The sequence below is a fragment of the Pseudomonas arvensis genome (assembly GCF_056688935.1).
Window position 1 is genome coordinate 2052150 of the sequence record NZ_CP162038.1, and the last position, 228555, is coordinate 2280704.

205 protein-coding genes, 1 tRNA gene and 5 pseudogenes (1 of these 211 cut by a window edge) are annotated in these 228555 nt (G+C 61.1%); 111 read left to right on the forward strand and 100 right to left on the reverse strand.

Annotated features, from left to right (window positions below; translation table 11 throughout):
• Positions 1 to 1260: the 3' portion of a lipase family protein gene (locus AB3G88_RS09505; protein WP_480453791.1), read on the forward strand. 891 nt of this gene lie to the left of the window's left edge; the window shows 1260 of its 2151 coding nt (coding positions 892–2151); the start codon falls outside the window, past its left edge; the stop codon is at positions 1258 to 1260.
• 9 nt (positions 1261 to 1269) lie between these two features.
• On the opposite strand, the gene codA is transcribed toward AB3G88_RS09505, so the two are convergent.
• The 4 genes from codA to AB3G88_RS09525 form a co-directional block, all read right to left on the reverse strand.
• Positions 1270 to 2505: a cytosine deaminase gene (codA, locus tag AB3G88_RS09510; RefSeq protein WP_112194465.1), complete on the reverse strand. Its 1236-nt coding sequence runs from the start codon at positions 2503 to 2505 to the stop codon at positions 1270 to 1272.
• Between the two features lie 84 nt (positions 2506 to 2589).
• Positions 2590 to 3882: a cytosine permease gene (gene codB, locus AB3G88_RS09515; protein ID WP_158878871.1), complete on the reverse strand. Its 1293-nt coding sequence runs from the start codon at positions 3880 to 3882 to the stop codon at positions 2590 to 2592.
• 256 nt (positions 3883 to 4138) lie between these two features.
• The gene (queD, locus tag AB3G88_RS09520) at positions 4139 to 4495 is read right to left on the reverse strand and encodes a 6-carboxytetrahydropterin synthase QueD (RefSeq protein WP_017736453.1); all 357 of its coding nucleotides are present in this window, start codon (positions 4493 to 4495) and stop codon (positions 4139 to 4141) included.
• Positions 4496 to 4571: 76 nt separating this feature from the next.
• Positions 4572 to 5651 carry a patatin-like phospholipase domain-containing protein gene (locus AB3G88_RS09525; RefSeq protein ID WP_480453793.1) on the reverse strand — a complete coding sequence of 360 codons (1080 nt, stop codon included), beginning with the start codon at positions 5649 to 5651 and terminating at the stop codon, positions 4572 to 4574.
• Positions 5652 to 5809: 158 nt separating this feature from the next.
• Between AB3G88_RS09525 and AB3G88_RS09530 the strand changes: the two genes are divergently transcribed.
• Genes AB3G88_RS09530 through AB3G88_RS09545 form a run of 4 tightly spaced genes read left to right on the forward strand, consistent with a single transcriptional unit; the run spans position 5810 to position 8407 of the window.
• Complete coding sequence (locus AB3G88_RS09530; protein ID WP_480453794.1) at positions 5810 to 6112, forward strand: PepSY domain-containing protein; 303 nt, start codon at positions 5810 to 5812, stop codon at positions 6110 to 6112.
• Positions 6112 to 6423, forward strand: a complete 312-nt coding sequence (locus AB3G88_RS09535) for a PepSY domain-containing protein (RefSeq protein WP_099584871.1) — start codon at positions 6112 to 6114, stop codon at positions 6421 to 6423. The genes AB3G88_RS09530 and AB3G88_RS09535 overlap by 1 nt, the downstream gene beginning before the upstream one ends.
• Positions 6423 to 7091 carry a response regulator transcription factor gene (locus AB3G88_RS09540; RefSeq protein WP_099584872.1) on the forward strand — a complete coding sequence of 223 codons (669 nt, stop codon included), beginning with the start codon at positions 6423 to 6425 and terminating at the stop codon, positions 7089 to 7091. Before AB3G88_RS09535 ends, AB3G88_RS09540 begins: the two co-directional genes overlap by 1 nt.
• A complete protein-coding gene (locus tag AB3G88_RS09545; RefSeq protein ID WP_480453796.1) occupies positions 7088 to 8407 on the forward strand; it encodes a sensor histidine kinase in 1320 nt (439 codons plus the stop codon). Before AB3G88_RS09540 ends, AB3G88_RS09545 begins: the two co-directional genes overlap by 4 nt.
• Positions 8408 to 8571: 164 nt before the next feature.
• Here the strand turns inward: AB3G88_RS09545 and AB3G88_RS09550 are convergent, their stop codons facing one another.
• Positions 8572 to 9327: a methyl-accepting chemotaxis protein gene (locus tag AB3G88_RS09550; protein WP_371926575.1), complete on the reverse strand. Its 756-nt coding sequence runs from the start codon at positions 9325 to 9327 to the stop codon at positions 8572 to 8574.
• A 102-nt stretch (positions 9328 to 9429) separates the two neighbouring features.
• Positions 9430 to 10746, reverse strand: a pseudogene (locus AB3G88_RS09555) (methyl-accepting chemotaxis protein); the annotation flags it as partial.
• 300 nt (positions 10747 to 11046) lie between these two features.
• On the opposite strand from AB3G88_RS09555, the gene AB3G88_RS09560 reads away from it, so the two are divergent.
• The 3 genes and pseudogenes from AB3G88_RS09560 to AB3G88_RS09570 all read left to right on the forward strand — a co-directional run bounded on the left by AB3G88_RS09560 (position 11047) and on the right by AB3G88_RS09570 (position 14107).
• On the forward strand, positions 11047 to 12366 hold the full coding sequence (locus tag AB3G88_RS09560; RefSeq protein WP_191948416.1) for a Na+/H+ antiporter NhaC family protein: 1320 nt from the start codon (positions 11047 to 11049) through the stop codon (positions 12364 to 12366).
• A 61-nt stretch (positions 12367 to 12427) separates the two neighbouring features.
• Positions 12428 to 13249 (forward strand): annotated as a pseudogene (locus tag AB3G88_RS09565) (cache domain-containing protein); the annotation flags it as partial.
• 102 nt (positions 13250 to 13351) lie between these two features.
• On the forward strand, positions 13352 to 14107 hold the full coding sequence (locus AB3G88_RS09570) for a methyl-accepting chemotaxis protein (RefSeq protein ID WP_371926576.1): 756 nt from the start codon (positions 13352 to 13354) through the stop codon (positions 14105 to 14107).
• Here the strand turns inward: AB3G88_RS09570 and trhP are convergent.
• Positions 14104 to 15417: a prephenate-dependent tRNA uridine(34) hydroxylase TrhP gene (gene trhP / locus AB3G88_RS09575; RefSeq protein ID WP_480453799.1), complete on the reverse strand. Its 1314-nt coding sequence runs from the start codon at positions 15415 to 15417 to the stop codon at positions 14104 to 14106. The two genes, AB3G88_RS09570 and trhP, sit on opposite strands and share 4 nt — an antisense overlap.
• A 160-nt stretch (positions 15418 to 15577) precedes the next feature.
• On the opposite strand from trhP, the gene AB3G88_RS09580 reads away from it, so the two are divergent.
• Positions 15578 to 16645: an AI-2E family transporter gene (locus AB3G88_RS09580; protein WP_480453801.1), complete on the forward strand. Its 1068-nt coding sequence runs from the start codon at positions 15578 to 15580 to the stop codon at positions 16643 to 16645.
• 3 nt (positions 16646 to 16648) lie between these two features.
• Here the strand turns inward: AB3G88_RS09580 and AB3G88_RS09585 are convergent, their stop codons facing one another.
• From AB3G88_RS09585 to AB3G88_RS09595, 3 genes are all read right to left on the reverse strand, one after another.
• Complete coding sequence (locus AB3G88_RS09585) at positions 16649 to 16831, reverse strand: hypothetical protein (RefSeq protein ID WP_099584879.1); 183 nt, start codon at positions 16829 to 16831, stop codon at positions 16649 to 16651.
• A 91-nt stretch (positions 16832 to 16922) separates the two neighbouring features.
• Positions 16923 to 17117 carry a hypothetical protein gene (locus tag AB3G88_RS09590; protein ID WP_032886687.1) on the reverse strand — a complete coding sequence of 65 codons (195 nt, stop codon included), beginning with the start codon at positions 17115 to 17117 and terminating at the stop codon, positions 16923 to 16925.
• 244 nt (positions 17118 to 17361) lie between these two features.
• Positions 17362 to 17715 (reverse strand): hypothetical protein, encoded by a 354-nt coding sequence (locus AB3G88_RS09595; RefSeq protein WP_099584880.1) that lies wholly within the window; start codon positions 17713 to 17715, stop codon positions 17362 to 17364.
• A 156-nt stretch (positions 17716 to 17871) separates the two neighbouring features.
• Here AB3G88_RS09595 and AB3G88_RS09600 point away from each other — a divergent pair, with 156 nt between their 5' ends.
• Positions 17872 to 18690, forward strand: coding sequence for a shikimate 5-dehydrogenase (locus AB3G88_RS09600; protein ID WP_480453804.1), 819 nt, complete (start codon positions 17872 to 17874; stop codon positions 18688 to 18690).
• 119 nt (positions 18691 to 18809) lie between these two features.
• On the opposite strand, the gene AB3G88_RS09605 is transcribed toward AB3G88_RS09600, so the two are convergent.
• Positions 18810 to 19457: a YceH family protein gene (locus AB3G88_RS09605; protein ID WP_099584882.1), complete on the reverse strand. Its 648-nt coding sequence runs from the start codon at positions 19455 to 19457 to the stop codon at positions 18810 to 18812.
• A 117-nt stretch (positions 19458 to 19574) separates the two neighbouring features.
• On the opposite strand from AB3G88_RS09605, the gene AB3G88_RS09610 reads away from it, so the two are divergent.
• Positions 19575 to 20084 carry a DUF1993 domain-containing protein gene (locus tag AB3G88_RS09610; RefSeq protein WP_032886679.1) on the forward strand — a complete coding sequence of 170 codons (510 nt, stop codon included), beginning with the start codon at positions 19575 to 19577 and terminating at the stop codon, positions 20082 to 20084.
• Positions 20085 to 20153: 69 nt separating this feature from the next.
• Here the strand turns inward: AB3G88_RS09610 and sstT are convergent, their stop codons facing one another.
• Positions 20154 to 21374 carry a serine/threonine transporter SstT gene (gene sstT, locus AB3G88_RS09615; RefSeq protein WP_480453806.1) on the reverse strand — a complete coding sequence of 407 codons (1221 nt, stop codon included), beginning with the start codon at positions 21372 to 21374 and terminating at the stop codon, positions 20154 to 20156.
• A 240-nt stretch (positions 21375 to 21614) separates the two neighbouring features.
• On the opposite strand from sstT, the gene AB3G88_RS09620 reads away from it, so the two are divergent.
• Positions 21615 to 22772, forward strand: coding sequence for an MFS transporter (locus AB3G88_RS09620; protein WP_099584884.1), 1158 nt, complete (start codon positions 21615 to 21617; stop codon positions 22770 to 22772).
• 4 nt (positions 22773 to 22776) lie between these two features.
• Here the strand turns inward: AB3G88_RS09620 and nhaR are convergent, their stop codons facing one another.
• Complete coding sequence (nhaR, locus tag AB3G88_RS09625) at positions 22777 to 23679, reverse strand: transcriptional activator NhaR (RefSeq protein WP_112194477.1); 903 nt, start codon at positions 23677 to 23679, stop codon at positions 22777 to 22779.
• A gap of 134 nt (positions 23680 to 23813) precedes the next feature.
• Here nhaR and AB3G88_RS09630 point away from each other — a divergent pair, with 134 nt between their 5' ends.
• The 4 genes from AB3G88_RS09630 (at position 23814) to mnmH (ending at position 27072) form a co-directional block, all read left to right on the forward strand.
• Positions 23814 to 24065 carry a hypothetical protein gene (locus AB3G88_RS09630; protein WP_112194479.1) on the forward strand — a complete coding sequence of 84 codons (252 nt, stop codon included), beginning with the start codon at positions 23814 to 23816 and terminating at the stop codon, positions 24063 to 24065.
• Between the two features lie 28 nt (positions 24066 to 24093).
• Positions 24094 to 24843, forward strand: coding sequence for a TerC family protein (locus AB3G88_RS09635; protein WP_032886672.1), 750 nt, complete (start codon positions 24094 to 24096; stop codon positions 24841 to 24843).
• A gap of 94 nt (positions 24844 to 24937) precedes the next feature.
• Complete coding sequence (gene selD, locus AB3G88_RS09640; protein ID WP_122305336.1) at positions 24938 to 25972, forward strand: selenide, water dikinase SelD; 1035 nt, start codon at positions 24938 to 24940, stop codon at positions 25970 to 25972.
• On the forward strand, positions 25972 to 27072 hold the full coding sequence (gene mnmH, locus AB3G88_RS09645) for a tRNA 2-selenouridine(34) synthase MnmH (RefSeq protein ID WP_480453809.1): 1101 nt from the start codon (positions 25972 to 25974) through the stop codon (positions 27070 to 27072). The genes selD and mnmH overlap by 1 nt, the downstream gene beginning before the upstream one ends.
• On the opposite strand, the gene AB3G88_RS09650 is transcribed toward mnmH, so the two are convergent.
• Positions 27062 to 28117 (reverse strand): permease, encoded by a 1056-nt coding sequence (locus AB3G88_RS09650; RefSeq protein WP_099584889.1) that lies wholly within the window; start codon positions 28115 to 28117, stop codon positions 27062 to 27064. The two genes, mnmH and AB3G88_RS09650, sit on opposite strands and share 11 nt — an antisense overlap.
• 44 nt (positions 28118 to 28161) lie before the next feature.
• Complete coding sequence (locus AB3G88_RS09655; protein ID WP_099584890.1) at positions 28162 to 28863, reverse strand: histidine phosphatase family protein; 702 nt, start codon at positions 28861 to 28863, stop codon at positions 28162 to 28164.
• 255 nt (positions 28864 to 29118) lie between these two features.
• Here AB3G88_RS09655 and AB3G88_RS09660 point away from each other — a divergent pair, with 255 nt between their 5' ends.
• The 3 genes from AB3G88_RS09660 to hemB all read left to right on the forward strand — a co-directional run bounded on the left by AB3G88_RS09660 (position 29119) and on the right by hemB (position 31754).
• Positions 29119 to 29817, forward strand: coding sequence for a glutathione S-transferase N-terminal domain-containing protein (locus AB3G88_RS09660; RefSeq protein ID WP_099584891.1), 699 nt, complete (start codon positions 29119 to 29121; stop codon positions 29815 to 29817).
• A 3-nt stretch (positions 29818 to 29820) separates the two neighbouring features.
• A complete protein-coding gene (locus AB3G88_RS09665) occupies positions 29821 to 30663 on the forward strand; it encodes a PhzF family phenazine biosynthesis protein (RefSeq protein WP_480453811.1) in 843 nt (280 codons plus the stop codon).
• Between the two features lie 116 nt (positions 30664 to 30779).
• The gene (gene hemB / locus AB3G88_RS09670; RefSeq protein WP_112194491.1) at positions 30780 to 31754 is read left to right on the forward strand and encodes a porphobilinogen synthase; all 975 of its coding nucleotides are present in this window, start codon (positions 30780 to 30782) and stop codon (positions 31752 to 31754) included.
• A 58-nt stretch (positions 31755 to 31812) separates the two neighbouring features.
• Here hemB and AB3G88_RS09675 read toward each other — a convergent pair whose 3' ends face one another.
• The 5 genes from AB3G88_RS09675 to AB3G88_RS09695 form a co-directional block, all read right to left on the reverse strand.
• Complete coding sequence (locus AB3G88_RS09675; RefSeq protein WP_480453812.1) at positions 31813 to 32226, reverse strand: hypothetical protein; 414 nt, start codon at positions 32224 to 32226, stop codon at positions 31813 to 31815.
• A 149-nt stretch (positions 32227 to 32375) separates the two neighbouring features.
• Positions 32376 to 32738, reverse strand: coding sequence for a hypothetical protein (locus AB3G88_RS09680; protein ID WP_480453814.1), 363 nt, complete (start codon positions 32736 to 32738; stop codon positions 32376 to 32378).
• 341 nt (positions 32739 to 33079) lie between these two features.
• Entirely contained in the window at positions 33080 to 33478 is a 399-nt protein-coding gene (locus tag AB3G88_RS09685; RefSeq protein ID WP_400528072.1) for a hypothetical protein, read from the reverse strand.
• Between the two features lie 134 nt (positions 33479 to 33612).
• Positions 33613 to 33999: a hypothetical protein gene (locus AB3G88_RS09690; protein WP_400528071.1), complete on the reverse strand. Its 387-nt coding sequence runs from the start codon at positions 33997 to 33999 to the stop codon at positions 33613 to 33615.
• On the reverse strand, positions 33996 to 38795 hold the full coding sequence (locus tag AB3G88_RS09695) for an RHS repeat-associated core domain-containing protein (RefSeq protein ID WP_480453818.1): 4800 nt from the start codon (positions 38793 to 38795) through the stop codon (positions 33996 to 33998). The genes AB3G88_RS09690 and AB3G88_RS09695 overlap by 4 nt, the downstream gene beginning before the upstream one ends.
• A 428-nt stretch (positions 38796 to 39223) precedes the next feature.
• Here AB3G88_RS09695 and AB3G88_RS09700 point away from each other — a divergent pair, with 428 nt between their 5' ends.
• Positions 39224 to 40309: a DUF1615 domain-containing protein gene (locus AB3G88_RS09700; RefSeq protein WP_112194501.1), complete on the forward strand. Its 1086-nt coding sequence runs from the start codon at positions 39224 to 39226 to the stop codon at positions 40307 to 40309.
• Here AB3G88_RS09700 and AB3G88_RS09705 read toward each other — a convergent pair whose 3' ends face one another.
• On the reverse strand, positions 40310 to 41104 hold the full coding sequence (locus AB3G88_RS09705; protein WP_158876505.1) for a DUF4349 domain-containing protein: 795 nt from the start codon (positions 41102 to 41104) through the stop codon (positions 40310 to 40312). It lies immediately after the preceding gene.
• 155 nt (positions 41105 to 41259) lie between these two features.
• Between AB3G88_RS09705 and AB3G88_RS09710 the strand changes: the two genes are divergently transcribed.
• Positions 41260 to 41676, forward strand: a complete 417-nt coding sequence (locus AB3G88_RS09710; protein WP_480453820.1) for a PaaI family thioesterase — start codon at positions 41260 to 41262, stop codon at positions 41674 to 41676.
• 104 nt (positions 41677 to 41780) lie between these two features.
• Here the strand turns inward: AB3G88_RS09710 and AB3G88_RS09715 are convergent, their stop codons facing one another.
• From AB3G88_RS09715 to AB3G88_RS09725, 3 genes are read right to left on the reverse strand one after another with little or no spacing between them, the layout of a single operon-like run.
• Complete coding sequence (locus tag AB3G88_RS09715; RefSeq protein WP_480453822.1) at positions 41781 to 42962, reverse strand: acetyl-CoA C-acetyltransferase; 1182 nt, start codon at positions 42960 to 42962, stop codon at positions 41781 to 41783.
• Between the two features lie 11 nt (positions 42963 to 42973).
• Positions 42974 to 43633, reverse strand: coding sequence for a CoA transferase subunit B (locus AB3G88_RS09720; protein ID WP_099585096.1), 660 nt, complete (start codon positions 43631 to 43633; stop codon positions 42974 to 42976).
• Between the two features lie 36 nt (positions 43634 to 43669).
• Positions 43670 to 44368, reverse strand: coding sequence for a CoA transferase subunit A (locus tag AB3G88_RS09725; protein ID WP_017530493.1), 699 nt, complete (start codon positions 44366 to 44368; stop codon positions 43670 to 43672).
• Positions 44369 to 44501: 133 nt separating this feature from the next.
• Here AB3G88_RS09725 and AB3G88_RS09730 point away from each other — a divergent pair, with 133 nt between their 5' ends.
• Complete coding sequence (locus tag AB3G88_RS09730; protein WP_099585094.1) at positions 44502 to 45407, forward strand: LysR family transcriptional regulator; 906 nt, start codon at positions 44502 to 44504, stop codon at positions 45405 to 45407.
• A gap of 61 nt (positions 45408 to 45468) precedes the next feature.
• On the opposite strand, the gene AB3G88_RS09735 is transcribed toward AB3G88_RS09730, so the two are convergent.
• The 6 genes from AB3G88_RS09735 to AB3G88_RS09760 all read right to left on the reverse strand — a co-directional run bounded on the left by AB3G88_RS09735 (position 45469) and on the right by AB3G88_RS09760 (position 53236).
• Positions 45469 to 45798: a hypothetical protein gene (locus AB3G88_RS09735; RefSeq protein ID WP_032886651.1), complete on the reverse strand. Its 330-nt coding sequence runs from the start codon at positions 45796 to 45798 to the stop codon at positions 45469 to 45471.
• Positions 45799 to 46304: 506 nt separating this feature from the next.
• Positions 46305 to 47150, reverse strand: coding sequence for an NAD-dependent protein deacetylase (locus AB3G88_RS09740; protein ID WP_480453824.1), 846 nt, complete (start codon positions 47148 to 47150; stop codon positions 46305 to 46307).
• Between the two features lie 9 nt (positions 47151 to 47159).
• Complete coding sequence (locus tag AB3G88_RS09745) at positions 47160 to 47600, reverse strand: CBS domain-containing protein (protein WP_191960519.1); 441 nt, start codon at positions 47598 to 47600, stop codon at positions 47160 to 47162.
• Positions 47601 to 47731: 131 nt separating this feature from the next.
• On the reverse strand, positions 47732 to 49681 hold the full coding sequence (locus AB3G88_RS09750; RefSeq protein WP_191948482.1) for a DNA topoisomerase III: 1950 nt from the start codon (positions 49679 to 49681) through the stop codon (positions 47732 to 47734).
• Between the two features lie 217 nt (positions 49682 to 49898).
• Positions 49899 to 51524 (reverse strand): MFS transporter, encoded by a 1626-nt coding sequence (locus tag AB3G88_RS09755; protein WP_099585090.1) that lies wholly within the window; start codon positions 51522 to 51524, stop codon positions 49899 to 49901.
• 65 nt (positions 51525 to 51589) lie between these two features.
• Positions 51590 to 53236, reverse strand: coding sequence for a GMC family oxidoreductase (locus AB3G88_RS09760; RefSeq protein ID WP_158876485.1), 1647 nt, complete (start codon positions 53234 to 53236; stop codon positions 51590 to 51592).
• 129 nt (positions 53237 to 53365) lie between these two features.
• Between AB3G88_RS09760 and AB3G88_RS09765 the strand changes: the two genes are divergently transcribed.
• On the forward strand, positions 53366 to 54256 hold the full coding sequence (locus AB3G88_RS09765; RefSeq protein ID WP_099585088.1) for a LysR family transcriptional regulator: 891 nt from the start codon (positions 53366 to 53368) through the stop codon (positions 54254 to 54256).
• 42 nt (positions 54257 to 54298) lie between these two features.
• On the opposite strand, the gene AB3G88_RS09770 is transcribed toward AB3G88_RS09765, so the two are convergent.
• The 3 genes from AB3G88_RS09770 to AB3G88_RS09780 are packed head-to-tail and all read right to left on the reverse strand — an operon-like array spanning position 54299 to position 57334.
• The gene (locus AB3G88_RS09770; RefSeq protein WP_480453827.1) at positions 54299 to 55396 is read right to left on the reverse strand and encodes a DNA alkylation repair protein; all 1098 of its coding nucleotides are present in this window, start codon (positions 55394 to 55396) and stop codon (positions 54299 to 54301) included.
• Positions 55397 to 55418: 22 nt separating this feature from the next.
• Complete coding sequence (locus AB3G88_RS09775; RefSeq protein ID WP_480453830.1) at positions 55419 to 56765, reverse strand: glutamine synthetase family protein; 1347 nt, start codon at positions 56763 to 56765, stop codon at positions 55419 to 55421.
• 11 nt (positions 56766 to 56776) lie between these two features.
• Positions 56777 to 57334 (reverse strand): helix-turn-helix domain-containing protein, encoded by a 558-nt coding sequence (locus tag AB3G88_RS09780; RefSeq protein WP_099585085.1) that lies wholly within the window; start codon positions 57332 to 57334, stop codon positions 56777 to 56779.
• 266 nt (positions 57335 to 57600) lie between these two features.
• Here AB3G88_RS09780 and AB3G88_RS09785 point away from each other — a divergent pair, with 266 nt between their 5' ends.
• Complete coding sequence (locus tag AB3G88_RS09785) at positions 57601 to 58059, forward strand: REP-associated tyrosine transposase (protein WP_112194516.1); 459 nt, start codon at positions 57601 to 57603, stop codon at positions 58057 to 58059.
• 149 nt (positions 58060 to 58208) lie between these two features.
• Here the strand turns inward: AB3G88_RS09785 and AB3G88_RS09790 are convergent, their stop codons facing one another.
• Positions 58209 to 60365 carry a WG repeat-containing protein gene (locus AB3G88_RS09790; RefSeq protein ID WP_480453833.1) on the reverse strand — a complete coding sequence of 719 codons (2157 nt, stop codon included), beginning with the start codon at positions 60363 to 60365 and terminating at the stop codon, positions 58209 to 58211.
• Positions 60366 to 60532: 167 nt separating this feature from the next.
• Here AB3G88_RS09790 and AB3G88_RS09795 point away from each other — a divergent pair, with 167 nt between their 5' ends.
• Both AB3G88_RS09795 and AB3G88_RS09800 read left to right on the forward strand, forming a co-directional pair.
• Positions 60533 to 60841, forward strand: a complete 309-nt coding sequence (locus AB3G88_RS09795) for an RcnB family protein (protein WP_099585083.1) — start codon at positions 60533 to 60535, stop codon at positions 60839 to 60841.
• 76 nt (positions 60842 to 60917) lie between these two features.
• Positions 60918 to 62111, forward strand: coding sequence for an MFS transporter (locus AB3G88_RS09800; protein WP_099585082.1), 1194 nt, complete (start codon positions 60918 to 60920; stop codon positions 62109 to 62111).
• Here the strand turns inward: AB3G88_RS09800 and AB3G88_RS09805 are convergent.
• From AB3G88_RS09805 to AB3G88_RS09820, 4 genes are all read right to left on the reverse strand, one after another.
• Positions 62074 to 62346: a DUF1652 domain-containing protein gene (locus AB3G88_RS09805; protein ID WP_099585081.1), complete on the reverse strand. Its 273-nt coding sequence runs from the start codon at positions 62344 to 62346 to the stop codon at positions 62074 to 62076. The genes AB3G88_RS09800 and AB3G88_RS09805 overlap by 38 nt on opposite strands.
• A 103-nt stretch (positions 62347 to 62449) precedes the next feature.
• Positions 62450 to 63946, reverse strand: coding sequence for a PAS domain S-box protein (locus AB3G88_RS09810; RefSeq protein WP_112194520.1), 1497 nt, complete (start codon positions 63944 to 63946; stop codon positions 62450 to 62452).
• A 184-nt stretch (positions 63947 to 64130) separates the two neighbouring features.
• Positions 64131 to 65018 (reverse strand): nitrilase family protein, encoded by an 888-nt coding sequence (locus AB3G88_RS09815; protein WP_112194523.1) that lies wholly within the window; start codon positions 65016 to 65018, stop codon positions 64131 to 64133.
• A 233-nt stretch (positions 65019 to 65251) separates the two neighbouring features.
• Entirely contained in the window at positions 65252 to 65497 is a 246-nt protein-coding gene (locus AB3G88_RS09820; RefSeq protein WP_099585078.1) for a DUF6124 family protein, read from the reverse strand.
• A gap of 396 nt (positions 65498 to 65893) precedes the next feature.
• Here AB3G88_RS09820 and AB3G88_RS09825 point away from each other — a divergent pair, with 396 nt between their 5' ends.
• From AB3G88_RS09825 to AB3G88_RS09860, 8 genes are all read left to right on the forward strand, one after another.
• Positions 65894 to 66238 (forward strand): FKBP-type peptidyl-prolyl cis-trans isomerase, encoded by a 345-nt coding sequence (locus tag AB3G88_RS09825; RefSeq protein WP_099585077.1) that lies wholly within the window; start codon positions 65894 to 65896, stop codon positions 66236 to 66238.
• A gap of 24 nt (positions 66239 to 66262) precedes the next feature.
• The gene (locus tag AB3G88_RS09830) at positions 66263 to 66700 is read left to right on the forward strand and encodes a T6SS immunity protein Tdi1 domain-containing protein (RefSeq protein ID WP_480453836.1); all 438 of its coding nucleotides are present in this window, start codon (positions 66263 to 66265) and stop codon (positions 66698 to 66700) included.
• A gap of 22 nt (positions 66701 to 66722) precedes the next feature.
• Entirely contained in the window at positions 66723 to 67319 is a 597-nt protein-coding gene (locus AB3G88_RS09835; RefSeq protein WP_191960475.1) for a GNAT family N-acetyltransferase, read from the forward strand.
• Between the two features lie 534 nt (positions 67320 to 67853).
• Positions 67854 to 70559, forward strand: a complete 2706-nt coding sequence (gene mgtA, locus AB3G88_RS09840; protein WP_480453838.1) for a magnesium-translocating P-type ATPase — start codon at positions 67854 to 67856, stop codon at positions 70557 to 70559.
• A gap of 16 nt (positions 70560 to 70575) precedes the next feature.
• Positions 70576 to 71292 (forward strand): MgtC/SapB family protein, encoded by a 717-nt coding sequence (locus AB3G88_RS09845; protein WP_099585075.1) that lies wholly within the window; start codon positions 70576 to 70578, stop codon positions 71290 to 71292.
• A gap of 281 nt (positions 71293 to 71573) precedes the next feature.
• On the forward strand, positions 71574 to 72203 hold the full coding sequence (locus AB3G88_RS09850; RefSeq protein ID WP_400528041.1) for a response regulator: 630 nt from the start codon (positions 71574 to 71576) through the stop codon (positions 72201 to 72203).
• 1 nt (position 72204) lies between these two features.
• Positions 72205 to 75822 carry a transporter substrate-binding domain-containing protein gene (locus tag AB3G88_RS09855; RefSeq protein WP_480453840.1) on the forward strand — a complete coding sequence of 1206 codons (3618 nt, stop codon included), beginning with the start codon at positions 72205 to 72207 and terminating at the stop codon, positions 75820 to 75822.
• A 134-nt stretch (positions 75823 to 75956) separates the two neighbouring features.
• Positions 75957 to 76379: an ANTAR domain-containing protein gene (locus tag AB3G88_RS09860; RefSeq protein ID WP_099585072.1), complete on the forward strand. Its 423-nt coding sequence runs from the start codon at positions 75957 to 75959 to the stop codon at positions 76377 to 76379.
• Here AB3G88_RS09860 and AB3G88_RS09865 read toward each other — a convergent pair.
• Positions 76376 to 76585: pseudogene (locus AB3G88_RS09865) on the reverse strand (aldo/keto reductase); the annotation flags it as partial. The gene AB3G88_RS09860 and the pseudogene AB3G88_RS09865 sit on opposite strands and share 4 nt — an antisense overlap.
• 142 nt (positions 76586 to 76727) lie before the next feature.
• Entirely contained in the window at positions 76728 to 77798 is a 1071-nt protein-coding gene (locus AB3G88_RS09870) for a 3-deoxy-7-phosphoheptulonate synthase (RefSeq protein WP_099585071.1), read from the reverse strand.
• A gap of 622 nt (positions 77799 to 78420) precedes the next feature.
• Between AB3G88_RS09870 and AB3G88_RS09875 the strand changes: the two genes are divergently transcribed.
• Both AB3G88_RS09875 and AB3G88_RS09880 read left to right on the forward strand, forming a co-directional pair.
• Complete coding sequence (locus AB3G88_RS09875) at positions 78421 to 79170, forward strand: carbon-nitrogen hydrolase family protein (RefSeq protein WP_480453843.1); 750 nt, start codon at positions 78421 to 78423, stop codon at positions 79168 to 79170.
• Entirely contained in the window at positions 79171 to 79596 is a 426-nt protein-coding gene (locus AB3G88_RS09880) for a GNAT family N-acetyltransferase (RefSeq protein WP_480453844.1), read from the forward strand. It begins immediately after the preceding gene.
• Between the two features lie 35 nt (positions 79597 to 79631).
• On the opposite strand, the gene AB3G88_RS09885 is transcribed toward AB3G88_RS09880, so the two are convergent.
• Positions 79632 to 79871: a DNA-binding protein gene (locus AB3G88_RS09885; RefSeq protein WP_034097254.1), complete on the reverse strand. Its 240-nt coding sequence runs from the start codon at positions 79869 to 79871 to the stop codon at positions 79632 to 79634.
• A gap of 82 nt (positions 79872 to 79953) precedes the next feature.
• Here AB3G88_RS09885 and AB3G88_RS09890 point away from each other — a divergent pair, with 82 nt between their 5' ends.
• The 11 genes from AB3G88_RS09890 (at position 79954) to AB3G88_RS09940 (ending at position 93195) form a co-directional block, all read left to right on the forward strand.
• The gene (locus tag AB3G88_RS09890; protein ID WP_099585068.1) at positions 79954 to 80319 is read left to right on the forward strand and encodes a helix-turn-helix domain-containing protein; all 366 of its coding nucleotides are present in this window, start codon (positions 79954 to 79956) and stop codon (positions 80317 to 80319) included.
• Positions 80320 to 80470: 151 nt separating this feature from the next.
• Positions 80471 to 81112, forward strand: coding sequence for a response regulator transcription factor GacA (gene gacA / locus AB3G88_RS09895; protein WP_099585067.1), 642 nt, complete (start codon positions 80471 to 80473; stop codon positions 81110 to 81112).
• A 1-nt stretch (position 81113) separates the two neighbouring features.
• Positions 81114 to 82937: an excinuclease ABC subunit UvrC gene (gene uvrC, locus AB3G88_RS09900; RefSeq protein ID WP_191948472.1), complete on the forward strand. Its 1824-nt coding sequence runs from the start codon at positions 81114 to 81116 to the stop codon at positions 82935 to 82937.
• A gap of 32 nt (positions 82938 to 82969) precedes the next feature.
• A complete protein-coding gene (gene pgsA / locus AB3G88_RS09905) occupies positions 82970 to 83530 on the forward strand; it encodes a CDP-diacylglycerol--glycerol-3-phosphate 3-phosphatidyltransferase (protein WP_099585065.1) in 561 nt (186 codons plus the stop codon).
• 60 nt (positions 83531 to 83590) lie between these two features.
• A tRNA-Gly gene (locus AB3G88_RS09910) sits at positions 83591 to 83666 on the forward strand.
• A 399-nt stretch (positions 83667 to 84065) separates the two neighbouring features.
• Positions 84066 to 84632 (forward strand): YuaE family lipoprotein, encoded by a 567-nt coding sequence (locus AB3G88_RS09915; protein ID WP_244643838.1) that lies wholly within the window; start codon positions 84066 to 84068, stop codon positions 84630 to 84632.
• 316 nt (positions 84633 to 84948) lie between these two features.
• Entirely contained in the window at positions 84949 to 86211 is a 1263-nt protein-coding gene (locus AB3G88_RS09920; protein WP_158876452.1) for a serine hydrolase domain-containing protein, read from the forward strand.
• Between the two features lie 116 nt (positions 86212 to 86327).
• Positions 86328 to 87665 (forward strand): alginate export family protein, encoded by a 1338-nt coding sequence (locus AB3G88_RS09925; protein WP_480453847.1) that lies wholly within the window; start codon positions 86328 to 86330, stop codon positions 87663 to 87665.
• A 39-nt stretch (positions 87666 to 87704) separates the two neighbouring features.
• Positions 87705 to 88808 (forward strand): polyamine ABC transporter substrate-binding protein, encoded by a 1104-nt coding sequence (locus AB3G88_RS09930; RefSeq protein ID WP_480453848.1) that lies wholly within the window; start codon positions 87705 to 87707, stop codon positions 88806 to 88808.
• A gap of 42 nt (positions 88809 to 88850) precedes the next feature.
• Entirely contained in the window at positions 88851 to 89339 is a 489-nt protein-coding gene (locus AB3G88_RS09935; RefSeq protein ID WP_099585061.1) for a DUF3237 domain-containing protein, read from the forward strand.
• A 355-nt stretch (positions 89340 to 89694) separates the two neighbouring features.
• Positions 89695 to 93195 (forward strand): YncE family protein, encoded by a 3501-nt coding sequence (locus AB3G88_RS09940; RefSeq protein ID WP_480453849.1) that lies wholly within the window; start codon positions 89695 to 89697, stop codon positions 93193 to 93195.
• Positions 93196 to 93496: 301 nt separating this feature from the next.
• Here the strand turns inward: AB3G88_RS09940 and AB3G88_RS09945 are convergent, their stop codons facing one another.
• Together AB3G88_RS09945 and AB3G88_RS09950 are read right to left on the reverse strand one after the other, a co-directional pair.
• A complete protein-coding gene (locus tag AB3G88_RS09945; protein WP_099585060.1) occupies positions 93497 to 94108 on the reverse strand; it encodes a TetR/AcrR family transcriptional regulator in 612 nt (203 codons plus the stop codon).
• A gap of 75 nt (positions 94109 to 94183) precedes the next feature.
• Positions 94184 to 95932: a sigma 54-interacting transcriptional regulator gene (locus AB3G88_RS09950; protein ID WP_480453851.1), complete on the reverse strand. Its 1749-nt coding sequence runs from the start codon at positions 95930 to 95932 to the stop codon at positions 94184 to 94186.
• A 269-nt stretch (positions 95933 to 96201) separates the two neighbouring features.
• Between AB3G88_RS09950 and AB3G88_RS09955 the strand changes: the two genes are divergently transcribed.
• The 3 genes from AB3G88_RS09955 (at position 96202) to AB3G88_RS09965 (ending at position 99523) form a co-directional block, all read left to right on the forward strand.
• Positions 96202 to 97677, forward strand: a complete 1476-nt coding sequence (locus AB3G88_RS09955; protein WP_480453854.1) for a benzaldehyde dehydrogenase — start codon at positions 96202 to 96204, stop codon at positions 97675 to 97677.
• Positions 97678 to 97726: 49 nt separating this feature from the next.
• Positions 97727 to 98494, forward strand: a complete 768-nt coding sequence (locus AB3G88_RS09960; protein WP_480453855.1) for a coniferyl-alcohol dehydrogenase — start codon at positions 97727 to 97729, stop codon at positions 98492 to 98494.
• Positions 98495 to 98575: 81 nt separating this feature from the next.
• Positions 98576 to 99523, forward strand: coding sequence for a SphA family protein (locus AB3G88_RS09965; RefSeq protein WP_480453856.1), 948 nt, complete (start codon positions 98576 to 98578; stop codon positions 99521 to 99523).
• Here AB3G88_RS09965 and mhpT read toward each other — a convergent pair.
• On the reverse strand, positions 99501 to 100718 hold the full coding sequence (gene mhpT, locus AB3G88_RS09970) for a 3-(3-hydroxy-phenyl)propionate transporter MhpT (RefSeq protein ID WP_480453857.1): 1218 nt from the start codon (positions 100716 to 100718) through the stop codon (positions 99501 to 99503). The two genes, AB3G88_RS09965 and mhpT, sit on opposite strands and share 23 nt — an antisense overlap.
• Positions 100719 to 101026: 308 nt before the next feature.
• Here mhpT and AB3G88_RS09975 point away from each other — a divergent pair, with 308 nt between their 5' ends.
• Positions 101027 to 102343, forward strand: a complete 1317-nt coding sequence (locus tag AB3G88_RS09975) for an OprD family porin (RefSeq protein ID WP_158878141.1) — start codon at positions 101027 to 101029, stop codon at positions 102341 to 102343.
• A gap of 9 nt (positions 102344 to 102352) precedes the next feature.
• Here the strand turns inward: AB3G88_RS09975 and AB3G88_RS09980 are convergent, their stop codons facing one another.
• The gene (locus AB3G88_RS09980) at positions 102353 to 102841 is read right to left on the reverse strand and encodes a MarR family winged helix-turn-helix transcriptional regulator (protein WP_099585053.1); all 489 of its coding nucleotides are present in this window, start codon (positions 102839 to 102841) and stop codon (positions 102353 to 102355) included.
• A gap of 189 nt (positions 102842 to 103030) precedes the next feature.
• Between AB3G88_RS09980 and AB3G88_RS09985 the strand changes: the two genes are divergently transcribed.
• The 6 genes from AB3G88_RS09985 to AB3G88_RS10010 all read left to right on the forward strand — a co-directional run bounded on the left by AB3G88_RS09985 (position 103031) and on the right by AB3G88_RS10010 (position 111064).
• Positions 103031 to 103861: a p-hydroxycinnamoyl CoA hydratase/lyase gene (locus tag AB3G88_RS09985; protein ID WP_010567568.1), complete on the forward strand. Its 831-nt coding sequence runs from the start codon at positions 103031 to 103033 to the stop codon at positions 103859 to 103861.
• A 76-nt stretch (positions 103862 to 103937) separates the two neighbouring features.
• Positions 103938 to 105386 carry an aldehyde dehydrogenase gene (locus AB3G88_RS09990; protein WP_480453860.1) on the forward strand — a complete coding sequence of 483 codons (1449 nt, stop codon included), beginning with the start codon at positions 103938 to 103940 and terminating at the stop codon, positions 105384 to 105386.
• A 64-nt stretch (positions 105387 to 105450) separates the two neighbouring features.
• Positions 105451 to 107325, forward strand: coding sequence for a feruloyl-CoA synthase (locus tag AB3G88_RS09995; protein ID WP_480453862.1), 1875 nt, complete (start codon positions 105451 to 105453; stop codon positions 107323 to 107325).
• The gene (locus AB3G88_RS10000) at positions 107322 to 108563 is read left to right on the forward strand and encodes a thiolase family protein (RefSeq protein ID WP_099585051.1); all 1242 of its coding nucleotides are present in this window, start codon (positions 107322 to 107324) and stop codon (positions 108561 to 108563) included. Before AB3G88_RS09995 ends, AB3G88_RS10000 begins: the two co-directional genes overlap by 4 nt.
• Before the next feature lie 31 nt (positions 108564 to 108594).
• Positions 108595 to 110295, forward strand: coding sequence for an acyl-CoA dehydrogenase (locus AB3G88_RS10005; protein WP_191959937.1), 1701 nt, complete (start codon positions 108595 to 108597; stop codon positions 110293 to 110295).
• A gap of 55 nt (positions 110296 to 110350) precedes the next feature.
• The gene (locus tag AB3G88_RS10010) at positions 110351 to 111064 is read left to right on the forward strand and encodes a GntR family transcriptional regulator (RefSeq protein ID WP_112194593.1); all 714 of its coding nucleotides are present in this window, start codon (positions 110351 to 110353) and stop codon (positions 111062 to 111064) included.
• A gap of 6 nt (positions 111065 to 111070) precedes the next feature.
• Here the strand turns inward: AB3G88_RS10010 and AB3G88_RS10015 are convergent, their stop codons facing one another.
• Positions 111071 to 112021: a PDR/VanB family oxidoreductase gene (locus AB3G88_RS10015; protein WP_191959936.1), complete on the reverse strand. Its 951-nt coding sequence runs from the start codon at positions 112019 to 112021 to the stop codon at positions 111071 to 111073.
• Complete coding sequence (locus tag AB3G88_RS10020) at positions 112018 to 113058, reverse strand: Rieske 2Fe-2S domain-containing protein (RefSeq protein WP_112194595.1); 1041 nt, start codon at positions 113056 to 113058, stop codon at positions 112018 to 112020. Before AB3G88_RS10020 ends, AB3G88_RS10015 begins: the two co-directional genes overlap by 4 nt.
• A gap of 266 nt (positions 113059 to 113324) precedes the next feature.
• Here AB3G88_RS10020 and AB3G88_RS10025 point away from each other — a divergent pair, with 266 nt between their 5' ends.
• The 4 genes from AB3G88_RS10025 (at position 113325) to AB3G88_RS10040 (ending at position 118056) form a co-directional block, all read left to right on the forward strand.
• Positions 113325 to 114317 carry a helix-turn-helix domain-containing protein gene (locus AB3G88_RS10025; protein WP_112194597.1) on the forward strand — a complete coding sequence of 331 codons (993 nt, stop codon included), beginning with the start codon at positions 113325 to 113327 and terminating at the stop codon, positions 114315 to 114317.
• A 68-nt stretch (positions 114318 to 114385) separates the two neighbouring features.
• Entirely contained in the window at positions 114386 to 115318 is a 933-nt protein-coding gene (locus AB3G88_RS10030) for a SphA family protein (protein ID WP_099585045.1), read from the forward strand.
• Between the two features lie 10 nt (positions 115319 to 115328).
• On the forward strand, positions 115329 to 116561 hold the full coding sequence (locus tag AB3G88_RS10035; RefSeq protein WP_480453865.1) for an MFS transporter: 1233 nt from the start codon (positions 115329 to 115331) through the stop codon (positions 116559 to 116561).
• 16 nt (positions 116562 to 116577) lie between these two features.
• A complete protein-coding gene (locus AB3G88_RS10040; protein WP_480453866.1) occupies positions 116578 to 118056 on the forward strand; it encodes an amidase in 1479 nt (492 codons plus the stop codon).
• A 2-nt stretch (positions 118057 to 118058) separates the two neighbouring features.
• Here AB3G88_RS10040 and AB3G88_RS10045 read toward each other — a convergent pair whose 3' ends face one another.
• Complete coding sequence (locus AB3G88_RS10045; protein ID WP_191959933.1) at positions 118059 to 118664, reverse strand: type II secretion system protein GspJ; 606 nt, start codon at positions 118662 to 118664, stop codon at positions 118059 to 118061.
• Positions 118661 to 119122, reverse strand: a complete 462-nt coding sequence (gspH, locus tag AB3G88_RS10050) for a type II secretion system minor pseudopilin GspH (RefSeq protein WP_250925929.1) — start codon at positions 119120 to 119122, stop codon at positions 118661 to 118663. Before gspH ends, AB3G88_RS10045 begins: the two co-directional genes overlap by 4 nt.
• Positions 119123 to 119190: 68 nt before the next feature.
• Between gspH and AB3G88_RS10055 the strand changes: the two genes are divergently transcribed.
• Positions 119191 to 119622 carry a type II secretion system protein N gene (locus AB3G88_RS10055; protein WP_480453867.1) on the forward strand — a complete coding sequence of 144 codons (432 nt, stop codon included), beginning with the start codon at positions 119191 to 119193 and terminating at the stop codon, positions 119620 to 119622.
• A gap of 6 nt (positions 119623 to 119628) precedes the next feature.
• Here the strand turns inward: AB3G88_RS10055 and gspI are convergent, their stop codons facing one another.
• On the reverse strand, positions 119629 to 120015 hold the full coding sequence (gspI, locus tag AB3G88_RS10060; RefSeq protein WP_112194608.1) for a type II secretion system minor pseudopilin GspI: 387 nt from the start codon (positions 120013 to 120015) through the stop codon (positions 119629 to 119631).
• Between the two features lie 137 nt (positions 120016 to 120152).
• On the opposite strand from gspI, the gene gspG reads away from it, so the two are divergent.
• From gspG to gspF, 7 genes are all read left to right on the forward strand, one after another.
• Positions 120153 to 120602, forward strand: coding sequence for a type II secretion system major pseudopilin GspG (gspG, locus tag AB3G88_RS10065; protein WP_099585038.1), 450 nt, complete (start codon positions 120153 to 120155; stop codon positions 120600 to 120602).
• A gap of 8 nt (positions 120603 to 120610) precedes the next feature.
• Positions 120611 to 121534 carry a type II secretion system minor pseudopilin GspK gene (gene gspK / locus AB3G88_RS10070; protein WP_480453870.1) on the forward strand — a complete coding sequence of 308 codons (924 nt, stop codon included), beginning with the start codon at positions 120611 to 120613 and terminating at the stop codon, positions 121532 to 121534.
• Complete coding sequence (gene gspL, locus AB3G88_RS10075) at positions 121531 to 122664, forward strand: type II secretion system protein GspL (RefSeq protein ID WP_480453872.1); 1134 nt, start codon at positions 121531 to 121533, stop codon at positions 122662 to 122664. Before gspK ends, gspL begins: the two co-directional genes overlap by 4 nt.
• Positions 122657 to 123166 (forward strand): type II secretion system protein M, encoded by a 510-nt coding sequence (gene gspM, locus AB3G88_RS10080; protein WP_480453873.1) that lies wholly within the window; start codon positions 122657 to 122659, stop codon positions 123164 to 123166. The genes gspL and gspM overlap by 8 nt, the downstream gene beginning before the upstream one ends.
• Positions 123163 to 125445 (forward strand): type II secretion system secretin GspD, encoded by a 2283-nt coding sequence (gspD, locus tag AB3G88_RS10085; protein ID WP_480453874.1) that lies wholly within the window; start codon positions 123163 to 123165, stop codon positions 125443 to 125445. The genes gspM and gspD overlap by 4 nt, the downstream gene beginning before the upstream one ends.
• 142 nt (positions 125446 to 125587) lie before the next feature.
• Positions 125588 to 127006, forward strand: a complete 1419-nt coding sequence (gene gspE, locus AB3G88_RS10090) for a type II secretion system ATPase GspE (RefSeq protein WP_480453876.1) — start codon at positions 125588 to 125590, stop codon at positions 127004 to 127006.
• Positions 127006 to 128211: a type II secretion system inner membrane protein GspF gene (gene gspF, locus AB3G88_RS10095; RefSeq protein ID WP_480453877.1), complete on the forward strand. Its 1206-nt coding sequence runs from the start codon at positions 127006 to 127008 to the stop codon at positions 128209 to 128211. Before gspE ends, gspF begins: the two co-directional genes overlap by 1 nt.
• Before the next feature lie 62 nt (positions 128212 to 128273).
• Here gspF and AB3G88_RS10100 read toward each other — a convergent pair whose 3' ends face one another.
• From AB3G88_RS10100 to AB3G88_RS10110, 3 genes are all read right to left on the reverse strand, one after another.
• Positions 128274 to 129416, reverse strand: coding sequence for a pectate lyase family protein (locus AB3G88_RS10100; RefSeq protein WP_191948213.1), 1143 nt, complete (start codon positions 129414 to 129416; stop codon positions 128274 to 128276).
• A 238-nt stretch (positions 129417 to 129654) separates the two neighbouring features.
• The gene (locus AB3G88_RS10105; RefSeq protein WP_480453878.1) at positions 129655 to 130518 is read right to left on the reverse strand and encodes a diguanylate cyclase domain-containing protein; all 864 of its coding nucleotides are present in this window, start codon (positions 130516 to 130518) and stop codon (positions 129655 to 129657) included.
• Positions 130519 to 130755: 237 nt separating this feature from the next.
• Positions 130756 to 132243, reverse strand: coding sequence for an aldehyde dehydrogenase family protein (locus AB3G88_RS10110; protein WP_480453879.1), 1488 nt, complete (start codon positions 132241 to 132243; stop codon positions 130756 to 130758).
• A 236-nt stretch (positions 132244 to 132479) separates the two neighbouring features.
• Here AB3G88_RS10110 and AB3G88_RS10115 point away from each other — a divergent pair, with 236 nt between their 5' ends.
• From AB3G88_RS10115 to AB3G88_RS10150, 8 genes and pseudogenes are all read left to right on the forward strand, one after another.
• Positions 132480 to 133649: a p-hydroxyphenylacetate 3-hydroxylase oxygenase component gene (locus AB3G88_RS10115; protein WP_112194627.1), complete on the forward strand. Its 1170-nt coding sequence runs from the start codon at positions 132480 to 132482 to the stop codon at positions 133647 to 133649.
• A gap of 56 nt (positions 133650 to 133705) precedes the next feature.
• Positions 133706 to 134638, forward strand: coding sequence for a p-hydroxyphenylacetate 3-hydroxylase reductase component (locus AB3G88_RS10120; protein ID WP_480453881.1), 933 nt, complete (start codon positions 133706 to 133708; stop codon positions 134636 to 134638).
• A 531-nt stretch (positions 134639 to 135169) separates the two neighbouring features.
• Positions 135170 to 135412 (forward strand): annotated as a pseudogene (locus AB3G88_RS10125) (PAS domain-containing protein); the annotation flags it as partial.
• A 27-nt stretch (positions 135413 to 135439) separates the two neighbouring features.
• Positions 135440 to 135709: pseudogene (locus tag AB3G88_RS10130) on the forward strand (methyl-accepting chemotaxis protein); the annotation flags it as partial.
• A gap of 228 nt (positions 135710 to 135937) precedes the next feature.
• A complete protein-coding gene (locus tag AB3G88_RS10135) occupies positions 135938 to 137437 on the forward strand; it encodes an APC family permease (protein ID WP_099584488.1) in 1500 nt (499 codons plus the stop codon).
• Positions 137418 to 138002, forward strand: coding sequence for a DUF3156 family protein (locus tag AB3G88_RS10140; RefSeq protein WP_112194632.1), 585 nt, complete (start codon positions 137418 to 137420; stop codon positions 138000 to 138002). Before AB3G88_RS10135 ends, AB3G88_RS10140 begins: the two co-directional genes overlap by 20 nt.
• 118 nt (positions 138003 to 138120) lie before the next feature.
• The gene (feaR, locus tag AB3G88_RS10145; RefSeq protein WP_112194634.1) at positions 138121 to 139083 is read left to right on the forward strand and encodes a transcriptional regulator FeaR; all 963 of its coding nucleotides are present in this window, start codon (positions 138121 to 138123) and stop codon (positions 139081 to 139083) included.
• A gap of 15 nt (positions 139084 to 139098) precedes the next feature.
• A complete protein-coding gene (locus AB3G88_RS10150; protein WP_099584491.1) occupies positions 139099 to 139716 on the forward strand; it encodes a TetR/AcrR family transcriptional regulator in 618 nt (205 codons plus the stop codon).
• Between the two features lie 50 nt (positions 139717 to 139766).
• Here AB3G88_RS10150 and AB3G88_RS10155 read toward each other — a convergent pair whose 3' ends face one another.
• From AB3G88_RS10155 to AB3G88_RS10180, 6 genes are all read right to left on the reverse strand, one after another.
• On the reverse strand, positions 139767 to 140537 hold the full coding sequence (locus AB3G88_RS10155; RefSeq protein WP_191948207.1) for an SDR family oxidoreductase: 771 nt from the start codon (positions 140535 to 140537) through the stop codon (positions 139767 to 139769).
• Complete coding sequence (locus AB3G88_RS10160; protein WP_099584493.1) at positions 140530 to 141330, reverse strand: SDR family NAD(P)-dependent oxidoreductase; 801 nt, start codon at positions 141328 to 141330, stop codon at positions 140530 to 140532. Before AB3G88_RS10160 ends, AB3G88_RS10155 begins: the two co-directional genes overlap by 8 nt.
• Positions 141323 to 142144 (reverse strand): molybdenum cofactor biosynthesis F family protein, encoded by an 822-nt coding sequence (locus AB3G88_RS10165; protein WP_480453883.1) that lies wholly within the window; start codon positions 142142 to 142144, stop codon positions 141323 to 141325. The genes AB3G88_RS10160 and AB3G88_RS10165 overlap by 8 nt, the downstream gene beginning before the upstream one ends.
• 84 nt (positions 142145 to 142228) lie before the next feature.
• The gene (locus AB3G88_RS10170) at positions 142229 to 142888 is read right to left on the reverse strand and encodes a helix-turn-helix transcriptional regulator (protein WP_112194644.1); all 660 of its coding nucleotides are present in this window, start codon (positions 142886 to 142888) and stop codon (positions 142229 to 142231) included.
• Positions 142889 to 142944: 56 nt separating this feature from the next.
• Positions 142945 to 143310 carry a cupin domain-containing protein gene (locus tag AB3G88_RS10175; RefSeq protein WP_112194646.1) on the reverse strand — a complete coding sequence of 122 codons (366 nt, stop codon included), beginning with the start codon at positions 143308 to 143310 and terminating at the stop codon, positions 142945 to 142947.
• Positions 143311 to 143341: 31 nt separating this feature from the next.
• Positions 143342 to 144640, reverse strand: a complete 1299-nt coding sequence (locus tag AB3G88_RS10180) for an NAD(P)/FAD-dependent oxidoreductase (RefSeq protein ID WP_480453885.1) — start codon at positions 144638 to 144640, stop codon at positions 143342 to 143344.
• Positions 144641 to 144878: 238 nt separating this feature from the next.
• Between AB3G88_RS10180 and hpaR (AB3G88_RS10185) the strand changes: the two genes are divergently transcribed.
• Positions 144879 to 145301 carry a homoprotocatechuate degradation operon regulator HpaR gene (gene hpaR, locus AB3G88_RS10185; RefSeq protein ID WP_099584498.1) on the forward strand — a complete coding sequence of 141 codons (423 nt, stop codon included), beginning with the start codon at positions 144879 to 144881 and terminating at the stop codon, positions 145299 to 145301.
• Positions 145302 to 145389: 88 nt separating this feature from the next.
• Here the strand turns inward: hpaR (AB3G88_RS10185) and hpaI are convergent, their stop codons facing one another.
• The 8 genes from hpaI to AB3G88_RS10225 form a co-directional block, all read right to left on the reverse strand.
• A complete protein-coding gene (gene hpaI / locus AB3G88_RS10190; RefSeq protein WP_400526272.1) occupies positions 145390 to 146193 on the reverse strand; it encodes a 4-hydroxy-2-oxoheptanedioate aldolase in 804 nt (267 codons plus the stop codon).
• A 14-nt stretch (positions 146194 to 146207) separates the two neighbouring features.
• Positions 146208 to 147011 carry a 2-oxo-hept-4-ene-1,7-dioate hydratase gene (hpaH, locus tag AB3G88_RS10195; protein WP_112194652.1) on the reverse strand — a complete coding sequence of 268 codons (804 nt, stop codon included), beginning with the start codon at positions 147009 to 147011 and terminating at the stop codon, positions 146208 to 146210.
• Between the two features lie 12 nt (positions 147012 to 147023).
• A complete protein-coding gene (locus tag AB3G88_RS10200) occupies positions 147024 to 148328 on the reverse strand; it encodes an MFS transporter (protein ID WP_191959915.1) in 1305 nt (434 codons plus the stop codon).
• Between the two features lie 52 nt (positions 148329 to 148380).
• A complete protein-coding gene (locus AB3G88_RS10205; RefSeq protein WP_480453886.1) occupies positions 148381 to 148773 on the reverse strand; it encodes a tautomerase family protein in 393 nt (130 codons plus the stop codon).
• A gap of 45 nt (positions 148774 to 148818) precedes the next feature.
• Positions 148819 to 149676, reverse strand: a complete 858-nt coding sequence (gene hpaD / locus AB3G88_RS10210; protein WP_112194656.1) for a 3,4-dihydroxyphenylacetate 2,3-dioxygenase — start codon at positions 149674 to 149676, stop codon at positions 148819 to 148821.
• Between the two features lie 76 nt (positions 149677 to 149752).
• Positions 149753 to 151213: a 5-carboxymethyl-2-hydroxymuconate semialdehyde dehydrogenase gene (gene hpaE / locus AB3G88_RS10215; protein WP_112194658.1), complete on the reverse strand. Its 1461-nt coding sequence runs from the start codon at positions 151211 to 151213 to the stop codon at positions 149753 to 149755.
• 5 nt (positions 151214 to 151218) lie between these two features.
• Positions 151219 to 151989, reverse strand: coding sequence for a fumarylacetoacetate hydrolase family protein (locus AB3G88_RS10220; RefSeq protein ID WP_480453888.1), 771 nt, complete (start codon positions 151987 to 151989; stop codon positions 151219 to 151221).
• Between the two features lie 12 nt (positions 151990 to 152001).
• Entirely contained in the window at positions 152002 to 152661 is a 660-nt protein-coding gene (locus tag AB3G88_RS10225) for a fumarylacetoacetate hydrolase family protein (RefSeq protein WP_480453890.1), read from the reverse strand.
• A gap of 178 nt (positions 152662 to 152839) precedes the next feature.
• Between AB3G88_RS10225 and hpaA the strand changes: the two genes are divergently transcribed.
• Both hpaA and hpaR (AB3G88_RS10235) read left to right on the forward strand, forming a co-directional pair.
• A complete protein-coding gene (gene hpaA, locus AB3G88_RS10230; protein WP_480453891.1) occupies positions 152840 to 153745 on the forward strand; it encodes a 4-hydroxyphenylacetate catabolism regulatory protein HpaA in 906 nt (301 codons plus the stop codon).
• 172 nt (positions 153746 to 153917) lie between these two features.
• Positions 153918 to 154340, forward strand: coding sequence for a homoprotocatechuate degradation operon regulator HpaR (gene hpaR, locus AB3G88_RS10235; protein WP_099584508.1), 423 nt, complete (start codon positions 153918 to 153920; stop codon positions 154338 to 154340).
• Here the strand turns inward: hpaR (AB3G88_RS10235) and AB3G88_RS10240 are convergent.
• Entirely contained in the window at positions 154330 to 154896 is a 567-nt protein-coding gene (locus tag AB3G88_RS10240; protein ID WP_099584595.1) for a TetR/AcrR family transcriptional regulator, read from the reverse strand. The genes hpaR (AB3G88_RS10235) and AB3G88_RS10240 overlap by 11 nt on opposite strands.
• Positions 154897 to 155041: 145 nt before the next feature.
• Here AB3G88_RS10240 and AB3G88_RS10245 point away from each other — a divergent pair, with 145 nt between their 5' ends.
• The 3 genes from AB3G88_RS10245 to AB3G88_RS10255 are packed head-to-tail and all read left to right on the forward strand — an operon-like array spanning position 155042 to position 157693.
• Positions 155042 to 155827 (forward strand): SDR family NAD(P)-dependent oxidoreductase, encoded by a 786-nt coding sequence (locus AB3G88_RS10245; protein ID WP_099584509.1) that lies wholly within the window; start codon positions 155042 to 155044, stop codon positions 155825 to 155827.
• Between the two features lie 48 nt (positions 155828 to 155875).
• The gene (locus tag AB3G88_RS10250; RefSeq protein WP_099584510.1) at positions 155876 to 156877 is read left to right on the forward strand and encodes an NADP-dependent oxidoreductase; all 1002 of its coding nucleotides are present in this window, start codon (positions 155876 to 155878) and stop codon (positions 156875 to 156877) included.
• A 36-nt stretch (positions 156878 to 156913) separates the two neighbouring features.
• Positions 156914 to 157693 carry a FadR/GntR family transcriptional regulator gene (locus AB3G88_RS10255; RefSeq protein WP_158878851.1) on the forward strand — a complete coding sequence of 260 codons (780 nt, stop codon included), beginning with the start codon at positions 156914 to 156916 and terminating at the stop codon, positions 157691 to 157693.
• Here the strand turns inward: AB3G88_RS10255 and AB3G88_RS10260 are convergent.
• On the reverse strand, positions 157633 to 158466 hold the full coding sequence (locus AB3G88_RS10260; protein ID WP_112194668.1) for an NAD-dependent epimerase/dehydratase family protein: 834 nt from the start codon (positions 158464 to 158466) through the stop codon (positions 157633 to 157635). The genes AB3G88_RS10255 and AB3G88_RS10260 overlap by 61 nt on opposite strands.
• A gap of 86 nt (positions 158467 to 158552) precedes the next feature.
• Positions 158553 to 159278 carry an oligogalacturonate-specific porin KdgM family protein gene (locus AB3G88_RS10265; RefSeq protein ID WP_099584513.1) on the reverse strand — a complete coding sequence of 242 codons (726 nt, stop codon included), beginning with the start codon at positions 159276 to 159278 and terminating at the stop codon, positions 158553 to 158555.
• A 360-nt stretch (positions 159279 to 159638) separates the two neighbouring features.
• On the opposite strand from AB3G88_RS10265, the gene AB3G88_RS10270 reads away from it, so the two are divergent.
• From AB3G88_RS10270 to AB3G88_RS10345, 16 genes are all read left to right on the forward strand, one after another.
• Positions 159639 to 160793, forward strand: a complete 1155-nt coding sequence (locus tag AB3G88_RS10270; RefSeq protein WP_099584514.1) for a mandelate racemase family protein — start codon at positions 159639 to 159641, stop codon at positions 160791 to 160793.
• Positions 160794 to 160865: 72 nt separating this feature from the next.
• Entirely contained in the window at positions 160866 to 162476 is a 1611-nt protein-coding gene (locus tag AB3G88_RS10275) for an ABC transporter substrate-binding protein (RefSeq protein ID WP_480453894.1), read from the forward strand.
• 45 nt (positions 162477 to 162521) lie between these two features.
• A complete protein-coding gene (locus AB3G88_RS10280) occupies positions 162522 to 163535 on the forward strand; it encodes an ABC transporter permease (RefSeq protein WP_371929521.1) in 1014 nt (337 codons plus the stop codon).
• Between the two features lie 39 nt (positions 163536 to 163574).
• Positions 163575 to 165185, forward strand: a complete 1611-nt coding sequence (locus AB3G88_RS10285) for an ABC transporter substrate-binding protein (protein WP_480453896.1) — start codon at positions 163575 to 163577, stop codon at positions 165183 to 165185.
• A gap of 32 nt (positions 165186 to 165217) precedes the next feature.
• Positions 165218 to 166135, forward strand: a complete 918-nt coding sequence (locus AB3G88_RS10290; protein ID WP_160385064.1) for an ABC transporter permease — start codon at positions 165218 to 165220, stop codon at positions 166133 to 166135.
• A gap of 15 nt (positions 166136 to 166150) precedes the next feature.
• Positions 166151 to 166990 (forward strand): ABC transporter ATP-binding protein, encoded by an 840-nt coding sequence (locus tag AB3G88_RS10295; protein ID WP_099584518.1) that lies wholly within the window; start codon positions 166151 to 166153, stop codon positions 166988 to 166990.
• An 11-nt stretch (positions 166991 to 167001) separates the two neighbouring features.
• Positions 167002 to 167778, forward strand: coding sequence for an ABC transporter ATP-binding protein (locus AB3G88_RS10300; protein WP_480453897.1), 777 nt, complete (start codon positions 167002 to 167004; stop codon positions 167776 to 167778).
• Positions 167779 to 167968: 190 nt separating this feature from the next.
• The gene (kdgD, locus tag AB3G88_RS10305; protein WP_099584520.1) at positions 167969 to 168880 is read left to right on the forward strand and encodes a 5-dehydro-4-deoxyglucarate dehydratase; all 912 of its coding nucleotides are present in this window, start codon (positions 167969 to 167971) and stop codon (positions 168878 to 168880) included.
• 240 nt (positions 168881 to 169120) lie between these two features.
• Complete coding sequence (locus tag AB3G88_RS10310; RefSeq protein WP_480453899.1) at positions 169121 to 170908, forward strand: glycosyl hydrolase family 28 protein; 1788 nt, start codon at positions 169121 to 169123, stop codon at positions 170906 to 170908.
• A 281-nt stretch (positions 170909 to 171189) separates the two neighbouring features.
• Positions 171190 to 171477, forward strand: a complete 288-nt coding sequence (locus AB3G88_RS10315) for a YdcA family protein (protein WP_480454426.1) — start codon at positions 171190 to 171192, stop codon at positions 171475 to 171477.
• Positions 171478 to 171605: 128 nt separating this feature from the next.
• Entirely contained in the window at positions 171606 to 172634 is a 1029-nt protein-coding gene (gene pstS / locus AB3G88_RS10320; protein WP_480453900.1) for a phosphate ABC transporter substrate-binding protein PstS, read from the forward strand.
• 74 nt (positions 172635 to 172708) lie between these two features.
• Positions 172709 to 173674, forward strand: a complete 966-nt coding sequence (pstC, locus tag AB3G88_RS10325; protein ID WP_099584523.1) for a phosphate ABC transporter permease subunit PstC — start codon at positions 172709 to 172711, stop codon at positions 173672 to 173674.
• Complete coding sequence (pstA, locus tag AB3G88_RS10330) at positions 173674 to 174585, forward strand: phosphate ABC transporter permease PstA (protein ID WP_099584524.1); 912 nt, start codon at positions 173674 to 173676, stop codon at positions 174583 to 174585. Before pstC ends, pstA begins: the two co-directional genes overlap by 1 nt.
• Before the next feature lie 76 nt (positions 174586 to 174661).
• Positions 174662 to 175423: a phosphate ABC transporter ATP-binding protein PstB gene (pstB, locus tag AB3G88_RS10335; protein ID WP_217284518.1), complete on the forward strand. Its 762-nt coding sequence runs from the start codon at positions 174662 to 174664 to the stop codon at positions 175421 to 175423.
• Complete coding sequence (locus tag AB3G88_RS10340; RefSeq protein ID WP_112194676.1) at positions 175423 to 176121, forward strand: hypothetical protein; 699 nt, start codon at positions 175423 to 175425, stop codon at positions 176119 to 176121. Before pstB ends, AB3G88_RS10340 begins: the two co-directional genes overlap by 1 nt.
• Positions 176121 to 176744: a hypothetical protein gene (locus tag AB3G88_RS10345; RefSeq protein ID WP_480453901.1), complete on the forward strand. Its 624-nt coding sequence runs from the start codon at positions 176121 to 176123 to the stop codon at positions 176742 to 176744. Before AB3G88_RS10340 ends, AB3G88_RS10345 begins: the two co-directional genes overlap by 1 nt.
• Positions 176745 to 176784: 40 nt before the next feature.
• Here AB3G88_RS10345 and AB3G88_RS10350 read toward each other — a convergent pair whose 3' ends face one another.
• From AB3G88_RS10350 to AB3G88_RS10375, 6 genes are all read right to left on the reverse strand, one after another.
• The gene (locus AB3G88_RS10350) at positions 176785 to 177132 is read right to left on the reverse strand and encodes a BrnA antitoxin family protein (protein ID WP_112194678.1); all 348 of its coding nucleotides are present in this window, start codon (positions 177130 to 177132) and stop codon (positions 176785 to 176787) included.
• Positions 177133 to 177135: 3 nt separating this feature from the next.
• Positions 177136 to 177420 (reverse strand): BrnT family toxin, encoded by a 285-nt coding sequence (locus tag AB3G88_RS10355; RefSeq protein ID WP_099584529.1) that lies wholly within the window; start codon positions 177418 to 177420, stop codon positions 177136 to 177138.
• A gap of 336 nt (positions 177421 to 177756) precedes the next feature.
• Positions 177757 to 179097, reverse strand: a complete 1341-nt coding sequence (locus AB3G88_RS10360) for a c-type cytochrome (RefSeq protein ID WP_480453903.1) — start codon at positions 179095 to 179097, stop codon at positions 177757 to 177759.
• A 16-nt stretch (positions 179098 to 179113) separates the two neighbouring features.
• Positions 179114 to 181339 (reverse strand): xanthine dehydrogenase family protein molybdopterin-binding subunit, encoded by a 2226-nt coding sequence (locus AB3G88_RS10365; protein ID WP_480453904.1) that lies wholly within the window; start codon positions 181337 to 181339, stop codon positions 179114 to 179116.
• Positions 181339 to 181797, reverse strand: coding sequence for a (2Fe-2S)-binding protein (locus AB3G88_RS10370; RefSeq protein ID WP_099584532.1), 459 nt, complete (start codon positions 181795 to 181797; stop codon positions 181339 to 181341). Before AB3G88_RS10370 ends, AB3G88_RS10365 begins: the two co-directional genes overlap by 1 nt.
• Before the next feature lie 539 nt (positions 181798 to 182336).
• Positions 182337 to 183236, reverse strand: coding sequence for a LysR family transcriptional regulator (locus AB3G88_RS10375; protein WP_480453905.1), 900 nt, complete (start codon positions 183234 to 183236; stop codon positions 182337 to 182339).
• Positions 183237 to 183343: 107 nt separating this feature from the next.
• On the opposite strand from AB3G88_RS10375, the gene AB3G88_RS10380 reads away from it, so the two are divergent.
• Positions 183344 to 184711 (forward strand): MFS transporter, encoded by a 1368-nt coding sequence (locus AB3G88_RS10380; RefSeq protein ID WP_480453906.1) that lies wholly within the window; start codon positions 183344 to 183346, stop codon positions 184709 to 184711.
• Positions 184708 to 185982: a glucarate dehydratase family protein gene (locus AB3G88_RS10385; protein ID WP_191948191.1), complete on the forward strand. Its 1275-nt coding sequence runs from the start codon at positions 184708 to 184710 to the stop codon at positions 185980 to 185982. The genes AB3G88_RS10380 and AB3G88_RS10385 overlap by 4 nt, the downstream gene beginning before the upstream one ends.
• A gap of 48 nt (positions 185983 to 186030) precedes the next feature.
• On the opposite strand, the gene AB3G88_RS10390 is transcribed toward AB3G88_RS10385, so the two are convergent.
• From AB3G88_RS10390 to AB3G88_RS10420, 7 genes are all read right to left on the reverse strand, one after another.
• On the reverse strand, positions 186031 to 186786 hold the full coding sequence (locus AB3G88_RS10390; protein ID WP_480453907.1) for an ABC transporter ATP-binding protein: 756 nt from the start codon (positions 186784 to 186786) through the stop codon (positions 186031 to 186033).
• Positions 186780 to 187814, reverse strand: a complete 1035-nt coding sequence (locus tag AB3G88_RS10395; protein WP_158878838.1) for a FecCD family ABC transporter permease — start codon at positions 187812 to 187814, stop codon at positions 186780 to 186782. The genes AB3G88_RS10390 and AB3G88_RS10395 overlap by 7 nt, the downstream gene beginning before the upstream one ends.
• Positions 187811 to 188950, reverse strand: coding sequence for an ABC transporter substrate-binding protein (locus tag AB3G88_RS10400; RefSeq protein ID WP_480453908.1), 1140 nt, complete (start codon positions 188948 to 188950; stop codon positions 187811 to 187813). The genes AB3G88_RS10395 and AB3G88_RS10400 overlap by 4 nt, the downstream gene beginning before the upstream one ends.
• A gap of 20 nt (positions 188951 to 188970) precedes the next feature.
• A complete protein-coding gene (locus AB3G88_RS10405) occupies positions 188971 to 191334 on the reverse strand; it encodes a TonB-dependent siderophore receptor (RefSeq protein ID WP_480453910.1) in 2364 nt (787 codons plus the stop codon).
• Positions 191335 to 191435: 101 nt separating this feature from the next.
• The gene (locus AB3G88_RS10410; RefSeq protein WP_480453911.1) at positions 191436 to 192404 is read right to left on the reverse strand and encodes a FecR domain-containing protein; all 969 of its coding nucleotides are present in this window, start codon (positions 192402 to 192404) and stop codon (positions 191436 to 191438) included.
• Positions 192405 to 192920 (reverse strand): sigma-70 family RNA polymerase sigma factor, encoded by a 516-nt coding sequence (locus AB3G88_RS10415; protein WP_099584540.1) that lies wholly within the window; start codon positions 192918 to 192920, stop codon positions 192405 to 192407.
• A 36-nt stretch (positions 192921 to 192956) separates the two neighbouring features.
• Positions 192957 to 194129: an MFS transporter gene (locus tag AB3G88_RS10420; RefSeq protein WP_099584541.1), complete on the reverse strand. Its 1173-nt coding sequence runs from the start codon at positions 194127 to 194129 to the stop codon at positions 192957 to 192959.
• A gap of 108 nt (positions 194130 to 194237) precedes the next feature.
• On the opposite strand from AB3G88_RS10420, the gene AB3G88_RS10425 reads away from it, so the two are divergent.
• The 4 genes from AB3G88_RS10425 (at position 194238) to AB3G88_RS10440 (ending at position 200272) form a co-directional block, all read left to right on the forward strand.
• A complete protein-coding gene (locus AB3G88_RS10425; RefSeq protein WP_480453914.1) occupies positions 194238 to 196403 on the forward strand; it encodes a TonB-dependent receptor in 2166 nt (721 codons plus the stop codon).
• A 219-nt stretch (positions 196404 to 196622) separates the two neighbouring features.
• Positions 196623 to 198677 (forward strand): TonB-dependent receptor, encoded by a 2055-nt coding sequence (locus AB3G88_RS10430; protein WP_480453915.1) that lies wholly within the window; start codon positions 196623 to 196625, stop codon positions 198675 to 198677.
• Positions 198678 to 198920: 243 nt separating this feature from the next.
• Positions 198921 to 199910, forward strand: a complete 990-nt coding sequence (locus tag AB3G88_RS10435) for a hypothetical protein (RefSeq protein ID WP_480453916.1) — start codon at positions 198921 to 198923, stop codon at positions 199908 to 199910.
• A gap of 2 nt (positions 199911 to 199912) precedes the next feature.
• Positions 199913 to 200272 carry a hypothetical protein gene (locus tag AB3G88_RS10440; RefSeq protein WP_099584545.1) on the forward strand — a complete coding sequence of 120 codons (360 nt, stop codon included), beginning with the start codon at positions 199913 to 199915 and terminating at the stop codon, positions 200270 to 200272.
• A gap of 26 nt (positions 200273 to 200298) precedes the next feature.
• Here the strand turns inward: AB3G88_RS10440 and AB3G88_RS10445 are convergent, their stop codons facing one another.
• Entirely contained in the window at positions 200299 to 201981 is a 1683-nt protein-coding gene (locus tag AB3G88_RS10445) for an AMP-binding protein (protein WP_480453918.1), read from the reverse strand.
• A 249-nt stretch (positions 201982 to 202230) separates the two neighbouring features.
• Here AB3G88_RS10445 and AB3G88_RS10450 point away from each other — a divergent pair, with 249 nt between their 5' ends.
• Positions 202231 to 203001, forward strand: coding sequence for an L-arginine-binding protein AotJ (locus AB3G88_RS10450; protein WP_099584548.1), 771 nt, complete (start codon positions 202231 to 202233; stop codon positions 202999 to 203001).
• A 45-nt stretch (positions 203002 to 203046) separates the two neighbouring features.
• Here AB3G88_RS10450 and AB3G88_RS10455 read toward each other — a convergent pair whose 3' ends face one another.
• The 4 genes from AB3G88_RS10455 to AB3G88_RS10470 all read right to left on the reverse strand — a co-directional run bounded on the left by AB3G88_RS10455 (position 203047) and on the right by AB3G88_RS10470 (position 206742).
• Positions 203047 to 203673: a helix-turn-helix transcriptional regulator gene (locus tag AB3G88_RS10455; protein WP_099584549.1), complete on the reverse strand. Its 627-nt coding sequence runs from the start codon at positions 203671 to 203673 to the stop codon at positions 203047 to 203049.
• Positions 203673 to 204806 (reverse strand): NAD(P)/FAD-dependent oxidoreductase, encoded by a 1134-nt coding sequence (locus AB3G88_RS10460; protein WP_480453919.1) that lies wholly within the window; start codon positions 204804 to 204806, stop codon positions 203673 to 203675. Before AB3G88_RS10460 ends, AB3G88_RS10455 begins: the two co-directional genes overlap by 1 nt.
• Positions 204803 to 205735, reverse strand: a complete 933-nt coding sequence (locus tag AB3G88_RS10465) for an ornithine cyclodeaminase family protein (RefSeq protein ID WP_480453920.1) — start codon at positions 205733 to 205735, stop codon at positions 204803 to 204805. Before AB3G88_RS10465 ends, AB3G88_RS10460 begins: the two co-directional genes overlap by 4 nt.
• 68 nt (positions 205736 to 205803) lie before the next feature.
• Positions 205804 to 206742 carry a LysR family transcriptional regulator gene (locus AB3G88_RS10470; RefSeq protein WP_191948181.1) on the reverse strand — a complete coding sequence of 313 codons (939 nt, stop codon included), beginning with the start codon at positions 206740 to 206742 and terminating at the stop codon, positions 205804 to 205806.
• Between the two features lie 108 nt (positions 206743 to 206850).
• Between AB3G88_RS10470 and AB3G88_RS10475 the strand changes: the two genes are divergently transcribed.
• Together AB3G88_RS10475 and AB3G88_RS10480 are read left to right on the forward strand one after the other, a co-directional pair.
• A complete protein-coding gene (locus AB3G88_RS10475) occupies positions 206851 to 208350 on the forward strand; it encodes a CoA-acylating methylmalonate-semialdehyde dehydrogenase (RefSeq protein ID WP_099584553.1) in 1500 nt (499 codons plus the stop codon).
• A gap of 227 nt (positions 208351 to 208577) precedes the next feature.
• Entirely contained in the window at positions 208578 to 209516 is a 939-nt protein-coding gene (locus AB3G88_RS10480; RefSeq protein ID WP_112194713.1) for a pectate lyase family protein, read from the forward strand.
• 130 nt (positions 209517 to 209646) lie between these two features.
• Here AB3G88_RS10480 and AB3G88_RS10485 read toward each other — a convergent pair whose 3' ends face one another.
• From AB3G88_RS10485 to xylA, 4 genes are all read right to left on the reverse strand, one after another.
• Complete coding sequence (locus AB3G88_RS10485) at positions 209647 to 210783, reverse strand: sugar ABC transporter permease (protein ID WP_191959888.1); 1137 nt, start codon at positions 210781 to 210783, stop codon at positions 209647 to 209649.
• Entirely contained in the window at positions 210784 to 212331 is a 1548-nt protein-coding gene (gene xylG / locus AB3G88_RS10490) for a D-xylose ABC transporter ATP-binding protein (protein WP_177411523.1), read from the reverse strand.
• A gap of 5 nt (positions 212332 to 212336) precedes the next feature.
• Positions 212337 to 213338: a D-xylose ABC transporter substrate-binding protein gene (gene xylF / locus AB3G88_RS10495; RefSeq protein WP_480453924.1), complete on the reverse strand. Its 1002-nt coding sequence runs from the start codon at positions 213336 to 213338 to the stop codon at positions 212337 to 212339.
• A 309-nt stretch (positions 213339 to 213647) separates the two neighbouring features.
• Positions 213648 to 214964 (reverse strand): xylose isomerase, encoded by a 1317-nt coding sequence (gene xylA, locus AB3G88_RS10500; RefSeq protein WP_400526209.1) that lies wholly within the window; start codon positions 214962 to 214964, stop codon positions 213648 to 213650.
• A 139-nt stretch (positions 214965 to 215103) separates the two neighbouring features.
• Here xylA and AB3G88_RS10505 point away from each other — a divergent pair, with 139 nt between their 5' ends.
• A complete protein-coding gene (locus tag AB3G88_RS10505; protein WP_480453926.1) occupies positions 215104 to 216300 on the forward strand; it encodes a XylR family transcriptional regulator in 1197 nt (398 codons plus the stop codon).
• Between the two features lie 141 nt (positions 216301 to 216441).
• On the opposite strand, the gene AB3G88_RS10510 is transcribed toward AB3G88_RS10505, so the two are convergent.
• Positions 216442 to 216750 carry a DUF6124 family protein gene (locus AB3G88_RS10510; RefSeq protein WP_400526205.1) on the reverse strand — a complete coding sequence of 103 codons (309 nt, stop codon included), beginning with the start codon at positions 216748 to 216750 and terminating at the stop codon, positions 216442 to 216444.
• Positions 216751 to 217174: 424 nt separating this feature from the next.
• A complete protein-coding gene (locus tag AB3G88_RS10515; RefSeq protein WP_480453928.1) occupies positions 217175 to 219583 on the reverse strand; it encodes a glucose/quinate/shikimate family membrane-bound PQQ-dependent dehydrogenase in 2409 nt (802 codons plus the stop codon).
• A gap of 214 nt (positions 219584 to 219797) precedes the next feature.
• Here AB3G88_RS10515 and AB3G88_RS10520 point away from each other — a divergent pair, with 214 nt between their 5' ends.
• On the forward strand, positions 219798 to 221099 hold the full coding sequence (locus AB3G88_RS10520) for an Nramp family divalent metal transporter (RefSeq protein ID WP_112194725.1): 1302 nt from the start codon (positions 219798 to 219800) through the stop codon (positions 221097 to 221099).
• A 50-nt stretch (positions 221100 to 221149) separates the two neighbouring features.
• Here the strand turns inward: AB3G88_RS10520 and AB3G88_RS10525 are convergent, their stop codons facing one another.
• Positions 221150 to 222193 (reverse strand): LLM class flavin-dependent oxidoreductase, encoded by a 1044-nt coding sequence (locus AB3G88_RS10525; protein WP_191948174.1) that lies wholly within the window; start codon positions 222191 to 222193, stop codon positions 221150 to 221152.
• 55 nt (positions 222194 to 222248) lie between these two features.
• Positions 222249 to 222734, reverse strand: a complete 486-nt coding sequence (locus AB3G88_RS10530; protein ID WP_003173304.1) for a flavin reductase family protein — start codon at positions 222732 to 222734, stop codon at positions 222249 to 222251.
• Between the two features lie 321 nt (positions 222735 to 223055).
• On the opposite strand from AB3G88_RS10530, the gene AB3G88_RS10535 reads away from it, so the two are divergent.
• Positions 223056 to 224456, forward strand: a complete 1401-nt coding sequence (locus AB3G88_RS10535) for a purine-cytosine permease family protein (RefSeq protein WP_480453930.1) — start codon at positions 223056 to 223058, stop codon at positions 224454 to 224456.
• A 127-nt stretch (positions 224457 to 224583) separates the two neighbouring features.
• Here AB3G88_RS10535 and AB3G88_RS10540 read toward each other — a convergent pair whose 3' ends face one another.
• From AB3G88_RS10540 to AB3G88_RS10555, 4 genes are read right to left on the reverse strand one after another with little or no spacing between them, the layout of a single operon-like run.
• Positions 224584 to 225738, reverse strand: a complete 1155-nt coding sequence (locus AB3G88_RS10540; RefSeq protein WP_480453931.1) for an ABC transporter ATP-binding protein — start codon at positions 225736 to 225738, stop codon at positions 224584 to 224586.
• A gap of 17 nt (positions 225739 to 225755) precedes the next feature.
• Positions 225756 to 226565, reverse strand: coding sequence for an ABC transporter permease (locus AB3G88_RS10545; protein ID WP_112194730.1), 810 nt, complete (start codon positions 226563 to 226565; stop codon positions 225756 to 225758).
• 6 nt (positions 226566 to 226571) lie between these two features.
• A complete protein-coding gene (locus tag AB3G88_RS10550) occupies positions 226572 to 227489 on the reverse strand; it encodes an ABC transporter permease (protein ID WP_099584566.1) in 918 nt (305 codons plus the stop codon).
• Positions 227486 to 228511 (reverse strand): ABC transporter substrate-binding protein, encoded by a 1026-nt coding sequence (locus AB3G88_RS10555; RefSeq protein ID WP_480453933.1) that lies wholly within the window; start codon positions 228509 to 228511, stop codon positions 227486 to 227488. Before AB3G88_RS10555 ends, AB3G88_RS10550 begins: the two co-directional genes overlap by 4 nt.
• Between the last annotated feature and the right edge of the window lie 44 nt (positions 228512 to 228555).

The following is a 228555-nucleotide window of genomic DNA, read 5'->3' on the forward strand; positions in this document are numbered from 1 at the left end:
CCCCAGAATCGCCCGGAACTGGGCGATCAACAGGAACACCCCGCGCGCTCGCATTTCTTCGATGACGAAAAAGACGGCACTGATACCCAAGCGTTCATCACTCACCACGATGAGGTCATCCTGATAGCGGTGCGTGGGACTGCCAGTGCCGCAGATGGATTGCGCGATGCCAACGCCCACCAGGTGCATTTCGCGGAGGGGGTTGGCAAAGCGCACGATGGTTTCTATCAGGCGTACCGAGCAGTACGTAAGTTCGTGTTGCGCTACCTCGATCAGTTTCACACCGGCCAGCGCATTGTGATGTGTGGCCACAGCCTGGGCGGCGCGATTGCGTTGCTTCTGGCTGAAGGCTTACGACGAATTCCCGATGCAAACTACAACATCCTCCTCTATACCTATGGCGCGCCCCGTGCCGCCGACTCCGCGTTCACCGCTGGCGCTTCCACACTGGTCCACCACCGCATCGTCAACCACAACGACCCCGTCCCCAGCGTCCCGGCACCCTGGATGAACACCACCGCGAAACTCTGGATTCCCGGTGCCGTTACGCTATTCAGCGCGCCCACGGCGGGTGGCCTGTTGTTCGCCGCAGGTCTGGTACGCATCGGCGGCAACCCTTACCAGCATCACGGCGAGCAGCAACACTTCATGCCGATCATGCTCCCCGATGGCACGCACTCGTCGGTACTCTGGAAACCCGGCTGTGAGTCCATCGAAGAGGCAGGCCGCAATCGGGCGTTGCAAGTGCAGGGGGATATGCCCGACCGCGAAGGTTTGATCAGACAGTTGGTGCAATACAAGCAGCACTTCATGACCGCCAGCTACATACCTGCCGCCTGGGCGACGTTGCGGCGCTGGCAACAAGCGGTGGAGAGCGACGGCCCTCTGTTGACCCAGCGCGAATTCGACCTGCTCGACCATGCCCTGGCGTCCATGCGCAAACAACTGCAAGACAAGCGGCGTGAATTGACTCGACATCGCCCAGCCAACGACCGGACCTATGCATATCACGAGCCCTTGAACGCCGAGATCGACCGCCTGAACAGCAGTCGCGAACGCCTGCAAACCCTGCGCTGGCGGCGTCTTGAGGCCCGCGATATCTACGGGAGCCATGCCCATTCCGTCACGTTGCAACCTTGCCTCAAGCGCTGGTTCCGCCATCGTGAAAATCAGACGCGGACTCAGATCGCCAGTATCCCTCCCGCCACGCAGAGCGAGTTGGGGAGGGCGCAACCGCTGGATATCGACTCAATCCAGTGACCCGCTCGCTTACACAAACTCTACCTGTGCCGGCTGACGCTTCATCAACACCTTGCCGTTACGAATCGAGTACAGCGGCAGGCCCTGGCTGCGAATCACTTCGTAGTCGCTGTCCGCTGAAAGGATCAACAGGTTGGCCGGGCGTCCAGGCTCCAGTCCGTAGCGATCACCCAGGGCCATGGCCTTGGCGCTGTTGTCGGTCACCAAATCGAGGGCGCTTTGCAGGTTGCGGTAGCCGAGCATGTGGCAGATGTGCAAACCGGCTTCCAGCACCCGCAGGATGTTGCCGTTGCCCAGCGGGTACCAGGGGTCGACGATGGAGTCCTGGCCGAAGCACACGTTCATGCCGGCTTCGAGCAGTTCGTTGACCCGCGTGACGCCCCGGCGTTTCGGGAAGCTGTCGAAGCGGCCTTGCAGGTGGATACTTTCGGTCGGGCATGAGACGAAGCTGATACCGGAGTGCCCCAGCAGGCGAAAGAGCTTGGCGCAGTAGGCATTGTCGTAGGAACCCATGGCCGTGGTGTGGCTGGCGGTGACGCGGGCCCCCATGTCGCGGCTGCGGGCTTCTTCGGCCAGCACTTCGAGAAAGCGCGAATGGGGGTCGTCGGTTTCGTCGCAATGCACATCGACCAGGCAACCCGTGCGTTCGGCCAGGTCCATCAGGAACTTCACCGAACTCACGCCTTGGTCGCGGGTGTATTCAAAGTGGGGAATGCCGCCGATCACGTCGGCGCCCAGGCGGATGGCTTCTTCCATCAGCTCGCGGCCGTTGCGGTAGGACTCGATGCCCTCCTGGGGAAAGGCGACGATTTGCAGGTCGATCAGGTGCGTGCTTTCTTCGCGCACTTGCAGCATGGCCTTGAGCGCCGTGAGGTCCGGGTCGGTGACGTCGACATGGGTGCGTACGTGCTGGATGCCGTGGGCGGCGAGGGCCTGGATGGTTTTCTTGGCGCGGGTCCTGGTGTCTTGCTCGGTGATGGTGGCCTTGCGTTCGCCCCAGCACTCGATGCCTTCGAACAGCGTGCCGCTCATGTTCCAGCGGGGTTCGCCGGCGGTAAGGGTGGCGTCAAGGTGGATATGGGGTTCGACGAAGGGGGGGATCACCAGGTTGGCAGCGGCATCCAGGTCACCGGCCGTCAGTACGGGCGGCGTCGCTTGTGGGGTGATGCTGGCGATCCGGCCGTTTTCCAGGTGCAGATCATGCAGGCCTTCACGGTCGCGCAGGCGGGCGTTGATGATGTGCATGGGCAAGTTCCTCTTGGCTAAAAACAATCAGGCAGACAGTCGCCAGATCATCAGGGCGATGCCGATGTCCAGACGGTCATCAGGTTACCATTCTCGTGAAACCCGGGTTCCAGGGTCAGCGTCAGCCAGCGGCACCCGCACGCGCAGTACGGCGGTCAGTGCGATGTAGGTGAGCGATGCCGCAGCGATCCCCACCAACGGCGCGACCCATGGCGAGTTGAATGCCAGCACGGTGCCCACTGCATACGCCACCAGCCCCGGCCAGTTGAACGCCGGCAGGCGTGCGTCGGCCAGGCGAGGGTAGTGGCCGCGATAGCGGTAGAAGAAGTCCGCCATGATGACGCCACCAATCGGCGGGATCACCGTGCCCAGCAGGATCAGGTACGGCACCAGCATGTCGTACATGCCGAGCAGCGCCAGCAGAGTGCCGATCACCGCGCCGGCCAGGGTGACGGTTTTGCGGCGTTTGGTGCGCAAGAGATTGCAGCCGGCCACGGCGAAGTTATAGATAGTGTTGTCCTGGGTGCTCCAGATATTGAGCAGCAGCATCGCCATCGCCGCCATGGCAAATCCTTGCAGCAACAAGACTTCCACCACATCAGGTTGCTGATAGACGATGGCGCCATAGGCTCCTATCAGCACCATCAGGCCATTGCCGATAAAGAAACCGATCAGGCTGGCCAGCACCGCCACCCTGGCCGAGCGGGAAAACCGCGTCCAGTTGGTAGCCTGGGTTGCGCCGCTGACAAAGGTGCCGAACACCAGGGTAATAGCCGTGGACAAGTCCAGTTCAGCGCTCGGCACTACCGCCAGCAACCCATCCAGCCCGCCGACTTTCATCGTGGCGACCCACATCGACAAAAACAGCAACAAGCCCATGGCCGGCACTGCGATGTAGGACAAAATCTCCAGCCCGCGATAGCCCACGTAGGCCGTGGCGCAGAACACCAGCCCGAACAGCACCATCAAGGCCAGCACGCTGCCCTGGCTCAGCTCGAAATATTTACCCAGCACCACGGCCGCCGTGGCTGTTCCCCAGGCGTACCAGCCGATTTGGGTGAAGCCGAGGATCAAGTCACTGAGCTTGCTACCCACTTCGCCAAAGCAGAAGCGCCCCATCAGCACCGAGTTCAAACCACTCTTGAAAGCGATGTAGCCCAGGGCTGCGGCGTAAATACCCAGCAGCAGGTTACCCAACGCCACTACCCCGAGCATGTCAGTGAAACTGAACGCCACCCCCAACTTGCCGCCGGCAAACATGGTCGCGGTAAAAAACGTAAAGCCCAGCAGCACCATGGCGGTCGATGCCAGGCCCTTGCGCGCATGCATGGGGACTTCGCTTAAGGGGTAATCGTTGCCCGGTTCTTGCTGCGTCATGTGCCTTGCTCCCTGAATGAGTGACGAGGCCTGTTGCACCGCGCGTGCCAAATCATTCGCAGTGACCGGCGTTCGGTACGGTGCACAATCTTTATAGCCAAACAGGGAGCCAACGCAGGAGGGAGTGTCCGTGGTGCCCAATCGGGCACGAAAGCGGTGCGGGGGTGATACAAATTGGATCAGTGGATTCGCCACCACAGTTGGTGCGCAGCCACAAAAAAACCACCGCCAAGGGTGGTTTTTTCACAACGCCGGCTTACTCGCCGCGATAGATGCAGCCGCTGGTGCAGGTCTCATGGATGCGGATCGCGCTGAGTTCCGGCAAAAGCGGTTTCAGTTCAGTCCAGATCCACTTGGCCAGCACTTCGCTGGTTGGGTTTTCCAGGCCTGGGATGTCATTGAGGTAGTTGTGGTCGAGGCGTTCGTAGAGCGGCTTGAAAATCGCCTTGATCTCCGAGAAGTCGCGAATCCAGCCGGTATGGGGATCCAGGTCGCCGCTCAGGTGGATCGCCACCTTGAACGAATGCCCATGCAGGCGCCCGCATTTGTGGCCATCCGGCACGTGCGGCAGGCGGTGGGCGGACTCGAAGGTAAACTCTTTGAAGATTTCCACAGTATTTTCAGCTCGGTCAGGTATCTGGCAGGCGGCGAGTTTAACAGCTTGATCACGCGCCGCGCATACCGCTGGGTCAAAGCGCCTGCAAGCGCTCGCCCAAGCCACCGTTATCCGCCAGTTGCAGAAACTCATCCCCCAGCCGCTGGCTTTCGCTCATCGCGGTTTGCCAGTATTTATTGCGGCTTTTGTCGTCGCCCAAAAAGCGCTTGAAGTCGCTGCGGTCCGGCAGTTTGCCGTGGGGCAGGCGGGCCAGGTAGTCCCTGGATGGCGCCAGCAGCAACACGTCCCGCAAACCCTGTTGATTGCTGCGCCGCCATGGCAGGCCTTTGTCGAACCAGCCGGGGATCACCCGATCGGTGAAGTGCGGGTACAGCACGATGTCCTCGCCGTGGTAGGGCAAGTCGAGGTGGTAGTCCAGCAGGCCACCGTCGCGGTAGGTGCCAGCGCCTGCGCCGGGCAGGTCGCGCACGCCTTGCATCACCATGGGGATCGAACCCGAGGCAAGCAACGCCTGGCGCAGGTTGCCAGCATCCAGCTCAAGAAACCGCGACGGAAAATCCTTCAGCGGATGCACCGGTGGCAACTGGCGCGGGTCATGGATGATCAACCGTTCGAAGTGCCGCGACAACCGTGCGCGGCCACGCAGGTTATCGGCAATTACCGACGACAGGCCCAGGCCCAGGCGTCCGCGATGGTCATCGGCGAGCAGGCCGTGGCTTTTGACTACCATGATGTTCAGCCGATAGTCGGGGTTGTCCAGCACCCGCGCATCGCGGCCGGCCAGCAGGTCGTCGAGCATGCGCTGGCAGCTCTGGGTGACCTCGGCCATGGTCACGCCTTTGGCAAAGCGTTGTTCGTTGTACAGGCGGCCGAGGTCCAGCAGGCCTTGCACCGGGTCGGGCAGGCAAGCGCTGGCAAAGCGCCAGGAGCCGATGGACGCACCGATCAGCGCCCGTTCCCGTGGTGCCCGAGGCAGCCAGTCGCCGAACAGCGCCAGGTCCAGGCCCTGGATGCCCAACGCCTTGGGGCCGCCGGCCGCACCGGGAAGGATGCCGACATCGACAGGCTCAAGGCCTTGTTCGCGGATGCGGGTGAGGGCGCGTTTGCCGGCCTTGAGGGTCAGCGCGGGAAACTTGATGTGGATGGCTGTCATACCGGTCTCTGTTGAAGCGAGGGGGCAGTATAGGAAATCTCGCAAGCTGTGGGAAAACCGCTGTCCGCGCAATTGCCATGGTGGCAATTCAGTTTCAGTTAAGTTGCAGCAGATACCGTGGCCGGCGTAGGAATAACATCGTGTAACGGAGACTTATCATGAAAAGCCTCACTGCTCTGGTCGCCGCCGCTATCATCGCCTCCACGGCGACCCAGGCCGGAGCCGTGGACCCCGACAAGCCACTGACCGTGCCGGCCACTGTTACAATTGTCGCCTTTGACCAACTGGAAGCCACTGCGCTGGCCCTGCACCCCGGTTCGACGCTGCTGGACACCGATCTGGACGAAGCGTACGGCAAGTATGTCTACGAGGTCGAACTGGAAGATCGCAACGGTATTGAATGGGACGTTGAATTGGACGCGCTCACCGGGCAGGTTCTCAAGAATCATCAGGATACGTAATGAAGGTAAATTTACGCACCGGCAGTCGCGTGGCGTTGGTGTTGGTGGTGTTCTGCTCGGGCTTGCAGGCCCGCGACCTCAACCAGGATGAAGCCCTCGCGCTGCGCCAGCAGGGCGTGATCCTGCCGCTGGAGCAACTGTTGCAGCAGGCCATGGCACGGTATCCCGGCTCCCGTCTGCTGGAGGCGGAGCTTGAGAAAAAACACGGCCAATATGCCTACGAAGTGGAGCTGGTGACCACCGAAGGTGTGGTGCGTGAGATTAAACTCGACGCCACCAACGGTGTACTGATCAAAGACGAGGAAGACTGATGCGCCTGCTTCTGGTGGAAGACAACGTACCCCTGGCCGATGAACTGCTGGCCGGCCTGCAGCGCCAGGGCTATGCCGTCGACTGGCTGGCCGATGGGCGCGACGCCGCGTATCAGGGGCGCAGCGAACCCTATGACCTGATCATCCTCGACCTTGGCCTGCCCGGTCTGCCCGGCCTTGAGGTGTTGGCGCAATGGCGTGCGGCCGCATTGGCCACTCCGGTGCTGGTCCTTACCGCCCGCGACTCGTGGGCCGAGCGGATCGAAGGGCTCAAGGCCGGTGCCGACGACTACCTGAGCAAACCTTTTCACCCTGAAGAGCTGCACCTGCGCATCCAGGCGCTGTTGCGCCGTTCCCACGGCCAGGCCAACCAGCCCACCTTGCAAGCCGCCGGCCTGCACTTGGACGAAGGCCGTCAATGCGTACTGCGCGACGGTGACGAGATCCAACTGACCGCCGCCGAGTTCCGCCTGTTGCGCTACTTCATGCTGCATCCCGAACAGATCCTGTCCAAAAGCCACCTGGCCGAGCACTTGTATGACGGCGAGACCGAGCGCGACTCCAATGTGCTGGAAGTCCACGTCAACCACCTGCGCCGCAAACTGGGCCGCGCCGTGATCGAAACCCGGCGTGGCCAGGGTTACCGCTTTGGCGCCAGCCCTGCATGAAGTCGATTCAGCGCCGCCTCAGCCTGGGCCTGATCAGTGTGATGGTGATTGTCGGCCTGGTGCTGGCACAAACCAGCTTATGGTTATTCGAAGCTGGCTTGCAGCGCTATCTGGAAGCAGGGTTGCGCAACGACGCTGAAAACCTGTTGGTGGCGCTGGTGCGCGGGCCCAACGGCGTGCAGTTGGATGAGCAGCGCCTGTCGCCGGCCTATCAGCGGCCGTTTTCCGGGCATTATTTCCGGATTGATTTCGCCGACACTCATTGGCGCTCCCGTTCGCTGTGGGACCAGGAGTTGCCCCAACTGCCCGAAGCCGGGATCAAGGGCAACCTGCAACTGGGCCCGGAAGGCCAGCAATTGCTGGTGTTGCGTTCGGACTACAAACGCTTTGGCCAGTCGATCTCAATCAGCGTGGCCCAGGACTACACGCCAGTGCGGGAAAGCTTCCGGTTGATGCGTCAGATCGGCCTGGTGCTTGGGTTGGCGGCGTTGCTGCTGGTGTTGGTCCTGCAGCGGGTCACTGTGCGCCGTGCCTTGCGCCCGCTGGAAACTGCGCGCAATCAGATCGCCCAGTTGCAACAGGGCCAGCGCTCGCAACTCGACACCCAGGTGCCGCTGGAACTGGAGCCGCTGGTGGCGCAGATCAACCACTTGCTGGCCCACACCGAAGACAGCCTCAAGCGCTCACGCAATGCCCTCGGCAACCTCGGGCATGCCCTTAAAACGCCACTGGCCGTGTTGCTGAGCGCGGCGTCGAGCGAGGCGCTCAAGGATCATCCCGAGCTGAGCAAACTGCTGCGCAACCAGCTGGAACAGGTGCAACAACGCCTTAATCGTGAGCTCAACCGCGCACGCCTGGCCGGCGAAACCCTGCCGGGTGCCTTGTTCGACTGTGAAAAAGAACTGCCCGGTTTGCTGGCCACCCTGAACATGGTCCATGGCGAGCACCTGGACCTCAGCTACCACGCGGCCCCCGGCCTGCAATTGCCCTGGGACCGGGAAGACCTGCTGGAACTGCTCGGCAACCTGCTGGATAACGCCTGCAAATGGGCGGATGCCGATGTGCGGCTGACGATCAGTGAAACCGCCCACAGCTACCTGCTGGCGGTTGAAGACGACGGCCCTGGCATCCCCGAAACCCAGCGCGACCAGGTGTTCAGCCGTGGCACGCGCCTGGATGAGCAGATCGACGGCCATGGTTTGGGGTTGGGGATCGTGCGGGATATCGTCGAGGTGTGGGGCGGGGTACTGCAATTGCAGGAAAGCGAGCTGGGCGGTCTCAAGGTGCTGATCGAATTACCACACCGCCAGATCTGAGCATCCGTAGCAGCTGTCGAGCCTTGGCGAGGCTGCGTGACGGACGCATTGACACCCCGCGATCTGCGGGCGCCAACGCAGCCTCGCTTGCGCTCGACAGCTGCTACGACCCGAAGCGTGCGGTTGCCCGGTGAGCGTCAAGACGTAGCTACGGCTGATTCAGATCAGACCCGAAACTGATCCATCAATCCCTGCTGCTGATTTGCCAGGCTATTCAATGCCTGGCTCACCCGCGCCGACTCATTGGCCTGTTCCGACAGCGACTCGGTCACATCGCGAATGGTCGCCACGTTGCTGTTGATCTCCTCGGCCACTGCGCTTTGCTCTTCCGCGGCGCTGGCGATCTGCAGGTTCATGTCGCTGATGACCGTGACTGCATCGCCGATCTGGCGCAGGGCGGTGACGGCCTGGCCGACCTGTTCGACGCTGCCCTGGGCCTGGCGATAGCTGTTGCCCATGGAGCCGACCACATCCTCGGTGCCGCTTTGCAGTTGCTCGATCACCAGGCGGGTTTCTTCCACCGATTCCTGGGTGCGCCGCGCAAGGTTGCGCACCTCATCCGCCACCACCGCAAAGCCACGACCGGCCTCACCGGCGCGGGCGGCTTCGATGGCGGCGTTGAGCGCCAACAGGTTGGTCTGCTCGGCAATGCCGCGAATCACTTCCAGCACCGAACCGATTTTCTCGCTATTGGCGGCCAGGCCTTCGACCTGGCCCATGGCGGTGCTCATGTCCGCCGCCAGGTGACCGATGTTGGTGGTGGTCTGGTCGATCACGGTCAAACCGTCGCGGGTGGCCTGGTCGGCATCGCGTGCGGCTTGCGCGGCCTGGGCGGCGCTGCGGGCTACATCCTGGGCGGTAGCACTCATCTCGTGGGAGGCAGTGGCCACCTGGTCGACCTGGCGGTATTGCTGCTCCATGCCGGCGCTGGTCTGGGTCGCAATCGCGGCGGATTGGTCGGCAGTGCCACGGGCGTCCTGCACCGAGCGCTTCACCTCGGCAATGATCGGTTGCAGCTTGTCGAGGAAACGGTTGAACCAGCCCGCGAGCTGCCCGAGTTCATCTTTCTTGTCGTAGGCCAGGCGCCGGGTCAGGTCGCCTTCGCCGCTGGCGATGTCTTCGAGCATGTGCGCCACGCCGAGGATCGGCCGCGTCACGCTGCGGGCCATCAGCCACACCAGAATCAGACCGAACACGGCCGCCAGCAGGCCCAGCCCCAATTCCAGCAGCGTGCCACGTGCATTGTCGGCATCCAGTTCGGCCTTCAGCGCTTCGGCGGGGCCGACCAGGACTTTTTCCGGTACATCCAGCAACACGCCCCACAGCTTGCCGTCAGGAATCGGCGCGAACGGCGCCAGCACTTTGAGCTGATGGTCGGTGCGCAGGCTGCGGATCTGTGGGCCGCTGGCCAGTGCACTGAGCACTTGCGCGCCGCTGACGGTGTCGACCTGATCCAGGCGTTTGCTCAACTGGGTGGCGTCCGCGCTGTAGCCGGCCAGCAAGCCGGTAGCGCTGAGGATGCTCACCTGAGTCTGGCCGTCGTACAGTTTCTGGCTGGCCTGTTGGCTCACGGCCTGCAGGCTGTTGAGGTTGATGTCCACCGACAGCGACGCGATGACTTTGCCATTGACCGTCAGCGGGAACACGATACTGGTCATCAGCACGTTCTGGCCGTTGATCATATAAAAGTAGGGTTCGATCACGCAGGGCTTGAGCGTCGTGCGCGGGCAAGTGAACCAGGCGTTGGCCGGTTCACCGCTGGGGCCGATGCTTGTGTCGGCCATATCGCTTTCCGGCAGGGCCATTGAGGTGAGCGTGCCCGGCGTCGGCTGCGACCAGTACAGGGCGAAGCGGCCTTTGTCGTTGCTGCCCAACTCTGCCTGATCGGCGAACAACTCGTCCTTGCCGTCCAGCGCATTGGCTTCGAACACCAGGGACAACCCCAGCAGGTCCGGGTTGGCCTGCAAGGCGGCCTTGACCTGGCGGGTCAGGTCTTCGCGGGTGTCGAAGGCGTCGAGGAAGCGCTTTTCGGCCTGCTCGCGCAGGAACAGCACCTGACGGGAAAAGCCATGGCCGTACTGGTAGGCATCCATGAACTGACGACGGATACCCAGCGCCTGGGCTTCGCCTTGAGCCTCGATGCGCGCCTGGGCGGAGGTATTGAGCATCTGCATGCTGGAGGCCTGGACCTGCTCCGAACTCTGCGCCATGCGATACAGCGACAAACCCACCAGCAGGGTCACGATCCCCAGCAGGCAGAGGCCCGCGAGCAGGGTGATTTTCCATTGAATGGAGAGCTGCCTGAGCGACATCGGGACATCCTTAACCTGAAAGCACATAGAGTCAGGTTGTCGGCTGCTTTGGGGGGTTCTTTATTCAAACGATCAATTTAAATTTGCTTTTTTGGTGAGCAAGCTTGCTTGTGCGGGGCCTTAGAGGGGGGGGTAAAAGCCGGCTCCAGCTGCGCTGTCGAACGGGAGCAAGCTCCCTCGCCACGGTTTTTTGACATGCAGCCCCACGTCCTGCAAAGTGCGCGCCCTCTAATAAGACCTCCTTGAAGCCTGCATGCGGGTCGCCAGCCAATGGCCACCTGAGCGAGGGTATGCCTGTTTTTTATGTTTTTGCTTGAGGTAACCATGATTAACGCAGTCATCGCCGCGGTCGGCACCATGCTGGTGCTCAGCCTGTCCCGCGTGCATGTGGTCATCGCCATTATCGTCGGCGCCCTGGTGGGCGGTTTGACCGGTGGCCTGGGCATCGAAGCCACGCTCAAAGCCTTCAACGGCGGTTTGGGCGGCGGTGCGACCGTGGCGTTGTCCTACGCATTGCTCGGCGCTTTCGCAGTGGCGATTGCCAAGTCCGGCCTGGCCCATGCGTTGGCGGACAAGGCGCTGTTACTGGTGGACCGCCAGGACGCCAGCGGCGGCAGCCACGTCAAATGGCTGTTGATCGGCTTGCTGTGGATGGTGGCGATTGCGTCGCAGAACATCTTGCCGATCCACATTGCGTTCATTCCTCTACTGGTGCCGCCGCTGTTGTACGTGCTGACCAAGCTGCAACTGGACCGACGCCTGATTGCCTGCGTGATGACCTTCGGCCTGATCACCCCCTACATGTTCCTGCCGGTGGGCTTCGGCAATATCTTCCTCAATCAGATCCTGCTGGCCAATGTGGCCAAGAGCGGTGTGGACATCAGCCAGGTCAACGTGACCCACGCCATGAGCCTGCCCGCCCTGGGCATGGTGGTTGGCCTGCTGGTGGCGGTGTTTATCAGCTACCGCAAGAAGCGCGTGTATGACCTGGAAAAAATCGAGCGCGTCGAGCAAGTCGCGGTGCAATACAACCCGCTGACCCTGCTGGTGGCTGGTGTGGCGATTGCCTCGGCGTTCATCATTCAGCTGTGGCTGGACTCGATGATCATCGGTGCCCTGGCCGGGTTCCTGATCTTTTCGGTGTCGGGCATCGTGCGCTGGCGCGACACCGACGACCTGTTTACCGAAGGCATGAAGATGATGGCCATGATCGGCTTCATCATGATCGCCGCCTCAGGTTTTGCCGAAGTGCTCAAGGCCACCGGCGACGTGCGCGCGCTGGTCGAAACCTCGGCGGCGTTTATCGGCCATAGCCGTGGCGTCGGTGCATTGTTGATGTTGCTGGTGGGCCTGCTGGTGACCATGGGCATCGGCTCGTCGTTTTCCACGGTGCCGATTCTTGCCGCGATTTTTGTGCCGCTGTGTGTGCAACTGGGCTTCAGCCCGATGGCCATCGTGTGCATCGTCGGTACGGCGGGTGCGCTGGGCGATGCCGGCTCACCGGCGTCGGACTCCACCCTTGGCCCGACCTCCGGCCTGAACATCGACGGCCAGCATCACCATATCTGGGACACCGTGGTGCCGACTTTCCTGCACTACAACCTGCCATTGCTCGCATTTGGCTGGCTGGCGGCGATGACACTCTGATCTACAGATTCACCGCCGCTGGCCGATAACCTCTCAAGTCGCCTAATAAGAGAGAAAAGCCATGCGTCTGAGCCTGAAGGCCAAAGTCCTGTCCCTCGCCGTTGTGCCGGTGTTGCTGTTTGCCGTGGTGATCAGCCTGACCACTGTGTGGATCCTCCAGGGGCAGGCGCGCAACGAGGTGGATGAAACCCGCCAGCGTCTGCTCAACAACGCCAAGGCCACCCTGCAAAGTTATGTGGAAGTGGCCATGAGCACCATCAAGCCGCTCTACGACGCAGCCGCCCCCGGTGACACGGCGGCGCGGGCCGAGGTGGTCAGACTGCTGTCCAACACCAGCTACGGCAAGGACGGCTACTTCTTCGGCTACGACTCAGAAACCATCCGCCTGTTCAAGGGCAACAGCCCTGATGGCGTGGGCAAGAGCTTCAAGGACAACCGCGACCCCAACGGCGTCTACGTCAACCGCGACCTGGTCAAGGTCGGCAAGGACGGCAGCCACTACCTGCAATACAGCTCCACCCAGCCCGGCCAGACCGAACTGGTGCCCAAGCTCGGCTACACCGAATACCTGCCCAAGTGGGACATGGTCATCGGTACATCCGTGAACCTCGACGGCATCGAAGCCCAGGTGGCGGTGGTCGAGGCCAAGGTCGAAAAACGCATGGAAGGCGTGTTGCTGAGTATCCTCGGCGTGGCGGTGGTGGTGCTGCTGGTGATCGCCGCCGTAGGCATGTTGCTGGCCAATACCATCCTGCGTCCCCTGCACTTGATGAAAGCCAACCTCGATGACATCGCTGCCGGTGAAGGCGACTTGACCCGCCGCCTGGCCATCACCAGCCAGGATGAGTTGGGCGACCTGGCCGGTGCGTTCAACCGGTTTGTCGACAAGATCCACGGGCTGGTGCGCCAGATCACGGAAATGACCGCGCAACTGACCGGGCTGGTGAGCCAGGTGTCCGACCAGGCCCAGCGCTCGGAGCAGGCCATGGAACGCCAGCGCCACGAGACCGATCAGGTGGCCACCGCGATCAACCAGATGTCCTCGGCTGCGCAGGAAGTGGCGCGCAGTGCCCAAGGCGCCTCCGTGGCGGCGCAACAGACCGACGCTGAAGGCCAGGCCGCCAAGCGCGTGGTGGACGGCAGCATCGCGCAGATCCATGCACTGGTGAGCGACATCCGCAGCAGCGGGGTGTCCCTCGACAGCTTGCAGCAGGATGTGGCGTCGATTGTCAGCGTATTGAGCGTGATCCGTTCGATTGCCGAGCAGACCAACCTGCTGGCCCTGAACGCGGCGATTGAAGCCGCACGGGCCGGGGAGGCTGGTCGTGGTTTCGCGGTGGTCGCCGACGAAGTGCGCGCCTTGGCCAGCCGCACCCAGACCAGCACCCAGGAAATCCAGGGCATGATCGACCGCCTGCAAAAAGGCACGGTCGCCGCCGTAGACGCGATGCGCCGCTCCAGCGATGCCGGTGACGGCACCTCGGCCCAGGCCAACCAGGCCGGCGCGTCCCTGGACACCATGGCCCAGTTGATCGGCACCATTAACTCAATGAACGCTCAGATTGCCAGCGCCGCCGAAGAGCAGACCGCCGTGGCCGAAGAGATCAACCGCAGCGTGCACCAGATTGCGGTGGCGGTGGACAGCGTCGCCGATGAAACCCAGTTGGGCGCTCAGACTTCTCGCAGCCTGGCGGACTTGGGCCAGCGCCTGGGGCAGTTGGTCGGGCAGTTCCGGATCTAAACGTCGCGCATCAACAGGCCGAAGCGCAGGTCCATCTCGGTCGGGATCGGTACATACACGGTGTGCCCATCCCCCGGCGCCACCTTGATGGCCTCGCCCTTGGCGTTGTGCAACGTGGTCAGGTCAAAGTGGAAGTTGCCGGCGGGGGTCATCAGCTCCAGGTGGTTGCCCACGGCAAAGCGGTTCTTTACTTTGACCTCGGCCAACTCGCCCCGGCGCTCGCCAGTCAACTCGCCCACAAACTGCTGGCGCTCGGACACGGAGCTGCCGTTCTGGTAGTTCTGGTATTCGTCGTGCACGTGCCGACGGAGAAACCCCTCGGTGTAGCCGCGTTGGGCGAGGGACTCCAGATGGGTCATCAAGTCGCGATCAAATGCCCGGCCGGCCACTGCATCATCGATGGCCTGGCGATACACCTGGGTGGTGCGTGCACAATAGAAGTGGGACTTGGTGCGCCCTTCGATCTTCAGCGAATGCACGCCCATGTGGGTCAGGCGGTCCACGTGCTGCACGGCGCGCAGGTCCTTGGCGTTCATGATGTAGGTGCCGTGCTCGTCCTCGAAGGCGGGCATCTGCTCATCGGGACGGTTGGCTTCCTGCAACAGGAACACCTGATCTGTCGGCGCGCCGATCCCGAGGGTTGGCTGATATTCCTGGACGATATCCCCCGTGGCGTTCTCCACCGCTGGTGTAGCCTGATATTTCCTGCGACACGCGTTGGTGCAACTGCCTTGGTTGGCGTCGCGTTTGTTCATGTAGCCCGACAGCAGGCAGCGGCCGGAATAGGCCATGCACAAGGCACCGTGCACAAACACTTCCAGCTCCATGGCCGGCACCTGCCGGCGGATTTCTTCGATCTCTTCCAGTGACAGCTCCCGCGACAGGATCACCCGGCAAATCCCTTGCTGCTGCCAGAACTCCACGCTGGCCCAGTTCACCGTGTTGGCCTGCACCGACAAGTGAATCGGCATCATCGGGAAATGCCGGCGCACCAGCATGATCAGGCCGGGATCGGACATGATCAGCGCGTCCGGGCCCATGGCAATGACCGGGGCCAGGTCTTTGAGGAAGGTCTTGAGCTTGGCGTTGTGCGGCGCGATGTTGACCACCACGTAGAAGCGCTTGCCCTGAGCATGAGCCTCGTCAATGCCGAGGGCCAGGTGGGCGTGGTCGAATTCATTGTTGCGCACGCGAAGGCTGTAGCGCGGCTGGCCGGCGTAGACCGCATCGGCGCCGTAGGCAAAGGCATAGCGCATGTTTTTCAGGGTGCCGGCGGGGGCGAGCAGTTCGGGGGCGATGACAGGAGGCATGGGCTTGGGTCGCAAAAAAGCGCGAGGGTAGTTGAAGCGGTGCAGGGCTTTATTGATCTGGGTCTACGCTTAGCGCAACAAAGATGGCACTCCCAGGAGTTGCGGCGGACTAAGCACCGGGACGTAAACGCGCGCCCTGCTTTTTTGACATGGACCGAACATGAATCAAACCAACCTGCAATTCAAAACCCTGTTGTTGCTGCTGGTCCTGGTGACCGTCGCCTTTATCTGGATATTGCTGCCGTTCTACGGGGCGGTGTTCTGGGCGGTCATCCTCGGCATCATCTTTGCGCCCATGCAGCGCCGCCTGCAGCAGCGGTTTGGCTGGAACCGCAACCTGACGTCACTGGCCACCTTGCTGGTGTGCCTGGTGATCGCGATCCTGCCGGTGATCATCACCAGCGCCTTGCTGGTGCAAGAGGGCGCAACGCTCTACAAAAACGTTGAAAGCGGCAAGCTTGACGTGGCCGGTTATATCGAACAGTTCAAAAACTTCCTGCCGCCGTATTTCCAGCATTTGCTGGACCGCTTTGGCATGGGCAACCTTGAAGGCCTGCGCGAGAAAATCGTCAAGAGCGCGATGCAGGGCAGCCAGTTCTTCGCCACCCAGGCGTTCAGCTTCGGCCAGGGCACGTTTGATTTCCTGGTGAGCTTTTTCATCATGCTCTATTTGCTGTTTTTCCTGCTGCGCGACGGCCCGGAACTGGTGCGTAAAGTGCGCACGGCGGTGCCGCTGGCCGAGCCGCAGAAGCGCCGGTTGCAGCTCAAGTTCAATCGGGTGGTGCGCGCTACGGTCAAGGGCAACGTGCTGGTGGCCGTGACTCAAGGGGCATTGGGTGGTTTGATTTTCTGGTTCCTGGACATTCCCAGCGCGTTGCTCTGGGCGGTGTTGATGGCGTTCCTGTCGTTGCTGCCGGCGGTGGGCGCGGGGATTGTGTGGGGGCCGGTGGCCGCTTACTTCCTGCTCAGCGGTTCGATCTGGCAGGGCGTGGTGCTGGCCTTGTTTGGCGTGTTTGTGATCGGGCTGGTGGACAACGTACTGCGCCCTATCCTGGTGGGCAAGGACACCAAGATGCCGGACTACCTGATCCTGATCTCGACCCTGGGCGGCCTGTCGGTGTTTGGCCTCAACGGCTTTGTGATCGGGCCGCTGGTGGCGGCGCTGTTCATATCCAGTTGGGCGCTGTTTGTGGAGAGCAAGCCGCGGGTCAAGATGCCGTTGCCATAAGCCTCAGGCGTGGAGCCGGAAGTTCGAGGCGTGTTGCCGTTGTTTTTCGGCGGCGGACAGGGATGTGAGCGGGCCGCTGATGGTTTCGCCATCGCGTACCAGGTACCAGCAGGCGAGCAAGCCCAGCTCCCGAAGGGGGGCGGGGACGGCGCTGCCGATGACGGACATGATTTGAACAGTGGGCATAAGGACCTCCAATCGCTATGGGGGTCACCTTACGGGGCCTGGCGATTTAGGAAAAATCACCTGGGTCAATAGTCGACATCAACAAAAGGCGTCAGTCGACTACCTGATCGAGCATGCTCACCACTTCCTGCTCATTGAGCAGGCCTTTGCGCACCAGGTTTTCCGCCAACAACGCCAGGAACTTTGCAGTGCGGTGGCCTTCCAGGTGCTTGAGCTCCGTGAGGGCGCTGTAGACCTTGCTGGACGTACAGAGGCCAGCGGTGCGGTGCGGGTTTTGTGTGGGCATGGTCTGTCGTCCTTGTTGTTATTGGGTTGTTATTGGGGGACTGGATCGATAGTGGGAGTGTGGGGTGACACAAACATGACAGCGTAAGCCCCGGTCGGGCAAGTAGACTTTCGACCTTAATAGTGTGGGATTGCCGCTTGGCCATTATCCTCAGAACGACCTTGGCACGATAAATCCGGACGTCGTACCCAAAAAAAGGCCCCGCTTGTAGGGCGAGGCCTGTTTCCGACATCACGATAAGGGCTTACCAACCGCGACGGTAGTAGCCGTGGGGAGGGCCGTAATAACCACGGGGTGGGCCGTAATAGACCGGTGCCGGGCGGTAATACACCTCTTGCTGCACATACACCGGCGGGGGCGGTGCGTAGTAGACCGGCGGTGGCGCGGCATATACCGGCTGCGGTTGCACGTAGACCGGCTGCTGCACATAGACCTCACGGGGTTGGCTGGCAACCACGGAGCCCACTACGGCGGCGCCGACCAGTGCACCCAAGACGGCCGGGCCACCCCATCCACCACCGTGGGCGGAGGCTTGGCCGGCCATAGCGAGTGCACCTACCAGCAAGGCGATCTTGGGGATTTTTCGAATCATGGTCATTCCTCGGTTGGTCCCTGCGCTTGTGGTCTGCAATCAATAGACTCAAGTAACGTCGCGGGGATACTTTTAAGACAACATATTTCTGAAAAACAGCACGGCCGCTAGGTAAAGGTTGTGTAAGGTCTGTACCGATTTGCTTACTCAAAGGAGTTATCCATGCAGATGCACCCCAACAAGGACACCCAGCTGTGCATGTCACTGTCGGCCCGCCCCGGGAATTTTGGCCTGCGGTTTCATAACCACCTGTACGAACAGTTGGGTCTGAATTTCTACTATAAGGCGTTCAGCAGCCAGGATTTGCCCGGCGCGATCGGCGGTATCCGGGCGTTGGGCATTCGCGGTTGCGGGGTCTCGATGCCGTTCAAAGAGGCCGCCATTGAATTAGTGGACGAACTCGACGATTCGGTTCAAGCCATCGCCTCCCTCAACACCATCGTCAATACCGATGGGCGCCTGAAGGCCTACAACACCGATTACATCGCCGTCGAGCAACTGCTGAAAAAGCACGCTGTGCCGAAAGATTCCACCTTCGCCTTGCGCGGCAGCGGCGGCATGGCCAAGGCCGTAGGCAGCGCCTTGCGTGACGGGGGGTATGCCAAGGGCGTGATCGTGGCGCGCAATGAAGCCGCGGGCAGGGCGCTGGCGCAGAGCCTGGGGTATGAGTGGCGTGCAGAACTGGGCGACATGCGGCCGCAGATGCTGGTCAACGTGACACCGATCGGCATGACTGGCGGCGCCGAGGCCGATGCGCTGGCGTTTGAAGCGGATGCGGTTGATAACGCCGAGACTGTGTTCGATGTGGTGGCGATCCCCGCCGAAACGCCGTTGATCGTGCGTGGGCGGGCTCAAGGCAAGCGGGTGATTACCGGGCTGGAAGTGATTGCAATCCAGGCGCTGGAGCAGTTTGTGCTTTATACCGGGGTGCGGCCAACCCAGGATCAATTCGAAAAAGCCGTGGCCTTCGCTCGAAGCTGAAGATTGCTGGTAATCAAATGTGGGAGGGGGCTTGCCCCCGATAGCAGTCTCTCAGTCAAAGCTGTTCCAACTGAACCACCGCCATCGGGGGCAAGCCCCCTCCCACATTGTTTACTGCGTTACGCCTGTTCCAGATGTGCGAGGCGCTCTTCAAGCGCGGCAATTCGCGCTTCCAACTCTTCTATGCGCTCCGCAGACACGCCAGCCCCACGCTCCACCGGATTCCCCCGCGCCGCGATGATCACCTCGATGTCCGCCGGATCCCCCAGCGCATGGGTATAGCGATCTTCACGCTGCCCCGCCTGACGCGGCACCAGCAGCGCCAATCCGCGAGCAATCAGGCGTTCCAGCTGGTGCACCACTTGCTCGGCATCTTCGAAGTCATGCATGCGCCCGCTACGGGTCAGCAGCTCATTGACGGTCTGCGGTCCACGTAGAAACAGCAGGCCGATCAGGATCACCTGGGCCGGCACAAGCTCCAGCGCCTTGTCTACGCGATGTTCCCAGCGGTCGGCGCGGCTGCCCATCACCAGTCGGGCAAAGCCTTGGCCTTCCAGAGCGCGAAGGCTTTGCCCGACCTGGCCCTGGCTGAGGTTTGTCACCGGCTCACGGCTGGTTTTCTGGTTGCAGGCCAGCACCAGGGCGTTGAGGGTCAGGGGGTAGGTTTCCGGGTTGGTCGCCTGTTTTTCGATCAGGCAGCCCAGAATGCGGATTTCCGTGCTGTTCAGGCGCGGCTCAGGGGTGTCGGTGTCGTGCTCGGCGGTCATCGCGCTTTCCCTATGCAGTGAAGGCCACTAGCCTAATCCTGAAAAAATAAAAGACAAGCCGCAGGCATGGCTATAATCGCCGCTGGTTCCAACCCTGCCATTACCGATGAGACTGTCATGACTATTTCCCTGTACGCCGCCTCCATCCCAGTCTTCAAGCAAATGCTCAACGCCTTGAGCGATGTGCTGAACAAGGCTGAAGCCCACGCCACCGCCAAGAACATCGAACCCAACGCCCTGCTGCAAGCGCGTCTGTTCCCGGACATGTTCGCGCTGGTGCGCCAGGTGCAAATCGCCGTCGACTTCGCCAAAGGTGTTTCTGCGCGCCTGGCCGAGATCGAAGTGCCTAAATACGAAGACAGCGAAGTGACCTTCGCCGACCTGCAAGCGCTGATCGCCAAGGTCCTGGCGTTTGTCGACACCATCAAGCCTGAGCAAGTCGACGGCAAGGAAGGTATCGAGATCATCACCCGCCCGGGCACCCCGAAAGAGAAGCGCTTCAGCGGCCAGTCCTACCTGCTGACCTACGGCCTGCCGCAATTCTTCTTCCACGTCACCACTGCTTACGCCTTGCTGCGCCACAACGGTGTGGAAGTGGGCAAGCGTGACTACATGGGCGCTTTCTAAGCCTCCAGCCATAAAAAAGCCCGGTGTGGTTCACTCAGGAACCACACCGGGCTTTTTTGTGCGCGGCGTTTAAGCCGACTGTTCTTCCTTGCCCAGGCATGCGGCGGCGGTGAACAGCACGTCGGTGGACGAGTTGAGCGCGGTTTCCGCCGAATCCTGCAGCACGCCGATGATGAAGCCGACAGCCACCACCTGCATGGCGATTTCACTCGGGATGCCAAACAGGCTGCACGCCAGCGGAATCAGCAACAGCGAGCCACCGGCCACACCCGAAGCGCCACAGGCACACACGGCCGCCACCACGCTGAGCAGCACGGCGGTCGGCAGGTCGACGTTGATGCCCAAGGTATGCACCGCCGCCAGGGTCAGCACGGTGATGGTAATCGCCGCACCGGCCATGTTGATGGTGGCGCCCAGCGGGATCGACACCGAGTAGGTGTCTTCATGCAGGCCCAGGCGCTTGCTCAACGCCAGGTTGACCGGGATGTTCGCCGCCGAACTGCGGGTGAAGAACGCGGTGATGCCGCTCTCGCGCAGGCACATCAGCACCAGGGGGTACGGGTTGCGGCGCAGTTTCCAGAACACGATGGCCGGGTTGACCACCAGGGCCACGAACAACATGCAGCCGATCAACACCATCAGCAGATGTGCATAGCCGAGCAGGGCGCCGAAACCGGAAGTGGCCAGGGTCGAGGCGACCAGACCGAAAATGCCCAGCGGGGCGAAGCGGATCACCACGCGCACGATCAGGGTCACGCCGTTGGACAAATCATCCAGCACGGTGCGGGTGGTTTCGCCCGCATGGCGAATGGCGATGCCCATGCCGATGGCCCAGGCCAGGATGCCAATGAAGTTGGCGTTCATCAGCGCGCTGACCGGGTTGTCCACCACGCTGAGCAGCAGGCTTTGCAGCACTTCGGCGATGCCGCCGGGGGCGGTAACGGTCACCTCGTGGGTGGCGAGCACCAGGGGCGACGGAAACCACATGCTTGCAACCACCGCCACCACTGCGGCGGCAAAGGTGCCGAGCAGGTAGAGGAACAGGATCGGCTTGATGTGCGTTTCCTGGCCGTGTTTATGGTTGGCGATCGACGACATTACCAACACGAACACCAGGATCGGCGCCACGGCCTTGAGCGCGGTGACGAACACCTTGCCAATAAATCCGGTGGCCTGGGCGGCCTCGGGCATCAGCAGGGCCAGCAGGATACCGGCGATCAGGCCGATAACGATTTGGGTAACCAGGCTGACGCGCATAAGTCGTTGCAACAGGGAGGGGGCAGCAGTCATAAACAGTTGTCTCTAGTTTTTTTAGTAGGACGCAGCATTGCAGGCGAAAGCGCTGTAGGAACAGGCGCCAAGTCTACCATGCTGTAGGACACGTCCTGCTCGATGCGGCATTCCGTCACCCGCGCCGTAGGGTCTTGGTCAAACCCGGACACACTCTGTTAAGATTCATCCCTCTCACTTTTCCTATTCCGTCAGCGGGCCCTTCGGGCTGTCGTTGATGTCGTTGTTTCTGGAGTTTTCATGCTGTTTCCCATCCTGCTGCTGTCGGCCGCCGGCTTTACCGTGCTGACCACAGAATTCATCATCGTCGGGCTGTTGCCGTCGATTGCCCGGGACCTGAACGTCAGCGTGTCCCAGGCGGGTCTGCTGGTGACGCTGTTCGCGTTCACCGTGGCAGCGTTTGGGCCGTTTCTGACGGCGTATTGCGCTCGTTTCCCACGCAAGCGCCTATTTATCAGCATCCTGATCATGTTCGCGGTGGCCAATACCGTGGCCGCGTTGGCGCCGAATATCTGGGTAATGGCCGTGGCGCGGCTGATCCCGGCCCTCGGCCTGCCGGTATTCTGGGCTTTGGCCAGTGAAACGGCGGTCGACATCGTCGGCCCGGAATATGCCGGGCGTGCCATCGAAAAAATCGGCTTCGGCATTGTCTGCGCCACCGTGTTCGGCATCCCGGTGGGCACGCTGATTTCCGATATGTTCGGCTGGCGCACCGCGTTCGCTATCCTGGCGGTGGTGGCGTTGGCCAAGGCTTTGCTGCTGTTTATCTACCTGCCGGTGACGAAGCCGAAGAACGATGAGGTGACACTGCGCTCGCAGTTCAAGATCCTGCGCAACCCCTTGATGCAGGGCCATATCCTGCTGTCGATCCTGGTGTTCAGCGGTATGTTCACGGCCTACACCTATTTGGCCGACATCCTTGAACGCCTGGCTGGGTTTGATGGCACGTTGGTGGGCTGGTGCCTGATGGGCTTTGGCGCGGTCGGATTGATCGGCAACTCTTTGGGCGGCCGTGCGGTGGATCGCCACCCGTTGATCGCGTCGATGGTGTTCTGCGGCTTTATGATCGCCGGCATGGTGGCATTGGTCCCGGCGATTCATTCCACCGTCGGCCTGGCTGCGGCGATGGCGGTGTGGGGCGTGACCCAGGCAGCGATGTTCCTGGTCAGCCATGTGCGGCTGATGAAGGCCGCGCCCCATGCGCCAGCGTTTGCCGCGTCGCTGAACATTGCCGGGGCCAACCTGGGGATTGGCTTGGGCGCGTTGGTCGGTGGGCAGGTGATCGACACCTTGGGCCTGGGCAGCCTGGGGTTTGCAGCGTCCGGGTTTATTCTGGTGTCAATCCTGCTGGCGCTATGGCTGATGACCGCCAAACAACCGGTCGCCTCCAGGGCCTGATCCGTCAAGGCAGGGCGGTAAACAACTCGCGCCTTGCCCCTTCGGTAATCGCCACGATGCCGGGGTGCTTGACCTTGCGTTCCACCGAGATCGCGTAGAACGACTCGGTGACCGCGTCAGTCTGGCCAATCAGCGCCACGCCGTATTGGCGCACGACTTCTTCGGCGATCACGCTGGGGGCGATAAAAATCCCGCTGCCGGATTGGCCAAAGGCCTGCATCAGGGCGCTGTCGTCGAACTCGCCGATGATCTTCGGCTGGATCTGCTGCTCGGCAAACCAGCGTTGCAGGCGGCTGCGCACCACCGTCTCCGCGCCCGGAATCAACAGCGGCGCGCCATGCAGGCACTGTGGGAAATCGCCGCCATGTTGGTCAGCCAAGGCCTGGGTAGCAAAGAAGCTGATGCCACATTCCCCCAGTTTCTGGCTGTAGCCCTTAATGTCCAGGTGCGACGGCATGGGGCTGTCGGAAATCACCAGATCCAGGCGCTGGATCGCCAGGTCGGCCAATAGGCGTTCGAGTTTGTCTTCGCGGCAGGTGATGCGCAGCGGCTCGCTCAGCTCCATGGTCGGCGCGATCAGGCGATAAACGATGGACTTGGGCACCACATCCGCCACCCCGACCCGGAACACAATCTGCTGTTCATTGGGTTGTGCGCGCAGCATCGCTTCCAATTCATTACCGGTCTGGAACATTTGCTCGGCATAGGGCAGGGCCTGGCGTCCGGCTTCGGTCAGCTCCAGCTGGCGGCCGACCCGTTGGAACAGCGCGATACCGAAGGTTTGCTCCAGCAGGCTGATCTGCCCGCTGATGGTCTGGGGGGTAAGGTTGAGTTGCTCGCAGGCGCGCACAATGCTGCCGGTCTTGGCCACAACCCAGAAGTAGTGCAATTGTCGGTAATTGAGCATCGCGGCCGTCACTTCGTAAAAACCGAAGTATACGCGAGAAAAATACGAATTTTCCTGAAGTGTTCGCCTGCATAGAATGCCTCGCTATCGCGGGGCCACTATTTGGACCCAATGGTTCTAACGAGGAATACATCATGAAACTCAATTCCCTGGGCGCGGCATCGCTGCTTGCGCTTTCATTGGTAGTGATCAGCGGTTGCGATCAGGTCGAGAAAAGCGCGCAGCAAGTGTTGGGCAAAGCCACCGAGTCGGCCAAGCAAGCCATTGATGACACCCACAAGGCCGCCGAGCAGGCATTGAGTGAAGCGACACAAGGCCTGATCAGCCCGCAGAAAAAGGACGATCAGGAAGAAAAAGAGTCTGACTCGAACAGTAAAGAAGCTTAATTTCCCAGCACAACCTCAGGACTGACCTATGGATTACCTTTTACAACTGGCCGCCAGCCCCACCGCCTGGGTTGCACTGGCCACCTTGATCGTCATGGAAATCGTGCTGGGCATCGATAACCTGATCTTTATCTCGATCCTCACCAACAAACTACCTGAGCAGCACCGGGCCAAGGCACGGCGCATCGGTATCAGCATGGCGCTGATATTGCGCCTGGGCCTGTTGAGCACCATCGCGTTCATCGTGCAGTTGACGGCGCCGGTGTTCGAAGTGCTCGGCCAGGCGTTTTCGTGGAAGGACATGATCCTGATCGCCGGCGGCTTGTTCCTGGTGTGGAAGGCCACCACCGAGATCCATCACAGCATGGACCCGGAGCCGGAAGAGAAAGCATCGGTTGGCAACACCGTGGCCATCGGCTTCGCCGCAGCGATCGGGCAGATCCTGTTGCTCGACCTGGTGTTCTCCATCGACAGCATCATTACCGCCGTGGGCATGACCGAGCACTTGCCGATTATGATCATTGCCGTGGTGACGTCGGTGATCGTGATGCTGGTGGCGGCTGAACCGCTGGCCAAGTTCATCAACGATAACCCGACCGTGGTGATGCTGGCCCTGGGCTTCCTGATTATGATCGGCATGACGCTGATCGCCGAAGGCTTCGGCGCCCATGTGCCTAAAGGCTACGTGTACGCGGCCATGGCCTTCTCGGCGGCCATCGAGTGCTTGAACATCGCACGACGTAACCGCCACAAGCGTTTGCTCGCTGCCCGCCAGTAACCGCCGAAACCTGAAAGCCGGCTGTGCTCACAAGAGCCCAGCCGGCTTTTTGCTGTCTGTTAGAATCCCGACACTTGATAGCGTGAGGTCCTACATGAACGAGCCGATTCGTCTTACCCAATACAGCCATGGCGCGGGGTGTGGTTGCAAGATATCGCCCCAAGTGTTGGAAGTGATTCTCGCCGGCAGCGGCGCCCAGAACCTCGACCCCAACCTGTGGGTTGGCAATGCCTCGCGGGATGATGCGGCGGTGTACGCCATCGACGACGAGCGCGGCGTGGTCTCCACCACTGACTTTTTCATGCCGATTGTCGATGACCCCTTCGACTTCGGCCGCATCGCCGCCACCAATGCCATCAGCGACATCTACGCCATGGGCGGCGACCCGTTGATGGCCATCGCCATTCTCGGCTGGCCGGTGAACGTGCTGGCGCCCGAGATTGCCCGGGAAGTGATCCGTGGTGGCCGCTCGGTGTGCGACGCCGCCGGTATCCCCCTGGCAGGCGGCCACTCTATCGACGCGCCGGAGCCGATCTTCGGCCTGGCCGTGACCGGCATCGTGCAAAAGCGCCATATGAAGCGCAACGACACGGCTACCGCCGGCTGCCAGTTGTACCTGACCAAGCCGCTGGGCATCGGCATCCTCACCACTGCCGAAAAGAAGGGCAAGCTGCGCGAGGCCGACATCGGCCTGGCCCGCGACTGGATGTGCACCCTCAACAAACCCGGCAGCCGCTTCGGCAAGCTGGCCGGGGTAACGGCCATGACCGATGTCACCGGTTTCGGCCTGTTGGGTCATCTGGTGGAAATGGCTGACGGCAGCGGCCTGACCGCACGCATCGAATATGAAAAAGTCCCACGGCTGCCTGGGGTCGAGTACTACCTGGATCAGGGTTGTGTGCCCGGTGGCACGTTACGCAACTTCGACAGCTACGCCAGCAAGCTCGGGCGCGTGCAAGAGCTGCACAAGCGCGTGCTGTGCGACCCGCAGACCAGCGGCGGGCTGCTGATCGCCGTCACACCTGAAGGTGACGCCGAGTTCCACGCCGTGGCGGCGGAACTGGGCTTGAGCCTGGCGCCGATCGGCGTTCTGGTTGAGCGACAGACCAACGCGGTAGAGGTGTTTTGATGGCAACTGACATCACCGATTACCGCGACATTTTCCTCAGCGACCGGCCGATGATGGATACCCGCGCGCCGGTGGAATTCATCAAGGGCGCGTTCCCCGGCGTGGTCAACCTGCCGTTGATGAACGATGACGAGCGCCAGCGCATCGGCACCTGCTACAAGCAGCAAGGGCAGCAGGCGGCGATTGTGTTGGGGCATGAGTTGGTGTCCGGCGCCATCAAGGCCGAGCGCATTGCACAGTGGGCACAATTCGCCCAAGCCCATCCCGACGGTTACCTGTACTGTTTTCGCGGCGGGTTGCGTTCGCAGATTGTGCAGCAATGGTTGAAAACCGACGCCGGCATCGAGTACCCACGGGTCGGCGGTGGCTACAAGGCCATGCGAACGTTCCTCGTGAACACTATTGAACAGGCCACCGTCCAGTGTGATTTCGTGTTGCTCGGCGGCATGACCGGCACCGGCAAGACCGAAGTGCTCGGCCAGTTGCGCAATGCCCTGGACCTTGAAGGCCACGCCAACCATCGTGGCTCCAGCTTCGGCAAGCGCGCCACCACGCAGCCGTCCAACATCGACTTCGAGAACCGTCTGGCGGTGGACCTGCTGAAAAAACGCGCGGGCGGCATTGAGCAGTTTGTGGTCGAGGACGAAAGCCGCATGATCGGCAGCTGCGCGCTGCCGCTGCCACTGCACAAAGGCATGCAGGGCTACTCAATGGTGTGGCTGGAAGACAGCGTCGAAGGGCGTGTCGAACGCATCCTGCGCGACTATGTAGTCGACCTGTGTGTTGAGTTTGATACGGTGTTTGGCGAAGACGGCTACGCATTGTTCGCCGAACGTCTTACCCAAAGTCTGGCGAATATACACAAGCGGCTGGGGGGTGAGCGCTTCCAGCGCTTGCACGCGATCATGCAGGACGCCCTGGCGGAGCAGGCGCGCAGCGGCGCCGTGGACCTGCATCGCGCCTGGATAGAAGGGCTGTTGCGCGAATATTACGACCCGATGTACGCCTTCCAGCGTGAAAGCAAAGGCGCACGGATCGAGTTCGCGGGAGAGCAGGGCGCCGTCACGGCCTATCTGCGCGAGCGAGCCCTCAGAGGATAAACGCCCCGATCAACCCACACACCACGCCCACCAGCATGGTCAACCCGGCTACCGTCACCAGCACCCGCGCATCGAAATCCTTGCGCAGCATCAACAGCGACGGCAGGCTAACGCTCGGCAGGGTCATCAGCAAGGCCACGGCCGGGCCGGTGCCCATGCCCAGCGCCATCATGGTTTGTACGATGGGGATTTCAGCCGCTGTAGGAATTACAAACAGCGTGCCGACAATCGCCAGCGGTACCAACCACACCAGGCTATTGGCCATGGCGCCGTCGACATGGGGGAACAGCCATACCCGCGCCGCGCCCAGGACCAGCACCGCCAGGATGTAGATGGGGATCGTGTTCCAGAACAACTGCCACAACGTGCGCAGCCAACGGCTCAGGAATGGTTGCGACTCCGTGCTGCTGACTTCGGCTACAGCCTCCAATGCCGCTTCCGGCACCTGATCCGGCCGGGCAATACGCTGCGCGACCAGCGACACACCCACCACCAACACAATGCCCGCCACCAGCCGCAACGCGGTAAAACCCCAGCCCAGCACAAAGCCCATAAACACCAGGGTGGCCGGATTCAGCACCGGGTTGGCGATCCAGAAGGCCAGCGCCGCGCCCACCGACACCTGCTGGCGGCGCATGCCCGCCGCCACCGGCGCGGCGCAGCAACTGCACATCATGCCTGGCAAGGCGAACAGCCCGCCGCGCACAGTCGAGCCCAGGCCGGCGCGGCCGAACAGGCGGAGCAACCAGTCACGGGGGATCAGCACTTGCAGCAGGGAGCCAAGGATCACCGCCAGCACCGCGGCTTTCCAGATCGCCAGGAAATACACCTGGGCATAGGCCAGTGCTGCCGCCAGTGGCGAACTTTGTTGATCGTTGAGAATCGAGGCGCCGATGCTGTGATTGTCGGCCGCCACAAACGCCTTGAAGTAGTAGGGCGACCACTTAACGTAATAGAGGCCTACGCAGGCCACCAAGAGGAACAGCGCTGGTTTCCACCAGAACGACCAGCCCCGGACGGGCTGGGTGGAGGAGAGGTTGGACATGCTGATGATCCGCCGATGAGTCAATAGCGACGCATCATACGCTGTCAGCTGTCAGCACTCACCTGTGTCGGTTCCGGGCAGGTTTCATCGCCGTCGTTCAAGCCCTGCTTGTAGTTGCGGCTCAGCAGCGAGGCCTTGCCGTTGTGCCAGGTCAGCGTCAGCACATAGAGCGTGTCGTAGTCACTGCCGGACCAGTCGTCGGTAATCGTGTGTTTTTCGCCGGACGCTTCACTCGCCACCTTGTTGATCAGCTCCGGCAGGTAGCCGTGGGACCAGGCGGTGTAGATGGTGGCGTTGTGGTATTTGTCCTCGACCAGCTCATCGGCGAGGTCGCTGGTGTCATTCGCGGAGAATTTAATGTTTACCGGCAGGCCCAATTTGATGGCGCTGGGGCTGATGGTCATCAGTGGGCGAATGTAGCTGTAGGAATTGTCCAGCTCACCTTCCTCGACATTGCGTGTCGGGTTGGCGGCAAATACAAAGTTGGCCTTGCCGAACTTTTCCGGCAGCAGGGTTGCCAGGTTCATTGCGCGGTTCAAGCCCTGGCAATTGAGCTGGCCGAGGCCGCCGGCAGGTTTTTCGCCGTGGCGCAGGAACACCAGGGTTTGCACACCGTCCACAGGCTGGGCGCGGCTTTCACGGGCGTCGAGGGCAGCAACCATGGCACCGCTGACCAGCAGCAGCGGCAGCATGATGTATGAATAGTGTTTGAGTCGTTGCACAAGGCGCAGAGGCTTGATCGTCATTATAGGTTCGAGTCTTCGTGCGTCACGTTAAGGCGGACAAGCCTGGCCCCAATGACGCCGGGGCGTCCTGCGGTGTTCCCTGTCGGTATAGCGAGGTGCCTCCATTCACCGTTTTAGCGCACTTAAGAGTGCACGCGGGCGTATTGGTTCGCCCACGCGGGATAATAGCCCGCCGATGTTGCGCATTGATGACCCATGCAGGACACCGGGTAGATGGCTATCATGGGGACTTTCTGCCTAGCCAGGGACTTACCGATGAACCCTCTCGCCGCGTTCCCGATTAATAGCAAATGGCCCGCCCAGCACCCCGAGCGCCTGCAACTGTACTCGTTGCCTACACCCAACGGGGTAAAAGTCTCGATCATGCTTGAAGAGCTGGGCCTGCCGTATGAGGCACACAAGGTCAGTTTCGAGACCCAGGACCAGTTGTCCCCTGAGTTCCTGTCCCTCAATCCGAACAACAAAATCCCCGCGATCATCGACCCCGAGGGCCCAGCCGGCCAGCCTCTGGCGCTGTTTGAGTCCGGCGCGATCCTGATCTACCTGGCGGAAAAAACCAGCCAGTTGCTCTCCGAAGATCCGGCGACACGTTATGAAACGATTCAATGGCTGATGTTCCAGATGGGCGGCATCGGCCCGATGTTTGGCCAGTTGGGTTTTTTCAACAAATTCGCCGGCAAGGCCTACGAAGACAAGCGCCCTCGCGACCGCTACGCTGCCGAATCCCGTCGCTTGCTCGAAGTGCTGGAAAAACGCCTGCTCGGTCGCACCTGGATCATGGGTGATGACTACAGCATCGCCGACATTGCTACCTTCCCGTGGATTCGCAACCTGATTGGCTTTTATGAGTCGGGCGATATCGTCGGCATTGCCGATTTCCCTAACGTACTGCGCGTGCTGGACAGCTTTGTGGCCCGGCCGGCAGTGATCCGTGGACTGAATAGTCCGAGCTGAAGCATGCCGACTTTCGATTTCAAACAACTGGATGTCTTTAGCCGCGTGTCCCTCAAGGGCAACCCGCTGGCAGTGGTTCTGGGTGCCGACAGCCTCAGCGACCAGCAGATGGCGGACTTCGCCAAGTGGACCAATCTCAGTGAAACCACGTTTTTACTGACGCCGCGCGACCCTCGGGCTGACTACCGGGTGAGAATTTTCACCACCTTGCAGGAGCTGCCATTCGCCGGGCACCCGACACTGGGCAGTTGCCATGCGTGGCTGACAGCGGGCGGGGTGCCTAAAGGCGAGGAGATCGTCCAGGAGTGCGAAATCGGCCTGGTGCGTATCCGTCGTCAAGGCGATGAACTGGCGTTTATAGCACCGCCGTTGTTGCGTTCCGGCGCGGTGGAGGACGATGTGTTGGAGCGTGTGCGCCTGGGACTGGGCCTGGAGCCGGACCGTATCGTACGCAGTCAATGGGTCGACAATGGCGCAGGGTGGCTGGTGGTGATGTTGGCGGACCGTGATCAGGTCCTGGCGTTACAGCCTGATTATTCACAGCTTATGGGGCTGGCCGTGGGCGTGATAGCCCCCTGTGACCCTGCGCAGGACGATGTGGATACGCAGTTTGAAGTGCGTGGTTTTGTCGCAGGCGACGGCGCGCCGGAAGATCCGGCCACGGGCAGCCTCAATGCCGGCGTCGCCCAATGGCTGTTGCGTGAAGGCCTGGCGCCTGAGCGCTATGTGGTCAGCCAAGGCACGGCCATGGGGCGCGCGGGGCGTATCAGCGTCGAGCGCCAGGGCGAGGAAATCTGGATCGGCGGCGCCGTAGCGGTGTGCATCGACGGGCGTCTACAGCTCTAGATCAATACATTATTGCGAGCGCCGCAATACACTGTTGGCCCCTTGGTATTTGTGCTGCCGGGGCCGGTGGGCATAAGCTTTCGCCCCAAAGTTTGAGTCTTTATGTCAGGAAAACCATGACCAGCCAGTTCCCCCAAGCCCGCCCACGCCGCCTGCGCCGCTCTCCGGAGCTGCGTGGTTTGTTCCAAGAAACCGAGTTCACCCTCAACGATCTGGTGCTGCCGATCTTCGTCGAAGAAGAAATCGACGACTTCGTGCCGATCACCAGCATGCCGGGTGTGCAACGCATCCCCGAGAAGAAGCTCGCCGCCGAGATCGAGCGTTATGCCCGTGCCGGTATCAAGTCGGTGATGACCTTCGGCGTGTCTCATCACTTGGATGCCAACGGTAGCGACACCTGGAAAGAACGCGGCCTGGTCTCGCGCATGTCCTCGATCATCAAGGACGCCGTGCCGGAAATGATCGTGATGTCCGACACTTGCTTCTGCGAATACACCGACCACGGCCACTGCGGCGTGATGCACGGCGCCCACGTCGACAACGACGCGACCCTGGTCAACCTAGGCAAACAAGCCGTGGCCGCTGCCCGCGCCGGCGCCGACGTGATCGCCCCGTCGGCCGCCATGGACGGCCAGGTCCAAGCCATCCGCCGCGCCCTGGATGACGCCGGTTTCACCCATATCCCGATCATGGCCTACTCCACCAAATTCGCCTCGGCCCTCTACGGCCCCTTCCGCGAGGCCGGCGGCAGCGCCCTCAAAGGCGACCGCAAAAGCTACCAGATGAACCCCATGAACCGCCGCGAAGCCGTGCGTGAATCGCTGCTCGACGAACAGGAAGGCGCGGATGCACTCATGGTCAAACCGGCCGGTGCCTACCTCGACATCATCCGCGACATCCGCGAAGCCTCACGCCTGCCGGTGGCGGCGTACCAGGTGAGCGGTGAATACGCGATGATCAAGTTTGGCGCCCAGGCGGGGGCGATTGATGAAGATCGAGTGGTGCGCGAGACGTTGGGGTCGATCAAGCGAGCGGGGGCGGATTTGATTTTTACTTACTTTGCGATGGATTTGGCGTTGGCGGGGATTTAAGGACATCGTTTCTCCCCTGTGGTGAACTGGCTTATCACAGGGGATGGGCAATCATGAATCAGTTAAATTTTTCGTAATCTTGAGCACCTAATGACGCCAACCATTTCCTGAAGAAATCTATTTGTTCCTGTAGGTCGTTTGTTAGATTCTCCTCTTCGTAGTCAAACAAATGGACTATGTCGTCGTTGGTAGCTTGCTGACCTAAAGTCATTTCGTATGCGACGAGTCCTGCGCTCATCTGAGAAGCCATTCTTGACGGTTTAACGTTTATTTTTGCCCCTTTGCATAAAAAGGTTATATGCGGGAAGTCTGCCCGGATTTTCGCGAAGCAAATATATAGGTCATGCCCTTCATAAACCTTTTCAAAATTCTCGGCCTCTGAAAATGTCATCGTGAGCTTCGTTGGGTCATATTTGATGGTGACCTGCTTGTGTTCTTTGTTGATTATTGCATTTATATTTTTAGTTTTCATTTTATTTCCTGTTGAGGTTTGGTATGGAGTATCCGACGTAAGTTCCATCAGATTTTACTGGGGTTGCGCCTAATATATCTTCGGTGTCGATTTTGTTATGGATAGCGCACTCTCCATCTTCAATAAAAAGTGAGTAAGATTTTAAGGTCTTAGGTTTTGGCGTCGCTCAACTCAAGTCTATAGAGCTTGAGGCAGTCTAAAAGAACTTTTATGAAGCGTCTTTTGTCAAGGATTTCATCTTCAAAATAAGTATCGAAAAGATGAAAAACAGATTCAAAGCTTTCGTCAGTTGATAGGTAGTGTTCAATTGTTTCTATAAACCACTTCTGTTCATCTTCTCGATATGAAAGAAATTCCGGTTTGGTTAAAGTATGAAAAAGCTCAGAGAGTTCGCTTTCATCATTAATATTTTTTGAGGAGATTATTTCCTCTCTCTCTAAGTTTTTAGTGTTTTCTATGCAGTAAGTGAATAGCAGGCCTCGCAATATTGGTAGGCTTGGTTTTTTCCCCACTATTCAAACTCCGCGTACGCAGTGATTGGTTTTTCGTCTCTGTTGCCGTTAGTAGGGTTCTTAGCTGTTTTTACTCGTTCAAGTTGAGATCCTAATGATGTTCGAACTCCGTGTTTTCCAAGACGTGTGCGTCCGGAATTAATTTTTCCAAATCTGATAGACGTCGGTGGATATTTGACTCTGCAATCTCGTCAATCCTTGCCTGTCGCTCCGCACGTGTCAGTTGCGGTGACGCCGGTTCTCCGTGATCAACGCTTTGCGTTTTGATGGCGCGGTTATTCCTGGTTTGTATCCATCCCCACCCGGACACGAGCTTATAAGTATGAAATTTAATTCCGTTCTCACCAGGCTGACTGGTCTTCAAGGCTGGCTTTTTGGAGATCATCTTTCCAGACCTCATTAGCTAGGCGGTAAATGTCGGCGAAGAAACCTCGAGGGTCGGCTATTTCAGTTTCGTTCCAAGCCATAGTTCTGTATTCGTCGTAATCGCTTTCGAACTCTTTCGAAAAGTCAAAATCGGATCTGTTTAGTGTATCCCTGAGTGCAGATATTAGTGCGAAGCGATGCCTATATGAGAGATACATAAGGTCCTTTAGGATAAAGGTAATTATGATGGTTTCTCTATCCTTTTCATTGTTGGGGTTGTACTTCCGAAGTTTTTTTCCAGCTGTATTTTCAAGGTCGTATATCGATAGGGCTCCTAATAAGTGAGAAATATTTGGGGTGTAAGGAGTATTCATGAATGGACATTTCAGCATTGTGTGCTCACTTAGGGAAAACGGTAGTACGCGTTGATCCCACCCGCCAACTTCACCGGGTTCGCATCTGTCTGAGGGAGCTGCTTCGGAGCCCAACGCAGGTTGAGCTGGGGTTATTAATCTTGAATTGATTCGGACCAGCGTTGGCAGAAATCACGTTGTTGCTGAATGTCGTTGGTGAGGTTGCGCTCCTCGTAAGCAAAAATATGTACGAATTCGCCTTCTGGGTTGCCCATAGTCAGTTCGTAGGCAATAAGGCCATTCGACATATGTGAGGACATTCCAGATGTGTGAACATTGATTTTTGATCCTTTGCACAAAAAACTAATATTTTTCAACTCGGCTCTCAATAAGCCAAAGCTTTCGAACAGGTCTGGTGCTGTATAGGTTTTTCGTTCGCCATTATTAAAAAGCAGACTAAGTGTTGGCTTTCCCGCTTCGTATTCGACTACTGCGCTGTCACGTATGCCGTTATGGATAATGGTTATTTCACGTGACTTCACGGGTATTCTCTCTTGGGGTTCAATATTGTGTATCCCTTGAAGGAGCCGTCTTCGTTGACCGGTGAGGCTCCTAAAATGTCTTTAGAATCTATACGTCCAGGTATAGCGATTTCTACTTCATTCTTGTGCTTTGATCGTATGCCTAGCTCCTTATTCACGTCTCTTCCTTGGATTCTTCTGAGTGTGTATAGAAAACCTTCCTCAAATCCGAAGCCTGACGCAAATACCAAGGCTTGTTTCCTAGATGTTGAGGTAGGAACAAAGTTACTTGGCGGGCTGGCGTTATTTAAAGAATGCAGGAAAAGATTGGTGCTTTCTCCTCTGCTTTCAAACCCTTTTTCAAATATCTCATCCGGTTCTCTCAAATCTCCACGATACAGGTAACTACGTTTTTTATGTGGCGCAGGAGGTAATGGCGACTGAGTATCAAATTTGACCTGTTCGTTTGGGCTATCAGTTTTAGACCATTGTTTACGTTTACACCCGTCCTCAGCCGGACAAGAGCTCAGCCCCAGTGGATCCACCCACCCGGTAGGATTGGGCACGTACTGGTACGCGTTGATCCCGCCCGCCAACTTCACCGGGTCAGGTGTCAGGTAACGACCAACATCTGGATTGTAGTAGCGATGACGGTTGTAGTGCAGCCCGCTTTCTTGATCAAAGTACTGACCCTGGAAGCGCAGCGGGTTGTCGATTTTGCTTTTGTCGAGGCGACTGATCTGGCCGTAGGCGCGGTAGTGCGCGGACCAGACGATTTCGCCGTCTGGGTCGGTGAGTTCCTGTGGCGTGCCGAGGTGGTCGAGTTGGTAGTGGTAGGGCTGGGTTTCGTTTGGGCCGAAGCCTTCCAGTAGTGCCAACGGGCGAAAGCTGTCGGGTTCGTAAAGGTAGCTGCGGTGGCGATCTGCATGGTGCTCGGCAATCAGCTTGTCGCCTTGCCAGAAGAACTCCGTGGTTAAACCGTCGACAGTCTTGCTGATACGCCGTCCAAACGGATCGTAGCGGTAGCTGGCGGTTTGCCCGTTGGGTTGTGTAACGCCGATCAACCGGTGCTGGCAGTCGTAGCGGTATTCGGTGACGAGTTGATGGCCTTTGCCTCTGCGTTCACCGATCAGGTTGCCGAAGGCGTCGTAGTCGTAATGCCGGTCGCCCTGGATCATCAGGCGGTTGCCGGCGACGATGTCGGGGCCGGGGCGGTCTTGCATGAGCAGGTTGCCCGCCGGGTTGTGGCCGAAGCGTTCTTGCAGGTCTTGGGAGTGGTCGGCGCGGGTCAGGCGTTTGAGCGGGTCGTAGTGGTAGTGGTGTTCGCCTTTGCGGGTGTCGTTGAGGCGGGTGAGGTTGCCGGATCTGTCGTAGTCGTAATGGCGCTGGAGCAGGTGGTGTTCTTGCTGTGTTACGGCATGGGCGTGCAGGCGCTGTTGGTCGTCGTAGTGGTAGTGGCTGAGCAGTTGGCCTTGTTGGCGCTGGTGTTCCTGGCCTGCTTTGAATAGATGCGAGGTAAGGGTTTTACCGTTAAGTTCGATGGTGGCGAGATGCCCGCCTTTGGCATGGTTGAACGCCACACGGTTGTTGTCCGGCAGGCGCAGGTGTTGAAGCTGGCCACAGGCGTCATAACCGTAACGCAAGGTGCCCCAGCCTTGGTGTTCGGCGGTGAGGCGATTCTGGGCGTCGTACTCGTAGGCCAGCGCCCAGTGGCCGTCGTCGACGCTGAGGAGATTGCCTTGGCGGTCGTAGGCGTAATCGACCTTGTTGCCATCGGGTAGGGTTTTTCTTACAAGTCGGCCGGCGTGGTCGCGCTGGTAATGGGTAATCAGCTGACTGCCGTCATCGCCGTGTTCAGTTTTTTCCTGCAGGTTGCCGTTGAGGTCATACGCGTAGGCCGTGCGTTGCCCATCAAAACCAACTTCCTGCTGGATCAGGCCGTTGGGGTGGTAAGCCAGCCGGTAGGTCTCGCCAACTTCGTTTTCAATCTCGGTCAGCAGCAGACGCGCGTTGTCGTAGCGGTACTTGACCTGGCTGCCATCAGCATTGATGCGGCGGCTGATCAGGTGCAGGCCGTCCGCGTATTCGTAGCGGGTGACGTGGCCCCGTTCATCGCGTTCGGCGGTGATTTTTCCGTAGGGGTTGTAGCTGTATTCCCTGCACGCACCGCCGGGCAGTACGAGGCGAGTCAGCCGACCGGCTGCATCCCACTGGTATTGGGTCAGCGCGCCTTGTTCATCCTCACGGGCAATCTGGCGGCCCAGGTCGTCGTAGCGATAGCGCTGGATGCCACCATTGGGCAGTTGCTCTTCAAGCAACTGGCCGCGTTCATTCCATACCAGCCGCTGGCAACTGTGATCGGGGTACCACACCCCAATCAGTTGCCCGTATTTGTTGTAGCTGTAGTCGGTGATGTGACCGTCGGGATCGGTCCTACGCGTCACGTCGCCCTGATCGTTGCGCTCGTACTTCCAAACCGCTGAGCCTCGCCTTACAACCCGTACGAAGCCGTTGTCATGCTCGTAGGAAGTGGGCTCATCGTCCCCCGGAAACAACGCCACCAAGCGTCCGGCCTCGTCGTACTGATACGCTGTCACTGCCCCGAGTGGATCCTGCTCGACCGTCAGCCGGCCTTTATCGTCGTAGGATCTAAAATGCTCGGCACCGTCCGGATCAATGCGCTGCACCAGCCGTGCGCGGTCATCGTGGACATACACTTCCTGGCTGCCATCGGCGTTGTGCACCACAACGCTGCCGTCATCCCCCCACACATACCGCGTATCCATCTGCGAAAAACTGGCCCAATGCCGGACACATCGCGCCGCCTTGCCAGACCGTTCCCACGCCCAAAAGAAACTCGCCCCACCGGCCAACCCACGTTCAAGAATCACGTGCTGATCGTCGTAGCGATAAACCTCGCTTTCGCCGACGGCATTGGTCGCTGAGATCAGTCGGCCAATGTCGTCATAGGCGTAGGAAACAACGCTGTGCTCTGTGATCCAGACGTAAGGCTCATGTCCCTTGGCCCGCTGAACCTGGTAGTCCACCGCCACAATGCGGCCCGACTCATAGCGTAAAAACAGCGCACAACCGGCACCGTTATCCAGCCGCTCAATGCGCCCTAAATAGTCCCGGGAAATCCGCAGCCGGTTGTCATACGCATCACTGATCGAGACCAGCACCCCATCGCGAAAGTGATAAAACCGCGACGCCTGCGCCAGCACCAACTCATCCGGCTCCGAGCCCAAGTAGATCGCAGCTTCGGCCAGGCTATTGGTGATTGCAGGTCGAGCAACTGTCGGCAGTGGAAACTCAGTCGAGCGGTTCTCATGATCCGTCCACACCACCGAATCGCCTGACACAACAAGCCGATGCGCCAGCGAATGACTCCAGCCAAACCCCAGCCCGAGATCCACGTCCACCGCACTGGTGCGATACAACCGTGTCCACTCAAACGGCAGAATTCCGACCAACGTGCCATCAGTGAGGGTCAGCAATTCCTCCCCAGTGACCATCGATACAGGACAGCCATTGGTGACGGTCTTATCCGACGCCGCAGCAGCATCCCCCTTCGGATTCGTCGCCACGGCAGGCGCGTCGTCGACATGTTCCTGGCGAACCAACAGCGTCCGCTGTGTCTTGCCGCGAACCGCCGGCACCGCGTTCGAAACCAGATTCTCCCCAGCCTTCAACGGCGCAGCGGGTACCACCTTGATTGGCACAGCCTCACTCTTGAACAACACCGGCTTTAGCGCTTCGGCATGGCCATCCAGTTGAGCGGTGCCAAACTGTTTGGCTATTTGCTCCAGCCACTTGCGTACACGTTGAGACTTGATACTGCCGAGCACTTTCGTGCTCATACGCACCGCCATGCCCATGCCCGCGGTAGCAAGCCCCAGCAGTAGATAGATCAGCACCTCGGCACCGATCTCCCCCAGCATTTCGTTCATGTACGGAGGCGGCAACATCCTCATCCAGCTGACCAGCGCGGCCAGATGGATGAACATCAAGGGCTCATCACTGAGCACCAGCAGGCCCTTGGCGATGGTCTCTGTGCTCAACGCCAGTAACTGTTCAAATTCATCCTGGGTCAGGTATTGCAGCAGCTTTTCGGCGTTGGCCAAGGGGTCGCTCAGCCATTGGCAAAGCTGCTGGAGGTTGTCCCAGAGTGTGTACAGCGCGTCGCCAAAACCACGGGCATAGGCTTGATGCAATGAGAGATAGCGCTTGAGGAAGTCCGCCTCGGAATAGCCCTTCCACAATGGTTCAAACGTTTCGCTCCATTCAGTGCGCAACCACACTTCCAGTGGCGTGATCACCGACCGATAAGATGCGTAGAGCGCCTTGAAATGTTCCTTGGAAACGTTGGGGTAGAAGCTGACCCGATACTGCTGGTTGCGATCACATTCTTTGATTTCAAGAATGCCGCTGGGGCCAATGGTTTTATGAATGGGCTCGCCCAATGGGCCGCCGTTTGGGTCGATGCGCTGCAGCACCACCGGCGTATTGCCAATGGGCACGAAGCGTGAACTTTGAAACATATGCACCAGCGTCAACGTCCCACTGGCTGGACACTGTGCAACGGTCGCACTGGGGAAGAGGGAGCGGTTGATCGGCGCCACCAGCGCCACCTCATCCCCAACCTTGAACACCTGCTCGATATCCAGCGCCGAAAAACTGAAAAAGCTTTCGGCCCAGGCATCGTAGTGATTGAGGCAACTGCGGAAATCACTGAGCACGGACTCGACGTCACGCGTCTTCGAATCCATGGCCGCCAGCACCAGATACCCAATGGCTTGGCTGGTGGCGTTGATCATGAGACAGCCCCGTCAACCAGGGCCTTAACGAAAAGAACCATCTGCAATCCCTCGCACTGTGTATTCAGGCGAGGGACTTTGCAGAGGTTTTCAGGGGGAAGCTGTAGAGCTTATCCGGCGTCCACGTGGGAAGCTTCGACAGCTTTTGTCAGCTTGAAAAAAGCCTTTTGTGACGCGCAAACGCAAGGCCTAATTCCAGCCCTGCAAACGCAGCAGTGAAACACGTGATTCATTGCGAAGACAGACGGTCGCGGTGGGTGACGAGGAAGTTCAGGCTCAGCATGGCATTCAAACGCCTTGTACGAATGGTCGAAGAAAGATCCTGTCATGATCGGCTCGGGCTGGCGAGAGGGCGAGTTGACGAACCCGCGTTAGACTTACCTGTCCATATCCGCAACGCTCGGCCCATTGTTCTTCAAGGAAGCCCCATGTCCCCACGCCGCCTGATCCTGTGCCTCATCCCCTTGCTGGTGCTGGCCGGTTGCTCCACCTCACGCGGCCCGCAGCAACCGGAGCGCAGCGAGGCCGAGGTGAAGGCGCAGATTGTGCGTCTGCTCCCGGCCAAGGTGGCGGATCGCAATGGTTGGGCTCAGGATATCTACACGGCTTTCGACACCCAGAAAATCTACCCCAGCACCGAGAATATCTGCGCTGTGCTGGCGGTGACGGAGCAGGAGTCGACCTATCAGGTCGACCCGCCCGTGCCCAATATGGGCAAGATCGCCCAGGACGAGATCCTGCGCCGCGCTGGCAAGGTGCATGTGCCGGCCTTCGTGGTGCGCAGCGCGCTGCAATTGAGGTCGCCCACCGGCAAGTCCTACGCCGATCGGTTGAATGCTGCCCGCACCGAGAAAGACCTCAGCGGCATCTTCGATGACTTCATCAGCATGGTGCCCTTGGGCAATACACTGTTTGGCGGCTTCAACCCGGTGCACACCGCTGGCCCCATGCAGGTCAGCATCGACTTTGCACAGAAACAGGCGCGGGGTTATCCCTACACGGTGGATGGCACGATTCGTCGGGAGGTCTTCACCCGCCGTGGCGGTATGTACTTTGGCATCGCCCATTTGCTCGGTTATCCAGTGAATTACGACCAGCCGCTGTACCGCTTTGCCGATTTCAATGCGGGTTGGTATGCGAGCCGCAACGCGGCGTTCCAGGCGGCGGTCAGCCGGGCTTCCGGCACTGAGCTGGCGCTGGACGGGGATTTGATCCGCTATGGCTCACTGCTGCCCGGCACCACTGAGCTGGCAGTGCGCTCCCTGGGCGCCAAGCTGGATATGCGCAACCCCAGCATCCGTAGCCAGTTGGAGCAGGGCGAACAGTTGGATTTTGAGGACACCACGCTCTATAAGCGCGTGTTTGCCCTGGCGGACAAGGCTGCCGGTAAACCGCTGCCCCGGGCGATATTGCCGGGCATTGTGCTCAAGAGCCCGAAGATCACCCGTAACCTCACCACGGCCTGGTTCGCCAAGCGCGTGGATGAGCGCTATCAGCGCTGTATGAAGCGCTGATCAGGGGCGGCGGCGCACAAACCTGCGCCACAGCCACACCCACAACCAGACCACCGGGAACGCCAGGATCACAAAGGGCAGGACGTAGCTGGCGCGTTCCAGGGCGTCAGCCGTGCCTTCCACCATATTCGTGCCCAGGTTGCTGAACATCCGGCTGAAGCGTGACGGTTGGTTCGCGCCGTCCGAAGAGCGGAAGTTGAGGGTGACACGGTTGGTATCCAGGCGGCGCTGCTGGCCGGCGGCAATCTGGGCCAGCGCCTGCAGGTCGTTTTCGATGCCGGCCTGTTCCTTGCTCAAGACGATCAGGTCGCTGACGGTGATGTCCTTGCGCTTGGCCAGTTCATCAAGGCGGTTTTGCTGGGCTTGCAGACGGTCTCGGCGGCGATTCACATCGTCGACAGCATCGGCCAGGTCTTCGGCGGTGGTGATGCGCTGGCCGAGCGTGCCGCCTTCAGCCGCCATGGCGACCATTGGCTCAACACCCGCTGGCGCGATACGCAGGATCATCTCGCCACCGTTACTGTCTTCGGTGATCCCCAGGATATTGCACGTGCCAAACCGCGCCGTTTCACAGGCCTCACGGGTGGCCTGCATCCGTGGTGCGAGTAGGGCGCCGGGCAGGGCCAGGGTCAGCTCATGCTCATAGGCCAATTGGGCGCCGGCCTTGCCTTGCTCCCCATTGACCACCGTGGCGCGGGAGTGATCCTTGGGCGAGCAACCGACCAGGGCCATGCCGGCCAGCAAAATCAACAGAGGCGCGCGAAGCGAGTGAAGGTTGCCGTCCTGATGGCGCATTGCTGTTCCTTGAGGTGTGCGGGGAAATGGGCGGCGATTAAAGCCGGTCTGGCGGATTAACGCAAAGCATCGCGCAAGATTTGTGCGGCTGATGGTGATGGCTAGCGTTTGGAGCGTGGCGTACACGTCAAGCCTGACTCCAAGGAAGACTTGCCATGATTGCTCACGCCGTGCCTGAAGGATTTGTTCCACTGCCTCGCAGCAGCCCATTGCTTGACCTGCTTGGCCCGGCGTATTGCCGGGGTGAAGGCTTGCTACTGGAAGTCGGCCTGCGCGCCGACAATCGCCACGCCAATGGGCGCGGCACGGTGCATGGCGGGGTGTTGGCGACGCTGGCGGATATCGGCATGGGCTATGCGATGGCGTTTTCCAGTGAGCCGCCGTTGCCGCTGATCACTGCGAGCATGACCGTGGATTACCTGGGCGCGGTGCAGGTGGGGGAGTGGATTGTGGTGCGGCTGGAGCATCACAAGCGTGGGCGGCAGATGGCGTTTGGGACGGTGAGTCTGCAGGTGGGAGGCAAAGTTGTGGCGCGGGCGAATGCGGTGTTTGCGGTGCCGCGCTCGGACTGAAAATGCCGATATAAAAGAGATACTCCTATTGGGGCTGCTTCGCAGCCCAGCGCGGGTGTAAGCCCGCTCACCACAGCAAGCCCGCTCACCACAGATCGTCAATATCAGCTGCGTTCGAGAGCGAGGGCTACGCCCTGGCCGCCACCGATGCACAGCGTTGCCAGGCCTTTCTTGGCGTCGCGTTTGATCATTTCATGCAGCAGGGTCACCAGCACACGGCAGCCTGAAGCGCCGATGGGGTGGCCGATGGCGATGGCGCCGCCGTTGACGTTGACTTTTTCAGCGTCCCATTCCAGCTCTTTGCCCACGGCTAATGCTTGAGCAGCAAAGGCTTCGTTGGCTTCGATGAGGTCCAGGTCACTCAGTTTCCAGCCGGCTTTGTCCAGGCAACGGCGGGTGGCCGAGACGGGGCCGATGCCCATGATCGCCGGGTCGACGCCGGCGTTGGCGTAGCTGGCAATACGTGCCAGTACCGGCAAGCCCAGTGCCTTGGCCTTGTCGGCACTCATCAGCAGCACGGCGGCGGCGCCGTCATTGAGGCTGGAGGCGTTGCCGGCGGTGACGCTGCCGTCTTTCTTGAATGCGGGTTTGAGTTTGGCCAGGGATTCGGCGCTGGTGCCGGCACGCGGTTGTTCATCCACGGCGAAGGCGACTGGGTCGCCCTTGCGCTGGGGGATCAGGATCGGCGTGATTTCATCCGCGAAGCGCCCGGTTTCGATGGCCGCGCTGGCTTTTTGCTGGGAGGCGGCAGCGAAGGCGTCCTGGGCTTCACGGCTGATGCCGTACTTGTCCACCAGGTTCTCGGCGGTGATGCCCATGTGGTAGTCGTTGAATGCATCCCACAGCCCGTCGCTGATCATGCTGTCGATCATCTTGGCATGGCCCATGCGCAAACCGGTGCGTGCGGCCGGCAATACGTACGGGGCGAGGCTCATGTTCTCCATGCCGCCGGCGATGATAACGTCTGCGTCGCCGCATCGGATGGCCTGGGCGCCGAGGTGCAAGGCCTTGAGGCCCGAGCCGCAGACCTTGTTCAGGGTCATGGCTGGCACAGCGTGGGGCAGGCCGGCGAGGACCGAGGCCTGGCGCGCGGGGTTCTGGCCCGAGCCAGCGGTAAGCACCTGGCCGAGGATCACTTCATCTACCTGGGCCGGGTCCAGGCCGGTCTGCTCCAGCAGGCGGCGGATCACGGCGGCGCCCAGTTCCGGTGCCGGGATGTTGGCCAGTGAACCTTGAAAGCTGCCCACGGCGGTGCGGGTGGCAGCAACAATCACGACGTCTTGCATGGAATCTGTCCTCACTGGAAGTGCATTTCTGGAACGTGGTCCGGGACGATCAGTTTACCGGCGGTCTTGCTCACAATCTCTTCAACGCTGACGCCAGGTGCGCGTTCCTTGAGGACAAAAGCGCCATTTTCGATCTCCAGGTATGCCAGGTCCGTCAATACACGCTTGATGCAGTTGGCGCCGGTCAGCGGCAGGCTGCATTGGCTGAGCAACTTGGACTCACCGTCCTTGGAAGCATGGGTCATGATCACGATGATGTTTTCCGCGCCGGCCACCAGGTCCATGGCGCCGCCCATGCCTTTGACCAACTTGCCAGGAATCATCCACGAGGCGATGTTGCCGAGTACGTCGACTTCAAACGCACCGAGCACGGTGAGGTCGACGTGGCCGCCACGAATCATCGCGAAGGACTCGGCGGAGGAGAAGATCGAGGCGCCGACGCGTGCGGTGACGGTCTGCTTGCCGGCGTTGATCATGTCGGCATCGATGGTTTCTTCCGTAGGAAACGGGCCCATGCCAAGCAGGCCGTTTTCCGATTGCAGCATCACTTCCATGCCTTCGGGGATGTAGTTGGCCACCAGGGTCGGAATGCCAATGCCGAGGTTTACGTAGAAACCGTCCTGCATTTCGCGGGCGACGCGTTGAGCCATTTGTTCGCGGGTCAGAGCCATGGTTGTGTTCCTCTTATTCTTAGGGCCGCAGGCGGATTATTTGCGCACGGTGCGCTGTTCGATGCGCTTCTCGAACGTGCCGCAGATGATCCGGTCGACGTAGATGCCAGGGGTGTGGATCTGCGCCGGGTCCAGCTCGCCCGGTTCGACGATTTCCTCGACTTCAACCACGGTGATCTTGCCGGCAGTGGCGGCCAGCGGGTTGAAGTTCTGGGCAGTGTGGCGATAGATGACGTTGCCGAAGTGGTCGGCTTTCCAGCCCTTGACGATGGCGAAGTCGCCGGTGATGGACTCTTCCATCAGGTACGGACGGCCGTTGAATTCGCGGGTCTCCTTGCCTTCGGCCACTGGCGTGCCGACGCCGGTGGCGGTGAAGAAGGCCGGGATGCCGGCGCCGCCTGCGCGCATTTTCTCCGCGAGGGTGCCTTGAGGGGTGAGGACCACTTCGATCTCGCCGCTGAGCAGTTGCTTCTCGAACAGCGCGTTTTCACCTACGTAGGAGGCGATCACTTTACTGATCTGCTTTTGCTCCAGCAGCACGCCCAGGCCGAAACCGTCGACGCCGCAGTTGTTGGAAACCACGGTGAGGTCGCGGGTGCCTTTGCGCTTGATCTCATTGATGAGGTTCTCGGGAATACCGCACAGGCCAAAACCGCCGGAGAGCACGGTCATGCCGTCTTCCAGGCCTGCCAGCGCTTCCTCGTAGGACGCCACGCGTTTATCGAAACCTGCCATATGCACCTCTAGTTATTGTGTGTGGGCCAGCCAATGAACCGAGTGTTGCGCCGACGGATTGATTTGTTAAGTTGTTTTTTAAGGTTGATTGATTTAGAAAACAGCATAGTCCATTCCCGTTCGGAGCAGCGTCATGACCGTTAAGCAGATGCGTGCGTTTCTCGCCGTGGCCCAAAGCCTGAGTTTTGCCGCTGCGTGCGAGCGCTTGCACCTCTCTCAATCGGCGTTGAGCCTGACCATTAAAGGTTTGGAGGAAGGCTTGGGGGGCCGCTTGTTCAGCCGTAACACCCGCAATGTCGCGCTGACGCCGGAAGGTGAATCCCTGTTGCCCCTGGCGCGCCGGCTGATTGCTGACTGGGACAATGCCGAGGACGAATTGCGCCAACGGTTCACCCTGCAACGCGGACGGGTCACTGTGGCGGCGATGCCATCGTTTGCGGGCAATTTGCTGCCGCCGATCCTGAAGATATTCCGCGCACGTTACCCCCAGGTGAATGTGACGGTGCACGACTTGATCAACGAACAGGTACTGGAAATGGTCCGCGACCGCCAGGTGGAACTGGGCGTAGCGTTTGAGCCGTCGGAAGGCTCGTCACTGGCGTTCACGCCGTTGTACCTGGATCGTTTCATTGCCGTAGTGCCGGGTGATTCACCTCTGGCGCAATGTGCCGAGATCGATTGGGCGACCTTGCTGGAGCAGCCGTTCATCACCTTGCAGCGGCCGTCCACGGTGCGGGTAATGCTGGAAGAACACTTGGGCGCCTTACAGATGAAACTGCCCGTGGCGTTGGAAAGCCATCAATTGGCAACGGTGGGCAAGATGGTTGCCAGTGGCCTGGGCGTCAGTGCCGTGCCTGCATTGTGTGCACGGCAGATGGAAGAGGCAGGTGCCCATTGCATCACCTTGAACAGTCCAGTGATCGAGCGGCCGATTGGTGTGCTCACCAAGCCGGGGCATGAGCTGTCGGCGGCGGCACAAGTGTTGTTTGATATTTTTCGCGACGAAGCCGGCAAAGGACGATTTCCGGCAGTGTTGTAAGAGTGCAATTAAAAAGCCCGCTCGAACTAACGAGCGGGCTTGAATGTTTAATGCTGAGTGATCAGCAGTATCTATCAATCACCTTGACTTGCGACTGGCCTTTAAGGTTCTGCCATTCGGTATTCAATGTATGAAAGACCTGCTCGATAAAGTTGCGATCAGCCGCGGCCTTCTTGCCGACATAACCTTGGCCACGGCGATACACCTTCAGGCGCGCTGCCAGCTCACGGTTATTGCGGTCAAACTCGGCTTCTTCGGTATTGGGCTCCAGGCAGTCAAGTTGCACTTCGCCCGATTTGCCAATCCACAGGATATGGTCGTCGAGTGTGTCTTTCTGCGCTGCGAACATCTCAGCCAATTCGTCGATAGTTGGTTGGTTGTTCAGATTCATGTGTAAGCCCCTTGACCAGTTGGCGATCTATCAGTTGATTCCGTTAAAACTGCTTAGTTGTCTCCGGCGTTGAAAGCCGGGCGTCAGTGACGGTCTGCCGAATACGGGCAGGGTCTTGAACCTGATGCATGTAGTCTTGCTGATGAACTGCTACGCAATGGTTTCATAACGAAGACAAGCAGCGTTTGAGCTCCTTGTACCTATCCCTTTCGAGACGGGTCAGCTTCATCAATCTGCCTTGTGGGCAGTGCACATCCGGAAAAAACAGCTCGGCGGTCAGACGAGCTCTTTCAAAACGCTTGTTACCAACGCTCCCGATCCGGGAGACGTCTCGATAATGCAAGGACAAAAAGGTTACGTCAACGATTATGTAGTGATTATTTTTAGTCACTACATAAATTGCCGTGGGGACGGGGAAATGCGGGAAAACGTGACTTGGGCGTCATTTTCTGGAGCTGACGGTCAAGCCGTAAAGGCGCTTTTGTGGCAAGCGGGCTTGCGGCAGGTCAGGTCAATCGATCGACAAGCAGGGGTAACAACCGCTCGCACGACGCTTGGATCTTTACCTGCAACAACTCATCCCCACGGGTCTTGCCGAGGTTGATGGCGATCACCGGTTTGCCTTGTTCAACCGTGGCTTTGCATAGGCGGAACGCCGAATACGCCATCAGCGATGAACCCACCACCAGCAACCCCTCGGCGTGCTCCACGGCAGCCATCGCCTTGGCTGCGGTGTCCTGAGCGACGTTCTCGCCAAAAAACACCACGTTCGGCTTGAGCCGCTGGCCGCCGCAATGGGGGCAACTCGGAACCAGGAAGCGCTCTTCAAACGCAGGATCAAGCAGGGTATCGCCATCGGGTGCCTGCACCGCGTCGACGCCAGCCAGGTAGGGATTCTGGCCTTCCATCAGTTGCTGGATCACATCGCGCTCGCTGCGTTGCTGGCAATCCAGGCACAGCACCCGATGCAGGCTGCCATGCAGTTCGATCACATCGTGACTGCCTGCTTGATCATGCAGGGTGTCGACGTTTTGGGTGATCAGTCCGCTGATTTGCTGGCGTTGTTGCAGGGTCGCCAGTGCCAGGTGCGCCTTGTTCGGCTCGGCAATACGCACCCTCGGCCACCCCAGCATCGCACGCGCCCAGTAACGGCGGCGGGCTTGTGGGGTGGCGAGGAATTCCTGGTACATCATCGGCGCCTTGCCCCGGCGCACGCCTTCGCTGTCACGGTAATCGGGGATGCCCGACGATGTGCTGATCCCCGCACCGGTCAGCACCAGAAAGCGCCGTTCGGCCATGGCGCGGAGCAGGGTGTCGAGGTGGTCTTCCTGGTGTTGCAGGCTGTCGAGCATGGGGGCTCCCTATTCGCCGCGGATGTATTGCTCCAGTTGTTTGATCAGATCGGCCTGTTCGGCAATGGCTTCTTTTACCAGGTCACCGATGGAGAGCAAGCCGAGCAATTTGCCATCCTCAACCACGGGCAGGTGACGCAGGTGGCTGTCGGTCATGATGTTCATACATTCGTCGACACTTTTGTGGGTATCGACGGTGATCACCGGGGAACTCATCACCTCGTGGACCTTGGTAGTGACCGACGATAGACCCTTGAGCATGATTTTACGTGCGTAATCACGTTCGCTGATGATCCCCACCACCACGTCTTCCTTGACGACCGGCAAGGCCCCGACGTTTTTCTCCGACATCCGCACCAGCGCTTCAAACACGGTGTGGTCCCATTGGATGGTGTGGACGTCCTGGTTCTTCTGGTCCTTGGCTTTGAGCACTTGTGCAACGGTTTTCATGGCGGCCACTCCGGTGTTGTTGTTAGGAAATCAGCAGGTCCCTACAGAATCCTAGACGTCCAACGCGGGAGCAAGGTCCAAAGCGGCGCTAAACCCGTCGAAAAACGTCATTCGCCGGATTTTTTCTGCATTTAGCCTGCATTTGTTGGCTTTTTAGCTCGCTTGGGGCTGGCGGCGGTCTTACGTGGGGCGGCCTTGCGCTTCTTTTTCCACGGCGTGGCGCCTCGACCCGCGGGGCTCGCCGGCCCGGTAATGGTCATGCGCATCCCATTGCAGCGCGCCACCTGCTTGCTCATCCACGCCGCCTGCTTGGCGACGAATTCTTCCAGGCTCATTTCACCGCTTTGCACCATGTCCAGTGCCTGCTCCCAGATGGCAGTGGTGCCAGGGTCGGCAATGGCCCGAGGCACAGCGTCGATCAGGCTGAACGCCGCCGGGGTGGCCGACAGCGCCTTGCCGTTTTTCACTAGGTAACCTCGGTCGAGCAGGCCCTGGATAATCCCGGCTCTGGTGGCTTCGGTGCCGATACCGGTGGTGTCCTTGAGTTTTTGCTTGAGCAGCGGGTCTTCCACCAGCTTGGCAACGTTTTTCATCGCCTTGATCAGGTCGCCTTCGGTAAAGGGTTTGGGCGGCTGGGTCCACAAGTCCTTGAGGTTGACCTTGGCCACGGCATAGTCCTGGCCCTGTACCAACGTCGGCAAGGCTTGTGGTGCGGGGGCTTCACGGCCCTTGGTCGGCGCCAGGGCTTCGGGCAAGGCGCGTTTCCAGCCTGCTTCGATCACCACCTTGCCCACTGCGCGCAAGGCAAAGCCCGCGCAGTCGAAATCCGCCTGCGTGCGATCGTATTCATGGTTGGGCAGAAACTGCGCCAGGTAGCGCGCACGAATCAGCGTGTACACCGCTCTGTGTTTGCCTGTGAGCTGCCCGACGTCCTTGCCGGCGCCCGTTGGAATGATGCCGTGGTGGGCGCTGACCTTGGCGTCGTTCCAGGCCCGCGAGCGGCGTTGGGGATCGATATGGGGCATCAGCTCGTTGACCGCTGCGTCGGCGCGGCCCAGAGCGGCAAGAATCTTCGGCGCATCGCTGTGCTGGCTCACGGGCAGGTAGCCGCAGTCACTGCGTGGGTAGGTGATGACCTTGTGGGTTTCGTAGAGGGATTGGGCGATGTCCAGGGTTTCCTGGGCGCCGAGACCGAGTTTCTTGGAACAGATTTCCTGCAGCGTGCCGAGATCGAAGGGCAGGGGCGCCACTTCGCGCATACGTTCGGTACGCAGTTTTACCAGGCGTGCGCTGGCGGCGTTGCTCATCGCATCGGCGGCTTCACGGGCAAGTTGAGGATTGAGGCAGCGGCCTTGATCGTCGCAGGCGTCTTCGGCGGCACGCCACTGGGCGGTGAAGGTCATGCGCTCGTGACGCAGGTCCACATCAATGGCCCAATAAGCCACCGGCACGAAATCGGCGATGCTGCGGTCGCGGTCCACCACCAGGCGCAGGGTCGGGGTTTGCACCCGGCCTACCGGCAACACACCTTGATAACCGGACTGACGCCCCAGTAGGGTAAACAGACGACTCATGTTCATGCCGATCAGCCAGTCGGCACGGGAGCGGCCCAGGGCCGAGTGATACAGGCTGAAGGTTTCGGCACCCGGCTTGAGCGCTGCCAGGGCTTTGCGAATGGAAGCGTCATCCAGCGCCGATAACCACAAACGCTGGATCGGCCCGCGATAACGACAGTGCTCCACCAGCTCGCGGGCGATCATCTCGCCCTCGCGGTCGGCGTCGGTGGCGATCACCAGCTCCTGGGCTTCCCCGAGCAGGCGCTTGACTGCCTTGAACTGGCTGGCGGTCTTGGGCTTGACCCGCATCTTCCATTTTTCCGGGACGATTGGCAGGTCGGCCAGCACCCAGCGCTTGTACTTTTCGTCGTAGGCGTCGGGCGGAGCGGTTTCCAGCAGATGGCCGATGCACCAGGTGACTGTGACCCCATTGCCCAGCCAGCACCCGTCGCCCCGGCGACTGGCGCCAAGCACGGCCGCGATATCCTTGGCCTGGGAGGGTTTTTCACAGAGGTACAGCCGCATGGTCAGCCCATTCGTTTCACAGTTGAATGGAGAGCAGGATGGGCATAAGAAGGGAATTGAGCAACTATTATCTGTATGGATATACAGCTATTTATGTAGGCGCTGGGGAATGAATGTGGAAGGGGGCTTGCTCCCGATAGTGGCATACCAGTCACTGCAACGCTGACTGCACCATCGCTATCGGGGGCAAGCCCCCTCCCACAGGGGATCTTCGGGATCAGTTTTTATCGATATCCACATGCCGCGTTTCTTTGAGGCAGATCATCCCCACGATCAGGCTTACCCCGGTCACGACCACCGGGTACCACAGCCCGTAGAAGATATCCCCGGTGTACACCACCAGCGCAAACGACACGGTCGGCAGGAACCCGCCAAACCAGCCATTACCGATGTGGTAGGGCAAGGACATCGAGGTATAGCGGATGCGCGTCGGGAACAATTCCACCATCAGCGCCGCCAGCGGGCCGTAGCACATTGCCGCGATCAGGATCAGTGCGACGATCAGCACCACCACCATGACCTTGTTGACCTGAGCCACATCCGCCGAAGTCGGATAACCGGCCAGGGTCACGGCGCCGCGCAGGGCCTTTTCGTCAAAACCGTCGATGCGCACCTCGCCCACGCTCACCTGCACCGGGCTGCCGGCGGGTGCGGCGGCGCTGCTGTAGGGCAGGCCTTGCTTGACCAGGAAGGTCTTGACCTTGTCGCACGGGCTGTCAAATTTCGCCTTGCCCACCGGGTCGAACTGGAAGGTGCAGGTGGCCGGGTCGGCGAGTACGGTGATGGGGGCTTGAGTGCTGGCCTGGTCCATCGCCGGGTTGGTGTAGTGCGCCAGGCTCTTGAAGATCGGGAAGTACAGCACGGTGGCCAGCAGCAGGCCGAGCATCAGCACCGGCTTGCGGCCGACCTTGTCCGACAGCCAGCCAAAGAAGATAAAGAACGGCGCGCCGATCACCACGCTGATAATCAGCAGCATGTTGGCCAGCGCCGGGTCCATCTTCAGGAACTGCGTGAGGAAAAACAGCACGTAGAACTGCGACGCGTAGAAGGTCACCGCTTGCCCGCCGTTGATGCTGAACAGTGCAATCAGCACAACCTTGAGGTTTTCCCATTTGCCGAACGACTCACGGATCGGCGCCTTGCTGGCCTTGCCTTCCTCTTTCATTTTGAGGAACGCTGGCGACTCGTGCAGGCTCATGCGGATCCAGGTGGAAATGCCCAGCAGCACGATGGAAAACAGGAACGGAATCCGCCAGCCCCACACTTCGAACTGGTCACCGGTGAAGTAACGGCAGGCCAGCACTACCAGCAGCGACAACAGCAGGCCGATGGTCGCGGTGGATTGAATCCAGCTGGTATTGAGGCCACGTTTGCCGGCCGGTGCATGCTCGGCCACATAGGTTGCCGCGCCGCCGTATTCACCGCCCAGCGCCAGGCCTTGCAGCATGCGCAGCACGATCAGGATGATCGGCGCCGCGATGCCGATGCTGGCGTAAGTCGGCAGCAGCCCGACGCAGAAGGTGGCGACGCCCATCAGGATGATGGTGACGAGGAAGGTGTACTTGCGCCCGATCATGTCGCCCAGCCGGCCGAATACCAGCGCGCCAAACGGGCGCACCACAAAGCCGGCCGCGAAGGCCATCAAGGCAAAGATAAACGCCGTGGTGTCGTTGACCCCGGCAAAGAACTGCTTGCTGATCACGGCCGCCAGGGCGCCGTAGAGGAAAAAGTCATACCACTCGAACACCGTCCCCAGGGACGAGGCGAAGATGACCTTTTTTGAGTCGTTGGTGCTGCTGGCGGTGTTGACCGTCGAGCCCAAGGGTTGAGCATGTTCTGACATCGGGTAGCCCTCACAGTGATTATTTATTGTTGTTCCACTGTCGGCGCCAGGTGCGGCGCCGCTATTCAGATTGCATGAACCAGTTCTTTCTCCGGGGCGAGGCTCCTTGTAGGCGGCGAAAGGATCAGCTGCGCGGCTTTCTCCGCGATCATCAGCGTGGGTGAACAAGTGTTGCCGGAGGTGATGCGCGGCATGACCGAGGCATCAGCGATGCGCAGGCCGGGCACGCCATGCACCCGCAGTTGCGCATCGACCACTGCGTCTTTGTCACTGCCCATGCGGCAGGTGCCCACCGGGTGGAAAATCGTCGTGCCGATACGGGCGGCGGCTTCGTGCAGTTCCTCTTCGGTTTGCAGCGAATCACCGGGCAGGTATTCCACCGGTTTGAACTGGCTCAGGGCGGGGGCGGCGACGATGCGTCGAGTCAGGCGAATCGCGTCGGCGGCCACGCGCAAGTCTTGCGGATGGCTGAGGTAGTTGGGCCGGATCAGCGGCGCATCCGCCGGGTTGGCCGAGCGAATATCGATACGGCCACGGCTTTGCGGGCGCAGGTCGCACACCGAGGCGGTGAACGCCGGGAACGCGTGCAACGGTTCGCCGAAGCGCTCCAGGGACAGCGGCTGCACGTGGTATTCAAGGTTGGCCGAAGTCTGTTCCGGGCCGGAGCGGGCAAAGGCGCCGAGCTGACTGGGTGCCATCGACAGCGGGCCGCTGCGGTCGTACAGGTAGCGCAGGCCCATGCCCATCTTGCCCCACACGGTGCCGGCGATCTGGTTCAGGGTGCGGGCGTTTTCCAGCTTGTAGATCAGCCGCAATTGCAGGTGATCCTGCAGGTTGCCGCCCACGCCAGGCAGTTCATGCAACACGTCGATGCCCAAGGGCTTGAGCACGCTGGACGGGCCGATGCCGGAGCGTTGCAGAATGCCCGGCGAGCCCACGGAGCCGGCGCACAGCACGATCTCCTTGCGCGCCTTCCAGCTCATCTGCTGGCCGTTTTGACGCCCGACCACTGCCGAGGCGCGGCCGTTTTCCAAGACCACGCGGTCGACTTCGACTTCAGTCAGCACGGTGAGATTGGGACGTTGGCGAATAGGCTTGAGAAACGCCTTGGCGGCGTTCCAGCGCACGCCGGCCTTCTGGTTGACCTGGAAGTAACCGCAGCCTTCGTTATCGCCTTCGTTAAAGTCATTGATATTGGCGATGCCACTTTGCGCCGCCGCCTCGCGAAACGCATCCAGGATCGGCCACGACAGGCGCTGCTGCTCGACGCGCCATTCACCGCCGTCGCTGTGGAACTCGGAACCACCGGCAAAGTGGTTTTCGCTTTGTTTGAACAGTGGCAGCACGTCTTTCCAGGCCCAGCCGAGGTTGCCCTCAGCGGCCCAGCCGTCGTAGTCCTGGGCCTGGCCGCGCATGTAGATCATGCCGTTGATGGACGAGCAGCCGCCCAGCACCTTGCCGCGCGGGTAACTCAGGGCACGGCCTTGCAGGCCTTCCTGGGCTTCGGTCTTGAAGCACCAGTCGGTGCGCGGGTTGCCGATGCAGAAGAGGTAGCCGACCGGGATATGGATCCAGGGGTAATTGTCGCGGCCACCGGCTTCGAGCAGCAGCACGCGGTGGGCGGGGTTGGCGGACAGTCGATTGGCCAGCAGGCAGCCTGCGGGGCCGGCGCCTACTACCACGTAATCGTATTCAGCAGCTGCAATGGGCATCTGAGGTCTCGCTTGTTTTTCTTATTGACTCCATCCTAGTTGTTAGTTTTCGTCTTAAAAATGTTAGTTTTTACCCAGCTGCTGTGCGTTTTTAAACAGCGCTGCCCTGGCTGATGGAATGGAGGCGATATGTTCGACTGGAATGACCTGCGGTTCTTTCTTGAGCTCCAGCGCAGCGGCCGCCTGCTCACCGCTGCGCAGCGCCTGAAAACCACCCACGCCACCGTGGCCCGGCATATCGAGGCTATCGAGAAGAGCCTCGGCACCGCGTTGTTCGTGCAGCATGCCCAAGGCTATGAGCTGACGCCTTCCGGCGAAGCGCTGCTCAAACACGCCGAAGCCATGGAAAACGTCGCACTGCTGGCCGAAGACGAACTCACCCATTGCGCCGCGCCCCTGGGCAAGATTCGCCTTGGCGTGGCTGAAGGGCTGGGGGTGATGTTCCTCGCCAGTCGCATGGGCGGGTTGTTCGACCGTTATCCGGGATTGGAGGTGGAACTGGTGGCGGTGCCGCGCTTTGTCAGCATCCTCAACCGCGAAGCGGAAATCAGCATCCATCTCGAACGCCCCAGCGTCGATCAACTGGTCACCCGCAAACTCACCGATTACCGCCTGGCGCTCTACGCCAGCCGCGCCTACCTGGACCGCAGTCCACCCATCGAAAAACGCGAAGACCTCGCCGCCCATGCCTGGATCGATTACGTCGACGACCTGCTGTTCAGCCAGGAGCTGAAACTCCTCAGCAGCTTCTGCCGCAATCCCAAAGTGGTGTTTCACAGCACCAGCGTCATCGCCCAGCACCAGGCGGCGCGCTCCGGGTTGGGCATTGCGGTGTTGCCGTGCTTCATGGCCTCGGGCGACCCGGATCTGGTGGCTGTGTTGCCGGGGGAGGGGATCCAGCGCAGCTACTGGATCAGCTCGCGTCGGGAGCTGCACAAGTCAGTACGATTGCGGGTGTTGTGGGATTACGTGGTGGAACTGTGCGCGCGGGAGCAGGGGTTGCTGCTCGGCGAACCTTGACTGAAGAAACCGCCCCTCCCACATGGGTGCTCTGGTGTGGGTTCAGTCGCGCAATTCGAATGCAGCACTGCCGAGTCTTTCGCCATTGACCATCACATGCACCACATGCCGACCGGGGTAGTGCTTGCGTGTGGTCAGTTCGCGGATGTGTTGCTCGCGACTGATGCGCTGCTGTTCTCCGGCCCCCAGGGTAAACGCCTTGAGCTTGAATACCTTGCTCGCGCTGTGCCCGGCGCTTTTCACATAGTCGATGGCGTAATCCACCACCAGTTTTTGCGCAGTGACCGCAGTGGATTCCAGGCTGAACGACAGGTTGATCCGTTCCCCCAGCCTGATCACCGCCGGCGTCACGCTCAGGTGATGGAGCTTGACCTCGGCCTTGGCCCCCGCGCCCATGATCGTCAGTGCGCGGGTGTTGCCTTGCTTGATCAGGCTGCGCAGCGCATGGCGGGCGATCCAGGCGGTGTGGGGGTTATCGAGGTTCCAGCCTTCGATCAGGCCAAGCACCCACTCGGGATGGTCCTTGGTGACGTCATTGAGGTGGTTGGCCACGGACTTGCGCACGTAGAGGCTCGGATCGGCCTTGAGGTTGTCGAGGATCGAGGCGCATAACGCTGGGTTGGCCTGCACGTCGGCCAGACGAAACGACCACGGTAAACGCGGTCGCGAACCTTCGCTTGCCAGGCGGCGCACGTGGTCGTTGTCATCCAGCGACCACTGCTGCATCACCGCCAAGGTGCGTGGGAAGTCTTGAAGCAGGAAGTGACGAATGGCGAATTCGGCGGAGCCAAAGGTAGTGAAGTACTTGAGTGCCGCCATGGAGCGCTTGAAGTCCGCCAGGCCGTAGCTCGCCACGTAGTGCGGCAGAAACAGGCTGACAAACCCGCTGTTCAGGCGGGGCGCGAGGGCGTAAAGCAGTTTGAGGCTTTGCGGATAATCCAGCGGGATCACCGCATGCAGGCTTTCGCTGACCCGTGCCACGCGCTGCATCACCGACAGCTCGGCCAAGCCGGCCTTGGCGTGTGCGAGGAAGCCGTTGGCGTCGAACGCCGGGTACACCGCCGTCATTTCCGTGGCGATATGTTGCAGGCGTTCGACGTTGAAGATGTCCTTGAGGGCCGGGGCGCTTGGGTCGGTCATCGGTGATTCCTTGGCGGTTGAGTCAGAGAAACCAGCGGTATTCCCGCGCGTGGATTTCTTGCTGGAAGGCCAGGTGATCCTGGCGCTTGTTCTCGCAGTACACGTCGACAAATTCGGCGCCCAGCTTATCGCGCACTACCGCTTGATGCTGCATGGCACGCACAGCGTCGAGCATTTCGACGGGGAAGTCGGTGCCGCTGGCGCGGTCCTCGTTCAGCGGTGGGATGGGCTCCTGTTTGGCGTCGAGGCCATGCTCCAGACCGACAAGGATCGCCGCCAGCACCAGATACGGGTTGGCGTCGGCGCTGGCCAGGCGATGTTCGATGCGCAGGTTGCGCGGGTCGGACTCGGGGACGCGCACGCACGCGTCGCGGTCTTCAAAGCCCCAGCAGGCGCGGGTGGCGGCGTTGACCGTGCCGCCCAGGCGGCGAAAGGCGTTGTGGTTGGGCGAGAAGATCGGCATGCAGTGTGGCAGCAGTTCCAGGCAACCGGCGACGGCATGGCGCAGCGGCTGCTGTTGATGCGCCGCCAGCAGGTTATTGCCCGCGCCGTCATACAGGCTGACATGCACATGCATGCCGCTGCCGGGAAATTGCAGGTAAGGCTTGGCCATGAAGCTGGCGCGGTAGCCGTGCTTGAGTGCCACGCCGCGGGTGCTGCGGCAGAACAGGGCAGCCCAGTCGGCGGCGCACAGGCCGTCGCCCTGGTGGCCGAAATTGATCTCGAACTGGCCGGGGCCGAGTTCGGCGGTGATCACCGTGATGTCGATGCCCTGGTCCTTGGCGGTCTGGGCCATATCGTCGAGTACTTCGCTGAAACGCGACAGCCGTTCGATATGCAGGTTGGGCTGGTCGTCGGCGTCATTACTCAGCGGGTCGCGGGCGAATTGCGGCAGGCCGTTGTCGAGTTTCTTGTCGAACAGGTAGAACTCCAGTTCAAACGCCACCACCGGGTGAATGCCCTTGTGGTGCAGGCGCTCCAGCACCTTGGCCAGCACTTCACGCGGCTCGAACTCGATGGGCGCTTCGGTGCCGTCGGAAGTGATCAGCATCTGCCCCAGGGGCTGCGATTCCCAGTTCACCGGCTTGAGCGTGCCCGGCACCAGGCGGCGGTTGGCGTCTGGGTCGCCGTCGTTGAAGCAGTAGTCACCAATCTTGAACAGCCCGCCTTGGGCGCCAAGCAGCACGGCGTTCTGCGGCAGTTTCAACGGGCTGCCGGCGGCGACCTTTTCCAGCATCTCGATCGGGTAGCGCTTGCCGTAGAAATGCCCGGGAAGGTCCAGGGCGATCAGGTCGACGTAGCGCACGTCGGGGTGGTTCTGGCGAAAGGTCCGTACTTCGGCCAGTAACGTGGCGGCATGGCTTTTCACGGGTGCAGCTCCTAGTTGTAAACCCACAACACGCGGGCGGGCAGGTCGGTCAGGTTGGCGTAGCGGCAATGGGCGAAACTGGCCAGGTGGAAACTGTCGCCGGGGCCGAGGGTGACCGAGTCGGCCTGGCCTTCGACCCACAGTGTCAATTCACCTTCGAGCACAAAACCGGCCTGCTCGGCGCGGTCGCTCATGGTCTGTTCACCACTGTTGGCACCGGGCGCCAGCAGGCTGTCGAGTATCGAAAACGCACCCTTCATGCTGGGGGAGACCAGGATGTCGGTGATCCCATTGGCGTAATACACCGTGCGCCGCTCGTTGGGACGGGTGATCCAGTCCACCGCTTTGGGCTTGGGTTGGCTGTAGAAATAAGTGGTGGGCACGTCGAGGGCGTGGCTGATGGCCGTCAGGTCTGCCACGGTCGGGCGCGACAGGCCGCGCTCTACCTGGGACAGGAAGCCTACTGAACGCTCGATCTTTTGCGCGAGTTGGGCGAGGGTCAGCTTCTTATGCTTGCGAAGGTCGTGGACCAGGCTCGCCAGCGCGTCGAGTTCTTCTTGTTGGTTCATGAAATTTATGTCGAGAAATTTCATGAAAAATTACAGCATAAATTTCACGCAGGCAATGGTTGGCCGAGATTCAAAGGCAGCCCCCCTCCGGCCACTGGGTTTTTCCAGAGGGATTTCGGTTCGGCTTTTTGGGGCTGCTGCGCAGCCCAGCGGGAGCAAGCTCCCTCGCCACAGGGGGTGACACATTGAGAAATTGAGTCAGGCAGGGTCACCCTGTGCGCCTGCTAGCTTGAATTAATCATTTATCGATTTGAGTGAGCAAAGGATTGCGTCAAAAACCCAACTCTCATTTATTACGGCGTGGCCGTTACTCGGAATCGGGCCGTGCGTATCTGGTAACTGCTGTGGTTTATCAGCGCCGTCCAGTATTCACCAACGTTCAGCTCGGCCGGTTATTGGTTGCGGAACTCAAGCAGGTTCATGATCTGAAACGGGTCAACTCGCTGGCGTGGGTCATCATGCCGGATCATTTCCATTGGCTGTTTGAGTTGCGAGACGCGGCCTTGTCTCAAGTGATGAGGCAAGTGAAGTCATGCAGCACGTTGACCATCAATCGAGCCTGTCGTACCCGAGGCGCCTTTTGGCAAAGCGGTTACCACGACCGTGCGGTCCGTGCCGAAGAAGACTTGATCCGTATCGCCCGCTACATCATTGCCAACCCGTTGCGTGCTGGCTTGGTCGAGCATATTGGCGACTACCCGCTTTGGGATGCCGCCTGGCTTTAAGGTGGTGCACTTGTGGCGAGGGAGCTTGCTCCCGCTGGGCAGCGAAGCGGCCCCAACCCGATCACCGCGTTCGCTCAGGCGGACTGCGGTGGGGCTTTTGGGGCTGCTGCGCAGCCCAGCGGGAGCAAGCGCCCTCGCCACGGGGGCGGTTACTCGCGTTGGTAGCTGTCCACCTGTACGCCGTCGGCATTGAACACATTCACCCGGTTTTCGTCTTTCGCGTCCCAGATGCTGTACGTCGCGTCGTTGCTGTTGGTGGGCAGGCTGTAGGTGGTGTACGAGCCGAGTTTTTTCACCAGGGTGTTGTTTTTGTCGATCAGCACCAGGCCTCTGAAACCGTCCATTTCCGCCGAGGCGAGGTTTTTCTGGAAGGGGTTGAGACGGGTGTACTTCAGGGGCACGCGCAGTTTGCCGGTCAGGTCGAGCGCGCCGTAGCGTTCACCTTTTTTGACCACGGCCATGCCATTGGAGAACGGCTCGACTTCGTCATAGGGCAAGCTGATGGGCAAGGGTTTGCCTTCGGCGTCGATAAAGCGGTATTTCCGGTTTTTGCGGTCTTGCAGCAGTTGCGGCTGGCCCTGGATAAACGCGCCAATGGCCGTGCTGCCTGGTGGATTGAGCTTTTGCAGTTTCAGCGTATAGATGTCGATTTGCCCCCCCTCAGCCGAGGTGGTGTAGAGGTGGTCACCGACGACGTCGATGTTGGAGAAACGCGGCGCCAGTAGTTCCTTGCCGGCCAGGTTCCACACGCCGTAGGAGGAGTCGCCACCGTAGGTCTTCAGCCCAGGCCGGGCAATGAACAGGTCGCCGACTACCTGAACATTGACGTACTTCATCGGCACCACCACTTGCTGCTTCTTCACGTCGTATACGCCGTAGGGCCCGTTCGTTTCGCGTTCGACGATCATCAGCTCATCATTGAGCGGTTTTTCGATGATCTCGAACGGTAACTCCTTCAAGGTGTGCCCGCCGGGCACGAACGCAAAGTACTTGAATTGCAACTGGCTCCAGCCATCTTTCTGCGGTGTCCTGCCCACCTGCATGTTGAATACACCGGGCATGGGGCTGTACTCGATGCGCTCAAAGCGCGGCTTGACCACCCATTGGCCGTTGCTGTCGATAAAGCCGCTTTTTTTCGTGGCATTGTCGTAAGCGATATAGCGAGCCTGGGCCGGCACACTGTTGTGCATCTCCAGCGTCAGGGGTTGCGGTTGGGCGGGGTCCAGCAGGTAGATGACGATGCTCGCCGGGGTGTCTTCGAACTGGTAGGTGGCTTGCACGTTGGTCAGGGCACCGTCGCTGTCCGGCAGGCCTTTGACGAACTGCTCCAGGTGTTCCTGCAGTTCGGCGCTGGTGGTATAGCGGGAGAACTGGTCCTGCATGCGCAGCAGTTCGTCGTAGTAAGCGCGCAGGTTGGCCTTTTGCTCGGCGGTAGGCGAAGAGTTGCTGCTGTTGCCGCCGCTGTAGAGTGTCTTTCCGTCGGCGCTCAAGCCCTCGATCACGTAGGTCTTGTCCTTTGGCGTGGCCAGCAGCAGGGACGCACGCTCGTCAGCCAGGGCGGTCAATTGGTAGACCTCGCCGTTGTCGCCGGTAACTTTCGGATGCTTGGGGTCCAGCACGATCTTTTTGAAGCCAGGGTAGCTTGGGTAGGTGAGGGTGACGCTGACGCGTTCTACCGGCTTATTGACCTTGAGTTCGACCGTGGAGGTGTCCTGTTCTTCGCTGATGTTGGGCCTAACGTCGGCAAACGCCTGCTGCGTCCCGTCGCGAAAGTACAGGGTGTGTACCGCGTAACGTTCCTCTTCGCGCTGGTCGGGCAGGGCGCCACGCTTGAGCAACTCGCGGATCGGCTCCACGTCCAGTTTCAGCCCCGAGCGATTGTCGAAAAAGAACTGCTCGAACGTCGGCTTTTTCTGTGCGAGATCTTCCAGCGCGGTTTTCAGCTCGGCAGCGGGGAAGGGGACGAAGGGATCGTCATAGCGCAGCTGTTTTTTCTCGCCGGGCGACTCGGCAGTGTCGGCTACCGGCGAAATTTCCAGGCGCATGCTTTCGATCATTGCGATCTGGTTGATGCTGTCGCGCGCGTCCATTTCCAGGTAGTTCAGGCGTTTTTTCGCTTGCGCCAGTGTCAGGCTGTGAAGGTCGTCCACCGCGCCTTCATTGAGCTGCTCATCGCTGTATTCGGTGCCGCTGACCAAGCCCGTGATGACGTGCCGGTCAAACAGGTAATAGGCCGCGCCGCCGATGACGGCGACCACCACCAGGGCGCTGGCAAGAAGTTTGGTTCGGGTCAGGGCGGTTTTCATTATTGTCAGACTCGAGAATAGGGCTGGCGCAAGGTTAGCAGGTGAACGGTGGCGGGGAACGAGTGGCATAAGCACAGTGCGCGATACCAGGCGGATTTCATACGGTGAATGATTGCGCGCGCCTGCGGTCGGAACCTGGGTACGCGCCATTCATTGAAGGAGTACCCATGAAGTCCAAAACTCTCGCAGCCTGTGTTTTAGTCGCTGCCAGCCTGTCCACCGTCAGCTTTGTGGCCCAGGCCGGTGATACGCCCCAGGAAACCGTGCAACCTTCCAACATCAATGCCCGTGATTTAAAAGAAGGCGACCGCGCCCCGGATATCCTGATGCGCAAGGAGTCGGCCGTCAGTGACTGGAAAAAGCGCGGCCTCAAGCAACCCGAGGAAGACAGCCAATGGGCGCGGGTAGGCGATAAGTTCGTGCTGCTCAAGACCACCAACGGCACTATTCTGGAGATCACTCCCGTCAAGAAGTGACCCTCCTTTTTGCCTTGTTCTTGCGTTAAGGTAACCGGCCGCAATGGTCGCGTTACCTTCGGAGAATGAGAGCAGGATGCTTGCCACAATAAGAAACTACCCCCGCACCGTGAACCTGCTGCTGGGCGCCACGTTGCTGCTGACGCTGGCCAAGGCCATCACGTTTCCGTACCTGGTAATCTACCTCACCCACCATTTCACCCTCGACATCACTCAAGTTGGCCTCGTCATCGGCAGCTCGCTGATTGTCGGTTCGCTACTGAGTGTGTATGGCGGTTTCCTCGTCGATCGCATCAACAGCTATCGGTTATTGCTTTGGATGAGCCTGCTGTTTGTACTGGGGTTTGTCGGCACGCTATTGGCGCAGAACATCTGGGCGTTTTATAGCTGCCTGATCCTGATCAACCTGGCCTACGCTGTCATCGACATTGCGGTGAAGGCCGGCTTTGCCAGCCTGCTGCCGGAAGATGCGCGCAGTGAAGTGTTTTCCATCAAGTACACCCTCACCAATATCGGCTACGCGGTCGGGCCGTTTTTCGGGGCGATGGTGGCGAAGCTTGATATCAGCCTGCCGTTCATGTTGTCAGCACTGCTGGGGGCGGGGTTTTTCCTGCTGTATTGGCGCTGGGGCGACCGCAGGTTAACCACGGTGGACGTGGCGCAGAAGCCGGTGTCGTTTCTCGCCGTTGGCCGTGTATTGCTGCAGGACCGTCGGCTGGTGTGTTTCACGATAGGCGGCTTGCTCAGCGCAGTGGTGTTCGGCCAGTTCACGGCCTACCTGTCGCAGTACCTGGTGACCACAACCACGGCTGAATACACCTACACCGTGATCAGCGCCGTGCTCACCACCAACGCGGTGATGGTGATCGCCTTGCAATATGTGATCGGCCGACGCATCTCGCACCGTTACTTGAGCCAATGGCTCATCTTCGGCTTGAGCATGTTCATGCTGGGGTTGATTGGCTTTGCGCTGTCCACCAGCGTGCTTTGGTGGGTGCTGGCAATGGCAGTGTTCACGGTGGGGGAGATTGTGGTGTTTCCGGCCGAGTACATGTTTATCGACCGAATCGCCCCGGACCACCTGCGGGGCATGTACTACGGTGCGCAGAACCTGTCCAACCTCGGCGCTGCACTGGGGCCGGTGTTGTGTGGGCTGGTGCTGGCCAATCTGCCGGCGCACACCATGTTCTACATGCTGGGGGCGTTCATTGTGGCGGGCGGGGTGTTCTATTTCATTGGTTCGTCGTTGAAGGAAAGTCATCCAACGTAAGTTTGCCCATGGTGTTGCTGTGCAGTTCGTAGCGCAGCTCTTCCACCATTTTTTCCACTTCTTGCGGGGTCTGCAGGCGGTTGGTGCTGATCCCGGTGACCACCAGGTCAACCCGACCGGTATCGGCGTCATAGACCTTGAGGGTCAAGGACGCATCCCGGCACAGGGTGAATTCGCAGGTCAGTGGCGACAGGCCTTCTTCGATGCAATTTCGCAGTTGGGCGAGGGTAAACATGCGTGTTCCTTCAAGACGTCCGGTTAGATGCCTTGAAGGTTATTGCGTGCACCGCTGCGCCATAAGTTGAATTCGCACTAGCCGCTCTAGTGCATTTGCACTGTCAGGACTTGTTTTTCAGGCGCAGTTCGCCGGCAAACAGCCCGCGTTCACGGGCCCAAACGATGGCCGCGCTGCGGCTGTGCACCCCCAGCTTGGAGTACACCGTGGCCACGTGATTGCGTACGGTGTTGGGCGCCAGTTTCAGGCGTGAGGCGATTTCTTTGTCAGCCAGACCTTCGCAGATCAGCCCCAGCACATCGCGCTCACGGGCGGTGAGGTCGGTGAAGCTGATATTCGGCGCGTTGGGGCTGTTGACACTCTTGGCGTTGGCCAGTTTCTCGATCAGGGTCTGGCTGAACCAGGACGCGTCCTGCATCACTTCCTCAATGGCCGCCACCAATTCCAGCTCCGAGCGCTTGCGTTCGGTGATGTTCATCAGCACCAGCAGGTAGCAGGGCACGTCCTCGATGATCACGGTGTCGGCGGACACCACGCAGTCGATCACCTCGTTGCCTTTTTTGCGCACCTTGAGATCCTGGCCGTCGAGGTTGCCCGCTTTCTCCAGGGTGGTGAACAACTGCGTGCCCGCCTGGGGGCTGTCGATAAAGTCGATGTCTTCGATGGATTTGCCGATCAGCTCTTCGCTGATATAGCCGGTGATGCTCATAAACGCTTCGTTGACGTCCACCACCTGGCGGTTGGCGGCGTTGCACACCAGCGTGGGCACCGGCGTGAGGCGGAACGACTTGGCAAAACGCTCTTCACTCTGGCGCAGGGCCACTTCGGCCTTGCGTCGCGGCTCCAGGTCGGTGAACGAAAACAGCATGCAGTCTTCCTCGTTCATGTCCAACGGCTGGCCGGCGACGATCACCAATTTGCTGCCGCCGTCGGGCAGTTTGAGTTCGGCCTGCATCTGCGGGATCGTCGCGCCTTCGCCCAGGCGCTGGATAGCCAGGTCTTTGCGCTCGGCCTGCTCCAGCACGTCCAATTCATACACTGATTTACCGATGACCTGGTCACGGTTGTAACCGGTCATCTCCAAAAAGCCCTGGTTGACCTTGATGTAGCGCAAGTCGCTCAAGCGGCAGATCACCGCAGGCGCGGGGTTGGCGTTGAAGGTTTTTTCGAAGCGCTGCTCGGCGCTGGCCCATTCGGTGGCGTCGCTGAGGATCAACACCAGCAGCTCCGGCTCGCCGTGGGAGTCACTGATCACCAGGCTGCGCAGGCGGTGCACCCAGGTTTTGTCCGGGTCGGCGGTGGGCGTGACTTCCACCACCACATCGCTGAATTCATCACCGGCCGCCGCGCGGGCCAAGGGGTAGTTATCCAGCTGTACGGGATGGTTGTTGCGGTACCGCAGGGCGAAACGCTCGGCGTAGGCTTGAGTGTTGGCGCCCAGTGCCTGCACGTCATCCACGCCGTGCATGGTCAGCGCGGCTTCGTTGGCCCACAGGATGGTCTGGTCGACTTCCGCGAGGATGATCCCATCCGAGAGCCCGGAGATGATCTGCTGCAGTTGGCGGCGGTTGGTTTCTTTGGCAAGGACGTCCTGGCTCATGGTGTCTCCCTGGGAAAGCGCATGCAAACTCCGACAGCCAGGGGGCCGGATAGTGCAAAGAAAATGCGGTCGGAGGGAGGTATGAATGCACGCGATTGGAGGGTGCATTTGAGCCAGGGCTAGCCCTTTGTGCCCGCGCCGAGCGCGAGCGACAACCACAACAAGCCCCGCAGGCATATTGGTTTCAACGAGGCAGCGCGTGGTGCCGGGTGTATCCCAACATTTGATCGTACAGATCCGCACGTCGATCCCGTTGCAAGTCGTTCAAGTTGTTCCAGATCGGCGCACTGCGTGCCCTGCTCAGGTCGACATCCGCAAACAGCACCTCTTGCTGATCGGCGGATGCCACCTTGCCGATCGGCCAACCGTTGGTGCCTGCAACCAGTGAGCATCCCAGATAACGCGCATCACGTTCCTGGCCGATTCGGCTTGCGGCGGCGATAAATACGTTATTGACGTGTGCCGCCGTCATCGTCAGGTAAGACGCCATGCACTTGCCCGCTTCGTCGAACAGTGGGGGAGGCGTCCAGACCCAGTTGTTCAAACTGCAAATAATATCGGCACCTTGCTGACCGAGAATGCGCGGCACTTCGGGAAACCATATGTCCCAGCAGATCAGCATCCCGATGCGGCCGATGGGCGTGTCGAACACTGGAAAACCGGTATTACCGGGGGTGAACCATAACTTCTCCAGGTTCCACAGATGAGCCTTGCGGTACTTTCCGATCATACCGTTCGGGCCTAGCAGCACGGCAGTGTTGAACAATTGCAGTTCATCGACTTCATTGAGACCGGCCACCAGGTAAACCTGATGCTTGCAGGCAAAGTCGACCCATGCTTTTACGCTAGGTCCCCCTGGGACCGCTTCGGCGTGGGCGAAGGCATCCTGGCGGTCAGCAAAGAAATAGCCGCAGTTTGAAAGCTCCGGCAACACGATCAATTTGGCGCCACCGTTGGCGGCCTGCGCCGCCAGCTCCAGGCTAAGGCGCAGGTTTGCGCGGCGGTGGTCAATCCCCACCTGGGGATCGAATTGCACGACAGCGACACGGACAGGGCTTATGGATGGGTTCATGACGGGTGTCCTCTTTGGGGAATAGGGTTGGCTGTCCATAAGAGGTGATGCGCAGGCCGGAGAATATCGGGCGCTTCTGCTTGGGGGGTCAGGTAGCTCCTGAAATAAGCGAAGGTCCTGCTGCCGCTGCTGCCGCTGCTGCCGCTGCTGCCGCTGCTGCCGCTGCTGCGCAGCCCAGCGCAAGCAAGCTCGCTCCGCCACGGCAAGCTTGCTCGTCATAAGGTCGCGCAGGGTTAGCGCGGCTGCACGCATTCCAGCGAGCGATCCACCATCACGCTTGCCATGTCCACCAGATGCATGACCGACAGCACCAGCGTGCGTGAAGTACCGTCCAATTGATCCCCCGCCGTTTGTGCGGCCACGGCTGCGCAACGCAGTACGCTGCTGGCGTGGGCCAGGGCGTCTTCGAAGCTGACGTCTGGGGTGGTGGTGAAGAAATGCAGTTCTGAAGCGGGTGGTGCGGGGACAAGTTTGTCCATGGGTTCAACTCCTAATCTAAGTTGGAAAGCCACCACCGTCGCTACCAAACGACTTTAGGGTGGTGACCGTACGCAGATTGGTAGACCGGTGATTAGGACCCGGTGCACCCGAAGGTGCCCTGCGCACGGCCACCATAACGCAGGGCCGAAAAAAAGCGCCTTGCAGAAGGGGGCGCTTAGCGCCTAATCACTCGTGGTCTACCAAACCCCGAATCACTGAATTGGCAGTGACCGGCGAAGACTAGCCAGCGGATTTGAGCGGCGCAAGCGGTTGGGATTCTCTCGGAAACGTCCCGCAAGTTAAAGGGAAATGTCGCTGCTCCAACTTTTCCTACACTTGCCAAACCCCACCGATTCTGGGAGAACCCCAGCCTTTACGCCTTCAACGAGAACCCGATGAATCACGACGAACTCCAGATCACCGACATCCGCCAGGGCACCGGCAAAGCCGTGGTGAAGGGCGCGCTGATCACCACTCAATACACCGGCACCCTGGAAGATGGCACGGTGTTCGATTCATCCTGGGAACGGGGCAAGCCGTTCCAGTGTGTGATTGGCACCGGGCGCGTCATTAAAGGCTGGGACCAGGGCCTGATGGGCATGCAGGTCGGCGGGGTGCGCACCTTATACGTGCCGGCGCACCTGGCCTACGGCGAACGCTCAATGGGTGCGCATATCACGCCCCACAGTAATCTGCGCTTTGAGATTGAGTTGCTGGAAGTACTGACGCGGGATGATTGAGTCGTTTCGACGCAAGGAGGCTGCATGAACATACTTCACGTATTGCGCGACAGCTGGGGTTGGGCGGGCATTGACCCTGTTGAGGTCGTAGGCGCTACGGCGTTCGGCAATTTGATGGTCAGGGACGAACAGGGCCACTACTGGCGAGTCTGCCCCGAGGCGCTTTCCTGCGAAGTGATCGCCGAGACCCGCGCGGCCTTGGATGAAGTTTCCAAAGATCAGGTCTTTCTGCACGACTGGTATCTGCAACCGATGGTGGATCAGGCCGAGGAGATGCTGGGACCGTTGGCGCAGGGTGAGGTTTACCATTTCGTTATTTCGCCGGTGTTGGGCGGCGAATACGCCAGCGACAATGTGCGTCGGCTTGATCATGTCGAGCAGCTTCGGTTCTGCGGTGATCTGGCGCGTGAGATCAAGAATTTGCCTGACGGCGCACAGGTGAAGCTCAGGATTGTGGATTAGTGGCTTGTAAGGACAGCACGTTATGGATTGCATGACTCATCTTCCTCTGAGTACCTTCCCCGATATTCGAGTCGTGGCGCTTACCGTGGCTGACGATGTCGAGCTACAGCATTTTTTCGAGCAGGCGCCGGATTACTTCATCGCGGTCAATGGCGAGCCGGCCACGCCAACCGAAGCGCACGACGAGTTGCAAAACCAGCTTCCACCGGGCTGGTGTTGCAGCCGAATCTACTGGCTGGGGTATCGCGGGGCGCACGGGCAACTGGTCGCTGTGGTGAATATCGCGGCGGATTTGCTCGCTGAGGGCGTCTGGCATATCGGCCTGTTGCTGGTCGACTCGCGCTGGCATGGCAGCGGCCTTGCGCAGCACCTGCATGCTGACCTTGAGCGCTGGGCGATAGGGAACGGCGCCCAGTGGCTGCGGCTGACGGTGGTGCTGGGCAATACCCGCGCCGAGCGCTTCTGGCCCAGGCTTGGGTATGTACCGGTGCGCACTCGTGATGGGGTTGCGATGGGGCGGCAGGTGAACAGGGTGTCGATTCAGATCAAGGCGTTGGCGGGTGGGAGGGTTGAGGACTACCTGGCGTTGGTTGAGCGGGATCGACCAGGCACACCCTAGACGCGATGGCCTTCCTTATTGGGGCCGCTTCGCGCCCCAGCGCGGCAAGCCCGCTCACCACAACAAGCCTGCTCCTGCATTTGATTTTCTGCGTGTGCAGAGCCGGTTCCTGAACCCATCCTGAAGAATCTTCTTATTCACCAGGCGGAAACTTTCCTACGGTTTACTCTCCTGAAATCGGGGCGTAAGCTTCGCGCGTTTTCATCAATAGCGGAGACCCTCAGTGGGTACTTGTTCGAGTGACAGTAGTCGGCCGGTTTCGGTAACCGGCACAGGCTTGGCAAGGTAACGCGCATTTATCCGATGCCGTTGTCTCGCCATCAAAGCGAGAAGCGGCATCAAGGCAGCGGCCAGTCCTGGCTCTGTTTCGATCCTCTTTCATCGACGCTGACCAGCACCTGAGTAACCTTGGGATGCTACGGACGCGCCTGCCTTTTGCGGCGGGCGGGCCAAGCCGGCTGTGCCTGTCTGACAGGCACGGTGCGGATGGGCAGTACCTGCACGACGGTTTTTTCCTCGCGCAGGAGTAACACCATGAACCTCACTCTGTTGAAAGAGTTCTTCGCCGGCTTCCTGCGGACCCGGCACATTGCCCGGCATTTCCGTCGCCTGGCCATGCTCGAAACCGTCACCGACGCCAGCGTCAGCCGCGAAGTGCCGCCGACCCTGGCGCAAACCCTGGTGGTCGCGGCCAACAGCAGCACTGTGCAATTGCTCGGCACGTTGGGCAGCCATGCCGAGGGCTTGAGCCCTCAGGAAGCTGACGCCCTGCGCGTGCAATATGGCCTCAACGAAGTCGAGCACGAGCAGCCGCTGCCGTGGTGGGTGCACCTGTGGCACTGCTACAAGAACCCGTTCAACCTGCTGCTGACTTTGCTGGCGGTGATCTCCTGGCTGACCGAAGACATGAAGGCCGCCACGGTGATTTTCTCCATGGTGGTGCTCTCGACGCTGCTGCGTTTCTGGCAGGAGGCCAAGTCGAACAAGGCCGCCGACGCCTTGAAAGCCATGGTCAGCAACACCGCCACGGTACTGCGCCGCGATGCGGCCAAGCGCATCGAGTTGCCGATCAAACAGTTGGTGCCTGGCGACCTGATCGTGCTGTCGGCCGGCGACATGATCCCCGCCGATTGCCGCGTGCTCAGTGCCAAGGACTTATTCGTGAGCCAGGCGGCGATGACCGGCGAATCGATGCCGGTGGAGAAATTCGCCCAGCAGCAGGACGCCCACACCCGCAACCCCCTGGACCTGGACAATATCCTGTTCATGGGCACCAACGTGGTGTCCGGTGCAGCGACGGCGGTGATCCTGACCACCGGCAACAGCACCTATTTCGGTGCGTTGGCGCAACGTGTGACGGCCACTGACCGTGCCACCACTTCGTTCCAGCATGGCGTGAATAAAGTCAGCTGGTTGCTGATCCGCTTCATGTTTGTGATGGCGCCGCTGGTGCTGTTCATCAACGGCTTCACCAAGGGCGACTGGACCGAGGCGCTGCTGTTTGCGCTGTCGATTGCCGTGGGCCTGACCCCGGAAATGCTGCCGATGATCGTCACATCCACCCTGGCCAAGGGCGCGGTGTTTTTGTCGCGCAAGAAGGTCATCGTCAAGCGTCTGGACGCGATCCAGAACTTCGGCGCAATGGACGTGCTGTGCACCGACAAGACCGGCACCCTGACCCAGGACCGGATTTTCCTGGCGCGCCATGTGGACGTGTGGGGCCAAGAGTCCGACGACGTATTGGAAATGGCCTACCTCAACAGCTACTACCAGACTGGCCTGAAAAACCTGCTGGACGTGGCGGTGCTGGAGCATGTGGAGGTGCATCGCGAGCTGAAAGTCGGCACCGCGTTCCACAAGGTCGACGAGATCCCGTTCGATTTCAATCGCCGCCGCATGTCGGTGGTCGTGGCCGAGCAGGGCTTGCCGCACCTGCTGATCTGCAAGGGCGCCGTGGAGGAGATCCTCTCGGTGTGCAACAGCGTGCGCCACGGCGACACCAACGAAGCGCTCACCGAGGAACTGCTGGCGCGCATTCGCCAAGTGACCGCCGCGTTCAATGAAGAAGGCCTGCGTGTAGTGGCCGTGGCCGCGCAACCGATGGCACCGGGGCGCGACACCTACAGCCTGGCGGATGAAAACAACCTGACGTTGATCGGCTACGTGGCCTTCCTCGACCCGCCCAAGGAAAGCACCGCGCCTGCTCTCAAAGCCCTGAAAGCCCACGGCGTCGCGGTCAAAGTGCTGACCGGTGACAACGAGCTGGTGACTGCAAAGATCTGCCGCGAAGTGGGCCTGGAGCAACAGGGCCTGCTGATGGGCAACGACATCGAAGACATGACCGATGCCGAGCTGGCCAAGGCCGTGGAGACCACCAATGTGTTCGCCAAGCTGACGCCCAGCCACAAGGAACGCATTGTGCGCCTGCTCAAGGCCAACGGGCATGTGGTGGGTTTTATGGGCGACGGCATCAACGATGCGCCGGCGCTGCGCACGGCGGACATCGGTATTTCGGTGGACAGCGCGGTGGACATTGCCAAGGAAGCGGCCGACATCATCCTGCTGGAAAAGAGCCTGATGATCCTGGAAGAGGGCGTTCTGGAAGGGCGCCGCACCTTCGCCAACATGCTCAAGTACATCAAGATGACCGCCAGTTCCAACTTCGGCAACGTGTTCTCCGTGTTGGTGGCGAGTGCATTTATCCCGTTTCTGCCGATGTTGCCGATGCACCTGTTGGTGCAGAACCTGCTGTATGACATTTCCCAGATCGCAATCCCGTTCGACAACGTCGATGACGAGATGCTGGCCAAGCCACAGCGCTGGCAGCCGGGGGATGTGGGGCGCTTCATGCTGTTTTTCGGGCCGATCAGTTCAATCTTTGACATCACCACGTTTGCACTCATGTGGTACGTGTTTGATGCCAACACGCCAGACCATCAGACGCTGTTCCAGTCAGGCTGGTTTGTGGTGGGGCTGCTGACCCAGACGCTGATCGTGCACATGATCCGCACGCCGAAAATTCCGTTCCTGCAAAGCCGTGCAGCAATGCCGTTGATGGTGATGACCGGCGTGATCATGGCGGTGGGAATTTTCCTGCCGATGGGGCCGCTGGCGCACTACTTCAAATTGCAGGCGTTGCCGTCGCTGTATTTCGTGTTTTTGCCGGTGATTCTGCTGGCGTACATGGCGCTGACCCAGGCGGTGAAGGGCTACTACATCCGTAAGTTTGGCTGGCAATGAGCAGGGACGATTTCCGATGCAAGCAATCAACAACATCAACCTCGATTCCCTGATCGACACCCTGGTCAGCCTCACCGCCGCGTTTATCCTCGGCGGCCTGATCGGTTTCGAGCGCCAGTACCGCCAGCGCACGGCGGGCCTGCGCACCAATGTGCTGGTGGCGGTGGGGGCGGCGATTTTTGTCGATATGGCCAGCCGCCTCGGTGGCGCGGAAGGCGCGGTGCGGGTGGTGGCGTATGTGGTGTCGGGCATTGGCTTTCTCGGTGCCGGCGTGATCATGCGCGAAGAAGGCAATGTCCGTGGGCTCAACACCGCCGCCACGCTGTGGGCGTCGGCGGCGGTAGGGGCCTGTGCCGGCGCCGACCTGGTGCTTGAAGCGTTGCTGGGCACACTGTTTGTGCTGGCGGCCAATACCTTGCTGAGACCCATCGTCAATAACATCAACCGCCAGCCGCTTGATGTGGTGTCTGCGGAGGTCACGAACATCCTCTATGTGATCGCCCGGCGCACTCAGCAAACCGCGGTATTGGCGTTGCTGGAAGCCGAATTGGCGCGGTGCAATTACCCGGCCAGCGATGTCGATGTGCGACCGTTTGGCACCGAAGAGGTGGAAATCGAAGCCACGCTGGCGGTGACCTCTGTGGACGGTGACGAACTGGACGCCCTGGTTGCACGGATTTGCAGGTCGAGCCTCGTGGTGCAGGCCTTCTGGAGCCCGAGTACGACAGAGTAGTTCTGGATACCTGGTTTTGCGTTATTGAGGAAAAGTCCTACAAGCAGTCGAGAGTATCCCTTCATTTTGAACGGCACACGGTTGATAAGGTTGCGCGCTTGCGTCTGCTCAGGAATCAAGGCGTCGCACTACACGTAGTTACTGTGTTTTTCAAAGGAGGGGCCTTTTCTGCCTGAAGCGTCGTACAGAGTAGTCAGTACCGTTTGTCGGAACTGTTACTTTTCACAGGTAGTTGGGTCTCGCGTGATATGTCAGCGTACTGATGTTCTCCGGGGACTCTTATGAGCAACAAAGCTTTAATTGTGGACGATCACCCTTTTATACGCGCCACCGTCAAGTACCTGTTGAAGCAGGAAGGCTTCGATAGCATCTACGAGGCGGGTAACGGTGCCGACGCCATGCAGATTGCGCGCGAAGAACGTCCGGACCTGATCATTCTGGACCTGGCGATGCCTAAACTCGGTGGGCTGGAGGTGATCAGTCGGGTCAAGGCGCTTAACTTGGACTGCAAAATCCTGGTGCTGACCTCGTACCTGGCGGTGTTTTTTTCCACCCGTTGTATGCGCGCTGGAGCGATGGGGTTCGTCTCCAAGACCGGCGAGCTCGACGAGTTGCAAAAGGCGATAAGGGCGATCAGGTCTGGCTACAGCTGCTTCCCCAGCTTGCCTACCAGCTCGGTGCGGCGCGACGACTTGCAATCCACTGAGCGGGAGTTGGTGGAGGCGTTATCTGACCGTGAGTTGGCCGTGCTGCAGAAGCTGGCGCTTGGCCTGGGCAACAAGGAGATCGCTGAGGACATGCTGTTGAGCCACAAGACTATCAGTACCTACAAGACGCGCCTCAAGGAGAAACTGCGGATGTCATCGGTGGTGCACTTGTCCAAGTTCGCTCAGCGCAATCACTTGATCTGAAATGATTGCCACCCGTCTGTTGAGGTACGTGGCCATACTGCTGGTGGGGCTGATGCCCTCTGGTGTGATGGCCCTGGATGAGCCGCACACACTGCGGCTGTTGGGCCACTCCACCCTTGAAGGGCCGCCGGTGGTGCTGGACGAAGCCGATTGGTCTTGGCTGCGCACCCAGCGCACATTGTCGATGGGGGTGTCGGCGCCCGATTACGCGCCCTTTGATCTGAGTAATAACAACGATGAGCTGGAGGGCATCACCGCCGATTATGCGGCGCTGATCGCCCAGGCGTTGAACATCACCATTGAGGTGCGGCGTTACGACACCCGCGATGAGGTAATCGAGGCCCTCAAGACCGGCGCCGTGGATTTTGTGGGGTCGGCCAATGGGTATGAGGCGGCCGACCCTGAGTTGGCGCTGTCCCGTTCTTACGCCAACGACCAGCCCGCACTGGTAGCGCGCGCGGGGGAAAGCCACACGCTCACGGCCGACCTTGCGGGCAAGCGCGTGGCGATGCTCTACCACTACATGCCGCCCGACGCTGTCCAGGCGTTCTATCCCAAAGCGCAATTGCTTTTGTTCGCCTCGACCTTCGAAGCCATCGGGGCCGTCGCGTTCGGCCAGGCGGATGTCTACCTGGGCGATGCCATCAGTGCCCGCTACCTGATCAACAAGAACCACCTCAATAACGTGCGCATGGCGGATTTTTCGGCGTTGGAAGTCAATCCTTTCGGATTTGCCTTCGCCAAAGATAACCGGCGCCTGTTGAACATCGTCAACGTCGCGCTGGCTGCTGTCCCGGCCAGCCAGCAGATGGAAGTCCTGCGCCGTTGGAGTGCTGGCGGCAGCGGTTTTCTGGAGGCCGATCAGTTGCGCCTGAGCGAAAGTGAGCGGCGCTGGCTGGAGAAAAACCCACGGGTGAAAGTAGCGGTTCCCGACAAACTCGTGCCGTTGTCTTTTTTCAACGAGCAAGAGCAATTCGAAGGGTTGAGCGCCGAGGTGCTGACGCGTATCAGCTTGCGCACGGGCTTGAAATTTGATGTGGAGCGCGGCAGTTCACTGCCCAAGCTGATTGAGCAGGCAAGTTCAGGTCGCGTAGACATGCTGGCGGTCGTCACCCCGAGCGTGGAGGGAGCCGAGAAAATTCGCTTTACCCGGCCTTACCTGTCCAACCCCTATGTGTTGGTAGTACGCGCCGACGACGAACATCTGGTAACCCTGGAAGATATGCCCGGCAAGCGCCTGGCGATTATTCGCGATACCAGCCTGGCTGCGCAGATCGCCCGGGATTACCCCAGTATTGAGTATGTTGATGTCGAGAGTCCTGAACAGGCCATGGAATTGGTGGCCAAGGGCAGTGTCGAGGCGACGGCCGTTTCGCTGATCAGTGCGCGCTATATGATCGCGCGCCATTACCGTGAGCGCCTGCGTATCACCAGTACCGTCGGTAGGGAGCCTGCGCGTTTTACCCTTGGGGTCAGTCGCAGCCAATTAGAGTTGTACTCGATCCTCGACAAGGCGTTGTTGAGTATTTCCCCGGAAGAGATGGACGAACTGACCAATCACTGGCGCAGTGAAATCATCCTCGAAGACAGCTACTGGATACGCCATCGCAATGTAATTATCCAAGGGTTCGGCCTGGCCGCCCTGCTGTTGTTGGTGACCCTGGGCTGGGTGTTCTATCTGCGCAACCTGATTCGCAAGCGCGCTCAGGCCGAGCGCGCCTTGAGCGACCAGATGCGGTTTATGGGCGTGCTGATCGATGGCACGCCGCACCCGATTTATGTGCGCGACCGCCAGGGTCGCTTGATGGCCTGCAATAATGCCTATCTCGATGTGTTCGGCTTCAAATTGGAAGACGTCATCGGTAAGACCGTGGTGGAAACCGACACCGGTAACCCGCCCCAGGCCCAGTCGTTCCATGCGGATTACTTGCGCTTGATGGCAGAGGGCGAGCCGCAGATCCATGACCGCGTGCTCAAGTTGCCTGCCGGTGGTGTGCTGACCATCTACCAGTGGATGCTGCCGTACCGTGATAGCCATGGCAGTGTCGTGGGCATGATTGCCGGTTGGGTGGATGTCAGCGAGCGCCAGCGGTTGTTGGGCGAACTGCAGGAGGCCAAGGAGGAGGCTGACGCCGCCAATCGCGCCAAGACCACCTTCCTGGCGACCATGAGTCACGAGATCCGTACGCCTATGAATGCGGTGATCGGCATGATCGAGTTGGCCCTGAAAAACGCCGAGCATGGCAGGGCCGACCGCGATGCGCTGGAGGTTGCGTCGGTGGCATCCCGCAGCATGCTGGAGTTGATCGGCGATATTCTCGACATTGCGCGGATCGAATCCGGTCACCTGTCCCTGAGCCTGGAGCCGGCCAACCTGCATGAACTGCTGGCCTCTGTGGCGCGGGTATTCGAAGGGTTGGCGCGGGACAAAGGCCTGATGCTGCAGGTGGAGCTTGACCCGTTGATCGACAGGGTAGTGTTGGTCGACCCGCTGCGCTTTAAGCAAGTGGTGTCCAACCTGCTCGGGAACGCGATCAAGTTCACCAACGCCGGCCAAGTGCGCCTGGGCGCCCAGTGTGCACCGGCAGTGGCTGGCGACCTGTTGAACCTGCGCTTGTGGGTCGAAGACTCGGGCATAGGTATCAGCGCCGAAGATCAGCAGCGTTTGTTCAACCCCTTTATCCAGGGTCACAACAACGGGCAGTCGGCGCGCAGCGGTTCGGGCCTGGGGTTGGTGATCAGTCGGGACCTGTGCGAGATGATGGGCGGTCAACTGCACCTGACCAGTGTGCTGGGCAAGGGCACTCGGGTCGACGTGGCGGTGGCACTGACGACCACCACGCAGGTATTGGCCAGCGCAGAGGCTGCGAACCTTCCACCGGCTGCCACGTTGAACATCCTGGTGGTAGATGACTATCCGGCCAACCGCCTGCTGCTGGCGCGGCAACTGAGTTTTCTGGGGCATCGCATCAACACGGCCGAGGATGGTATCCAAGGGTTTGCACTGTGGCAGGCCGGGCAGTTTGATGGCGTGATCACCGATTGCAATATGCCCTTGAAGGACGGTTATGCGCTGGCACGTGACATTCGCGCCGATGAGCGCGAGCGTGGGCTGAAACCGTGCCTGATACTGGGGTTTACCGCCAATGCCCAGCCGCAGGAGACCGAACGTTGCCGGCAAGCAGGTATGGACGGTTGCCTGTTCAAGCCTACCGGGCTTGACGACTTGAGGTTGGCCTTGGCGTCACGTACCGCCGAAACCGTAACGGATGAAGCCTCGCCGGCGTTTGATTTAAACGCGCTGCTTATGCTGACGCAGGGTGATAACGCTGCCCTCAACGAGCTGCTGTTGCCGTTGCTCGACAGTCTCGCAGAGGACCGTAGGCGCTTGTCGGTGCTGAACGGCCAAGGCGATATCGCCAAGCTTCATGACTTGGCTCATCGTGTCAAAGGCGGCGCTCGCATGGTCAAGGCCCAGGTGTTGATCACTTGCTGCGAGACGTTGGAAGACGTGTGTGAGCGGCGTGACAGCAGTGGGTTGGGCGCTGCGGTCGAGGCGTTGGACGTGGCCATCGAACAGTTGCATCACAGCCTGAGTCGGTACCGCAATCAGGCTTGACTGAGGTGGATGGCCATTCGGTGGATTTGGGAGAACTCCTACACGAAGGGGGAACATGCCTGATTTTGTCTTCGGGATATGTCTGGAAAATGGGCGTCGCTCACTGACGAGCGCTGCCTGCCCAGGGGTTTGCCATGCCGAACAAAGCACTGACCATCCTGATTGCCGATGAACAACACCTGCAACGGTTGTACATCGAGAAAATGCTCAATCAGTTGGGGTACCACCGGATCGTGCCGGTACAAACCTTCGAAGAGGTCCAGATACTGACGGCCATCCCAGCCGAGCCCTTTGACGTGCTGATCATCAATGCGGGGCTGACAACTCATGCCTGTGGGCCCCAACCCCAGGTGCGCCATGTGTTGGTCTACGATCACCTGGATTTGGGTGCAGCCCCCGGCGTAACACCGGCGGTGCTGGTACGGCTGCCCGGCGTGCCGGACAACGTCAATCTTGAACACTTCATGGACATTATCGACCCACCCGAGGCCTGCGCCGGCCTGCGGGTGTTGCCCTGGCTGCGTGAATTATCACGCACACGGGTAGCAGGGATTTAGTCCCACTTCGGCGCGATGCCCTTGGGGCTGGTCAAGCGATGGCCGCGCTCCAACCCGGCAATCTGCGCCATATCGGCAGCGCTCAAGGTCAGTTGCACGGCCTTGAGGTTGCTTTCCAGGTTGGCGCGCTTGGTCGACGATGGGATGACCGCATAACCCAACTGCATGGCCCAGGCCAGGGTCACTTGTGCCGGGGTGGCGTGGTAGGCAATGGAGTCAAGTATCCCGCGTCGTTCCTTCGCAAAAATAGCCGAATCCGAAAAGGACTCTTGACTGCAAATCACGAATGGCAAGTCTGTGGGGCGGGGTGTTGAGGCGCTGTACCCGCTGTAGCAGCGCCTTGATCGATCACTCTTGAGCGCGCAGGCGCTCTGCAGCCTTGCGCAACAACTGCTCGGTGGCGGCCCAGCCGAGGCAACCGTCGGTCACGGACACACCGTATTTCATCGACGGGCTCAATGGCTGGCAGCCTTCGAACAGATGGCTTTCGAGCATCATGCCGATCAGCGCGGTGTCACCCTTCAAGCGCTGTTCCAGCACGTCGTTGAACACGGCTGGCTGGCGCAGTGGGTCCTTGCTGCTGTTGGCGTGGCTGCAATCGACCATGATCCGTGGCATCACCTTGGACTTGGCGAGATCGTGTTTCACCGCTGCCACGCTCTGGGCATCGTAGTTCGGCCCGCTATGGCCGCCGCGCAGCACCAGATGGGTATCAGGGTTGCCTGGGGTCTGGATGATGGCCGGGTGGCCCTGGCTGTCGACGCCGAAGTGGCGGTGCGGGTGGGACGCCGAGCGCATGGCGTCACAGGCAATCGCGACGCCGCCGTCGGTACCGTTCTTGAAGCCCACGGGCATGCCCAGGCCGCTGGCCATTTCGCGGTGGATCTGGGATTCCGTGGTGCGCGCGCCAATTGCCACCCAACTGAGCAGGTCATCGAAGTAGCCGGCGGCCATGGGTTGCAACAGCTCGGTGGCGACCGGCAGGCCCAGGCGCAGCATTTCGCGCATCAGTTCGCGGGACAGGGTCAGGCCAGCCGCCATGTCATCGCTGCCATCCAGGTGCGGGTCGTACGCCAGGCCTTTCCAGCCGATGGTGGTGCGCGGTTTTTCGACGTAGGCGCGGATCACCAGCAACATCTGGTCGCTGACCTCAAGGGCCAGTTTCTTCAGGTTTCGCGCGTATTCCATGGCCGATTCCGGATCGTGGATCGAGCACGGGCCGACAATTACCAGCAAGCGTGAATCTTCGCCATTGAGGATGGCGCGCACGGCTTGGCGATGGGCGTGGATCTGTTCGTTGAGGAACGGGCTGAGAGGGAGCTGGTGCTTGAGCTCAAGCGAGCTGGGCAGGCGCTGAGTCAGGGCTTCATTGGCGCTGGTCAGGTTTGAAACAGGCAGAGCGGCGACGGAGGAGTTCATATTCAAGGCTTCCTGGGCAAGCGGCGGGTTGCTCCCGCGCGCTTGGCCTACTGGGGTGTTCGACAATTGGCCGTATCGGCTACGTGTGTTGGCTTGCCACCCATTGGTGACCGATCGGAGGCGGCAGGCTGTCCCGAGCGGAGCTTGCTAAATCGCCATGCAGTGCAAGTGTCGTAGCGGTAATAAGTGGCGTAGTTCATGTCGTGATTCCTTTAAGTGTTCTTGATCAAGCTGAAAAGTGTGTGGGGACCTGAAAAACAAAACCCCCGGTCGGGGAGCCGACCGGGGGTTAGATTTCTCTGGTAGGCGACCCCTTGAGTAGTGGGCGCCGATTTCAGGTATCAGGCGCGCCAGTGGCTAAACCAATACCCAAAATAAGAGCTGACCAGTGCGCTCAAACCGTTCACACGGGTAGCCGACACCGAGCGCTGGGCGCTGGCAGTAGGGCAAACCTGAGTGTGGGTGAGTTGCAACATGGTATGTCTCCAAATGATGGGGGGAGCTTACTAGAGGCACGCAGGGGGATTCAATCAGTAATTTCTATTGCGGTGGGGTACTTACGGCTATGGGGTGAGTGCCGATATGCTGGTAACACTTAGATATTGATTGCTTGGACGCGACCATGACTGCCTTCACCCTTGCTGCTGCTCAATCCATTTCCATTGCGGGCGATGTGCCGGCCAATATCGAACGCCACCTGGCATTTATGCGCGCTGCGGCGCAGCAGGGTGTGCAATTGCTGGTGTTCCCCGAGTTGTCGTTGACGGGCTATGAACCGTCGCCGGCGGCTGAGTTGGCGATCGCGCCAGAGGACCAGATGCTGGCGCCCCTGCGTGAAATGGCACGGGAGCTGCGACTGACGGTGGTAGTGGGTATGCCGATCCGACTGGCGCCGCAGACAGGTGTGTTGATCGGTGCGCTGGTGTTGGGCGCAGATGGCTCACTGGCGGTCTACACCAAGCAGCATCTGCATGATGGCGAAGAAGTCGCGTTTGTCCCAGGGCAGGGCGGTGCGGTCCTTGAGTTCGGGGATGACCGGATTGCACTGGCGGTGTGTGCGGACTTTTCCCATGCTGGCCATCCACGTGCTGCGGCCCAATCGGGTGCCACGGTGTATGCCGCCGGTGTGTTGATCAGTGAGGGCGGTTACGCAACGGACAGTGCGCTGCTCCGAGGCTACGCTGCTGAACATGGCATGGTGGTGTTGATGGCCAACCATGGCGGCCCCTCGGGTGGCTGGGCCTGCGCCGGTCGCAGTGCGATCTGGGCCGCCGATGGCGGTTTGCTTGCGGCTGTGCCTGGGGTAGGCGATGCGTTGCTGATCGCCCGTCGCGACGGTGAAGGTTGGACTAGCCAAGTGATGGCCCTCTAAATGGTTTTTCACCTACGCGCGGCGACGGACCAGGACCTGCCCTTCGCACGAACGCTGACCCACGAAGCGATGGCCCGCTATTACGTGCAGTACGGATTGTGGTGGTCCAACGATGGCTTCGACACCGCCTGGGCCGGTCGGGAAAACTGGCTGATCTGCCGTGACGACGCGGTGCTGGGGTTTGTGAGCCTGAGTCGCGATAGCCGCGCGCTCTACATTCGCGAGTTGCATATGCTCGAAGAATGTCGCCGGATCGGCGCCGGGACCTGGGTGTTGGGGCAGATGGCGCTGAAGGCACGGAGGCCTGGCCTCTTGCGTCTGACCGTGTTCAAAACGAATCCGGCCCAAACGCTCTATTTGCGTATGGGCTTCAATATCGTGGGTGAAGAAGACTGCTTCTGGCGCATGGAACGTGTCTGCAGCTAAACCATGCGTTGAATCTTAATAAGCGCATACTGGCCTCAGGAGTCGACTTCCTGATCGTTGTTTTGGCCATCGGCCTCAGAAAGGATGATCCCCTCTTTCATGCCCAGAAGGACCGCTACCTTATGGGCCTCTCCACGTCGTCCCTTTTTGCGCCCAGCGAGCACTTGATAGGTGGTTGCCGGATCGACGCCATGTTCTCGGGCGAACGCTTGAACTGATTTTCCTTGGTGTTCCAGCCAGGCCTTGGCTTGTGCAGCAGTACGGATTCCGGGCATAGTTCAAAACCGTTCAAATTTGTTTAACTAAGAGATGAGTGTGTCACCTCTTGGGGTGTGCCAAATAGGATCATACATCCAAATGAGTGGAATCGGTTCGCGTTTGAGGCAAGAAAGAGAGCGACTTGGCTTGTCGCAAAAAGTATTTGGTGAAATAGGAGGCGTTGAGGCCAACGCACAAGGCAAATACGAAAGTGGAGGGCGGGCACCTAAAGCGGACTACCTGTCGCGGGTCGCCGAAAGAGGCGTGGACGTGCTGTATGTGTTGACCGGCGTGGCCACGCCGATTCAATTGGAAAACCTGAGCCAGATTGAAGAGAAGGTGCTTGGGGACTACCGCGCAATGTTCAAGGAAGACCAGGCTGCGATCCGTCGTCTGACCTCGACCCTCGCCGAGCATTCATCCGCGATGAACGGAAAAGCCAAGCCGCAGCCCCAGGATTCCTGACCCTTCGCCCAGCAAATCAAGCCACCCGCCTGCCAGCGGGTGGCTGTCGTTTAACCAAACTCCATATATATGACGTGTGCAACTAGGTCTGCGCCTTGGTTTTTTGCTAAGGTGTTCAGCAACCTATAAGACCATTTCGCGAGGTGTCTGCTTGATTAGGGTGCTAGTAGTCGATGACCATGATCTCGTTCGTACAGGCATTACACGAATGCTGGCTGACATCGATGGCCTGCAAGTAGTCGGCCAGGCAGAGTCAGGGGAGGAATCCCTGATCAAGGCCCGGGAGTTGAAACCCGATGTGGTGTTGATGGACGTCAAGATGCCTGGGATAGGCGGTCTTGGTGCGACGACCAAATTGCTGCGCAGCCATCCGGACATCAAAGTCGTAGTGGTGACCGTGTGCGAGGAAGATCCGTTTCCGACACGTCTGCTGCAGGCAGGCGCTGCGGGTTACCTCACTAAAGGCGCTGGCCTGGCGGAAATGGTCCAGGCCATTCGCCTGGTGTTTGCCGGCCAGCGCTATATCAGCCCGCAGATTGCCCAGCAATTGGCTATCAAGTCCTTCCAGCCTGTCAGCGACTCGCCGTTTGATACGTTGTCAGAGCGGGAAATCCAGATCGCCTTGATGATCGTCGGTTGCCAGAAGGTCCAGACGATCTCCGACAAACTGTGCCTGTCACCCAAGACCGTCAACACCTACCGCTATCGCATTTTCGAGAAGCTCGCTATCAGCAGTGATGTTGAATTGACCCTGCTCGCGGTGCGCCACGGTATGGTGGACGCCAGCGCCTGACATGACCACACCGTTTGATCCGAGTGCCTTTCTCTCAACCTGCAGTGGCCGCCCCGGCGTGTACCGCATGTTCGACGGCGAGGCACGCCTGCTTTACGTCGGCAAAGCCAAGAACCTGAAGAACCGTCTGGCGAGCTACTTTCGCAAGAGCGGTCTCGCGCCGAAAACCGCCGCACTGGTGGCGCGTATCGCCCAGGTCGAAACCACCATCACCGCCAATGAAACCGAGGCGCTGCTACTTGAACAGACGCTGATCAAGGAATGGCGACCGCCCTATAACATTCTGCTGCGTGACGATAAATCCTACCCCTACGTGTTTTTATCCGACGGTAACTTCCCACGCCTGAGCATTCACCGTGGGGCGAAGAAGGCGAAGGGCAAGTACTTCGGGCCTTATCCCAGCGCCGGGGCGATCCGTGAAAGCCTGAGCCTGCTGCAAAAAACCTTTTTTGTGCGCCAGTGTGAAGACAGCTTCTTCAAGAACCGCACGCGGCCTTGCCTGCAATACCAGATCAAACGTTGCAAGGGGCCGTGCGTGGGGCTGGTGGAGCCGGCGGAGTACGCCGAGGATGTGCGCCATTCGGTGATGTTCCTCGAAGGACGCAGCAACGCGCTGACCGACGAGCTTTCCACGGCCATGGAGCTGGCGGCCAGCACCCTGGATTTCGAGCAGGCAGCAGAATTGCGCGACCAGATCTCCTTGCTGCGCCGGGTTCAAGACCAGCAAAGCATGGAAGGTGGCACTGGCGATGTGGACGTGATTGCGGCCTTCGTCAACCCAGGCGGCGCCTGTGTACACCTGATCAGCGTGCGCGGCGGACGAGTGCTGGGCAGCAAGAATTTTTTCCCGCAGACCGGCATCGACGAGGAAGTGGCCGAAGTCATGGCCGCCTTCCTGGGCCAGTACTATGTGAGCAGCCCTGAGCGCGACCTGCCGTCGGAGCTGATCGTCAATGTGGTGCACGAAGACTTCCCCACCTTGATCGAAGCGATCCACGAACTTCGCGGCCGGGAACTGGACATCAGCCACCGTGTACGCGGCACCCGAGCGCGCTGGCAGCAACTGGCGGTGACCAACGCCGAGCAAGCCCTGAGCGCACGCCTGGCCAATCGACAGCATGTGGCCGCACGCTTCGACGCTCTGGCCGAAGTCCTCAACCTGGACGAGCCGCCACAGCGCCTGGAGTGCTACGACATCAGTCACTCCAGCGGCGAGGCCACTGTGGCCTCCTGCGTTGTGTTCGGGCCGGAAGGGCCGATCAAGTCCGACTACCGGCGCTACAACATCGAAGGCGTGACCCCCGGCGACGACTATGCCGCCATGCATCAGGCCCTCACGCGCCGCTTCAGCAAGTTGAAGGACGGGGAGGGCAAGTTGCCGGATATCCTCCTGGTCGACGGCGGCAAGGGTCAGCTGTCCATGGCCCGCGACGTGCTCAATGAGCTGGCGGTACCCGATCTGATCCTGCTGGGCGTCGCCAAGGGCGCCACGCGCAAGGCCGGTTTCGAGACGTTGTACTTGAATGATGCCGCCCATGAGTTCACTTTGAAGGGCGATTCACCCGCGCTGCATTTGATCCAACAGATTCGCGACGAAGCCCACCGTTTCGCCATTACCGGCCACCGCGCCCGCCGTGGCAAAACCCGGCGAACCTCAACCCTGGAAGGGGTGGCAGGGGTCGGCCCGACGCGACGTCGCGACTTGCTTAAACATTTTGGTGGCTTGCAGGAGCTGTCCCGTGCCAGCATTGACGAGATAGCCAAAGCACCCGGTATCAGTAAAAAGCTCGCTGAGCTGATTTATGCGAATCTGCACAGCGAATAGAATGCCTTTCCACCTCGTAGCCAGTTGTGCCGATGAATATCCCTAATCTGATCACCGTTCTACGCGTCCTGCTCATTCCGATTTTTATACTGTTGTTCTATTTGCCGTACGAATGGAGCTACCTGGCCTCCAGTTCAGTGTTCGCCTTTGCGGCCGCTACCGACTGGCTCGACGGCTACCTGGCCCGCCGCCTGGAACAGAGCACGCCTTTCGGCGCCTTCCTGGACCCTGTGGCCGACAAACTCATGGTGGCCGTCGCCCTGGTCCTGCTGGTGCAGGAGCATGGCAACCTGTGGCTGACCCTGCCAGCCGCAGTGATCATCGGCCGCGAGATCGTCGTCTCGGCGCTGCGCGAATGGATGGCCGAAATCGGCGCCCGCGCCCATGTGGCCGTGTCCAACATGGGCAAATGGAAAACCGCCGCGCAAATGCTCGCGCTGGTGATCCTGCTGGCAAACCCGTCGGACTTCACCTTCTGGGTCCTGCTGGGCTACGCCTTGCTGCTCATCGCCGCCGGCTTGACCCTGTGGTCGATGCTCCAGTATCTGCGCGCCGCCTGGCCGCATCTGCGCACTGAGGTTGAAAAGAAATAAAACTTTTTTGAATCAAGAGGTTGACGGGTGCTCAAGATTCTATAGAATGCGCATCACCAAGCGGGAATAGCTCAGTTGGTAGAGCACGACCTTGCCAAGGTCGGGGTCGCGAGTTCGAGTCTCGTTTCCCGCTCCAAGCATTAAGAAAAAGCCACTCAAACGAGTGGCTTTTTTTTGCCTGAAATTCACCAAACAGAAGCTTCGCGTCTTTTTCGTTTCTGCGGAAAACCGCTGGCATCCGGGGTAATCCGCTACGTTCAAGTACCTTTTCCTGGAAGACTCACCTCAAGGCACAGCCGCTCAATGAGGCACACCAGGTGATGCCAATTTTGATAGTTGGAGTTTCAGGCGTCGCTCATGGTTTCGCCTCAAGATGCGCGGCACCCCCAGTAATTGTCCCATTGTACTTGTGGCGTTTTTGACAAGCTTTTACTCGTCATGTCGTTGTTTTTTTACTATTATCGGTTAGCTGCGCACTCAAGGAAGAGAGGCTGAGTGCCTTGAGGCTGGTAGAAACTTTACCCTCGATCATTGAATGAGTTCTTACCTTTACCCCGAACGTAATGACTCAGCCAACCATAATTACCCCTTGGTGAAACCGATGAATAAAATTTGTGGCATCGTTGTATCGGTAGGGCTCGCCCTCTCTGGATGCGCTACGAAAACTCCAGAAAAACCTGGAGTGACTCCAGAACCTGTCGTCGTCCAGCAATCACCAGCTGAAGTCTCCACCCCTGCAGCCGCAAACCCATCTGAGGGTTATTCGGTGCGGTATGAGTCTGCCGCTGCTGCGGCCCCGGTCGCTGTCTCGCCCCATACGACTCAGCCAGAACCAGAAGCGAGCTCAAACATCTATAGCGCTGAGCAATGCCGCAAAGAGCTCGATGTTTTGAAGGTTTACAACAAGGCGTCGTACAATAAATACGAGGCGGAATACCAGGCAATCGCCAGCAAGACGGGTAAATACATGGAAATCAAAGACTCCATAAGCCCGGATATTAACGATATGGTGATGCCGGCTTATCAATTTCAAATTCGTGAGTTCTGCTTCCGAGTCAAGAGCCGTCTGACGCAGCTTGTGATTCGCCAAGCCAGGCAATGATTTCTTCAGGGCGCGATTTACGCCAGATGAGGGCACACTGAAAAAGACGCTACGGCGTCTTTTTTCGTTTCTGCGATAAACCGCTGAAGCCCAGGCTGGCGTTGTTTGTCCTCTGGCTATCTCAAACCTCACGTGTCGGTAAAATTATGAGGCTTGGCTAATCGTTCATGCCTGCTCTGGCTGGTGATAGCGCGGTAGCTCGATGTCCTGTGAAATTCAGATTACTTTGTAAAAAGTTTTATTGACTAAAATAAATTATCGGATAATTATTCCTGGGCATCTGCTGTCATGCAGAGTCATCTTCAGGGTTATCCCGATGAGTCAAACAATCGCGTCCTCGCTAGCGACGCTTTACGTCGAGGCAAACGAATCGTCATTGGCAACAGGCGTTGCCCCCTTGCTGATGCAGGGCTTTCCTGCCGAACTGAAACACCGGGTCACGTGGCACAACTGGATGCGTGCGCCCTTCAACCAGTGGGGGTTCCGTAACCTGGCGCGGCTGCGGCCCTCCATTGATGTCGCGGCAGGCCCAGGTCCCGTGGGTACGCTCAAGGACGCGCCCAAAGCCCTGGAATCACTGTGCTTTGACAGTGAATGTGGGCTGAGCATCAGCGTTATCGATCACCTTGTCGCCAGCCAGACCGACGCCTTTTTGGTGATGCAGGGCGACACGGTGCTGTTCGAGCGTTACTTCAACGGGCAGCGTGCCTGTGATCGACACATCATGTTCTCGGTGACCAAGTCGCTGATCGGCACCTTGGGCGAGCAACTGGTCACCGAGGGTGTACTCAGGCCCGAGTTGCCCGCTGCGTATTACGTCCCCGAACTGGCGGGCAGCGCGTTTGGCGATGCCACCGTGCGCCAGTTGTTCGACATGGCGGTAGGCATCGACTACAGCGAGGTCTATGACGATCCCAACTCAGAGAGTTCGCAGTACGGTTACGCCTGCGGTTTTCAGCCGGCGCCTGCGACTTACGCACAGTTCGAATCCCTGTATCAGTACTTGCCGTCCCTCAAGAAGCGCGGCAGCCACGGTGGGTTTTTCCACTATGTGACCGCGACCACCGAAGCCCTCGCCTGGGTCATGGAACGTGCCTCGGGCAAGGCCTGCAGTCAGATGCTGGAGGCGATCTGGAAGCGCTTGGGGTGCGACCGTGATGGTTATTTCATGGCCGATGCCTGGGGACGCAATGTGGCGGGGGCGGGCTTCAGCGCCACCTTGAGAGACATGGCGCGTTTCGGTCGGTTACTGGCCAACGATGGCCGTCACGACGGTCTTGAGTTGCTGTCGCCTGACACCGTGGCCCGAATCGCTGCCGGGGCCGATCCGGCGATCTATGCGCAGAATGACGAGTTTTCCAGCTGGACGCCGGGAGCGTCCTATCGCAGCCAGTGGTACGTGTTCAACGACCACAGCCAAGCGCTGATGGCCGGCGGAATTCACGGCCAGTACTTGTTCATCGACAAGCCCTCCGGCGTGGTGATCGTCAAGCAATCCTCCCTGGCGGAGGCGGTCGGCCCGTTCGATGCCGACAGCGTGCGCATGCTGCGCGCCATTGCCGCCCACCTGAACCACTGACACACGCCAAACAATAAGAGTCTTGCGTTCTATTCACCTGGCCCGCCCAGGTGTTGGCGGCGCGCTGCGTCGCCATTGACTGCCCTGTAACAACAATAATTCCACAGGAGCTTCTTATGGTTTTCACCAAGCGTTTTTCCCGGGCGCTCTTAGCGGTCGGCTTACCCTTGACCACCCACGTCGCGCTGGCGGGCTACACCTTTGAGGACGGCAATCTCAAGGGTGAAGTCAATCTCACGGCGGGCGGTGGCACGCTGTTTACCCGTGGCGTCAACTTCGGCAGTGGCCAGGTTGATGCCCGCAGCGGTAAAAATGGCGGCGCCAACATCAACTGGCAAGAGCTCTACGTCAAACCCGGCGTCAAGCTTGATTATGCGCTGCAACCCGACTTCAGCCTGCTGGCGGGCGGCTCCCTGGTGGCGGCCAGCACCTTCGGCGACGGCGACGCGGGCGGCTTCACCCGCAGCTCCGACGGCAAGGCCGCCGTCGAAGAACTCTACGCGGGTGTTCGAACCGGCGAATGGACGCTCACCGCAGGCCGCCAGAACTACATGATCGGTACGGGGTTCATCGTCATGGACGGCAACCTCGACCAGTACAAGGACGCCGCCTACTGGCTGGGGCCTCGCACCGCGTTCAAGGATTCGGCGATCCTGGCCTGGAACCATGGCGCATTCAAATCCCAGGCATTTACCTTGCGCACCGACGACGATTTGGGCGACTTCCGCATGACCGGCGTCAACCTCGATTACAACCTCGATGACCAGGTAACCCTCGGGGCGATGGCCATGAAGGTCCATGCCTTGGGGCCAAAAGGCAGCACGTTCCCGCGTCTTCGTGACGGGATGCAGGTCTACAACGTGCGAGCGCTCAACGCCAAGGTGCCCGGTGTGCAAGCACTGACGCTCAACGCCGAGTACGCCGTGGAGCGTGGCAGCGGCGAGGGTGCCGAGTACGCTGCCAACGCCTGGTATGCCCAGGCCGACTACGCCTTCAGCACGCTGCCGCTGACACCGATCATCGGTTATCGCTACGCGAGCTTTTCCGGGGATGACAACCTCACCGACAACCGCCAGAAAGCCTGGGATCCACTGAGCAAAGGTTTTCTCGACTGGGGCACGTGGCTCGTCGGCGACGTGGTCGGCAATTACCTGCTGTTCAACAGCAACGAAAAGGTCCAGCAGTTCTCGCTCAAGACCCACCTCAGCGATACCGTGACCCTCGGCACGATTCACTACCAGTTCTGGCTGGACGAGAAAAACTACCTGGGCGCCGCAGTCAGTGAGCGGCGTTTTGCCGATGAGAGCGTGGTATTTGTCGACTGGACGCCCACGCCGTCGTTCTATACGTCGCTGTCCTATAACTGGGTCAAGCCACTGGCCGCTGCCAAGCAGGTCTTTGGCGATGACCAGACATTCAGTGCGCTGGAAATGTATTTCACCTATCGCTATTAAGTGCCGCGAGCCATCGTGGCCGCGCTGGAGTGTTTCATCATGAACAGGTTTTTGCGTCACACCTTGCTGGGTACGGTTGCCTCATTGCTGATCAGTGGCGCTTGCGTGGCTGAAGAACGAACCGTACGGATCTACAACTGGATCGAATACCTGCCGCCGGAAGTGCTCAAGAGCTTCCAGGAAGACACTGGCATTCGCCCGATTTATGACGTGTTTGACAGTGCCGAAACCATGGAGTCCAAGCTGCTGACGGGCAACTCCGGGTATGACGTGGTGTTCCCCGGCACCGCGAATCTCGGGCACCTGATCACCGCTGGCGCCGTCCAGCCCTTGGACCGCAAGCAGTTACCGAACTGGCAACACCTGGATCCGCAGTTCATGCAGTCCCTGGAAGCCGTGGGTGACACAGGCAATCGCTACGCCGCGCCGTACCTGTGGGGTACCACGCTGATCGGCTACAACGTCGACAAGGTGCGCAAAGCCCTTGGCCCCGACGTCAAAATGGACACCTGGGACGTCATCTTCAAGGAAGAGAACCTCGCCAAACTCGCCAGTTGTGGCGTGGGTTTTCTCGACGCGGGCAACGAGATCGTGCCTATCGCCTTGCGCTATCAGGGCCTGGACCCCAACAGCCAGAAACGCGAGGACTATCCGCTGGCCCAGGCGGTGATGATGAAAATCCGTCCCTACATCACCTACTTCAACTCGTCGCGCTACGGCATGGACCTGGCCAACGGTGATATCTGTGTGGGCGTGGGCTGGTCCGGCGGCGTCGCGCTGGCCAAGCAGTTGGCGGATGCCGCCGGCAAGAGCGTCAAGGTCGAGATGGCACTGCCCAAGGAAGGTGCGCCGATGTGGTCGGACGTGATGATGATTCCGGCCAATGCTCCCGACGTCGCTGAGGCCCACGCGTTCATCAATTACATCCTGCGCCCGGAAGTGATTGCCCGCATCAGCAACAAGATCGGCTATCCCAACCCGAACAAGGACGCTACCGCACTGGTGGACGCCAGTATCCGCAACAACCCCAACATGTACGTGCCGGAGGAGGCGCGCAAGACGCTGTTCGCGCTTGAACCGATTCCAGCCGCGATCGAGCGCATTCGTACTCGCACCTGGACCAACATCAAGACCAACCGCTGATCAGTGTGGCCCGGTGTGTGCGCGCCGGGCCTGGAGGGTGCCATGAGTGAACATTTGGACTTGCTGGATATCGCGCCCAACCTGCAGCGCGTGCTGACGTTGCGCGTGGCGATAGGGCCTGGCGTGATGCTGGGTGACAGCGTTGAAGGCGTGCGCTGCAACTACCCGATTGTGGGCGGTGATTTCGACGGGGTCGGTGTCAGAGGCCAAGTCCTGGCGGGCGGCGAAGACTTGTTTGTCTTGCGCCCGGATGGCGTCGGTCAGCTGGATGCGCGCTACAGCCTCAAAACCGACCAGGGCGAGTTGATCAACCTGCGGAACCGGGGTGTTCTGAACATGACTGAGTACGGGCGCCAACTGGAACGTGAGGGGCAGTGGCCGATTCCGGAGGCGGAATACCGCTGCACCTGCACGCCGGTGTTCCAGGTGCCCAAGGGACGATTGGATTGGCTTGGGCGTTCCAGTTTTATCGGCCTGGTGCATTACCCCAGTGTCGACCAAGTAGTGATTCGTTGTTATCGGTTTTACTGAGACCCTTGCTCCCGTGACGGCCTGACAGACGACTATCTTCACTATGATCACGCGTAGCTGCCCCTCCGTCGTATGCTGGAGGGCGGCGCGCCGCAGTTTCATCCGGCACCCGTAAGTTGGCCTTGGCTGTTGGTGCTGTTTTTGGCGGAGCCGTTGTTCCGGCATTGGAACCGTCAGCCCTGACCCCTCTGTTTCAAGTGGCCCGTCCTGGGCCACTGACCATTCGTCGGCACTGTTATTTCTCACAGGTATCCGAACAGTTCCTCGTGATGCTGAATGAACTCAGGTCCTGCCCCCTCCCATCATGTTGAGTTCGGGCCGAGGCTTTCACTCAATTGTCCGAGGGTTTTCAAACATGGCATTCGATATCGTTCCCATCTCACCTTACGCACCGCTGTCCGAAAATGAAGATGTCTATGACATTGACCTGAGTCAGCCTGAACCATTGGATCCGGTATTCTTCAGTCAATTGGTAATGGATATTCCCAATCTCACAACCCCCTATCAGGGTTACGCCGGGGCGGTGAATAGGGCTGCCCTGAACGTTACGCCTGAAAAAGGCCTGTTGGTGGTATTGCGCCCCTATTTGGGTATGCAGGAGCTTGACTTCGTCGAGGTATTTTTCCGAGACCCGGTCATCCCGGTTGATTCAGTGGTAATCAGTGATATTCAAGCCGCCAATGGACTTGCAATCGCACTGTACGTCCCTCCCGTATGGTTGAATTATGGTGCTGTCGACAATGTGTTTTTCAAGGTAACCCGCGTCGGTGGCGGACATGAGGAAAGTTCTAAAATCAAGGTATTCATCGATAATGAATTACCGGCAGGTCCGAACCCTTCGATCGCAACGCCCTACCACGACTACGTTGATAAACCTATTTTCGAACAACATATTCTCGATAACGGGATACGCCCCGACGATCTGGTGACAGGCGTCAAAGTCACCATCAACAACTATCCGAATCGCTCGGGGCTTTCGCCGAATTACAAGCGTAAAGCCCGAGACCAAATTATTCTTCGATTAAACGGCCATATTCAAAGGCATATCGTGACGGAATACGAGGCCGCCGGCGATGCGCCGATTGTAATGACGCTTTATGCAGGCTTTCTCAGCCAGCTCGGCGACGGGGGCGTCATTGCTGAGTACACTGTTTACGACGAAGCCAACAACGTGATGAACTCACAGTCGCCCATTCAAATGCTCATGTCGTTCGTTGGCGGCGGACCACTGCCGCTGGATGCGCCGTTTGTTTATGAACTTGATAATCATGGAAGATTGGATGTAGACCTGCTTGAAGGACGAAACGCTACCATCGGCGTCTACATTAGAAACAAAGACTATAAGGTTGGCGACAAACTTATTATCACTATGCAGGGTGTTGCCCATGATGGGGTTATTACCAACACAGAATATCTGTACGACGTCAATTCCATTTTTTTAGATGCACAAGTTGTGCTACCAAACGCACATTTAGTCGGGCTCGTAAAAGGGACGTTGCGTTTGTCCTACCACCGTGTTCGTACGGGGGTCACACCGGACCGCCCTTCGGACATATGCATTTTAGAGGTTATAGGTAAGGGCACTCCGGTAGGCCTTGCGCCCGCTAGTATTCTTCAAGCGCCAGATGGCAATTTACCCGCTGATGTAGTTGCAGCGACATTCGTAATCGTTCCCTATCCCGGCCAAGACTCGCTTGATGCCGTGTACCTCCACCTGATTGGTACCTATGCCAATGGCACAGCTTATTATCGTCGCATCGGGCCAAGGCGGCCGGGCACCGGCAACATTATCATTAACGTGATCAATGGCCCGGAAGGGGAGATTGCCGGGCTAGAGGGCGGTGACCTGCAATTTCATTATACGGTTGTCAATGACCAAGGCTCGCGCAAATCCCAAGATGCGAAAGTTGATGTCGGTAATTTGGTGGCGACATTGCGCGTGGTGCACATTGAAGAAGCACCGGCACCCGACTACATTTTTGACCCCAGTAAAAGTTTGTTTGGTGCATCCATCATAGTAAGAGCCAACCCGCTCTTCACCCTGGGCAGTACCGTCACCCTGTACTTTGTGGGCAAAGCGGCAGGAGGCAGCACGACCATTCCTCACCCAATTACCCCGGTGTGGGAAAATACTGACCTGTATTTTAACGTAGCCCGGCATGTGGTTCTGCAAAACCTGGATCGTTCAGCGACGATTTACTACACACTCACTAAACCCAATGAACGAACCCGGTTGTCTCATGCTGTAGAGATGCGCGTTGGTGCGGCCATCCAACTGTCCGCACCCGGAGTGCTCGAATCAACGGTCATTGTGCCAGGCGTCAGTGTCAGTGTATTCCCGTTGCACTTCGTAAACCCACCCGTCGGCACGATTCGCGTGACCTATAACATGCAGAATACCGATCAAATTCAGCCCTATATCAAAGGTAAAATGGGACTGGGTAGCCCACCCATCCCTGCGAAGCTTGGAAATGCCGCATTAGGTTATGTGGACTTCGACTTACGAAATACGGTCATCGCCGCGCATTTGGGCGAGACGTTTACAATCGACTATGAAGTGAAACGAGGCAATTCAATTCTCCCTTCAGACCCCCTGACTGTACAGGTAGAACCGCTTCCCGATTCCGTGATAAATGTGGTGACCATCCCCGAAGCCCACGCGGGCCAAGTCGATGCCAATGCCAACAATACCGTGCAGGTGCTGGCCTATACCTTCATGACGACAGGGCAGCCCGTTTGGATCATCTTCGAACATGACGATGGTACGCCAGACTATGTGCTGCGTAATGGCGACCCGCTAACGCCCGCAGAGTCGAGCGCGAAGAAAATCGTGCACACCATCCCTGGCACGTACCTGCGCTCGCGGCCCAATGGCAGCCAAATTCGGGTTAAAACACTGGTTTCAATGGACGGTTTCGGTGACAGGAACACCGCCGTACAATTGGGCAAACCGTCCTATTCGATTAAAAAACAGGCGGGGATCATTACCCATGTCGAAGTAGGGAGCATACCGGCAAGACTGGTCGTCAGCCCCGATGGCAGTCGCGTTTACGTTACCAATCAGGTTTCTCATTCGGTGTCAGTGATTTCGACGGCCACCCGTCGAGTTATTCATACCATTACCGGTCTGAGCTACCCACACGCCATCGCTATCAGTCCAAACGGCGGCATCCTGTATGTAAGCAACTTGGGCACGGGACAAGTTACCGTTATCAACACTACCAGCTATGCATTTATCAACCCAATAACGGGTTTCGCTGCTCCTTACGCACTTGCTTTGAATACGCTGGGAACGCGCTTATATGTTGCTTGCTACCGTTCCTCTGCGCTGTATACCCACGACACCTCCTCCGGTGCGCGCCTGTACACACTCGGGTACTTGTACGCTCAGTCAGTGACGCTAAACCCCAGTAATTCTCGCATTTATGTGGGGGCAGACACCCGCGTATACACCGTCGACCAGCCAAGCAATACCGCCGTGGAATCCTTGGCGGGTTTCAATGTCATTCGTGACATGGCTTACAGCCCTCACAACGTAAGTGCCAAGCCAACACTGTACGTAGCGGACACAGGTGCCAGTAACATTAAGATTATGAATACGGGGACTAACGTCATCCGTAAAACCCTTACGGATTTCAGCGCTCCCTGCGGCATTGTCATGCACCCCACACAACCATTGGCCTATGTCGCGGACTACGATAATAACAGCCTGAAAATCATAAACACCGATGAAGAAACCGTCATTGATACAGTGATAGGGCTCAATAGCCCGCTCGGGGTCGCTATCAGCCCAGACGGCTCCACGCTCTATGTCGCCAACAATGGTGGCAACTTTGTCACTGTCATCAGTACATAAGCTTCAGGGCCCAGTAAAAAATGCGCCGCACTTCGCTGTGCGGGGCATTTTTTTCAATGGTGCCCTTAAAAACCAGGTGGCCTATCCGTCCGCAGAGTAGTTGTTGATGTTACGACCGACCGTGGTACCGATTTCACCGATGACCGAACTTGAGCACGCCATCGAGTAGAAGCCGCTTTCAACGTCCAGCCAAGTGGCGTAACCACCGGCGTAGCGGTCGAGCGCAAGCGAGGCTGCGTCGGCGACACAGCCGATCCCAGGGTGTCAGTCAATCCGCCATGCTGCCAGGTCGGCCATGGATTCAAGCCTGCATGCCATAGAACAACAGCTCAGTAATACGCCTGACCTGCAGCGAGTGCGCGTCGATGTCCGGTTGCTCCTGATTCACCAGCCTGAACAGCTGCAAATGTGAATAGTCGTTCAACAGGAACGCCGCCAGTTCCACATCGAGTTGCGGGCGCAGCTTGCCGGCCAGTTGCAGTTCGCGCAGCAGTTGGCTGATCTCGGCCCTGAGCGCATCGTTCATGGCGCGGTAGCCGGCGGGTAATGCGTTGGTGCCGCCGAACAGGATCAGCGGCAGCAATTCCCGCCAGAGGCTGGGGTGCATGACTTCCAGGGCGTAGCCCGTCAGCAGCCGTTCCAGGTGGCACAGCGCATCGACCGGATCCTCGAAGTCATGGATCAGGCTGCGAGTGTCGGTGATTGCGCGCTGGTCGGCGTGGTGCAGGATTTCCAGGATGATCTCCTGCTTATTGCCGAAATACTTGAACACCGTGGGCGCCGACACGCCAGCCTGGCTGGCGATCTGCTCGATGGTGGTGTTCTGGAAGCCCTGGCGCTCAAACAGTTCGATGGCCGCCTGGCTGATGGCTTGCCGGCGCTCGGCTTTCTGACGTTCACGCAGTCCGGTCACGGGTGCTCCTGGTCACGATTCAAAGGGGGCTCTATATGCCTGCAAAATACTTAATTGGGTAAAGCTTTTAAAGCACTAATTGCCGTTCAAGAGGGTTTGCCGCTGATGCTTCTTCAACCGATAGGCAAATTGAGCGCGGCTAAGCCCCACAAGCCTCGCCGCCGCCGCCAGGTTGCCGGCGTTCTGTTGCAGCGCTTCGGTGATCAGGCGTGATTCAAGGCCTTCGATGGAAAACCCCTGGTCCAACTGACCGAGAGTGTCCAGCAGTGCAGGGCGCTGCGAGGGCACGGTGTTGGACAGGCTGCCATGGTCGTCCAGGCCGTAAGGGTCCGCCGGCATCGGCTCATTGCGAAACAGGTGTACCAGATCAATGGCCTGGCCTTCGTCGCTGGCGATCAGGCCGCGCTCGATCAGGTTTTGCAGCTCGCGCACATTGCCCGCGAAGTCGTAGCGCAGCAGCACTTTCAGGGCGCGCATGGTCAGGCCCACGGGCGTGCGGGCGTATTCCTGGCAGAAGCGGGTGAGGAATGCGTTGATCAACAGCGGGATATCATCGCGGCGTTCACGCAAGGGCGGCAGGGCGATGGGGTAGACATTCAGCCGATAGAACAGATCTTCGCGAAACGTGCCTTCAGCCACCGCTTTGCGCAGGTCGATATTGGTGGCCGCTACCACTCGCACATCCACCTTGATGCCGTGCACGCCGCCGACCCGTTCGATCTCGCGCTCCTGTAACGCCCGCAGCAGTTTGCTTTGCCCGGCCAGGCTGAGACAGGTGATTTCATCCAGAAACAGCGTGCCACCCTGCGCCCGTTCAAAACGCCCTGGGCGAGAGTGGGTGGCACCGGTGTACGCACCGCGTTCCACGCCGAAGAGTTCAGCTTCGATCAGGTTGTCCGGGATGGCCGCGCAATTGAGCGCCACGAACGGGCCATCGTGGCGACGGCTGAGCTGGTGCAACTGGCGTGCGAACATTTCCTTGCCCACGCCGGACTCACCGCTGATCAGCACGGTGGCGGGCGTCAGCGCAACGCGTTGCAGGGCCTGCATCGCAGCGTTGAACGCCGCGCTGGCGCCCACCATGGGTTGAGACGGGCTGGAGTCGGCAACGCGGTCGACCGGGCTGTGGCGTGCGGGGGCGGCGGCGGTGATGGCTGAGGACACGTTGAGGTAACGCAGGTCCTGCTCGACGTCACCCCATTGTTCGGCTGTCTTGCCCACCACCCGGCAACTGCTGTGGCCCATGCCTCGGCATTCCACTTCACGAAAAATCACCAGTTGCCCGAACAGGCCACTGACAAAACCGATGGCATAGCCGGTTTCTGTCCAGCACACCGGGTCCTGCCCGATGCCGTACGCGCCCACGTGCTCATCGGCCTCGCAGGAGTGGTGCCAGAGAAACTCGCCTTCATAAAAGCCCGAGTCGGCGTCGAACTTGAAGTGCAGCGGCTCGACCTTGGTCATGCCCTCCAAGGTATGCAGATGCGTGCCGGCGCGGAACACGGCCGCCGCATCGGCGTGTGGCCAGCGCTCGCGGATCAGCCTGGCGTCCCGCGCACCGGAGGCGTAGCCGGTACGGGTGAACAGGCCACGCGCCTGCTCCAGGCCCAGGCGCTCGATGACTTCCCTGCGCAGGGCGCCGAACGAGGAACTGTGCAGCAGCAGCATGCGTTGGTCGTTGAGCCAGATCCGCCCGTCTTCGGGAGAGAAGAACAGGCAGTCGGTCAGTTCCGCAGGCGTCGGCGAGCTGCTGTCGCTGAGTTGGCGGCTGTCGCCCCGTGGATGGTAGGGCGCATCGGCTGGCGTGCTGTGGGGATTAGTCATTGTTATGCCCCTGCAAAGCGATTGAACGAAATGAGTAACTGCTCAGATAGTTACTAAACATAACCTTATCAATTGAACAAGTGCCAGCACCCCGGTTTTTGCCGCCAACCGGCGGCTGGTGAATGAGCTTTGTGCGAAAAGCCCCGGCCCAGAGCCCTCCACGGTTTATATCAGCGCCGCCGTGCACAAGCGGCACAGCCTTTGCTCAAGCCCAGATGCGGCGTTTGCACTCGTGCAGGCGATGACAATTACAAGAACCGGGAGTTGCCATGTCAGTGTCTGAAACCACCCACCTGTTACAGCGGGCCCTTGCGTCCGAATGCCTGTTCAACGGCGATTGGATCCCCGCTTCGGGCGCCGTGATCCCTGTGATCGAACCCGCCACCGGCGAACCGCTGATGCGCTGCGCCATGGCCAGCCCGGCCGATGTTGCCGTGGCCAGTCGCAGCGCGGCCTTGGCCCAGCCAGCCTGGGCCGCCCTCGGTCCGCGGGAGCGCGCCGAGGTGTTTCGCAAGGCGGCGGACGTGGCGCAGCAGTCCTTCGCCGAGCTGGCGCTGTACGTTGCGCGGGAAACCGGGGGCGCGTTGTTCAAGGGCGAACACGAAGTGCGCGAGGCGATCGTGTTGCTGCATCAGGCGGCGGGCCTGTTGTCCCAACCTCACGGGCTGGTGCTGCCCAGCGAGGCGGGGCGCTTGTCCTATGCGCGGCGTCAGCCCCACGGCGTAGTCGGGGTGATTTCGCCGTTCAACTTCCCGCTGATCCTGTCGTTGCGCTCGGTGGCGCCGGCCCTGGCGGCAGGCAATGCGGTGGTGCTCAAGCCCGACCCGCAGACGCCGGTCAGCGGTGGTTTTCTCATCGCCCGACTCTTCGAGGAAGCGGGCTTGCCCAAGGGCCTGCTGCACGTATTGCCCGGCGACGCGCTGGCCGGTGAGGCGCTGTGCCGCGACCCCAATGTACGCATGATCGCCTTCACCGGCTCTACGGCGGCAGGGCGCAAAGTGGCCGAGACAGCCGGGCGGCACCTGAAAAAAGTCGCGCTGGAACTGGGCGGCAAGAACCCGTTGATCATTCTCGAAGACGCCGACCTCGACCTGGCCGCCAGCAATACCGCGTGGGGCGCGTGGCTGCATCAGGGGCAGATCTGCATGGCCACCGGGTTGATTCTGGTCCATGAGTCCATCGCCGCCAGCCTGACCCGCAAGCTGGTGGACAAGGCCCGGGCACTCACCGTGGGCAACGCCGCCCGGGGCGAGGCCGCACTCGGCCCATTGATCAACCAGCGCCAACTGCAGCGCGTGCACGAGATTGTCAGCGACAGCCTGCAGGCAGGCGCACGGCTTGAGGCCGGTGGCGAATATGACCGGCTGTTCTACCAGCCCACGGTGCTCAGTGGCGTACGGCCGGGCATGCGCGCCTTTGAGGACGAAGTGTTCGGGCCGGTGGCCACGGTGGTCAGTTTTGCCACGGACGAGGAGGCCATCGAACTGGCCAACCGCACGGAGTACGGCCTCTCGGCCGCGATCATTTCGCCCTCGGTAGGGCGTGCCATGGCCATGGGCGAACGGCTGGATTGCGGCCTGCTGCACATCAATGACCAGACCGTGGCCGACGAATGCGTCAACCCCTTCGGTGGGCGCGGCGCCTCGGGCAATGGCGGCAGCGTGGGCGGGCCGGCTGACTGGGATGAATACACCCAGTGGCAATGGGTCACCGTTAAAAACTCGCCGCCCCGCTATCCCTTCTGAGCCTCGGCTCACACCTGCCTAGACAACAAAACAATAAGAGGGCTTGAACATGAACCTGTACCGCAAAACCCTGATCGTGACCGGCGTGGCCTCGGGCATTGGTGCGGAAGTCGCGCGCTTGGCGCGCTTCCAGGGCGCCACCGTGATCGGCGTCGATCGCCATGAACCACAGTTGACGCTCGATGGCTTTTTCCATGCTGATCTGAGCGATCCCACCAGCATCGATGCACTGGTGGCGCGTCTGCCGCAGCGGGTCGATGCGCTGTGCAATATTGCTGGCGTGCCTGGCACGGCGCCGGTGCAAACGGTGGCCGAGGTCAATTACCTGGGCTTGCGCCATCTGACTCAAGCGCTGCTGCCACACATGCCGAAGGGCGGCAGCATCGTCAATGTGGCCTCGGTGCTCGGCGCGCAATGGCCGCAGCGGTTGGCGTTGCACAAAGCGCTGGCGGCGACCGAAAGCTTCAGCGCCGGGCAGCAATGGCTGGCGGCCAATCCGGTCGAACAGGCCACTTGTTATCAATACTTCAAGGAGGCGCTGATTGTCTGGAGCCTGCGGCAATCCCAGGGTTGGTTTCGCGACCATTCGGTGCGCATCAACTGCGTTGCGCCGGGGCCGGTGTTCACGCCGATCCTCGGCGATTTCGTCAGCATGCTCGGGCCGGAGCGGGTGGCCCAGGACAGCCAGCGCATGACCCGTCCGGCCCTGGCCGATGAGGTGGCGTCGGTGATCACGTTCCTGTGTTCGGACGCGGCGCGCTGGGTCAATGGGGTCAACCTGCCGGTGGACGGCGGGTTGGCGGCCACCTACGTGTAGGGCGCGCTTCAGCGCCATGCCCCGGTGCGGAGCCACCGTGCCGGGGGTCTTGAACAACAACAAAAATACAGGACATCCAGGATGCTCAAGCCTATCTTGCGGCCGGTTGCGGCCATCACGTTTATTGCACTGTCATCCGCTGCACACGCTTACGACCTGCCCGGACTCAACCTGGGCAGCACCAGTTTCTACGATGGCTCGCCAGCGCCTGCCGGGCCCGGTTGGTACCTGGAGGAATACCTGACGTATTCGCGCGCCAGCCGCTTCAATGATGCCAACGGCAACAAGCTGGCCTTGCCCAGGCAGGACGTGGAAGTGGTGGCGCCTACCACGCAGATCATCTACGTCGGCCAACCCCTGGCCAATGGTGCGATGCCCGGATTCACCGTGATCAACACATCCCTGGCCCACGTGGATGTGGACGATGGTTTGAATAACGCGGCGCTGAGTTCCCGGGCAGGCTTTGGCGACGTGGTCGTCGGTCCCTTTCTGCAATTGCCGTCCCTGAGCCGCGCCGATGGCAGCCCGCTGCTGACCCAGCGGGTCGAAGTCGATGTGGCGATTCCGGTCGGTGCCTATGATCGCAAGCGCTCGATCAACCCCGGCAGCAACTTCTGGTCCTTCAACCCGTACTACGCGGCGACGTACTGGTTCAACCCGAAGTGGTCGACGAGCGGGCGGTTCATGTACCTGTGGAATGGCAAGAATGACCAACCGTCGGCCAGCTTTGGCGATGTTTCCGACACCCAGGCCGGGCAGGCTCTGCATGCCAACCTGACGCTGCAGTACGCAATCGACCAGCAATTGAGCGTGGGCTTGAATGGCTATTGGTTGAAGCAGATCACCGACACCCAGGTGGACGGGCATGGGGTGAGCGGGCGGCGGGAAAAGGTCTGGGCCATCGGCCCAGGCCTGGTGTACGCATTCAACAAGGAGAATGTCCTGTCGGTGAATGCGTACTTTGAGCAGGAAGCGGTGAACCGCACTCAGGGCAACAAGCTGGTGCTTAACTGGTTGCACCAGTTCTAGGCAGGTTTCGGGGCGCCGCACGCACCATCACGCTGATGATGGTCAGTGCGGCGATCACCACGCCGGGGGAGGTCGCCAGCAGCACGCCGGCGGTGCCGGCACCTGCCGCAAGCAGTTGCCCGGCCGCCAGCGGCCCGGCCACCGAGCCCAGTCGGCCGATGGCTACGGCCGCACCCACGCCGGTGGCACGCACCGCCGTGGGGTAGGCGGGCGGGGCGCTGGCGTACAGCACCAATTGCGCCGCCATCACAAACAATCCGGCGGCGAAGCCAGCGATGGCCATCGGCACGATGCCCACCGACAAACCGACCCCGGCCAGCGCCGCGAGCAACCCGGCGTACACGAACAGCACCACTTTGAGCGCATTGCAACGGTCCAGCAGCACACCGCCCAGCAGTGAACCGAGGGCGCCGCCAATGTTGAAGAGCATCTGCACCATGCCCGCCTGGGGTTTGCTGAAACCCTGCTCCAGCAACAACGAAGGCAGCCAGTTAAGCAGCATGTACATCACGGTCAGGGTAAAGAAATAACTGAGCCATAACGCCAACGTGGTACGGGCGCGACCCTCGCCGAACAGCGCCTGGCCCGTGGAAGCGCGGGCGCCTTGGGTGTGGTCGACCTGTTGGCGAAAGGCGGTGGATTCGGGCAGCAGCAGGATCATCAGCGGCACGGCCAGCAAAGGCGCAAGGCCGCCGATGATGAACGTGGTCTGCCAGTGCTCGCTGGAAAACATCGCCACCACGGCGGCCAATGCGCCACCCAGCGGCACGCCGCAGTACATGACACTGATCGCGGTGCCGCGATTGCGCTCGCTCACCGCTTCGGCACACAGCGCAATCAGGTTGGGCAGCGCCGCGCCCAAGCCCAGGCCGGTCAGGAAGCGCACCAGCAACAGGCTTGAGTAGCTCTGCACAAATGCCGTGCTCAAGGAGAACAGCCCGAACAGCAGCACCGCGATCACCAGGATCTTCTTGCGGCCGATGCGGTCGGCGATCCACCCGCCAAAAAATGCCCCCGGCAGCAGGCCAATGATCCCGACGCTGAACACCCAGCCGAGCATTTTCGGATCCAGGGCAAAGCTGTGGCGCAGCCCGGCAGCGGTGGTGCCGGCCGCCTGCAGATCGAACCCCTCGATCAGCGCAACGATAAAACACAAAGCGATCGTCAGCGTCGAACGACGCGATGGACTGTTCATGGGCAAACCTCATTGTTGTTTTTTTTGTGGTGGCGAGCCTGACCGGCTGCTGGCAATTAAGATAACAAATATAACTATAAAAAGAACGGCGCCGAACCCCTGCGCGAAATCATGGAGCAAGCCGTCTAACTCAGCGGTTTGGGATGAGTGCGAGTATGCAATAGGAAAATAGGTAGGTTTATTAACGTTCGATTATCGGTCAGTGGCGGTTGACGAAGCGCTGCGGCTGTTTCCATTCTCTGTCCGCCAAGCCCTTTGGGCCAAGTGTGTACCACCCCAAAAACAACAACAAAAAATGGACATCGAACATGCCAAACCTCCCCACGGACGCCGTCGCGGCGCCCTGCTGTGTGTCGAATCGCACTCCACGCCTGATCAGTGCACTGCTGATGCTCGGTGTGCTGCCCACTCCGCTGTGGGCGGCGGGGTTCATCGACGACAGCCATGGCACCCTGACGCTGCGCAACTACTACCTGGACCGTGACTACAAGGACGACGGCGCCAAGACCGCCGCGCGGGAATGGGCCCAGGCGTTCATCCTCAACCTGGAGTCCGGGTACACGCCTGGCACCGTGGGGTTTGGCCTGGATGTGCGCGGGCTGATGGGGGTCAAGCTCGACTCGTCGCCAGACCGCAGCGGCACCGAGCTGTTGCCGGTGTCGGCCGGCGACAAGCGCGCCGCCGACGAATACTCGCGCCTGGCGCCCACGGCCAAATTGCGGTTTGCCCAAACCACCGTGAAGGCCGGCGACGTGTCGATCTTCCTGCCATTCGCCTTCGCCAGCCCGTCGCGCCTGCTGCCCCAGACCTTTCGTGGCGCCACGTTGAGCTCCAAGGACATCGACGGGCTGACCCTCAATACCGGCTATATCGACCGCATCAACAAGCGCGACTCCACCGATTACCAGGCCATGACCATCGCCTCGCCCAATCGGCGGTTCAACGCGACAGCGACCACCTCACACCTGGCTTACGTGGGCGGTGACTATCAGGTCAATAAAGACCTCAGCCTGCGCGCCTATCACGCCGAAGTGGCGGACCTCTACCAACAGGACACCCTGGCGTTGCTGCACAACCTGCCGCTGGGCGAGGGCGTCTTCAGCAGTGACCTGCGCAGTTTTTTCAGTCGCGAGGACGGCAGCGCCAAGGCGGGCAATGTAGATAACCGCAACCTCTCGGCACTGTTCGGCTACCGCTTCGGTGGGCATCGCGTCAGCCTGGGCTACATGCATTCCAGCGGGGACACGGCCACACCGTACATCTCCGGCACCGAGCTGATGGGCATGAGCGAACTGACCATGAGTTCGGATTTTCTCAACGCCAAGGAGCGCACCTGGCAGGCCATCTACGACTATGACTTTGTGGCCTCGGGGGTGCCGGGGCTGAAGGGGCGCCTGCGTTATGTGCGCGGCGATAACATCGAGCTGGCGGCGTTCAATGCCGAGGACCGCAAGGAGCGCGAGTTCCAGATGGAGTTGGGCTACGTGATCCAGAGTGGCCCGCTGAAGAACGTCGGGCTGATGGCGCGCAAGTCGATCTATCGCAACGACTTCCCTGGCGGCGCGGCGTTTCGCGATGAGAACCAGACCCGCTTCCTGGTGCTCTACACCGTGGCGCTGTGGTAGGTCGCGGGATCAGTCCTGATAGACCTTCTTGAGCAAGCGCAGCAGCTCTGCACGTTCCTCGACGTCCAGGGCTGCGGTGGCGTCGAGGTCGCTCTGCGCGGCGATGTCCTTGAGGGACTTGAGCAGGGCTTCGCCCGGTTTGCTCAGGAAGATTCCATAAGAGCGCTTGTCCGGCTTGCAGCGCACGCGCACGGCGAGGGCACGGCTTTCGAGCTTGTTCAGCAATGGCACCACCTGGGGCGGTTCGATGGCCAGGGCGCGGGCGAGGTCGGCCTGCATCAGGCCGGGGTTCTGCTCGATGATCGCCAGGGCCGAGAACTGCGCGGGGCGCAGGTCGTGGTCGGACAGTCGGCCTATCAGGTTCTGGAACAGCTTGAGCTGGGCGCGGCGCATGGCATAACCGATCAGATCGTCCAGGGCCGAATCCAGCGGCGGCTGTACCTCGTCATTGTCGGGCAGGGCCTGGCTGGTGGCGGCGATGTTGGAAGGCTTGGCCATTGGCAGTGCAATCCTCAGAGAGTAGCGGTTAAGAAGGCTATCTAGTTTGCCGGGGTTGGCGCGTTGTGGCTATGCCGGTTTTTTCACTGCCGTTAAATATTGGTTACGCTGATTAATAGTTAATTGACATAACTATATTTGCGGTTTAATTTCGAATCATCTTCAAACCCAGAACAAGAGCACACCGCCATGAGCAATTACGAAGGCCGTTGGACCACCGTCAAGGTTGAGATCGAGGAAGGCATCGCCTGGGTCATTCTCAATCGCCCGGAAAAACGCAACGCCATGAGCCCGACCCTCAACCGGGAAATGATCGACGTGCTGGAAACCCTGGAACAGGATCCCGCCGCCGGTGTGCTGGTGCTGACCGGCGCCGGTGAAGCCTGGACGGCTGGCATGGACCTCAAGGAATATTTCCGCGAAGTGGACGCCGGCCCGGAGATCCTCCAGGAAAAAATCCGCCGCGAAGCCTCGCAATGGCAATGGAAACTGCTGCGCATGTACGCCAAGCCGACCATCGCCATGGTCAATGGCTGGTGCTTCGGCGGCGGCTTCAGCCCGCTGGTGGCGTGCGACCTGGCGATCTGCGCCGACGAAGCCACCTTCGGCCTCTCGGAAATCAACTGGGGCATTCCGCCGGGTAACCTGGTGAGCAAGGCCATGGCCGACACCGTGGGCCATCGCCAGTCGCTTTACTACATCATGACCGGCAAGACCTTCGGCGGGCAGAAAGCCGCTGAAATGGGCCTGGTCAACGAAAGCGTACCCCTGGCGCAACTGCGTGAAGTCACCATTGAGCTGGCGCGCAACCTGCTGGAGAAAAACCCGGTGGTGTTGCGGGCCGCCAAGCATGGCTTCAAGCGCTGCCGCGAACTGACCTGGGAGCAGAACGAGGATTACCTGTACGCCAAGCTCGACCAATCGCGCTTGCTCGACACCGAAGGCGGTCGCGAACAGGGCATGAAGCAATTCCTCGACGACAAGAGCATCAAGCCTGGCCTGCAGGCGTATAAACGCTGAAGGACGCGGCCTGCGGGCCGCACCGTTTTACCCTGCTTGAACGTATTCCCGATAAAGACAATAAAGAGGAATCACCATGCTGGACGTGCCCCTGTTGATTGGCGGCCAGTCGTGCCCCGCACGCGACGGCCGAACCTTCGAGCGTCGCAACCCGGTGACCGGTGAAGTGGTCTCGCGGGTCGCCGCCGCTACCCTGGAAGATGCCGACGCCGCCGTGGCCGCTGCCCAGGCCGCGTTCCCCGCCTGGGCAGCGCTGGCGCCCAACGAACGCCGCACTCGGCTGCTCAAGGCAGCCGAGCAGTTACAGGCGCGCAGCGACGAATTTATCGCGGCCGCCGGCGAGACCGGCGCCATGGCCAACTGGTATGGCTTTAACGTGCGCCTGGCGGCCAACATTCTGCGCGAAGCGGCGTCGATGACCACCCAGATCACCGGCGATGTCATCCCTTCCGATGTGCCCGGCAGCTTCGCCATGGCCCTGCGTCAGCCCTGCGGCGTGGTGCTGGGCATTGCGCCGTGGAATGCCCCGGTGATCCTCGCCACCCGCGCCATTGCCATGCCGCTCGCCTGCGGCAATACCGTGGTGCTCAAGGCCTCGGAGCTGAGCCCGGCAGTGCACCGCCTGATCGGCCAGGTCTTGCAGGACGCCGGCCTGGGCGATGGCGTGGTCAACGTCATCAGCAACGCCCCGGCGGATGCGGCGGCGATTGTCGAACGGCTGATCGCGAACCCGTCGGTGCGGCGGGTCAATTTCACCGGCTCGACCCATGTCGGGCGGATCGTCGGCGAACTCTCGGCGCGCCATCTCAAGCCGGCGTTGCTGGAGCTGGGCGGCAAGGCGCCGTTGCTGGTGCTGGATGACGCCGACCTCGACGCCGCCGTCGCGGCTGCCGCCTTTGGCGCCTACTTCAACCAAGGACAGATCTGCATGTCCACCGAGCGCCTGATTGTCGATGCCAAGGTTGCCGACGCTTTTGTCGCCAAGCTGGCGGCCAAGGTGGCGACCCTTCGCGCCGGTGATCCGGCGGCGACGGATTCGGTGCTGGGTTCCCTGGTCGATGCCAGCGCCGGTACACGCATCAAAGCGCTGATCGACGATGCGCTGGGCAAGGGCGCACGGCTAGTGGCGGGCGGTCAATTGGACGGCAGCATCCTGCAACCGACGCTGATCGATGGCGTCACCGAAGACATGCGTTTGTACCGCGAAGAGTCCTTCGGCCCGGTGGCGGTGCTGCTGCGCGGTGACGGCGACGAAGCGTTGCTGCGCCTGGCCAACGACTCGGAGTTCGGCCTGTCGGCGGCGATTTTCAGCCGTGACACCGGCCGCGCCCTGGCCCTGGCACAGCGGGTGGAATCGGGCATTTGCCATATCAACGGCCCGACCGTGCATGACGAAGCGCAGATGCCCTTCGGCGGGGTCAAGTCCAGCGGCTATGGCAGTTTTGGCGGCAAGGCGTCCATCGAGCACTTCACACAGTTGCGCTGGGTGACCTTGCAGAACGGGCCACGGCACTACCCGATCTGAGCCGGCACCGCGACATAACAATAAAACAAGGCGGCGTTGATCCGCCTTGATGGAGGACACCCTTGTGAGTTCCGAATTCAGACCGCAACCCCCGTCCGCGCCGCGCTACCGCGAAGTGTCCATCGGCCACGCAGCGGTGCAGGTCACTGAAGAGCAGGGCGTGTTGCATATGCGTTCCCTGGAGCCGTTGGCCGAGTTGCCCACGCGCTTGCTCGACCGCCTGGTGCAGTGGGCCCGAGTGCGGCCCGAGCAGACGTTTATCGCCGCACGCCAGGCCGGTGGCGAGTGGCGCCACGTCAGCTACCGCGAGATGCTCGACAGCGTGCGCTCCATTGCCCAGGGTTTGCTGAGTTACGGGTTGTCGGCGGACAAGCCGCTGGCCTTGTTGTCGGGTAACGACATCGAGCATTTGCAGATGGCGCTGGGCGCGATGTACGCCGGTATTCCGTATTGCCCGGTATCGCCGGCGTATTCGCTGCTGTCCCAGGATTTCGCCAAGCTGCGGCATGTGTGTGGCCTGCTGCAACCGGGGCTGGTGTTTGTCAGTGATGCGGCTGCCTACCAGCGCGCCATCGAGGCGGTATTGCCGGCCGAGACGCCGTTGATCTCGGTGCGCGGTGAGGTGCCCGGGCGCACTCGGGTCAGCTTCGACAGCTTGCTGAACACACCGGCTGGCGCCGAGGCGCAAGCGGCGTTTGACGCTACCGGGCCGGACAGCATCGCCAAGTTTCTCTTCACCTCGGGCTCGACCAAACTGCCCAAGGCGGTGATCACCACCCAGCGCATGCTCTGCGCCAACCAGCAAATGCTGTTGCAGACCTTTCCGGTGTTCGGCGAGGAACCGCCGGTGCTGGTGGACTGGCTGCCGTGGAATCACACGTTCGGCGGCAGCCACAACGTCGGCATCGTGCTCTACAACGGCGGCACGTTTTACCTCGACGACGGCAAGCCGACGGCCCAGGGGTTTGCCGAGACCTTGCGCAACCTCAAGGAAATTTCGCCCACCGCCTACCTGACCGTGCCCAAGGGTTGGGAAGAGCTGGTCAGCGCCCTGGAGCAGGACGCCGAGTTGCGCACACGGTTCTTTGCGCGGATGAAACTGTTCTTCTTCGCCGCAGCGGGCCTGTCCCAAAGTATCTGGGACCGCCTCGACCGGGTTTCCGAGCTGCACTGCGGTGAGCGCATCCGCATGATGGCCGGGCTCGGCATGACCGAAGCCGCGCCGTCCTGCACCTTCACCACCGGGCCGCTGTCCATGGCCGGCTACATCGGCTTGCCCGCGCCGGGCTGCGAGGTGGCTTTGGTGCCGCTGGACGGCAAGTTCGAAGGGCGCTTTCGCGGACCGCACATCATGCCGGGCTACTGGCGGGCGCCGGAGCAAACCGCCGAAGTGTTCGATGAGCAGGGTTTCTACTGTTCCGGTGATGCGATCAAGCTTGCCGATCCCCGTCAGCCGCAACTGGGGCTGATGTTCGACGGGCGCATTGCTGAAGACTTCAAGCTGTCGTCCGGGGTATTTGTCAGCGTCGGCCCGTTGCGCAATCGTGCGGTGCTCGAAGGCTCGCCCTATGTGCAGGACCTGGTGATTGCCGCGCCGGACCGCGAATGCCTGGGCGCGCTGGTGTTCCCCAGAGCTTACGAGTGCCGCCGTCTGGCGGGTTTGAACGCTGATGCCAGCGACGCTGAGGTGCTGGCCAGCGCGCCGGTGCGCCAATGGTTCGGCGACTGGTTGCAGCGCCTGAATCGCGAGGCCACCGGCAATGCCAGTCGCCTGGAATGGATCGCCGTGCTCGACGAGCCGGCGTCCATCGACCGGGGGGAAATCACCGACAAAGGTTCGATCAACCAGCGTGCCGTACTGCAATGGCGTGCGGCCAAGGTCGAGGCGCTGTATCGCGGTGAAGATCCAACGATCCTGCGCGCCGGACCCAAGCCTTGAGCGGGGCCGGGCAGTATTCGGCGTTTGCCGACGCGGCGATTTTCGAGGCAGTGCGCACGCCGTGGGTCGATCTCGGCGGCGCGCTGTCCCACGTGTCGCCCATCGACCTGGGGATCAAGGTCGGCCGTGAAGTGCTGGCCCGGGCCGGTATCGATCCGCAGGCGGTGGACAGCGTGTTGGCGGGTTCCATGGCCCAGGCCAGCTTCGATGCCTACTTGCTGCCACGGCACATCGGGTTGTACAGCGGTGTGGCGCAATCGGTCCCGGCGCTGGGGGTGCAGCGCATCTGCGCCACCGGTTTCGAGCTGCTGCGCCAGGCCGCTGAACAACTGCGCGACGAGGTGCAACTGGCCTTGTGCGTGGCGGCTGAATCGATGTCGCGCAATCCGATTGCGGCTTACACCCACCGGGGCGGGTTTCGCCTGGGGGGCGAGGTGCAATTCAAGGATTTTCTGTGGGAGGCACTCTACGACCCGGCCCCCGGCCTGGACATGATTGCCACCGCCGATAACCTCGCGCGCCGTTATGGCCTGAGCCGCGAGACGGTTGATCGGTACGCCTGTGACAGCCATCAGCGCGCATTGCAGGCGCAGCGTGAGGGGGCCTGGGCTGAAGAGATCGTCCCCGTCGATAACCAGGTGTTCGAGCTTGACGGTTACCAACCCCGGCGCCTCACCCTGGCCCATCGAGCCGCTGCGGTGACCGAGGACAGCCACCCACGGCCCACTGACCTTGACGCACTCGCACGTTTGCGCGCCGTGCATGCCGATGGCGTGCAGACCGCTGGCAACAGTTGTGCGGTGGTCGACGGCGCGGCGGCAGCGTTGGTGGGACGCGCCTCGGACTGCACGCGCCCGGCCCTGGCCCGGTTGGTGGCCAGCGCAGTGGTCGGCGTGGACCCGGCGTTCATGGGCATCGGCCCGGCCCCGGCGATCCGCCTGTTGCTGCACCGCAGCGGGTTGCGCCTGGACGAAATCGGCCGCGTCGAGATCAACGAAGCCCAGGCCGCCCAAGTGCTCGCGGTGGCCCAGGAGCTGGAGCTGGACAGCGCCCGACTCAACGTCCTGGGCGGCTCACTTGCGCTGGGGCATCCCTTGGCTGCCAGCGGTCTGCGTCTGGTCATGACGCTGGCCCGGCAACTGCGCCGGCACAACCTGCGCTACGGCATTGCCGCCGCGTGCGTAGGCGGCGGGCAGGGCATGGCGCTGCTGATCGAGAACCCCGCCTGGCGCGCTTGAACACACGACTTTAATTCGATGAGGTGTCCCGATGTGGAGCTATGAGGCGCCCCTGCGCGATATGCAGTTTGTCCTCGAACATTGGCTGCAGGCGCCCGCTGCGTGGGCAGCCCTGGACCTGCCCCTGGCGATGCAAGTGCTGGAGGAGGCCGCCCGCTTCAGCCAGGGCGTGCTGGCGCCGCTGAACAGCAGCGGTGATCGTCAGGGCTGCCGCTGGCACGCGGGCCAGGTCAGCACCCCGGACGGGTTTGCCGAGGCGTATCAGGCTTACGTCGACGGTGGCTGGCCAGGGCTGGCGTGCGCCGAGGCAGCAGGCGGGCAGGGCTTGCCGCAGCTGCTGGACGCGGCCTTGCAAGAAATGCTCTATGCCAGCAACCACGCCTGGGCCATGTACACCGGTATCGCCCACGGCGCCTACCTGTGCCTCAAGACCCACGCCGCACCCTGGTTGCAGGCGCGCTACTTGCCGCGGATTGTCAGCGGCCAGGCCTTGCCCACCATGTGCCTGACCGAGCCCCAGGCCGGCAGCGACGTCGGTTTGCTGCGTTGTCGCGCCGAACCCCAGGCGGATGGCAGTTACCGCCTGAATGGCAGCAAGCTGTTTATTTCTGGCGGCGAGCATGACTTCACGCCCGATATCCTGCACCTGGTGTTGGCGCGCTTGCCGGATGCGCCGCCGGGCAGTCGCGGGATATCACTGTTCCTGGTGCCCAAGCGGTTGGACGATGGCCAGGCCAATGGCGTGCGTTGCGACGGCCTTGAACACAAGATGGGCATCAAGGGCAGCGCCACTTGTTCCCTGGTGTTCGAGGGCGCGCAGGGCTGGCTGATCGGTGATGCCAACCGCGGCCTCGCGGCGATGTTTGTGATGATGAATTCGGCGCGCCTGCACGTGGGTCTGCAAGGCCTGGGACATGCCGAAGCGGCGTGGCAGAACGCCCGGCAGTACGCCACTGAGCGCGTGCAGATGCGCGCACCGTCCAGGCCAGAAGAAGTGGCAGCCCAGGCGGCCGACCCGATCCGTTATCACCCGGCCATGCGCCGCGTGTTGCTGGAGCTGCGCACCACCAGCGAGGGCATGCGCGCCATTGGCTATTGGGCGGCGCACCTGCTGGATCAGGCCGACCCATTGGCGCAGTTGCTGACCCCTGTCATCAAGGCGTTTTTCACCGAGCAGGGTTTTCGCCAGGCCAGCAATGCCTTGCAGGTTTTCGGCGGTTACGGCTACGTCGCCGAGTTCGGCATTGAGCAAACCCTGCGCGACAGCCGTATCGCGATGATCTACGAGGGCAGCAATGAGATCCAGGCCAATGACCTGTTGCTGCGCAAGGTGCTGGGGGATGAAGGTCGCTCGTTCGGCCTGCTGCTGGACGAGTTGCGGGCCGAGGCCGCGCTGGGCGGCGAGCATGTCGAATGCGCGGCGTTCTGCCTGGCACTGGGCAGCCTGAGCGACGCTTTGGATGCGGTGGTGAGTGCCATCCGTGAGCATGCTCAGGAAGACAGCGAATACCCTTATCGCGCCGCGCCGGACTTCCTCCAGTTGTGTGGCGTTGCGCTGCTGGCGTTTGCCTGGGCGCGGGCCGCACGGGTGTCCAGGGCATTGCCCGAAGGAGATCCGGTGCGCGGCGCCAAGCTGCAAAGCGCCGGGTTCTTTTTTGATTACCTGCCATCGCGGCTGGCTCAGCACCTGGGCGCGATCGACGGCGCGCGAGCCGCGCTGGCGTTCGTCTGACGGCGGCAGGCGCTTGCGGTACTATGGCGGCCCACGAGTTCTGGAAGTTGCCTGGATGAGCAAGCCCGGTCAATTGGTGCTGGTTGCACTGCGCAAGATGATCGCCAGCGGGGAGTTGGCGGCAGGCGAGCGCCTGATGGAGATCCCCACGGCGCAACGTTTCGATGTGTCGCGCATGCCGGTGCGCATGGCGTTCCGCACCCTTGAACAGGAAGGGCTGCTGGTGCCGTTTGGCGGGCGCGGGTATCAGGTGCGCTCGGTCAGCCCCAGCGACATCGCCGGCGCGGTTGAAGTGCGCGGCGTGCTCGAAGGCCTGGCTGCACGTCAAACCGCCGAGCTGGGATTATCCAGCGAGGCACGCGCCGCGCTGGAGCGCTGCCTGGTCGAGGGCGATCAACTGTTCGAAAAAGGCTATGTGACCGAGGACGATCTTGAGGTCTATCACGACCTGAACATGCGTTTTCACCAAGTCATTGTCGAAGGCAGCCACAACCCCGCCATTGCCGACGCCCTGGCGCGCAATGACCATCTGCCATTCGCCTCGGTGACCGCGCTGGCGGTGGACCGCGAAGACATGGTTCGCGAATACCGGCGCTTCAACTATGCCCATATGCAACACCATTCGGTCTTCGACGCGCTGGTCAACCGCCAGGGTGCGCGAGCCGAAGCCATCATGCGCGAACATGCCAACGCGACCCTGCGCTACGCCGAGATTTTCAGCTCAGCCACCGCCGACGCGCGCATGAAGGTGATCCTGCCCGCGTCGTGACGCGGTTCAGATATCCAGCACCAGCAACGGCGTTTTCGCCCGCGAGCAGCAGGGCGTGAACTGGTCATTCAGGGCTTGCTCCTGCTCGGTGAGAAACAGGTCGCGGTGCTCCGGTATGCCTTCCAGCACGCGGGTCAGGCAGGTGCCACAAATCCCTTGTTCGCAGGACACGGCAATCTCGATGCCGTGGCTTTCCAGGACCTGCACCACGCTTTTGTCGGCGGGTATCTCGAAGACCTGGCCACTGCTGGCGACCTTCACCGAAAAACACCCGTCAGCGCTGCTTTCCACTGGCGCCGCCGAGAAGTATTCACGGTGCAGGCAGTCTTCCTGCCAGCCCTGGGCGCGGGCACTGTCGAGGATATGCTGCATAAAGCCGCCGGGGCCGCAGACGTACAGGTGCACAGTGGCCTCGGGGGCCGCCAATACCTGGGCGGCATCGAGCGCCGTGTCAGGCTGCTCATCAAAATGCAGGAACACCCGCTCGGCAAACGGCGACGCCTTGAGGCGCTGGACAAACGCCGCACGCTCACTGGCGCGGGCGCAGTAATGCAGTTCGAAATCGGCGCCTGTATGGGCCAGCCGCTCGGCCATGCACAGGATCGGGGTGATGCCGATGCCACCGGCAAACAGCAGGCTGCGCCGGGCGTCGTGGGCCAGGGGGAACAGGTTGCGCGGTTCGCTGATGGTCAGGCGGCTGCCTTCGTGGATCTGTTGATGCAGGCTGAGTGAACCGCCCCGGGAAGCCGGATCGTTGAGCACGCCGATCAGGTAGCGATGACGTTCCTCAGGGTGATTGCACAGGGAATATTGGCGGATCAACCCATCCGGCAGGTGCACATCGATGTGCGCGCCGGCACTGAAAGGGGGCAGCGGCGCGCCGTCGACGCGGGCCAGCTCATAGCTGCAGATGTCCTGGGCTTCAGTGCGCCGGGACGTCACCACGACCTCGATCATGTTGGCTCTCCGGCGCGTTCGCGAGCGATCAGTCGCTCCAGGATCTTGCGCGACTGCACACCGCCGGCGTCGATATTCAGCTTGAGCAGGTTGCGCGTCGGGTGGGCCAGCAGGTTCTGTTGCTGGCGTTCGAGCATCTCCAGGTCTTCGCTGAAAATCTTGCCCTGGCCTTCGCGGATGCTCGCGGTCAGCGCCTCATCCTTGGGGTTGAAGTTGCGCGCCATGCCCCAGAAGTACCAGATCGAGGTGTCGGTTTGCGGGGTGATGAAGTCCACCACGATGCTCGCGGCCTTGTGCTCGGGCGCGGCGTCGTAGCCGCCCTTGCCGGCATGGGCCACGCCGACTTCGATCAGCACGTGGCTGGGTGGGGTAAAGCGGCAGATCTGCCAGCGGTCCACCGGCACATCATCGGCCAGGTTGTTGCCGCGCAGGGCCATGCGCCAGAACGGCGGGGCCATGATGTTTTCCATGTGCCGGGCGGTCACCACTTCGTCACCGTTCACCGTGGTCACGGGCGGCGCCTCGTCGATTTCCTTCTGGCCGATGCTGGAAGCATGCACGTAGGTTTCGTGGGTCAGGTCCATCAGGTTGTCGATCATCAAGCGGTAGTCACACTGGATATCAAACAAGCCGCCGCCGTAGGCCCACTGGTCACTCTCGGCCCATTCCAGATGATGGATCAGTGCGGGGTCGGCCTGGGCCTGATCGCCGGGCCAGACCCAGATGAACCCATAGCGTTCCACCACGGCAAAGGTCTTGTTGCAGGGAAAGCCACGCACCCGCTGGCCGGGCATGTCGACGGTCTTGCCGTCGCCGCCCATCACCAGCCCGTGGTAACCGCAGACCAGGTTGCCGTTTTCGACATAGCCCAGCGAAAGCGGCGCGCCACGGTGGGGGCAGAAGTCCTCGACCGCGACCACGGCGCCTTCCTGACCACGATAAAACACCATCTTTTCGCCACAGATCTGTCGACCCAGGGGTTTGTGCGCAATTTCATCGGGGGTGCAGGCGACATACCACGTGTTCTTGGGGTACATGGTGACTCTCCAGGCTGAGCGTTATTTTTATTTAATGGATCCATTAAATTGTTCGCTGGTTGAAGAGTCAAGGCGTATCCGCTGTTTTGTTGGGCGATTATCGGTCGTTTTCTTTATTTGTGGATCCAGTAATTCGCGTTCAACGTTCGAGGCGCCGCGAGCGCCGGCTATCCGTTTTCGGCACAAATACGCCGCACAGCTTGAACGCGGAATGGAACTTGCGTGATTCCCGACCGTAAACCGTGCAACCGAGAAAGGTGGGGTCAATGAATAATAAAAATGGGCAGATGCCTGTGCCCGTACCGGGTGTCGGATCGGCATTACCTCTCCAGCGTTTCCTGACCCGTGACATCGATGAACATGCGCGCAACCTGGGGGGTTGGCACGTCAGCTACGACCAAGTCTCGCCGGGAGCCTTTGAAGGCGAACTGATCGAGTTCCGCTCGGGCTGGATGCAACTGGTGCGCGACCGCTCTAATCAGGCCTTGATCAAGAGCGGTGCGGCCTGGAACGGTGCGATCACCTTCAGCATTCCCTTGAGTGCCCACGGCCCGGTGTATTGCTCGGGGCATCCGATTTATGAGTCCAGCCTGTTGGTTGCCCGTGGCGATAATCTTCCTGAACTGCACACGCCCCAGCACCTGGATCTGCTCAGCGTGGCGATTGAAGAGCAGGCGCTGGAGCATGTCTTGCAACGCCAGGGCAGCCATTTTCGAATTACCGATCTTCCCAAGTGTTACCGCTTGGGCCAGTCGTCTGTGCAAGGTGAACTCGCGGCGTGGTTCGACGACCTGTCGGGCAGTGACCAGCGGCGTGAGGCGTTGCTGGGTCACGACTCGATCCGCCGTGGCCTGCGCGATGCGGTCATGCTGCACTTGCTCGAATTGATTGCGCCGGACGAGGCGCCGACGCTCACCCCCACGGCCCGTAAACGGATGGTTGATCGCGCTCGCGAATATGCCCTGAGTCACCTCGACGAGCCGTTGTCGATCCTCGACCTGTGCAACCACATCGGTGCCAGCCGGCGCAAACTTCAATACTGTTTCCAGGAAACCCTGGGGATCAATCCGGTGGCGTATTTGCGTGCGCTGCGCCTCAATGCAGTGCGTCGCGAACTGCGAATGAGCACGCAATCCCAGGGCGTACAGGACGTGGCCGCACGCTGGGGTTTCTGGCATTTGAGCCGGTTCTCCGGTGATTACCGCGCCATGTTTGGCGAAAGCCCGTCACAGACCCTGCGTCGCACGCAACTCTGCTGAAAACGGATAACCCGCCCACTGCGCTGCTGCCTAGGATGACCCACACCACTTGATGGGAGGGGCATTCGATGAGCAATAACAATAACGCACGCACCGCAGGCAAGATGCTGTTCACCCTGGGGCTGCTCGGCTGCTGCGCCGGCGTGCAGGCCACCGAGAACGGCGCGCCGACTACGGCGGTCGGGGTGTATGACTTTGGCGCGGGGATGATGCCGCCCGCCACGCCGTTCGGCACCCTGGGCCTGCGCACGGCGTTCTACTCGGCCAATGTGCAGAAAGACCGCAACGGCCGTTCTGTCGACAACCATTTCTCGCTGGACGTCTTGTCGATTGGCGTCGCCTACATGCGCATGACCGATCACACCATCCTGGGTGCCAATTATGGGTTTGGCGTGGTGGTGCCGTTTTTCAAGATGGACGCTTCGGTCAAGGTGCCGACGCCGATGGGGCCCTTGAGCCTGGAAGCCGACCCGTTTCGCTTGGCTGATGTGCAATTCTTGCCGGTGATCCTGCAATGGAACCTCTCGCCGAATCTGTTCATCAACACGCAATTGCAGATCCAGGCGCCGACCGGTGACTACGACAAGAACCGGCTGATTTCGCCCGGTCTCAATCACTGGACGTTCTCGCCGATCGTCAACGCCACCTACCTCAGCGACAGTGGCTTCGAGGTTTCCTCAAGCTTTGAAGTCGACGTCAACACGCGCAACCCCGCAACCGATTACAAAAACGGTGTCGAGTACCGCCACGAGTTTGCCGTGGGCCAGCATCTCGGGCCGTGGACGGTGGGGGTGGGCGGTTACTACTACCGCCAGTTCAGCGATGACGATGCGCCAGGGTTGCAATCGGGCAACCGGGCGCGGGTGCTGGCGGTCGGGCCGGCGGTGAGTTACTTCTCGCCGGGCCTGCCTCCGATCTGGCTGCATGCCTACAAGGAAACCGACGCACGCAACCGTGCCGAGGGTTACACCGTGGCGCTGCGTATTTCTCAGAGTTTCTAAGGGGCTGGTCATGAATCCATCACGTTCTGAGTGTGCAGCACCCCGGCAGGCCAGCGGTCGCCGCGAAGGGCTGGTGCTGATGCTCGGCAGCAGCCTGACCGTCATGGGCGCGGTCATGGTTGCGCCGATCCTGCCCAAGCTGGGGGCCACGTTTGGCCCGCTGGAACCCCGCGCCGACGTGCTGGTGCCGCTGGCGGTCACCGGCCCGGCGCTGGCGATTGCGCTGTGCGCGCCGTTGGCCGGGTGGCTGGCCGACCGGGTCGGGCGCAAGGCATTGCTGGTCATTGCGACCTTGTTGTATGCCGTGCTCGGCGCCTTGCCGGCACTGCTGGACAACTTGCAGGCCATCGTCGGTGTGCGCCTGTTGTTCGGCTGCGCCGAAGCGGCGGTGATGACCTGTTGCGCCACCTTGATTGCCGACTATTGGCACGGTGAGGAACGGCTGCGCTACATCAACCGGCAAGTGGTGACCATCGGCCTGGTGGGCTCGCTGTTCTTTGTGCTGGGTGGCGCGCTGGGCGAGCATTCCTGGCGCCTGCCGTTCCTGCTGTACCTGCTGCCATTGCTGCTGGTGCCGTTGATGATGAAGGTGCTGTGGGAGCCTCAAACCCGCCAGCAGTCTCTCGACGCGCCGGAGGAGGGCAGGGTTGCCGTGGTGCCCCTGGTGCTCGGTTACCTGTTGATTCTCAGCGGTATGGTCCTGAGTTTTATCGTGCCGATCCAGGCGCCGATTCTGCTGGTCGGCCTGGGCGTGACGTCGAGCACGCTGATCGGGCTGTCGGCGGGGTTGGGCCTGCTGGCGACCCTGGGCGGCTCGCTGGCCTGGCCACTGTTGCGTCGACGCATCGGGATCGCCGGTTGCAACGCGCTGTTGCTGACCTTGCTGGGGTCAGGGCTGTGGCTGCTGATGCGCGGGCAAAGCTACAACGCGGTGCTGGTGGCGGTGTTGATTCACGGCCTGGGCGCCGGGCTGCTGGTGCCCAACGTAATGGCGCCGGTGATGAATGCCCTGAGCGCCCGGACACGTGGACGCGGCCTGGGCGGGTTCACGTCTTGCCTGTATTTCGGCCAATTTGTCAGCCCGTTGGTGGTGGCGCTGCTGAGTGTCTACGCCGGCGACCTGCGCGCCTCCATCCAGTGGCTGGCACTGGCCAGTTTTGCCGCGGCATCGGTCTGGGCACTGGGAGGCTTTTATGCGCGACGCAAAGCGGTCCCCGGTGCCATCGGGCCAAGTCATTCGTAATCAAGAGGAGAGGAACATGCACATCCAGAATTTGTTGGACACCGAAGACGCCACCGGGCTGGCGGAGTGGGTCCGCCGTGGTGAGGTGCAACCCAGCGAGCTGCTTGAAGCCGTGATTGATCGTATTGAGCGGGTGGAGCCGCAGCTCAACGCGGTGGCCGAGCGTCTGTACGATTCTGCACGGGAAGCTGCACGCACTGCGCAGCCCGGCCAAGGCGTGTTCGCTGGCGTGCCGACCTTGATCAAGGACCTGTTTTCGCCGGTCAACGGCGCGGCGATGACCAATGGTTCCGTGGCGCTGGGCGGGTTCCGCGCCGACTTTGAAGGGGAAATCGTGACGCGTTTGCGCCGGGCCGGTTGTGTGATCGCCGGGACCAGTACTTCGCCCGAATTCGGCACGTCGTACTCCACCGAATCCACCCGCTTCGGCGCCACGCGCAACCCCTGGAACACCGGCCACAGCGCAGGCGGTTCCAGCGGTGGCGCGGCCGCGCTGGTGGCGGCGCGTGTGGTCCAGTTCGCCCACGGCAACGATGGCGGCGGTTCCTTGCGTGTACCGGCGTCCTGCTGTGGGGTGTTCGGCCTCAAGCCGAGTCGCGGATTATTGCCGTCAGGGCCGATGGTCGGCGAAGGCTGGGCCGGCATGGGCACGCCCCATGGGATCACCCTGTCGGTGCGTGACAGCGCCGCCTTGCTGGATGCAACGGCCGGGATCGACCTCGGTGCGCCCTATGCGGCACCGGTGCAGGCGCAGCCCTATGTCTTGGCGTTGCAACGTGACCCGCGACCGCTGCGCATTGCGCTGGTGGAGCAGCTCGGACCTTGGCCGACCTCCAGCGAAGCGCTGGCATCGGTGCAGGAGGCTGCCAGGCTATGCCAATCCCTGGGCCATCGGGTTGAGCCGGTGACATTACCGGTGGCACTGCCGGAATTTCTCGATCAGGTCTTCACCATCATCGGCGCCAGTACACGTCACTATCTCGACGTGCTGGGCCAGATGCGCGGTGTTGCGGTGCAGCCCGAGGAGCTTGAAGCGCGCACCCGGATCATCTTGCGCAGCAAGGGCGATGTCAGCGGTGCTGAATATGCCGGTGCCGTGGAGTGGATACACGCGCTGGGACGGCAGTTGGCGGTGTTCATGCAGGATTACGATGTGATCCTCACGCCGACCCTGGCCCGCGCGCCGGCACCGATTGGTGAGTTGGATCTGCAGGACGACCGCCTGAGCCTCGATGAACTGATCGAGCGGTTCCACAGCTACTCGCCCTTCACCGCGTTGTTCAATGCCAGCGGGCAACCGGCAATGTCCGTGCCGTTGTATTGGAGCGCCGCCGGCCTGCCGATGGGCGCCCACTTCGCCGGGCGTTTTGGTGAGGAAGCCACGCTCTTTGCCCTGGCCGCGCAGTTGGAACGTGCCCAGCCCTGGCGCGGGCGGATACCGCCGGTCAATGCCTGCGGCGTGCCTGCTTTGGCGGCGTACTCAACACGCAGCTGAGGTTACTGGAGTGGCCCCACGACGAGCCGGTAGCGTTCCTCGCCCTGCAATGTCCTGCGAGTCAGGTTGATCTCCAGGCCGATGGGATCTTCCTTGCGGTTGCCGGCGAGCTGGCGCCAGCCTTGGCCCGGCTCCCAGACACGCACTTGCAGGTCGCTGACGGAGGACAGCACCGCTACCGCTTTTTTCGGCGCCGGCAACGGGTATCGATCCCTGGTCACGGAGGTGGCGCGGTACAGCGTGTCACCGTCCAACCACCAGCGCACGCGCTGCAAACCGATCTCGGGTGACGCTGCGCTGCGGATGATGTTCAACTGGAAGTCCTGATTGTCGGCGCTGCGAAGGCTGATGGCGGCGGGGCCTTCGGGCTGCTCGTCAGGGGTCAGGGCTGGGGTTCTCAGTTCCACGCTGGCGCGCAGGGCCAGGTCGCGGTCCAACTGGTTCAAGGTGCGTAACAGCGCCTCGGTCTGTTCGGTGCTGGCCTGCAGATGGCTGTCGGCGCGGCTCACGCTGTCGAGGCCGCGCCAGGCAATCAGGCTGACAATGGCCATCAGCATGATCGCCACCATCACTTCGATCAGGGTGAAGCCGCGCTGGTCGGTTTTCATGGTTCACTCGCCACCCGTAGTTGGCCGGTGGCCGTGCGTTGCACGGTGAGGCGGTGCTGGCCGTCCGAGAGTTGCAACTGCAAGGGCGTGGCGAACCATTCGGCATTCAGCACCACCGGTTGTCTGGGCATGACACGTACCGTCATGGACGGTGTTTCCCAGGGGCGGGGACGCAGTTGCGGGTCGTTCATGAAGTGATCCAGGCCTGGGCCGGTGTCGTTACGACGGCTCAAACGAAAGCCCTTGGCGTCTGCGCGCCAGGTGATGGGACGGCCATCGGCGCGGGCTTCGGCCTGGGCGATTTGCAGGGTCTGGACCAGGCGGTTGGCGTCCTTGCGCAGCATCTGCAACGGGTCGGGTTTGATGCTCAGGCTGATCGCCGCGCTGGCAATGCCGACGATCACCAGCACCACCATCAGTTCGATCAGGGTGAAGCCGTGTTGGTTGTGCTTGCTCATCACGCAACGCTCCTTCGTTGTGACGCTCTCCTGTAGACTGCCCGGCTGGACAACAAGGAGGTTGTATCTTGGTTAATTTCTTTGCTTTATCGGCGCCGCGCCTGTTGCAGGCCGGGGCGTTGGTCACGGCGCTCGCCGGTGTGCTGGTCTGGTCTTCGGTGTTGCTGACACCGGCCGAGTCCCAGGTGCCGCAGGTCGCGCCACAGGTGTTGGCCGCACGCCCTGATACGTCGGCATTGCAGTGGTTTTCCAGCCAGCCGGCGGCGGTGGATATCAAGGTCTCCGGGTTGATGGCCGGGGCGCGGGGTGCGGTCGCTATTCTGAGCCTGAACGATGGCCCGCCGCGCAGTTTTCTGGTGGGTGAGTCGTTGGCCCAAGGTGTGCGCCTGGCCGCGATCGAAGGCGATGCCGTGGTGATCGAGCGTGGTGCGCAGCCCCAGCGCATCAAGGTCAGCACGTTGCCGGACGCGGTGGTGCTGCCGCGATTGACCCAACCCTGAGCAGGCTCATTCGTGTGTGCCTGATGGTGGGTTGAGCAGCGTTTCCAGGCGCGCCAACGGCGGTGCCTCGCCCTTGCGCTGCGACACCAGCACGGTGACGCGCATCAGGCGTCCTTCGGCGCTGGGAGTGATGCGTTGTTCGCAGCGCAACTGCAACGCTCCCTGGTCACACTCGAACGCCTTGCGTCCGGTGGGCAGTCGCGCCTCCAGGCGCAGTTCGGCGAGCCTGCTCTGTGCCGACAGCAGCGCCATCGAACGGTCGCGCAGCAACCCATTGCTTTGGGTCATCAAGCCCGCCACGCGCACCGCCGCCGCCATCGCCACGGCAATGATCGCCAAGGCGACGAGCACCTCGATCAACGTAAAACCTTGCTCCTTGCGCGACAGCTCCATGGGTCACTCGTGGTGTAAAAACACGCCGCAGAATAGCACTCGCAGAGCCGTCGGCAGTGGCCAATTATTTTTGCTATCCAGATAGTTAGTTTTGTTACACTGCGCGCCGAATTAGGATCAAGCCAAGGATGGTGGATATGGATTTCGCACGCAGCAAGGGTGGGCCTCGCGCCCGCCGCGCCCAGCAAGGTTTCACCCTGATCGAGATCATGGTGGTGGTGGTCATCCTCGGCATTCTGGCCGCGATTGTCGTGCCTAAAGTGCTTGACCGCCCAGACCAGGCCAGGGCGATTGCGGCGAAGCAAGATGTCGCTGGCCTGATGCAGGCACTCAAGCTGTATCGCCTCGACCACGGCACCTATCCCAGCATGAACCAGGGCCTCAAGGTGCTGGTCGAGCGCCCCGCAGATGCCAAAAATACCAACTGGCGTTCCTATCTGGAGCGCCTGCCCAACGACCCGTGGGGCCGTCCTTACCATTACCTGAATCCTGGCGCGAACGGCGAAGTCGATATCTTCTCCCTCGGCGCCGATGGCCAGCCTGACGGCGACGGTGTGAATGCCGATATCGGATCCTGGCAGCTCTAAGCGCCGCCATGAAACCGCCGTCGCCCACCGTGGCGAAACAGCGTGGCATGGCGATTATCAGCGCTTTGCTGATCACGGCCGTGGTTGCGGTGATCGCCGCTGGCATGCTCACACGCCAGAGTGTGTTTACCCGTTCACTTGAGGCCGAGCAGGCCCGTGTGCAGGGCAGCGCCTTGCTGCTCGGTGGCCTGGAAGTCAGCCGGCAATTGCTCCGGGACGCCCGTGCGCAGGATGTGCTGACCCGGCTCGACCAGCCCTGGGCGCGCCCGATCCGTACCGCGCAGGACGGCGAATTCGAAGGCCGTCTTGAAGACCTGCAAGGCAAGTTCAATCTGCGCAATTTGGTCGTCCGCGAGCAGGTGGATCTCGGGCAGATGCGCAGTTTCGAGCGGCTATGCGCAATGATCGGTGTCGATGCGCGTCTGGCCCAGCGCATCAGCCAACGTGTCATCGCGGGCTATCCACGCAAACCGGTTGCGTCGGCATCAGGCCTGCCGGGGCCAGCGTTACCCGCCACCCAGCCGATGCTGCGCAGCCTTGACCAATTGCGCGGTATCGAAGGCCTCGACGAGCCGCTGTTGGCCCGGTTGGAGCAATACGTCAGCATTATTCCGGTGACTACCTGGGTCAACAGCAACACGGCCAGTGCCGAGGTCCTCGCGGCCGTCGTGCCGGGGTTGTCGCTGGCCCAGGCCGGCCAGTTGGTGGCGGGGCGCGACAGAGGCCAGTGGTTTATCAATCGCGGCGATTTCGTCAACCGCGTGCAATTGCCCAAACTCAACGTGGATGAACTTGATGTGGGGATCACCAGTGAGTGGTTCCTGCTCCACGGGCAGGCCCGTCGCAACCAGCGCCGTGTTCAGTTGGACGCGCTGCTGTATCGCCCGGAAGACGCGATGCCCAGGGTCATCTGGTCGAGGCTCGGCGTATGACGCGCCTGCGCATTGCCTTACCGCCATTGGATGGCTTGACGTCACACAGCGAGCTTGAGTTCGCGCAACTGGACCGCAACGGCAGCATCCGCCACATCGCCAGCAGCACCCTGGAACGCTTGGGGCAAACCTTCAAGGCTCACACCGTCGAGTGTTTCCTTCACCCCACCGACAGCATCCTCACCCGTATTGACTTGCCACCTCTTTCTGCGGCACGCACCGCTGCGGCTGTCACCTGTGCTGCGCAGGCGCTGATTCTGGGGCGCAGCGAGCAGATGCATGTGGCACACAGCACTCGGGACAGCGCGGGGCAGGTGCATTTGGGCTGGCTGCCCAAGGCCGCCTTGGATCGGGTCGGCCAGTTGCTCGGCCTGCATCAACTGAAGCTTCGCGGCCTGTACCCGGCACCTTACCGGTTGCCTGTGCCGCCGGCAGGGCAGGTCAGTACGTGCGTGGTGGACGGCCAGTTACTGCTGCGTTTCACCCAAGCCCACGCGGCGGTGGAACCGTTGGCCGAGGACCGTCTGCAGGCGCTCGCGGCTGCGGGGGAAACGCTGCTGTGGCCCGTGGATCAGCAGTGCTGGAGCGGCGCCACGCCGGGTTGGAGTTTGCACGCAGGCATCGGCAAGGGCGCTGCACCGGCAGCCGGCTGGGGCAGGGCAGCGGCTTGTTGTGCGCTGGCCGTCGGCGTCTGGGTCGTCGGGCTGAACCTTTACGCCGCCCGTGAAATCGCCCAGGGGCAACAGCTCAAACAGCAGATGAACCAGCGCATGAAGCAAGCATTTCCAGAGCTGCCGGTGATCCTCAATCCCCTGCAACAGGCCCGTCAGCAATTGGCGGCCCGGCAAGGGGGCGGGGCAGCGCAGGCCCATCATGATTTTGCGTACCTGGTAAAACACGCCGCCAGTGCGTTGCCGTCCATGGTCGGCAGCGTCCAGGCGTTGACGTTCGGCCAGCGCCAGTTGCAGGTGCAGATGACGGCCGAGGCGCCTCCCGCCGCAGACAGCACGGTGCACGCCGCATTGAGCCAGGCGGGACTCTCTGCCAGCCGCGAAGAACGCGTATGGACGCTCACCGCGCTGGCCGAGCCCGCTGAGCCTGATGCCAGCCAGGAAAACAACGATGAATAGCCAGAGGCTGGTGGCGTTGCGAGGGCGTTGGAACACATTGGCCCCCCGCGAAAAAATCATGCTCAGTGGCGCGACGGTGTTTCTCGCCAGCCTGCTGGTCTGGGCCTCATTGATCCAACCCCCCCTCAGGCAGCTCGACTACTGGCAGGTCGAAACCCCGAAACTGCGTTCCCAGAGTCAGGCGCTGGAACTGTTGCTGCGCGAGGTCGCCCCGCCTGCCGGGCTGAACCTTGCGCACGCCTTGGCGCAATCCCTGGATAGCGGCGGATTGGCTGGGCACTACCGCTTGCAGGCCCAGGATGGGGGCTGGCAACTGACACTGGACGCTGCGCCCGCCGATGCGGTGATCGGCTGGTTATTGAGTTACCCAAACCAATTTTCCCTGGACGTGGTCGAGGCGTATTTGCAGCGTGCAGGCGAAGCCACGCCCGACAACACGGCAGGCACTCTCTCAGGAACCGTCCGCATGGATCAGATGCAGGTCGCTAAGGAAGCTTCATGAAGTGGTCAGGTTCCCATTATGTAAGGACGGCGGCGCCGTTTATGTTGCTGGCGCTGGGTGCCTGCAGCGTGCATCCCAGCGTTGATTCGCCGTTGGACAGTGAACTCGGCGTGCCCCTGGCCGTCACCCCGCGCAGCGGTGACGCGCTCGTGGACAGGCAACGTGCGCAGGTGCAAATCGAACGGCAGGTGCGGCCGCTGCACAAGGTCGCCAGCCCTGCGCGCAGCAGCGGCGCGGGTCGTAACGGCACGGTATCGAGCACACCGTTGGGTGATCAGCCGGTCACCCTGAATTTCGTCGAGGCCGACATTCAGGCCGTGGTGCGGGCATTGTCCCGCGCCACCGGGCAGCAGTTCCTGGTGGATCCACGTGTTAAGGGCAGCCTTACGCTGGTTTCCGAAGGGCAGGTGCCGGCGCATCAGGCGTACGACATGCTGCTGGCGGCGCTGCGCATGCAGGGGTTCAGCGTGGTGGACGTGGGGGGTGTCGCGCAAGTGGTGCCCGAAGCTGATGCCAAGCTACTGGGCGGGCCGATCTACAGTGCCGACAAACCTGGCGGCAATGGCATGCTCACGCGCACGTTCCGCCTGCACTACGAAAACGCGGTGAACCTGATCCCGGTGCTGCGCCCGATTGTGTCGCCGAACAACCCGATCAACGCCTATCCGGGCAACAACACCATCGTGGTCACCGACTACGCCGAGAACCTCACGCGGGTGGCGCAGTTGATCGAAGGCATCGACACGCCGAGTGCTATCGATACCGATGTGGTGCAGGTTCAGAACGGCATCGCCGTGGACATCGCCGAGATGGTTGCGCAACTGCTGGAGCAGGCCGGCGGCGACCCGACGCAGAAAATCACGGTGGTGGGCGATCCCCGCTCCAACGCCATCGTGATCCGCGCCGGCAGCCCCGAGCGGACCGAGCTGGCACGCAATCTGATCTATAAGCTCGATAACGCCCAGGCCAACCCGAGTAATTTTCATGTGGTGTACCTGCGCAATGCCCAGGCGGCAAAACTGGCGCAGACCCTGCGCGGTTTGCTGACCGGCGAGAGCGACAGCGGCAGTGGTGATAATGCGCGGTCGGTCCTCAGCACGATGGGCGCCAGTACCACGGGCAGCCAGACCGGGCAGAGCAGCAGCCAAAGTACCACCAGCACCGGTGAATCGGCGCAGACAACCAGCAACTCGACCAGTCAGGCCGGTGCGCAACAGCCCGAGCAAAACGTTGCGTTCAGTGCCGGTGGCGTCACCCTCCAGGCTGACTCGACCACCAACACCCTGCTGATTTCCGCCCCGGAACCGTTGTACCGCAACCTGCGCGAAGTGATCGACATGCTCGACCAGCGCCGCGCCCAGGTGGTGATCGAAAGCCTCATCGTTGAAGTGGGTGAGGACGACGCCAATGAGTTCGGCGTGCAGTGGCAAAGCGGCGACCTGGCCGGCAAAGGTGTGATCGGTGGCGCCAACCTGGGCGGCACGGGGTTTAACCTCAATGGCAAGACCAGCGTTGACGTGCTGCCCGGCGGGCTCAGCCTGGGCTTTATCAATGGCACGGTGGATGTGCCCGGCATTGGCAAGGTCATGGACCTCAAGGTGTTGGCCCGTGCGCTCAAAAGCAAAGGCGGCACCAACGTGCTGTCGACGCCCAACTTGCTGACGCTGGATAACGAGGCCGCGAGTATTTTTGTGGGCCAGACCATTCCATTCGTGAGTGGCAGCTACGTGACGGGCGGCGGCGGTACCAGCAACAACCCGTTCCAGACCGTCACCCGCGAAGAGGTCGGTTTGAAGCTGAATGTGCGGCCGCAGATATCCGAGGGCGGCACGGTCAAGCTGGATATCTACCAGGAAGTCAGCAGCATCGATGAACGCGCCTCCAGCAGCGCGGCCTCGGCGGGTATCGTCACCAATAAGCGCGCTATCGACACCAGTATTCTGCTCGACGATGGGCAGATCATGGTCCTGGGTGGCTTGCTGCAGGATGGGTACAGCCAGAGCAATGAAGCGGTGCCGTGGCTGTCGAGCATTCCGGGGCTGGGGGCGTTGTTTCGCAATGAGCGGCGGGCGGTGAACAAGACCAACCTGATGGTGTTCTTGCGGCCTTACATCATCCGTGACAGTGGGGCGGGGCGGGCGATTACGTTGAATCGCTATGACTATATGCGCCGGGCTCAAGGTGGGCTGCAGCCGGAGCATAGTTGGGCGATGCCGGATGTGCAGGCGCCGCAGTTGCCTTCGGTGGAGAAGGCGATTCCGGCAGGGACACGGCCATGAGCCTGCTGTGCGCAGGATTAAATGTGGGAGGGGGCTTGCCCCCGATTAGGGTGTGTCAGTCACATATGAATCAACTGACCCACCGCTATCGGGGGCAAGCCCCCTCCCACATTTGGACTGTGTACTCCAGTGGGAGAGGGGTATGAGCCTGCTGCCCTACGCCTGGGCCAAATCCCAGCGTATCCTCCTGCGCCCCGGCGACGAAGGCATGCTGCTCACCGTCTGCCCTTCAACCCCCGGCTGGTCCATCAGTGAAGTCCAGCGCCAGTTTGGCGAGTCGCCGATTGAGCAGGTACGCGACGACGAACTCGACGGCCTGCTCGCCAGCGCTTATGCCGACACGGGCAGCGCCGCCGCTGTGGTCGGTGCTGCCGAGAACGAGGTGGACCTCGACCGTCTGATGCAGGACATGCCCGAAATCACCGATCTGCTCGACACCCAGGACGGTGCGCCGGTGATCCGCATGATCAACGCCTTGCTCACCCAGGCCGCCCGCGATGAGGCCAGTGATATCCACATCGAACCCTACGAAACCCATTCCGTGGTGCGCTATCGCGTCGACGGCACGCTGCGCGATGTGGTGTCGCCGCGCAAAGCGCTGCACGGTGCGTTGGTGTCGCGGATCAAGATCATGGCCCAGCTCGATATCGCCGAAAAACGCCTGCCCCAGGATGGGCGTATCGCCTTGCGGGTGGCCGGGCGGCCGATTGATATTCGGGTGTCGACGGTGCCCACCGGGCATGGCGAGCGGGTGGTGATGCGCCTGCTCGACAAGCAGGCCGGGCGTTTGCAGTTGGAAACCCTGGGCATGGAAGCGCAGTTGCTGGCGCGCCTCGATACGTTGATCCGCCAGCCCCACGGCATCGTGCTGGTCACCGGGCCCACTGGCAGTGGCAAGACCACCAGCCTCTACGCGGCGTTGGCGCGGTTGGATGCGAGCACCAGCAATATCCTCACCGTGGAAGACCCGGTGGAATATGACTTGCCGGGCATCAGCCAGATCCAGGTCAACGCCAAGATCAACATGACCTTCGCGCTGGCATTGCGGGCGATCCTGCGCCAGGACCCGGATATCATCATGATCGGTGAAATCCGCGACCTGGAAACCGCGCAGATCGCCGTGCAGGCCTCGCTTACCGGGCACTTGGTGCTGGCCACCTTGCACACCAATGACGCGGTGTCGGCGGTCAATCGCTTGATCGATATGGGGGTCGAGCCGTTCTTGCTGGCGTCGTCATTGCTGGGAGTGTTGGCCCAGCGGTTGGTGCGGCGCCTGTGCCCCCATTGCAAGCAGGAAGACCCGGCCGCGCCGGGCACCTGGCGTCCGGTGGGATGTTCACATTGCAACCAGGTCGGTTACAGCGGCCGCACCGGTATCCATGAGTTGTTCTGCATTGACGATGACATTCGCACGCTGATCCATCAGGGCGCCGGTGAACAGGCAATTAAAGCCGCAGCGCGCAACGCCGGCATGTTCAGCATGCGTGAAGACGGCGAGCGTTGGGTCAGCAGTGGCGTGACCGCGCCTGAAGAAGTGCTTCGCGTGACACGGGACGCCTGATGAACCGCTACCGTTTTGAGGCCGCCGACGCCACGGGCAAGGTTGAGACCGGGCACCTGGAGGCCGACAGCCAGCGCGAGGCATTCAGCCTTTTGCACCGGCGCGGTTTGACCGCCTTGCAAGTACAGCTTGAGAACAGTGAGCCTGGGCGCGGGGGGATGTTCAGCGCCAAGCTGTCCGACAACGACCTGGCCTGGGCCACCCGACAGTTGGCCAGCCTGCTCAGCGCCAGCCTGCCGTTGGAGGCAGCGTTGAGTGCCACGGTGGAACAGGCCGAGCGCAAGCACATCGTCCAGGCCCTGAGTGCGGTGCGTGCCGATGTGCGCGGTGGCATGCGCCTGGCCGATGCCTTGGCCGCACGGCCACGGGACTTTCCAGAGATTTACCGGGCGCTGATTGCGGCCGGGGAAGAGTCCGGTGACCTCGCCCAGGTCATGGAGCGGCTGGCCGATTACATCGAAGAGCGTAACAACCTGCGCAGTAAAATCCTCACCGCGTTCATCTATCCGGGGGTCGTCGGGCTGGTGTCGATTGCTATCGTGATCTTCCTGCTCAGCTACGTGGTGCCGCAGGTGGTCAGCGCATTTTCCCAGGCGCGCCAAGACTTGCCCGGATTGACCTTGGTCATGCTCAACGCCAGTGATTTCATTCGCGGGTGGGGGTGGCTGTGTTTCAGCGCGTTGGTGGCAGGGTTATGGGGCTGGCGGGTGTACCTGCGCAACTCCGTGGCGCGTTTGCGCTGGCATCGTCGGGTATTGCGCCTGCCGTTGATCGGGCGCTTTGTGCTGGGGCTCAATACCGCGCGGTTTGCGTCGACCCTGGCGATTCTCGGCGGCGCCGGGGTGCCGTTGCTGCGTGCGTTGGAAGCTGCGCGCCAGACCCTGTCCAACGATTGCCTGAGCCAAAGTGTCAACGAGGCCACTGCCAAAGTGCGTGAAGGCGTCAGCCTGGCCACGGCGCTGGCGGTGGAGAAAGTGTTCCCGCCACTGCTGATCCACCTGATCGCCAGCGGCGAAAAAACCGGCTCGCTGCCGCCGATGCTGGATCGTGCAGCGCAAACGCTGTCTCGCGATATCGAGCGCCGGGCGATGGGCATGACCGCACTGCTTGAACCCCTGATGATCGTGGTGATGGGCGCGGTGGTGCTGGTGATCGTGCTGGCGGTGTTGTTGCCGATCATCGAGATCAACCAATTGGTGCAGTAGGCGCGCGCACAAAAAAGCCCTCGTCACCGAGGGCTTTCCTTTCACTGATGTTGCACCGTCACTTAGAGCTTACCGGCGCCGGCCTTGGCCTTGACGTCGGCGGCGACCTTGTCGGCAGCCAGTGGGGTGTAGCTGTAAGGCGGGGTCCAGCCGATGCTCGAACTCCATGAGCAGCTCAGGGCACTGCCGTTGAGGGTCGAGCCGCTGTCGCGGTAGACACTGCCACCGTAATCGCCGGCGATCTTGTCGCAACCGCTGATACCACTGATCTCGAAGGCGTTACGCTCGGAGAAGATCTTCGAGTTCTTGCCCACGCCATGGGCGTACGAGAACGGGTAGACCTTATGGCTGGTGCTGCCCACGTGGTAGTTGTTGTACAGATGCACTTGGCCGAAACGCACGCGCGGTGCACGGGCCGAGATGTTTTCGAACAGCGTGTTGTGGATGGTGACCTTGAGCTTGCCGTCATCGGTGGTGCGTGAATCGCTGGAACCGATCAGGTTGTTCTTCTCGTGGGACTTGAACGCCGAATACGAAATGGTCACGTAGTTGGCGCCGTTCTTGACGTCCAGCGCACCGTCGTGATGCTGCTTCGGACGGCCATTGGCGCTGCCATTCTGGTCATCGGTGCGGCGGCCGTCGGTGAAGGTCACGTGATCGACCCACACGTTGTTGGCGCCTTCGATGGTCAGGCCGTCGTACTCGGAGTTCCAGTTGCCCGCGCTGCCATCGTCCTTGTCCCAGATCGGCTCAGGGTCCCAAGGGTTTTCGATGGTGATGTTGCGGATGATGACGTCGTTTTCCTTGGCATAGAAGAAACCCTCGCGGATTTCGGCATTGCTGGTGGTGCCGACGATGGTGGTTTTACCGGGAATATCCAGGCGACCACGTACTTTCATATCGGCAGTCGTCGTATAAGCTTTGCCTTCGCTGATGTCGATGATGCCGGTGATTTTGATGATGCGGCCGTTGGCGCCGACCGAAGCCTTCAGTGCGGTTTTCAGTTCGGCGGCGTTTTTTGCCGTGTAGATGTTATTCGCTGCTGCACGGGAACCACCCTTGGTCCCGCCGTTCTGAGTGGCCCAGCCAGTCGTGGCCGAATCCAGCCAAATGTCCGCTGCGTGGGCTGGAACGCTGGAAAACAGCAGGGCGCCGACAACAGCGCTGGCCAGTTTGCAGGCAGTGAAAGTTGAGGGTTTTGTCATGAGTAATCAGATCCTTGATTAACTTGAGTAGTTGAACGCGCACAGGCATGCGCGTTTCTCGAGCGGACGTCCTTGCCACTGGTGCAGCGAATCGAACGTCCGCTGCATGAGAAATACTATCATGTGATTTGAATGTTGTCGTACCACTGATTGCGTAATGATGTGTTTTCTTTCGCAAATGGCGAGGTGCGGTTGGCGATGGGTCGTTTACAAGGCCCAGCCGCCTCAATGCCCCTTGTCACTCAGCGGCAAACCGGTGTCTTTTGATCCGGTACATATCACTGTCGGCATGGCTGAGCAGGGTATCGGCGTCTTCTCCGTCCGCCGGATAGATCGCCACGCCGATACTGCAGGACGGCATCTTTACCCCACCAAACTCAGCGCCCAGCGGCTCGGCCATGACCGCGAGGATCTGCGCCACCTTTGCGCCAATCGCCTCCCGCGACGGCGCATCCGCCAACAGCACGGTGAATTCATCCCCGCCCATCCGGGCCACCAGGTCGCTCTCGCGCACGCAGCGTTCCAACCGGCGGGCAATCACACACAGCACGCGGTCGCCCATGGCATGGCCATACACGTCATTGATGCCCTTGAAGTCATTGATGTCCAGAAACAGCAGTGCCAGGGAACTGTTGTGAGACCGTGCAACGAGCAGGGCGCCGTCCAGTCGATCATTGAACAGCGACCGGTTGGTCAGCGCCGTCAGCGGATCATGATGGGCAAGGAAGCGTAATTCTTCTTCGGCCTGGGTAAGCGCCGTCACGTCCCTTGCGACCCCGATCCGCGCGCCGACTTCCTGGGACCAGAACGCCGCCCACAGGATGTGCACGACACTGCCATCCTTGCGGATATAGCGGTTGCGAAAGTCGACATGGGGTTTGCCATTCATGACCCGGACAATCGAGGCCCGCGTACGTGCCAGGTCTTCCGGGTGCATGTACCGGGTGATCAGCGTGCCCGTCAGCTCTTCGGCACGGTAGCCGAGCAGGGCTTCGCAGGCGTCGCTTACGAAGACAATCTGGTTATCACTGTCGACGACAAACACCGTATCCAGCATCAGGTGGATCAGTTTGGGGTACAGCGCTTGCAGGTCTACGGGCATGGGGCATCGGGCGTCCGGTTCATATCGGCCGATCATAGCCCGATCATGGAGGGACGCGGCGAGCAATTCTGCACATTTTTGATGGCCGGTGCAGTGGTCGAGGCAGGTGGAGTCAGGCCCGGACATGCTTGACTCTGTCCCATGGGACACCTTGTATGCTTTTTCCAGGCGCGCGTTGTTTGATAGCCAGAACCGTAAAGGCCGTCACAAGGAAACCGAAAAATCTCGCGGTTGGGTTCAGTAGCGAATCATCACCGATTTCAGCTCGGTGTAATCCTCAATGAATGCGCTGCCGAACTCCCGGCCTATCCCCGAGGATTTATTGCCGCCAAACGGCACCGCCGGGTCCAGCATGGTGTGCATGTTTACCCACACCGTGCCGGCTTCGATGGCGGGCACCATGCGCAGGGCCTTGCCCAGGTCATTGGTCCAGAGGCTGGCGCTCAAGCCGTAAGGCGTGTTGTTCATCAAGGCCAGCAGCTCTTCTTCGGTGTCGTAGGGGAAGAATGTGGCGATAGGGCCGAAGGTCTCCTCGTTGAGCAAGGTGTCGTTGACGGTGTTGGCGAGGATGATCGTCGGCTCGACGTAGCAGCCCGGACGGTCGATCAGGTTGCCGCCGTGAATGATGGTGTTGTTTTCGGCGCGGGCCTTGGCGAAAAACTCGCCGAGCTTGAGTTGATGCTGGCGGTTGGTGACCGGACCGAATTCGGTGCGCTCATCCAGGGGCGAACCGATGTTCAGGCTGCTCAGGCGTTTGGCCAGTGAGTCCATGACCGCTTCGATCTGTGAACGATGCACAAAGAAGCGCTCGGCGGCGGCGCAGATCTGCCCGGAATGCAGGAAACCCGCCTCTATGATGCCGTTGACGGCCTTGTCCAGATCCACATCGCGCAGGAATCCGGCCGAGTTTTTGCCGCCCAGTTCCAGGGTGGTGCGGGTCAGTCCGGCGCCCATGGCGCTCTGGCCCACGGCGATTCCGGTCGGTACGGAGCCGGTGAATGACACTTTGTTGGTGCCAGGGTGTTCGATCAGGGCTTTGCCCACCAGGCCGCCACCGGTCAATACGTTCAGCACACCGGCAGGCAGGCCGGCGTCAATCGCCAGTTCGGCAATGCGCAGGATGGTCAGCGGCGTGAACTCGCTGGGCTTGATGATGATGCTGCAACCGGTCACCAGCGCCGAGGCGAGCTTCCAGATGGCGATCATGGTCGAAAAATTCCACGGCACGATGCCGACCACCACCCCGACCGGCTCACGCAGGGTGAACGCGGTGTAGCGCTCGCCAGCGAAGGAGGGCAGCGACGGGATGATGGTCTGGCCGCTGATTTTGGTGGCCCAGCCGGCGTAGTAACGCAAAAAATGCGCGGCCTGATCGACTTCGAATGCGCGGGAAATCTGGATGATCTTGCCCGATTGGCAGGTTTCGATCTGCGCCAGTTCTTCGCGGTGTTGCTCCAGCAGGTCGGCCAGTTTGAGCAGCACATTGCCGCGCACGGCCGGTGCCACCTGGGACCACTGCTTGAAGCCACGCCGTGCCGAATCTACAGCCGCATCGACATCGGCCGGGTCGGCGTCGGCGACCTGGGCGATGACCTGGCCGGTGGCCGGGTTGATCACGTCCAGCGTGCGGCTGGAGTGGCTTTGCACAGAGCCACCGTCGATAAACAGCGCGTGGTGTCGAGCGAGGAAGGCGTCGACCTGAGGCAGCAGTGAAATATCGCTCATGGGGTTTTCCTGATCGCGAACAAAGAAAGCCCCGAGGTTAATCCTCACGGGAGTGTCCGGCTTGACTGTGCCTGCCGAGCGCTATGTCTGTGGCTGCCAGCCCTATGAAAAGTACAATCTTGACTCTGGAAGGTGCATGTTCGGCCAGCAACCCGCGCTCCATACTGGCCCTGCATCCGGCGCCACGCCTCGCTTCATGGGGTTGCCCGGACATCCAATAATAAGCAGGGCCATCCATGAAAAAGCCAAACCCGCTCCTCGAAGACCTCAAGTCCGTATTGCCGACCATCGCCGCCAATGCCTTCCAGGCCGAGCAGGACCGCAAGGTGCCTGCCGAGAACATTGCGCTGCTCAAAGGCATCGGCCTGCACCGTGCATTCCAGCCCAAGGCGTTCGGTGGCATGGAGTTGTCGCTGCCACAGTTTGCCGACTGTATTGCGTTGCTCGCCGGAGCCTGCGCCAGCACGGCTTGGGCCATGAGCTTGCTGTGTACCCACAGTCATCAATTGGCCCTGTTTTCGGCCCAGTTGCAGCAGGAAGTCTGGGGCGACGACCCGAATGCCACGGCCAGCAGCAGCATCGCGCCGTTCGGTCGCACCGAGGCGGTCGAGGGCGGTGTGTTGTTCAGCGGTGAGATGGGCTGGAGCAGCGGCTGCGACCACGCGGAATGGGCGATTGTCGGGTTCCGTCGGCCCACTGCCGAGGGCACTCAGGATTACTGCTTTGCGGTACTGCCGCGCAGCGACTATCAGATCCGCGACGACTGGTTTGCGGCGGGCATGAAAGGCAGCGGCACCAAGACCCTGATCATCGACAAGGCCTTCGTACCGGAGCATCGCATCCAGAAGGCCAAGGACATGATGGAGGGCAAGTCTGCAGGCTTCGGCTTGTACCCGGACAGCAAGGTGTTTTACTCGCCTTACCGTCCGTATTTCGCCAGCGGTTTTTCCACGGTGAGCCTGGGCGTCGCCGAGCGGATGCTGGAGGTGTTCCGCGAAAAGACCAGGACGCGGGTGCGTGCCTACACCGGCGCTGCGGTCGGTGCGGCGACTCCGGCGTTAATGCGGCTGGCCGAGTCGACGCACCAGGTCGGCGCTGCGCGGGCGTTTCTGGAAAAGACCTGGGCCGAACATGCCGAGCACAGTGAACAGCAGCGCTACCCCGATCGCGAAACCCTGGCGTTCTGGCGCACCAACCAGGCGTATGCCACCAAGATGTGCATCCAGGCGGTGGATCGCCTGTTCGAAGCCGCCGGCGGCAATGCCTGGTTCGAACACAACGAGATGCAGCGCCTGTTCCGCGATTCGCACATGACCGGCGCCCATGCCTACACCGACTACGACGTCTGCGCGCAGATCCTCGGCCGCGAGCTGATGGGCCTGGAGCCCGATCCAAGCATGATCTGAAGCTGCTTTTGAAAACAACAATCAGGGCTGCGCCTGACGCAGCCCGGGAGTCTTGCATGTCTGAATCGACCTTCGACCCACGGGCCTTTCGCCGCGCCCTGGGCAACTTCGCCACGGGCGTCACCGTGGTCACCGCCGCCGACTCTACCGGGCGCCAGGTGGGTGTTACCGCCAACAGTTTCAACTCGGTGTCTCTCGACCCGCCGCTGGTGCTGTGGAGCCTCGACAAACGCTCCAACAGCCATGAGGTGTTCGAGCAGGCCAGCCATTTTGCGGTCAACGTGCTGGCGGCAGACCAGATTGACCTGTCGAACAATTTTGCGCGGCCCAAGGACGACCGTTTCGCCGAGATCGCGTACGAACCCGGGGCGGGCGGTGCACCGGTGTTCGCCGATTGTTCGGCGCGGTTTCACTGCGAGAACTACCAGCAAGTGGATGGCGGCGACCACTGGATCATGATCGGCAGGGTGGTGGCCTTCGACGATTTCGGCCGCGCGCCGCTGCTCTACCATCAGGGCGCGTACTCCATGGTCCTGCCCCATACGCGCATGACCAAACGTGATGAAAGCCAACCGCCGAGCAGCCATTTCCAAGGGCGACTGCGCCACAACCTGTACTACCTGATGACCCAGGCGGTACGCGCCTACCAATCCAGCTACCAGCCCCGGCAACTGTCCACCGGCCTGCGCACCAACGAGGCGCGGATGCTGATGGTGCTGGAGAATGATGCCCGGCTAAGCCCCAGCGAGCTGTTGCGGGAAGTGGCGATGCCAGTGCGGGAAATCGAGGATGCGGTGGCGAATCTCAAGCGCAAGGGCCTGGTGGACGACGATGAACACGGCCTACGCCTCACCGCAGCCGGCGTCGAGCAGACCGAAGACTTGTGGGCGATTGCGCGGGAGCAGCAGGAGAAAGTGTTTGCCGAGTTCAGCCAGGACCAGATCGAAACCTTCAAGACGGTGCTCAAGCAGTTGATCAGCCAGTGCTGATGAGCGGGTGAGCAGTTCACCGGTCCTGCAGACACAGCGGGTCAAATGTGGGAGAGGGCAAGCCCCCTCCCACATCGTGTGTGGCAGCCAGGCGCAAGTCCCTTGCAGGCTCGTACAAGCAATCACGGTCGGTTTGCGATCAGATCCAGGGTTTAGACTCGATGCGCAAAGGACAGACCGATGTTCTTCAAGAAAAAAAAGCCGATGCAGGACGTCGCGGAGTCTCTCAGGCAACAGCTCGCTCAACAGCTTGCACAGGCAGACCACCAACGGCTTCTCGCCGAGGCCGCCGCCAGGGACCAGGCTACCCAGCAGGCAATCAGCGAACAGGCGTTTCAAACCCTTCGACAACAACTGGAGCAGGCGCGCCAGCGAGAGGGGGCACTGGACGCCGAGGTGCACCAATACCGGCAGCTTTGCGATCAGCATCAACACGAAACGCAGATCTGGGAGCTGCTGCTCTCCACCATGACTGAAGGCTGCTGGGACATCACGGTGGTCAACGGCGACGTGCAGAACCCCGGCAGCCAGATGCGGATTTTCAATCAGTTTCGCCTGCTGCTGGGCTATGCTCCCCATGAGCTGCCCGATGGCTGGGATGCTCAGGTGAGCGTCACCCATCCCGATGATTTACCCAAGATCATGGCGATCTTCGACCGGGAAATCCTCGCGTCCCATGGCAGCGGCGAGTATGTATTCGAATACCGGATGCGCCACAAGAGCCGTGGCTACATCTGGTGTCGCGAGCGCGGGCGGGCAGTGCGTGATGCCCAGCGGCAGTTGACGCGGGTAATCGGCGCGGTGCGCGATATCAGTGATGAACAGTCGGCCAAGACCACCCATCAGCAGTTGCTGGAGCACAATCAGGCAACCTACGGCCAGATCGCCACCGTGGTGAGTGTGATCAAGGGCATCGCCGACCAGACCAACCTGTTGGCCTTGAACGCTGCCATTGAAGCGGCGCGGGCGGGTGAGGTCGGCCGTGGGTTTTCAGTGGTGGCCGATGAGGTGCGCAAGCTGGCGGAGAACACCCGCCAGGCGACCCATCAGATTCAGACGATGTTGCATCAGCACAAACACTAGAAAGCGGGCACGACCGTGAGGCAGCCCAGCCGCAGGCGTTGGCAGGCAGCAACAAAAGCGGCGGCAGACATGGGCAAGACGCTCGGTATGTCCTGGGCGCACAGTGATTTGGCTCGATGCCGTTTCGATCAGGGACTGGCTGGGGAGGGCGTTATCGCCGGCTCCTTGTACGGCTCGATGCATCCACTAAGAAATCCGCTTTCGAGGATCCGCACCATGTCGATCAATGACCGGCTCACACAGCATTTGAAACGAGGCAGCGTCGGCTTTCCGACCGCGCTGGCCAGCACCATTGGCCTGATCATGGCCAGCCCGGTGATTCTTACCGCGACCATGGGGTTCGGGATCGGCGGCAGCGCCTTTGCGGTGGCGATGTTGATCGCGGTGGTGATGATGCTGGCACAGGCGACCACTTTTGCCGAAGCCGCCTCGATCCTGCCGACCACCGGTTCGGTCTACGACTACATCAATTGCGGCATGGGGCGTTTCTTTGCGATCACCGGCACCTTGTCGGCCTACTTGATCGTGCATGTGTTCGCCGGCACCGCCGAGACCATTCTGTCCGGCGTCATGGCCCTGGTGAACTTCGAGCACCTCAATACCCTCGCGGAATCGGCCGGCGGTTCCTGGTTGCTGGGGGTCGGGTTCGTCGTGGTGTTCGGCATCCTCAATGCCTTCGGTGTCAGCGCCTTTGGCCGGGCCGAGATCATCCTGACCTTCGGCATGTGGACCACGCTGATGGTGTTTGGCGTGATGGGCCTGATTGCGGCACCGGCGGTGCAACTGGATGGCTGGTTCGGCGTGTCGCTGGTGGGCACTGACCTGATCACCATTCTGTCGCTGGTGGGCATGGCGATGTTCATGTTTGTCGGCTGTGAGTTTGTCACGCCGCTGGCCCCGGACTTGCGCAACTCGGCCAAGGTCATGCCCAAGGCGATGATTCTGGGCTTGCTGAGCGTGGCCACCTGCATGTTCATCTACGGAGCGGCGATGAAGCGCCAAGTCGAAAACGTGCTGCTGGACGCCGCCTCGGGCGTGCACCTGCTCGACACGCCGATGGCGATCCCCCGATTTGCCGAGCAGGTCATGGGGCAAGTCGGGCCGCTGTGGCTGGGGATCGGTTTTCTGTTTGCCGGTGCTGCCACTATCAACACGCTGATGGCCGGTGTACCGCGGATTCTCTACGGCATGGCCGTGGACGGTGCATTGCCCAAGGTGTTCACCTACCTGCACCCGCGCTTCAAGACACCGCTGGTGTGCATCCTGGTGGCGATGCTGATCCCGTGCCTGTATGCGCTGTGGCTGGGCGGCAATACCGACAACATCATGCACCTGGTGCTGGCGGCGGTGTGTGCGTGGAGTTTCTCTTACCTGCTGGTGACGCTGTCGGTGGTGATCCTGCGCATTCGTCGTCCTGATCTGCCACGGGCCTATCGTTCGCCGTTCTTCCCGTTGCCGCAGATCCTGTCCAGCGTCGGCATCTTGCTGGGCATGTGGTTCATCACCCCACCGGGCATGAATCCCGCCGACATCTATGTGCCGTTTGGCGTGATGCTCGGGATCACCGCGACCTATGCGCTGTTCTGGACATTGGTGGTGCAGAAGGTCAATCCATTCAAGCCGGCGTCGGTAGAAGACGTGCTGGCCAAGGAGTTTTCCCATGAGCCTGGCAACCCTCACCACGGGTATATCGAGCATGCTGCAAAAGCTGTCTGAGCTGTTCAGTGCCCAACGCGCCCCGGCCGGCTACCGCCCCGGCGTCACGCTTGAGTACCTGCGCCGCAACCTTGGCCTGGCGGGTTTCACCTCGACGGGACCCACTGGCGCGGTGTTCGGCCTGGGTGATAGCGGCCTGCAAGTGGCAGTTGGCGAGCGCACTGAATCGCAGTTGCTGATGCACCTGGTCATGACTGAATTCGTGATCAAGGTGCCCGCCTCAGAGCAGGGCAATGCACGCTTTGAGCTGCACCACCGCGGGTCGATTCGGCGCACGGGGCTGGGGTTTCGGCAGCGGGCGGGTGCGCCGACTTTGCTGCCCAGGCTGGAAGTTGCGTTGAAGCAGGATCAGGCACTGCATCACGCGTTGATGGTGCTGGATTTCAAGCGCCTGCGCATCGAACTGGACGGCCTGCAGTGGCAGGTACGGCTTGAACACATGGGAGGCAGCGAGGTGGTCAACCGCATGCCCGCGTTTCGTCGCTATATCGCCTTGAGCGGTGCGCAGCGAGAGGCTTTGTTCGATGTCCTGACGGGATTGAAGCGGGCGCTGGGCGCGTTCTGATTTTTGGTTACTTGGCATCATTACTGCTTCTACACACGGCATTACGTAGTTGTTGCGCCTATATAGATAACATGTTAACTATTGGCCGACAAAAACAAGAAGCCACTGTGGAGTTGCCATGAGCACCTATCAATCTGCGCACCCTGGATTGGACACCTGGACTCAGGATTTGCGAGCGGCCTGCGGCCATTTCGACACTGAACTGGCCTTCAACCGTTCGCTGTTCATCGGCGAGGTGTCGACGCTCTCACGGGGCTGCCTGTCACTGGCTTCCCTGCGTACCAATGCCGGCCTGATCAAGCGCGTACGGGCCAACCCCGATCACGACAACGACCAGCATTGCTTCCTCGTCAGCCAGCGCAGCGGCTATTGCCAGATCACCCAGAACGACGAGGTTATCCAGTTGGCGCCAGGTGACATGCTGCTGATGGATTCCACCGGCTCAATCGAGATCAGCCCGTTTGGCCTGATCGAACACGCGTCGCTGTCCCTCTCGCGCAACGAAGTCTGCAAGCAACTGGGCAACGCCTCGAAAACCTTCGGCAAGATCTCATCGAGCAAGGCCTGTGGGCGGATGCTCCATGTGCTGATGGACCAACTGTGCCGGGAAGGGCTGCAGGGGCAGGATTCGATGGAAGAGGCCCAGGCACTGCAGGCGGCGTTTGTGTCGTTACTGGGTTCGGCGTTTGACGTGGATAACACCCAGGGTGACAGCGCCGCTTCATTGCAAGGCAGCAACCTGCGCAGCTATGTGCAGAAAGTCATCGATGAGTCCTTGACTCAACCGGGCTTGAGCCCCGTGGGCCTGGCCAATCGGCTGAACATCTCGGTGCGACACTTGTACCGCCTGTTTGAAGAGCAGGACGACAGCGTCTGCCGCTACATCCAGCGGGCGCGGCTCAAGCGCAGCGCGGACGACCTGACCAACCCATTTCTCAAGAGCGAGTCGATCACCTCGATTGCCTACAAGTGGGGCTTCACCGATTCGGCGCACTTCAGTCGCTCGTTCAAGAAGCAATTCGAGCTGTCGCCCAAGGACTTTCGGTCGACCCACCTGCAACAAGCGGTCGGCGCAGCATAGGTTATCGGTCGATCAATGAAAGCGCTCAGCCTGTCGGCCAGTAAGATTTGTGCGGTGGCGGTCGACCACTTTGCCGATCATGGATACGACGCCTCGTCGCTGAACGACATCGCGACCGGTGCGGGCATGCGCAAGGCGTCGCTGTACGCGCATTTTGTGAGCAAGGATGCGCTGTTTCAGACGGTCTTTCAGATTGCCCTGGACCACGAACATCACTACATCGCGGGGTGCTTCCAGGACGAGTCCGGGGGCACGGGGATGCCAGGGCACTTGCACCTTGAGCGCTTGATTGGCCGCTATGAAGGCTCGGCGCACCTGCGCTTTCTGCTGCGCACGGCGTACTTTCCGCCAGCGCAGATTCGCGGTGTGATTACCGCAGGATTCGAGGGGTATCTGGGCTGCATCCGTGAAGACTTCCAGCGTGCAGCACGAGGTCGGTACAGCAGGGTAGAGCCCGAGGCGCTGCAGGTGTTTTGCGATGCCTACCTGGGCATCGTCGACAGCTTGCATGTGGAGTTGATCTATTCGACGCCACAGGGTTACGTAAAGCGGTTGGCGGCGTTGTCGCGGGTGTTCGGTGATTCACTGTCGATGCTGGAAAGGGCCGGGCGTTATTCCACGAACACACCCTGATCAAAATGTAGGAGGGAGCAAGCCCCCTCCCGCAGTTGACCCGGCAGCGGCTATTTCACCTCAGGCAACGTCGACCCGCCATCTACCACAATAGTCTGCCCGGTGATGTAAGCCGCCAGGTCGGATGCCAGGAACAGCATCGCCCCGGCAATATCCTCCGGCGCGCCGAGCCTTCCGAGTGGCACGCGGCTGGCGATGTCGGCGTTGACTTGCCCATCGCCCAGGTTGCCCATGGCCGGTGTGGCAATCATCCCAGGTTCCACGCCGTTGACTCGTACCCCATCGCCGGCCAGTTCCAGCGCTGCGCTGCGGATAAACCCGTTGACCCCAGCCTTTGACGCCGCGTAGTGACTGAGGCCCGGATAGGCCACCCGTGGCCCGGTGACCGATGAGGTGACCAGCACGCAGCCGCCGCCTTGACGCTGGAACATCGGCAAGGCGGCCTGGGTCAGCCAGAACAGCGCCGAGAGGTTGACCGCGAGTGTGCGTTCCAGCACGGCGGGGGTGATCTGGGCGAAGGGGGTCAAGGGGAAGTAGCCGGCGTTGTGCACCAGGATATCCAGGCGGCCCCAGTCCTGGTCTATGGCCTTGACGGCGTCGAACACGGCGGTGGTATTCGCCAGATCAAGTGCCATGGCTTCGACCCGGCAGCCCCGCACGCACAAGTCTTCGGCCAGTGCCTGGGCTTGCGCCAGGCGCAGGTCGGCGATCATCACGCGCGCGCCGCGCCAGGCGAACGCCTCGACGATAGCCTGGCCGATGCCTTGGGCGCCGCCGGTGACCAGCACGGTTTTGCCGCTGAAATTCAAGTCTTCAGCCATGGGCAGTCTCCAGATGGGCATAGGCCAGCGTCGGTACGTCGACGATGCTCGAACCGCCGTCCGCGACCACGCTTGCGCCGGTGATGATCGAGGCATCGGGGCTGGCGAGGAAGCGGCACACCTTGGCGATTTCGTCAGCGCTGGCGGGGCGGCGCAACGGCACGTCGGCGCAGACGCGGGCATAGGCTTGCGGCAAGGTGTCACCGTAGAAGTCCATCAACGGCTGCATCTCCTGATCGGCCATCGGCGTGGTCACCCAGCCTGGGCACACTGCGTTCACCCTGACTCCACGCGGCCCATAGTCCCGTGCCAACGAGCGGTTAAGCCCGAGCAGCGCATGCTTGGCGGTGGTGTAGCCGCAGACTTCAGGCCCGGCGGCCAGGGCGGCGATGGAGCCGAGCAGCACGATATTGCCGGCGTTTTCGATCAGCAGCGGCAGGCAGGCGCGGGCGCTGTAGAACGCGCTGTCCAGGTTGCTGCGCAAGGCGGCTTCCCAGGTGGACGGGCTGGTTTGGCTGGCGCTGCCGACGCCGTGCCCACCGGCACACGCCAGCAGCACGTCGAGTCGGCCATAGCGCGTGCGAATGTGCGCGATAAACCCTTCCCAGGTATCGGGGCAGGCCGCATCTCCGACCAGGACCAGGCCACCGGTTTCCCCGGCCACCTGTTCCAACGGCTCGCGGCGCCGGCCGATCAGGACCAGGTTGGCCCCCTCGGCGGCGTACAACCGGGCGCAGGCGGCGCCGATGCCGGTACCTGCGCCGGTGATGACGACGGTGCGTGGGTCAGGCATCGGGATACTCCGTGCGGTTGAGCACTTGGCAATAGGAACTGACCGGAAAGTTCGACAGCTCAGCGAAGGACGCATCGGCATAACCGAAGATCTTGCCGTCGCTGCGGTGCTGTTGCAGGTCGATCAAGACCAGGCCCAGGGTCGGGATGATTTTTTCGCGCCAGACAAACAGGTACAGCTCCTCGGCGATTTTGTAGTAGTGGCAGCGGTCGGTATCGCACAGGCCTTGCTCAACGCCCTTGATGCATTGCCAGGCGTAGAACTGATCGTTCAAGTAGATGTGCTCGTACACTTCGCTGGGGCTGTAGCGATACAGATTGCGCAAACCGGTCAGTTCCTGGGTTGGCGCGTGAGGGCAAATCCCGGGCTGCCAGGGTTGATCCAGGCTGCCGTGCAGGAAGTCCACCTCAACCGAGGTCAATGCCTTGCCGGCCAGGGCGCGGCTGTAGAGGCCTTCTTCAGTCTGCTCGCGGCGCGGCATGCGGCCGATCACGGCGGTGAACGACGCTGTGGCCGTGTCCAGCACCAGGCTGATCGACCACGCCTGGCCGGCTTCGTGCTTGATGAAGTCGACCAGGTACAGCCCCGGCCGCACCGACGTGGCGCGGTAGGCCGCCGAACCGCTGGTATGTCCATCGGCGGCATGCCAGTGCAGCGCTTCGGTCTCGAAGCGGTGCTCGATCTGCCAGCCATTGGCGAAGTGCAGGGTGAAGGTCTTGCCGTTGAGGTCGGCGAGGTTGGGCAGGATGAACGCGTCAGGCGCGAAACCGTCGGCGAGCGCGCCTACGGTGATCCAGTCGGATGGGGTGGTCATAGCATGGCTCCGGTGGGTTGGATGGACAACCCGGAGCATGGGCTGGAGCCGCGCGCCCGCCTATCAACCGAATGGTTGAGCCCGCTACAGAAACAGTGCCGTCACCAGTTCGGTGCGGTTGCTCACGCCCGCCTTGCGGAACAGATGGATCAGGTGGGTCTTGATGGTGGGCAGGCCGATGTCCAGCTCCAGCGCCAGTTGCTTGTTGCTTGCGCCTTGCCGCAACAACCACGCGATCTGGCGTTCTTTGGGGGTGAAGGCAGCCAATGCATCGTCACAGGGCTGCATGTTGGCCACCGCCATTTGCAGCAAGGCCTGCAAGGCATTGAGTTGCGCCAATTGGTCGGGGGTAAAGGCGCCTTGTGCGGCGGTGCGCAGTAACGAAATGGCGGCCTGAGGCTGGTGGGCGCGATGGGCGACAATTTCCACCACGTCGACCACTCCGTAACGCGCCAGAAAGTCCCGATAGCGGCGGCTGTCACGCAGGGGTTGCCGGGCCATGGCCAGACCCAGCGGGACCACGGCGAGCCCGGTGGACAGGCAATTGCGCGGTTGCAACGGGTCGAACTGTCGGTAGTTGTCCAGGTAGTCGCGGTGCATCTCGCCACTCATGCCGTGCAGCCGGAAGTCGCGGGCTTGAAGCTGGCGGTCGACACAATAGAACGCCGCCTGGCTGGCGGGCACGAGCTGGGTGAACGCCTGCAGGCAATGGCCGGCGACTTCCTGAGCGGGGATGGCGTGCATGGTCGGTCACCTGCGCCGGAGAAAACGCTGCCGACCGAAGCCGGCAGCCAGAACCATCAGACAACTGCGAAATAATGCTTCACAAAACTCTCGCTCACAACCTCCCACAGCACCGCCGTGCCCTTGGTCACGAACCAGCTGTCGCCGGCCTTGTAGCGGGTGCTCTGGCCGGTGCTTTCATCGGTCAACACCACTTCGCCGGTGACCACGGTGGCCTGTTCCGCGAATGGGTAAACCATGCGGAACTTGCCTTGGGTGGTGCCGAAATAGGCACTGCTGACCGGGTCGGTCGGTGCGCCAAAGGTCATTTTGCCGAAAGCGTTGACTTCGCCTTCAAGGATTTCGGAACCGAGGTCGGCAACAGTGCCCCAGGCATCGAGGTCGGATAATTGGATGTCTTTCTTGAGCGTGGTAATGGGCATGGCAGTTCTCCTGAGAATGAAACGGTGGGCATCAACGACGACCGTTGAAGTAACCCGACAGTTGATGAAGGCTTTTGCCGGCGGTCAGCAGCAGTGGGCGGATATGGTCCTTGCCCAGGATCTGCGCATGCTTGACCGAACTGATCAGGTCGTAGCGCGATGAGCCTTCGCTCATGCCTTCGGCCAGGACCTTGCAGATGATGTGGCTGGGCGTGACGCCAAAGCCGGCGTAACCCTGCACGTAAAAGGCATTCGGGCGGCCGCTGAGGGTGCCGATCTGCGGAAACAGGTTGGCCCCGGTCGCCATCGGGCCGCCCCAGGCCAGGTCGATCTTCACGTCCTTGAGGTACGGGAAAATCTTCAGCATCAGGTTGCGGTTCCAGGCCTTGAGGTCCAGCGGGATGTGCTCGACAAACGGCGTGGCGGCGCCGAACAGCAGGCGGTTTTCGTTGGTGACGCGGTAGTAGTCGATCACCGGGCGAATGTCGCTGTAGGCGCCGCGTATAGGGCTGATGCGCTGGATCATCTCGTCCGACAGCGGTTCGGTCATCAACTGGAAGGCGTAGGTGTTGACGGTGGTCTTGTGCAGCTCGGGTTCGAGTTTGTTGAGGAAACTGTCACAGGCCCACAGCAATTTGGACGCCTTGACCGAGCCGCGCCCGGTGCGCACGGTGATGCGCTCGCCATAACTCACTTCCAGCGCCGGGCTGTGCTCATAGATGCGCACGCCATGGCTGGCCAGCGCCTTGGCTTCGCCCAGCAGCAGGTTGAGCGAGTGCACATGCCCGCCGCCCATGTGCAGCAACGCGCTGGTATAGGCGTCGGAACCAATGATCTGCTTGACCTCGGAGCCGCCCAGAAAGCGGATTTCATCCTGGGTATTGATCGACTTGAAGTCTTTCTCCCAGGCGCGCAGGGTTTTTTCCTGGCGGGCGTTGAAGCCCATGTAGCCGTAGCCGTGGCAGAAGTCGGCGTTGATCGCGTATTTGGCGATGCGGTCCTTGATGATGCCGGCGCCCAGCTCGCTGATTTCAAAGATCTGGCGCAGGCCTTCGTCGCCCACTTGTTGCTTGATCTTTTCCAGGTCATGGCCGATCCCCGCCATGATCTGCCCGCCGTTGCGGCCCGTGCCGCCAAAGCCCAGGTAGCGCGCTTCGAGCACCACAATGTTGGTGATGCCTTTTTCAGCAAGTTCCAGGGCGGTGTTGATGCCGGAGAAACCGCCACCAATCACTACCACGTCGGCTTCCACGTCCTGTTCAAGGGTCGGGAAGCTGAGGTTGTATTTCTTGGTTGCCGAGTAGTAGGTCGGCGTTTCGATATTGATCATGGCGCAGCCTGGAAAAGTGAAGGGAAACTCACTGCAGAGCCGATAAACAGCTCTGTGCCTGTTGGGGTGTATTAACTGCCTTCCGAGCGGTAGGTGTCTTGATTCTGTGTGCCGCCGGTCTTGACCGTGGCTGCCAATGTCACCCATGGATCCCGCACGGCGGTAAAGCTGCACACGGCGACTGATGGCCAATGCTAGAATGTTGTTAATCTGTTAACTAATTGCGACGCCAGTGCCCATGCCCAAACCGCGCCAATCCTTGACCCTTACTTTGCTCCATGCGCGTGAAGCCGCCATGGGTTTTTTTCGTCCGTCCCTTAACCAGCACGGTTTGACCGAGCAGCAATGGCGGGTCATTCGCATCCTGAGCCAGCACGATGAGCTGGAGATCAATCGCCTGGCAGAGCTGGCGTGCATCCTCAAACCAAGCATGACGGGTGTGCTGGTGCGCATGGAGGCGGCAGGGATGGTTGAGCGGCGCAAAGCGCAGCAGGATCAGCGGCGGGTGCTGGTGCGGTTGGCCGAGAAGGGGCAGGCCTGTTTCGCTTCGATGAGCCAATGTATGGAGGCCAATTATCAGCGTTTGCAGGCCGGGTTCGGCGAGGAGAAGTTGCAGACGCTGCTGACGTTGCTCAATGAGCTCAAAACCCTGAAGCGCTGATAACCGATCTCCCTATGTGGGAGGGTGCAAGCCCCCTCCCACATTTGGACTGATATTCGGCTCTAAGGCCTCGGTGACCTTCGCATCGTCAATAGATAGCACCAGCGGTGCTTGCGGGCGCCGGTGCATCTTTGAACGCCGCCGCCAGGCTTTGCAGTCCACGCATCAGCACCGTAGTGTCCACGCCTACCGCCACGAACGCCGCACCCAGTTCGATGTAACGCCGGGCCAATGCCTGATCAGCGCTCAGAATCCCGGCCGCCTTGCCTGCCTTGCGGATACGGGCGATGGCGTCTTCAATCGCCGCCTGCACTTCAGGGTGACCGGGGTTGCCGCGATAACCCATTGAGGCGCTGAGGTCAGCAGGGCCAATAAACACCCCATCCACACCCTCTACCGCCGCAATCGCATCCAGGTTGGCCAGGCCTTCGCGGCTTTCGATCTGCACCAGCAGGCACATCTGCTCGTCGGCTTTGTCGAGGTAACCGGCAATGCTGTTCCAGCGCGACGCCCGTGCCAGCGCGCTGCCGACGCCGCGCACGCCGTTGGGCGGGTAGTGGATCGCTTTGACCAGTTCCCGGGCCTGCGTGGCGCTTTCCACCATCGGCACCAGCAACGTCTGTACGCCGATGTCGAGCACTTGCTTGATCAGCGCGGTGTCGCCGATGACCGGGCGGATCACCGGATGGCTGGGGTAGGGTGCCACGGCCTGGAGCTGACCGAGCATGCCGCGCAGGTCGTTGGGGGCGTGTTCGCCGTCGATCAACAGCCAGTCGAAGCCAGCGTTGGCGGCCAGTTCCGCGCAGTAGGCATCGGACAATCCCAGCCACAGGCCAATCTGCGGTTCGCCGCTGTGCAGGCGTTGCTTGAAGGTGTTGATAGGCATATCCATCGAGCAATCTCCGGTTAAACGAAACGGCAGGCGATCGAGCCCAGCATGTCGTAGTCGACATGGAAGGTATCGCCAGGGTTGGCCGCCACCGGCCGGGTGAAGGAGCCACCGAGGATGATTTGCCCAGGTTGCAGGGTCACGTCATAGGCGGCGAGTTTATTGGCGAGCCAGGCCACGCCTTTGGCGGGGTGATTGAGCACAGCGGCCGACACGCCGGATTCTTCGATCACGCCATTGCGGTAGAGCACTGCGGGCACTTTGCGCAGGTCGATTTCGGTGGGGCGCACGGCGCGTCCGCCCATGACCACGCCAGCGTTGGCAGCGTTGTCGGAGATGGTGTCGAACACCTTGCGCGTGGCATTGGTATGCGGGTCGATCTGCTGGATGCGGGCGTCGATGATTTCCAGCGCCGGGATCACCCACTCGGTGGCGTCCAGTACATCAAACACCGTCACGTTCGGCCCTTTGAGCGGTTTGCCCAGGATGAACGCCAATTCCACTTCGACCCGCGGCACGATAAAACGCTCGAAGGGAATATCGGTGCCCTCATCGAAGAACATGTCATCGAGTAGCGCGCCGTAATCCGGCTCGGTGATGTTGGATGACACCTGCATGGCGCGGGAAGTCAGGCCGATCTTGTGGCCGACCAGCTTGCGCCCGTCCTTGATCTTCTGGGCGACCCAGGCGCGCTGGATCGCGTAGGCGTCTTCGATGGTGATCGCCGGGTGCTCCAGGGAAAACTGGCGCACCTGTTCCCGTGACCGTTCGGCCTGGTCGAGGCGGGCGGCGGCTTGCTGGATAAGCTGTTGATCAAGCATGACAAGGGTCTCTCAGTGAGGGTTGACGATGGCGGCTTGGGTGCGCAGCACCAGCAAACCACCGAGTGCAATCAGCAGCGCCAGGGCGTAAAGGGCCAGGCTGGCGCTGTGGGTGGTGTCGCGCATCCAGCCGATCAGGTAGGGCGCGAAAAAGGACGCGATGCTGCCGAAGGAGCTGATCAAGGCAATGCCGGCGGCCTGGGTGGTGTTGGACAGGAACGCCGGCGGCAACTGCCAGAACATCGGCAACGCCGCGCTGGCGCCCATGCCGGCGAGGATCAGTCCGCCCAGCACCAGGACCGGATTGGCGGGGGCGAGCCCGGCGATGGCAATGCCGGCGGCCGCCATCAGCAAGGGCACGCACAGGTGCCAGCGGCGTTCACGCTGGCGATCCGACGAACGCCCGCAACCGATCATGAAAAAGCAGCCCGCCAGGTAGGGCACCGCGCTGAGCAGCCCGACCTTGCCGTCGCTGCCGACGCCAGCGCCGTGGATCAGCGTCGGCATCCAGAACGCCAGGGTGTTGACCGCCAGCATCACCGCGAAATACACCGCCACCAGCAGCCACACTTGCGGGTTGCGCAGAATCGCGGAAAACGAGGTGATGGATTTGCGCTGTTCCTCGGTGTGCAGTTGCTCGCGCAATTGTTGTTTTTGCCCAGGCGTCAGCCAGGTGACGGTTTCGAAACTGTCCGGCAGGCACTTGAGTACCACCAGCCCGAGCAGGATGACCGGCGCGCCCTCGATGACAAACATCCACTGCCAGCCGCGCAGGCCGCCCAGGTCATGAAAATGCTCAAGGATGCCGCCCGACAGCGGCCCGCCAATCACCCCGGCCATGGGCACGGCAATCGCAAACAGCGCGGTGACTTGCGCACGTCGACCGGCGGGATACCAGCGGTTCAAGAACACCAGAATGCCAGGGAAGAAACCCGCCTCGGCCACCCCGAGCAAGAAGCGCAGCACATAGAAGCCCGTGGCGCTGTCGACCATGAACATGCAGGTCGACAATGCGCCCCACACCACCATCAGTGTGGCGATCCAGCGCCTCGGGCCGACACGGTCCAGGGCCATGTTGCTCGGCACGCCGAACAGCGCGTAGGCGACGAAAAACAGACCGGCGCCGAAGCCGTAGACCGTGTCGCTGAAATTCAGGTCGGCGCTCATTTGCATCTTGGCAAAGCCGATATTGATGCGGTCGAGGTGGGCGAAGAGGTAGCAGATCAGCAACAGCGGCATCAGCCGCCAGGTGATGGTGCCGTGGGTGCGGTCGCGGGCGACGCTGCCGAGGCTGTCGGCGGTATTGGCTGTGCTCATGGTTTTATACTTTTTGTCTGAGAAGGCCGATGGCGTGAGCAGGCGGGGCTTGCTAGCCCACCTGCGCCTTGAGGAAGGCGTGCACGTTGTTCTGCTTGAAGTTGAGCTGCTCGTGCAGTTCGATCATTTCAAACGACAAGGCCAGCAGGCGTTGGGCCTGAAGCGCGGCAAAGTGCCCGGTGATCACCTCGAAGAGCTGTTCGGCGACCTTCTGCCGGGTTGCCAGGTCGCGACCGTGGCCGACCTTGAGGGTCATGTGCACGAAGGCGTAGTCGTGCTTGCCATCGGCCATGCGCCAGGTGTCCAGACGCACGCCACGGCTGCGGATGCCGCCCAGCGGGAATACGCCGCTGTTGCCCAGGGTGGCGTGGACTTTTTCAAACAGGCCGGGCAAGTCCGCCTGCTGTTCGATGTTGTCGGTGTATTCAGCGATGAAATGGGGCATGAATGGCTCCTTCAGGCCACACGGCGACACCGTGCGGCCATACGGTCAAACAGGGAAAACAGCGTTGATCTGCCCGGTGCCCGAGCTGCCAAACGGCGCGGTGATGATCTCGGCAGGCTTGTCATAATCCGGCCCGCCAAGCAGCCCGAGGAGCATTGCGGTGTCGTGCATCTTGCCTTCGCCAAAGCAGTGTTCGGCATAGTCCGGCAGCATGGCGCAGAACTCTTTCCAGCGGCCCTGGCGCCAGAGTTCCACCACATGCAGGTCGACCTGTTTGTCGAATTCCCGCGTCCAGTTATGGATATTGGCTTCGGCATTGCGGTCGTCGGAGAACCGGTGCGACAGCGAACCCGAGGCCAGCACCACGACTTTGCGGTCGCTCTTTTCGATGGCCCGGCGCACGGCGGCGCCAAAGGTGAAGCTGTCTTGCAGGCGATGCCAGGCGCACCAGGCGGCGATCGACACGACATTGAATTTCTGATCTTCAGGCACGCCCATGTGCATGTAGCGCATCGGCACCAGCGTGCCGTATTCCAGCTCCAGGCTGGGGATGTTGTGGGCCAGGGTGCGCACGTCGGCGGCGTTGGCTTCAGCGGCGATCAGTTCGCCCAGCTCCGGGCAGCCTGGGTATTCGTAGTCCATGTTTTTGATGAAGTGCGGCAGCTCGTTGCTGGTGTAGGTGCCCTTGAAGTGCTCGCCGCTGTTGACGTGATAGGCGCTATTGACCAGCCAGTGCACATCGAACACCACGGCGGTATCGGCGCCCAGTTCGCGGGCGCGGCGCCCGATTTCCTTGTGGCCGGCAATCGCCGCTTCACGGCAGCCGTGGTGCTTGCCGGGCAGCTCCGACAAATACATCGAGGGTACATGGCAGATTTTCGCAGCCAGGACGACTTCGCCCATGATGATTCTCCTGAATAATTATTCTTGTCTTGGGGGCTTCGGGTGATGAGGGAGCAAGCTCCCTCGCCGGTCTAAATCAGACGCCCCAGCGTGGAATGTGATGGCTGCCCATCGAGATGCACACGTTCTTGATCTCGGCGAACACCTCGAAGCTGTATTGGCCGCCTTCACGGCCGGTGCCGGAGCCTTTCACGCCACCGAACGGCTGGCGCAGGTCGCGTACGTTCTGGCTGTTGATGAACACCATGCCGGCTTCGATGCCATACGCCAGACGATGCGCCTTGCCGATGTCCTGGGTCCAGATATACGACGCCAGGCCATACTCGGTTTCGTTGGCCAGCTTGAGGGCTTCGGCTTCGTCCTTGAAGGGAATCAGGCACACCACCGGGCCGAAGATTTCTTCCTGGGCAATGCGCATGCTGTTGCTCACGTCAGCGAACACCGTCGGCTGGATAAACTGGCCTTTGCTCAAGTGCGCCGGCAAGTTGGCCGGGCGTTCCAGGCCGCCGGCGAGGAGGGTGGCGCCTTCTTCAAGGCCGATCTTGATGTAGCCGGTGACCTTGTCGTAGTGGGCTTGGGTGATCATCGAGCCGACTTGGGTTTTCGGGTCTTGCGGGTCGCCGACGATCAAGCGTTTGGCGCGGGCGGCAAACTCGGCGACGAACTGCGGGTACACGCTTTCCTGGATAAAGATCCGGCTGCCGGCGGTGCAGCGTTCGCCATTGAGCGAGAAGATCGTGAACAGTGCCGCGTCGAGTGCGCGTTCCAGGTCGGCGTCTTCAAAGATCAGCACCGGCGACTTGCCGCCCAGTTCCATGGAGTACTTTTTCAGGCCGGCGGTCTGCATGATCTTCTTGCCGGTGGCGGTGCCGCCGGTGAAGGAAATCGCACGTACATCCGGGTGACGCACCAACGCATCACCGGCCGTGGCGCCGTAGCCCTGGATCACGTTCAACACGCCGTTGGGAATGCCGGCTTCCACGGCCAGGCGCCCCAGTTCGTTGGCGGTCAATGGCGACAGTTCGGACATCTTCAGCACGGCGGTATTGCCCAGCGCCAGGCATGGCGCGGTCTTCCAGGTGGCCGTCATGAACGGCACGTTCCACGGCGACACCAGCGCGCAGACACCCACCGGTTGGTACAGGGTGTAGTTGAGCATCTGGTCGTCGACCGGGTAGCTGTGGCCGTCCATGCGCGTGCAGACTTCGGCGAAGAAATCGAAGTTGTGCGAAGCGCGGGGGATCAACACGTTTTTGGTCTGGTGGATTGGGAGGCCGGTGTCGAGGGTTTCCAGCTCGGCCAGGTGCGGCACGTTCTGTTCGATCAGTTCACCCAGCTTGCGCATCAGGCGCGCACGTTCTTTGGCCGGCGTGCCTGCCCACTTCGGAAAGGCTTCCTTGGCGGCGGCTACGGCCTGGGCCACTTCTTCGGCGCCGCCGCTGGCGACTTCACCGATGGCGTCGCCGGTGGCCGGGTTGTAGTTGACGAACACGTCTTTGCTTTCGACCTCACGGCCGTTGATCCAGTGTTTGATCATGCTGCTCAAGCCTCTTTACGGGCGCTGAAGAACGCCGCTTCGCTGACAATTCGATTGACCAGGCGGCCGACGCCTTCGACTTCCACCACCACTTCATCACCGGGCACCACGTCTGCCAGGCCTTCCGGCGTGCCGGTGGCGATCATGTCGCCGGGCTGCAAGGTCATGAAGCTGGACAGGTATTCGATCAGGTAGGGGATGTCGAAAATCATGTCCTTGGTGCTGCCTTCCTGGCGCAGTTCACCGTTGATCCAGGTGCGCAGGGTCAGGTTGCTCGGGTCTGGCACGTCGGCCACGTCGACGATCCACGGACCGACCGGCGTGGTGGCGTCGCGGTTTTTCACGCGCAGGTTGGGGCGGTAGTAGTTTTCCAGGTAGTCGCGGATCGCGTAGTCGTTGCACACCGTGTAGCCCGCCACGTAGTCCAGCGCGTCCGCGCGTTTGACGTTGCGTGCCGGCTTGCCGATGACGGCCACCAGTTCGCACTCGTAGTGCATGTAGGCGACGTTGTCCGGGCGCCAGGTCACCTGGTTGTGGCCGGTGTAGGTGCCTGGCGACTTGATGAAAGCCAGCGGCTCGGTCGGTGGCTTGAACGCCAACTCGGCGGCGTGATCGGCGTAGTTCAAGCCCAGGGCAAACATGCTGCCGGTGGCCGGTGGCAGCCATTGCACTTGATCTTCGGCCAGCAGGCGACCATCGGCCAGGCGCACGGCGTTGTGGTCTTCGACGTGGGCGAGGTGGATCTGGTCTTCAAACTGGATACGGGCGTGTTTCATGGAAGCTCCTGTTTACTCGGCCACGACGTGGTTGACGAGGCGGCCCAAACCGCTGATTTCGACTTCGACGGTGTCACCCGGCTGCACATCGACGCGACCTTCCGGTGTGCCGGTGATCAGCACGTCGCCGGCGTACAGGGTCATGAACTCGCTGATTTCGGCGATCAGCAACGCAATGCTGCGCACGAAGTTGGCCGTGGTGTTGTGCTGGCGAATCTCGCCGTTGACGTACAGCGTGATTGCCAGGCTGTGCGGGTCGGCGACCTGGGCGGTGGGTACCAACTCTGGCCCGATGGCGCAGAAACCATCCCGGCATTTGGCTTTGACGGCGGGGCGGTAGTAGCTGTCTTCCGGCAGGCTGAATTCATTGATGATGGTGAATCCGGCGACGTAATCGAGCGCGTCGGCCTGGCTGACGCGGCTGGCACTCTTGGCCATCACCACCCCCAAGGCCGGGCCGGGTTGCAAGCGTTCGCCCTGGCCTGGGTGCACAACGTTGGCGCCGTGCTGGTTGCGCGTATTGGGCGTCTTGATAAACAGCACCGGCTTGACCGGAGGCTTCTGGTACGGCGGTTGTTCGAATTCGGCGAGGTGCTGTTTCAGCAACCCCTGGTAGTTCAGCGCGACCCCAAAAAGGGTGCCCGTCGCGACGTCATGCAAGGCGCGGCTCATGCGTTCTCCTGGCAGAGCCATGGGGCCCTGTATTTCGTTAATGTGTTAACAGTTATAATTAAGATGTTAACTATCGTCAAGCGTGGCACACTCTCGATGCGGTGGTTGTGCGGCCCGAATCGATGCAGGATGAGCGTGGCAGCACCCCGCCAATCAGAATAAAAACGAGTAGCGTGCGATGACCGACCGGCAACCCATCCCGAACATCAACATTGGCCAGGTGTACGACCAGCGCTACAGCGACGCGCAGGTCCATTACGACCGGCTGGCCAACCTGGCGGGGTTTTTCGGGCGCAATATGCCGGTCCACCGCCACGACCGGTTCTTCCAGGTGCACTACGTGAAAAGCGGCACGGTGCGCGTCTATCTGGATGACCAGCAGTACGTCGAGTCGGGGCCGATGTTCTTTCTCACGCCGCCTACCGTGCCGCACGCCTTTGTGACTGAGGCCGACAGCGACGGGCATGTGTTGACGGTGCGTCAGCAACTGGTCTGGCAACTGATCGATGCCGACCCCAGCCTCGCGCCAGCGGGCGCGCAACTGCCGGCCGCGTGTGTGGCGCTGGCGCAGTTGGGGCCGCACTACACGAGTGAAATCCGCCGCCTGGATTTTTTGTTCGAGGCACTCAGCGAAGAGGTCGAGGCCCCGCGTCCAGGGCACAGTGCGGCCCTGGACAGCCTGACGCGCTTGATCATGATCAGCCTGTTGCGGCTGTGCTCCCACTCGCTCAAAGCCACGCCGGCGCGGCATGAAGACTTGAGGATTTTCCACCGTTTCAACGAGTTGATTGAAGGGCACTACCAGCAGCACTGGCCGTTGTCGCGGTATGCGCAAGGCATCGGGGTGACCGAGGCACGGCTCAACGATGTGTGCCGGCGTATCGCCGACCTGCCGTCCAAGCGCCTGATCCTGGAGCGGCTCATGCAGGAGGCCAAGCGGCTGCTGATGTTCACGGGCAGCTCCGCCAATGAAATCTGCTACCAGCTCGGCTTCAAGGACCCGGCCTATTTCAGTCGGTTTTTCCAGCGCTACGCACAGCTCACTCCGGGGGAGTACCGCCAGCGGCAATTGGGTTTGCGTTGAGCCAGGCATGGGGGAGTGCGCCTTGGTCTTGTTGATCTTGTACGGATCAGCATGACCAGCTCAGCGGTGCGACAGAATGGCTTTTACACGGAACCGATTGCACTTTTCACAGGCTTGCACCTGCTGGCCCGCGACACTAAGCTGCCGACTCGCCCCTCCAACTGGTGCCGATATGGCCAACCCCCGACCGTCGCTGACCCTGACCCTGCTGCAAGCGCGTGAAGCCGCAATGGCTTTTTTCCGACCAGCGCTGAACCAGCACGAACTGACCGAACAACAGTGGCGCGTCATTCGCATACTGCACCAGCAGGGTGAACTCGAAAGCCATCAACTGGCCCAGCAGGCGTGCATTCTCAAGCCGAGCATGACCGGCGTGCTCAGCCGCCTGGAACGTGATGGCCTGGTGCGTCGGCAGAAGTCCAGCCAGGATCAGCGCCGTGTGTTTGTCGACCTGACCGAACGCGGCCAGCAGTGCTTCGTCTCCATGAGTGCGGGCATGGAAAGCAACTACCAGAAAATCGAGGCGCAGTTTGGCGCGGAGAAAATGGAGCAATTGCTGGGTTTGCTCAATGAGCTGAAAAATATCAAGCCTTGAGGGCTGATTCGTCAGCGAGCAACGCCCTGCGGCAAACCTCCAGGATTTCATCCGCCAATGGCGAGTCGTCAGGGCAGGCGCGGGATAACACAATAGCGCCGATGGCATGGGCGAACCGGTTGATCATCTGTGCCCGAACGTCCTCATCCTGCCCGCCAGCGTCCTGTTGAAGGGCGGCCAGCGCGTTGTCGATGCCTTCGGCGAACGTCGCCTTGACCGTTTCTGACTGGCGCGCGGCATCCCCGCACAGGGCCGACATCGTGCAACCCTGGCCGGGCGCATCCCGGTGCTCCCTGGACACGTAACGATTGAAGAACTCATCGGCGCCAAGCCCCGCGCTGTCGGTCAGCGATTGGCACAGCCCGCTGGCGGCAGCTTCAGCCATCAAGTCGGCCTTTGACCCGAAGTGCTTGTAGAACCCGCCATGGGTGAATCCGGCTTCGGCCATCAGGTCGGCCACGCCGACGCCGTCATAACCGCGCTCGCGGAACAACCGGGAGGCCGTTTCGACGATGTGCGCCCGGTTTAACTGCACTTGTGCCTTGCTGACCCTCATACCCTGACCCTCGCTGCTGACCACTGTTTTCTGCGCCTTACTATACATTGATGTCGATCAGCATCAAAACCATTGACGAATAAGATTATGATCGACATCATAAAGGCCGTCCCACCTAATCGTTGTTAACCTAGAGAGCACAGCCATGACGAACGCTTCTTCTATCCTGATCACCGGCGCGTCCAGCGGTATTGGCGCCACCTACGCCGAGCGCTTTGCCCAGCGCGGCCACGACCTGGTGCTGGTTGCCCGCGACAAGGCGCGGCTGGACACCCTGGCTGCGCGCTTGCGTCAGGAACATGGCGTGGCGGTGGATGTGCTGCAGGCCGATCTCACTCAGCAAGCGGACCTGGCTGTTGTTGAAGCACGCCTGCGCGATGACACGCGCATCGGCGTGCTGATCAACAACGCAGGCGCCGCCCAAACGGGAGATTTCATGGCACAGACAGGCGAAAGCATCGAGCAACTGATCGCGCTGAACGTCACCTCGCTGACGCGGCTCGCCCGGGCAATTGCCCCGAGATTGGCAGAGGCCGGCGAAGGCGCCATCGTGAATATCGGCTCGGTGGTCGGCCTGGCACCGGAGTTGGGAATGACGCTGTATGGCGCGACCAAGGCGTTCGTGCAATTCCTGTCCCAGGGCATGAGTCTGGAACTTTCCGGCAAGGGTGTTTATGTACAGGCAGTACTGCCGGCAGCCACTCGCACGGAAATCTGGGAACGCTCGGGCATCGACATCAACACGCTGCCGGAGGTCATGGAGGTGGGCGAGCTGGTGGATGCCGCACTGATCGGCTTCGACCGCCGCGAACTCGTGACCATACCGCCGCTGCATGACGCGGCGCGCTGGGACAGCCTCCAGTCTGCGCGTCAGGGGCTGCTGTCGGAACTGCGTCAGGCCCACGCCGCCGAGCGCTATCGTCCTCAATAATAATGTGCAATCGCGTACCGCCGACTTACTCCGTACAGAGCTGATCCCATGAAGGCATTTTTCATCGAACGCTACAAAGACCCTGGTCGGATCGGCCAGTTGCCCGAGCCTGAAGTGCGGGATAACGAGGTGCTGGTGCAGGTGCATGCCGCCAGCATCAACCTGTTGGATGCCAAGATCAGAAAGGGCGAGTTCAAGCTGATCCTGCCGTATCGGTTCCCGCTGGTGCTGGGCAATGACTTGGCGGGTGTTGTCGTGCGGACAGGGGCCAAGGTCAAGCGCTTCAAGCCGGGCGACGAGGTCTATGCGCGGCCTCATGACGAGCGCATCGGCACCTTCGCCGAGCGGGTCTGCGTGAGGGAAGATGCGTTGGCATTCAAGCCCGGCAACCTCGACATGACGCAGGCGGCAGCGCTGCCGCTGGTCAGCTTGACGGCGTGGCAGGTGCTGGTGGAAACCGCCCAGCTCAAAAAAGGCCAGAAGGTGCTGATTCACGCAGGCTCGGGTGGTGTGGGCACGATCGCGATTCAACTGGCCAAGCACTTGGGCGCGTTTGTGGCGACGACCACCAGTACGCGCAATGTCGAATGGGTCAAGGCTTTGGGGGCGGACCTGGTCATCGATTACCAGAAGCAGGCATTCGATAGTGTCCTGCAAGGCTATGACGTGGTCCTCAACAGCCTGGGCGCAGACGTACTGGCGAAATCGCTCAAAGTCCTCAAGCCCGGCGGACGGCTCATTTCCATCGCTGGCCCGCCGACACCGCAGTTTGCCCAGGAGCAAGGCTTGTCCTGGGTCTTGAAGCGCGTCATGGGTCTATTGAGCTACGGCATTCGACGCAAAGCGCGTCAATGCGGGGTCAGCTACTCATTCGTGTTCATGCGGGCCAATGGCGAGCAACTGCGTGAGATCACCGCACTGGTGGAGTCGGGTGCGATCAAGCCGGTGGTGGACCGCACCTTCGCGTTTGAGTCGACAGCAGAGGCGTTGGCCTATGTGGAGACGGGGCGGGCTAAAGGGAAGGTTGTCGTACAACTGAATGCGCTATGATGGGCATTCATTCGCCAACCGAGATACCCGTTCTTGATGGACAACCCGAACGTCCAGCCCACCGTTCGCCGCCGGCACCGCAGCCTGGCTGAAGAACTGGTCACCGAGCTTTCCCGGCGCATCTGCACCGGGGAACTTGCGCGCGCAACCAAACTGCCTACCGAATCCGAAGTGATGGCCGAACACGGCGTGAGTCGCACCGTGGTGCGTGAGGCCATCTCGCGTCTGCAAGCTTCTGGCCTGGTGGAAACCCGGCACGGCGTCGGCACGTTTGTGAAGGATATTCCCAGCCCCAGCGGGTTTCGGATCGACCCGGACACCATCGTCACCCTGCAGGACGTGCTGGCGGTGCTGGAGCTGCGCATCTGCCTGGAAGTGGAGGCGGCCGGCCTGGCCTGTGTGGGCCGCACCGACCAGCAATTGCAGGTGATGCGCGACTCACTGGATGCGCTGAATTCGCGGGCGGTGAGTGCCGATTACGCGGTGACGGCAGACTTCCAGTTTCACCAGCAGATCGCGTTGGCCACCGGCAATCGCTATTTCACCGACATCATGTTGCACCTCGGGGTCAACATCCTGCCGCGTACACGCTTGCACTCAAAGCGCTTGGCCAACGCCAATAAAGAGCCCTACCTGGAGCGTCTGAGCCGCGAGCACGAGGACATCTACAAAGCCATTTTGCGCCGCGACGCAGACGCCGCTCGCGCCGCTATGCGCCTGCATCTGTCCAACAGTCGCGAACGTATGCGCCGGGCCTATGAAGCGGCGGCCGCCGAATTGTCGAACGGCCCCGCTGCGGTGAACGCGCCGCCTTGAAGCCCGGCGCCGGGTTCATCCGCCGCCGGTTGCGGTTGCTGCTCGACCTTGGCGCGAAACTGCTCCGAGCTGTCCTGCGGCGCAAAGCCCAGGTGCTCGGCATGCCGATTGCTCCACCAGCGCTCCTTATTGGCTGAAACGCCATACACCACACTGTGCCCTACGTCCTTGGCCAGCAGGGCGCGCGCTACCAGATGATCGAGGTCCGCATAGCTCAGCCAGGTGTGCAGCATCCGTCGGTTACGCGGTTCGGGGAACGACGAGCCGATGCGCAAGCTCACGGTTTCAATCCCGTAGCGATGGAAATAGAACGCCGCCAGGTCTTCGCCGTAAGCCTTGGAGAGCGCGTAGTAGCCATCCGGGCGGCGCTGTGCGTGCACATCCAGTTCCACGTCCTGGGGGTAAAAACCGGTGACGTGGTTGGAGCTGGCGAACACAATCCGCTTGACCCCCTGTTGCCGCGCCGCCTCGTAAATATGGAAGGTGCCGCGAATATTGGCGTCGAGAATCTCCTCGAACGGCCGCTCCACTGAAATCCCGCCCAGGTGCACGATCGCGTCAACGCCATCGACCAGCGCCGCCACGGCAGCCTTGTCGGCCAGGTTGCACTGGATCACTTCGTCGTGTGCGCCCGCGCTGGGCGCCATGGCGCTGATGTCCGAGGCGCGCACGATGTGGGCGTGGGCCTGCAGGGTTTCGCGCAGGATCTGCCCCAGGCCGCCGGCGGCGCCGGTGAGCAGAATGCGGGTGAAGGGTTTGGGTTGTGTGGTCATGGTCAGGTCTTCCTTTGAGCGCTGAAGGCATAGGCGTTGCCTGGCGAGCGATGCGCGTTCGCCAGGCAAGTCGCGGGGAGGGGGCGTTACATGAAGTTGTATTGGATGCCCAGGCGCCACCGCGCCTGGCGGTCCTCAGTGGTGGAGTTGACCTTCACATCACCAATCTCCATGAACGGGGCCCATTCCTTGGTGAGCTTGTATTTGACGATCAGGTTCTGTTCGTAGTCGCTCTTCTTGTTGTCGTAGCGGATGTAGTCAGTCTTGAAGTAGATGAACTGATATTCGTACGCCCACTTACTGGCCGGCGTGTAGCCCAACCAGCCTTCGAAACGATGGGTGGTCTGGTCATCCTTGATGTGGTCAGGCAGGTCTTCATTGACCTGGTCGCGGTCCAGTTTCTTGGTGTCCAGGCGATAGCGCGTGGCGGCGTAGAAGGCATCGTTGATCTTGTAGTTGTACTTGAGACCCAGCTTGTAGGTGGTCGAGTCCTTCGAGCTGTCCATCTGGAACGCCGGGGTCAACGTCGATTGCGGGCTGAGCTTGTAGTTGTAGCTCACAGTGAACTCATGCCCGTTGTTGACCATGTTGTCGTAGGCCACATCTTCACGGTCCCCGGCCGTGCGGTATTTCATTTCCGCTTCAAAACCCAGGCCACTGTCCAGGCGGTAGTTGAGCTTGATTCGGTCAGCGTGGGCGCTGTCTTCCTCAGTGAACTGGTGGCGGTAGTTGATGCTGGCAGAGTCAGCGCTGACATACAGCGGCAGGCCGAGGGCCAGGGCAGTAACGAGCGTGCGTAGGGTGGTGTTCATACGGTCTTCTTTTTTTGTTTTTGTTAGGGTCGTTTGACGGTTGCTACGGCGGTGCGTTGTTGCGTGTGGCTCTCATCTAAGGTGCCGATATACGTTATCGTACGACAAGACGACTCGTCTAGCGGTTATCGGTCTATTTGAAACACTTTGAAACATATGTCCCCTATGAATAGGGCTTTACAGCAACCGCTGTTATTCCTTGGTTGTCTTTAAAAATAGGGGTTTTACGGTGTTTTGCGGGAAAATCACGTTAAGGCGGGGCAGGTTATTGGGTCTTTTCAAGTGTTGTACGATGACCTATGATCGGTCGCAACAGACGACATTCCTGTCTCAAATCCAATAAGAAGGCTTAAGACGTCCATGAGAATCACAGCAGTCAACGTCCAGGTGTTTTCCTACCCGACCCGCCGCGCAGTCGACAGCGCCGGCCATGCCCACCCCGGTGATGTCACCCAGGCGCAGATGGCTTTGCTGCGCATCCAGACTGAAGACGGCCAGGAAGGTTTTGCGTTCGGCGCCCCTGAATTGATCCGCCCGTACGTGCTGGATGGGTTCGTGCGCAAAGTGCTGGTGGGGCAGAACGCCTTTGATCGCGAAAAGATCTGGCAGGACCTCGCCCATTGGCAGCGTGGCAGTGCCAGCCAACTGACCGACCGCGCCTTGGCTCTGGTTGAGCAGGCGCTGTGGGATTGGGCGGGGCGCAAACTCGGCGTGCCGGTGCACAAGTTGATTGGTGGTTTCCGCGACAAGGTGCCGGCCTACGGCTCGACCATGTGTGGCGACGAGCTGCCGGGCGGCCTCGCTACCCCCGAAGATTACGGGCGCTTCGCCGAGACCCTGGTGCAGCGCGGCTACAAGGCCATCAAGCTGCACACCTGGATGCCGCCGGTGTCCTTCGCGCCGAGCCCGCGCATCGACGTCAAAGCCTGCGCGGCCGTGCGTGAAGCGGTTGGCCCGGACATCGCGCTGATGCTCGACGGTTACCACTGGTACAGCCGCACCGAGGCGCTGTACATCGGTCGCGAGCTGGAGAAACTCGACTTCGCCTGGTTCGAAGAACCGATGATGGAAGAGTCCGCCGAGTCCTATGCCTGGCTCGCAGGGCAGCTGGATATTCCGGTGCTTGGCCCGGAAACCCTGTCCGGCAAACACCTCGCCCGCGCCAGTTGGGTCAAGCACGATGTGTGCGATATCTTGCGTGCCGGTGTTGCGGGCGTCGGCGGCATTGCGCCGTGCCTGAAGGTCGCGCACCTGGCCGAATCGTTTGGCATGGACTGCGAAATCCACGGCAACGGCGCTGCCAACCTGGCGGTGGTCGGCGCGATCAAGAACTGCACCTGGTATGAGCGTGGCCTGTTGCACCCGTACCTGGACTACGACGAAGTACCGGCCTACCTCAATCGCCTGGTGGATCCGATGGACAACGATGGGTTTGTGCACCTGTCCGACGCGCCGGGCCTGGGCGAAGACATCAATTTCAACTACATCGAGACCAATACGCTCAAGAGCTTCTGACGTGTAAACGGTCAGTTCGGCATAGGTTGAGCTGGCCGAGAGCCCTATAAATATAAAAAAGGCACTCTCGCTATGAACATATTCCCTTCGCTGTGGGCGCGGGTATTCGTTGCCGCCCTGGCCGTTACCGCCGTACCTGCAAGCTTTGCCAAAACCCCGGCCGATCAACTGATCGTCGGCATGAGCATGATCAATCTGCTGTCCCTCGACCCGGCGGCCGCCACCGGCCTGGACGTGTCGGAAATCAACGCCAACCTGTACGACATGTTGCTGGTGCAGGACGTCGCCCAGCCAGATCGCCTGGTACCGGCGCTGGCCGAGCGCTGGCAGGTCAGTGAAGACCGCAAGACCCTGACCTTCAACCTGCGCAGTGGGGTGAAGTTCCAGTCCGGCAATGACTTGAGCGCCGAAGACGTCGCCTGGTCGCTGCACCGGGTGCTCAAGCTCAACCTCGCGCTGGCCTCCACCTGGAAGGCCTACGGGTTCACCGCCGAAAACGTCGAGCGCTACATGCGCGCCACGGATGCCAATACGTTCGTGATCGAACTGCCACGGCCGACCGATCCGCTGCTGGTGCTCAACACCCTGGCGACCTCGCCGAGTGCGTTCATCCTCGACCGCAAAAAAGTCCTCGAACACCAGAAAGGCAGTGACATGGGCGCCGCCTGGCTGGTGACCCACGCCGCCGGCAGCGGTGCATTTGTGCTCAATGACTGGCGCGCCAACGACGTCATCCTGATGACCCGCTTCGACGGTTACTGGGGCGGCCCGGCCAAGCTCAAGCGCATCGTGATGCGCAACATGACCGAGTCGCAGTCGTTGCGCCTGATGATCGAGCGCGGCGATCTGGACATTGCCAAAGGTATGTCGGCGCCGGACATCGAAGCCCTGCAAAAAAGTGACAAGGTGCGCACCCAGACCCTGCAACGCGGCACCCTGTATTACGTGGCCCTGAGTGTGAAGCAGCCGATGTTCGCCGATGCGCGTGTGCGCAAGGCCGTGCGTTCGCTGATCGATTACCAGGGCATCAACCAGACGGTCATGCCTCATTACGGCGTGATCAACCAGCGGCCGATGCCGTTGGGTCTGGCGGCGCGCCTGCCGGATCCCGGCTACAAACTCAACGTCGAGCAGGCCAAGGCCTGGCTGGCTGAGGCCGGTTACCCGAACGGCTTCAAGACCACCATTCGCGTGCTGGCCGAACCGCCCTTCATCAACATTGCCTCCAACCTGCAATCGACCCTGGCCCAGGCCGGTATCGAAGCCAGCATCATTACCGGCACCGGTAACCAGATCTACGGCGCGATGCGCGAGCGCACCTTCGACATCATCGTCGGTCGCGGCGGTGGCGGGGCGGAGCGTCATCCCCATTCCAGCCTGCGCACCCTGGTGTACAACCCGGATAACCGCGATGAAGCCAAGCTGACCAACTTCCAGGGCTGGCGCACCTCGTTCTACAGCCCTGAACTGAACCAGTTGATTGAGCATGCAGAAGTCGAACCGGATGCCGACAAACAACTGACGCAGTACCGCGATATCCAGGCGCAGGTCGATCAGCAGGTCGGGGCCATTTTGCCGGTCTCGCAGATGACCGACACCGTGGTGGTGTACACCGACGTGGCCGACTTCCAGGGCCATACCGCTGCGACCACGCGCTACAAAGACGTCTACAAAAAGCGCTGATCGATTTACCAGGAGCTCACTATGTTTGTTATGACTGCCTCTGTCATGGGCGCTCGCGCTTCCAATACCCTGCGGCGCGCCAGCACCGTGCTGGTGACGTTGCTCGGCCTGTTGGCGCTGACCTTTATCATCGGCCGGGTCATGCCGCTTGACCCCGTGCTGGCGGTAGTCGGGCCGGACGCCGACAGCTCCACCTACGACCAGGTGTACCGGTCGATGGGCCTCGACAAGCCGATCTGGACCCAGTTCGGCCTTTACCTCAATGACCTGCTCCACGGTGATTTCGGCAATGCGCTGCTCACCGGCCACCCAGTGCTGGATGACATCCTGCGCGTGTTCCCGGCGACCATCGAACTGGCGACGTTGGCGATCCTGTTCGGCGTGCTGATCGGCTTGCCGCTGGGCGTGTGTGCGGCGAGCAATCAAGGTCGGCTCGGCGACCACGTGGCGCGGGTGATCACCCTGTTCGGTTATTCCACACCGATTTTCTGGCTGGGCATGATGGGCCTGCTGGTCTTCTACGCCTGGCTCGGCTGGGCCGGCGGCGCGGGGCGCATCGACCTGGCCTACGACGGCATGGTGCCCGAGGTTACCGGCCTGTTGCTGATCGACACCTCACTCGCCCGCGACTGGGATGCCTTCGCCAGCGCTCTGCGGCATATCGTGTTGCCGGCGCTGATCCTGGGCCTGAACTCGGTGGCGTACATCAGCCGCATGACCCGCAGTTTCATGCTGGAGCAGTTGTCCCAGGAGTACATCATCACCGCACGGGTCAAGGGTTTGTCCCGGCGCCAAGTGGTGTGGGGGCATGCGTTTCGCAACATCCTCGTGCAGTTGCTCACCGTGGTTGCGCTGGCCTACGGCTCGCTGCTCGAAGGTGCGGTGCTGATCGAAACCGTGTTCGCCTGGCCGGGGTTCGGCCAATACCTCACCAGCAGCCTGATGCTCGGTGACATGAACGCGGTGATGGGCTGCGTGCTAGTGATCGGCCTGATTTTCGTCGCGCTCAACCTGATCAGCGATGCCTTGTACAAGGTGTTCGATCCGCGCACTCGTTAAGGCGCTACGCAAAAAAACTATAAAAAGAAGGATTCTTTAATGACGACTGTATTTTCGAAACTGCACCTCGGCCTGCTGACCGCCATCCTCGCCCTCGGCCCGATGACCCTGGCCAGCGCCAAGACCCCGGCCGATCAACTGATCGTCGGCATGAGCATGGTCAACCTGTTCTCCATCGACCCGGCCAACGCGCCCGGCCTGGATGCGTCCGGCGTCAATGCCAACCTTTACGACACGCTGATCAAGCGTGACCAGGGCAGCCCGGAAAAACACCTGCCGCAACTGGCCGAACGCTGGGACATCAGCGAGGACGGCAAGCAGGTGACGTTTCATCTGCGCCAGGACGTGAAATTCCATTCGGGCAACCCGCTGACCGCCGAAGATGTGGCGTGGTCGCTGTACCGCGTGATGAAGCTCAACTTCGGCCTGGCGACCACCTGGAAAGCCTACGGCTACAGCGTCGACAACATTCAGGCGCTGATCCGCGCCACGGATGCCCACACCCTGGTGGTCGACCTGCCGCAGACCATGGACCCCTTGTTGTTGGTGGACTCCCTGGCGATCTCGCCCAGCGCCGTGATCGTGGACCGCAAGACCGCCCTGGCCCATGAAAAAAACGGTGACCTCGGCGCCGGTTGGCTGGTGACGAACGAGGCGGGCAGCGGCCCCTTCGTGCTGACCAAGTGGAGCGCCAACGACTCGCTGCTGCTGACCCGTTTCGATGGCTACTGGGGCGGCGCGGCCAAGCTCAAGCGCGTGGTGGTGCGGCACATGACCGAATCCCAGTCCCTGCGCCTGATGCTCGAACGCGGCGATCTGGACCTGGCCTACGGCATGGCCGCACCGGACATTCGCGCCATCGACGGCTCGGACAAGATCCAGGTGCAGTCGCTGCCACGCGGCACCATGTACTACGTCGCCATGAGCATGAAGCAGCCGGAATTCGCCAAGCCCAAGGTGCGCGAAGCGGTGCGCAACCTGATCGACTACAAAGGCCTGGACCAACAAGTGATGCCGTATTACGGCAAGCTCAACCAGCAGCCGATGCAGTTGGGCCTGGAAGCGCGGCTGCCGGATCCCGGCTATCACATGGACGTGGCCAAGGCGAAAGCCCTGCTGGCAGAGGCCGGTTACCCCGAGGGCTTCAACACCACCATTCGCACGCTGTCGGAGCCGCCGTTCATTGATATCGCTGCGCGCTTGCAAGCCACGCTGGCCGAAGGCGGGATCAAGGCCAGTATCGTCACCGGTACCGGCAACCAGGTGTACGGCGCGATGCGCGCGCGCAATTTCGAGATCATCGTGGCCCGTGGCGCCGAGCGTTACCCGCACCCGTATTTCAGCCTGCGCACCTTTGCCTACAACCCCAACAACAGCGATGACGCCGGCCTGCCGAACTTCCAGGGCTGGCGCGCTTCGTTTTTCAATCCGCAGATCAACAGCCTGATCGACCAGGCCGGCGTGACGCGTGATTCGGCGCAGCGGGTCAGCCTGTACCACCAGGCGCAGAACCTCTACGACCAGCAAGTGGGGCCGATCCTGATGATTTCGCAGATGACCGACACCGTGGTCAGCGCTGCCGACGTCAAGGGCTTCACCGGTGACGATGCCGAGGCCACCCGTTACCTGGGTGTCTACAAGCAGCGTTGAGTGCTTCCAGAATTCACACAGAGAAGATGCTTATGAATGCCAATCTGTCTTCCATCGAATCGGCGACGAAGCGCCCGGTGGATCGCTCGCCAGGCTCCAGCTTCGATGCTTTTTGCAAGAGTGGCCTGCGGGTGTTGCGTCACCTGTTGCGCAACCCCATGACCCTGGCAGGCCTGCTGGTGGCGCTGCTGTTGGTGGTCGTCGCGGCCTTTGCGCCGTGGATCGCCACCCACGATCCGGTGGCGCAGAATCTTGCCAATGCCTTGCAGGCACCGGGCTCGGCGCATTGGTTCGGCACCGATGAATATGGCCGGGACATCTTCAGCCGGCTGGTCTACGGCTCGCGGATCACGCTGTACATCATTGGTCTGGTGACGGTGATTGTGGGGCCGATCGGGTTGTTTATCGGCACCGTATCGGGCTACTTCGGTGGCGCGGTCGACACCGTGTTCATGCGCCTGACCGACATCTTCATCTCCTTCCCCAGCCTGGTCCTGGCCCTGGCCTTTATCGCGGCGCTCGGCCCTGGCCTGGAACATGCGGTGGTGGCGATAGCCTTGACCTCCTGGCCGCCGATTGCGCGGCTGGCGCGGGCTGAAACCCTGTCCTTGCGTAACGCTGATTTCGTCGTCGCGGTGGAGCTGCAAGGCGCCTCGCCGGCGCGGATTATCCTGCGCCATATCGTGCCGATGTGCCTGTCCTCGGTGATCATCCGCCTGACCATGAACATGGCGGGGATCATCCTCACCGCTGCGGCACTGGGCTTTCTCGGCCTGGGCGCCCAGGCGCCGCTGCCGGAGTGGGGCGCAATGATCTCCACTGGCCGCCGCTACATGCTCGAATGCTGGTGGCTGGTGGCGGTGCCAGGGGCGGCGATCATGCTGGTCAGCCTGGCTTTCAACCTGTTGGGCGATGGCCTGCGGGACATCCTTGATCCGCGCAGCGAATAATCGGAGGAACACCTGATGTCCGCCATCAAACTGAATGTCGAAGGGCTTAACGTGCGCTTCGTCAGTGGCCAGAAAGAAACCCACGCCGTGCGCGATGTGTCCTTCACCTTGGGTCGTGAAAAACTGGCGATTGTCGGTGAGTCCGGCTCCGGTAAATCCACCGTGGGCCGCAGCTTGCTCAAGCTGCATCCGCCCAGCGCCAGGATCACCGCCAAGGCCATGGCGTTTGGCGAGGTCGACCTGCTGTCGGCCAGTGAAAAAGCCATGCAGAAGATTCGCGGCCAGCGCATCTCGATGATCATGCAGGACCCCAAGTATTCACTGAACCCAGTGGTCAAGGTCGGCGACCAGATCGCCGAAGCCTACCTGGCCCACCACAAGGCCAGCCGCAGCGATGCCCGCGAGCGCGTGCTGCAGATGCTGGAGCAGGTGCACATCCGCGACCCGCAGCGCGTCTATAACCTGTACCCCCACGAAGTCTCCGGCGGCATGGGGCAGCGCATCATGATCGCGATGATGGTGATCACCCGTCCGGAAGTGATCATCGCCGACGAGCCCACCTCGGCGCTGGATGTCTCGGTGCGCCAACAAGTGCTCAACGTGCTGGAAGAGTTGGTGGACCAGCAGCAGATGGGGCTGATCTTCGTCAGCCACGACCTCAACCTGGTGCGCAACTACTGCGACCGCGTGCTGGTGATGTATGCCGGGCGCGTCGTCGAATCCCTGGCCGCCTGCGACCTGCACTACGCCGAGCACCCCTACACCCGTGGCCTGCTGGCCGCGCTGCCGAGCATGGATAACCGCCGTGCGCACCTGCCGGTGCTCAAGCGCGATCCTCTCTGGCTGACCCAATAAGGAACCCGACCATGCCCATGATCCAAGCGCACGCCTTGAACCTGAGCTTCGGCACAGGCGCTGCCATCAACCAAGTGCTGCACGATGTGAGCCTGAGTGTCGCCGACGGAGAATCGTTCGGCCTGGTGGGGGAGTCCGGCTCGGGCAAGACCACCGTGCTGCGCTGCCTGGCCGGGCAATACCGGCACTGGAACGGCGAGCTGAGCATTGCCGGCGCGCCGTTGCATCACAAAATTACCAAGGAGCACTTTCGCAAGGTGCAAATGGTCTTCCAGGATCCTTACGGCTCCTTGCACCCTCGACACACCATCGACACCGCATTGCGCGAGCCGCTGATTATCCACGGGGTAGGGGACAAGGACGACCGCATCAACGAGATCCTGCTCAAGGTTGGCCTGAACGACAGTTTCCGCTTTCGCTACCCGCACCAACTGTCCGGCGGGCAGCGCCAGCGCGTGGCAATTGCGCGGGCCTTGATCCTGGAGCCACGGGTGCTGTTGCTGGATGAACCGACCTCGGCGCTGGATGTGTCGGTCCAGGCCGAGATTCTCAACCTGCTGGCGGACCTGCGTCAGCGCGAGAAACTCACCTACTTGCTGGTGACCCATGACCTGGGCGTGGTGACTCACTTGTGCGACCGGGTGGCGGTGATGCAGCACGGCAAGATCGTCGAACTGCTCGACTGTCAGGCCCTGAGCCAGGACCAGGCGGAGCACGATTACACGCGCATGCTGGTGCAGGCCAGCCGTGACTTCAGTCAGGAGTCCGAGCGGCGACGTGTAGGCTAAAAACACTAGTCATCGTATGACTTTGCTTTGGTTGATTTATTTATTGATGTGAATAAACGCTTATTTCATTGGGGTTAATCGCATTTTAACCATGAAAGGCGTTTAGAGGGTGGCATTACTATTTTTGTAGTTGTACGATGACGTACCTCTTAAGGTATTCCATTCAAATTCCGAATAAAGGTTTGCGAACATGACGCCACAAGAACTAAAAACAGTCCTGTCTTCCGGCTTGCTCTCGTTCCCGGTCACCGACTTTGATGCCGCCGGCGACTTCCGCGCCGACACCTACGCTCGCCGCCTGGAATGGCTGGCGCCTTATGGCGCCAGTGCGTTGTTCGCGGCAGGGGGCACCGGGGAATTCTTCTCCCTGGAGTCCAAGGAATACACGCAGATCATCAAGACTGCCGTGGACACCTGCAAAGGTCAGGTGCCGATCCTCGCCGGTGCCGGTGGCCCGACGCGCCAAGCCATCGCTTACGCCCAGGAAGCCGAGCGCCTGGGCGCCGCGGGTATTTTGCTGATGCCCCATTACCTCACCGAAGCCAGCCAGAAGGGCTTGGTGGCGCACGTTGAGCAAGTGTGCAACTCGGTGGATTTCGGCGTGGTGGTGTACAACCGCAACCTGTGCCGCCTCAACGCCGACAGCCTGGAACAGCTGGCCGAGCGCTGCCCGAACCTGATCGGCTTCAAGGATGGCATTGGTGAGGTCGAATCCATGGTCAGCATCCGCCGTCGCCTGGGCGACCGCCTGACCTACCTCGGCGGCCTGCCGACTGCCGAAGTCTACGCCGCTGCCTACAAAGCCCTCGGCGTGCCGGTCTATTCCTCGGCGGTGTTCAACTTCATCCCGAAAACCGCGATGGACTTCTACCGTGCCGTGGCTGCCGACGACCACGCGACCGTGGGCCGTTTGATTGATGATTTTTTCCTGCCGTACCTGGCGATTCGCAACCGCTGTGAAGGTTATGGCGTGAGCATCGTCAAGGCCGGTGCGCGTTTGGTTGGCCATGACGCCGGCCCGGTACGTGCGCCGCTGACCGACTTGCTGCCCGATGAAGTGGAGCAACTGGCGGTGCTGATCGAGGCCCTCGGCGCCCAATAAGGCGCGTACGAACCTCCAATGTAGGAGCTGTCGAGCCCCAGCGAGGCTGCGATGGGATCGCTGCGGTGTGTCGGTAAAACCGAGTCGCCTGCATCGCAGCCTCGCTAAAGCTCGACAGCTCCTACGGGGATTGCTGGGGGAATAGATTCAACCTTCCTCAATCGCAGCCAATACCTCGAAGCTTTCACGCAACAGATGCAGCCCTTCTACGTGAATACCGGCAAAAACAAGGAGAACAACATGCCGTATAAACCCTCAGCGCATTGCGCGCTTGCCCTTATCGCCCTCGGTTGCAGCCCGCTGTCCTGGGCGCTGCAAGCACCGTCAAAACTGCAAGTACCCACCCTGGCCTATGATGATCAGCAGATCATCCTGGTCTGGGAGAAGCCTGCCGATCATGGTGGCATCCAGGATTACCACGTGTACGCCAACGGCGTGTTGTTGGGCAGTGCCAACGCCAACAACGATCAGGTGTCACCGGCCAAGCCCTATATCGACCAGTTCTACCGCCAGGACACGGCCAACTTCCACCATCGCATCGGCATTCACAGCTACACCGCCCAAGGCTTGAAGCCCGACACGGCCTACCGTTTCACCGTGCGTTCGGTGGACGCAAACGGCAAGGAGTCGGCAGACAGCGCCCCCGTACAGCAACGTACCACCCAGGTTGCGGCGCTGTTTGACGTGAAGAAATACGGCGCCAAAGGCGACGGCAGCCACCTTGATACCCTGGCGATCCAGAACGCCATCGATGCCTGCACCCCAGGCTGCAAAGTCCTGCTGCCCAAAGGTACCTATAAAAGCGGCGCGCTCTACCTCAAGAGCAACATGACCCTGGAGATCGCCGAAGGCGCGACCCTGCTCGGTTCCGAACGCGCTGAAGATTACCCGTTGGCCGGTTATATCCAGTACCCGTATTCCACCACCGTGCGCCCAGCCTCGCTGATCAACGCGTTGCCCCGCGATCCGCGCCAGCATCAAACGTTCGAAAACATCCGCATCGTCGGCAAGGGCACCCTCGACGGCAATGGCTGGAAGCGCAACGCCGACGTCATCGACGAGCGCGGCCAGGCGCTGCCGTTCTACCTGCCCAGCGACAACACCCGCTATGCCCAGGACGGCATCCTCGCCAAGGCCCAGGTCGAGCAAGCCGTGGCACGGGGCATGAACGTCAAGGACGCCTATGGGCAGATGCGTTCCTCGTTGATCACCCTGCGCAACGTCAAGAACGTGTTCTACGGCGGCTTCACCGTACTCAACCCGGCGTTCCACGGCATCATGAACCTGGAGACTGAGAACGTGGTGCTGGCCAACACCACCCACAAGACCTACGACGCCAACAATGGCGACGGCATCGAATTCGCCAACAGCAAGGGCGCGATGGTCTTCAACAACTTCTTCGACACCGGCGACGACTGCGTCAACTTCGCCGCCGGCACCGGTGCGAATGCCGTGCACCAGCCGCCTCAGGAAGATGCGTGGATTTTCAACAACTACTTCCGCAAGGGCCACGGCATGGTGGTGGCTGGCAGTCATACAGGCGCATGGATCCAGAACATCCTGGCTGAAGACAACGTCTCCGACGGCACCGACGCCGGGCTGCGCATGAAAAGCACCAACTTCATGGGCGGCGGTGCGCGCAACGTCACCTTCCGTGATTCGGCGATTCGCAACACGGTCAAGCAGGCCTTCATCTTCACCCTCGACTACAACGACCCCAACGCCAAACTCGACTACGAGCGCTCAACAATTGCCGGGCAGTTCAAGGACATCCGCGTGAGCGATGTCAGCGTGGAAAACGCCCAAGGCGCGGCGATCGAAGTCAAGGGCGATGCTGCGCACAACGCCTACCATGAGGGCTTGGTGTTTGAGCGCGTACGTTTCAGCGGCGCGGCCAAGGCGCGTATCGATGGGTTGAAAGACTCACGCTTCGAGCGCGTGGTGTTCAGCCAGACCGGCGGCGCCAATCCGTGGCAAGTGAGCGGTAGCCAAGGGCTGGTCTTCAAGGACGTGCAACCGACGCCCTGAACCACCATATTCTTGTGGTGAGCGGCTTTTGTGGTGAGCGGGCTTGCCCCGCGCTGGGCTGCGTAGCAGCCCCAAAACCTTCACCTCGCTTAATTCTGGCACTCTGCGGTGGCCTTGTTGGGGCTGCTGCGCAGCCCAGCGCGGGGCAAGCCCGCTCACTACAGGGTTGTGTGACATTAGCCAGCAGTTACGTATAAAGATTGATAGCATTGGGCCACTTATCTCGAGTATTCCTTATGCTTCCTGGCCATATCCGCGTACTTGTCCTGGGCCTCGTGTTGATGCTGTCGAGCCTGTCCGCCCTGGCGGCCAATACCCCTTGCTCCGGTCGCAAGGGGGGCATTGCCGGGTGTGATGGCGATGTCTTCCTCTGCAACGACGGCTCCATCAGCGCCTCGAAAAGAAGTTGCACCGCCTATACCGGCAACCGCTTGGCACGCCCCGCTGTGCAACCGCTGCAAGGTCGTTCAGAGAGCTGCAGCTGCGGTAGCGGTACTTACTGCACCGGGCCACGGGGCGGGGTGTTCTGCCTCATGCCCTCCGGACAGAAAAGTTATCGGCGCCACTGACCTCTAACTAAATAGTTGGCTGTGGCGGAAATGAGGGACGAAATAGCGGTTTGCCATTCAATTTTCATAAAAGCGTAACAATGCTGCTGCAAAGTTCCGGGAGCCCGTAATCACAAGGATTTCCCTGAATGAAACGTCTGATGAAGTCTGCTGCACTCGCCGTTGCGGTTTCTCTCAGTGCCACCTCGGTATTTGCTGCCGAAAACGTCCGTCTGACAGGTTCTGGCGCCAGCTTCCCTGCGCCGATCTACCTCACCTGGTTCAAGGATTTCAGCAAGAAGACCGCTGGTGTCACGGTTGACTACCAATCCAAGGGGAGCGGGGCGGGTGTCCAGGACTTCCTGAACAAAACCGTGGACTTCGCCGCCAGTGACTCGGCCATGAAAGATGAAGACATCGCCAAGGTCGCCGAAGGCGTGCAGCTTCTGCCGATGACTGCGGGCGAGATCGTGCTGGCGTTCAACCTGCCAGGCAATCCCAAAGAGCTGAAGTTGCCCCGCGATGTGTACTCCAACATCTTCCTGGGCAAGATCACCAAGTGGAACGATCCGCAGATCGTCGCCGCCAACCCTGACCTGAAGCTGCCGGATATGCCGATCACCGTGGTCGTGCGTGCAGACTCCAGCGGCACCACTGCGGTATTCACCAAGCACTTGGCGGCCATCAATCCGCAGTTCCAGAAGGACCTGGGTGAAGGCAACACCGTTAACTGGCCCGCCAGCGACAAATTCATCAAATCGCCGAAGAACGACGGTGTGACCGCCACCGTACGCCAGACTCCGGGCGCGATTGGCTACATCGAATACGGCTTCGCCAAACTGGCCAAGGTTAACTTTGCCCAGCTGCAGAACAAGGCCGGCAAGTACGTGGTCCCTAACGCCGAAAGCGGTGCCGAAGCGCTGGCCGCAGTGAAGATGCCGGAAAGCCTGGTGGCCTGGCTGCCGGATCCGGACGGTGCCAAGTCCTACCCGATCACGTCCTACACCTGGATGATCTTCCGCAAGGACAACGGCAACCCGGCCAAGGCCAAAGCCATGCGTGACATGGTCGAATACAGCCTGACCGAAGGGCAGAAAATCGCCGACTCGATGGGCTATATCCCGCTGCCGCAATCGGTGGTTGATCAGGTTCGCAAAGCGTCCGCCAACATTCAGTAACGCTCGTGTGGCCTCTCTTGGCGGGCGCTGTGAGCCCCGCCGGGAGAGTTACCCCCTTGTTCCGGAATCAGCCAATGAACACACCGTTTGTCGTACCGGGTAACCCGGACTCTGCCTGCCAGCCACCTTCGACGAAGGATTTCCTGGTTGATCGCACCTTCCGTGCGCTTGCGCGGATAGGCGTGGTGCTGGTGCTGGCGCTGGTGTTTGCGCTGGTGTTTGAAGTGGGGCGCAAGGCCCTCCCAGGCATGGAGAAGCACGGCTTTGACGTGCTGTTCGGCAGCGTCTGGGATGTCAATCAAGGCAAGTACGGCATTCTGCCGGCCATCTGGGGCACGCTCTACAGTGCCTTTATCGCGTTACTGATCGCCGGTGTTTTTGGCGTCAGCATGGCGATTTTTCTCACTCAGGATTTCTTGCCGGCGAAGCTGGCGGCGGTGTTTCGTACCATCGTCGAACTGCTCGCGGCCATCCCCAGCGTTGTTTACGGCCTGTGGGGCATTTACGTGGTCATCCCGGCGATTCGGCCGCTGACCGCATGGTTGAACAGCGAACTGGGCTGGATCCCTTTTTTCGGCACCTCGTTGAGCGGGCCGGGGCTGCTCCCAGCCGCGCTGGTGCTGGCGATCATGATTCTGCCGACCATCGCGGCCGTGTCCCAGGACGCCCTCACCGCCGTCCCCATGAAAACCAAGCAGGCCGCCTACGGCATGGGCACCACCCACTGGGAAGCGATTCTCAAGGTGATGGTGCCGTCCGCCGCTACCGGCATCTTCGGTTCCCTGGTGTTGGGCCTGGGCCGCGCCCTCGGTGAAACCATGGCGCTGGCCATGCTGGTGGGCAACGCCAACAACATCTCGCTTTCGCTGTTCGCGCCGGCCAACACCCTGGCGGCGTTGCTGGCGCTGAACTTCCCCGAAGCCGGGCCGAACGAGATCGAGGTGCTGATGTACGCCGCACTGGTGCTGATGTTGATCACGCTGATCGTCAACATCTTCGGCTCCATGATCATGATGTACGCCCAACGGGGTAATAAGTGATGACTGATCTTTCTGCCGCAACCGACCTGACGTCTCCCGCCGGTGCGCTGCCCAGCCTGCAACGCCGGTTCGAAGGCCGTGCCCTGCGCAGCCTGGTGTTGACGACCCTGGTGTGGACCGGCGCGCTGCTGGCCAGCGTGCCGCTGATTTCCGTGCTCTACATGCTGATCATGCGCGGCGGGGCGCGCCTGAGCCTTGAAGTATTCACCGAACTGCCGCCCACCGGTTTCGAGACCGGCGGCGGTTTCGGCAACGCCATGGCCGGTACCTTCGTGATGGTTGGCATCGCCGCAGCCATTGCGGTGCCGGTTGGCATCATGGCGGCGATCTTCCTCGCCGAACTGGGCCCGGAGAGCAAACTGGCGAACGCCGCGCGCTTTGCCGCGAAGATGCTCACCGGCCTGCCTTCGATCCTGGCCGGTGTGTTTGCCTACGCCTTGGTGGTGATGACCACCGGCACCTACTCGGCTCCGGCCGGTGGCGTGGCGCTGGCGGTGCTGATGCTGCCCATCGTGGTGCTGACCGCTGAAGAGTCGATGCGCATGGTGCCCAAGATCATGAAGGACGCCGCCTACGGCATGGGCTGCACCCGCTCCCAGGTGATCTGGAAAATCGTCTTGCCCACCGGCCTGCCGGCCATCCTCACCGGCGTGATGCTCGCCGTGGCCCGCGCCGCAGGCGAAACCGCGCCGCTGTTGTTTACCGCGCTGTTCAGCAACTACTGGATCTACCACGACGGCAGCCTGGCGGTGATGAACCCGACGGCTTCGCTGGCCGTGCTGATCTACAACTTCTCCGGCATGCCCTTCGACAACCAGCTTGAACTCGCCTGGGCGGCGTCGCTGGTACTGGTAATGATCGTGCTGGTCGTGAACATCGTGAGCCGTATTTTCGGCAAGCCAAAGTATTGAAAACGGGAGCACCTGAATCTTGAACGTATCAACTGCGCAAATAGCCGCTCCGTTTGTCACCCAGGCGCCTGTGGTCATGGACTGCAAGCTGGACAAGATCTTCTACGGCAACTTCATGGCCGTGCGTGACAGCCATGTGCCGATCGAAAAGAACAAGATCACCGGCTTCATCGGGCCGTCCGGCTGCGGTAAAAGTACCGTGCTGCGCAGCCTCAACCGCATGAACGACCTGGTCAAAGGCTTCCGCTTCGAGGGCCATGTGCACTTCCTCGGGCAGGACGTCTACGGCAAGGGCGTGGACCCGGTGGTGGTGCGCCGCTATATCGGCATGGTGTTCCAGCAGCCGAACCCGTTCTCCATGAGCATCTTCGATAACGTGGCCTTTGGCCTGCGCCTGAACCGCTACAAAGGCGACCTGGGCGACCGCGTCAAGCACGCCCTGCAAGGCGCCGCGCTGTGGGATGAGGTCAAGGACAAGCTCAAGGTCAGCGGCCTGTCGCTGTCCGGTGGCCAGCAGCAGCGCTTGTGCATTGCCCGCGCCATCGCCACCGAGCCGGAAGTGCTGTTGCTCGACGAACCCTGCTCGGCGCTTGACCCGATTGCCACGCGCCGGGTCGAAGAGTTGATGGTCGAGCTGAAAAAGGACTACACCATCGCCCTGGTGACCCACAACATGCAGCAGGCCATCCGTGTGGCCGACACCACGGCGTTTTTCTCGGTGGATATTTCCCAGGGCACGCGCACCGGCTATCTGGTTGAGATGGGCCCAACGGCGCAGATTTTCGAGAACCCGCGCGAGCAAATGACCGGGGACTACATCACGGGTAAGTTCAGCTGATGCCTGCAACGCGACGCCTTGATCTGCCTGCGATTGAACGCGCACTGCGTGAGGTGCAGCAGCGCTTTGCCGCGCTCAGCCAGGACTTCACCGAGCCACGCGACCCACTGACGGACGAAGTGCTGCACAACGTGCTTGAAGGCTATGCGCTGATTGACGATTATGTGGCGCGGGGCGTCGACCTGTTTGACCTTCAGCAACTGAACCTGATGCTGGAGATCAACGCCACCGTACTCTGTGGCAGCGACCCGAGCCGTCGCCTGGAATACGCCCAGCACCTGGCGGCGACCGAAGAACACTTCTTCAACAACGTCGAGGGCGGCATCAAGGACTTGTACAACTGGTACTGCGCGTATCGCAGTGAATCGGTGTGGAAGCGCGCAGCCGGGGTGTATGTGCGCATCCTCAGCAAGCCGCAGTTGTTTATTGAAGGCAACCACCGCAGCGGCTCGCTGATCGTCAGCTATCTGCTGATGCGTGCGGGTTTGCCGCCGTTCGTGCTGTCGCTGGAGAACGCCGAGGGTTACTTCAACCCGTCGTCGGTCATCCGCAACTCAGCCAAACATGGAGTCAAGGCGTTGTACGAATTGCCCAAGATCAAGAAAAAATACGCCGCCTTCCTGGAAGAACAGGCACCGGATCCAATGAGGTTTTTTCTCCAGGACACGCCCTTGCCCGCCTATCAAGGGGGCCATTGATGAGCGGTTCTCGCCTGTTCGCCAGGGCAGGGCAGGCCATGCAGCGCCTCCTCCCGACGCAGTTGCTCAAGCGCCCGCGCATCCGTATTTCATTCGACATAGACGACACCCTGGCCTGCCAGCTCCACCACTGCGACGTCGAGCCGAGCCGGCTGCCAGCCTGCGTGCACCGCTGGCTGGGTGAGCCGCTGCGCATCGGCACACGCTCCCTGGCCCGCGAACTGCGCCGCCAGGGTTGCAGCGTCTGGGTCTACACCTCGTCCGGGCGTACGCCGTCCTATATCCGGCGCTGGCTGATGCTGTACGGCATCCGCGTCGACGGCGTGGTCAACAGCGTGCTGCACAACCAGGCGCTGACGGCGCACGGGCTGTCGAACGCACCGTCGAAATTCCCACCGGCCTTCGACATCGACCTGCACGTGGATGACTCCGAAGGCGTGCACAGTGAAGGCCAGGACCACGGTTTTCGCGTAGTCGTGGTGGACCCCCAGGATGAGCAGTGGGCGCAGCGGGTATTGGATGCCGTCGCACAGCTTCAGGCACAGCTAGCCCGTCAGCAACCGCACCGGCACACACCAACCCCGCGGAGCGCACGCGGGCTTTTTCTGCCTGAGGCGCTTTGACCGCCAGGTATGCCCTGGTCGACCTCGGTATAAGCCTTGGTCAATCGACCGATCTGGATGTTCCCAGCACTCGATTCAGCTCGCCAGCGACAGCGATGAGCTGCTGTTCAAGCGCTTCAACCTCAGAGAGGCTGATGCCATTGTTGATAACGTGCAGGGTTTTAGCCCGCTTCCTGGGGGCGGGAGCCAGATTGTGTGCTTGTTGCGAAATCAACGCCTGACGCAACAGATTGTTGATCACGGTCTGATAGCCCGTACCGGCGCTTTCGGCGCGTTCACGGGCGGCTTCGATTACCGCGTCATCAAGCATGATGGTGATGCGGGTCTTGCCCTTGTTGCTGGCGACAGCACCACGTTTGCCGTGGGTGAAATCGTATTCGTCTTTCATTGTTCAAGCCTCCAGATAACGACGCCGTTCATTTCTTGATGCGAGCCTGGCGCTGATAACGCGTACGAAATTTGGATCGCGATAAGTGTACGTCACTACCAGAATTCGTCCCCTCGCGTCGCTGCCCATGGTCACCCAGCGCTCTTCATCGTGATCGGGGTCTTGTATGGTCAGGGCCATCTCATCGTTGAACACCGGTTCTGCGTCGGCCAGGGTTATGCCCTTGTGCTTTTGCTGATTTGCGATGTTTTTTGCCTCATCGTATTGAATCCTGAATCTCTTCGTTATGCATACTTTATATGTATTAAAAAGCAGTTGAAGAAACCGTCAGTCAGGAAGATGGCCAGCTATAAATAGCGGTAGTGTGAATTTGCCATGTTCCGCTCGGTCAGTTGGGTCTCGATCTTGCTGAAATTGCCAACATATTTGCGCGCGTAATGGCCAATCCGTTACGTAGAAGGATTCTTTTTTGATTGTCAGAATAGGCGAACTTGAACCGGCGAGTAGTCAGATAGGTCAGCGTGCACGGGGCCGGGTCAATACCAAGTTTGTGCACATTGCCCTTTATTCCGCGGCATGCTCAGGTTAATGACCACGCCGTGGAAAGGGTCGCAAGAGCGACCTTCAACGCATATGCAAAATAATCGGGCTGCTGCTTGCCGGGTCTGTATGCCCGCGTAGTTTGCCCACCGCCTTGGCGTCCACCGCGCCGCCCTGGTTGCCCCACGTGCCGCGCACAAACGTCAGCACCTCGGCGATTTCCTGGTCGGACAATTGCTCGCGAAACGCCGGCATGCGGTAGGCATCCGGCACGCCAGCGGCGACCACGCGTTGTGCGCCATTGAGGGTGATATTGATCGCTGACGCCGTCTCCTTGACCAAGGCCGAAGTGGCGCCCGCGAGAGGTGGCATCCACTCGGGCTGGCCTTTGCCGTCTGCGCCATGGCACGAGGCGCAGCGGGTGGCGTAGGTGTGGGCGCCGGGGACGTCCTGGCGCACGGCGGCGGTTACGTACTGCCAAGGCGTGCCGTCGCGCTGCGGGTCGCCGGGCAGCGACTTGAGGTAGCGGGCGATGGCGGCCAGGTCGTCGTCGGCCATGAACTGCGTGGAGTTGTTGAACGCTTCGGTCATCGAGCCATAGACCACCGCGTGCTGGTTGCGGCCGGTCTTGAGGAACTGCACGATCTGCGGCTCGCTCCAGCGACCCAAACCGCTGTTGGGGTCCTGGCGCAGGCTGGGTGCGTACCAGCCATCGAGCAGGGCGCCGGCGAGGAACGGCTTGCCGGATTCATCCAAAGCCTTTTCGTTGAACGCCAGGCCACGCGGTGTGTGGCAACTGCCGCAGTGGCCTGGGCCTTGGACGATATAGGCGCCGCGATTCCACAGCGCGTCCTGGTTGGGGTTGGCGGTGTAGGTGGCGGTCGGTGCAAACACGCCGTTCCACAGGGCGATGGGCCAGCGCATGTTCAGCGGCCAGGGAATATCGCTGGGGATATTCGGCTGGTTGGCCGGTTGCACGCCTTTCATGAAAAACGCGTACAGCGCCTGGATATCGTCGTCGCTGAGCTTGGCATACGACGGATAGGGCATGGCCGGGTACAGCCGGCGGCCGCCCGGTGCCACGCCGTGACGCACTGCGCGATCAAAATCGGCCAGGCTGTAAGTGCCGATCCCGTGGGTGCGGTCCGGGGTGATGTTGGTGGCGTGAATCGCTCCCAACGGCGTGGCCATTTCCAGGCCACCGGCGAACGGTGCCTTGCCGGCCAGGCTGTGGCAGGCCACGCAGTCGCTGACGCGGGCGACGTACTCGCCACGACTGACCAGGGCCGGGTCGGCACTGGCTGCCTGTGGCGCTTCAAACGGTGTAGCGGGTTGGCGGCTGACATACCAGGCCAGCAGGCCGGCGGCGACGACGCAGGGCAGCGCGAGCCAGCCTACGGTTCTTGCGAATCGACGGTTGTTCATGGGCGGTCTCGCTCGGTTAGCTGAAGGTGTGTCGGCTTAATGGCAGGCTGCGCACGCGCTGGCCGGTCAATTGCGCCACCGCGTTGACCACGGCCGGCGCCACAGCGGGGAGCGGAGGCTCACCGATGCCGCCCATCTTTTCACCACTCTCGATGATCTTTACATGCACCTGCGCCATGCGGGACGGCGGCAGGATCGGGTAAAGGTCGTAATTGCGCGCCCGTGGCTTGCCGTCCACGTACACCGCTTCCTCCAGTAAGGTTTGCGACAGGCCCAGGGCCACCGCGCCGTTGACCTGCGCCTGGACAATGGCCGGGTTGACGATGCTGCCAGGGTCGATGGCTTCCCAGATGTGGTGCACTTTTACCTGGCCGTGTTCAATCGACACCTCGGCAATCACCGCAGCGTGGGAGCCGAACGGCGAGGCCATGGCCACGCCACGCGCCCGTCGTGTGCCGTCTTCGGCGGTGTAGGGGCCGCGTTTCCAGCCGCCGGACAACTCGCCCACGGCCTTGAGCAAGGTGGTCAGCCGGGGGTTGTCACGCAGCAGATGCAGGCGCAACTCATAGGGGTCGCGCTTGCCCTGGTCCGCCAGTTCATCGAGGAACGCTTCGTAGAAGAAGTCATTCAGCGAGTTACCCACCGAGCGCCAGTAGCCGAGCATGGCCGGGCCTTTGACGTAAATCTGCGCGATGCGTTTGTTGGGGATGGCGTAGCTCTTGCCCGACAAACCTTCGAGGGCGGTGGGGTCGAGTTTTTCGCCCTGTTTGCCGGCGATGGCTTCGCTGGGGCCTTCGGTGGCGCTGACCGCTTCGATGGCGACGGGCAGGCCGTCGGCATCCAGCGCGGCGCGGAACTTGACCACCGCAACCGGGCGCAGCACATCGCGCAGGAACTCTTCTTCACGGCTCCAGATCAGCTTGACCGGACGGCCCACCGCCTTGGCCAGGGCAATGGCCTGCGGGTAAGGGCTGGCCGAGTCATACAGGAAGTGCCGACCGAAAAAACCGCCCAGCAGCGGCGAATGCAGGTTGATCTGCTCGGGCGCCAGGCCGGTGCGCTTGGCGATGTCGGCACGGAACATGTCCGGCGCCTGGTTAGGCAGCCAGATGTCCAGGGTGCCGTCGGGGTTGAAACGCGCCAGGGCTGAAGGCGGCTCCAACTGGGCGTGGTTGACGTACTGGTTGTGGTAGGTGGCCTCGACCTGGGTCTTGGCGTTTTTCAGTGCGCCGGCCACATCGCCTTCGTTTTCGTCGTCACGGGCCGGGCCTTGCTGGGCCGCGAGGAAGTCGCGAAAACCATCGCTGGAAAAGTCAGCGGGCATGGCGCGGACTTTGGAGTCGGCAGTTGGTTCCAGCCAGTCGACCTGGATGGCTTCCACCGCACGCTTGGCATGCCACCAGCGTTCGGCGACGACTGCCACGGCGCCGGGCAGTTGATGCACCGAGTGCACGCCGGGCATGGCTTCGACCTGCGCCTGGTTGCGCAGGCTGCCCGCGGTCATGCCCAGGCGCGGCGCGTGCTGCACGGCGGCGTGGAGCATGTCGTCGACTTTCAGGTCGATGCTGTACAGCGCTTTGCCGGTGGATTTGTCGTAGGCGTCTACACGCTTGACCGGTTTACCGATCCAGCGGAATTGGCTCGGATCGCGCAGGGTGATGCTCGCGGCGTCAGGCACTGGCATGTCCAGGGCGCGGCTGGCCAACTCGCCGTAGCCCAGGGAACGGCCGGATGCAGCGTGAATCACGCGGCCGGGTTGGGTGGTCAGCTCACCCACGGGCACACCGAGTTGCTCGGCACCGGCCTGCAGCAACATGGCGCGGGCGAGGGCACCGAGGCGGCGCATGGTCGGGTAGCTCATGCGCACCGACATGCTGCCGCCGGTGATGCGCATGCCGTTGTCCATCACCACATAGGCTTCGCCGGGTGGCGCGGCTTCGACGATGAAGGTAGCCGGGTCGGCGTCGAGTTCTTCGCCGACAATCTGCGCCATGGCGGTGTGGGTGCCTTGACCGCCTTCCATAAAGGGGCTGAGCAAACGCACAGTGCCGTCCGGGCGAATCTCCAGGAATGCCGGCACCTGCGTACCGCGTTCGGCTGCGGCGCCGGTGGCCGCCTGCACCCGGCCCGAGCCGAGTGGCAGGCCGAAACCGATGACCAACGCACCCACGGCGGTACTCGCCAGGAAGCGCCGACGCGACAGGTTGACAGGCTCACCCGGGATGAATGCTGGCGTATTCATCAGGCAGTCTCCTTCCCGGTGGCCAAGTGATCCATGGCCGCATGGATGGCGTTGTAGGTGCCGCACCGGCACAGGTTGACCATCGCCGCGTCGATCTGCTCCTTGGTGGGTGCGGGCGTGTGCTTGAGCAGCGCGGTGGCGGCCATCACTTGCCCGGACTGGCAATAACCGCATTGCGCGACCTGGTGCTCGACCCATGCGCTGACCACGCGCTTGCCCACGTCATCGGCTTCGATGGCCTCGATGGTAGTGATCTCGCGGCCAACGACCCCGGCCACCGGGGTGACGCACGAACGCACCACGTTGCCGTCCACCAGCACCGAACAGGCGCCGCACTGGGCCAGGCCGCAGCCGTATTTGGTGCCGGTCATGCCCAGATTGTCGCGGATCACCCACAGCAGGGGCGTGTCGGCTTCGGCATCGACCTGATAGGCCTTTTGGTTGATACGTAATTCCATGGCTGGCTCACCTGCTGATCATCGGTTGGTGGTGCTGATTTCTTATAGGAGTGGTGCGACTGCAAGTCGCCCATCGTCGAACTCTAGACCACTGCGCGGGGCGGATCTATGCCATAGCCGTGATGTTCAGAGGATCAGGCAAGGATTCAACAGGATTGGGTGGCTGAGGGGGGTGGAGGCCGGCTTTTCTGTGGTGAACCGATTGTCTGTGGTCGACAGGCTTTCTGTGGTGAACCGATTGTCTGTGGTCAACAGGCTTTCTATGGTCAACAGGCTTTCTGTGGTGAGCGGGCTTTCTGTGGTGAGCGGGCTTTCTGTGGTGAGCGGGCTTGCCCCGCGCTGGGCTGCGCAGCAGCCCCATCAAGAACACCGCATTTCTTCCGGTAAATCTCGGGGGCAGGTTTTGGGGCTGCTGCGCAGCCCAGCGCGGGGCAAGCCCGCTCACCACAAGAGCCAAAGCCAAAGCCAGAGCCAGAGCCAGAGCCAGAGCCAGAGCCAAAGCCAGAGCAAGAGCAACAACAGCCGATGTTCGCCGCTCTTCAGGCCCACCCCTCGCGCACTGCACTGCGAATCCCTTCCAGCAGCATCGCAAACGCCGGGTTGTCGTTGTTTTCGCGCCAGATCAGGTGCAGTTCGCTCTGCGCGCCTTCGCCCAGGTCGATATCGCGAAACACCACGTTCCTGAACACCACGCTGCTGGCGCAACGGGGCACCAGGGCCAGGCCCATGCCGGCGTTGACCAGCGCGAGGATGGTCAGGGAGGAGCCCAGCCATTGCACATAGTCCGGCGCGACACGGGCCGAGCGCAGCAGGCCGGTGAGCAGTTCGTTGAACGGCGGGTAGGCGGCGTGGGCGTACATCAGGAAGGGTTGGGCGTCGAGGTCGTGCACGCTGACCGTCTGCGCCTTGGCCAGCCGATGGCTGCTCGGCACCGCCAGCACGAAGGGCTCGCGCACCAGGCATTCGGTGGCGTAGCCCGGTTCCAGCAGGGGCGCGCGCACGATGCCAAGGTCGATGCGCCGGGCGCGCAGGGCTTCGTACTGCTGGTAGGTGTTCATCTCGGCCAGGTCGATCTTGACGTGGGGCTGCTTGAGCCGCGCTTCGGCGATCACCTTGGGCAGGAACTCATATACCGCGCTGCCGACGAAGCTGATAGTGACCGTGCCGATATCGCCCTCGGCAAAGCGTCGCGCAGTGACGGCCGCTTGCTGGGCCAGCTCCAGCAGGTTCTGCGCTTCGATGAAAAACGCACGGCCCGCTGCGGTGAGGGCGACGCTGCGGGTGGTGCGGGTAAAAAGCTCCACCCCCAGGTGGTGCTCCAGCAATTGGATCTGCCGGCTCAGTGGCGGCTGGGTCATGTTCAGCCGCTCGGCAGCACGACGGAAATTCAGCTCGGTGGCCACGGTGGTGAAGCAGCGCAGTTGCGTCAGCTCGAACATTGATCTAATCCCGGTATCAATCGAATGCCAAGTTAAATTAGACGGGAAGAATCCCCGGCGTCCATGATCCCTGCGTCCCTTAAAAAAACAATGAATGGGAGTTGCCCGTGGATACCCTCCAGAATCCGCCAGACCCGACCGTGCTTGCCCGCGCGGCCGCCAAGGTCAAGCGTCATGTCCTGCCGCTGTTCGTGGTGATGTTCATCGTCAATTACATCGACCGGGTCAATATCGGCTTTGTGCGCAGCCACATGGAGACTGACCTGGGCATTGGCGCGGCCGCCTATGGCTTGGGCGCCGGGTTGTTTTTCATTGGTTACGCGATCTTCGAAGTGCCGTCCAACCTGCTGCTGCAACGTTACGGCGCACGGGCCTGGTTGACGCGCATCATGTTCACCTGGGGCGCGGCGGCGATGGCCATGGCGTTTGTGCAGGGCGAAACCAGCTTCTACATCCTGCGCTTTATCCTCGGTGCCGCCGAAGCCGGGTTTTTCCCGGGGATCATTTATTACTTCACCCAATGGTTGCCGGCCGCCGAACGCGGCAAGGCGATGGCGATTTTCCTCAGTGGCTCGGCCATCGCCTCGGTGATATCCGGGCCGGTGTCAGGGGCGTTGCTCAATGTCAGTGGCCTGAGCCTGCATGGCTGGCAGTGGATGTTCCTGATCGAGGGCTTTGCCTCCATCGTGCTCTGCGGGTTCGTGTGGTTCTGGTTGCAGTCCCATCCCCATCAGGCCAAGTGGCTCAGCGACGAGGAAAAGCACGTATTGGTCGCCGCCATTGCGCTGGAGCAGCAGGCCCGTGAGGCGAGCCAGAGCGTGCGGCCGTCGATGTTCAAGTTGCTCGCCGACAAACAGATTGCGCTGTTCTGCTTCATCTACTTCTCCATCGCCCTGACCATCTACGGCGCCACGTTCTGGCTGCCGAGCATGATCAAGAAAATGGGCAACCTGGGGGACTTTCAGGTAGGGCTGTTCAACTCCATTCCCTGGTTGATTTCCATCGTCGCCATGTACGGTTTTGCGTCCCTGGCCAGCAAGTGGAAGTACCAACAGGCGTGGGTGTCGCTGATGCTGGTGATCGCCGCGTTTGGCATGTTCATGTCCACCACCGGAGGGCCGGTGTTTGCCTTTGTCGCCATCTGTTTTGCGGCGATTGGTTTCAAGGCCGCCTCGGCGTTGTTCTGGCCGATTCCCCAGGGTTACCTGGATGCACGCATCGCCGCGGCGGTGATTGCCTTGATCAATTCGGTGGGCAACCTGGGCGGCTTTGTCGCGCCCACCACCTTCGGTTTGCTGGAGCAGACCACCGGCTCCATCGAGGGCGGCCTGTATGGCTTGGCGGCCACTTCGCTGGTGGCGGCGGTGGTGGTGTTTTTTGCCCGCACCGCGCCTCGGGGCACGGTGCCGCCTGCGTCCAAATCTTCCACTCATCCTCACGCCTTGCGTTCCGGTCCACAGGGAGCCGCCTCTTGAAAATTGTCCGCGTTACCGTCACCCCGATTGCCTTCCGTGACCCGCCACTGCTCAACGCCAGCGGTATTCATGAACCCTTCGCGCTGCGCTCGATCATCGAGATCGAGAGCGACACGGGCTACATCGGCCTGGGGGAAAGCTACGGCGATGCCCCGGCGTTGGCGATCCAGCAGCAGGTGCAGTCACAGCTGATCGGCCTTGACCCGTTCAACCTCAACCAATTGCGCGCCATTGTGCAGGCCACCGTCGCCGCGCATAAACCGGCGAGCCTGGCCGGTGCCGAACTGGCACCGGGCTCCCATGCGAGCAAGGCGGTGAGCAATGCGTATTCGGCGTTCGAGGTGGCGTTTCTCGACCTGCAGGCGCACTCGCTGAATGTGCCGTTGGTGGACCTGCTCGGCGGCGCGATCCGCGATCGGATCCCGTTCAGCGCCTACCTGTTTTTCAAATATGCGCGGCACATCGATTCACCCTACAAACCCGACAGCTGGGGCGAAGCGCTGGATGAGCAACAGATCGTCGCCCAGGCGCGGCGCATGATCGACACCTACGGCTTCAAAAGCATCAAGCTCAAGGCCGGTGCACTGCAACCCGAACATGAAGTGTCCTGCATCAAGGCCCTGAAAAAGGCCTTCCCCGGCGTGCCGCTGCGCATTGACCCGAACGGCAACTGGTCCCTGGAAACCTCGATTCGCATGGCCGAACTGCTCGGCGACGACCTGCAATATTACGAAGACCCGACCCCCGGCCTGGACGGCATGGCCGCGTTGCACAAACGCACCGGCCTGCCCCTGGCGACCAATATGGTGGTCACCGACTTCGACGAATTTCGTCGCAGCGTGGCGCTCGACAGCGTGCAGATCGTGCTCGCCGACCACCACTATTGGGGCGGCCTGCGCGACACCCAGGCACTGGCGAAAATGTGCCAGACCTTTGGCCTGGGCGTGTCGATGCATTCCAACTCGCACCTGGGCATCAGCTTGATGGCCATGGCCCACGTGGCCGCATCGGTGCCCAACCTCGACTATGCCTGCGACACCCATTACCCGTGGCAAGAGCCGGACGAAGAGGTGATCAAGGGCGGCAAACTGCCGATTGTCGACGGCTGCGTAACGATCACCCGCGCGCCGGGCCTGGGCCTGGAATTGGACCATGACCAATTGGGCAAGCTGCATGATCAATACCTGACGTGTGGCATTCGCCAGCGCGACGACGTGAAACAGATGCAGCGCTATCAACCGGATTGGAAAACCGTCAAACCACGTTACTGAAGCGGGTCGCTTCGTTTTGCCCGGTGCTGCGCCACCGGGCTTTTTTATTCACACGATGTCATCGATCAAAATATGCAGCTGACCACGGCTGCAACGCTCGATGCGCGCCTCGACCTTGTACACCGCCCGCAGCATTCCTTCGTTGATCACTTCATGGCTCGGCCCGCTACCTTGGGCAGTGCCGTCGGCAATCACCAGCACCTGGTCGGCAAAGCGCAGGGCCTGGTTGAGGTCGTGCAGGGCGATAAACACGATGACCTCGCGCTGGCGTGCCAGGGCGCGCATGAAGCTCAGCACCTGCACCTGGCGGTGCATATCGAGGGCGCTGGTGGGTTCGTCCATCAGCAGCACCTCGGGTTCGCGCACCAGGGTCTGGGCGATGGACACCAGCTGTTGTTGCCCGCCGCTGAGTTCGCCCAGGTTACGAAAGGCCAGGTCGGTGATGCCGAGGGCGTCGAGCATCTCGTCGACCAGGTGCAGCTCTGCGTCTTGTACCACCCAGCCTGGCGACAGTTGTTTGCGCGCCAGCAGCACCGATTCGTAAACCGTCAACCGGGCGTTGCCATTCAGGCCCTGGGGCATGTAGCTGATGGCCTGGGCGCCTTGTTGCGAGCCCTGCAAAATCACCCGGCCCGGCCCGTCGATCAGCCCGGCGATGCGCTTGAACAGCGTGGATTTGCCCGCAGCGTTGGGGCCGACCACCGCCACCACCTGGCCGCCGGTAAAGGCGGCCGTGGTCACGCCGCTGATGATGTTGCGCTGGCCGTAGCGGGCGCCCAGATGTTCCAGTTGCAGGGTTACCATGAATGTTTCTTCCCGCTCAGGATCAGGGAAATGAAGAACGGTACGCCGATCAGCGAAGTCACCACGCCGATGGGAAAGATCGCGCCCGGAATCAGGGTTTTACTGACCACCGAACTGGCCGACAAAATCAACGCGCCGGTGAGCAGCGAGGCCGGCAGGAAAAAGCGCTGGTCTTCACCAATCAACATCCGCGCGATGTGCGGGCCCACCAGGCCGATAAAGCCGATGGTGCCGACAAACGCCACCGGGAACGCGGCGAGCAGGCTGACCATGATCAGCGTCTGAAAGCGCAGGCTGCGCACGTTAATGCCGAAGCTGGCGGCCTTTTCATCGCCCAGGCGCAGGGCGGTCATGGCCCAGGCGCGCCGGGCGAACACGGGCGCGGTGAGCAGGATGATCAGGCAGATCACTCCAAGCTTGGGCCAGGTGGCTTTGGTCAGGCTGCCCATGGTCCAGAACACCACGGCGGCCACGGCTTGCTCGGTGGCAAAAAACTGCACCAGCGCCAGCAGCGCGTTGAAGGTGAACACCAGCGCAATGCCCAGCAGCACGAGGGTCTCGGCGCTGACCCCGCGGCGCAGGCTGAGGAAATGAATCAGCAAGGCGCAGAGCATCGCCATGATGAACGCATTGACCGGCACCATGTACTGCGCCGCCAACGGAAACAGCGCCACGCCGAACGCCAGGCCCATGGCCGCGCCAAAACTGGCGGCGGCGGACAGGCCCAGGGTGAAGGGGCTGGCCAGCGGGTTGTTGAGGATGGTCTGCATCTGCGCCCCGGCCAGGGATAATGCCGCGCCCACCGCGACGGCCATCAACGCGACGGGCAGGCGGATATCCCACATCACCACGCGCACTTGCGGCGCCGCGCTGTCGGGTGAGAGCAGGGCGCCCATCACTTCACTGAGGCTATAGCGCGCCGGCCCCGACGCCAGGTCGAGCAGCACGCTGCACAGCAATAATACGAACAACGCAGCGAGGATCAGGCGTTTGCGCAGCACCAGGCTGCGGTAGGTCACGGCGCTCATGGCTTGAGGCTCACGGCATAACCGGGTGCGTAAGGCACCGGCAAGAAACGTTCGTGCAGTTCACGAAACGACGCCTCGGGGTCCAGGTCGGCGAACAGGTCCGGGTGAAACCACTTGGCCAATTGCTGAATCGCCACGAACTGGTAAGGGCTGTTGTAGAACTGATGCCAGATGGCGTGGAAGGCCTGGGTTTGCTGGGCCTTGATGCCGGCATACGCCGGGCGTTGGGTGTACCACGAAAGTTTGCGTCGCGCCTGGGCCATGTCCGCGCCGGGGCCTACGCCGACCCAATGCCCGCCTGGGGCGAAAGCCTCCCAGTTGGCGCTGGTGACCACCACCTGGTCGGGGTTGGCCACGATCACCTGCTCGGGGTTCAATTGGCCGAAGGTGCTTGGGATGATGCCTTTGGCGATGTTGTTGCCGCCGGCCATCTCTACGAATAGACCGAAGTTTTCATTGCCGAAACTCAGGCAGCAATCGTCGGTGTAGCCGCCGATCCGCTCGATGAACACCGTCGGCCGCGCCGGTTGTTGCGCCGCAATCACGTCGGTGACGCGGCGGATCTGCTGGTTGCGAAACGCAATAAAATCCTCGGCCCGCTGCTCCTTGCCGAACAATTGGCCGAACAGGCGCATGGTCGGTTCGGTGTTGGTCATCGGCTGGTTGCGAAAATCCACGTACACCACCGGGATGCCCAGGGCGCCGAGCTTCTCGATATAGCGCGCATCTTCAGTGGCATGTTGCGCCTCGATATTGAGGATGATCACATCGGGGCGCTGTGAAATGGCTTGCTCAATGTCGAAGGTGCCGTCCTCAAAGCCGCCGAAGGTGGGAATGTTGGCGATCCCGGGAAATTTACGCAGGTAGGCGTTGTAGGTGTCCGGGTCGGACTGGATCAGGTCCTTGCGCCAGCCGACGATGCGTTCGATGGGGTTTTGCGTGTCCAGTGCGGCCAGCAGGTACAGCTGGCGGCCTTCGCCGAGAATCACCCGCTGCACCGGCAGGTTTACCTGGACCTTGCGTCCCAGCAGATCGGTGACGGTGGTCGGCGCCGCCATTGTGGCGCTGGCCAACCCCAGCATGCCGATAAAGAGCAGCGCCGCAAAAACCTGGCAGCGTCGAACAATGGAAACCATGAATTAAGCCCTTGCAGGTGTCAGAAATCGACCGTGGCCGAGAGGAGGAGTGTGCGCGGCGAGCCTTGGGAAAACGCACCGTAGGAGGCGACCCCCGACCAGTACTCGCGGTCGAACAGATTCTGCACCGTGGCGCGGAACGTGGTCGGCCGCTCGGCGATGCGCGTGCTGTAGCGCGCGCCGAAATCAAAGCGCGTCCAGGGATCGAGCTGCTGGGTGTTGGCCTGGTTGACGTACTGGCTGGCGGTGTAGATCGCGCCGCTGGTCAGCGTCAGGCCTTCGAGCCACGGGGTGTCCCATTCGGCCCAGAGGTTGGCTTGCACCTCGGGCACGCCCACCGGGGTATTGCCCTGGTGGGCGGCGACGCTGGTCTTGATCAACTGCGCATCCAGCAGGGTCACGCCACCGAGCAGGCGTGTGCCTGGGGCGACCTCACCGAACACACTCAGCTCCAGGCCACGGTTGCGCTGCTCGCCCTGCACGGAGAACGTCCCCGAGGCCAGTTCGCCGCTGGGCTTCTGGATCTGGAACAGGGCAAGGGTCGACATGAAGGTGCCGTAGTCGAGCTTGACCCCGATCTCATGCTGTTTTGAAACATAGGGTGCAAAGACTTCGCCGGCATTCGCCGCGTTGGACGGTGCCACGTCACCCTTGCTCAGGCCTTCGAGGTAGTTGTAGTAGAACGCCACATGCTCCCACGGCTTGAGCACCGCGCCGAACAGCGGGGTGGTCTTGCCGTCGTCATAGGCCGTCGTCACGGCGCCGGCGCTGTTGTAGTTGTTGGATTGGATGCGCTGTTGGCGCAGGCCCACGGTGACCTGGACGCGCTCATCGAGCACCGACAGGGTGTCGGCGATGGCCACGCCGGACAATTCGCTGGCAGAGACTTTGGGCGCATCGGGCTTGGCGATCGAGGGTTCGGGACGGTCGGTCGGGTGGTAGATATTCGACAGCACCGGTGGCCCGGAAATAATCCCGCGTGACAGTTGATCGCGGTAACGGCTGGTCTGCACGGTGCCGTTGTGGCTGATGGGGCCTGTGTCGAAGTGCAGGCGTGCGCCTATGTCGACGGTGTAGCGTTGCACTTCGAAGCGGTAGTAGCCGGGGGTTGACGAGGTGTCCCCGGCGGTATTGACGATTTTCGGTGTCTGGTCGGACATGCGCGCGACCGCCGACTGACCGCCACCGGCGTGGGCGAATACGCTCAGGTTGTCGTTGAGGTCGTATTCAGCGCTGAGCAAGGCGGACTTATCGCGGGTTCTTGACCAGCCCCAATCCTGGCTCACGTTGGTACGGCCATTCGCGGCAGAGGGGATGGCCACGCCGGGTTCGATCAGGAACGGCCGCGACGCAGCGTCAAATGCTTCTTCCTGGGAGATCAGGTCCAGGCTGGTGCGCAGGTGTTCGCCCTGATAGTCCAGGGACAGGGCGCCCAGGCCGACTTCGCGCGATTGCTCGTCGATCACCGTGTCGCCGCGCTGCACGCTGCCATTGAGGCGCACACCAAAGCGGCGCTCTTCACCGAAGCGTCGGCTGATATCCAAGTGATTACCGAACTGGGCATCCTGGGCATAACTGGCGGTGTAGCGGGTCAGGTCTTCGTCCAGAGAGCGCTTGGGCACCACGTTGATCACGCCGCCCACGGCACTGTTGGGCGACATGCCGTACAGCAGCGCGCCGGGGCCCTTGACCACTTCGATACGCTCGGCGTATTCGGTGAAGACGCGGTAGTTGGACGCCACACCGTAGACGCCGTCGAACGCCAGCTCGCCGAGATTGCCTTCGCCCACCGGGAAACCACGGATAAAAAACGAGTCGACAATCCCGCCGGTCTGCCCGGTTGAGCGCACCGAGGAGTCACGCTCCAGCACATCGCCCACGGTGGTTGCCTGTTGGTCCTTGATCAGCGCTGCGCTGTAGGTGCTGACGCTGAACGGCGCATCCATCACGTCGGTATTGCCCAGCATGCCCAGGCGTCCGCCCGTGGCCACCTGGCCGCCGGAGTACAGGGGCGGCAGGCTGCTGGCGCGTTGTTCGGCGGCACTGACCGTGGTGTCCGACAGCGTGATCCGGCGCAGCACCAGGGTGTAGCTGCCATCGCTGCGCAGCGCCATTTCCAGGCCGCTCCCGGCCAACAGCCGTGTAGCGGCTTGCTGGGTAGAGTAGGTGCCAGACAGGCCAGGGCTGGTCAGGCCTTCGGTGAGCGCCGGGAGGAACGACAGGGCAATGCCGGCGTCCACGGCAAAACTCGACAGCGTGGCGCCAAGTGGGCCCGGGGCAATGTGGTAGGCGCGCACCGCCACCGTATCCAGCTGCACTGGCACGGCCGCGAGGGCGGTGCTGGCCAGGGCCAGGCTGAGCAGCGCGCTGCGAATTACAAGCATGGAGGGCGGCCCTATGGACGGGAGGTAAAAGGGGTCTGTGTGTTTGCCAGCCGAGATCGGAAAAAGTATCAGCCGCCGCGGGTTTTATTTTTCGCGGCTGCTCAGGCCGGCGAAAGGGTGACCCAATACCCGTTCAAATGACCGTTGGCGAGCACCGGATAGGTCTGCACCAACATGTTCAAGGTGCGCTGGGTGTCGCTGATGGGGAACGCGCCGGAGATGCGCAGGTCGGCAATCGCCGGGTCGTAGCGCACGAAACCGTGGCGATAGCGCGTCAGTTCCGCGACGAAGTCCGCCAGGCGCATGTTGTCGGCCATCAGCATGCCTTGGGTCCAGGCGCCGACATTGCGGTCGGTGGCGGTGAGCGCGCCGAACTGTTGCGCGGAAAACTCCGTGCGTTGCCCGGCGTTGACGATCATCGGAGCGGTCTGGCGGTTGTCGGCCAGCACGACCTGGACGGCACCTTCGAGCACGGCCAGGTGCGTGCGCGCGCTCAGTTCGCGCACGGTAAACCGCGTGCCCAGCGCCTGCATGCGGCCTTGGCGGGTGCTGACCAGAAACGGGCGGGACGCGTCCTGTGCCGTCTGCACCAGGATTTCACCTTCGCGCAGGTGCACCCGGCGCTGCTGGCTGTCGAACCGCACATCGATAGCGGTAGCGGTGTTGAGGGTGATATGTGAGCCATCGGCCAGGGTCAGCTCGCGGCGCTCGCCGACGCGGGTGCGGTAGTCGGCGGTCCATTGCTGGGATTGGGCGAGTTTCCAGCTGCCCCAGCCCACCGGCATCAACGCCAGCAACAGCGCGAGTTTGCCCAGGGCGGCGCGGCGTTCCGGGTGGCTTGGGCGATCCAATGCCGACATCGCCAGGGACGGCGGCAGGCCACCGAGCTTGCTTTGCAGCAATTGCGCCCGCGCCCAGGCGCGATCACGCTCGGGGGTGCTGACCTTCCAGCGTTGCCACTCGGCGCGTTCGCTGTCGCTGAGGTTGTTTTCGCTCAGGCGCATCAGCCATTCGGCGGCTTCTTCAAGGACTTCCGTGGGCAGCGGTGGCTCTTTGCGCAGGCTGAGCATTCATTCCACCAGCATCAGGCATTGCACGAACGCCTGCTTCATGTAGCGCTTGACGGTAATCAGCGACACGCCCAGTTGCTCGGCGATGGTGTCGTACTTGAGGCCGTTGAGTTGTGACAGCAGGAACGCCCGCTTCACCAGCGGTGGCAGCGAGTCGAGCATTGCGTCGATTTCGTGCAGGGTCTCCATGACCATGAAATGGGCTTGCGGCGAGGGCGCTTCCTGCTGCGGTACGAGGGCGAGCGCCTCCAGATAGGCGCGTTCGAGGGCCTTGCGCTGGTACCAATTGACCAGGATGCCCTTGGCCACGCAGGTCAGGTAGGCCCGTGGCTGGTCGATGACCGTGACCTGGGAGGCCAGGATGCGGGTGAAGGTGTCCTGGGCCAGATCCGCCGCGTCCATGGCGTTGCCGAGTTTGCGTTTGAGCGTGGCATACAGCCAGCCGTGATGCCCGCTGTACAGGGCTTCGATTGCGCGCAGGTGATTGTTGTTATCGGCGGGAAGGCTTTCGCTCATGGCGCGCAACCGTGCAATTGAGAAGTATTCCCAATGCTAAGGGGAAACCTGCCGTGAGCGCAACGCGAGAATCGCAATCAACGCCGCGGCGTAGGCCAGGCACACATACAGGTAGGTGTACGCCAAGCCATAGGCCTGGCTGAGCAGGCCGCCGGCCGCTATTCCGGCAATCGAGGCGAACTGCGCGGTGCCTTGGGCGATTCCCAGTACGTGGCCCTGTTGTGCGCTGTCGGCAGTCTTTGAAATCAAGGCCATCAGCACCGGCGTGGTGGCGCCCAGCAGCACGCCCCACAGGAAGTAGCCGATGACAAACACCAGCGGGTTGCGGGTGAGGCCGGCCGCTGCAGTCAGCACAATGCAACCGATTACGACCCAGGTGAGGCGCCGCAAGGTGTCGGCCTGAGTCCGGCCTTCGAAGTGGCGCGCCCACGCCGTCGCCGACAGGATGAACCCCAGTGCCAGCAAGCCGTAGCACAGCCCGACCAGGGCGTTGCTGAGCGTGAACGTTGTGCTCACGTACAGCGCGAATGAGGTCTGCGGCAGCATCCGCGCCAAGAGCAGAATGCCCATCACCGTCAGCAACGGCAGCAGGGCAGATGCCTGCCAGGCATCGCTCTTTGGCGCGGGCGCGGATTTTTTCACCGGCGGCACATCCGGCAAGGTCACCGCTGCGATCAGCGTGCATACCGCGCAGAGCGCTGCGGCGCTGAGGTTGATCCAGAAGAACGTCGCGTGATCGAGGATCAAGCCACCGACCACCGCGCCCAATAGTGAGCCGACGTTAGTGGAAATCTGCAGGATCGCGAACAGCCGCGCCCGCCGCGCAGGCACCTCGATGCTCACTCCGTAGGCTTGGGCCGGGGCGATATACCCGGCAAACGCACCCTGCAAAAAGCGCAGGATCAGGATTGCCCACAGGTCGCTGAACAGCGCGAGGCCCAACTGGGTCAGGGTCAGTCCAGCCAGCGCGCGGATCATCATCAGCTTGTGGCCATAACGATCGCCGATGCGACCCCAGAATGCGCTGGTCAGCAGGATGCCAAGCATCGGGCCCACGTACACCGCGACGCTGGCGAAGCTGAACAGGCTGTCGGAGGTAGTCAACCCGCGCAGGTGCACGGGCCAGAACGGCCCGCTCATTTCCATGGCGCCCATGGACACAAGCTGGATCGCGAACAGCAGGGCTATCAGGACGCGGGTCGGTGGCATGCATCACTCTCAGTGTTCAAAAAAATGCGCAGGGGCTGATACTTTTTCGCGCGTCGGCTGGCATCAGGAGTAATTCTCATTTTCTCTCGATCAAAGGACCCCGACGCCATGCTTGTTGCCAGCCGGTTAACCCTCGCCATTCGTACCGCCCTGATTGTCGCCGCTGCCAGCGGCAACGCCTGGGCCGCCACCGCCGGCTCGACTGACGACAGCGCGCAGAGCCTGACCCTTGACGCGACCAACGTCAACGCCCGCTACAGCGGCCCCACCGACTTGCCTGAGGTGCTCGCCGGTGGCCAGGTGGCCCGTGGCGCACGCCTGGGCATGCTGGGCAACAAGGATGTGATGGACACGCCATTCAGCGTCACCAGCTACACCGCCAAGACCCTCGCCGACCTGCAGACCGTGACCGTGGCCGACGCCCTGGAACGCGATCCGTCGGTGCGCTCGACCGGGCAAACCGGCGGGATTGTCGACTCGTTCTTCGTGCGCGGCTTTGCCATTGGTGAGGGCAATCTGGGCGAGCTGGCCTATGACGGCGTGTATGGCGTGGCGCCCAACTATCGGGCGTTTACCGAGTACGCCGAACGCGTCGAAGTGCTCAAGGGGCCGGGTGCGCTGATGTACGGCATCTCGCCCAACAGCGGCGTCGGCGGGGTGATCAACATTGTGCCCAAGCGCCCGCTGGATCAAGACCTGACGCGCTTCACCGGCAGCTACGCCTCCGATACCCAAGTGGGCGGCCATCTCGATATCAGCCGGCGTTTCGGTGAGGAAAACCAGTTTGGCCTGCGCTTCAACGGCAGCCTCCAGGGCGGCGACACCGCCGTCGACGACCAGCACCGCGACGTCGGCATCGGCGCCATCGCCCTGGATTATCGCGGCGAACGGCTGCGCCTGAACCTTGACTACATCAGCCAGAAAGAAAGCTGGGAGGGCGCCTCGCGGCCGTTCACCATCGCGCCCGGCGTGGACGTGCCCTCTGCGCCGAACGGTCGCACCAGCCTGCCGCAGAAGTGGGGTTGGTCAGACACCAAGGAGCAGTCGGTGTTGCTCGGCGGCGAATATGACCTGAATGACTCGCTCACCGTGTTCGCCCATGCCGGTGGTGGCCGCTCGGATGTGAAGCGCATGTCCGACCAGGTGCCGCGTATCCTCAACGACGCCGGTGACACCGAAAACATTCCGGGCTATTACAAATTCAACGTCGACCGCTCCACCGCCGACGTCGGCCTGCGCGCGCTGTTCGCCACCGGCCCGGTGACCCACACCACCACGTTGATGGCGACCCGTTACCAGGACGAGCTGTCCAGGGGCATCAACAACGGCACGATCATTCGCTCGAACATCTACCATCCGGTGGACAGGCCCGAGCAAACCATCAATACGCCCAAGGTGCTGCGCATTTCCGAATCCGAGCTGTCTGGCGTAGCGCTGACCGATACCCTGGGCGTTCTGGATGACCGTGTCCAACTGACACTGGGCCTGCGTCGCCAGGCCATTGAGTCGCGCAACTACAACGCCGCAGGCGCGGTCAGTTCCCGCTACAAGGACAACGCCACCACGCCCTTGGTGGGTGTGGTGGTCAAGCCTTGGGACGACGTGTCGCTCTACTACAACTACGTCGAAGGCCTGAGCAAGGGCGATATCGCGCCCGGCACGGCGAGCAACGCGGGTGAAACCTTTGCGCCGTATGAATCCAGGCAACACGAGCTGGGCGTGAAGTACGAACACGGCACCTTCATGACCAGCGTGGCGTTGTTCCAGATCGAAAAGCCCAGCGGTGAATTGGGGGCCAACGGTGTGTATTCAGTGCAGGCCGAACAGCGCAACCGTGGCGTCGAGCTGAGTGTTTACGGTGAAGTGGCGCCGGGTACCCGTCTGATGGGCGGCGTGACCTTTCTCGATGGCGAGCTGACAAAATCCGCCACGGCGGCCAACCAGGGCAACAAACCGGTCGGCGTGCCGCAGATCCAGGCCAACCTGTGGGCCGAGTACGACACGCCGTGGCTGGAAGGCTTTACCCTCACCGGCGGGGCGATCTACACCGACAGCCAATACGTCAACCAGGCCAACACCCAGGCGCTGGATTCCTGGACGCGCATTGATGCCGGCGCGCGCTATGCGACGAAGATAGAAGGGCGGCCGACCACGTTCCGCGCCACGGTGCAGAACGTGTTCGACCGTGAGTATTGGTCTGGCGTGGCGTCGTATGGCGCGTTTTCGCCGGGTTATCCGCGTACGTTGCAGGTGTCGGCCACGGTGGATTTCTAGGGCGGCGTAAAGGGCGTGTCGGGGCCGCCTTTCAGCGGGCGGTCAGCGTTACGCTAATGTATTCAAGCTGATACGTGAATGCGTAGTTATCTCAAATGAGATCACTTATCAATTATGTTCACTTTGGAATTCTTATCCCTTAGAATCCGCCCCGCTGGCGTTTGGCTGCCTTCAGCCCGCCGCAAAAAACAATAACGATGGATGGCAGGGGAGCAGGGTGTGAATTTCAAACAGAACACAATTGCGTTGGCGGTCGGGTCGGTGTGCTTGGCTGGCGGTGCCTGGGCGGCTGAGCCGAACACAATGGAAATCGCCCCGATCACAGTGAGCGGCGAGAAAATCAACCGCTCCCTTGAACAGACCCAATCCAGCGTCGTGGTGGTGACCGAGCAACAACTGCGGGACAAGGCCGACCACAGCCTGGTCGACGTGTTTGCGCGCACGCCGGGTGTGTACAGCCAGGCCGGCAACGAAAACTGGGGTATTCGCGGTGTACCGGTATCCGGTTTCGACGACCAGGGCCCGGCCACCCTCAACGGTGCCGTTTCGGTGTATGTCGATGGCGCGGTGCAGCCCAACCGTACCCTGACCTTGAGCCCGACCGGCTTGTGGGATGTGGAACAGGTCGAAGTCTTCCTCGGCCCGCAATCCACCACCCAGGGGCGTAACTCCCTGGCTGGCGCCGTGGTGATCCAAACGCGCAACCCGACGTTCCAGCCGACCTTCTCGGCGCAAACCAACGTGGGCAACTACGGTGAAAAAGGCGCAGCGGTGGCCGGCGGTGGCAGCATCGTCGATGACAAGATCGCCGGGCGTATCGCCTTGGATTATCAGGACGGCGATGGCTACATCGACAACATCGCCCTCGGTAAAGACGCCAACCCGCACCGCACCAGCAATGCTCGCGGAAAGCTGTTGATCCTGCCCAGCGACGATGTCGACGTCCTGCTCACCTACGCCCACAACGAGCACCGCCAGGGTGACAACTCGGTCACCCGCACCCCGGACAAGGTCCGCTACTACAAGGTTTCCTCCGATACCCAGGCGTTCGACAACCTCAACCAGGACACCGTCAGCGCCAAGGTTGACTACCGCCTCGATGACCAATGGTCGCTGACCAGCCTGACCACCAACACCCGGTCCGACTATACCAACCGCCTGGACTTCGACCAGACCGCCGACGCCAATGAAGTCATCCGACGCCAGCAGGATGGCAACCTGTTCGGCCAGGAGTTGCGCCTGAACTACAACTCGGACACGGTGAAGAGTTTCGTCGGCGCCTATTACGGCCACAACTCCAACAACTTCCACGACCGACTGCTGTTCGATAACGTGCTGGCGGTCACGGTCAAAGGCGACACGGTCATCGAAAACAAGGCGCTGTTCGGTGAGGTCGACTGGACCTTCGCCCCGCGCTGGACCCTGGTCACCGGCCTGCGCTACGACCACGAAACCAACGACACCGACATCAAGCAGGACGACCTGTCAGAGGCCGCCAAGGTCAAGAAATCGTTCGCGGCCGTACTGCCAAAACTGGGCATCAACTACGAACTCGCCACCGGCCAGTACTTGGGCTTCATGGTGCAGAAAGGTTATCGCGGCGGCGGCGTGAACGTGCGCTCCGGCAGCGGTCACGAGGCGTATGACCCGGAATACACCACCAACTATGAGCTGTCGTACCGCGGTTCATTCCTCGAAGATACCCTGCGCGCCCGCGCCAACCTGTATTACACCGACTGGAAAGACCAGCAGGTCAGCGTGCGCCAAGCCGGCAGCAACATTATCAACGTGTACAACGCCGGTCGCAGTGATATCAAGGGCCTGGAAGTGTTCATCGAGAAAGACCTCAGCGAGCAACTGACGCTGACCGTCGGCGGCGCCATCACCGATGGCAAGTACAAGGATTTTGTCGTCGGCAATGGCCAGGACCGCAGCGGCGAGGCGTTCTACTACTCGCCCAAGTACAAGGCCTCGGTGGGCGGCATCTATCGCCTCAACGACCGCCTGACCTTCAACACTGATGTGACGTACCAGAGCAGTGCACCTTCCGCCTACGAATTCGATGCAGCGGGCAAGGTCAACGGCGAGCGCAGGAGCGACAACTACGTGCTGGCGAACTTCAGCAGCGAATTCAAAGTCACCAAGAACGTAGCCGTGTCGGGCTTCGTGAAAAACGCCTTCGACAAGCGCTACGTCACCAACAACCGCGATGACGAAATCATCGACGCCGGCGCGCCGCGCACCTTCGGTATGGCGCTGCGTTACGACCTGTAGGCGGCACCGTGTTCACTGCTTGCGCGTGACCGGTTTCGCGCAGTCGCAAAGTAGCTTGGCGGCACTGCCCGAATGATCGGGCAGTTGTCCGCTAAGCCCCAAGTGCGGCATTTCCGTAGGTGACTCGTTCCTGCGATGTAGGCAACTTCCCAAATGTAATTCAGACCCTCTGGGCTTGTGTCCGGGGAGCATTCGCTTGCTTATATTTCGACGCCATCTTCATTGCATCCAGGGATGTAAAGCATGGCGCAGGGCTATATCAACGACCGCACCACGGACTATCACAGCCTGAAATCCCGCTTGATGGGCGGCGGCATAAGCCGGGAACGTTCGGCCCATTTCGATGTGTTGAATCATCATCTGCGCCATGGGCTGGTGACGCCTGGGCAGTTGATCGTCATTCCCGATGCTTACAGCGTCACCTGTTCGCTGGAGGAAGCCTGGTTGGTGCGTCAGGCTGAGACGATTCGCCGAGAACTGGAGAGTGCTGCCGGAACCCGGGTGGTCAATGACTATGACTTGCTGCAGAGCCTTCTGGGCTACAGCTCGTTGGGGATAGGCAGCGCCACATCGGCGTGGTCGCGGCATCTGAACGAGGTGGTGCATACCCTGGAGGAGATCGAGCGATTGCATCAGCGTTTGCGGGACGGCGGCCTGGACCGGCAAGCGTTTTTTCGCCAGCGCCAGGTGCTGTTTGGGCTGCTGGAAACGCAGTTGCAGGGCGCTGCACGATTTGGCACGGGGTTGCGGGGCAATCAGGCGTTGAAGACGGTGCTCGGGATTTCAACCAAAAGCTATTTGCGCAAGGGCGAGATCGCCGGGTATGCGCAGCGGATGCGGGCGATTGCGCAGACGTCGAAGTGGTTGGGGAAGGGGACGTATGTGGGGTTGGCGCTGGATGTGGGCGTGGCAGGTTTGGAGATCAAGGAGGCGTGTGTGGACGGACGGGAGATGCAGTGTCGGCGGGCGAAATATGTGGAGTCGGGGAAGTTGGTGGGCGGTGTGGCGGGCTCTTATTGGGGCGGGCCGCTCGGTGCAAAATTAGCCCGTCGCGCCTGTACGCTCTTTTTGGGCGTTGCCGCTAAAGGAAACGGTGAGCTGGCTTGTGCTGTTATTGGCGGTGCTGCGGGAGGGTATGTAGGGGGCGATGTAGTTGGCGCTCGCGGTTCGTTTCTTGGCGGCCAAATCCTAGAGATCGACGGTGATTTGATCTTTCAACCAGAAGGCGCCTAATCATGGATTTTTATCTCGTCTTTACGATCTTTATATTTGCAGGGGCGCTGATTGGTTCAGGACTGTCTTTCTACGTCGAATACACAAAGCTCGAAGCGTTGGAAAGCTACTTCAGCGAGAACAAAGTGGTCTGCGATAACAAACGTTTTTGGGGCCGAAATACGCATCTCGACAGGGTTCATCGCATGATCTTGATCAGTCAATTGTTGGCAATGCCCAAGACCCATATCAAGCGAGGGGACGTGACCGAAGCCGAACTGGCCGCCATCCCCTTATCCCTCAAGCGCTGGGCGTTGTGGCCGATCAATTTCGGCTTCATATGGTTTACCAGCTTAATTATCTGGAACGTCTGGTACCGCTGACAGCCCGCTCAATCCCGGGTATCGGCTCAGGAAAAATCCTCCTCGAAATGCTCCTGTTCACCCCGTGTCGCCCCTTGGCGACGCAGCACTTCCATCTGCCGTAATTCCACCCGGCGAATCTTGCCGGAAATGGTCTTGGGCAGTTCACTGACAAACTCGATGCGCCGCACGCGCTTGTACGGCGCCAGGTGTTCGCGGGCGAAGGCCAGGATATGCCTGGCCAGCTCGGCACTGCCGGGGGCGTCATGGGCCAGGATCAGGAAGGCTTTGGGCACGGCCAGGCGCAGCGGGTCGGGGCTGGGGACTACGGCGACTTCCATCACGGCCGGGTGTTCGATCAGCGCGCTTTCCAGCTCGAACGGGCTGATGCGGTAGTCGGAGGCTTTGAATACATCATCGGCGCGGCCGACGAAAGTGATGTAGCCGTCGCTGTCGATCTGCGCGGTGTCACCGGTGCGGTAGTAACCGTCGCGCATCACTTCAGCGGTTTTTTCCGGGCTGTCTTCGTAGCCCATCATCAAACCGAGAGGGCGCACATCCAGGGGCAGGGCGACTTCGCCCTCGGTGGCAGGCACGCCGTCGGGGTCGAGCAGCGCAACGCGGTAACCCGGCAACGGGCGGCCCATGGAGCCCGGCTTGAGCAACTGGCCGGGCGTGTTACCGACCAGTGCGGTGGTTTCCGATTGGCCGAAGCCATCGCGCAGCGGCAAACCCCAGGCCTGCTGGATCTGCTCGATGATCTCCGGGTTCAGCGGTTCGCCCGCGCCGACCAATTCACGCAGGTTCAGGCGCGTCTTGTGACTGGCCAGGTCTTCCTGGATCAGCATGCGCCACACCGTGGGCGGCGCGCACAGGCTGGTCACGCGATATTGTTCCAGCGCCGTCAGCAAGGCCGGCGCGCTGAACCGTGCGACGTTATGGATAAAGATGCACGCGCCGGCGTTCCACGGCGCGAACAGGCAGCTCCAGGCGTGCTTGGCCCAGCCTGGAGACGAGATATTCAGGTGCAGGTCGCCCGGTTGCAGGCCGATCCAGTACATCGTCGACAGGTGACCCACCGGGTAGCTCTGGTGGCTGTGCAGCACCATCTTCGGTTTGGAGGTGGTGCCGGAGGTGAAATACAGCAGCATCGGGTCGATTGCCAACGTGCGGCCCTCGGCGTCGAACTGCTCGGGGTATTCAAACGCAGCGTTGTGCGCAACCCAGCCAGCGGGTGCCGTGCCCACACAGATGCGACTGCAGCCATCGCCCAGGCCGTCGAATTTGCCCACATGCGCCTCACCGACCACCAGATGGCGCACCTGGCCGCGCTCGATGCGGTCGCGCAGATCATCCGGGTTGAGCAGGGCGGTGGCGGGGATGACCACCGCGCCGAGCTTGAAGGCAGCGAGCATGGTTTCCCACAGCGCCACGTCGTTGCCGAGCATCAACAGCACCCGATCGCCACGCCGCACGCCCACGGCGCGCAGATGGTTGGCCACCTGGTTGGAGCGCGCAGCCAACTGCTGGAAGCTGTAGCGCTGCTCGCTGCCGTCTTCTTCTACGATCCACAGCGCGTTGGCCAAATTGCCCTCGGCCATCACATCGAAATAGTCCAGGGCCCAGTTGAACGCATCCAACTGCGGCCAGCGGAAGTCGCGGGCGGCGGTGGCGTAGTCGGTGCGATGGGCGAGCAGGAAATCCCGGGCGGCCAGGAAGGGATGCGTCATGGTCGGTGTCCTTGATTATTGTTGTAGGGACGGCCTGCGGCTAAACCGGCAGGCTGGACCGAGTATAGGCATGCATAAATCCGGAGATGAACGCTCAAAAACACCGGTGCGTTGTGCAAAAAAGTCATGTGTATGCAGGCTGGATTGACGATTAATACATAAAAGTCCAGGATGGAATTATAAGTACAAATATTTCTGCTGCATTTTTCTTCTCTCTTGCCAAACCAACAACAACCTGCGAGATCACCCATGAAGAAACGCTTGCTTATCACCGCGCTGGCCTTGATCGCTTCCAGCCACGTACTGGCCGCCGAGAAAACCCTGCGCATCGGCATCGAGGCGGCCTATCCGCCGTTTGCCTCCAAGACCCAGGAAGGCACGATCGTCGGCTTCGACTACGACATTGGCAATGCGCTGTGCGCGCAGATGAAGGTCAAGTGCGTGTGGGTTGAAGGTGAGTTCGATGGACTGATTCCTTCCCTCAAGGTGAAGAAAATCGACATGGCGCTGTCGTCCATGACCATCAACGAAGACCGCAAGAAGTCGGTGGACTTCACCCACAAGTACTATTTCACCTCGTCACGCCTGGTGATGAAGGACGGCGCCGTCGTCGATGACCAGTACGCCAGTCTCAAGGGCAAGACCGTCGGCGTGCAGCGTGCGACCACCACTGACCGCTACGCCACCGAGGTGTTCGAGCCCAAGGGCATCATCGTCAAGCGTTACAGCAATAACGAAGAGATCTACATGGACCTGGCGTCAGGGCGCCTGGATGCGATCTTTGCCGACACCATCCCCTTGAATGACTTCCTGCAAATGCCACGGGGCAAGGGCTATGCCTTTGTCGGGCCGGAACTCAAGGACCCGAAATATGTGGGTGAAGGCGCGGGGATTGCGGTGCGCAAGGGCAACGAGGCGCTGGTCAGCGAGTTGAATACGGCGATTGATGGCATTCGCGCCAGTGGCGAATACCAGAAGATTTCGCAGCAATACTTCAAGGCCGATATCTACGGCGATTGATGCACGGGCCCGCTCACCACCAAACCCAAAAACAGGGCTGAAGGTTCAGCCCTTCAATTCCTTCAGATGCTTGTAGACCGTCGCCCGCCCCATGCCCAGCACGTTCGCCACGTAGTTCGAAGCGCTCTTGCCCTTGAACGCGCCTTCGGCATGCAGCGCCAGCACCAGTTCGCGTTTGTGGTCGCGGGTCAGCAGGTTCAGGCTCAACTGGCGCTCGCGCATCCAGGCATGCAGGAAGGTGTTGATACGTTCCTGCCAGTCATCGCGAAACAGCGCATCCGGCTGTGGGATCAACTTGCTGGGCGACAGGAACAGGTCCAGCGCCGCCTTGGCGTTTTCGAACAGTGAAATATTCAGGTTGATGCATAGCACCGCCAGGGGCCGACCGCTGGTGTCGCGCAGCACGGTGCTCAGGCTGCGAATTTTCTGGCCGTCCCAGTTAAGCTTTTCGTACGGGCCGATATTCACTTCGCTGACGTCATCGCTGAGCATGTCCTCCAGCGCCGAGTCGTCGCCAATCGCTCGTTTCGACAGGTTATTGGCGATGTAATCGACCTTTTGCGAGCGCAGGTCATGCAGCACCACTTCGGCGTGGGGGAAAAACAGGGTGGCGATTGCATCGGCAATCGCACGAAAGTTCTGCAAGGCGTTGTCGGGTTCGACGCTGTTCATCAATGGGGCTCCAGGCGGGCGGGGGAGAGCATACCAGCGTCCAGCCCGAACCGCGTCAATGCCTCCGGCAGCGGCGCACCGCGCACCAGTGCCGCGCTGGCCTGGCCCATGGCCGGTGAAGTCTGGATGCCATAACCGCCTTGCGCTGCCACCCAGAACAGCCCCGGCACCTGAGGATCGAAGCCCGAGAGCAAATCCCCGTCGTGCACAAAACTGCGCAGGCCGGCCCAGGTACGGGTCGGGCGGCGGATGGTCAGGGTGGTGGCCTCTTCGATCTGGTAGATGCCCATGGCGATGTCCAGCTCTTCGGGCTGGATATCCTGGGGCTCGACCGCGTCGGCGTTGGCCGGTGAGCCAAGGAACATGCCGGCGTCGGGCTTCATGTAGAACGCTTCGTCGAGGGCCACCAGCATTGGCCACCCGTGGCTGTCCACGCCTTCAGGGCCGGCGAAGATAAACGCGGAGCGGCGCTTGGGTTGCAGGCCGATGGAGGCGGCACCGGCCAGCCCCCCGATGTGGTCGGCCCAGGCGCCGGCGGCATTGATGATAATCGGGGCGGTGAAGGTGTCGTGCTGGGTGTTGACGTGCCAGAGACCGGCACTGTCACGGCTCAAGCCCAGCACGTGGCGGTCGGTACGCACGTCACCGCCGTTGCGCCGGATCCCGCGCAAATACCCTTGGTGCAGGGCATCCGTGTCGATGTCGCTGGCGGTCGGGTCATAGATTGCCCCGTGGACCTTTTCCCGACGCAGGATCGGCAACTTCGCACAGGCCTCGTCGGCACTCAGCTGTATGACCTGCGGCACAGTGGCTTTGGCGCTGAGGTATTGCGCGTTCAACTCGGCCGGGTCGCCGGTGAAGTCCACCGTCATCTCGCCGCGTGGCGTCAGCAAAGGATGCTCGCAGAACCCTGTTGGCGGCTGGTCGAAAAACTCACGGCTGGCGAGGGTCAACGCCCGCACCTGCGGGGTGCCGTAGGCGGCGGTGTAGAGCGCTGCCGAACGCCCCGTGGAGTGATAGGCCGGGTGGGATTCTCGCTCCAGCACCAGCACCTTGCCGTGTTGCGACAACCAGAAACCCGTGGATGCGCCGGCAATACCGCCGCCGATGATGATGAAATCTGCGTGGTTCATAGGCGTCTCCAGAGGGCGTTGGCCAGTGCGATGTCTTCCAGGCCCAGGCCGATGGAGCGGAAAAATACATGGCGGTCGTAGGACGGGGGCTGTACCTGGTCACTGAGCAGTTCGGCCAGGTCGCCCATGACTGCACTCGGGTTCCAGCCGTGCCGTTCGGCGGCGATCAGCATCTCGCCGGCCGAACCTGGGGTGGTCTGACGATAGTCGCAGAACACGTCCATATCATTGAGGCATTGCGGCGGTACTTCGTGGGCACGCGGGGCGTTGGTGCTGATGGAGGTGATCAGTGCAGGCTTGTTCAAGCGCGAAGGGTCGATCACCGGGCCTGCCGATGAAGTGCACAGCAGGATCACGTCGGCATCTTCCAGGGCCGCATCGCAGGTGGGGGCGATGCTTGCGCGTGGGTCCAGGCGTTCAAACGCGGAGCTTTTACCGGCCAGGCTGGGCGAAAAAACCCTGATGCTTTGCCAGTTCCGCAGGGTTTTCACGTAATGCAGGTGAGCCTGGGCCACCTTGCCGCTGCCGATAATCGCCAGCCGTTGCGCCGACTGTGGCGCCAGTGCACCCACCGCCAATGCCGTGGTCGCGGCCGTGCGCGCGGTGGTCAACTCAGCGGCATCACACAACAGCAGCGGCTGGCCGGTCTGCATCGACATCAACAGCGTCCACGCGGTGACCAGCGGCCCTTGCTCACGCACGATGTACGGCGAGGTTTTCACCCCATAGACGCCTTCCTCCGCCAGCACGCCCAGGTAGTTGATAAAGTCGCCGGCACCCTGGGGGAACTCGACCCACTGTTGCGCCGGCTGCACCGCTTGCCCGGCGGCCAGGTCTCGAAACAGCTTGCGCAGGATCTGCGTTACATCGACCTGCGCGAGTAATTCGCGAGCCTGGAGCTGGTTAATCACTTGAGGCGTGCTGGACATGAAAATCTCCGCAGCTAAACTATTTTGTCCATTATGGACTTTTAGTCCTATTGATCAAGCGATAAACCTCAACCCGCGAAGCGAAACCCATCCGCCAGCTTCTCCTTCAAATAGCTGACCAACGCACTCACCGACTTCGGCACATGGGGCGAATACGGCCGAATCAGGTAGATCTCATTGGCAAACGCGCCCTTGAGCGTCCAGTCCTTGAGCACCTGCACCAGCTTGCCGCTGGCCAGCGCGGCATGGGCGCTGAAGTCCGGCAGCAGGGCAATGCCCAAGTGGTTGAGGGCCGAGTCGCGCAGCGCCTCACTGTTATTGGTGGCAAAGCTGCCGGCGATGGGCACGGTGAGGCGTTCGACGTTTTTACTGCCGCGCTCGAAGGTCCAGGCAGGCTGGTCGGTACCCCGAGGGTAGAACAGGCAGTTGTGGGTCGAGAGGTCGCCGGGTTCGCGAGGTTCGCCGTGGTGTTGCAGGTATTCGTGGGTGGCCACCAGCACCGAGCCGGTGTCGCAGAGTTTCCAGGCGACGTGGGTTTCCGGCACCTGGAAACCGTGGCGCACGGCCAGGTCGTAGCCTTCGGCGGCCAGGGAACTGAGCGCATCGGACACATCCAGCTGGATACGTACTTGCGGGTATCGTTGCAGGAATTCCGACAGATGCGGCACCAGTTGCTGTCGGGCAAATGCCACTGGCGCGGTAAGGCGCACCAGCCCGCGAATCTCCCCCACCGAGTCACGCACCGACGAGAAACTGCGGGCGATTTGCGCATAGGCGCTACGCACTTCACGGGTCAGCGACAGCCCCGCATCGGTCAGCCGCACACTGCGCGTGGTGCGGGTGACCAACTGGGTGCCGGTGGCCTTTTCCAGATCGGCAATCCGCTGGCTGACCGCCGACTTGCTCACCCCCAGGCGTGCGGCGGCTGCGGTGTAAGTGCCTTGCTCTTCCAATATGGAAAGCCAGTGGATATGGGTCCACAGCCCTTCGATCTCAGATTTTTCCATGGGTGTATTGTTCGCGTATGTGGACAATAAGTTCAGGATTCTGCTCTGGTTTGGAACAAAGCGAAAGCCTATCGTGTGTCCCAACGCTACCCACCGGGATCGACTGCCATGACCACTACAATCGAGCACTACATCAACGACCAGCGCGTGTCTCGCGATGATCGCTACCAGGACGTCTTCAACCCGGCCACCGGCGAAAAAACCGCTCGCGTTGCGCTGGCCAGCCGCCAGACCGTGTCCGAAGCCGTTGCCGCCGCCCAAGCCGCCTTCGACGGCTGGGCCGACACCCCGCCCATCCGCCGCGCCCGTGTGCTGTTCCAGTACCTGCACCTGCTGCGTGAGCGCAAGGACGACCTGGCGCGCATCATCGTCGCCGAGCACGGCAAGGTCTTCACCGACGCCCAAGGCGAAGTGGACCGTGGCATCGATATTCTGGAATTCGCCTGCGGCATCCCCAACCTGCTCAAGGGCGAGCACTCCGACCAGGTCTCCCGAGGCATGGACAACTGGACAATGCGCCAACCGCTGGGCGTCGTGGCCGGCGTCACGCCGTTCAACTTCCCGGTGATGGTGCCGATGTGGATGTACCCGATCGCCATCGCGGCGGGCAACACCTTCATCCTCAAGCCAAGCCCGACTGATCCAAGCGCCTCGCTGTTCATGGCTGAGCTGCTGCGTGAAGCCGGCCTGCCCAAAGGCGTGTTCAACGTGGTGCAGGGCGACAAGGAATCGGTGGATGCACTGATCGAACACCCGGACGTCAAGGCCGTGAGCTTCGTCGGCTCCACACCGATTGCCCAATACATCTACGAAACCGGCGCGCGCAACGGCAAGCGTGTACAGGGCCTGGGCGGCGCGAAAAACCATATGGTGGTGATGCCCGACGCCGACATCGAAAAAACCGTCGACGCGCTGATGGGCGCTGCTTATGGCAGTGCTGGCGAGCGCTGCATGGCAATCTCCGTCGCCGTGCTGGTCGGCGATGTCGGTGACAAAGTCATTGCTGCCTTGACCGAACGCGCCAAGCAGCTGCGCATCACTGACGGTCGCGACCTCAAGGCCGAGATGGGCCCGATTGTGTCCCGCGCCGCGCTGGAACGCATCAGCGGCTACATCGAACAGGGCGTACAGTCCGGCGCGCAATTGCTGCTGGACGGGCGTGACTACGTGCCCACCGAAGCGGGTCTGGAAAACGGCTTCTGGCTCGGCGCGACCCTGTTCGACCATGTGACCCAGGAAATGAGCATCTACCGCGAAGAAATCTTCGGCCCGGTCCTGGCCTGTGTGCGGGTCAACGATTTTGGCGAGGCGATCAAGCTGGTCAACGATCACGAGTTCGGCAACGGCGTCAGCTGCTTCACCCGCGACGGCAACATTGCCCGCGAATTTGCGCGGCGTATCCAGGTGGGCATGGTCGGCATCAACGTGCCGATCCCGGTGCCGATGGCCTGGCACGGGTTTGGTGGCTGGAAGAAGAGCCTGTTTGGCGACATGCACGCCTATGGCACCGAGGGTGTGCGTTTCTACACCAAGCAAAAATCGATCATGCAGCGCTGGTCGGAGAGCATCGAGCAGGGCGCGGAGTTTGCGATGCCGGTGTCCAAGTAATCCAGGGTTGTAGAAATCCAGTGTGGGAGGGGCTTGCCTCTCCCACATTTTTTTGCGCGAGGGTTGACGGTCAGGCGATTGAATAATACTGTACATAAACACAGTGTTTAAGCGCTGATCAACCAGGACGGCACCATCAGCTACGCCAAACACTGTGTGCAAGTTAACGGATTAACTCAATGCACAGGCTCGTCAAACCGAGCCGTTTTTATAGAGAGAGGGAACTCATGTCGTATCCAGAAAGCAAACTCACCGGCCTGACCGGTTTTGCACTCGCCGCCAAAGTTACCGGCGGCTGGTCTGGCCAGGTGGTCAGTATCACCACGCTGGATCAACTCAAAGCCAACATTGGCGACACCACCCCACGGGTCCTGGTGATCAACAGCAACATCGCGGCGTCGAGCCTGACCAAGGTCAACATGGGCGCCAACAAGACCCTGATCGGCTCGTTCCAGAACCGTACCTTGGAGAATATTCACCTGCGTGCAACCGCGCAGTCGCAGAACATCATTCTGCAAAATATTATCTTCAAGCATTCGGCCAGCATTAAGGCCAATGACGATATTCAGGTGTACCTGAACTACGGCAGCAAGTACTGGATCGATCATTGCTCCTTTGTTGGCCACACCTGGTCAACCACGGATGGCAGCGAAGACAAATTGGTGTACATCGGTGAAAAGGCTGACTACGCCACCATCAGCAACTGCTTCTTCGGTAACCACAAATATGGCCTGATCTTCGGTCACCCGGCCGATGACAACAAAGCCGAGTTCAATGGTTACCCGCGCCTCACGTTGTGTCACAACCGCTTCGACAACATGGAAGTCCGCGCGCCGGGCTTGATGCGCTACGGGTACTTCCACGTCTACAACAACTACATCAACAACTTCCACCTGGGTTTCACCCTGGCGCAGAACGCCAACATCCTTTCTGAGAGCAACTATTTTGGAGAGGGCAGCCAGAACAAAGGCATGTTGGATGACAAGGGCACCGGAACATTCACCGACACCAACAGCGTGCCGGCGATCACCAACCAGAAGTCGCCCAAGGCCCAATGGACGGCCAGTTCCAACTATGGCTACACCTTGAAGACAGCCGCCCAGGCCAAGGACTTCACACAGAAAAATGCGGGGGCTCAGGCGGTGGCGTTGGTGTTCGGTAGTTAACGCCGGATAGTCATTGTGGGAGCGGGCTTGCTCGCGAAAGCGGAGTGTCAGTCAATGGATGTGTGGCTGACCCACCGTCTTCGAGGGCAAGCCCCCTCCCACATTTAGCCTGCGGTGTGCTTGGGATCACTCACCTGCGCCCCGCCCGCGTACTCACATCCACCCACACCGCCAGCACCAGGATGCTGCCCTTGACGATCATCTGCCAGTAACTGTCCACATCCAGCATCGACATGCCGTTATCCAGGCTGGTAATCACCAACGCCCCGAGCAGCGCGCCATACACCGTGCCCGAGCCACCGCGCATCGACGTGCCGCCGATAAAGCACGCCGCAATCGCATCCAGTTCGCCCATGTTGCCCGCCGACGGCGAACCCGCCGCGAGACGTGCGGTGTTGACCAGGCCGGCCAGTGCGCACATCACCCCCATGATGCCGAAGATCCACAGTTTCACCGCCTGCACGTTGATGCCCGACAGGCGTGTGGCCTCCATGTTGCTGCCCACCGCGTAGACGCGGCGACCGAACACGGTCTGGCTGGTGACGTAGCTGAACACGCCGAGCAGCACCAGCAACAGCAGCACCGGCACGGGGATGCCGTCGTAGCTGTTGAGGGTGGTGACGAACCCGGCGAGCACCGCGCCGATCACCCCGACGCGCACCACATCACGCACCAGCGAATGCGCGGCCAGCCCGTGCAGCGCACGGTTGCGCCGCTGTTTCCAGGTCAAGAACAGCGTCAGCGCAAACAACAAAATCCCGAGGCCGACGCCCACGGTGTGCGGCAAATACCCCTGGCCCACGTACACCAGCGACGGCGATACCGGCGCAATGGTGGTGCCGCCGGTGATCCCCAGCAGAATCCCGCGAAACGCCAGCATGCCGCCCAATCCGACGATAAACGAAGGGATGCGCAGATAAGCCGTCATGTAGCCGTTGGCCAACCCGATCATCAGCCCGCACAGCGCCACCAGGCTGAGATTGGCCAGCAACGGGATGTGATAGACCACATCCAGGATCGCCGCCAACCCGCCCAACAACCCCAGCAACGAACCCACCGACAGATCAATCTCGCCGCTGATAATCACCAGCACCATGCCGCACGCCAGGATCCCGGTGATCGCCATCTGGCGCAGCAGGTTCGACAGGTTGCGCGGTGTCAGGAAACCGCCCTCGGTCTGCCAGCTGAAAAACAGCCAGATCACCGCCACGGCGATCACCAGGGCGAGCATTTTGTAGCGGGTAAACAGCTGTTTGACCTGATTCATCTACGCGGTCTTCCGATCATTATTGTTGTTATGGCTGAGCGCGGCGGCGAGCACTTGTTCCTGGGTGAGCCCCTCGTTGATGAAGTCGCCGCGCAGTTGGCCGTCGCCGATCACCAGCACGCGGTTGGACACGCCGAGCACTTCGGCCAGTTCCGAAGACACCATGATGATCGACACGCCTTCGGCCGCCAGCGCGCCCATCAGTTTGTAGATCTCATACTTGGCGCCCACGTCCACCCCACGTGTGGGCTCGTCGAGGATCAGCACCTTGGGCTTGGCCATCAGCATTTTTGCCAGCACGGCCTTTTGCTGATTGCCGCCAGAGAGGCTGGTGATCGGCAAGAACGGGCTGGAGGTCTTGAGGTGCATGCGTGCGATCTGCTGGTCGATGCTGCCCAGTTCGGCTTCGGCATCGATGCGGGTCATATGGGCATAGGTGTCGAGGATCGCCAGGGTGATGTTCTGGCCCACGCCCAGGTCGGGAACGATGCCTTGGCGCTTGCGGTCTTCCGGCACCATGCACAGCCCGGCGCGGATCGATTTGAGCGGCGTGCGTGTGTCGATCACCTGGCCGTCCAACCACACTTCGGCGCTGTAGCGGCCGGGGTAGGCGCCGAACAGCGCCGACACCAGTTCCGTGCGCCCGGCGCCGACCAGTCCGGCGATGCCGAGGATTTCGCCGCGCTTGAGCACGAAGGAAATATCATCGACACGCTTGCGCCTGGGGTTGTCCACGTCATAGCAGGTGACGTTGCGCGCTTCGAAAATCACCTCGCCGATGTCATGGGGTTCGGTGGGGTAGAGGTTGCTCATTTCCCGCCCGACCATCTGCGTGATGATTTGCGGGATGTCCATGTCGGCCATGGCCGTGGTCGCGATGTGCTTGCCGTCGCGGATCACCGCAATGGTGTCGCACACCGCCGCCACTTCATCGAGCTTGTGGGAGATGTACACGCAGGCCACGCCCTTGGCCTTGAGGTCTCGGATGATGTCGAGCAGCACCTCGATTTCCGAACGGGTCAGGGCCGACGAAGGCTCGTCGAGGATCAGCAGGCGCGCTTTTTTATTCAGCGCCTTGGCGATTTCCACCAGTTGCTGGTAGCCGCCGCCGTATTGCGACACCGGCAAGGCGACGTTCATATCCGGCACCTTGAGTTCACGCATCAGCGCTTCGGCGCGGTGGAGCATCGCCGGGTAGTTCATGCGTCCACCGGGCAACGTCAGCTCGTGGCCCATAAAGATGTTTTCGGCCACCGAGAGGTCGGGCACCAGGGTCAGCTCCTGGTGGATGATCACGATGCCCGCGGCCTCGGTTTCGCTGATGGACTGGGCCCTGAGCGGCTGCCCATCCCAGAGGATCTCGCCGTCCCAGGTGCCGTACGGGTAGACCGCCGACAGCACCTTCATCAAGGTTGATTTGCCCGCGCCATTCTCACCGCACAGGCCGACACACTCTCCCGGCCGCACGCTGATGTCGATGCCGTTCAGGGCGTTGACACCGCCAAAGGTTTTGACGATGCCGGTCATTTGCAGCAGGTAGTCGGCCATGGCGGTCACTGCCCGGCAATCTGCTCTTTGGTGTAGAACCCATCCTTCTCCAACAGATCAATATTGGCCTTGGTCAGCGGGGTCGGGGTGAGCAGGATGGTGTCCACCTGTTTGCTGCCGTTGTCGTACTGCGAGCTGTAGGTGGGTTTTTCGTTGCGTGCCAGTTGAACCGAGAGCTTGGCGGCTTCGGTGGCGATCAGCTTGAGCGGCTTGTACACGGTCATGGTCTGGGTGCCGTCGATCACGCGCTTGATTGCGGCGAGGTCGGCGTCCTGGCCGGAGATCGGCACCTTGCCCGCGAGTTTCTGCGCGGCCAGGGCCTGGATCGCACCGCCGGCGGTGGCGTCGTTGGAGGCGACGATGGCGTCGATCTTGTTGTTGTTCCGCGTCAGGGCGTTTTCGACGATGCTCAGGGCTTCGGTGGGGTTCCACTCCTTGACCCATTGTTGGCCGACCACCTTGATATCGCCCTTGTCGATGGCCGGTTGCAGCACCTTCATCTGGCCTTCGCGCAGCACTTTGGCGTTGTTGTCGGTGGGCGCGCCGCCGAGCAGGAAGTAGTTTCCCTTGGGCGCGGCTTGCAGCACGCCGGCGGCCTGCATTTCGCCGACTTTTTCGTTATCGAAGGAGATGTAGGCGTCGATGTCCGCGTTGAGAATCAGGCGGTCATAGGACACCACCTTGATCCCGGCTTTCTTGGCTTCGGCCACCGCGTTAGTCAGCACCGTGGCGTTGAACGGCACGATCACGATGACGTCGACGCCCCGGGCGATCAGGTTTTCAATTTGGGAGATCTGCTTCTGCTCGTTGGCATCTGCCGATTGCACAAAGACTTTCGCGTCGAGTTTTTCGGCAGCGGCGACGAAGTAGTCACGGTCGCGGGACCAGCGTTCAAGGCGCAGGTCGTCGATGGAAAAGCCGATTTTCGGGTGGGCAGGGTCGGCCATGACCGGCAGGGCGAGCAAGGCCAGGGCCGTGGCGAGCAGGGTGCGTTTGAATGACTTCATGGTGGTGCGTCCTTTTATTGTTGTTGGAAGACTCTAGTCGAACACCGCTGTTGCTGTTGCTGTTGCTGTTGCTGTTGCTGTTGCTGTTGCTGTTGCTGTTGTGGTGAGCGGGCTTGCCCCGCGCTGGGCTGCGAAGCAGCCCTGAAGTCAGGCACCTCGGTGTTTCAGGTAAAATTGTGTCGTCTGGTTTGGGGCTGCTTCGCAGCCCAGCGCGGGGCAAGCCCGCTCACCACAATCCCAATCCCAGCCACAATCCCAACCATAACCACAACCCCAACTGCAGCCACAGGCAAAAGTGCACAGGATCACTCAGGTGTAGATAAACCGGTTCACAACCCCTTCAAGCATCTCCTGTCGCCCGCTCACCGCCTGCGGGTTCAGCTCCTGGGCAAATGCATGCTCGGCCAGCGATTGCAGGCTGAACTCACCCGCCAGCACCGCCTGGCCCAACGGCTGTTGCCAGCCGGCATAGCGCTGGTCCTTGAACTGTTGCAACCGGTCGTTCTGCACCATGGCTGCCGCACGTTCCAGGGCCAGCGCCAACGTGTCCATGGCCGCGACGTGGCCGTGGAACAGATCCACGTCATCCAGGCTCTGGCGCCGCACCTTGGAATCAAAGTTATAGCCGCCGTTCTTGAACCCGCCAGCCTTGAGGATTTCATAAGTGGCCAGGGTCATTTCCTCGACGCTGTTGGGGAACTGGTCGGTGTCCCAGCCGTTCTGCGGGTCGCCACGGTTGGCGTCGATGCTGCCGAAGATGCCGAGGGACACGGCCGTGGCAATCTCGTGATGGAAACTGTGCCCGGCCAGGGTCGCGTGGTTGGCCTCGATATTCACCTTGATCTCATGTTCCAGGCCGTACTCATGCAAAAAGCCGAACACCGTGGCGCTGTCGTAATCGTATTGGTGCTTGGTCGGCTCCTGAGGCTTGGGCTCGATCAGCAGGTCGCCCTTGAAGCCAATCTTGTGCTTGTGTTCCACCACCATGCGCATAAAGCGACCGAGCTGTTCGCGCTCACGCTTGAGGTCGGTATTGAGCAGGGTTTCATAGCCTTCACGGCCGCCCCACAGCACATAGTTGGAACCCTTGAGGCGCAGGGTGGCGTTCATCGCGCTGTACACCTGGGCGGCGGCATAGGCGAACACTTCCGGGTCCGGGTTACTGGCCGCGCCGGCGGCAAAGCGCGGGTTGCTGAAGCAGTTGGCGGTGCCCCACAGCAGTTTGATACCGGTCTGTTCCTGGTGGCGCTCCAGGTGGTCGACCATCTGCGCGAAGTGCTGGCGATATTCCTTGAGCGAACTGCCTTCGGGCGCCACGTCGGTGTCGTGAAAACTGTAGTAGTCGATGCCCAGCTTGGAGAAAAACTCAAAGGCCGCATCCGCCTTGCCCATGGCCAGTTCCATCGGATCGCCACTGCGCTGCCACGGGCGCTTGAAAGTGCCCACGCCGAACATATCCGCACCGGGCCAGACGAACGTGTGCCAATAACAAGCCGCCATGCGCAGGTGTTCACGCATGGGTTTACCGAGGATCAACTTGTTGGCGTCGTAGTGGCGAAAGGCGAGGGGGGAGTCGCTGCTGGGGCCTTCGAAGCGAACCTTCTCGACACCGGGGAAGTACGGCATGGCGTTTTCCTTATTGTTCTTGGCGGTGTCTGGATACTAGCAACGGCGGTGGGGCGGTTGATTATGAAAATCACCAAGGCGTAGTGCGATTTTGTGCAGTGAGGGCTAGTCTGTCGAAACAGGCCCCAGGACAAAAACAATGAAAACCCTACCGCCCGTGCACCGCATTGCGCTGTTGTTCAACGGCAGCAAAATCTACGACCGCGGCATCATCGCCGGCATCGGCAATTACCTGAGCAGTACGCGGGTTTCCTGGGACTTGTTCCTGGAAGAAGACTTTCTGTGCCGCCTCAAAGGCATCGAGCGCTTTCAAGGCGATGGGATCATTGCCGACTTCGACGACCCGCTGATCGGCGAGGCGTTGGCCGGCAGCCAGTTGCCGGTGGTGGCGGTGGGCGGTTCCTATGAGGATACGCGCGCCTATCCCCAAGGCATTCCCTATGTCGCCACCGACAATTACGCCTTGATGAAGCTGGCCTACGAGCACCTGATCGAGGCCGGGCTGACGCGCTTTGCCTGTTTCAGCCTGCCTGAAGCCCAGGCCAATCGCTGGGCCCAGGAGCGCGAAAAAGTCTTTCGCCGCCTGATGCTGCGCGATGGTTTGCACGTTGAGGTGTATCGCGGCCTGGGCACCAGCGCGCCGTTGTGGGACAGCGCCGTGGAGCAACAGATCGCCTGGCTGGAAAGTTTGCCCAAACCTATCGGCATCATCGCCGTCACCGATGCCCGTGCCCGGCAATTGCTGCAAGCCTGCCTCACCGCCGGCATCGCCGTGCCGGAGCAAGTCGCGCTGATCGGCATCGACAACGACCCGCTGACCCGCACCCTCACGCGGGTGCCGCTGAGTTCGGTGATCCAGGGCACCGAAACCATGGGCCGTACTGCCGCTGCGCTGTTACACCAGATGCTGCATGGCAAGCCTTGCGTGGGCACGCGGGTCCTGGTACCGCCGGAGGCGATCAATGTGCAGGCCTCCAGCTTGCATCAACCCTTGGGTAATCCGTACGTGATGCAGGCGCTGCTGTTTATCCGCCAGTACGCCTGCCAGGGCATCAAGACCGCGCAGGTGGCGGCCTATGTCGGCGTGTCGCGCTCATCCCTGGAAGCGCACTTTCGCAAGGTGCGCGGCTGCAGCGTGCATGACGAGATCCTGCGCTTCAAACTCGCCGCCGCCGCCAAGGGCCTGGAAAGCCACGAACTGGCGATTGCCGATATTGCGGCCAAGTGCGGCTTCAAGTCGGCGCAGTACCTGCATACGGTGTTTCGTCGTGAATTGGGTTGTACGCCGCGGGAGTACCAGCAGGGTGCGGAGTTTGAGTTGCCCGTGCCTGAGTAACGCCTTACATACACTGCTGGACCCAATGTGGGAGGGGCGGTGCGACGCTTCGACTTGGCCCCGAATGCGGTGGATCAGTCAATCAATTCATTGACTGACACCGCCATCGGGGGCAAGCCCCCTCCCACCTTTTTAACGTGTTCAGGCAGTTGCTTTAGCGGGCTTCAGGCATTCGATGGAGCGATCCACGGTGGTCTTTGCAATTTCCAGCAAATGCCACACGGCCAGAATCTTCGCCCGTTCGGGGTTTGGTAGCAGGTCACCGCAATCCAGCGCCGTGGCGGAAGCGCTGTCGAGCAAGCTGGCGGTGTAAAGCAGGGCATCTTCGAAACTCAGGTCTTCGTTGACCGAGTGGAGGCCTTGAGTGGGCAGGTAGTGGTCGATGGCGCGGTTGAAGGCGGCGCGGTCTTTGGCGGGATCAAAGGGTGGATCGGGGATGACTTTATTCATGGTGTACCTTCGCGTTGGATGAGGGGCCGACACCCTTCGCGACTAAACGAGGGTGGCGGCTGTACGCAGGTTAGTCGACCGGCTCCAACGCGAAAATACCGGCGCACCCGAAGGTGCCCTGCGCACAGCCACCATAAAACTGATGAAGGACCATGCACGCGTTGGAAGATCAGGCGACTAAACCCGATCACTGATTTGGCAGTGACGGACCGCAGACTAGCCAGCGATTCCAACAGGCACAAGGCGGCAGGAATTGTCTAGGAAACGTCCTGCAATTAAAAGCGACCCGACTTGCTGGCCCTTTACAAACCATGACCAAATGCCACTAACGATACCGCTCACCTATTGAAATGCAGGCGATGTAGAAGGGGCTTGTTGCCGATGCCGGAGCGCGCGGTGCAAGGGCACCGCGCGGACAGAGGGGTTATGGCAGGGCGTAGGCGATCACGTAGTCGCCACGGTCAGTGGATTGGCGTGCACCGCCAGCGGTGATGACTACGTACTGCTTGCCGGTTTTCGGCGACACGTAGGTCATCGGGCCGCCTTGGCTGCCGACGGGCAGGCGGGCCTTCCAGACTTCATCACCATTGCCGCTGTTGAAGGCGCGCAGGTAGAAGTCCTGGGTGCCGGCAATAAAGATCAGGCCGCCCTGGGTCGACAGCGTGCCGCCGAGGGTCGGCAGGCCGATCTTGATTGGCAGGTGCATGCGGATGCCCAGCGGGCCGGTGTCTTCAACAGTGCCGACCGGTACTTGCCACGCGACCTTCTGGGTCTTCATGTCGATAGCGGTCAGGGTGCCGAACGGCGGCGCCTGGCACGGAATGCCGGCCACCGACAGGAAGCGGTTTTTGTTCACGGCATACGGCGTGCCCTTGAGCGGGACGGCGCCCATGCCGGTGTTCAGCGCTTCGCCACCGGAGGAGGTTTGGGCGTTTTTCTGCGCCGGCACCATCTGGATCCACAGGCCCAGGCGCATGTCGTTGACGAAGATAAAACCGTGCACCGGGTCGGTGGAAATACTGCCCCAGTTCATGCCGCCCAGGGAGCCGGGAAAGCTCAGGGATTTATCGGTGCCTGGCGCGGTGTACAGACCGTCGTAGCGCATGCCTTTGAAGTCGATGCGGCACAGCAACTGGTCGTACGGCGTGGCGCCCCACATGTCCGATTCAGTCAGGGTTTGCGCGCCGATCTGCGGCATGCCCACCGATTTAGGCTGGGTTGGAGAGTAGGGCTCATTGGGGATGTTGGCGGCCTTGACCGGTACGTCTTTGACCTCGGTCAGCGGCTTGCCGGTGGCGCGATCCAGCACGTAGATCTGCCCGGCCTTGGTGCCAATCACCACCGCCGGTACAGCTTTGTCGCTGCCAGGCGGGGTGAAGTCGATCAGGCTCGGCTGCATCGGCAGGTCGAAGTCCCACAGGTCGTTGTGGACGGTCTGGTACACCCATTTTTCCGCACCGCTGGAGGCATCCAGGGCCAGCACCGAAGCGCCGTATTTATGGTTGAGCTGGGTGCGCTCAACGCCGTAGATATCGGTGGACGAACTGCCCATCGGCAGGAAAATCGTGTTCATCAGCGGGTCGTAGGACATCGGCGCCCAGCTGTTTGGCGTGCTGCGCACGTAGGTGCTGTCGCCGGTCGGGGCTTGTTTGTCTTCTGGGTTGCCGGGGTCGAAGGCCCAGCGCATCTGGCCGCTGATTACATCAAAACCACGGATCACGCCGCCTGGCATGTCGGTCTGCACGTTATCCGCCACGCGGCCGCCCACCACAACGGTGGTGCCGGCGATCAGTGGGGCAGAGGAGAGCTGGTAGTAGCTGTCCGGGACGTTGCCCAGGCCGGCTTTCAAATCCACTTGGCCGTGGGTGCCGAAGTCTTCGCAGAATTTGCCGGTGTCGGCATCGACCGCGATCAGGCGTGCGTCGATGGTGTTGGTCAGCAAACGGCGCTGGCACTGCGCGCCGGGCGCAACCGTGGCGGCGATGATCGGCGAGCTGTTGGGCTGGGTCGGCTGGGCAATCGGCGCGGTGGCGTCGAAATACGCCATGCCACGGCAACGCTGCCACACCGCCGACTTGGCGTTGACTTCGTTCTTCCACAGCTCTTTGCCGGTGTCGGCGTCGAGGGCGATCAGGTTGTTGTGCGGGGTGCAGATGAAGACTTTGTTGCCGATCTGCAGCGGGGTCAGTTGGTCTTCGGCACCGTTGCCGTCGCTGATCGCTACGTCGCCGGTGTGGTAGGTCCAGGCGACTTTGAGCTTGTTGACGTTGTCGCGGTTGATCTGGTCCAGCGCGGCAAAACGGCTGCCGCCTTCGGTGTTGCCGTAGTGCGCCCAATCTTTCTGCGCATCGGCCGGGGCCACGGGCGTGACGCCTGGGCCGGCACCGGTGGGGGCGACACTTGGGTGGGCGACAAACATATTACCCGCCGCAACCGCTACGCCCACTGCCAACACGGCAGCGACGCCATAGGCACCGCGTGCAGGCTTGCCGACCAGCAGCGGATACACCAGCGCCACGACCATGCCGATGGCGGCGAACATGAACACGCGCGAGAACAGCGGCCAGAACACCAGGCCCACATCCGCCACGGCCCAGATGGCTGTGCCGACCAGGAATGCGGCGAACAACCACGCGCCCGCCGGGTTACGCCGGGCAATCAACAGGCCGGCAATCGCCATGGCCACGCCGCCGATCAGGAAGTACCAGGAGCCACCCAGACTGACCAGTTTGGCGCCGCCGACGGCGAGGGCAAGGCCGAGCAGGGCGATGACAACGCCCAGGCCCAGGAGTAGGAATCTAGAGACGCCGGTGGCGCGCGATGCTCGTTTCATGTCGAAAGGACTCGAATGTGAGAGGGCAAAGACGCGATTTTAGCAAGATAAGTAACCAGATAGTACATTTTGCAACGCGTCTTAGGCCATAGCGGACGCCCTGGTTAGCACGAAACATTTATTAATACTTAACTCACTATCATGGTTGTACGACGTCATATCAATTGTGTTCGACTACTCAGGCTCTCACAAAAAAAATAACGGAGACTCTCCTATGACCGGTTTTCCTTCTGTCGAAGGCAAGGCTGTGGCCTCTGCGCCCGGCCATGTTGTACGACTTCTCAAGTTGCTTGGCCCCGGCGTCATTGCGGTACTGTCCTGGCTGGGCGCAGGCGATTTGATTACGTCCTCCGTGGCCGGCGCCAACTATGGTTATGCGATGATGTGGGTGCTGGCAGTGTCCCTGCTGCTCAGGTACCTGATCGTCAACATCATTGCGCGGTTTCAGCTGTGCAATAACCAAGGCATGACGATCCTCCAGGGTTACGCTCAGTTGAACCCGTTTTTCGCCTGGTTCCTGCTGGTGTATGCGCTGCTGATGGGGCATTTGATGAATGCCTACATGATCAAGGGCGCGGGGGAAGCCCTGGCCATGCTGTTCAAGACCGACTATGCATTACTGTGTTCGGTGGCGGTGGTATTGGCCGTATGGTTGCTGGTCGGGCGCAATATCTATTCGATGATCGAAGGTGTGATGAAAGGCCTGCTGGCAATCATGACCCTCGCATTCATTGCGCTGGCGGTGATGTCCGGGCCGGATATGGCGGGCATTGTCAAAGGGACGATTGGTTTCAGCATTCCGCCGGATGAGGGCGTACACGGGGCATTGCTGGTGGCGGTCTCGGTGATCGGCGCGGTGGCGGGCTCGATTGCCAACTTCGTGCACCCCTATGTCATGCGTCAAAAAGGCTGGGTTGGCCCACAGCACAAGCGTATCCAACGCAACGACCTGCTATTTGCCGTGTTCGTCGGCATTGTGATCAACCTGGCGATCTGGATTGTAGGCGCCGAGATCCTGCGGCCCAACGGCATTGAAGTGAAGACCCTGGGCGACCTGGGTAAGGCACTCGAAATCTTCTTCGGCCCTATTGGCTGGTACATCTTCTTTATTGGCGTGTTCGCAACGTTGTTTGCCAGCATCTCCGGTAAAACCACGGCATTTCCCATGCTGATCACCGATGCCTTCCAGCATGTGCGGCCCGGACGCCGCGAGCGTTACGGCAAAGAATTCCACCATGACCCGCTGCACAAGTGGTTCATGTTGTTCATCCTGGTGACCCCATTGATCTGGTCGCTGCCGGGCATGCCGGACTTTGTCACGCTGACCATCGGCGTCAGCGCGTTGAACATCATTGGTTTGCCGGTGATTTCCCTCGGCTTGCTGATCATGTCCAACCAGAAGTCGCTGTTGAGCAAGGAATACCGCAACAACCTGTTCGAAAATATCGCGCTGCTCTTTGCCACGGGGCTGGCGCTGTGGGTTGCGTTCCAGTTGGGTGTCGAACTGTTCAGCTGATTGCCGGACGTGCAGGCTCCGCATCTGCTTGATGCGAAGCCTGCAAGCAGTCAACGAAACACCGGCACCACCTGCTCGATAAACAGCGCCAGCGACTTCTTCTTCTCTGCATGAGACAAGCTGTTATCGCACCAGAAGCTGAACTCATCCACGCCCAGTTCCTGGTAGTACTGGATGCGCGGGATGATCTCGGCGGCGGTGCCGATCATCGCGGTCTTGTGCAGGCTTTCCAGTTCGAACTCAGGGCGGGCGGCGAATTTTTCTTCCGGGCTTGGCGCCAGGAAGCCATTCACCGGGACTTCTTTATTGCCGAACCAGGCATCGAAGGTGCGATAGAACTTCGAGATTGCCTTGGCCCCGACTTTCCAACCTTCCGGATCATCGGCCGCGTGCACATGGGTGTGGCGCAGTACCATCAATTGCGGGCGCGGTACGTCGGGGTTGTTGTCGAGGGCCGCCTGGAATTTGTTTTTCAGGTCGAGGACTTCTTCGTCGCCCTTCATCAGCGGCGTCACCATCACATTGCAGCCGTTGGCCACCGCGAAGTTGTGTGAGTCCGGGTCGCGGGCGGCGATCCACATCGGCGGGTTGGGCTGCTGGATCGGCTTGGGCACGCTGGTGGAGGTGGGGAATTTCCAGATCTCGCCGTCGTGGGCGTAGTCGCCTTTCCACAGTGCACGCACCACCGGCACCATTTCACGCAGGGCCTGGCCGCCGCTGGAGGCGGGCATGCCGCCGGCCATGCGGTCAAACTCCACCTGGTACGCGCCGCGAGCCAGGCCGACTTCCATGCGCCCGTTGCTGATCACGTCGAGCAAGGCGCATTCGCCCGCCACCCGCAGCGGGTGCCAGAACGGCGCGATGATGGTGCCGGCGCCCAGATGAATCGTGGTGGTCTTGGCCGCGAGGTAAGCCAGCAGCGGCATCGGGCTTGGCGAAATGGTGTATTCCATGGCGTGGTGTTCGCCAATCCACACGGTGCTGAAACCGCCGGCCTCGGCCATCAGGGTCAGTTCGGTCAAGTCTTCGAACAACTGACGATGGCTGACACTTTCGTCCCAACGTTCCATGTGTACGAACAGCGAAAACTTCATGGTGCTTACCTCTAATCTGTTGTTGTTTTGCGCAAATACCGGGTTTGCTGGGAGGTCAGGCAGGCACGGGCAGGGCGCCCATTTTGCCGTGGCAATAGACCAAGGGCCCGTTGGCCTGTTCCGGCACGATCAGGTTCTTCACCGAGCCGACCATGATCGCGTGGTCGCCGCCTTCATATTCACGCCACAGCTCGCACTCGATCACCGCCGTGGCATTCGCCAGGATCGGGTTGCCCAGCGCGCTGAGCGTCCATTCGATGCCTTGGGCCTTGTCTTTGCCCTTGCGCGCAAACGCATAGGCTTCGCTTTGCTGGCCGCCCGACAGGACGTGGATGGCAAAGCGCTTGTTCTTGATCAGAATGGGGTAGGAGTCGGAGCTGTAATTGGGGCAGAACAGCACCAGGGCCGGGTCCATGGACAAGGAACTGAAGGCGCTGGCGGTGAGGCCGACGATCTGGCCGTCGTCATCAAGCGTGGTAATCACGGTGACCCCGGACGGAAATGAACCCATCACTTGTTTGTAGATGGCGGCATCGATCATGTGACGGTCCTCTGGCGGTGGAGCGGTTTTTATTAATTTCTAGGTATGATGGTATACCGTAATACACAGCTTGCAAGCGCTTTTTTAAACCCCCGATAAACGTCTTGTTCTGGCGAAATATCCAATGAATGCTGGGGTTCAGGCTGAAATTTAAGGGATTCAAGGCGACAGGGAACCGGATCAGTTGCAGGTACAAACAGCGGATCAGTCTTGTGGAAATGTTGGAATACCATAATATGGTGTTCATCCGAGAGGGCCGAAGAGCTCCCCCCGGTATGGCGTCAAACAACTATAAGATCAGACAAACGCGAGTTCATTTCCATGCCCCAGATGTCCCGGCAAGACCCCCTGATCGAGCATCACACGGTCGATTACGTCCCTCTCGCAGAGCGCCACGGAAAGGCCCGCGACCTGTTCACTTTATGGTTCAGCACCAACATCGCGCCGCTGCCCATCGTCACCGGCGCCATGGTCGCCCAGGTATTCCACCTCAATCTGGCCTGGGGACTGCTGGCAATTGCCCTCGGGCACCTGCTCGGCGGTGTCGTGATAGCCCTTGCCTCGGCACAGGGCCCGCGCATGGGCATTCCGCAGATGGTGCAGAGCCGTGGCCAGTTCGGCCGCTACGGCGCCTTGCTGATTGTGTTCTTCGCTGCACTGATCTACATCGGCTTCTTTATTTCCAACATCGTGCTGGCTGGCAAATCCATCGTCGGCATCGTGCCGTCGGTGCCGGTGCCGGCGAGCATCCTGATCGGCGCCCTCAGCGCCACCGCCATCGGCGTGATCGGCTACCGCTTTATCCACACCTTGAACCGTATCGGCACCTGGGTGATGGGCAGCGCATTGCTCGCCGGGTTTGCCTACATCTTTGCCCATGACCTACCGGCGGATTTCCTGAGCCGTGGCGGCTTCAACGCGGCTGGCTGGTTGGCCACCGTGTCGCTGGGGGTGATCTGGCAGATCAGCTTTTCGCCCTATACCAGCGACTACTCGCGTTACCTGCCGGCGGACATCGGAATTACCCGGCCTTTCATTGCGACCTACCTGGGCGCCACCCTCGGCACGATCCTGTCCTTCGCCTTTGGCCTGGTTGCCGCACTCGCCACGCCCGAGGGCACCGAAGCCATGGTAGCGGTCAAGCAGGCCACCGGTTGGCTGGGGCCGATCCTGATGGTGCTGTTTTTGCTCAATATCATCAGCCACAACGCCTTGAATCTGTACGGCGCGGTGCTGTCGATCGTCACTTCGATCCAGACCTTCGCCAGCCACTGGACTCCCAGTATCAAAGTGCGCGTGGTGCTGTCGGGCGTGATCCTCGCCGGCTGTTGCGTGGTGGCGTTGGGCGCGTCGGCGGATTTCATCTCGCAGTTCATCGGCCTGATCCTCGCGCTGTTGCTGGTACTGGTGCCGTGGGCGTCGATCAACCTGATCGACTTCTACGTCATCAAGCGCGGCGTCTATGACATCGCTTCGATCTTCCAGGCTGATGGCGGCGTGTATGGGCGCTTTAACCTGCATGCGATCGTGGCGTACTTCATCGGCATCATCGTGCAGTTGCCGTTTGCCAATACGTCGCTGTACGTGGGGCCGTGGGCCAACCTGGTGGAAGGCGCGGACCTGTCGTGGCTGGTGGGTTTGGTGGTGACGTGTCCGTTGTTTTACTGCCTGGCGACACGTCAACACACCCGCAAGGCCAAGGCGGTCTACCGACTGTCATAACCCTGTGGCGAGGGGCGCCAGCGCCGGGATTCTCGTCTGGATGTGGGAGGGGGCTTGCCCCCTCCCACATTTGATTTGCGTTGTTTTTGAGCAGATAGGCAATCGTCATTGGCCCCACAACCGTGACTCAATGCGCGCCAGCGGCCTTGTTCAGGTCGCTTTCGGCCCACTCGGTATACACACACGCATCCGCCGTCGCCCAGCGCACACGCACCGGGTCGCCGGCCTTGAGCGGCATACCCGCAGCCGATAGCGCCTTGACCGTCATCGACGTGCCGCCCAGGGTGCGCACGGTGCAGGTCTGGCTTTCGCCGAGAAACAACACTTCCCCGACGATGGCCGACACTTCATTCCAGCCCGCCGCCAGCGGTTGCTCGGCGGCCTGTTCGACACTCAGCGCCAGGGCTTTTTCCGGGCGTACCATCAGCAGCACGTCCTGTTCGGTGCGCAACCCGGTGGTCAGGCGGATCGACAGGGATTGGCCTTCGAACGACGCCACTGCGTTGCCCTGGGCCTTGAGCTTGAGGAAGTTGGAGTTGCCGAGGAACGACGCCACGAACGCGTTCGGCGGGTTCTGGTACAGGTCGAAGCCGCTGCCCAGGCCGACGATCTTGCCGTGGCTGAAAATCGCGATGCGCTGGGACAGGCGCATGGCTTCTTCCTGGTCGTGGGTCACGTAGACGATGGTGATGCCCAGGCGCCGGTGCAGCTGGCGCAGTTCGTCCTGCAGGTCTTCACGCAGCTTTTTGTCGAGGGCGCCGAGGGGTTCGTCCATCAGCAGGATGCGCGGTTCGTACACCAGCGCGCGGGCGATGGCGACTCGTTGCTGTTGGCCACCGGACAGTTGCGAAGGGCGGCGATGTGCGAACTGCTCAAGCTGCACCAGCTTGAGCATGGCGTCGACACGCTTTTCGCGCTCGGCGCTGGCCAGTTTGCGGATCGCCAGGGGGAAGGCGATGTTGTCGCGCACCGACAAATGCGGGAACAGCGAGTAGCGCTGGAACACCATGCCGATGTCGCGCTTGTGCGGCGGCACGTTGACCAGCGATTGGCCGCTGACCAGGATCTCGCCGCTGCTCGGCGTTTCGAAACCGGCGAGCATCGACAGGGTGGTGCTTTTGCCAGAGCCGCTGGAGCCGAGGAAGGTGAGGAATTCGCCGTCCTGGATGTCCAGCGAGATGTTGTCCACGGCAGCAAATTCGCCGTAGAACTTGTTCAGGTTGCGCAGGCTCACCAGGCTTTGGCCAAGTGTTTGTACGGGGTCTTTGATCACTGCACTCATGTCTTAATCCTCGGCGCTCAAGCGCGGGTTTCGGTGCGCCGGCGGACGGCGGCGGCAATCACCATGACCAGCACCGAGAGGCCGATCAGCAGCGTCGAGGCGACGGCGATCACAGGCGTCAGGTCCTGGCGCAGGGTGGTCCACATTTTTACGGGAAGGGTTTGCAGGGTCGGGCTGGCCATCATCACGCTGAGCACCACTTCGTCCCATGAGACCAGGAACGCGAACAGTGCACCGGCGACCATCCCAGGGCGAATTGCCGGGAACGTCACCTTGAACACGGCCTGCAAGCGCGAGGCGCCGCAGATCACCGCCGCGTCTTCAATCGACTGGTCGAACAGCTTCAGCGAGTTGATGATCGAGATGATGGTAAACGGCAGCGCAACGATCACATGGCTGACCACAAAGGCGAACATCGTGCCGGTGTAGCCCAGCTTGAGGAACAGCGCATACACCGCCACGGCGATGATCACCAGCGGCACGATCATCGGCAGGGTGAACAGGCCGTAAAGCAACTCGCGGCCGGGGAAGCGCCCGCGCACCAGGGCAAATGCGGTGGGCAGGCCCAGGGCGACGGCGAACACCGTGGTCAACACCGCGACCTTGAGGCTGGCCATGGCGGCGTTCATCCAATCGGGGTTGGAAAAGAATTGGCCGTACCATTTGAGCGTCCAGCCGGGCGGCGGGAACACCAGCCATTGCGATGAGCCGAACGACAGCAGCACGATAAACACGATCGGCAGCAGCAGGAACAGGCCGATCAACCCGGTGGTGGTGTAGAGGCCCAAGCGCATCCTGCGGCTCATGGCGTTGGGGGTCAGGAGCATGACAGCTTACCTCGCGTTGCTGGCGCCAACCGGGGATTCCGGTTGAAGCTTCAGGTAGAAGTAGAACAACACCAGCGTGATGAAGATCAGCAACGCGGCGCCGGCACTGGCCAGGCCCCAATTGAGGAACGACTGCACCTGCTGAATGATGAACTCGGGCAGCATCATGTTCTGCGCACCGCCGAGCAGCGCCGGGGTGACGTAGTAACCGAGAGACATCACGAACACCATCAGCCCGCCGGAGAACAACCCCGGCCGGCACAGCGGCAGGAAGACACGGAAGAAGTTGGTCCACGGGCTCGCGCCGCAGATCGAGCCGGCCTGCAGGATCATCGGGTCGATGGCCTGCATGGTCGCCTGCAACGGCAGCACGATGAACGGGATCATGATGTAGCTCATGCCGATCACCACGCCGGTGAGGTTATGCACCATCTCCAATGGCTGATCGATGATGCCCATGGCCATCAACGCCTTGTTGATTACCCCGGAGGCTTGCAGCAACACCAGCCAGGAATAGGTGCGGGCCAACAGGCTGGTCCACATCGACAGCAGCACAATGCTCAGCATCCAGCGCCCCCAACCACGCGGCACCAGTGTGATTGCCCAGGCCAGCGGAAAGCCCAGTAGCAGGCTGAACAAGGTCACCAGTCCCGCCACCGAAAAGGTATTGAGCAACACCCGGGCATAGGCCGAGTTGGCGAACAGCTGTTCATAGTTGCCCAGGCCCGGCACCGGCTCCAGCACGCCGCGCAGCAGCAGGCCGATCAGCGGCGCGAGGAAGAACAGGCCGAGAAACAGCAGGGCCGGGATCAGGTTGCTCGATCCGCGCCAGCGCTGTGCCAGGGACGGCGAGGGTGTCTTGGCCGGTACCGCACCGGCAGCGCCGAGGGCGCTCCCGGTCGGTGTGGTTGCCGTCATTTTCATTTGACTAGCCATTCATTCCACCGTGTCGCAATGGCCGGGCCGTTCTTGGCCCAGTAGGCGAAATCGAGGGTGATCTGGTCCTTGGCATACGCCGTCGGCAGGTTGGGTGCGAGGACTGAATCCAGGCGCTGCACGCTGTCGATGTTCACCGGCGCATAGGCGGTCAGGTTGGAAAAATCCGCCTGGCCCTTGGCGCTGCTGGCATTGGCCAGGAATTTCATCGCTGCCGCTTTTTTTTTCGAACCTTTAGGCACAACGAGAATGTCGGCCATCACCAGGTTTTGCTTCCAGCTCACGCCGACCGGTGCACCGTCTTCCTGCAGGGCGTGGATACGGCCGTTCCAGAACTGCCCCATGCTGACTTCGCCGGAGGCCAGCAGTTGTTGCGACTGCGCGCCGCCGCCCCACCAGACGATGTCTTTCTTGATGGTGTCGAGTTTCTTGAAGGCTCGGTCCAGGTCCAGAGGGTAGAGCTTGTCGGCGGGTACACCGTCGGCCAGCAGCGCCAGTTCGAGCACGCCAGGGCTTGGCCATTTGTAGAGGGCGCGTTTGCCGGGGTAGGTCTTGGTGTCGAACAGCGCGGTCCAATCCTGGGGTTTGCCCGCGCCGAGCTTGCCTTCGTTGTAGCCAAGCACGAAGGAGAAGAAGAACGAACCGACGCCGTGGTCGGAGACGAAGCGCGGGTCGATCTTGTCGCGCTGGATCACCGAGAAGTCCAGCGGTTCGAGCAGGCCTTCGGCGGCGGCGCGCAAGGCGAAGTCGGCCTCCACATCCACCACGTCCCACTGCACGTTGCCGCTCTCGACCATGGCTTTGAGTTTGCCGTAGTCGGTGGGGCCATCCTGCACGACGGTGATACCGCTGGCCTTGCTGAACGGGTCAGCCCACGCCTGCTTCTGCGCATCCTGGGTGCTACCGCCCCAGCTCACGAAATTGACGCTTTCGGCCGCCAGCGCGACGTGGCTGGTCACGCTCAGTAGTCCCGCAAACAGCGCTGCGGTTGCACCTTTGTTCAACACCATTTTTACGCCCTCATTGTTGTGTTTATGAGCGGGGCTTTGGATGC

Coding starts and splice junctions, on each gene's coding strand:
- AB3G88_RS10520 (WP_112194725.1), top strand. CDS start 219,798: ATGACCGGTTTTCCTTCTGTCGAAGGCAAGGCTGTGGCCTCTGCGCCC.
- AB3G88_RS10275 (WP_480453894.1), top strand. CDS start 160,866: ATGAACATATTCCCTTCGCTGTGGGCGCGGGTATTCGTTGCCGCCCTG.
- AB3G88_RS10390 (WP_480453907.1), bottom strand. CDS start 186,786: ATGGTAACCCTGCAACTGGAACATCTGGGCGCCCGCTACGGCCAGCGC.
- AB3G88_RS10155 (WP_191948207.1), bottom strand. CDS start 140,537: ATGGCTGAAGACTTGAATTTCAGCGGCAAAACCGTGCTGGTCACCGGC.
- AB3G88_RS10455 (WP_099584549.1), bottom strand. CDS start 203,673: ATGAACAGCGTCGAACCCGACAACGCCTTGCAGAACTTTCGTGCGATT.
- AB3G88_RS09780 (WP_099585085.1), bottom strand. CDS start 57,334: ATGAACCAACAAGAAGAACTCGACGCGCTGGCGAGCCTGGTCCACGAC.
- AB3G88_RS10205 (WP_480453886.1), bottom strand. CDS start 148,773: ATGCCCCATTTCATCGCTGAATACACCGACAACATCGAACAGCAGGCG.
- hpaH (WP_112194652.1), bottom strand. CDS start 147,011: ATGCTTGATCAACAGCTTATCCAGCAAGCCGCCGCCCGCCTCGACCAG.
- gspG (WP_099585038.1), top strand. CDS start 120,153: ATGGATTTCGCACGCAGCAAGGGTGGGCCTCGCGCCCGCCGCGCCCAG.
- AB3G88_RS10170 (WP_112194644.1), bottom strand. CDS start 142,888: ATGCACGCCATCCCCGCTCAGGAAGTCGCCGGCCATTGCCTGCAGGCG.
- AB3G88_RS10200 (WP_191959915.1), bottom strand. CDS start 148,328: ATGAGCACAGCCAATACCGCCGACAGCCTCGGCAGCGTCGCCCGCGAC.
- AB3G88_RS10040 (WP_480453866.1), top strand. CDS start 116,578: ATGCACATCCAGAATTTGTTGGACACCGAAGACGCCACCGGGCTGGCG.
- AB3G88_RS09990 (WP_480453860.1), top strand. CDS start 103,938: ATGCTGGACGTGCCCCTGTTGATTGGCGGCCAGTCGTGCCCCGCACGC.
- uvrC (WP_191948472.1), top strand. CDS start 81,114: ATGACCACACCGTTTGATCCGAGTGCCTTTCTCTCAACCTGCAGTGGC.
- AB3G88_RS10100 (WP_191948213.1), bottom strand. CDS start 129,416: ATGACAAAACCCTCAACTTTCACTGCCTGCAAACTGGCCAGCGCTGTT.
- AB3G88_RS09675 (WP_480453812.1), bottom strand. CDS start 32,226: ATGAAAACTAAAAATATAAATGCAATAATCAACAAAGAACACAAGCAG.
- AB3G88_RS09755 (WP_099585090.1), bottom strand. CDS start 51,524: ATGTCAGAACATGCTCAACCCTTGGGCTCGACGGTCAACACCGCCAGC.
- AB3G88_RS09950 (WP_480453851.1), bottom strand. CDS start 95,932: ATGACTAATCCCCACAGCACGCCAGCCGATGCGCCCTACCATCCACGG.
- AB3G88_RS10250 (WP_099584510.1), top strand. CDS start 155,876: ATGAAGGCATTTTTCATCGAACGCTACAAAGACCCTGGTCGGATCGGC.
- AB3G88_RS10105 (WP_480453878.1), bottom strand. CDS start 130,518: ATGCCCGTAGACCTGCAAGCGCTGTACCCCAAACTGATCCACCTGATG.
- AB3G88_RS09635 (WP_032886672.1), top strand. CDS start 24,094: ATGGATTACCTTTTACAACTGGCCGCCAGCCCCACCGCCTGGGTTGCA.
- AB3G88_RS09960 (WP_480453855.1), top strand. CDS start 97,727: ATGAACCTGTACCGCAAAACCCTGATCGTGACCGGCGTGGCCTCGGGC.
- mgtA (WP_480453838.1), top strand. CDS start 67,854: ATGAACCTCACTCTGTTGAAAGAGTTCTTCGCCGGCTTCCTGCGGACC.
- AB3G88_RS09870 (WP_099585071.1), bottom strand. CDS start 77,798: ATGAACTCCTCCGTCGCCGCTCTGCCTGTTTCAAACCTGACCAGCGCC.
- hpaR (WP_099584498.1), top strand. CDS start 144,879: ATGCCCAAACCGCGCCAATCCTTGACCCTTACTTTGCTCCATGCGCGT.
- AB3G88_RS09695 (WP_480453818.1), bottom strand. CDS start 38,795: ATGATCAACGCCACCAGCCAAGCCATTGGGTATCTGGTGCTGGCGGCC.
- AB3G88_RS10460 (WP_480453919.1), bottom strand. CDS start 204,806: ATGAACCACGCAGATTTCATCATCATCGGCGGCGGTATTGCCGGCGCA.
- AB3G88_RS09730 (WP_099585094.1), top strand. CDS start 44,502: ATGACCGTTAAGCAGATGCGTGCGTTTCTCGCCGTGGCCCAAAGCCTG.
- gspD (WP_480453874.1), top strand. CDS start 123,163: ATGAAGTGGTCAGGTTCCCATTATGTAAGGACGGCGGCGCCGTTTATG.
- nhaR (WP_112194477.1), bottom strand. CDS start 23,679: ATGCTCAATTACCGACAATTGCACTACTTCTGGGTTGTGGCCAAGACC.
- AB3G88_RS10010 (WP_112194593.1), top strand. CDS start 110,351: ATGAGCAAGCCCGGTCAATTGGTGCTGGTTGCACTGCGCAAGATGATC.
- AB3G88_RS10345 (WP_480453901.1), top strand. CDS start 176,121: ATGAGCGGTTCTCGCCTGTTCGCCAGGGCAGGGCAGGCCATGCAGCGC.
- pstC (WP_099584523.1), top strand. CDS start 172,709: ATGAACACACCGTTTGTCGTACCGGGTAACCCGGACTCTGCCTGCCAG.
- gspK (WP_480453870.1), top strand. CDS start 120,611: ATGAAACCGCCGTCGCCCACCGTGGCGAAACAGCGTGGCATGGCGATT.
- AB3G88_RS10465 (WP_480453920.1), bottom strand. CDS start 205,735: ATGTCCAGCACGCCTCAAGTGATTAACCAGCTCCAGGCTCGCGAATTA.
- sstT (WP_480453806.1), bottom strand. CDS start 21,374: ATGACTGCTGCCCCCTCCCTGTTGCAACGACTTATGCGCGTCAGCCTG.
- AB3G88_RS09525 (WP_480453793.1), bottom strand. CDS start 5,651: ATGACAGCCATCCACATCAAGTTTCCCGCGCTGACCCTCAAGGCCGGC.
- AB3G88_RS10410 (WP_480453911.1), bottom strand. CDS start 192,404: ATGCTCAGCCTGCGCAAAGAGCCACCGCTGCCCACGGAAGTCCTTGAA.
- AB3G88_RS09915 (WP_244643838.1), top strand. CDS start 84,066: ATGAGTTCTTACCTTTACCCCGAACGTAATGACTCAGCCAACCATAAT.
- AB3G88_RS09655 (WP_099584890.1), bottom strand. CDS start 28,863: ATGACGATCAAGCCTCTGCGCCTTGTGCAACGACTCAAACACTATTCA.
- AB3G88_RS09705 (WP_158876505.1), bottom strand. CDS start 41,104: ATGCGCCATCAGGACGGCAACCTTCACTCGCTTCGCGCGCCTCTGTTG.
- AB3G88_RS09800 (WP_099585082.1), top strand. CDS start 60,918: ATGCTTGCCACAATAAGAAACTACCCCCGCACCGTGAACCTGCTGCTG.
- AB3G88_RS10310 (WP_480453899.1), top strand. CDS start 169,121: ATGCCGTATAAACCCTCAGCGCATTGCGCGCTTGCCCTTATCGCCCTC.
- AB3G88_RS09585 (WP_099584879.1), bottom strand. CDS start 16,831: ATGCCCACTGTTCAAATCATGTCCGTCATCGGCAGCGCCGTCCCCGCC.
- AB3G88_RS09745 (WP_191960519.1), bottom strand. CDS start 47,600: ATGAAAACCGTTGCACAAGTGCTCAAAGCCAAGGACCAGAAGAACCAG.
- AB3G88_RS10405 (WP_480453910.1), bottom strand. CDS start 191,334: ATGCTTGTAATTCGCAGCGCGCTGCTCAGCCTGGCCCTGGCCAGCACC.
- AB3G88_RS10135 (WP_099584488.1), top strand. CDS start 135,938: ATGTCGATCAATGACCGGCTCACACAGCATTTGAAACGAGGCAGCGTC.
- xylG (WP_177411523.1), bottom strand. CDS start 212,331: ATGGCCGACTACCTGCTGCAAATGACCGGCATCGTCAAAACCTTTGGC.
- AB3G88_RS10550 (WP_099584566.1), bottom strand. CDS start 227,489: ATGAAAATGACGGCAACCACACCGACCGGGAGCGCCCTCGGCGCTGCC.
- AB3G88_RS09830 (WP_480453836.1), top strand. CDS start 66,263: ATGAACATACTTCACGTATTGCGCGACAGCTGGGGTTGGGCGGGCATT.
- AB3G88_RS10515 (WP_480453928.1), bottom strand. CDS start 219,583: ATGAAACGAGCATCGCGCGCCACCGGCGTCTCTAGATTCCTACTCCTG.
- AB3G88_RS10140 (WP_112194632.1), top strand. CDS start 137,418: ATGCTGCAAAAGCTGTCTGAGCTGTTCAGTGCCCAACGCGCCCCGGCC.
- AB3G88_RS10035 (WP_480453865.1), top strand. CDS start 115,329: ATGAATCCATCACGTTCTGAGTGTGCAGCACCCCGGCAGGCCAGCGGT.
- AB3G88_RS10475 (WP_099584553.1), top strand. CDS start 206,851: ATGACCACTACAATCGAGCACTACATCAACGACCAGCGCGTGTCTCGC.
- AB3G88_RS10015 (WP_191959936.1), bottom strand. CDS start 112,021: ATGATCGAGGTCGTGGTGACGTCCCGGCGCACTGAAGCCCAGGACATC.
- AB3G88_RS09860 (WP_099585072.1), top strand. CDS start 75,957: ATGCCGAACAAAGCACTGACCATCCTGATTGCCGATGAACAACACCTG.
- AB3G88_RS09580 (WP_480453801.1), top strand. CDS start 15,578: ATGAATCAAACCAACCTGCAATTCAAAACCCTGTTGTTGCTGCTGGTC.
- pstB (WP_217284518.1), top strand. CDS start 174,662: ATGGACTGCAAGCTGGACAAGATCTTCTACGGCAACTTCATGGCCGTG.
- xylA (WP_400526209.1), bottom strand. CDS start 214,964: ATGCCGTACTTCCCCGGTGTCGAGAAGGTTCGCTTCGAAGGCCCCAGC.
- pstS (WP_480453900.1), top strand. CDS start 171,606: ATGAAACGTCTGATGAAGTCTGCTGCACTCGCCGTTGCGGTTTCTCTC.
- AB3G88_RS09855 (WP_480453840.1), top strand. CDS start 72,205: ATGATTGCCACCCGTCTGTTGAGGTACGTGGCCATACTGCTGGTGGGG.
- AB3G88_RS09765 (WP_099585088.1), top strand. CDS start 53,366: ATGTTCGACTGGAATGACCTGCGGTTCTTTCTTGAGCTCCAGCGCAGC.
- AB3G88_RS10450 (WP_099584548.1), top strand. CDS start 202,231: ATGAAGAAACGCTTGCTTATCACCGCGCTGGCCTTGATCGCTTCCAGC.
- AB3G88_RS09570 (WP_371926576.1), top strand. CDS start 13,352: ATGGAACGCCAGCGCCACGAGACCGATCAGGTGGCCACCGCGATCAAC.
- AB3G88_RS09825 (WP_099585077.1), top strand. CDS start 65,894: ATGAATCACGACGAACTCCAGATCACCGACATCCGCCAGGGCACCGGC.
- AB3G88_RS09815 (WP_112194523.1), bottom strand. CDS start 65,018: ATGAACCCATCCATAAGCCCTGTCCGTGTCGCTGTCGTGCAATTCGAT.
- AB3G88_RS09920 (WP_158876452.1), top strand. CDS start 84,949: ATGAGTCAAACAATCGCGTCCTCGCTAGCGACGCTTTACGTCGAGGCA.
- AB3G88_RS09620 (WP_099584884.1), top strand. CDS start 21,615: ATGCTGTTTCCCATCCTGCTGCTGTCGGCCGCCGGCTTTACCGTGCTG.
- AB3G88_RS09750 (WP_191948482.1), bottom strand. CDS start 49,681: ATGCGGCTGTACCTCTGTGAAAAACCCTCCCAGGCCAAGGATATCGCG.
- AB3G88_RS09835 (WP_191960475.1), top strand. CDS start 66,723: ATGGATTGCATGACTCATCTTCCTCTGAGTACCTTCCCCGATATTCGA.
- AB3G88_RS09985 (WP_010567568.1), top strand. CDS start 103,031: ATGAGCAATTACGAAGGCCGTTGGACCACCGTCAAGGTTGAGATCGAG.
- gspF (WP_480453877.1), top strand. CDS start 127,006: ATGAACCGCTACCGTTTTGAGGCCGCCGACGCCACGGGCAAGGTTGAG.
- codA (WP_112194465.1), bottom strand. CDS start 2,505: ATGCACATCATCAACGCCCGCCTGCGCGACCGTGAAGGCCTGCATGAT.
- AB3G88_RS09685 (WP_400528072.1), bottom strand. CDS start 33,478: ATGAATACTCCTTACACCCCAAATATTTCTCACTTATTAGGAGCCCTA.
- AB3G88_RS10110 (WP_480453879.1), bottom strand. CDS start 132,243: ATGAGCGATATTTCACTGCTGCCTCAGGTCGACGCCTTCCTCGCTCGA.
- AB3G88_RS10340 (WP_112194676.1), top strand. CDS start 175,423: ATGCCTGCAACGCGACGCCTTGATCTGCCTGCGATTGAACGCGCACTG.
- pstA (WP_099584524.1), top strand. CDS start 173,674: ATGACTGATCTTTCTGCCGCAACCGACCTGACGTCTCCCGCCGGTGCG.
- AB3G88_RS10160 (WP_099584493.1), bottom strand. CDS start 141,330: ATGCCTGACCCACGCACCGTCGTCATCACCGGCGCAGGTACCGGCATC.
- AB3G88_RS10525 (WP_191948174.1), bottom strand. CDS start 222,193: ATGAAGTTTTCGCTGTTCGTACACATGGAACGTTGGGACGAAAGTGTC.
- AB3G88_RS09735 (WP_032886651.1), bottom strand. CDS start 45,798: ATGAATCTGAACAACCAACCAACTATCGACGAATTGGCTGAGATGTTC.
- AB3G88_RS10425 (WP_480453914.1), top strand. CDS start 194,238: ATGCTTGTTGCCAGCCGGTTAACCCTCGCCATTCGTACCGCCCTGATT.
- AB3G88_RS09545 (WP_480453796.1), top strand. CDS start 7,088: ATGAAGTCGATTCAGCGCCGCCTCAGCCTGGGCCTGATCAGTGTGATG.
- AB3G88_RS10255 (WP_158878851.1), top strand. CDS start 156,914: ATGGACAACCCGAACGTCCAGCCCACCGTTCGCCGCCGGCACCGCAGC.
- AB3G88_RS10225 (WP_480453890.1), bottom strand. CDS start 152,661: ATGAGCCGCGCCTTGCATGACGTCGCGACGGGCACCCTTTTTGGGGTC.
- AB3G88_RS09600 (WP_480453804.1), top strand. CDS start 17,872: ATGCAGATGCACCCCAACAAGGACACCCAGCTGTGCATGTCACTGTCG.
- AB3G88_RS09940 (WP_480453849.1), top strand. CDS start 89,695: ATGGCATTCGATATCGTTCCCATCTCACCTTACGCACCGCTGTCCGAA.
- AB3G88_RS10535 (WP_480453930.1), top strand. CDS start 223,056: ATGCCCCAGATGTCCCGGCAAGACCCCCTGATCGAGCATCACACGGTC.
- AB3G88_RS10485 (WP_191959888.1), bottom strand. CDS start 210,783: ATGAATCAGGTCAAACAGCTGTTTACCCGCTACAAAATGCTCGCCCTG.
- AB3G88_RS09590 (WP_032886687.1), bottom strand. CDS start 17,117: ATGCCCACACAAAACCCGCACCGCACCGCTGGCCTCTGTACGTCCAGC.
- AB3G88_RS10365 (WP_480453904.1), bottom strand. CDS start 181,339: ATGAATACGCCAGCATTCATCCCGGGTGAGCCTGTCAACCTGTCGCGT.
- hpaI (WP_400526272.1), bottom strand. CDS start 146,193: ATGGATATGCCTATCAACACCTTCAAGCAACGCCTGCACAGCGGCGAA.
- AB3G88_RS10165 (WP_480453883.1), bottom strand. CDS start 142,144: ATGACCACCCCATCCGACTGGATCACCGTAGGCGCGCTCGCCGACGGT.
- AB3G88_RS10025 (WP_112194597.1), top strand. CDS start 113,325: ATGAATAATAAAAATGGGCAGATGCCTGTGCCCGTACCGGGTGTCGGA.
- AB3G88_RS10260 (WP_112194668.1), bottom strand. CDS start 158,466: ATGACCACACAACCCAAACCCTTCACCCGCATTCTGCTCACCGGCGCC.
- AB3G88_RS09650 (WP_099584889.1), bottom strand. CDS start 28,117: ATGTCCAACCTCTCCTCCACCCAGCCCGTCCGGGGCTGGTCGTTCTGG.
- AB3G88_RS10285 (WP_480453896.1), top strand. CDS start 163,575: ATGACGACTGTATTTTCGAAACTGCACCTCGGCCTGCTGACCGCCATC.
- AB3G88_RS10265 (WP_099584513.1), bottom strand. CDS start 159,278: ATGAACACCACCCTACGCACGCTCGTTACTGCCCTGGCCCTCGGCCTG.
- AB3G88_RS09660 (WP_099584891.1), top strand. CDS start 29,119: ATGAACCCTCTCGCCGCGTTCCCGATTAATAGCAAATGGCCCGCCCAG.
- AB3G88_RS09610 (WP_032886679.1), top strand. CDS start 19,575: ATGACTATTTCCCTGTACGCCGCCTCCATCCCAGTCTTCAAGCAAATG.
- gspI (WP_112194608.1), bottom strand. CDS start 120,015: ATGGAGCTGTCGCGCAAGGAGCAAGGTTTTACGTTGATCGAGGTGCTC.
- AB3G88_RS10020 (WP_112194595.1), bottom strand. CDS start 113,058: ATGTACCCCAAGAACACGTGGTATGTCGCCTGCACCCCCGATGAAATT.
- AB3G88_RS10315 (WP_480454426.1), top strand. CDS start 171,190: ATGCTGTCGAGCCTGTCCGCCCTGGCGGCCAATACCCCTTGCTCCGGT.
- AB3G88_RS09845 (WP_099585075.1), top strand. CDS start 70,576: ATGCAAGCAATCAACAACATCAACCTCGATTCCCTGATCGACACCCTG.
- AB3G88_RS09720 (WP_099585096.1), bottom strand. CDS start 43,633: ATGGCTCTGACCCGCGAACAAATGGCTCAACGCGTCGCCCGCGAAATG.
- AB3G88_RS10545 (WP_112194730.1), bottom strand. CDS start 226,565: ATGCTCCTGACCCCCAACGCCATGAGCCGCAGGATGCGCTTGGGCCTC.
- AB3G88_RS09550 (WP_371926575.1), bottom strand. CDS start 9,327: ATGGAGCAGCAATACCGCCAGGTCGACCAGGTGGCCACTGCCTCCCAC.
- AB3G88_RS10540 (WP_480453931.1), bottom strand. CDS start 225,738: ATGAGTGCAGTGATCAAAGACCCCGTACAAACACTTGGCCAAAGCCTG.
- AB3G88_RS09715 (WP_480453822.1), bottom strand. CDS start 42,962: ATGCAAGACGTCGTGATTGTTGCTGCCACCCGCACCGCCGTGGGCAGC.
- AB3G88_RS09535 (WP_099584871.1), top strand. CDS start 6,112: ATGAAGGTAAATTTACGCACCGGCAGTCGCGTGGCGTTGGTGTTGGTG.
- AB3G88_RS10445 (WP_480453918.1), bottom strand. CDS start 201,981: ATGACGCATCCCTTCCTGGCCGCCCGGGATTTCCTGCTCGCCCATCGC.
- AB3G88_RS09740 (WP_480453824.1), bottom strand. CDS start 47,150: ATGCTCGACAGCCTGCAACACCAGGAAGACCACCTCGACACCCTGCTC.
- AB3G88_RS10295 (WP_099584518.1), top strand. CDS start 166,151: ATGTCCGCCATCAAACTGAATGTCGAAGGGCTTAACGTGCGCTTCGTC.
- AB3G88_RS10395 (WP_158878838.1), bottom strand. CDS start 187,814: ATGAGCGCCGTGACCTACCGCAGCCTGGTGCTGCGCAAACGCCTGATC.
- AB3G88_RS10375 (WP_480453905.1), bottom strand. CDS start 183,236: ATGTTCGAGCTGACGCAACTGCGCTGCTTCACCACCGTGGCCACCGAG.
- AB3G88_RS10290 (WP_160385064.1), top strand. CDS start 165,218: ATGAATGCCAATCTGTCTTCCATCGAATCGGCGACGAAGCGCCCGGTG.
- gspE (WP_480453876.1), top strand. CDS start 125,588: ATGAGCCTGCTGCCCTACGCCTGGGCCAAATCCCAGCGTATCCTCCTG.
- AB3G88_RS09935 (WP_099585061.1), top strand. CDS start 88,851: ATGAGTGAACATTTGGACTTGCTGGATATCGCGCCCAACCTGCAGCGC.
- AB3G88_RS10435 (WP_480453916.1), top strand. CDS start 198,921: ATGGCGCAGGGCTATATCAACGACCGCACCACGGACTATCACAGCCTG.
- AB3G88_RS10220 (WP_480453888.1), bottom strand. CDS start 151,989: ATGAAACACGCCCGTATCCAGTTTGAAGACCAGATCCACCTCGCCCAC.
- gspH (WP_250925929.1), bottom strand. CDS start 119,122: ATGAGCAAGCACAACCAACACGGCTTCACCCTGATCGAACTGATGGTG.
- gspL (WP_480453872.1), top strand. CDS start 121,531: ATGACGCGCCTGCGCATTGCCTTACCGCCATTGGATGGCTTGACGTCA.
- AB3G88_RS10530 (WP_003173304.1), bottom strand. CDS start 222,734: ATGATCGATGCCGCCATCTACAAACAAGTGATGGGTTCATTTCCGTCC.
- AB3G88_RS10505 (WP_480453926.1), top strand. CDS start 215,104: ATGAAAACCCTACCGCCCGTGCACCGCATTGCGCTGTTGTTCAACGGC.
- AB3G88_RS09810 (WP_112194520.1), bottom strand. CDS start 63,946: ATGAGCCAGGACGTCCTTGCCAAAGAAACCAACCGCCGCCAACTGCAG.
- AB3G88_RS10045 (WP_191959933.1), bottom strand. CDS start 118,664: ATGAAAACCGACCAGCGCGGCTTCACCCTGATCGAAGTGATGGTGGCG.
- pgsA (WP_099585065.1), top strand. CDS start 82,970: ATGAATATCCCTAATCTGATCACCGTTCTACGCGTCCTGCTCATTCCG.
- AB3G88_RS09605 (WP_099584882.1), bottom strand. CDS start 19,457: ATGACCGCCGAGCACGACACCGACACCCCTGAGCCGCGCCTGAACAGC.
- AB3G88_RS09930 (WP_480453848.1), top strand. CDS start 87,705: ATGAACAGGTTTTTGCGTCACACCTTGCTGGGTACGGTTGCCTCATTG.
- mhpT (WP_480453857.1), bottom strand. CDS start 100,718: ATGAACAGTCCATCGCGTCGTTCGACGCTGACGATCGCTTTGTGTTTT.
- AB3G88_RS10440 (WP_099584545.1), top strand. CDS start 199,913: ATGGATTTTTATCTCGTCTTTACGATCTTTATATTTGCAGGGGCGCTG.
- AB3G88_RS10240 (WP_099584595.1), bottom strand. CDS start 154,896: ATGAGGGTCAGCAAGGCACAAGTGCAGTTAAACCGGGCGCACATCGTC.
- AB3G88_RS09530 (WP_480453794.1), top strand. CDS start 5,810: ATGAAAAGCCTCACTGCTCTGGTCGCCGCCGCTATCATCGCCTCCACG.
- hemB (WP_112194491.1), top strand. CDS start 30,780: ATGACCAGCCAGTTCCCCCAAGCCCGCCCACGCCGCCTGCGCCGCTCT.
- AB3G88_RS10245 (WP_099584509.1), top strand. CDS start 155,042: ATGACGAACGCTTCTTCTATCCTGATCACCGGCGCGTCCAGCGGTATT.
- codB (WP_158878871.1), bottom strand. CDS start 3,882: ATGACGCAGCAAGAACCGGGCAACGATTACCCCTTAAGCGAAGTCCCC.
- AB3G88_RS09880 (WP_480453844.1), top strand. CDS start 79,171: ATGGTTTTTCACCTACGCGCGGCGACGGACCAGGACCTGCCCTTCGCA.
- hpaD (WP_112194656.1), bottom strand. CDS start 149,676: ATGGGCGAAGTCGTCCTGGCTGCGAAAATCTGCCATGTACCCTCGATG.
- AB3G88_RS09805 (WP_099585081.1), bottom strand. CDS start 62,346: ATGTTTACCCTCGCCCAACTGCGAAATTGCATCGAAGAAGGCCTGTCG.
- AB3G88_RS09790 (WP_480453833.1), bottom strand. CDS start 60,365: ATGAAAACCGCCCTGACCCGAACCAAACTTCTTGCCAGCGCCCTGGTG.
- AB3G88_RS09665 (WP_480453811.1), top strand. CDS start 29,821: ATGCCGACTTTCGATTTCAAACAACTGGATGTCTTTAGCCGCGTGTCC.
- trhP (WP_480453799.1), bottom strand. CDS start 15,417: ATGCCTCCTGTCATCGCCCCCGAACTGCTCGCCCCCGCCGGCACCCTG.
- AB3G88_RS10030 (WP_099585045.1), top strand. CDS start 114,386: ATGAGCAATAACAATAACGCACGCACCGCAGGCAAGATGCTGTTCACC.
- AB3G88_RS10400 (WP_480453908.1), bottom strand. CDS start 188,950: ATGGTTTCCATTGTTCGACGCTGCCAGGTTTTTGCGGCGCTGCTCTTT.
- AB3G88_RS10150 (WP_099584491.1), top strand. CDS start 139,099: ATGAAAGCGCTCAGCCTGTCGGCCAGTAAGATTTGTGCGGTGGCGGTC.
- AB3G88_RS10280 (WP_371929521.1), top strand. CDS start 162,522: ATGGGCGCTCGCGCTTCCAATACCCTGCGGCGCGCCAGCACCGTGCTG.
- AB3G88_RS10300 (WP_480453897.1), top strand. CDS start 167,002: ATGCCCATGATCCAAGCGCACGCCTTGAACCTGAGCTTCGGCACAGGC.
- mnmH (WP_480453809.1), top strand. CDS start 25,972: ATGGCAACTGACATCACCGATTACCGCGACATTTTCCTCAGCGACCGG.
- AB3G88_RS09700 (WP_112194501.1), top strand. CDS start 39,224: ATGTCCCCACGCCGCCTGATCCTGTGCCTCATCCCCTTGCTGGTGCTG.
- AB3G88_RS09875 (WP_480453843.1), top strand. CDS start 78,421: ATGACTGCCTTCACCCTTGCTGCTGCTCAATCCATTTCCATTGCGGGC.
- AB3G88_RS09725 (WP_017530493.1), bottom strand. CDS start 44,368: ATGGCAGGTTTCGATAAACGCGTGGCGTCCTACGAGGAAGCGCTGGCA.
- AB3G88_RS09760 (WP_158876485.1), bottom strand. CDS start 53,236: ATGCCCATTGCAGCTGCTGAATACGATTACGTGGTAGTAGGCGCCGGC.
- AB3G88_RS10180 (WP_480453885.1), bottom strand. CDS start 144,640: ATGATCAATATCGAAACGCCGACCTACTACTCGGCAACCAAGAAATAC.
- AB3G88_RS10470 (WP_191948181.1), bottom strand. CDS start 206,742: ATGGAAAAATCTGAGATCGAAGGGCTGTGGACCCATATCCACTGGCTT.
- AB3G88_RS09980 (WP_099585053.1), bottom strand. CDS start 102,841: ATGGCCAAGCCTTCCAACATCGCCGCCACCAGCCAGGCCCTGCCCGAC.
- AB3G88_RS10370 (WP_099584532.1), bottom strand. CDS start 181,797: ATGGAATTACGTATCAACCAAAAGGCCTATCAGGTCGATGCCGAAGCC.
- gspM (WP_480453873.1), top strand. CDS start 122,657: ATGAATAGCCAGAGGCTGGTGGCGTTGCGAGGGCGTTGGAACACATTG.
- AB3G88_RS09540 (WP_099584872.1), top strand. CDS start 6,423: ATGCGCCTGCTTCTGGTGGAAGACAACGTACCCCTGGCCGATGAACTG.
- feaR (WP_112194634.1), top strand. CDS start 138,121: ATGAGCACCTATCAATCTGCGCACCCTGGATTGGACACCTGGACTCAG.
- AB3G88_RS09955 (WP_480453854.1), top strand. CDS start 96,202: ATGTCAGTGTCTGAAACCACCCACCTGTTACAGCGGGCCCTTGCGTCC.
- AB3G88_RS09885 (WP_034097254.1), bottom strand. CDS start 79,871: ATGCCCGGAATCCGTACTGCTGCACAAGCCAAGGCCTGGCTGGAACAC.
- AB3G88_RS10350 (WP_112194678.1), bottom strand. CDS start 177,132: ATGAAAGACGAATACGATTTCACCCACGGCAAACGTGGTGCTGTCGCC.
- AB3G88_RS09975 (WP_158878141.1), top strand. CDS start 101,027: ATGCCAAACCTCCCCACGGACGCCGTCGCGGCGCCCTGCTGTGTGTCG.
- xylF (WP_480453924.1), bottom strand. CDS start 213,338: ATGAAGTCATTCAAACGCACCCTGCTCGCCACGGCCCTGGCCTTGCTC.
- AB3G88_RS10115 (WP_112194627.1), top strand. CDS start 132,480: ATGAAAAAGCCAAACCCGCTCCTCGAAGACCTCAAGTCCGTATTGCCG.
- AB3G88_RS09770 (WP_480453827.1), bottom strand. CDS start 55,396: ATGACCGACCCAAGCGCCCCGGCCCTCAAGGACATCTTCAACGTCGAA.
- kdgD (WP_099584520.1), top strand. CDS start 167,969: ATGACGCCACAAGAACTAAAAACAGTCCTGTCTTCCGGCTTGCTCTCG.
- AB3G88_RS10270 (WP_099584514.1), top strand. CDS start 159,639: ATGAGAATCACAGCAGTCAACGTCCAGGTGTTTTCCTACCCGACCCGC.
- hpaA (WP_480453891.1), top strand. CDS start 152,840: ATGACCGACCGGCAACCCATCCCGAACATCAACATTGGCCAGGTGTAC.
- AB3G88_RS10120 (WP_480453881.1), top strand. CDS start 133,706: ATGTCTGAATCGACCTTCGACCCACGGGCCTTTCGCCGCGCCCTGGGC.
- hpaE (WP_112194658.1), bottom strand. CDS start 151,213: ATGATCAAACACTGGATCAACGGCCGTGAGGTCGAAAGCAAAGACGTG.
- AB3G88_RS10510 (WP_400526205.1), bottom strand. CDS start 216,750: ATGAATAAAGTCATCCCCGATCCACCCTTTGATCCCGCCAAAGACCGC.
- AB3G88_RS10360 (WP_480453903.1), bottom strand. CDS start 179,097: ATGAACAACCGTCGATTCGCAAGAACCGTAGGCTGGCTCGCGCTGCCC.
- AB3G88_RS09965 (WP_480453856.1), top strand. CDS start 98,576: ATGCTCAAGCCTATCTTGCGGCCGGTTGCGGCCATCACGTTTATTGCA.
- selD (WP_122305336.1), top strand. CDS start 24,938: ATGAACGAGCCGATTCGTCTTACCCAATACAGCCATGGCGCGGGGTGT.
- AB3G88_RS10420 (WP_099584541.1), bottom strand. CDS start 194,129: ATGCCACCGACCCGCGTCCTGATAGCCCTGCTGTTCGCGATCCAGCTT.
- AB3G88_RS09710 (WP_480453820.1), top strand. CDS start 41,260: ATGATTGCTCACGCCGTGCCTGAAGGATTTGTTCCACTGCCTCGCAGC.
- AB3G88_RS10480 (WP_112194713.1), top strand. CDS start 208,578: ATGTCGTATCCAGAAAGCAAACTCACCGGCCTGACCGGTTTTGCACTC.
- AB3G88_RS09850 (WP_400528041.1), top strand. CDS start 71,574: ATGAGCAACAAAGCTTTAATTGTGGACGATCACCCTTTTATACGCGCC.
- AB3G88_RS09890 (WP_099585068.1), top strand. CDS start 79,954: ATGAGTGGAATCGGTTCGCGTTTGAGGCAAGAAAGAGAGCGACTTGGC.
- AB3G88_RS10005 (WP_191959937.1), top strand. CDS start 108,595: ATGTGGAGCTATGAGGCGCCCCTGCGCGATATGCAGTTTGTCCTCGAA.
- AB3G88_RS09595 (WP_099584880.1), bottom strand. CDS start 17,715: ATGACCATGATTCGAAAAATCCCCAAGATCGCCTTGCTGGTAGGTGCA.
- AB3G88_RS09630 (WP_112194479.1), top strand. CDS start 23,814: ATGAAACTCAATTCCCTGGGCGCGGCATCGCTGCTTGCGCTTTCATTG.
- AB3G88_RS09925 (WP_480453847.1), top strand. CDS start 86,328: ATGGTTTTCACCAAGCGTTTTTCCCGGGCGCTCTTAGCGGTCGGCTTA.
- AB3G88_RS10415 (WP_099584540.1), bottom strand. CDS start 192,920: ATGAGCGAAAGCCTTCCCGCCGATAACAACAATCACCTGCGCGCAATC.
- hpaR (WP_099584508.1), top strand. CDS start 153,918: ATGGCCAACCCCCGACCGTCGCTGACCCTGACCCTGCTGCAAGCGCGT.
- AB3G88_RS10555 (WP_480453933.1), bottom strand. CDS start 228,511: ATGGTGTTGAACAAAGGTGCAACCGCAGCGCTGTTTGCGGGACTACTG.
- AB3G88_RS09820 (WP_099585078.1), bottom strand. CDS start 65,497: ATGGACAAACTTGTCCCCGCACCACCCGCTTCAGAACTGCATTTCTTC.
- AB3G88_RS09795 (WP_099585083.1), top strand. CDS start 60,533: ATGAAGTCCAAAACTCTCGCAGCCTGTGTTTTAGTCGCTGCCAGCCTG.
- AB3G88_RS10175 (WP_112194646.1), bottom strand. CDS start 143,310: ATGCCCATTACCACGCTCAAGAAAGACATCCAATTATCCGACCTCGAT.